187 protein-coding genes, 1 tRNA gene and 8 pseudogenes are annotated in these 198,693 nt (G+C 61.2%); 120 read left to right on the forward strand and 76 right to left on the reverse strand.

What is annotated here, in order from left to right:
- The first annotated feature begins 46 nt into the window (after window positions 1–46).
- Window positions 47–755, forward strand: a pseudogene (locus AC13QO_RS13325) (IS5 family transposase).
- A 238-nt stretch (window positions 756–993) separates the two neighbouring features.
- Here AC13QO_RS13325 and AC13QO_RS13330 read toward each other — a convergent pair.
- Window positions 994–3,114: a choice-of-anchor Q domain-containing protein gene (locus tag AC13QO_RS13330; RefSeq protein ID WP_488540845.1), complete on the reverse strand. Its 2,121-nt coding sequence runs from the start codon at window positions 3,112–3,114 to the stop codon at window positions 994–996.
- A gap of 1,200 nt (window positions 3,115–4,314) precedes the next feature.
- On the opposite strand from AC13QO_RS13330, the gene AC13QO_RS13335 reads away from it, so the two are divergent.
- Window positions 4,315–4,692, forward strand: a complete 378-nt coding sequence (locus AC13QO_RS13335; protein WP_488540846.1) for a hypothetical protein — start codon at window positions 4,315–4,317, stop codon at window positions 4,690–4,692.
- Window positions 4,693–4,943: 251 nt separating this feature from the next.
- On the opposite strand, the gene AC13QO_RS13340 is transcribed toward AC13QO_RS13335, so the two are convergent.
- Together AC13QO_RS13340 and AC13QO_RS13345 are read right to left on the reverse strand one after the other, a co-directional pair.
- Window positions 4,944–5,255 (reverse strand): hypothetical protein, encoded by a 312-nt coding sequence (locus AC13QO_RS13340; protein ID WP_488540847.1) that lies wholly within the window; start codon window positions 5,253–5,255, stop codon window positions 4,944–4,946.
- Between the two features lie 139 nt (window positions 5,256–5,394).
- Window positions 5,395–5,835: a DUF3597 domain-containing protein gene (locus AC13QO_RS13345; RefSeq protein WP_488540848.1), complete on the reverse strand. Its 441-nt coding sequence runs from the start codon at window positions 5,833–5,835 to the stop codon at window positions 5,395–5,397.
- A gap of 579 nt (window positions 5,836–6,414) precedes the next feature.
- On the opposite strand from AC13QO_RS13345, the gene AC13QO_RS13350 reads away from it, so the two are divergent.
- A complete protein-coding gene (locus tag AC13QO_RS13350) occupies window positions 6,415–6,960 on the forward strand; it encodes a hypothetical protein (RefSeq protein WP_488540849.1) in 546 nt (181 codons plus the stop codon).
- 63 nt (window positions 6,961–7,023) lie between these two features.
- On the opposite strand, the gene AC13QO_RS13355 is transcribed toward AC13QO_RS13350, so the two are convergent.
- The 4 genes from AC13QO_RS13355 to AC13QO_RS13370 form a co-directional block, all read right to left on the reverse strand.
- Window positions 7,024–7,797, reverse strand: coding sequence for an amino acid ABC transporter ATP-binding protein (locus tag AC13QO_RS13355; RefSeq protein WP_097598606.1), 774 nt, complete (start codon window positions 7,795–7,797; stop codon window positions 7,024–7,026).
- A 17-nt stretch (window positions 7,798–7,814) separates the two neighbouring features.
- Window positions 7,815–8,960, reverse strand: coding sequence for an amino acid ABC transporter permease (locus tag AC13QO_RS13360; RefSeq protein WP_183701013.1), 1,146 nt, complete (start codon window positions 8,958–8,960; stop codon window positions 7,815–7,817).
- Between the two features lies 1 nt (window position 8,961).
- Entirely contained in the window at window positions 8,962–10,164 is a 1,203-nt protein-coding gene (locus AC13QO_RS13365) for an amino acid ABC transporter permease (RefSeq protein WP_221113296.1), read from the reverse strand.
- Window positions 10,165–10,259: 95 nt separating this feature from the next.
- Window positions 10,260–11,285, reverse strand: a complete 1,026-nt coding sequence (locus AC13QO_RS13370; RefSeq protein ID WP_221113297.1) for an amino acid ABC transporter substrate-binding protein — start codon at window positions 11,283–11,285, stop codon at window positions 10,260–10,262.
- A gap of 348 nt (window positions 11,286–11,633) precedes the next feature.
- Between AC13QO_RS13370 and AC13QO_RS13375 the strand changes: the two genes are divergently transcribed.
- Window positions 11,634–12,824: a cystathionine beta-lyase gene (locus AC13QO_RS13375; protein ID WP_488540850.1), complete on the forward strand. Its 1,191-nt coding sequence runs from the start codon at window positions 11,634–11,636 to the stop codon at window positions 12,822–12,824.
- 113 nt (window positions 12,825–12,937) lie between these two features.
- Here the strand turns inward: AC13QO_RS13375 and AC13QO_RS13380 are convergent, their stop codons facing one another.
- Both AC13QO_RS13380 and AC13QO_RS13385 read right to left on the reverse strand, forming a co-directional pair.
- Complete coding sequence (locus tag AC13QO_RS13380) at window positions 12,938–14,119, reverse strand: FAD-dependent monooxygenase (RefSeq protein ID WP_488540851.1); 1,182 nt, start codon at window positions 14,117–14,119, stop codon at window positions 12,938–12,940.
- Between the two features lie 28 nt (window positions 14,120–14,147).
- The gene (locus AC13QO_RS13385) at window positions 14,148–14,393 is read right to left on the reverse strand and encodes a zinc-finger domain-containing protein (protein ID WP_011425183.1); all 246 of its coding nucleotides are present in this window, start codon (window positions 14,391–14,393) and stop codon (window positions 14,148–14,150) included.
- Window positions 14,394–14,547: 154 nt separating this feature from the next.
- Between AC13QO_RS13385 and AC13QO_RS13390 the strand changes: the two genes are divergently transcribed.
- The 6 genes from AC13QO_RS13390 to clpA all read left to right on the forward strand — a co-directional run bounded on the left by AC13QO_RS13390 (window position 14,548) and on the right by clpA (window position 20,412).
- A complete protein-coding gene (locus AC13QO_RS13390) occupies window positions 14,548–15,333 on the forward strand; it encodes an alpha/beta fold hydrolase (protein ID WP_085778038.1) in 786 nt (261 codons plus the stop codon).
- A gap of 127 nt (window positions 15,334–15,460) precedes the next feature.
- Window positions 15,461–16,294: a serine O-acetyltransferase gene (cysE, locus tag AC13QO_RS13395; RefSeq protein ID WP_064709189.1), complete on the forward strand. Its 834-nt coding sequence runs from the start codon at window positions 15,461–15,463 to the stop codon at window positions 16,292–16,294.
- Window positions 16,295–16,431: 137 nt separating this feature from the next.
- Window positions 16,432–16,635 (forward strand): DUF3126 family protein, encoded by a 204-nt coding sequence (locus tag AC13QO_RS13400; protein WP_008526943.1) that lies wholly within the window; start codon window positions 16,432–16,434, stop codon window positions 16,633–16,635.
- A 272-nt stretch (window positions 16,636–16,907) separates the two neighbouring features.
- The gene (locus AC13QO_RS13405) at window positions 16,908–17,288 is read left to right on the forward strand and encodes a phasin family protein (protein WP_085778039.1); all 381 of its coding nucleotides are present in this window, start codon (window positions 16,908–16,910) and stop codon (window positions 17,286–17,288) included.
- Window positions 17,289–17,558: 270 nt separating this feature from the next.
- Complete coding sequence (clpS, locus tag AC13QO_RS13410) at window positions 17,559–17,912, forward strand: ATP-dependent Clp protease adapter ClpS (protein WP_008526939.1); 354 nt, start codon at window positions 17,559–17,561, stop codon at window positions 17,910–17,912.
- A gap of 10 nt (window positions 17,913–17,922) precedes the next feature.
- Window positions 17,923–20,412 carry an ATP-dependent Clp protease ATP-binding subunit ClpA gene (gene clpA, locus AC13QO_RS13415; RefSeq protein ID WP_085778040.1) on the forward strand — a complete coding sequence of 830 codons (2,490 nt, stop codon included), beginning with the start codon at window positions 17,923–17,925 and terminating at the stop codon, window positions 20,410–20,412.
- A gap of 75 nt (window positions 20,413–20,487) precedes the next feature.
- Here the strand turns inward: clpA and AC13QO_RS13420 are convergent, their stop codons facing one another.
- From AC13QO_RS13420 to AC13QO_RS13435, 4 genes are all read right to left on the reverse strand, one after another.
- Entirely contained in the window at window positions 20,488–20,913 is a 426-nt protein-coding gene (locus AC13QO_RS13420; protein ID WP_085778041.1) for an HIT family protein, read from the reverse strand.
- Window positions 20,914–20,967: 54 nt separating this feature from the next.
- Complete coding sequence (locus AC13QO_RS13425; protein ID WP_488540852.1) at window positions 20,968–22,158, reverse strand: GNAT family N-acetyltransferase; 1,191 nt, start codon at window positions 22,156–22,158, stop codon at window positions 20,968–20,970.
- A gap of 78 nt (window positions 22,159–22,236) precedes the next feature.
- Window positions 22,237–22,953: a glycerophosphodiester phosphodiesterase gene (locus AC13QO_RS13430; protein WP_285193516.1), complete on the reverse strand. Its 717-nt coding sequence runs from the start codon at window positions 22,951–22,953 to the stop codon at window positions 22,237–22,239.
- A complete protein-coding gene (locus tag AC13QO_RS13435; protein WP_285193515.1) occupies window positions 22,950–23,420 on the reverse strand; it encodes a RidA family protein in 471 nt (156 codons plus the stop codon). The genes AC13QO_RS13430 and AC13QO_RS13435 overlap by 4 nt, the downstream gene beginning before the upstream one ends.
- 136 nt (window positions 23,421–23,556) lie before the next feature.
- Here AC13QO_RS13435 and AC13QO_RS13440 point away from each other — a divergent pair, with 136 nt between their 5' ends.
- From AC13QO_RS13440 to lpxB, 15 genes are all read left to right on the forward strand, one after another.
- On the forward strand, window positions 23,557–24,393 hold the full coding sequence (locus AC13QO_RS13440; protein ID WP_285193514.1) for a cell envelope integrity EipB family protein: 837 nt from the start codon (window positions 23,557–23,559) through the stop codon (window positions 24,391–24,393).
- 169 nt (window positions 24,394–24,562) lie between these two features.
- Window positions 24,563–24,751: a hypothetical protein gene (locus AC13QO_RS13445; RefSeq protein WP_488540936.1), complete on the forward strand. Its 189-nt coding sequence runs from the start codon at window positions 24,563–24,565 to the stop codon at window positions 24,749–24,751.
- 233 nt (window positions 24,752–24,984) lie between these two features.
- The gene (gene rpsB, locus AC13QO_RS13450) at window positions 24,985–25,752 is read left to right on the forward strand and encodes a 30S ribosomal protein S2 (protein ID WP_003573382.1); all 768 of its coding nucleotides are present in this window, start codon (window positions 24,985–24,987) and stop codon (window positions 25,750–25,752) included.
- 237 nt (window positions 25,753–25,989) lie between these two features.
- Window positions 25,990–26,916: a translation elongation factor Ts gene (gene tsf, locus AC13QO_RS13455; protein ID WP_085778047.1), complete on the forward strand. Its 927-nt coding sequence runs from the start codon at window positions 25,990–25,992 to the stop codon at window positions 26,914–26,916.
- 95 nt (window positions 26,917–27,011) lie between these two features.
- Window positions 27,012–27,734, forward strand: coding sequence for a UMP kinase (pyrH, locus tag AC13QO_RS13460; protein ID WP_011425194.1), 723 nt, complete (start codon window positions 27,012–27,014; stop codon window positions 27,732–27,734).
- A gap of 162 nt (window positions 27,735–27,896) precedes the next feature.
- Window positions 27,897–28,457: a ribosome recycling factor gene (frr, locus tag AC13QO_RS13465; protein ID WP_004678618.1), complete on the forward strand. Its 561-nt coding sequence runs from the start codon at window positions 27,897–27,899 to the stop codon at window positions 28,455–28,457.
- 37 nt (window positions 28,458–28,494) lie between these two features.
- Window positions 28,495–29,238: an isoprenyl transferase gene (locus AC13QO_RS13470; RefSeq protein ID WP_488540853.1), complete on the forward strand. Its 744-nt coding sequence runs from the start codon at window positions 28,495–28,497 to the stop codon at window positions 29,236–29,238.
- Window positions 29,238–30,068 carry a phosphatidate cytidylyltransferase gene (locus tag AC13QO_RS13475; protein ID WP_488540854.1) on the forward strand — a complete coding sequence of 277 codons (831 nt, stop codon included), beginning with the start codon at window positions 29,238–29,240 and terminating at the stop codon, window positions 30,066–30,068. The genes AC13QO_RS13470 and AC13QO_RS13475 overlap by 1 nt, the downstream gene beginning before the upstream one ends.
- Before the next feature lie 27 nt (window positions 30,069–30,095).
- Window positions 30,096–31,223 (forward strand): RIP metalloprotease RseP, encoded by a 1,128-nt coding sequence (gene rseP / locus AC13QO_RS13480; protein WP_085778050.1) that lies wholly within the window; start codon window positions 30,096–30,098, stop codon window positions 31,221–31,223.
- A gap of 202 nt (window positions 31,224–31,425) precedes the next feature.
- Window positions 31,426–33,765: an outer membrane protein assembly factor BamA gene (gene bamA / locus AC13QO_RS13485; protein WP_488540855.1), complete on the forward strand. Its 2,340-nt coding sequence runs from the start codon at window positions 31,426–31,428 to the stop codon at window positions 33,763–33,765.
- Window positions 33,766–33,815: 50 nt separating this feature from the next.
- Entirely contained in the window at window positions 33,816–34,880 is a 1,065-nt protein-coding gene (gene lpxD / locus AC13QO_RS13490) for a UDP-3-O-(3-hydroxymyristoyl)glucosamine N-acyltransferase (protein ID WP_488540856.1), read from the forward strand.
- Window positions 34,873–35,340 (forward strand): 3-hydroxyacyl-ACP dehydratase FabZ, encoded by a 468-nt coding sequence (gene fabZ / locus AC13QO_RS13495; protein ID WP_011425200.1) that lies wholly within the window; start codon window positions 34,873–34,875, stop codon window positions 35,338–35,340. Before lpxD ends, fabZ begins: the two co-directional genes overlap by 8 nt.
- Entirely contained in the window at window positions 35,337–36,155 is an 819-nt protein-coding gene (gene lpxA / locus AC13QO_RS13500) for an acyl-ACP--UDP-N-acetylglucosamine O-acyltransferase (RefSeq protein WP_085778053.1), read from the forward strand. Before fabZ ends, lpxA begins: the two co-directional genes overlap by 4 nt.
- A gap of 3 nt (window positions 36,156–36,158) precedes the next feature.
- Complete coding sequence (locus tag AC13QO_RS13505) at window positions 36,159–37,040, forward strand: UDP-2,3-diacylglucosamine diphosphatase LpxI domain-containing protein (protein ID WP_183701035.1); 882 nt, start codon at window positions 36,159–36,161, stop codon at window positions 37,038–37,040.
- Window positions 37,037–38,206, forward strand: a complete 1,170-nt coding sequence (lpxB, locus tag AC13QO_RS13510; RefSeq protein ID WP_488540857.1) for a lipid-A-disaccharide synthase — start codon at window positions 37,037–37,039, stop codon at window positions 38,204–38,206. Before AC13QO_RS13505 ends, lpxB begins: the two co-directional genes overlap by 4 nt.
- 28 nt (window positions 38,207–38,234) lie before the next feature.
- Here the strand turns inward: lpxB and gltA are convergent, their stop codons facing one another.
- Window positions 38,235–39,524 (reverse strand): citrate synthase, encoded by a 1,290-nt coding sequence (gltA, locus tag AC13QO_RS13515; RefSeq protein WP_004678636.1) that lies wholly within the window; start codon window positions 39,522–39,524, stop codon window positions 38,235–38,237.
- 289 nt (window positions 39,525–39,813) lie between these two features.
- On the opposite strand from gltA, the gene AC13QO_RS13520 reads away from it, so the two are divergent.
- Window positions 39,814–42,246 carry a ComEC/Rec2 family competence protein gene (locus AC13QO_RS13520; RefSeq protein ID WP_488540858.1) on the forward strand — a complete coding sequence of 811 codons (2,433 nt, stop codon included), beginning with the start codon at window positions 39,814–39,816 and terminating at the stop codon, window positions 42,244–42,246.
- Here the strand turns inward: AC13QO_RS13520 and lexA are convergent.
- Entirely contained in the window at window positions 42,227–42,943 is a 717-nt protein-coding gene (gene lexA, locus AC13QO_RS13525) for a transcriptional repressor LexA (RefSeq protein WP_488540859.1), read from the reverse strand. The genes AC13QO_RS13520 and lexA overlap by 20 nt on opposite strands.
- A gap of 198 nt (window positions 42,944–43,141) precedes the next feature.
- Between lexA and AC13QO_RS13530 the strand changes: the two genes are divergently transcribed.
- The 15 genes and pseudogenes from AC13QO_RS13530 to AC13QO_RS13600 all read left to right on the forward strand — a co-directional run bounded on the left by AC13QO_RS13530 (window position 43,142) and on the right by AC13QO_RS13600 (window position 55,930).
- Window positions 43,142–44,038, forward strand: a complete 897-nt coding sequence (locus AC13QO_RS13530; RefSeq protein ID WP_488540860.1) for a VOC family protein — start codon at window positions 43,142–43,144, stop codon at window positions 44,036–44,038.
- Entirely contained in the window at window positions 44,035–44,880 is an 846-nt protein-coding gene (kdsA, locus tag AC13QO_RS13535; protein WP_488540861.1) for a 3-deoxy-8-phosphooctulonate synthase, read from the forward strand. The genes AC13QO_RS13530 and kdsA overlap by 4 nt, the downstream gene beginning before the upstream one ends.
- Window positions 44,881–45,021: 141 nt before the next feature.
- Window positions 45,022–46,296: a phosphopyruvate hydratase gene (gene eno / locus AC13QO_RS13540; protein WP_488540862.1), complete on the forward strand. Its 1,275-nt coding sequence runs from the start codon at window positions 45,022–45,024 to the stop codon at window positions 46,294–46,296.
- A 135-nt stretch (window positions 46,297–46,431) separates the two neighbouring features.
- Entirely contained in the window at window positions 46,432–46,752 is a 321-nt protein-coding gene (locus tag AC13QO_RS13545) for an FtsB family cell division protein (RefSeq protein WP_085778060.1), read from the forward strand.
- 145 nt (window positions 46,753–46,897) lie between these two features.
- Window positions 46,898–47,944: a pyruvate dehydrogenase (acetyl-transferring) E1 component subunit alpha gene (gene pdhA, locus AC13QO_RS13550; RefSeq protein WP_011425209.1), complete on the forward strand. Its 1,047-nt coding sequence runs from the start codon at window positions 46,898–46,900 to the stop codon at window positions 47,942–47,944.
- A gap of 15 nt (window positions 47,945–47,959) precedes the next feature.
- Entirely contained in the window at window positions 47,960–49,339 is a 1,380-nt protein-coding gene (locus AC13QO_RS13555) for a pyruvate dehydrogenase complex E1 component subunit beta (protein WP_285193499.1), read from the forward strand.
- A gap of 15 nt (window positions 49,340–49,354) precedes the next feature.
- The gene (locus AC13QO_RS13560) at window positions 49,355–50,710 is read left to right on the forward strand and encodes a pyruvate dehydrogenase complex dihydrolipoamide acetyltransferase (RefSeq protein ID WP_488540863.1); all 1,356 of its coding nucleotides are present in this window, start codon (window positions 49,355–49,357) and stop codon (window positions 50,708–50,710) included.
- Window positions 50,711–50,729: 19 nt separating this feature from the next.
- Entirely contained in the window at window positions 50,730–51,371 is a 642-nt protein-coding gene (locus tag AC13QO_RS13565) for an SGNH/GDSL hydrolase family protein (RefSeq protein ID WP_064802314.1), read from the forward strand.
- 2 nt (window positions 51,372–51,373) lie between these two features.
- A pseudogene (locus AC13QO_RS13570) lies at window positions 51,374–51,621 on the forward strand (GNAT family N-acetyltransferase); the annotation flags it as partial.
- A gap of 16 nt (window positions 51,622–51,637) precedes the next feature.
- A complete protein-coding gene (gene lpdA / locus AC13QO_RS13575; RefSeq protein ID WP_488540864.1) occupies window positions 51,638–53,083 on the forward strand; it encodes a dihydrolipoyl dehydrogenase in 1,446 nt (481 codons plus the stop codon).
- A 75-nt stretch (window positions 53,084–53,158) separates the two neighbouring features.
- Entirely contained in the window at window positions 53,159–53,413 is a 255-nt protein-coding gene (locus AC13QO_RS13580; RefSeq protein ID WP_011425215.1) for a GlsB/YeaQ/YmgE family stress response membrane protein, read from the forward strand.
- A 23-nt stretch (window positions 53,414–53,436) separates the two neighbouring features.
- Window positions 53,437–53,685: a GlsB/YeaQ/YmgE family stress response membrane protein gene (locus tag AC13QO_RS13585; RefSeq protein WP_085778064.1), complete on the forward strand. Its 249-nt coding sequence runs from the start codon at window positions 53,437–53,439 to the stop codon at window positions 53,683–53,685.
- 56 nt (window positions 53,686–53,741) lie between these two features.
- Window positions 53,742–54,713: a lipoyl synthase gene (gene lipA / locus AC13QO_RS13590; protein ID WP_488540865.1), complete on the forward strand. Its 972-nt coding sequence runs from the start codon at window positions 53,742–53,744 to the stop codon at window positions 54,711–54,713.
- Between the two features lie 177 nt (window positions 54,714–54,890).
- Window positions 54,891–55,468: pseudogene (locus AC13QO_RS13595) on the forward strand (AAA family ATPase).
- 9 nt (window positions 55,469–55,477) lie between these two features.
- Window positions 55,478–55,930 (forward strand): type II toxin-antitoxin system RatA family toxin, encoded by a 453-nt coding sequence (locus AC13QO_RS13600; RefSeq protein WP_488540866.1) that lies wholly within the window; start codon window positions 55,478–55,480, stop codon window positions 55,928–55,930.
- Between the two features lie 18 nt (window positions 55,931–55,948).
- Here AC13QO_RS13600 and AC13QO_RS13605 read toward each other — a convergent pair whose 3' ends face one another.
- Window positions 55,949–56,449 (reverse strand): CinA family protein, encoded by a 501-nt coding sequence (locus AC13QO_RS13605; protein ID WP_488540867.1) that lies wholly within the window; start codon window positions 56,447–56,449, stop codon window positions 55,949–55,951.
- Complete coding sequence (locus AC13QO_RS13610; RefSeq protein WP_488540868.1) at window positions 56,446–57,666, reverse strand: bifunctional 2-C-methyl-D-erythritol 4-phosphate cytidylyltransferase/2-C-methyl-D-erythritol 2,4-cyclodiphosphate synthase; 1,221 nt, start codon at window positions 57,664–57,666, stop codon at window positions 56,446–56,448. The genes AC13QO_RS13605 and AC13QO_RS13610 overlap by 4 nt, the downstream gene beginning before the upstream one ends.
- A 144-nt stretch (window positions 57,667–57,810) precedes the next feature.
- Here AC13QO_RS13610 and dusB point away from each other — a divergent pair, with 144 nt between their 5' ends.
- The 10 genes from dusB (at window position 57,811) to hflX (ending at window position 69,574) form a co-directional block, all read left to right on the forward strand.
- Complete coding sequence (dusB, locus tag AC13QO_RS13615) at window positions 57,811–58,830, forward strand: tRNA dihydrouridine synthase DusB (RefSeq protein ID WP_285195481.1); 1,020 nt, start codon at window positions 57,811–57,813, stop codon at window positions 58,828–58,830.
- Entirely contained in the window at window positions 58,827–59,981 is a 1,155-nt protein-coding gene (locus AC13QO_RS13620; protein ID WP_085778071.1) for a two-component system sensor histidine kinase NtrB, read from the forward strand. The genes dusB and AC13QO_RS13620 overlap by 4 nt, the downstream gene beginning before the upstream one ends.
- Window positions 59,978–61,429 carry a nitrogen regulation protein NR(I) gene (gene ntrC, locus AC13QO_RS13625; protein ID WP_085778072.1) on the forward strand — a complete coding sequence of 484 codons (1,452 nt, stop codon included), beginning with the start codon at window positions 59,978–59,980 and terminating at the stop codon, window positions 61,427–61,429. The genes AC13QO_RS13620 and ntrC overlap by 4 nt, the downstream gene beginning before the upstream one ends.
- 242 nt (window positions 61,430–61,671) lie before the next feature.
- Complete coding sequence (locus AC13QO_RS13630) at window positions 61,672–61,986, forward strand: hypothetical protein (protein ID WP_488540869.1); 315 nt, start codon at window positions 61,672–61,674, stop codon at window positions 61,984–61,986.
- Window positions 61,987–62,003: 17 nt separating this feature from the next.
- Window positions 62,004–62,993: a potassium channel beta subunit family protein gene (locus tag AC13QO_RS13635; RefSeq protein ID WP_488540870.1), complete on the forward strand. Its 990-nt coding sequence runs from the start codon at window positions 62,004–62,006 to the stop codon at window positions 62,991–62,993.
- A 215-nt stretch (window positions 62,994–63,208) separates the two neighbouring features.
- The gene (locus tag AC13QO_RS13640) at window positions 63,209–65,479 is read left to right on the forward strand and encodes a sensor histidine kinase NtrY-like (RefSeq protein WP_488540871.1); all 2,271 of its coding nucleotides are present in this window, start codon (window positions 63,209–63,211) and stop codon (window positions 65,477–65,479) included.
- Window positions 65,469–66,833 carry a nitrogen assimilation response regulator NtrX gene (gene ntrX / locus AC13QO_RS13645; RefSeq protein ID WP_011425228.1) on the forward strand — a complete coding sequence of 455 codons (1,365 nt, stop codon included), beginning with the start codon at window positions 65,469–65,471 and terminating at the stop codon, window positions 66,831–66,833. Before AC13QO_RS13640 ends, ntrX begins: the two co-directional genes overlap by 11 nt.
- Window positions 66,834–66,953: 120 nt before the next feature.
- Entirely contained in the window at window positions 66,954–67,817 is an 864-nt protein-coding gene (locus AC13QO_RS13650) for a D-amino-acid transaminase (RefSeq protein WP_488540872.1), read from the forward strand.
- A 111-nt stretch (window positions 67,818–67,928) separates the two neighbouring features.
- Window positions 67,929–68,171: an RNA chaperone Hfq gene (hfq, locus tag AC13QO_RS13655; RefSeq protein ID WP_003539403.1), complete on the forward strand. Its 243-nt coding sequence runs from the start codon at window positions 67,929–67,931 to the stop codon at window positions 68,169–68,171.
- 77 nt (window positions 68,172–68,248) lie between these two features.
- Window positions 68,249–69,574 (forward strand): GTPase HflX, encoded by a 1,326-nt coding sequence (gene hflX, locus AC13QO_RS13660; RefSeq protein ID WP_488540873.1) that lies wholly within the window; start codon window positions 68,249–68,251, stop codon window positions 69,572–69,574.
- Window positions 69,575–69,939: 365 nt separating this feature from the next.
- Here hflX and mazG read toward each other — a convergent pair.
- Window positions 69,940–70,773, reverse strand: a pseudogene (gene mazG / locus AC13QO_RS13665) (nucleoside triphosphate pyrophosphohydrolase); the annotation flags it as partial.
- A gap of 19 nt (window positions 70,774–70,792) precedes the next feature.
- Window positions 70,793–71,380 (reverse strand): deaminase, encoded by a 588-nt coding sequence (locus tag AC13QO_RS13670; protein WP_434713055.1) that lies wholly within the window; start codon window positions 71,378–71,380, stop codon window positions 70,793–70,795.
- Window positions 71,381–71,648: 268 nt separating this feature from the next.
- Here AC13QO_RS13670 and cysG point away from each other — a divergent pair, with 268 nt between their 5' ends.
- The 5 genes from cysG to AC13QO_RS13695 are packed head-to-tail and all read left to right on the forward strand — an operon-like array spanning window position 71,649 to window position 76,853.
- On the forward strand, window positions 71,649–73,085 hold the full coding sequence (gene cysG, locus AC13QO_RS13675; RefSeq protein WP_488540874.1) for a siroheme synthase CysG: 1,437 nt from the start codon (window positions 71,649–71,651) through the stop codon (window positions 73,083–73,085).
- A 2-nt stretch (window positions 73,086–73,087) separates the two neighbouring features.
- Window positions 73,088–73,402, forward strand: a complete 315-nt coding sequence (locus AC13QO_RS13680; RefSeq protein WP_221113323.1) for a DUF2849 domain-containing protein — start codon at window positions 73,088–73,090, stop codon at window positions 73,400–73,402.
- An 8-nt stretch (window positions 73,403–73,410) separates the two neighbouring features.
- Window positions 73,411–75,081, forward strand: coding sequence for a nitrite/sulfite reductase (locus AC13QO_RS13685; protein ID WP_488540875.1), 1,671 nt, complete (start codon window positions 73,411–73,413; stop codon window positions 75,079–75,081).
- Window positions 75,082–75,091: 10 nt separating this feature from the next.
- Complete coding sequence (locus AC13QO_RS13690) at window positions 75,092–75,604, forward strand: DUF934 domain-containing protein (RefSeq protein ID WP_085778081.1); 513 nt, start codon at window positions 75,092–75,094, stop codon at window positions 75,602–75,604.
- Window positions 75,605–75,641: 37 nt separating this feature from the next.
- Window positions 75,642–76,853 (forward strand): UbiH/UbiF family hydroxylase, encoded by a 1,212-nt coding sequence (locus tag AC13QO_RS13695; RefSeq protein ID WP_285195475.1) that lies wholly within the window; start codon window positions 75,642–75,644, stop codon window positions 76,851–76,853.
- Here the strand turns inward: AC13QO_RS13695 and AC13QO_RS13700 are convergent.
- Both AC13QO_RS13700 and AC13QO_RS13705 read right to left on the reverse strand, forming a co-directional pair.
- The gene (locus AC13QO_RS13700; RefSeq protein ID WP_488540876.1) at window positions 76,821–77,783 is read right to left on the reverse strand and encodes an AEC family transporter; all 963 of its coding nucleotides are present in this window, start codon (window positions 77,781–77,783) and stop codon (window positions 76,821–76,823) included. The two genes, AC13QO_RS13695 and AC13QO_RS13700, sit on opposite strands and share 33 nt — an antisense overlap.
- A 46-nt stretch (window positions 77,784–77,829) precedes the next feature.
- The gene (locus AC13QO_RS13705; protein WP_285195473.1) at window positions 77,830–78,579 is read right to left on the reverse strand and encodes a cytochrome c biogenesis CcdA family protein; all 750 of its coding nucleotides are present in this window, start codon (window positions 78,577–78,579) and stop codon (window positions 77,830–77,832) included.
- A 212-nt stretch (window positions 78,580–78,791) separates the two neighbouring features.
- On the opposite strand from AC13QO_RS13705, the gene AC13QO_RS13710 reads away from it, so the two are divergent.
- Window positions 78,792–78,867: transfer RNA gene (locus tag AC13QO_RS13710), tRNA-Lys, on the forward strand.
- Here AC13QO_RS13710 and AC13QO_RS13715 read toward each other — a convergent pair.
- Window positions 78,862–79,035: a hypothetical protein gene (locus tag AC13QO_RS13715; protein ID WP_285195472.1), complete on the reverse strand. Its 174-nt coding sequence runs from the start codon at window positions 79,033–79,035 to the stop codon at window positions 78,862–78,864. The genes AC13QO_RS13710 and AC13QO_RS13715 overlap by 6 nt on opposite strands.
- A gap of 504 nt (window positions 79,036–79,539) precedes the next feature.
- Window positions 79,540–79,794 (reverse strand): DUF6894 family protein, encoded by a 255-nt coding sequence (locus AC13QO_RS13720; protein WP_488540877.1) that lies wholly within the window; start codon window positions 79,792–79,794, stop codon window positions 79,540–79,542.
- A 275-nt stretch (window positions 79,795–80,069) separates the two neighbouring features.
- Here AC13QO_RS13720 and AC13QO_RS13725 point away from each other — a divergent pair, with 275 nt between their 5' ends.
- Window positions 80,070–80,855 carry a Crp/Fnr family transcriptional regulator gene (locus AC13QO_RS13725; protein WP_488540878.1) on the forward strand — a complete coding sequence of 262 codons (786 nt, stop codon included), beginning with the start codon at window positions 80,070–80,072 and terminating at the stop codon, window positions 80,853–80,855.
- Here AC13QO_RS13725 and AC13QO_RS13730 read toward each other — a convergent pair.
- Entirely contained in the window at window positions 80,836–81,048 is a 213-nt protein-coding gene (locus AC13QO_RS13730; protein WP_488540879.1) for a hypothetical protein, read from the reverse strand. The genes AC13QO_RS13725 and AC13QO_RS13730 overlap by 20 nt on opposite strands.
- 85 nt (window positions 81,049–81,133) lie before the next feature.
- Window positions 81,134–81,483, reverse strand: a pseudogene (locus AC13QO_RS13735) (thermonuclease family protein).
- 280 nt (window positions 81,484–81,763) lie between these two features.
- Here AC13QO_RS13735 and AC13QO_RS13740 point away from each other — a divergent pair.
- A complete protein-coding gene (locus AC13QO_RS13740; protein ID WP_488540880.1) occupies window positions 81,764–82,726 on the forward strand; it encodes a sterol desaturase family protein in 963 nt (320 codons plus the stop codon).
- A gap of 161 nt (window positions 82,727–82,887) precedes the next feature.
- Window positions 82,888–82,998 (forward strand): annotated as a pseudogene (locus AC13QO_RS13745) (non-homologous end-joining DNA ligase); the annotation flags it as partial.
- Window positions 82,999–83,037: 39 nt separating this feature from the next.
- Here AC13QO_RS13745 and AC13QO_RS13750 read toward each other — a convergent pair.
- Both AC13QO_RS13750 and AC13QO_RS13755 read right to left on the reverse strand, forming a co-directional pair.
- The gene (locus tag AC13QO_RS13750; protein ID WP_285195467.1) at window positions 83,038–83,646 is read right to left on the reverse strand and encodes a L,D-transpeptidase; all 609 of its coding nucleotides are present in this window, start codon (window positions 83,644–83,646) and stop codon (window positions 83,038–83,040) included.
- A gap of 286 nt (window positions 83,647–83,932) precedes the next feature.
- Complete coding sequence (locus tag AC13QO_RS13755; protein WP_488540881.1) at window positions 83,933–84,406, reverse strand: nucleoside deaminase; 474 nt, start codon at window positions 84,404–84,406, stop codon at window positions 83,933–83,935.
- Between the two features lie 193 nt (window positions 84,407–84,599).
- Here AC13QO_RS13755 and AC13QO_RS13760 point away from each other — a divergent pair, with 193 nt between their 5' ends.
- Entirely contained in the window at window positions 84,600–84,770 is a 171-nt protein-coding gene (locus AC13QO_RS13760) for a hypothetical protein (protein WP_183703149.1), read from the forward strand.
- A 342-nt stretch (window positions 84,771–85,112) separates the two neighbouring features.
- Window positions 85,113–86,606 (forward strand): FAD-dependent monooxygenase, encoded by a 1,494-nt coding sequence (locus AC13QO_RS13765; protein ID WP_488540882.1) that lies wholly within the window; start codon window positions 85,113–85,115, stop codon window positions 86,604–86,606.
- 19 nt (window positions 86,607–86,625) lie between these two features.
- Here the strand turns inward: AC13QO_RS13765 and AC13QO_RS13770 are convergent, their stop codons facing one another.
- The gene (locus tag AC13QO_RS13770; RefSeq protein WP_285195464.1) at window positions 86,626–87,357 is read right to left on the reverse strand and encodes a hypothetical protein; all 732 of its coding nucleotides are present in this window, start codon (window positions 87,355–87,357) and stop codon (window positions 86,626–86,628) included.
- A 277-nt stretch (window positions 87,358–87,634) separates the two neighbouring features.
- On the opposite strand from AC13QO_RS13770, the gene AC13QO_RS13775 reads away from it, so the two are divergent.
- Window positions 87,635–89,041, forward strand: a complete 1,407-nt coding sequence (locus AC13QO_RS13775; protein WP_285195463.1) for an adenylate/guanylate cyclase domain-containing protein — start codon at window positions 87,635–87,637, stop codon at window positions 89,039–89,041.
- Window positions 89,042–89,208: 167 nt separating this feature from the next.
- Here AC13QO_RS13775 and AC13QO_RS13780 read toward each other — a convergent pair whose 3' ends face one another.
- Together AC13QO_RS13780 and AC13QO_RS13785 are read right to left on the reverse strand one after the other, a co-directional pair.
- Complete coding sequence (locus AC13QO_RS13780; RefSeq protein ID WP_285195462.1) at window positions 89,209–90,999, reverse strand: ABC transporter ATP-binding protein; 1,791 nt, start codon at window positions 90,997–90,999, stop codon at window positions 89,209–89,211.
- A 395-nt stretch (window positions 91,000–91,394) separates the two neighbouring features.
- On the reverse strand, window positions 91,395–92,225 hold the full coding sequence (locus AC13QO_RS13785; protein ID WP_488540883.1) for a Rossmann-fold NAD(P)-binding domain-containing protein: 831 nt from the start codon (window positions 92,223–92,225) through the stop codon (window positions 91,395–91,397).
- A 614-nt stretch (window positions 92,226–92,839) separates the two neighbouring features.
- On the opposite strand from AC13QO_RS13785, the gene AC13QO_RS13790 reads away from it, so the two are divergent.
- Complete coding sequence (locus tag AC13QO_RS13790; protein ID WP_085778097.1) at window positions 92,840–93,121, forward strand: DUF982 domain-containing protein; 282 nt, start codon at window positions 92,840–92,842, stop codon at window positions 93,119–93,121.
- 117 nt (window positions 93,122–93,238) lie between these two features.
- Here the strand turns inward: AC13QO_RS13790 and AC13QO_RS13795 are convergent, their stop codons facing one another.
- On the reverse strand, window positions 93,239–94,114 hold the full coding sequence (locus AC13QO_RS13795) for a nickel-binding protein (RefSeq protein WP_488540884.1): 876 nt from the start codon (window positions 94,112–94,114) through the stop codon (window positions 93,239–93,241).
- Window positions 94,115–94,527: 413 nt separating this feature from the next.
- On the opposite strand from AC13QO_RS13795, the gene AC13QO_RS13800 reads away from it, so the two are divergent.
- From AC13QO_RS13800 to AC13QO_RS13810, 3 genes are all read left to right on the forward strand, one after another.
- Window positions 94,528–94,785: a DUF982 domain-containing protein gene (locus AC13QO_RS13800; RefSeq protein ID WP_085778099.1), complete on the forward strand. Its 258-nt coding sequence runs from the start codon at window positions 94,528–94,530 to the stop codon at window positions 94,783–94,785.
- 124 nt (window positions 94,786–94,909) lie between these two features.
- A complete protein-coding gene (locus AC13QO_RS13805) occupies window positions 94,910–95,080 on the forward strand; it encodes a hypothetical protein (RefSeq protein ID WP_164517744.1) in 171 nt (56 codons plus the stop codon).
- Window positions 95,080–95,310 (forward strand): hypothetical protein, encoded by a 231-nt coding sequence (locus tag AC13QO_RS13810; protein ID WP_285195459.1) that lies wholly within the window; start codon window positions 95,080–95,082, stop codon window positions 95,308–95,310. Before AC13QO_RS13805 ends, AC13QO_RS13810 begins: the two co-directional genes overlap by 1 nt.
- A 182-nt stretch (window positions 95,311–95,492) precedes the next feature.
- Here the strand turns inward: AC13QO_RS13810 and AC13QO_RS13815 are convergent, their stop codons facing one another.
- The gene (locus AC13QO_RS13815) at window positions 95,493–96,989 is read right to left on the reverse strand and encodes an FAD-dependent oxidoreductase (RefSeq protein ID WP_488540885.1); all 1,497 of its coding nucleotides are present in this window, start codon (window positions 96,987–96,989) and stop codon (window positions 95,493–95,495) included.
- Between the two features lie 45 nt (window positions 96,990–97,034).
- On the opposite strand from AC13QO_RS13815, the gene AC13QO_RS13820 reads away from it, so the two are divergent.
- Entirely contained in the window at window positions 97,035–97,535 is a 501-nt protein-coding gene (locus AC13QO_RS13820; protein ID WP_085778102.1) for a MarR family winged helix-turn-helix transcriptional regulator, read from the forward strand.
- Between the two features lie 28 nt (window positions 97,536–97,563).
- On the opposite strand, the gene AC13QO_RS13825 is transcribed toward AC13QO_RS13820, so the two are convergent.
- The 7 genes from AC13QO_RS13825 to AC13QO_RS13855 form a co-directional block, all read right to left on the reverse strand.
- Window positions 97,564–97,953, reverse strand: a complete 390-nt coding sequence (locus AC13QO_RS13825; RefSeq protein ID WP_285195457.1) for a RidA family protein — start codon at window positions 97,951–97,953, stop codon at window positions 97,564–97,566.
- Between the two features lie 46 nt (window positions 97,954–97,999).
- Window positions 98,000–98,581 carry an NAD(P)H-dependent oxidoreductase gene (locus AC13QO_RS13830; RefSeq protein ID WP_085778104.1) on the reverse strand — a complete coding sequence of 194 codons (582 nt, stop codon included), beginning with the start codon at window positions 98,579–98,581 and terminating at the stop codon, window positions 98,000–98,002.
- The gene (locus AC13QO_RS13835; protein ID WP_285195456.1) at window positions 98,578–99,987 is read right to left on the reverse strand and encodes an FAD-binding oxidoreductase; all 1,410 of its coding nucleotides are present in this window, start codon (window positions 99,985–99,987) and stop codon (window positions 98,578–98,580) included. The genes AC13QO_RS13830 and AC13QO_RS13835 overlap by 4 nt, the downstream gene beginning before the upstream one ends.
- Window position 99,988: 1 nt before the next feature.
- Window positions 99,989–101,302: a cytosine deaminase gene (locus tag AC13QO_RS13840; protein ID WP_285195455.1), complete on the reverse strand. Its 1,314-nt coding sequence runs from the start codon at window positions 101,300–101,302 to the stop codon at window positions 99,989–99,991.
- A complete protein-coding gene (locus AC13QO_RS13845) occupies window positions 101,302–102,144 on the reverse strand; it encodes an ABC transporter permease (RefSeq protein ID WP_183703176.1) in 843 nt (280 codons plus the stop codon). Before AC13QO_RS13845 ends, AC13QO_RS13840 begins: the two co-directional genes overlap by 1 nt.
- The gene (locus AC13QO_RS13850) at window positions 102,141–102,968 is read right to left on the reverse strand and encodes an ABC transporter ATP-binding protein (RefSeq protein ID WP_285195454.1); all 828 of its coding nucleotides are present in this window, start codon (window positions 102,966–102,968) and stop codon (window positions 102,141–102,143) included. The genes AC13QO_RS13845 and AC13QO_RS13850 overlap by 4 nt, the downstream gene beginning before the upstream one ends.
- Before the next feature lie 67 nt (window positions 102,969–103,035).
- Window positions 103,036–104,052 (reverse strand): ABC transporter substrate-binding protein, encoded by a 1,017-nt coding sequence (locus AC13QO_RS13855; RefSeq protein ID WP_488540886.1) that lies wholly within the window; start codon window positions 104,050–104,052, stop codon window positions 103,036–103,038.
- A gap of 182 nt (window positions 104,053–104,234) precedes the next feature.
- On the opposite strand from AC13QO_RS13855, the gene AC13QO_RS13860 reads away from it, so the two are divergent.
- Window positions 104,235–105,185 carry a LysR family transcriptional regulator gene (locus AC13QO_RS13860; RefSeq protein ID WP_085778110.1) on the forward strand — a complete coding sequence of 317 codons (951 nt, stop codon included), beginning with the start codon at window positions 104,235–104,237 and terminating at the stop codon, window positions 105,183–105,185.
- 9 nt (window positions 105,186–105,194) lie between these two features.
- Here AC13QO_RS13860 and AC13QO_RS13865 read toward each other — a convergent pair whose 3' ends face one another.
- Window positions 105,195–105,992, reverse strand: coding sequence for a creatininase family protein (locus AC13QO_RS13865; protein ID WP_488540887.1), 798 nt, complete (start codon window positions 105,990–105,992; stop codon window positions 105,195–105,197).
- A gap of 232 nt (window positions 105,993–106,224) precedes the next feature.
- On the opposite strand from AC13QO_RS13865, the gene AC13QO_RS13870 reads away from it, so the two are divergent.
- Entirely contained in the window at window positions 106,225–106,704 is a 480-nt protein-coding gene (locus AC13QO_RS13870; RefSeq protein WP_488540888.1) for a DUF2938 domain-containing protein, read from the forward strand.
- Between the two features lie 170 nt (window positions 106,705–106,874).
- Here AC13QO_RS13870 and AC13QO_RS13875 read toward each other — a convergent pair whose 3' ends face one another.
- From AC13QO_RS13875 to AC13QO_RS13885, 3 genes are read right to left on the reverse strand one after another with little or no spacing between them, the layout of a single operon-like run.
- Window positions 106,875–107,516: a ThuA domain-containing protein gene (locus tag AC13QO_RS13875; RefSeq protein WP_488540889.1), complete on the reverse strand. Its 642-nt coding sequence runs from the start codon at window positions 107,514–107,516 to the stop codon at window positions 106,875–106,877.
- A gap of 17 nt (window positions 107,517–107,533) precedes the next feature.
- Window positions 107,534–108,634, reverse strand: a complete 1,101-nt coding sequence (locus tag AC13QO_RS13880) for a Gfo/Idh/MocA family protein (protein ID WP_488540890.1) — start codon at window positions 108,632–108,634, stop codon at window positions 107,534–107,536.
- 32 nt (window positions 108,635–108,666) lie between these two features.
- On the reverse strand, window positions 108,667–109,866 hold the full coding sequence (locus AC13QO_RS13885) for an ROK family protein (protein WP_488540891.1): 1,200 nt from the start codon (window positions 109,864–109,866) through the stop codon (window positions 108,667–108,669).
- Window positions 109,867–110,064: 198 nt separating this feature from the next.
- Between AC13QO_RS13885 and AC13QO_RS13890 the strand changes: the two genes are divergently transcribed.
- The 4 genes from AC13QO_RS13890 (at window position 110,065) to AC13QO_RS13905 (ending at window position 114,327) form a co-directional block, all read left to right on the forward strand.
- Window positions 110,065–111,369, forward strand: a complete 1,305-nt coding sequence (locus AC13QO_RS13890; RefSeq protein ID WP_488540892.1) for an extracellular solute-binding protein — start codon at window positions 110,065–110,067, stop codon at window positions 111,367–111,369.
- A gap of 81 nt (window positions 111,370–111,450) precedes the next feature.
- Window positions 111,451–112,389 (forward strand): carbohydrate ABC transporter permease, encoded by a 939-nt coding sequence (locus AC13QO_RS13895; RefSeq protein ID WP_285195445.1) that lies wholly within the window; start codon window positions 111,451–111,453, stop codon window positions 112,387–112,389.
- The gene (locus tag AC13QO_RS13900; RefSeq protein ID WP_097598546.1) at window positions 112,382–113,230 is read left to right on the forward strand and encodes a carbohydrate ABC transporter permease; all 849 of its coding nucleotides are present in this window, start codon (window positions 112,382–112,384) and stop codon (window positions 113,228–113,230) included. The genes AC13QO_RS13895 and AC13QO_RS13900 overlap by 8 nt, the downstream gene beginning before the upstream one ends.
- Window positions 113,231–113,253: 23 nt before the next feature.
- Complete coding sequence (locus tag AC13QO_RS13905) at window positions 113,254–114,327, forward strand: ABC transporter ATP-binding protein (protein ID WP_488540893.1); 1,074 nt, start codon at window positions 113,254–113,256, stop codon at window positions 114,325–114,327.
- Window positions 114,328–114,751: 424 nt separating this feature from the next.
- Here AC13QO_RS13905 and kdgD read toward each other — a convergent pair whose 3' ends face one another.
- The 3 genes from kdgD to AC13QO_RS13920 form a co-directional block, all read right to left on the reverse strand.
- Complete coding sequence (kdgD, locus tag AC13QO_RS13910; protein WP_488540894.1) at window positions 114,752–115,678, reverse strand: 5-dehydro-4-deoxyglucarate dehydratase; 927 nt, start codon at window positions 115,676–115,678, stop codon at window positions 114,752–114,754.
- Between the two features lie 32 nt (window positions 115,679–115,710).
- Window positions 115,711–116,685, reverse strand: coding sequence for a mannonate dehydratase (locus tag AC13QO_RS13915; RefSeq protein ID WP_488540895.1), 975 nt, complete (start codon window positions 116,683–116,685; stop codon window positions 115,711–115,713).
- A 64-nt stretch (window positions 116,686–116,749) separates the two neighbouring features.
- Window positions 116,750–117,460, reverse strand: a complete 711-nt coding sequence (locus AC13QO_RS13920; protein ID WP_085778122.1) for a FadR/GntR family transcriptional regulator — start codon at window positions 117,458–117,460, stop codon at window positions 116,750–116,752.
- A 132-nt stretch (window positions 117,461–117,592) separates the two neighbouring features.
- Here AC13QO_RS13920 and AC13QO_RS13925 point away from each other — a divergent pair, with 132 nt between their 5' ends.
- Genes AC13QO_RS13925 through AC13QO_RS13945 form a run of 5 tightly spaced genes read left to right on the forward strand, consistent with a single transcriptional unit; the run spans window position 117,593 to window position 122,723 of the window.
- Complete coding sequence (locus tag AC13QO_RS13925) at window positions 117,593–119,188, forward strand: ABC transporter substrate-binding protein (protein WP_488540896.1); 1,596 nt, start codon at window positions 117,593–117,595, stop codon at window positions 119,186–119,188.
- Between the two features lie 20 nt (window positions 119,189–119,208).
- Window positions 119,209–120,237, forward strand: coding sequence for an ABC transporter permease (locus tag AC13QO_RS13930; RefSeq protein ID WP_285195439.1), 1,029 nt, complete (start codon window positions 119,209–119,211; stop codon window positions 120,235–120,237).
- Window positions 120,238–120,248: 11 nt separating this feature from the next.
- On the forward strand, window positions 120,249–121,151 hold the full coding sequence (locus tag AC13QO_RS13935) for an ABC transporter permease (protein WP_085780064.1): 903 nt from the start codon (window positions 120,249–120,251) through the stop codon (window positions 121,149–121,151).
- Window positions 121,138–121,983: an ABC transporter ATP-binding protein gene (locus AC13QO_RS13940; RefSeq protein ID WP_085778125.1), complete on the forward strand. Its 846-nt coding sequence runs from the start codon at window positions 121,138–121,140 to the stop codon at window positions 121,981–121,983. The genes AC13QO_RS13935 and AC13QO_RS13940 overlap by 14 nt, the downstream gene beginning before the upstream one ends.
- Entirely contained in the window at window positions 121,980–122,723 is a 744-nt protein-coding gene (locus AC13QO_RS13945) for an ABC transporter ATP-binding protein (RefSeq protein ID WP_488540897.1), read from the forward strand. The genes AC13QO_RS13940 and AC13QO_RS13945 overlap by 4 nt, the downstream gene beginning before the upstream one ends.
- A gap of 23 nt (window positions 122,724–122,746) precedes the next feature.
- Here the strand turns inward: AC13QO_RS13945 and AC13QO_RS13950 are convergent, their stop codons facing one another.
- Complete coding sequence (locus tag AC13QO_RS13950; RefSeq protein ID WP_488540898.1) at window positions 122,747–123,277, reverse strand: NADPH-dependent FMN reductase; 531 nt, start codon at window positions 123,275–123,277, stop codon at window positions 122,747–122,749.
- A 12-nt stretch (window positions 123,278–123,289) separates the two neighbouring features.
- Window positions 123,290–124,354, reverse strand: a complete 1,065-nt coding sequence (locus AC13QO_RS13955) for a LacI family DNA-binding transcriptional regulator (protein WP_488540899.1) — start codon at window positions 124,352–124,354, stop codon at window positions 123,290–123,292.
- A gap of 183 nt (window positions 124,355–124,537) precedes the next feature.
- Here AC13QO_RS13955 and AC13QO_RS13960 point away from each other — a divergent pair, with 183 nt between their 5' ends.
- The 5 genes from AC13QO_RS13960 to AC13QO_RS13980 all read left to right on the forward strand — a co-directional run bounded on the left by AC13QO_RS13960 (window position 124,538) and on the right by AC13QO_RS13980 (window position 131,574).
- Window positions 124,538–127,054 carry a hypothetical protein gene (locus tag AC13QO_RS13960; RefSeq protein ID WP_488540900.1) on the forward strand — a complete coding sequence of 839 codons (2,517 nt, stop codon included), beginning with the start codon at window positions 124,538–124,540 and terminating at the stop codon, window positions 127,052–127,054.
- Window positions 127,055–127,121: 67 nt separating this feature from the next.
- Window positions 127,122–128,381, forward strand: a complete 1,260-nt coding sequence (locus AC13QO_RS13965) for an ABC transporter substrate-binding protein (protein WP_488540901.1) — start codon at window positions 127,122–127,124, stop codon at window positions 128,379–128,381.
- A gap of 11 nt (window positions 128,382–128,392) precedes the next feature.
- On the forward strand, window positions 128,393–129,430 hold the full coding sequence (locus AC13QO_RS13970; protein WP_488540902.1) for a carbohydrate ABC transporter permease: 1,038 nt from the start codon (window positions 128,393–128,395) through the stop codon (window positions 129,428–129,430).
- Window positions 129,427–130,476 carry a carbohydrate ABC transporter permease gene (locus tag AC13QO_RS13975; RefSeq protein WP_488540903.1) on the forward strand — a complete coding sequence of 350 codons (1,050 nt, stop codon included), beginning with the start codon at window positions 129,427–129,429 and terminating at the stop codon, window positions 130,474–130,476. The genes AC13QO_RS13970 and AC13QO_RS13975 overlap by 4 nt, the downstream gene beginning before the upstream one ends.
- Before the next feature lie 18 nt (window positions 130,477–130,494).
- A complete protein-coding gene (locus AC13QO_RS13980; protein ID WP_488540904.1) occupies window positions 130,495–131,574 on the forward strand; it encodes an ABC transporter ATP-binding protein in 1,080 nt (359 codons plus the stop codon).
- 57 nt (window positions 131,575–131,631) lie between these two features.
- Here AC13QO_RS13980 and AC13QO_RS13985 read toward each other — a convergent pair whose 3' ends face one another.
- A complete protein-coding gene (locus AC13QO_RS13985; protein ID WP_004673791.1) occupies window positions 131,632–131,814 on the reverse strand; it encodes a hypothetical protein in 183 nt (60 codons plus the stop codon).
- A 375-nt stretch (window positions 131,815–132,189) separates the two neighbouring features.
- On the opposite strand from AC13QO_RS13985, the gene AC13QO_RS13990 reads away from it, so the two are divergent.
- The 6 genes from AC13QO_RS13990 to AC13QO_RS14015 all read left to right on the forward strand — a co-directional run bounded on the left by AC13QO_RS13990 (window position 132,190) and on the right by AC13QO_RS14015 (window position 137,025).
- Window positions 132,190–132,399, forward strand: coding sequence for a hypothetical protein (locus AC13QO_RS13990; RefSeq protein WP_085778133.1), 210 nt, complete (start codon window positions 132,190–132,192; stop codon window positions 132,397–132,399).
- Between the two features lie 9 nt (window positions 132,400–132,408).
- On the forward strand, window positions 132,409–132,783 hold the full coding sequence (locus AC13QO_RS13995) for a GFA family protein (RefSeq protein WP_085778134.1): 375 nt from the start codon (window positions 132,409–132,411) through the stop codon (window positions 132,781–132,783).
- A 211-nt stretch (window positions 132,784–132,994) separates the two neighbouring features.
- Window positions 132,995–134,287: an efflux RND transporter periplasmic adaptor subunit gene (locus AC13QO_RS14000; RefSeq protein WP_488540905.1), complete on the forward strand. Its 1,293-nt coding sequence runs from the start codon at window positions 132,995–132,997 to the stop codon at window positions 134,285–134,287.
- 11 nt (window positions 134,288–134,298) lie between these two features.
- Window positions 134,299–135,015 (forward strand): ABC transporter ATP-binding protein, encoded by a 717-nt coding sequence (locus AC13QO_RS14005; protein WP_488540906.1) that lies wholly within the window; start codon window positions 134,299–134,301, stop codon window positions 135,013–135,015.
- Window positions 135,005–136,207, forward strand: coding sequence for an ABC transporter permease (locus tag AC13QO_RS14010; RefSeq protein WP_488540907.1), 1,203 nt, complete (start codon window positions 135,005–135,007; stop codon window positions 136,205–136,207). The genes AC13QO_RS14005 and AC13QO_RS14010 overlap by 11 nt, the downstream gene beginning before the upstream one ends.
- A gap of 203 nt (window positions 136,208–136,410) precedes the next feature.
- Entirely contained in the window at window positions 136,411–137,025 is a 615-nt protein-coding gene (locus AC13QO_RS14015; protein ID WP_488540908.1) for a GntR family transcriptional regulator, read from the forward strand.
- Between the two features lie 49 nt (window positions 137,026–137,074).
- Here AC13QO_RS14015 and AC13QO_RS14020 read toward each other — a convergent pair whose 3' ends face one another.
- Complete coding sequence (locus AC13QO_RS14020; RefSeq protein ID WP_488540909.1) at window positions 137,075–137,887, reverse strand: ferredoxin--NADP reductase; 813 nt, start codon at window positions 137,885–137,887, stop codon at window positions 137,075–137,077.
- A gap of 344 nt (window positions 137,888–138,231) precedes the next feature.
- Here AC13QO_RS14020 and pcsA point away from each other — a divergent pair, with 344 nt between their 5' ends.
- The 14 genes from pcsA to AC13QO_RS14090 all read left to right on the forward strand — a co-directional run bounded on the left by pcsA (window position 138,232) and on the right by AC13QO_RS14090 (window position 154,409).
- On the forward strand, window positions 138,232–138,960 hold the full coding sequence (pcsA, locus tag AC13QO_RS14025; protein WP_488540910.1) for a phosphatidylcholine synthase: 729 nt from the start codon (window positions 138,232–138,234) through the stop codon (window positions 138,958–138,960).
- A 12-nt stretch (window positions 138,961–138,972) separates the two neighbouring features.
- Window positions 138,973–139,953 carry a quinone oxidoreductase family protein gene (locus AC13QO_RS14030; RefSeq protein ID WP_183703251.1) on the forward strand — a complete coding sequence of 327 codons (981 nt, stop codon included), beginning with the start codon at window positions 138,973–138,975 and terminating at the stop codon, window positions 139,951–139,953.
- Window positions 139,954–139,992: 39 nt separating this feature from the next.
- Window positions 139,993–141,561, forward strand: coding sequence for an ABC transporter ATP-binding protein (locus AC13QO_RS14035; RefSeq protein WP_488540911.1), 1,569 nt, complete (start codon window positions 139,993–139,995; stop codon window positions 141,559–141,561).
- A complete protein-coding gene (locus tag AC13QO_RS14040; RefSeq protein WP_285195423.1) occupies window positions 141,551–142,636 on the forward strand; it encodes an ABC transporter permease in 1,086 nt (361 codons plus the stop codon). Before AC13QO_RS14035 ends, AC13QO_RS14040 begins: the two co-directional genes overlap by 11 nt.
- On the forward strand, window positions 142,633–143,553 hold the full coding sequence (locus AC13QO_RS14045) for an ABC transporter permease (RefSeq protein ID WP_285195422.1): 921 nt from the start codon (window positions 142,633–142,635) through the stop codon (window positions 143,551–143,553). Before AC13QO_RS14040 ends, AC13QO_RS14045 begins: the two co-directional genes overlap by 4 nt.
- Window positions 143,554–143,595: 42 nt before the next feature.
- Entirely contained in the window at window positions 143,596–144,672 is a 1,077-nt protein-coding gene (locus AC13QO_RS14050; RefSeq protein WP_488540912.1) for a BMP family ABC transporter substrate-binding protein, read from the forward strand.
- A gap of 143 nt (window positions 144,673–144,815) precedes the next feature.
- Complete coding sequence (gene ytfQ / locus AC13QO_RS14055) at window positions 144,816–145,778, forward strand: galactofuranose ABC transporter, galactofuranose-binding protein YtfQ (protein WP_085778145.1); 963 nt, start codon at window positions 144,816–144,818, stop codon at window positions 145,776–145,778.
- Between the two features lie 118 nt (window positions 145,779–145,896).
- Window positions 145,897–147,420, forward strand: a complete 1,524-nt coding sequence (gene ytfR / locus AC13QO_RS14060) for a galactofuranose ABC transporter, ATP-binding protein YtfR (RefSeq protein ID WP_488540913.1) — start codon at window positions 145,897–145,899, stop codon at window positions 147,418–147,420.
- Entirely contained in the window at window positions 147,417–148,421 is a 1,005-nt protein-coding gene (locus AC13QO_RS14065) for an ABC transporter permease (protein ID WP_085778147.1), read from the forward strand. Before ytfR ends, AC13QO_RS14065 begins: the two co-directional genes overlap by 4 nt.
- Before the next feature lie 5 nt (window positions 148,422–148,426).
- Window positions 148,427–149,395, forward strand: a complete 969-nt coding sequence (yjfF, locus tag AC13QO_RS14070; RefSeq protein WP_085778148.1) for a galactofuranose ABC transporter, permease protein YjfF — start codon at window positions 148,427–148,429, stop codon at window positions 149,393–149,395.
- 14 nt (window positions 149,396–149,409) lie between these two features.
- Window positions 149,410–150,186, forward strand: a complete 777-nt coding sequence (locus AC13QO_RS14075; protein ID WP_285195417.1) for a FadR/GntR family transcriptional regulator — start codon at window positions 149,410–149,412, stop codon at window positions 150,184–150,186.
- Between the two features lie 83 nt (window positions 150,187–150,269).
- Window positions 150,270–151,631, forward strand: a complete 1,362-nt coding sequence (gene glmU, locus AC13QO_RS14080) for a bifunctional UDP-N-acetylglucosamine diphosphorylase/glucosamine-1-phosphate N-acetyltransferase GlmU (protein ID WP_285195416.1) — start codon at window positions 150,270–150,272, stop codon at window positions 151,629–151,631.
- Between the two features lie 109 nt (window positions 151,632–151,740).
- Window positions 151,741–153,567 carry a glutamine--fructose-6-phosphate transaminase (isomerizing) gene (glmS, locus tag AC13QO_RS14085; protein WP_488540914.1) on the forward strand — a complete coding sequence of 609 codons (1,827 nt, stop codon included), beginning with the start codon at window positions 151,741–151,743 and terminating at the stop codon, window positions 153,565–153,567.
- A gap of 134 nt (window positions 153,568–153,701) precedes the next feature.
- Window positions 153,702–154,409: a DUF502 domain-containing protein gene (locus AC13QO_RS14090; RefSeq protein ID WP_085778152.1), complete on the forward strand. Its 708-nt coding sequence runs from the start codon at window positions 153,702–153,704 to the stop codon at window positions 154,407–154,409.
- A 66-nt stretch (window positions 154,410–154,475) separates the two neighbouring features.
- Here the strand turns inward: AC13QO_RS14090 and recG are convergent, their stop codons facing one another.
- Window positions 154,476–156,581 carry an ATP-dependent DNA helicase RecG gene (gene recG, locus AC13QO_RS14095; RefSeq protein WP_488540915.1) on the reverse strand — a complete coding sequence of 702 codons (2,106 nt, stop codon included), beginning with the start codon at window positions 156,579–156,581 and terminating at the stop codon, window positions 154,476–154,478.
- A gap of 92 nt (window positions 156,582–156,673) precedes the next feature.
- Here recG and AC13QO_RS14100 point away from each other — a divergent pair, with 92 nt between their 5' ends.
- The 4 genes from AC13QO_RS14100 to AC13QO_RS14115 all read left to right on the forward strand — a co-directional run bounded on the left by AC13QO_RS14100 (window position 156,674) and on the right by AC13QO_RS14115 (window position 161,360).
- On the forward strand, window positions 156,674–156,979 hold the full coding sequence (locus AC13QO_RS14100) for an FAD assembly factor SdhE (RefSeq protein ID WP_085778154.1): 306 nt from the start codon (window positions 156,674–156,676) through the stop codon (window positions 156,977–156,979).
- The gene (gene mfd / locus AC13QO_RS14105) at window positions 156,976–160,482 is read left to right on the forward strand and encodes a transcription-repair coupling factor (RefSeq protein WP_488540916.1); all 3,507 of its coding nucleotides are present in this window, start codon (window positions 156,976–156,978) and stop codon (window positions 160,480–160,482) included. Before AC13QO_RS14100 ends, mfd begins: the two co-directional genes overlap by 4 nt.
- Before the next feature lie 12 nt (window positions 160,483–160,494).
- Window positions 160,495–160,962, forward strand: coding sequence for an OsmC family protein (locus tag AC13QO_RS14110; protein WP_488540917.1), 468 nt, complete (start codon window positions 160,495–160,497; stop codon window positions 160,960–160,962).
- Between the two features lie 65 nt (window positions 160,963–161,027).
- Window positions 161,028–161,360, forward strand: coding sequence for a DUF6572 domain-containing protein (locus AC13QO_RS14115; protein WP_488540918.1), 333 nt, complete (start codon window positions 161,028–161,030; stop codon window positions 161,358–161,360).
- 33 nt (window positions 161,361–161,393) lie between these two features.
- Here the strand turns inward: AC13QO_RS14115 and AC13QO_RS14120 are convergent, their stop codons facing one another.
- The 3 genes from AC13QO_RS14120 to AC13QO_RS14130 are packed head-to-tail and all read right to left on the reverse strand — an operon-like array spanning window position 161,394 to window position 164,494.
- Entirely contained in the window at window positions 161,394–161,951 is a 558-nt protein-coding gene (locus AC13QO_RS14120; protein WP_488540919.1) for a GrpB family protein, read from the reverse strand.
- Between the two features lie 8 nt (window positions 161,952–161,959).
- Window positions 161,960–162,631: a DsbA family oxidoreductase gene (locus AC13QO_RS14125; RefSeq protein ID WP_097601120.1), complete on the reverse strand. Its 672-nt coding sequence runs from the start codon at window positions 162,629–162,631 to the stop codon at window positions 161,960–161,962.
- A gap of 60 nt (window positions 162,632–162,691) precedes the next feature.
- Window positions 162,692–164,494 (reverse strand): extracellular solute-binding protein, encoded by a 1,803-nt coding sequence (locus AC13QO_RS14130; protein ID WP_488540920.1) that lies wholly within the window; start codon window positions 164,492–164,494, stop codon window positions 162,692–162,694.
- A 288-nt stretch (window positions 164,495–164,782) separates the two neighbouring features.
- Between AC13QO_RS14130 and AC13QO_RS14135 the strand changes: the two genes are divergently transcribed.
- Window positions 164,783–165,448: an invasion associated locus B family protein gene (locus AC13QO_RS14135; RefSeq protein ID WP_064691599.1), complete on the forward strand. Its 666-nt coding sequence runs from the start codon at window positions 164,783–164,785 to the stop codon at window positions 165,446–165,448.
- Window positions 165,449–165,769: 321 nt separating this feature from the next.
- Here the strand turns inward: AC13QO_RS14135 and hspQ are convergent, their stop codons facing one another.
- The 3 genes from hspQ to AC13QO_RS14150 all read right to left on the reverse strand — a co-directional run bounded on the left by hspQ (window position 165,770) and on the right by AC13QO_RS14150 (window position 168,085).
- Window positions 165,770–166,099, reverse strand: coding sequence for a heat shock protein HspQ (gene hspQ, locus AC13QO_RS14140; protein WP_097601118.1), 330 nt, complete (start codon window positions 166,097–166,099; stop codon window positions 165,770–165,772).
- 159 nt (window positions 166,100–166,258) lie between these two features.
- Window positions 166,259–167,668 carry a type I glutamate--ammonia ligase gene (gene glnA, locus AC13QO_RS14145; protein ID WP_085778160.1) on the reverse strand — a complete coding sequence of 470 codons (1,410 nt, stop codon included), beginning with the start codon at window positions 167,666–167,668 and terminating at the stop codon, window positions 166,259–166,261.
- A gap of 78 nt (window positions 167,669–167,746) precedes the next feature.
- The gene (locus AC13QO_RS14150; protein WP_015339877.1) at window positions 167,747–168,085 is read right to left on the reverse strand and encodes a P-II family nitrogen regulator; all 339 of its coding nucleotides are present in this window, start codon (window positions 168,083–168,085) and stop codon (window positions 167,747–167,749) included.
- A 343-nt stretch (window positions 168,086–168,428) separates the two neighbouring features.
- Between AC13QO_RS14150 and AC13QO_RS14155 the strand changes: the two genes are divergently transcribed.
- Window positions 168,429–169,901 (forward strand): NAD(P)H-hydrate dehydratase, encoded by a 1,473-nt coding sequence (locus AC13QO_RS14155; protein WP_285195407.1) that lies wholly within the window; start codon window positions 168,429–168,431, stop codon window positions 169,899–169,901.
- Between the two features lie 5 nt (window positions 169,902–169,906).
- Here AC13QO_RS14155 and AC13QO_RS14160 read toward each other — a convergent pair whose 3' ends face one another.
- Genes AC13QO_RS14160 through uvrA form a run of 3 tightly spaced genes read right to left on the reverse strand, consistent with a single transcriptional unit; the run spans window position 169,907 to window position 174,116 of the window.
- Window positions 169,907–170,713, reverse strand: coding sequence for a DUF72 domain-containing protein (locus AC13QO_RS14160; protein WP_285195406.1), 807 nt, complete (start codon window positions 170,711–170,713; stop codon window positions 169,907–169,909).
- A 23-nt stretch (window positions 170,714–170,736) separates the two neighbouring features.
- A complete protein-coding gene (locus tag AC13QO_RS14165) occupies window positions 170,737–171,198 on the reverse strand; it encodes a GNAT family N-acetyltransferase (RefSeq protein ID WP_285195405.1) in 462 nt (153 codons plus the stop codon).
- The gene (gene uvrA / locus AC13QO_RS14170) at window positions 171,195–174,116 is read right to left on the reverse strand and encodes an excinuclease ABC subunit UvrA (protein WP_488540921.1); all 2,922 of its coding nucleotides are present in this window, start codon (window positions 174,114–174,116) and stop codon (window positions 171,195–171,197) included. The genes AC13QO_RS14165 and uvrA overlap by 4 nt, the downstream gene beginning before the upstream one ends.
- Window positions 174,117–174,397: 281 nt before the next feature.
- Between uvrA and AC13QO_RS14175 the strand changes: the two genes are divergently transcribed.
- Window positions 174,398–174,913 (forward strand): single-stranded DNA-binding protein, encoded by a 516-nt coding sequence (locus tag AC13QO_RS14175; protein ID WP_285195403.1) that lies wholly within the window; start codon window positions 174,398–174,400, stop codon window positions 174,911–174,913.
- Window positions 174,914–175,030: 117 nt separating this feature from the next.
- On the opposite strand, the gene AC13QO_RS14180 is transcribed toward AC13QO_RS14175, so the two are convergent.
- Complete coding sequence (locus tag AC13QO_RS14180; RefSeq protein ID WP_285195402.1) at window positions 175,031–175,678, reverse strand: MarC family protein; 648 nt, start codon at window positions 175,676–175,678, stop codon at window positions 175,031–175,033.
- Window positions 175,679–175,904: 226 nt separating this feature from the next.
- On the opposite strand from AC13QO_RS14180, the gene gyrA reads away from it, so the two are divergent.
- Entirely contained in the window at window positions 175,905–178,712 is a 2,808-nt protein-coding gene (gyrA, locus tag AC13QO_RS14185) for a DNA gyrase subunit A (RefSeq protein ID WP_488540922.1), read from the forward strand.
- A gap of 181 nt (window positions 178,713–178,893) precedes the next feature.
- On the opposite strand, the gene AC13QO_RS14190 is transcribed toward gyrA, so the two are convergent.
- The 3 genes from AC13QO_RS14190 to AC13QO_RS14200 all read right to left on the reverse strand — a co-directional run bounded on the left by AC13QO_RS14190 (window position 178,894) and on the right by AC13QO_RS14200 (window position 179,664).
- Window positions 178,894–179,028, reverse strand: a complete 135-nt coding sequence (locus tag AC13QO_RS14190; protein WP_010056528.1) for a hypothetical protein — start codon at window positions 179,026–179,028, stop codon at window positions 178,894–178,896.
- Between the two features lie 36 nt (window positions 179,029–179,064).
- The gene (locus AC13QO_RS14195; protein ID WP_488540923.1) at window positions 179,065–179,220 is read right to left on the reverse strand and encodes a hypothetical protein; all 156 of its coding nucleotides are present in this window, start codon (window positions 179,218–179,220) and stop codon (window positions 179,065–179,067) included.
- A gap of 132 nt (window positions 179,221–179,352) precedes the next feature.
- Window positions 179,353–179,664, reverse strand: a complete 312-nt coding sequence (locus AC13QO_RS14200; RefSeq protein WP_488540924.1) for a hypothetical protein — start codon at window positions 179,662–179,664, stop codon at window positions 179,353–179,355.
- 90 nt (window positions 179,665–179,754) lie between these two features.
- On the opposite strand from AC13QO_RS14200, the gene coaD reads away from it, so the two are divergent.
- From coaD to tgt, 5 genes are all read left to right on the forward strand, one after another.
- A complete protein-coding gene (coaD, locus tag AC13QO_RS14205) occupies window positions 179,755–180,249 on the forward strand; it encodes a pantetheine-phosphate adenylyltransferase (protein ID WP_097601109.1) in 495 nt (164 codons plus the stop codon).
- Between the two features lie 43 nt (window positions 180,250–180,292).
- Window positions 180,293–180,865, forward strand: a complete 573-nt coding sequence (locus AC13QO_RS14210; protein WP_488540925.1) for a peptidylprolyl isomerase — start codon at window positions 180,293–180,295, stop codon at window positions 180,863–180,865.
- A gap of 29 nt (window positions 180,866–180,894) precedes the next feature.
- Window positions 180,895–181,404, forward strand: a complete 510-nt coding sequence (locus AC13QO_RS14215) for a peptidylprolyl isomerase (RefSeq protein ID WP_085778170.1) — start codon at window positions 180,895–180,897, stop codon at window positions 181,402–181,404.
- A 72-nt stretch (window positions 181,405–181,476) separates the two neighbouring features.
- Complete coding sequence (gene queA, locus AC13QO_RS14220; protein WP_488540926.1) at window positions 181,477–182,559, forward strand: tRNA preQ1(34) S-adenosylmethionine ribosyltransferase-isomerase QueA; 1,083 nt, start codon at window positions 181,477–181,479, stop codon at window positions 182,557–182,559.
- Window positions 182,560–183,690, forward strand: coding sequence for a tRNA guanosine(34) transglycosylase Tgt (gene tgt / locus AC13QO_RS14225; RefSeq protein WP_488540927.1), 1,131 nt, complete (start codon window positions 182,560–182,562; stop codon window positions 183,688–183,690).
- A gap of 19 nt (window positions 183,691–183,709) precedes the next feature.
- Here the strand turns inward: tgt and AC13QO_RS14230 are convergent, their stop codons facing one another.
- The 5 genes from AC13QO_RS14230 to AC13QO_RS14250 all read right to left on the reverse strand — a co-directional run bounded on the left by AC13QO_RS14230 (window position 183,710) and on the right by AC13QO_RS14250 (window position 186,612).
- Window positions 183,710–184,138: a DUF4864 domain-containing protein gene (locus tag AC13QO_RS14230; protein WP_085778173.1), complete on the reverse strand. Its 429-nt coding sequence runs from the start codon at window positions 184,136–184,138 to the stop codon at window positions 183,710–183,712.
- Between the two features lie 82 nt (window positions 184,139–184,220).
- The gene (gene fabF, locus AC13QO_RS14235; RefSeq protein ID WP_488540928.1) at window positions 184,221–185,486 is read right to left on the reverse strand and encodes a beta-ketoacyl-ACP synthase II; all 1,266 of its coding nucleotides are present in this window, start codon (window positions 185,484–185,486) and stop codon (window positions 184,221–184,223) included.
- Between the two features lie 13 nt (window positions 185,487–185,499).
- Window positions 185,500–186,006, reverse strand: coding sequence for a winged helix-turn-helix transcriptional regulator (locus tag AC13QO_RS14240; protein WP_085778175.1), 507 nt, complete (start codon window positions 186,004–186,006; stop codon window positions 185,500–185,502).
- A 41-nt stretch (window positions 186,007–186,047) separates the two neighbouring features.
- Complete coding sequence (locus tag AC13QO_RS14245) at window positions 186,048–186,341, reverse strand: hypothetical protein (RefSeq protein ID WP_183703322.1); 294 nt, start codon at window positions 186,339–186,341, stop codon at window positions 186,048–186,050.
- Between the two features lie 82 nt (window positions 186,342–186,423).
- Window positions 186,424–186,612 carry a hypothetical protein gene (locus AC13QO_RS14250; protein WP_488540929.1) on the reverse strand — a complete coding sequence of 63 codons (189 nt, stop codon included), beginning with the start codon at window positions 186,610–186,612 and terminating at the stop codon, window positions 186,424–186,426.
- Window positions 186,613–186,822: 210 nt separating this feature from the next.
- On the opposite strand from AC13QO_RS14250, the gene AC13QO_RS14255 reads away from it, so the two are divergent.
- Entirely contained in the window at window positions 186,823–187,218 is a 396-nt protein-coding gene (locus AC13QO_RS14255; protein WP_221112418.1) for a hypothetical protein, read from the forward strand.
- A gap of 188 nt (window positions 187,219–187,406) precedes the next feature.
- Window positions 187,407–187,598, forward strand: a pseudogene (locus AC13QO_RS14260) (metallophosphoesterase family protein); the annotation flags it as partial.
- A 1-nt stretch (window position 187,599) separates the two neighbouring features.
- Here the strand turns inward: AC13QO_RS14260 and AC13QO_RS14265 are convergent.
- The 4 genes and pseudogenes from AC13QO_RS14265 to AC13QO_RS14280 form a co-directional block, all read right to left on the reverse strand.
- Window positions 187,600–187,803, reverse strand: a pseudogene (locus AC13QO_RS14265) (LacI family DNA-binding transcriptional regulator); the annotation flags it as partial.
- Between the two features lie 98 nt (window positions 187,804–187,901).
- Window positions 187,902–188,582, reverse strand: coding sequence for a GNAT family N-acetyltransferase (locus tag AC13QO_RS14270; protein WP_488540935.1), 681 nt, complete (start codon window positions 188,580–188,582; stop codon window positions 187,902–187,904).
- The gene (locus tag AC13QO_RS14275; RefSeq protein ID WP_488540930.1) at window positions 188,582–189,100 is read right to left on the reverse strand and encodes a MarR family winged helix-turn-helix transcriptional regulator; all 519 of its coding nucleotides are present in this window, start codon (window positions 189,098–189,100) and stop codon (window positions 188,582–188,584) included. Before AC13QO_RS14275 ends, AC13QO_RS14270 begins: the two co-directional genes overlap by 1 nt.
- 120 nt (window positions 189,101–189,220) lie before the next feature.
- Complete coding sequence (locus tag AC13QO_RS14280) at window positions 189,221–190,390, reverse strand: MFS transporter (protein ID WP_488540931.1); 1,170 nt, start codon at window positions 190,388–190,390, stop codon at window positions 189,221–189,223.
- A 144-nt stretch (window positions 190,391–190,534) separates the two neighbouring features.
- Here AC13QO_RS14280 and AC13QO_RS14285 point away from each other — a divergent pair, with 144 nt between their 5' ends.
- Window positions 190,535–192,043, forward strand: coding sequence for a winged helix-turn-helix domain-containing tetratricopeptide repeat protein (locus tag AC13QO_RS14285; RefSeq protein WP_488540932.1), 1,509 nt, complete (start codon window positions 190,535–190,537; stop codon window positions 192,041–192,043).
- Window positions 192,044–192,083: 40 nt separating this feature from the next.
- On the opposite strand, the gene AC13QO_RS14290 is transcribed toward AC13QO_RS14285, so the two are convergent.
- From AC13QO_RS14290 to AC13QO_RS14300, 3 genes are all read right to left on the reverse strand, one after another.
- A complete protein-coding gene (locus AC13QO_RS14290) occupies window positions 192,084–192,764 on the reverse strand; it encodes a peroxiredoxin-like family protein (RefSeq protein WP_488540933.1) in 681 nt (226 codons plus the stop codon).
- Window positions 192,765–192,838: 74 nt separating this feature from the next.
- A complete protein-coding gene (locus tag AC13QO_RS14295) occupies window positions 192,839–196,084 on the reverse strand; it encodes an adenylate/guanylate cyclase domain-containing protein (RefSeq protein ID WP_221112532.1) in 3,246 nt (1,081 codons plus the stop codon).
- A gap of 124 nt (window positions 196,085–196,208) precedes the next feature.
- Complete coding sequence (locus AC13QO_RS14300) at window positions 196,209–198,467, reverse strand: bifunctional diguanylate cyclase/phosphodiesterase (RefSeq protein WP_488540934.1); 2,259 nt, start codon at window positions 198,465–198,467, stop codon at window positions 196,209–196,211.
- Window positions 198,468–198,693 lie beyond the last annotated feature (226 nt).

Genomic DNA, 198,693 nt, shown 5'->3' on the forward strand with positions numbered 1-198,693 from the left:
TTGATCGCTGATTCATAGGACACCATGTTGAACAGGGAGGTCTGACATGGCGTTTTTAAGCAGCGATGGGCAGTGGGCGAAGATTGCCTCCTTGTTGCCCGGCAAGGCTGGTGATCCGGGCCGGACTGGCTTGGACAACCGTTTTGTTTGTCAATGGCTGCCCGTGGGTGCTGCGTTCCGGCGCCCATTGGAGCGATCTGCCGGAGCGTTACGGCAAGTGGAAGACGGTGCATAGGAGCAGGTGTTCGAGACGCTCACGGGATCGTGACAACCGGTATCTGATGTTCGACAGCAGGATCGTTCGTGCCCATCAGCAGGCGGCCTCCGGAAAAGGGGTCAAGGATCAGGCGCTGGGGCGTCCCGAGGTGGACTGACCACCAAGATCCATATGCCGACCGATGCGCTTGGCCGACCGTTACGTTTCATTGTGACTGCCGGTCAGGTCGGCGACATCACGCAAGCGCGGATCTTCTCAAGGGCAAGAGCGGCGATGCCGTTCTGGCGGACAAGGCCTATGACAGCAATGACTTGCGAGAAACGAGGCCGACATGGGAGCCGAGGCGGTTATCCCATCTAACCGCTCGCGCAAGATCATCAACCCGCATGATGAAATAGCCTACATCACGGAACCGCATCGAGCGCTGCTTTCAATCGAATGAAACACTTCCGTCGCTTCGCCACGCGATACAACTGCAGAGCCATTCACTTCGAAGGCTTCGGTCTAGCTCGTCGCCGCGGTGATATGGCTTCGATGAATGTCGATTTGACCTAAAGCCGAGACCTCAATGCCGCTGTGGATCAAGATTAGGCGGGTTGAAAACCGCAGCGCGCGGATGGGATCGCCGCTCGAGCTACGCCCTCCCAGCTTACTCATCCACGCGCTGAAGTAGCCGAAGCTTGCGCGCCGCGTGGCGGGTTTTACTCCGCCGTCGACATTTCGCGATTGTTAGCACCATTGTTGCGGCGATCGGACGACCGCCGCAACGAGTATGATTACAGGAGAAAATCGCCTGCTCCCAGCTGCACGTGGCCCTGCAGCTGAATCTCGAAATCATGAACGCCGTCGCCGTTCAAATCGGCCTGGATAACGGTATGGTCGTCCTCGTAGTGCCACGCGAGCGCGCCAGCCTTCTTGTCGAACAAGGCATTCTCCTGCGCCTGGAAATGGAAGGCTGCATCGCCCTGCGCAGAGCCATTCGCATCTATCGCCGAGAGGTCGATCTTATCCACGCCGTGCTGGAAGTCGCTGATGACGTCGCGGTTCGAGCCGGACCCAGTTTCTGTCGCAGTTTTGAAGACAAATGTATCCGAGCTGGTGCCACCGGTCATGATGTCCTTTCCGGCACCGCCAATGATGACGTCCGCGCCGGCGCCGCCGTCAAGCTTGTCCGCGCCGGCCCCGCCATTGAGAACGTTGCCGCCGTTATTGCCGCCGGTCAGCACGTCGTCGTAGCTGGAGCCGGTCACGTTTTCGATGCTGACGAGCTTGTCACCGGTGGCGTGCCCGCCCGATGCGGTCCAAGTCGCCAAGCTGACGTGGACCCCCGCGTCGGAACCCGCATAGCTGGCCGTGTCGTTGCCATTACCGCCATCGAGCACGTCCGCGCCGGCGCCGCCCTTCAACACGTCATTGCCGGCGAGACCCTTGAAGGTTTCGTTGCCGCCGTTGGACTGACCGGTGTGTGGCATGATGTCGTTGCCATTGGTGCCGGTATATTCCTTCGTGGTGGTCGGCGAAGTGGGTTGCGTCGGCGAAGTCGGTGAGGTTGGCGCTGTCGGCGCGGTCGGCGCGGTCGGCGCGGTCGGCGCGGTCGGCGCGGTCGGCGCGGTCGGCGCGGTCGGCGCGGTCGGCGCTGTCGGCGAAGTCGGCGCTGTTGGCGAAGTCGGCGCTGTTGGCGAAGTCGGTGTGGTTGGCGTTCCAGATGTCGGGCTGGAGCCGGATTCATAGGCACCCATGTCGACAGTTCCAACGACGCGATGGTCGCCGTCCAGATCGACGGAGCTGACGCCGTACTTGCTGGTCCCGTGGTCGATCGCCGTCGAGCTGGAGCTGAGGTGGAAGTTGTCGCTCGATGCCCCTAAGAATTTAGGGTCAACGCCGAGCTGGTTGCCGTTCGCCGTACTCGGCATCGCGTTGCCGCCGTCCGTCTTGACCGAGGCCTGGCCGGCCGTGCCGTTGTAGGTGATGTTGTTGGCCCAGACGACATTGTTGTTGGTGCCGCCGCTTGACGTGTTATCGATCGCAGTGTTGTTTTGGTTCACCGACGGGTCGGCTACGCCAATGTTATTGACCCAGGTGTTGTTGCTCGATGCCGAGTTGCTGAGCTCGCCCCGCCAAGTGCCGGAGTTCAGCGGGTCCTGATTGTTGTGGTATGCGGTGTTATTCGACACAGTGACGGAGTCGCTCCAGGTAACCTGAATGCCTTTGCCGCCGTTCCCGTAGACGAGGTTGTTGTCGACCAGGGTCTTGAAAGTGTAGTTCGGGTTACCGCTCGCCTGGGTGCTCTGGAAATCGTCGATGATGATGCCGTTGCCGTCGGTGTGCTCACCAGACTTTGTGACGTTGTCGTGCGAAATGTTGTTGCGCACGATGTTCCGGTATCCGTCCGTCGAGGTATCACCGGTGATGTTCCGGTTCTGGTAGATGGAGATGCCCGAGAACCAGCCTGTCGAAGCGTTATTGTAAGTCTCGTTGCCTTCGATGTGGACGAAGTCCGACTGGTTGAACTGGATGCCCGACTCCCCGCTGCCGTGGACCTTGTTGTTGAGGATCTGGACGTGGTGGACGTTGTTCGCTTCGATGCCGTCGCCTTTGGCGCCGCCGATGTCAAAGCCGTCGATTACCACGTGGTTGGCGTTGACACTGATCGCGTTCCACGAGCCCGCGGGCGGCCGGATCAGCGCCCCGCCGGGCACTTCCGAGCGGAGCGTGATGTCGCCTGCCGCCGAGCCGTCCTTATCGATGTTGATGCTCTCGTTGTATGTCCCCGGTTTCACCACGACCTCGTCGCCAGGCTTAAGGTCCGAAGCCATCGCCTCGCTGATCGTGCGAAAAGGGGAGGTGGCACTGCCGTTACCGCCGCTGCTGCTCGAAGCTACGTAGTATGTTGTCATGGTTTTGTTCCTCAACTTCAGCGTTGTCTAATATTTTGTGGTTAATCATCCGTTGCGGCGGGGGTTATAGGACGACGTTTTGAAGGGCGCAACAGCTTAGAAACAGTAAGTACTTGAGAAACATAGCCATATTGCTGCCACAATATCCAGATCACTCCCAAGTTACATTTTGAAATATTTGCGGAAATCCGATTCGCCCAAATTGGGACAAACTATATATCTCGCACGCCGCGAATTATTCTTTCTGCAACCATGGCGACACCCACCCATTGAAAAGATTAGGAAAACCTGATGGACGTGACTGGAATCCTGCCGCCAAGGCGGAATCAACATTTTTTGTGAATTTTTCAATTTTTGGCAGCTTCGCCTTCACGATTGGGGCTAATTGAGATGGCCGTGGCAAGGCCAATACCCTCTCGGGGGTGCTCGATTCGATCATGAGTCGCTTTCAAGACTGATTAGATAATGGGCACACCGCTCCTCAGCCGACACATGCTGGCAGGTGAAATTCGCCTCCGAAGCGCAGGCTCTGGCGGAATCCTATACTCAGCGCCACGGCATCGAATGCGTGTGATCGCGCCGAAAGACACTCCTCAGCTGGTGGCATATCCTGAATAATCCTGAACTCGAACCCCGCCGATTTAGAGAGCGTGGGCAGGACGATTCATCCATAGTTCAAGGTCCAATCGCCAGATTATAAGGGAAATTTGTTCGGACCCTCATTTGGCTTGGAGGCGGCTGGTCCCATTTGGGCGCGGGTCCTTCGGCGGCACATCGAGCGCCATGGCGAATGTTCAGACGCTCTCGGCGTCGCAGTTGTTCTATAGGGAGAGAAATATTGCTCTTCTTCGTGGTTGGTCTTTCCGATGCCGGAGCCATGATGATTTCGGTTGGCTGACATGTCGTCACGCAGGCGGCAAGCAGTTCTATGGAGATCATCTTTGATACATCGCGGACGCGAATAATATTCTCCAAGACTGTCCAGTAATCGTCGCAACAGGTCTATTTCGTGTAGTGTGACGCAGCCAAGACAAAGACAGAAACTCTGCGGATGTCGCCGAAAAGTTGAAATGTCGCAGAATTATATATGTTTCAACCTGCGCCAAACTCTTCCTAGCCACAATAGGTGGGATGCTGCCGCCGAAAACGGCGTGTACCCTTCCTGTCAATTCTTGGGGGGCGAGTTATGGGACGATTTGTTTGAGCATCGGCGCCGCTGCATTTCTATATGCAATGAATGCCTACGCCGTTGATCTTCCTGCGGGGGCTAAAAAGGCTACAGTGGACGAGTTCAAAGCTTTTGCAGACGGCAAGCCTGTGAAAGTAGAAATTCTCGATCTGGAAAAGCCTGTGTCCGCCGAACTCGTTTGGAGTTGGAAGAAGGGCACCATTACCGGTAAAGCCGATGTCGGCGGCAAAACGATCGACGTGAAAACGAAACTCACTTTCAAGGGCGATAAGGCCTGTTCTGCCGGCAAAGGCGAAAAGCCAAACTGCCACTTTATCTATATCGACGGCGACAAATTCTACGAAGTTCGAGATGACATGAAGCTGCACGCAGTTTCGACGGTCCATTGAGGTTCGCAGTCTATCCCGCAGCTCCCGACCTCCGCACTTATGGAGCTCGATCGATCCCGCTGCTCCCGTTGCCCTGAAAGCCGCGCCGCAGCTTTCATCATCCCTGTGGTAATTGCCGGATGGCAAGGGCCGGCCATCCGACAGCGGCCAAAGCTGATATGCGGTCGCCGTCGACAAGCCACGCCGATGCAGCCGGGCCTGTGTTCCTGACTTTTGAAGTCCTATGGGAGGCTAGAACCGTTCGGTTCTTCTCAGCGGTCCAGGAAATGCTCGAAGTAAACTTCTGGAATGGGGTAGGCGTAGACGCCTCGGTCGACGAAGCCGCGTCGATAGAGGCAATTTCTGAGCGCCGCGTTATAATCGAGGCTTCTCTGGTCCGGCGAGCCGCGTCGCCACGAACCTGCTTCCGGCACGCACCGCTGGAGCGCCTTGTCATACCGGGCGAGGAGGACCGGGTCGGTATCGACCCGAACGCCGCTGTAGGATTGATAGTTAGAAGGAGATTCTGCGGCTGATATACAGCCGAAGCTAAGCACAAGACCAACAACTGCCATCAATCGCATTGGATTAAGCGCTCCCCAGATCGATTTTCGAAGTCATCTGCCGGAACGTTATTGATTCCAGCGCCTGTGGGCAAGGGGTTGGAAGGTGCCGGGATGGCTGCCGCCGCAGAATGGCGGCAGCTTTTGTCAGCAACCGAGATCAATCGAGGAGATCGGCCGGCACCTTGCCGCCATTTTCTGAAAGCCGCTTCATCAGCGCCTTGTGCAGCCACATGTTCATTTTGGCGGAATCGTTGGTATCGCCGGTATAACCGAGTTCGGCGGCGAGTTCCTTGCGCTCAGTCAAACTGGCATCCATCCCGACTGCCTTCATCAGGTCGACGATCGAATGGCGCCAATCGAGTTTCTGGCCGCTCTTCTTCACAGCCGCGTCGAGGATCGGAACAATATCGACTGTCGCTGTCGCCGGGGCCGAGGCCGGCTTAGTTTGCGCAGGAGAGGACGCAGGCGTCGGACTGGGGGCTGACGGGGGTGAGACGGGAGCCTGGGCTGGCGCTGTCTTTGCTGCGCCGCTGGCAACAGGTTCGGCTGCTTTTGCTTCTCCAAAGATTGCATGTTTGATCTTGTCGAAAATGCCCATTCTTGAACCTCCGGCTTCGTAAAATAGGAACATGCTGAACATGGAGGCCGGGCCGGGCATATCCAGACGAACGAAGATCTTTTTTGCTCCTGCACTAGAGCAGCGAGAAACCGGAGCAGGCGCTGCGAGGGCGATCGAGTTGGCCGGCCGCCGTGTCGACAGCCGCAACTAAGCAGCCGCTTATGATTACTGCGTACTCCTTCGGAATTTAGATACAGCGGCTAAATTGGGGGGAAATTCTCGCTCATGCCTATTTTTGGCACAGTAGCTTTCGTAACGCTTACTCAGTGATAACTACGCGCCGTCATTCTCGGCCGCCGCGCAGGTTCATGACGGGCTGGAATGAAACCTTGGCAAGTCCTTCTCGTTGGCTGGCATGGATGTCGGGGGTACTCGGCGTCCAATCGATCGAAGGCACGCGCGTTCCTCGATTTTCGCAGGTCGGACGAACCGTCCGGCATATGAAAACGGAGGAAGATGATGACTCAAATGCACACTGGATTGCCAATTGCCCTGTTCGCATGCGCCTGCGCCGTTCTTGCCATGCCGGCAGACCATGCACACGCGACTGACATTGGCGTGTCGGTAAATGCAGGCAATGCCACCAGCGCCGACGTCGAAGCTTCGCTTGGCCGCGGAAACAGGGTTGATGCGACGGCCGACGCATCCATAGGCGGCTCGAGCGGCGTTGACGCAAATGCGTCCGCCAGTGCTCGCGGCGGCGGCGGTATCGATGCCAATGTCAATGGCATTGTCGGGGGCAGTGATCTCGCGACTGGCGCTAATGCCAGGCTCGGCGGCGATGGCGGCGTCAATGCCGATATCAACGCCCGGACTGCCGGCTCCCGGGAGGTCGATGACAAGGCCACGGCTTCCATTGGCGGTAGTAGCGGAGCAGGCACCAAGCTTGCCATTGGCGACGCGAACGACAGGGGCGGGATGACAGCTGCTCGTAACGGCACCCTCAGCGCATCGCAGGCTCGCACGATTGCGGCGTTTCGAGCGAGACCCGTCGACGAGCAACGCAAGATGCTTGTCCGTTGCGCCGATATCTCCGCCGCCGGCAGCGGCGATGCCGGGCTTTCCGGTCTCTGCAGTCTGTTGCAGGCGTCGGTCTCCCACTGAACGTGAAAGACCCGCCGGTGCGGAAGGCACGACGGGTCTTTTCGCGAACTAAGCTTCTCGGACTTAGTGCAGGATCTGGCTGAGGAATAGTTTGGTGCGCTCATGTTGCGGGTTGTCGAAGAACTCGGCCGGTGAGTTCTGCTCGACGATCTGGCCCTGATCCATGAAGATGACGCGGTTGGCGACCTGGCGGGCAAAGCCCATTTCGTGGGTGACGCAGAGCATGGTCATGCCTTCCTCGGCGAGACCCACCATCGTGTCGAGCACTTCCTTGATCATTTCGGGATCGAGTGCCGAAGTCGGCTCGTCGAATAGCATGATCTTCGGGTTCATGCAGAGCGACCGGGCGATCGCCACGCGCTGCTGCTGGCCGCCGGAAAGCTGACCCGGATATTTGTTGGCCTGTTCCGGGATCTTGACCCGCTTCAGGAAATGCATGGCGATTTCTTCAGCTTGCTTCTTCGGCATCTTGCGCACCCAGATCGGCGCCAGCGTGCAGTTTTCGAGGATCGTCAGGTGCGGGAAGAGGTTGAAGTGCTGGAACACCATGCCGACCTCGCGGCGCACCTCGTCGATCTTCTTCAGATCGTTGGTGAGCTCGGTGCCGTCGACGATGATCTGGCCCTTCTGGTGCTCTTCAAGACGGTTGATGCAGCGGATCATCGTCGATTTGCCCGAACCGGACGGGCCGGCGATGACGATGCGTTCGCCGCGCATGACCTTCAGGTTGATGTCGCGCAGCACGTGGAAATCGCCGTACCACTTGTTCATGTTGACGATTTCGATCGCCACTTCCGTTGCGGAAACGGTGAGCTTCTTAGCTGGAGCTTCAGCCATATTGTTTTCCCTCATTTTTATCGTTTGTGGCCGGTGTCGAGGTGACGTTCGATGAATGCTGAATATCGCGACATGCCGAAGCAGAAAAGCCAGAAGGCGAAGCCGGCGAATATCAACCCCGTTAGTGGCGTTACTGCGGTCGCCCAGTTCGGATCGACGAAGTTAAGGCGAACGATGCCGAGCAGGTCGAACATGCTGATGATCGACACCAGCGAGGTGTCCTTGAACATGCCGATGAAGGTGTTGACGATGCCAGGGATCACCAGCTTGATTGCCTGCGGCATGATGACCAATCGCATCTTCTGCCAGTAGCCCAACCCTAGAGAATCCGCCCCCTCGAACTGGCCTTTGGGAATAGCCTGAAGGCCGCCACGAATGACTTCCGCCATATAGGCGGAGGCGAAGATCGATACCCCGATGATCGCGCGTAGGAGCTTGTCTACCGTCCAGCCGGCCGGCAAGAAAAGCGGCAGCATGACGCTCGCCATGAACAGGACCGTAATCAGCGGGACGCCGCGGACCACTTCAATGAAAACGACGCTGAACGTGCGGATGACCGGCATCCGCGAGCGCCTTCCGAGCGCCAGGATGATGCCGAGCGGGAAGGAGACCGCAATGCCGACAAAAGAGAGCACCAGCGTCACCAGCAGCCCGCCCCAGAGTGGCGTCTCGACGATTTCCAGGCCAAATCCGCCGTAAAGCAGAAAGAAGGAAATAATCGGCAGCACGCCGAACAGCAGCAGGGCGTTGACCCCCTTGCGCGGCGCCGAAGGAATGAGCATCGGCACCAACAGGAGTACGAAAAGAATGCCGACCAGGGTCGGGCGCCAGCGCTCGTCGAGCGGATAACGCCCAAAGATGAACTGGTCGAATTTGGCGTTGACGAAGGCCCAGCATGCACCGCTCCAGCCATCCGGCTGAATGCCGCCCTGTACGGCAGTGGCGCAGAAGGTGCGGTCAGGGCCGCTCCAAACCGCCTGCACGAAGAGCCAGTCGAGCGCGTGCAGGAGGGCCCAAACAACAAAGACCAGCGCTAGGATGGTAAGGACGATGTCCTTCGGCGTCGCAAGGAGGTTGCGGCGAATCCAGGCGACAGGGCCTTTCTCTGCTGAGGGCGGCGGCTCCGGCGCCAGTATGGCGGTTCTGACGAAAGCGTTGCTCATCTTACCTCTCCACCAGCGCCATTTTAGCATTGAACCAGTTCATCAACAGCGAGGTCACGACACTGAGGCTGAGGTAAATGACCATCCAGATGAGGATCACCTCGACAGCCTGACCGGTCTGGTTCAGCGTTGTGCTGCCGACGGCGACGAGATCGGCAAAACCGATTGCGATCGCCAGCGATGAGTTCTTGGTGAGATTGAGGTACTGACTGCTCAGCGGCGGAATGATGATGCGGAAGGCCTGCGGAATGACGACCAGCCGGGTGATCGACGAGGGGTGAAGCCCGAGTGCGCCTGCAGCTTCCGTCTGTCCCTTCGGCACGCCGCGAATGCCTGCGCGCACGATCTCGGCTATGAAGGCAGCGGTGTAGAAGGAAAGTGCCAGGAAGAGCGACATGAACTCCGGCCCAACAACGGAACCGCCGGTGAGGTTGAATTTGCCTGCGATCGGATAATCGAAGGAAAGTGGCGCGCCTGCGACTAGGAAGGCGATAAGCGGCAGGCCGATCAGCAGGCCGATCGAAGCCCAAATCGTATGGAACTGCTGACCCGTCGCGGCCTGCCGGCGATGCGCCCATCGGGCCGTGGCGATGACGGCGATGATCGCGACGACGAAGGCGACGCCGACGAGCCAGAAAGTCTCGCCGAAAATCGGCTTGGGAAAGGAAAGGCCACGGTTGTTCAGATAGGCGCCGAGCGGCAGATGCAGTGACTCGCGCGCATTCGGCAGAACTGCCAGAACGCCCGAATACCAGAAGAAGATGACAAGCAGCGGCGGGATGTTGCGGAACACCTCGACGTAAACCGTGCACAGCTTGGCTATCAGCCAGTTCCGCGACAGGCGGCCGATGCCGATGATGAAGCCGATGATCGTGGCGGTGATGATGCCCGTAACGGCGATAAGGATCGTATTCAGAAGGCCGACGACCAGCGCGCGGCCATAGGTCGAATCGCTTGAATAGGCGATCAGCGACTGACCGACCTCGAAGCCGGCGCGGCCGTTCAGAAAGCCGAAGCCGGACGCGATGTTGGCGCGCGCCAGATTGACGGCGGTGTTGTGCGCAACCCACCAGACGAAGACGACCAGCAGGACGATGGTGAGAACCTGGAAGAAGATACCCCGAACTGTCGGGTCGTAGAGGACGGACTGAAAACTCCAGCCGCTTCTGGATAGACGTGTTGACTCCAAAGCCTGGTGCGTCATGCTTGGCCAATTCCCCATTACGCTCCTTTTCGGAGCTTTTTTATTGGAGGAGGAAAGGCGGTCGCCCGCCTTTCCGTCTTCATGCGTGATGCCGCTCAGCGAACCGGCGGAGCGTACTGAATGCCGCCCTTGTTCCACAAGGCGTTGAGGCCGCGCGCGATCTTCAGCGGGCTGCCCTGGCCGATGTTGCGCTCGAAGACTTCGCCGTAATTGCCGACGTTCTTGACGATGTTGTAAGCCCAGTCGTTGGTCAGGCCGAGATCGGTGCCGATCTTGGTATCCGCCTCGACGCCGAGGAAGCGCTTGATATCGGGATTCGGCGAGTTCTTCATCTCGTCGACATTGGCCTGAGTGATGCCGAATTCTTCGGCATTGATCATCGCATAGCCGACCCAGCTGACGATATCGAACCACTGGTCGTCACCCTGACGTACGGCTGGGGCGAGCGGTTCCTTGGAGATGATTTCCGGCAGAATCGTATGTTCGTCCGGATTCTTCAGCGTCAGGCGCAGCGAATAGAGGCCGGACTGGTCGGTGGTGTAGACGTCGCAACGGCCGGCATCATAGGCCGCATTGACCTCGTCCAGCTTTTCAAAGACCACCGGATTGTACTGCAGATTGTTGGCCTTGAAATAATCGGCGAGGTTGAGCTCGGTGGTCGTGCCCGACTGGACGCAGACAGACGCGCCGGAAAGTTCCAGCGCCGACTTCACGTTGAGGCTCTTGCGGACCATGAAGCCCTGGCCATCATAATAGTTGACGAAACGGAAGTTCAGGCCAAGCGCCGTATCGCGGTTGATCGACCAGGTCGTATTGCGGGCGAGGACGTCGATTTCGCCGGACTGAAGCGCCGGGAAGCGGTTGGCGGCACTGAGGGGGGTGAATTTCACCTTCGTCGGATCGCCAAAGACGGCCGACGCGACGGCCTTGCAGAAGTCGACGTCGAAGCCTGCCCAATTGCCGGAAGCGTCAGGCGCGGCAAAGCCAGCGAGCCCGGTGTTGACGCCGCACTGAATGAAACCCTTTGCCTTTACATCACCGAGAGTCGTGGCCGAAGCAGCCGAGGCGCCAAGAGCGAAAACTGCTGCGCCAATCGCGGCGGACAGAAGCTTGTTCTTCATTTTTTTCCCAACCTTTTCCGTTGTATTATCTTTTCTTGTGGGGCGTTCCGGCGGAAAACTCTGCCACCCCCATCGTCTCGACACCCTCCCGGCGCGAGTACCCTATCACAGTCGCAAATGTCACTATGGTCAAGTGTCGCCATGCATAATTGCGGCAAAATTCAGAATTTTGCCGCATTGCGCCGCATTCGAAGGCGGTTGGTTAGGAAATGAGCGCCCGCTTGCGGAAAAATAACGCTAATTTGAAAAACCGAGGCGACAGTTGTCCCCCTGGTCAAGGGGTTGACCGGATCGGTCGAGGCGTCCAAAAGTCTGGCTTTGCGCCCCTCGCCAAAGGCTATTTCCGACATGAAAGACAAAGACAGCTTGCTGCAGACCGCCGGCATCAATACCCGCCTGACCCATATCGGCAACGACCCCTTCGATTATCACGGCTTCGTCAATCCGCCGGTCGTGCATGCCTCGACGGTCCTGTTTCCCAACGCGGCGACGATGGACACGCGCTCGCAGAAATATACCTATGGTACGCGCGGCACACCGACGACGGATGCGCTCTGCGAGGCGATCGATGCGCTCGAAGGTTCGGCCGGCACGATCCTCGTCCCCTCGGGGCTGGCAGCCGTCACCATTCCGTTCCTCGGGTTTGTCGCCGCCGGCGATCACGCACTTGTCGTCGACTCGGTTTATGGCCCGACGCGCCATTTCTGCGATACGATGCTGAAGCGCCTCGGTGTCGAGGTGGAATATTACGATCCGGCGATCGGCGCCGGCATCGAGACGCTGTTCCGGCCGAACACCAGGCTCGTCCATACCGAGGCTCCCGGTTCCAATACCTTCGAAATGCAAGATATTCCGGCGATCGCGGCGGTCGCCCATCGCCGAGGCGCCGTCGTCATGATGGACAACACCTGGGCGACGCCGCTCTATTTCCGGCCGCTCGATCACGGCGTCGATATCTCCATCCATGCGGCGACGAAATATCCGTCCGGCCATTCCGATATCCTGCTCGGAACGGTATCGGCCAATGCGGAGCACTGGGAGCGGCTGAAGGAGGCGAACGGTGCCCTTGGCATCTGTGGCGCACCCGACGATGCCTATCAGATCCTGCGCGGATTGCGCAGCATGGGCCTGCGCCTCGAGCGGCATTATGAAAGCGCGCGTGATATTGCGAAATGGCTGGAGGGCAGAGAGGGCGTCGCCCGCGTGCTGCATCCAGCGCTGCCGAGTTTCCCCTCCCACCACATCTGGAAGCGCGATTTTAAGGGCGCCAGCGGCATCTTTTCCTTTGTGCTTGCCGCTGAGAGCCCCGAGAAATTCAAACCGAAGGCGCATGCCTTCCTCGATGCGCTGAGGATTTTCGGTCTCGGATATTCCTGGGGCGGCTTTGAAAGCCTCGCGCTGCACGCCTATCTCAATGACCGCAAGGTCGTTAAGGCGCCGAAGGAAGGTCCGGTCATCCGCCTGCAGATCGGCCTTGAAGACGTGGCCGACCTCAAGGCCGATATTGAACGGGGTTTTGCGGCGGCAAGTGCAGTCTGAGCCGTTGCGGCTAACTCATGTCGCGCAAAAGGATGCAGCGGTTTTGTGGCAACGACATGCGTAAAACAAACACCTAAAGCGCAAGGAGCGAATCTGAAAGATTGTGACGCGCTTTAGGCGCTGCGGCCGCTTGCCAAGCCTAACAGCGTGCCCTCAGCCCGGTAGCCGTAGATCCAGTCGAGATCGGCCGCCAGGCTTTGCGGCGGCCTCAGGCCGAGCACCAGATCGCGGCCGATCCGGATCGGGCCCTTCGCATGATAGGCAAATTTGTTGAAGGCGCCGCGCTGGCGAAGCTTTGCAATGCGCGGCGCGCGATGCCTTTCAAAGAGCGCCAGCGCTTCCGCCACGGGACGATTGGCGAGAAACGCGGCAAGTTCGTAGGCGTCTTCGACCGCCATGGCCGCTCCCTGGCCGGCAAAGGGCATCATCGCATGCGCGGCGTCGCCGATCAGAACCGTCCTGCGGCCGTCCTGCCACCCGCCCGGCGTGGTTTCGAAGAGCGGCCAGAACGTCAGCTTCTGCTGTTCTTCGAGCAGCGAGACGATCGCGCTGTTCCAGCCGGAAAGCTGCGCCTTGAGCCGCGCGCGCTGCTCTGCGGTCGGCTCGCTGCGCCAAGCCTGCGGCGAGACATTGCCGGCGGTGATCGCCACCATGTTGATGCTGCCGATCTCTTTCAGCGGATAGCAGACAAGATGGGCCGATCCGCCGAGGAAAGCCGAAACGCTTGTCCGGTCGAGAAAACCTGGCGCCTGGTCTTCGGGAATGGTGAAGCGGTAGGCGATATTGCCGGAAAAGCGCGGTGAGGGGCTGCCGGGCACGGATTGCCGGAGCTTCGACCAGACGCCGTCCGCGCCGATGACGACATCGGCAGCGCGCTCGACAGGCGGCGAATTCGATTCCACTCGCACACCAAGATGAAGCCGGCAGAGCGGATCGGCTTCGATCGCCGTGAGAAGCGCATTCTGCAATGTGGCGCGGTGCAGCACGCCATAGGGTGCACCCCAGCGCTGTCGCGCGAATTTGCCGGCCGGCACGGCCGCGAGCTGGCGCAGCGAACCGCCTGACATCAGCCGGATCGCTTCCGGTTCGAGCCAGACTTTTGAAAGTCCCTCGACGACGCCGAGTTCTGCCAGGATGCGGGAGGCGTTCGGCGAAACCTGCAAGCCGGCGCCAACTGCGACGAGTTCATCCGCCTGCTCGAAAATCTCCGAGCTGATGCCCCAACGCGAAAGCGCAAGCGCAGCTGTCAGCCCGGCAATGCCGGCGCCGATGATGGCGGCATGTTCGACCGGCATTGTCAGTCCGATCCGGATTCTGGACGGTTTACGCCGCCTTCACGTGGAAAACGCAGCCGGCCGGATTGGTCTGGCTCGGCTTGAGAGATGCATTATAACGGTAAAGCGTCGAGCAATAGGAGCAGACCTTCTCGTTGTCGTCGCCCATGTCGATGAAGATATGCGGATGGTCGAAAGGAACCGAAGCGCCGGTGCACATGAATTCCTTGACGCCGACTTCGATGACGCGATGACCGCCGTCGTTCTGGAAGTGGGGAATGTTGTGGCCGGCCATGTCGCTCTCCGAATGCTTTGAAAGTGCGCGAACCTTATAAGCCTTCGTCTCAAATGTGTAGAGCCAAAGCGCCGTGCCGGGCACAGTTTTTACCCACAATTTGGCTTCCCGCCGAGAGGCGGCTCGACTATGGTCGCGCCAAAAGGAAGGCCCGATGAACCTGAATACACCCGCATTTTCAAGCTTCACTCATGATGGATTGAAGATCGCCTTTTTCGACGAGGGCGACCCCTCCGGCGTGCCTGTCCTGTTGATCCATGGCTTTGCTTCGACGGCAAGCGTCAACTGGGTGCATCCGGGCTGGCTGAAGACGCTGGGCGATGCGGGCTACCGGGTGATCGCCATCGACAATCGCGGCCATGGCGCAAGCGACAAGCCGCACGATGCCGAAGCCTATCGCCCCTGGGTCATGGCCGGCGATGCGATCGCCTTGCTCGATCATCTCGGCATCCCTGAGGCGAATCTCATGGGCTATTCGATGGGGGCGCGCATTTCGGTATTTGCAGCACTTGCCAATCCGCATCGCGTCCGCTCGCTGGTGCTCGGCGGCCTCGGCATCGGCATGACCGACGGGGTCGGCGACTGGGATCCGATCGCCGATGCGCTGCTGGCTCCGTCGCTGGAGGTCGTGACGCATGACCGCGGCCGCATGTTCCGCGCCTTCGCCGAACAGACGAAAAGCGACCGCACTGCGCTAGCCGCCTGCATCCGCGGCTCGCGCGACCTTGTCGCTCGCTCCGATATGGGCAAGCTCGACATGCCGACCCTGATCGGCGTCGGCACCAAGGACGATATCGCCGGCTCGCCGCAGGAGTTGGCTGCCCTGATGCCCGAGGCCGAAGCTCTCGATATTCCCGGCCGCGATCACATGCTCGCCGTCGGCGATAAGGTTTTCAAGCAGGCGGTGCTGGCCTTCTACGCAAGGGTTGCCGAGGGGTGACATCATCGTGATGCCGAAAAACCATGCTAAAAAACCATGGTGACGGCACCCATTTATGTTATTGGCGTTTTCCACTATATATGGGCATTCCGAAACGGCATTCCGGCTGGCAACGAGGAGAGCGGCGATGGTCGCCAAGACAGATATCCGTGCTTTTGAGACTGGCCATCCGCTGAAGGTGATGGATCCCATCTGGGACAGCCTGCGCGAGGAAGCACGGATCGCGGCCGAAAAGGATCCGGTTCTCGCGGCCTTCCTCTATTCGACGGTGATCAATTATCATTCGCTTGAGGAATGCGTCATCCACCGCATCTGCGAACGTCTCGACCATCCGGATATGCAGGCGAACCTGCTGCGTCAGACCTTCGAGGAAATGCTGCTCGACTGGCCGGAGTGGAGCTCCATTCTTCGCGTCGACATCCAGGCCATCTACGACCGCGATCCCGCCTGCCTGCGCTTCATGGAGGCGGTGCTTTATTTCAAAGGTTTCCATGCGCTGCAGACGCATCGTCTCGCCCATTGGCTGCTGAATCGTGGCCGGCGTGATTTCGCGCTCTATCTGCAGAGCCGATCCTCCAGCGTCTTCCAGACCGACATCAATCCGGCTGCGCGTATTGGCAAGGGCATCTTCCTCGATCACGCCACCGGCCTCGTCGTCGGCGAGACGGCCGTCATCGGCGACAATGTCTCGATCCTGCACGGCGTGACGCTCGGCGGCACCGGCAAGGAGGGCGCTGATCGCCACCCGAAGATTGGCAGCGGCGTCATGATCGGCGCCGGTGCGAAGATCCTCGGCAATATCGAGATCGGCTATTGCTCGCGCGTCGCCGCCGGCTCTGTGGTGCTGAAGGCTGTGCCCCCCAAGAAGACGGTCGCAGGCGTGCCGGCCAAGGTTGTGGGCGAGGCCGGTTGTTCCGAGCCGTCGCGCAATATGGATCAGGTAATCGGCGCCGATATCTGAGTGTCGGCGCTGGAAAGACATAATAAGCGACGGAACCTGAGCGGGGACAGTCATCGCCAAGCGGCGCCCCCGCCTTTACACCGCTGCTTTTCCTGTGCAAGAAGCGGCCAATCAAGGCCGCTTACGGAGATGACAGAGTGAAGCCAGAAGAAATCAAGAAGCTCGACGCCTACTTCAAACGTACGCTCAACCCGCAGATCGTCGTCAAGGCGCGTCCGCGCAAGAATGATTCTGCGGAAGTCTATCTCGGCGAAGAATTTCTGGGCGTCGTCTATGTCGATGACGAGGACGGCGACCGCTCCTACAACTTTTCGATGGCGATCCTCGACGTCGATCTTTGATCGCGCATGAGAGCTTGAAGTGGACCGGGCGGCAACATCCGCCCGGTTTTTTTGTTTTTTTTGCTGCCGAATCAAATTTTTTTTAAAACGCCTGGTTGTGACAATATGACATATATTAGCAAAAACCGTTAAAGAGGTACGTTCACCGGCGCGCTCGCTTTGTCTTACTGCTGTAACGCAACCTTGAGATGTTTTGCGTCGCACAAGACTACTTGACTATTTGTGCGTTGCGGCTACCCTGCCGCCATCCAACAGCCCAACGGAGGACGGCCATGTTCAACTTTGACGAAGCCAACAAAAAGAGCAAGGAAGCCGTCGACACGGCGCTGAGAACCTATTCCGAGACGACCAGGGGCTTTCAGGCAATCGCCGCGGAAGCCGCTGAATATTCGAAAAAGTCCTTTCAGGATGCCGTAACGCATTTTGAAACCTTGGCAGGCGTCAGGAGCTTCGAGGCCGCTTTCGAACTGCAGACCGGCTACGTCAAATCGGCCTATGAGAGCTTCGTCTCCGAAACGACCAAGCTCGGCGAAATGTATGCCGATCTCGCCAAATCCGCCTACAAGCCCTATGAGGCGCCGATCGCTGCTGCTGCCGCTGGCGTAGTCAAGTCGCCGAAATCGCCGCAGCCGGCGACCCCCGCTGCCGCCTGAAGCAACGTCAAACGCGCAACCTGCGCTACATATTGAAAGATAAAGACTGGCTACGCACCTGTAGCCGGTCTTTTTTGTTTCCACTTTCATTGCTGCGTCGGACCGTCCGGGGTCATTTTGGGTCTTTCCCGTGCATGCCGGCATTTCTTGATTGCAGTGTCTGACAGGGGGCTTAAAATCGGCCCATTATGAACTAAGTTAGTGTTTCAGATATTCGGCGGGAAAAGCACCCTCCCATGCTCCGCCGGATTGATCGAGGAATGAATGACAATGATCGCAAAGCCGATCCGGATGCAGAACGACAGCGAAAGGAACGGGGACAACGGAAATCGCGGAACCTCGGTCATCACGCGCACCAAGCCGAAGACCAAGAAGCCTAACCTCTATCGCGTGCTGCTTTTGAATGACGATTATACGCCCATGGAATTCGTCATTCATATTCTGGAGCGTTTTTTTCAGAAGGACCGTGAAAGTGCCACCCGCATCATGCTCCATGTCCACAATCACGGCGTCGGCGAGTGCGGAATATTCACATACGAGGTAGCGGAAACGAAGGTCAGCCAGGTGATGGACTTCGCCCGGCAGCACCAGCATCCGCTGCAATGCGTCATGGAAAAGAAGTGAGGATCTGAACGTGCCAACATTTTCGCCTAGTTTAGAGAAGGCGCTCCATCAGGCACTGACCTTTGCCAACGAGCGGCATCATGAATATGCGACGCTCGAGCATCTGCTGCTCGCCCTGATCGACGATGCCGATGCGGCCGCGGTTATGGGCGCCTGCAATGTCGATCTCGACGCGCTGCGCAAGACGCTCGTCGAATATGTCGATAACGAACTTTCCAATCTGATCACCGGTTACGACGAGGATTCCAAGCCGACCTCCGGCTTCCAGCGCGTCATCCAGCGTGCCGTCATCCACGTGCAGTCATCCGGCCGCGAAGAAGTGACCGGCGCAAACGTGCTCGTCGCGATCTTCGCCGAGCGTGAAAGCCATGCCGCCTATTTCCTGCAGGAGCAGGAGATGACCCGTTACGATGCCGTCAACTACATCTCCCACGGTATCGGCAAGCGGCCGGGCGCGTCGGAGACCCGTACTCCGCGCGGCGCCGAAGAGGAGGCCGAGAGCAAGCCGACGGCGCGCGGCGGCGAGGAAGAGGGCGGCCCCAAGAAGCAGCAGGATGCGCTCAAAGCCTATTGTGTCAATCTCAACGAGAAGGCCAAGGGCGGTAAGATCGACCCGCTGATCGGCCGTCATGCCGAGGTCAGCCGCACCATCCAGATCCTCTGCCGCCGTTCGAAGAATAATCCGCTCTATGTCGGTGATCCCGGCGTCGGCAAGACGGCGATCGCCGAAGGGCTGGCCAAGCGCATCGTCGAAGGCAAGGTGCCCGAGGCGCTCGCCGATGCGACGATCTTCTCGCTCGACATGGGCACGCTGCTTGCCGGCACGCGCTACCGCGGCGACTTCGAGGAACGGCTGAAGCAGGTCGTCAAGGAGCTGGAAGAATATCCGGGCGCCGTCCTCTTCATCGACGAAATCCATACGGTGATCGGTGCCGGCGCCACCTCGGGCGGGGCGATGGATGCATCGAACCTGCTGAAGCCGGCCCTGTCATCGGGCGCGATCCGCTGCATCGGTTCGACCACCTATAAGGAATACCGCCAGTTCTTCGAGAAGGACCGGGCGCTGGTCCGTCGTTTCCAGAAGATCGACGTCAGCGAACCGTCGATCAATGATGCGATCGAGATCATGAAGGGGCTGAAGCCCTATTTCGAAGAATATCATCATCTGCGTTATTCCAACGACGCCATCAAGTCGGCCGTCGAGCTGTCGGCCCGCTACATCTCCGACCGCAAGCTGCCGGACAAGGCGATCGATGTGATCGACGAAACGGGTGCGGCCCAGATGCTGCTGCCGCCGTCGAAGCGCCGCAAGCTGATCACCGAGAAGGAGATCGAGGCGACGATCGCCACGATGGCCCGCATTCCGCCGAAGACCGTCTCCAAGGACGACGAGGCCGTGCTTGCCAATCTCGAGCAGGAACTGCGTTCGGTGGTCTACGGACAGGACATCGCGATCGAAGCGCTTTCGACATCGATCAAGCTGGCGCGTGCCGGCCTTCGCGAGCCGAACAAGCCGATCGGCGCCTATGTCTTCTCCGGTCCGACCGGCGTCGGCAAGACCGAGGTGGCAAAGCAACTGGCAGCGTCGCTCGGCGTCGAGCTCCTGCGCTTCGACATGTCGGAATATATGGAGCGGCATACGGTCTCGCGTCTGCTCGGCGCACCTCCCGGCTATGTCGGCTTCGACCAGGGTGGCCTCTTGACCGATGGCGTCGACCAGCATCCGCATTGCGTGGTCCTGCTCGACGAAATCGAGAAGGCGCATCCGGATATCTACAATATCCTGCTGCAGGTCATGGACCATGGCACCCTGACCGACCACAACGGCAAGAAGATCGACTTCCGCAACGTCATCCTGATCATGACGACGAATGCGGGCGCCTCCGAAATGGCCAAGGCGGCCATCGGCTTCGGCTCGTCCAAGCGCACTGGCGAGGACGAGGAGGCGCTGACCCGTCTCTTCACGCCGGAGTTCCGCAACCGTCTCGACGCAATCATCCCGTTCGCGGCGCTGCCGACGGCGGTCATTCACAAGGTCGTTCAGAAGTTCATCATGCAGCTGGAGGCCCAGCTTTCTGAAAGGAACGTCACCTTCGACCTGCATGAGGATGCGATCGCCTGGCTTGCAGAGAAGGGTTACGACGAGAAGATGGGCGCCCGCCCGCTGGCCCGGGTAATCCAGGACACGATCAAGAAGCCGCTCGCCAACGAAATCCTCTTCGGCAAGCTGAAGAAGGGCGGCGTCGTCAACGTCACCGTCGGCCCGAAGGAAGACGGCAAGCCTGGTATCCTGCTGGAAGCCATTCCGGATACGGCGCCGATCAAGCCGAAGCCGGAGGCCGAGGTCGTCCATCCCGAAACCGACGACGAGGATGATGGCGAGCTGAAGACGAAGACGGCCCGCAAGACCCGCGCCAAGACGGTCCCGCAGGCCGAGCCTGAGGTCCGCGACGCCCCCAAGAAGGGAAGCACGGTTCCCAAGGTTCCGCGCAAGAAGTGAGAGTTCGTCACCGAATCGGAAAAGGCCGCGGTATCCGCGGCCTTTTTCTGTTTCCGTCGTTGCCAGGAATTCGCGTTATGCCAGGGCCGCCCGGATCTTTTCGGCATGGGCGGCAAGCACGGCGCCATCTTCCATCTTGCCCGAATGCGGCTTGAGCGCCACACCCTCATGGCGGGGGATGATGTGGAAATGCAGATGGAACACCGTTTGTCCGGCCGCCGGTTCGTTGAACTGGGCGATGAACACGCCATCGGCGTCGAAAACTTGCTGGACCGCCTGGGCGACCTTTTGAACGACGGTAATGGCATGGACGAGGGTGGCGGGATCGGCATCGAGGATATTGCGCGAAGGCGCCTTCGGAACGACGAGCACGTGGCCCGGCGCCTGCGGCATCACATCCATGAAGGCGACCGTATGCTGGTCCTCGTAGATTCGGTGCGAGGGAATTTCGCCGCGCAGGATCTTGGCGAAAATATTGTTGTCGTCATAGGCGCTGGTCATCGCGAAATCTCCTCACGTTCCATTTGATCGGGTAGCGCGCTCGCCGGGGCGGCGTCAATCCTCCTGCCGACGCTCACCCTTGCGGAAGGGGCTGTGCTCGCTCAGCAGCTCACTCATCTGCTCGACATCGGCGCGCTCGCGCGCGAGATAATCACCGATCGCGCGGCGCAGTCCGGCATGGGCGACATAATGAGCGGAGTGCGTCGTCACCGGCAGGTAGCCGCGAGCGAGCTTATGTTCGCCCTGCGCTCCGGCCTCGACCCGTTTCAACCCCTTCGCCAAGGCGAAGTCGATCGCCTGGTGATAGCAGACCTCGAAATGCAGGAAGGGGTGATCCTCGATGCAGCCCCAGTGACGGCCGTAGAGCGTATCGCCGCCGATGAAATTGATTGCGCCGGCAATATAGCGTTCGTCGCGCTTGGCCATGACGAGCAGGATATCGTCGGCCATGCGCTCGCCGATCAGCGAGTAGAATTTGCGGGTGAGATAGGGCCGGCCCCATTTGCGGCCGCCGGTATCCATGTAAAATTTGAAGAACTGGTCCCAGATCCGCTCCGTCAGATCGCGGCCGGTCAGCCAGTCGATGCTGATGCCGGTTTCGAGCGCGGCGCGGCGCTCCTTGCGCAATGCCTTGCGTTTGCGCGAAGCGAGCGTTTCGAGGAAGTCGTCGTGATTGGCATAGCCGTCATTGATGAAATGAAACTGCTGGTCGGTGCGGTGCAGATAGCCGTCCATCTCGAAGACGCCGATCTCCTCGTCCGGCACGAAGGTAATATGCGCCGACGAGATGTCGAGCCGGCGCACGACCTCCTTCAGGCTTTCGGCGATCGCGCTCTGGATCGGCAGCCGCTGCAACCCTTCGGCGACGAGAAGACGCGGCCCGGTCGCGGGTGTAAACGGAATCGAGCACTGCAGCTTGGGATAATAACGCCCGCCGGCCCGCTCAAAGGCGTCGGCCCAGCCGTGGTCGAACACATATTCGCCCTGGCTGTGGTTTTTGAGGTAGCCGGGCAGGGCGCCGATCAACTCGCCGCGATCGGTTTCGAGTAACAGGTGGTGGCCGAGCCAACCGGTTTCGGCTGTGGCCGAGCCGGACTCTTCCAGCGACGACAAAAAGGCGTGCGAAACGAAAGGATTGTAGGCAAGCGTGTTGCCACCCTTCGACGCCCCGGAAAGCCTGGACCAGCTCTCCGGGGAAATCGCGGTGAAGGAGCGTTCTACGCGAATGGACAGTTCATCGGTCATGCGGCGGATGCGAAGCCTGTGGGAGGAGGGTTTCGGCTCTGTTTCAGTCTGCGCATGATCTTGCCCAAAAAGCGAGCGTCAAACCGCACGCGGGTCGAAACCTTCGAAGGTCATCTGGTCTGCATTGGCGAAAGTGCGCCGGCGCGCCTCTTCGTCTCGCACCGTCCAGGTAATCACCGGAATGCCCTTTTCGCGTTCGCCCGTGATGAAGGCATTCGGCAGGTCGTCATAATAATAGGAGATGAAATCGAGACCGATCTCCATCGCCTTGGCATGGGTCTCAAACTCCTCCGGCGTGTTGCCGTTGGCGGTCAGCCCGAGCGGGTAGGGCGAGCCAAGCGCCTTTAGATCGCGCAGCAGCCAATGGTCGAAGCTCATCAGCGCGACCTTGCCCTCATAGCCCTCAAGCACTTCGAGCACGGATTCAGCAAAGCCTTCGTCGTCGGCCTCACGGCCCTTCAGCTCCAGCACCAGGGGCACCTTGCCCTGGACGAGATCGAGGAGTTGGCTGAGCGTCGGCACCTTGTCTCCCGTGCCGCCGACGGCGATCAGCCCGAGTTCCCTGGAGGTGCGCTCGCGGACGTCGCCGTTCAGATTGCACAGACGCTGAAGATCCTCGTCATGAAAGATGATCGGTACGCCGTCGGAGGCGTAATGCAGGTCGCATTCGATCGCGAAGCCGGCTTCGACAGCGCGCGAGAAGGCCGAGAGCGTATTTTCCCAGACAAGCTTATTCAGGTCGTGATAGCCGCGATGGGCGACCGGCACGTCCTTGATCCAGTCCGCTTTGGTCATTCTGCGATTTCCATGATAGCGTCGATCTCGACGGCGGCGTTAAGCGGCAGAGCGGCCATGCCGACGGCGGCGCGCGCATGTTTTCCGGCCTCGCCAAGCACACCGGCGATCAGGTTCGAAGCGCCGTTGATGACGAGATGCTGCTCGATGAAATCGGGCGCCGAGGCGACGAAACCGTTCAGCTTGATGACGCGCCGGATGCGGCCGAGGTCGCCGCCCAGCGCAGCTTTGGCCTGGGCGAGGATGTTAATGGCGCAGAGTTCGGCGGCGCGCTGGCCACTCGCAACGTCGATGGTCTTGCCGAGATGGCCCGATACGGCGACTTTGCCGCCCTCGAGCGGCAGCTGGCCGGAGATGTAGAGAAGATTGCCGCTGATGACATAGGGAACGTAATTTGCGGCGGGTGCTGCGGCTTCGGGCAGGGTTATCCCCATCTCGCTCAAGCGTGCAGCAATTTCATTGGACATTTTCGTCTCCGCTTTTGTTGTCAATGTTTCCAAAATTATGCATCAAGACTAGAATCTTTATTATGACAGCTTCGAGCCTCGATTTGGCCGAAAGAGTTCATATAACATCGCGGCCGAGTCCAATAGGAGTGAATGAATGTTCCGATCGAGTCTAGCCGCTCTGCTTCTCGCCGGCCTTTCCGCCCAAACATGGGCGGCTGCGCCTGCGGCAAGTGCTGCGATCGCGACCGGCCTCGTCGCCCATCGCGCGGTCTACGATTTGGAATTGAAGGATGCGTCGGACCGCTCCGGCATCGCCTCCATGTACGGGCGCATGGTCTATGAATTTGACGGCAACTATTGCCAGGGCTTCACCACCAATTTTCGCTTCGTGACGCAGATCGACACTGGCGACAGCGTACGCGTCAGCGATCAGCAGACAAAGACCTTCGAGAACCTGAAGGACCGCAAGTTTACCTTCGACACCAAATCCTTCACCGACGACCAGCTCGACAAGGAGGTCAACGGCGCGGCCGAGAATCAGGCCAATGGCGTCAAAGTCGATCTCAAGCAGCCGGCAAGCCGCGAGCTGCAGCTTGGCGAAAGCCGCTTTCCGACAGAACACATGCTCGATGTGATCCAGAACGCCAAAGAGGGAAAACGCTTCTTCGAAGCCCGCGTTTTCGATGGTTCCGATGACGGCGACAAGTCGCTGGTGACGACAACGATCGTCGGCAAGCAGGAAACACCTGCTGCCGAGGAGGCCGATGCCGGCAATGCCGGTGCCTTCTCGAAGACGGCCTTCTGGCCGGTGACCATCGCCTATTTCAACGAGAATGCAAAATCGGATTCGCTGCCGGTCTATCGCATGTCGTTCAAGCTCTACGAGAACGGCATCACCCGGGACCTGACGATGGATTATGGCGATTTCGTTCTGACGGGGAAGCTAGCCAAGCTCGAGCTGCTCGATCACAAGGCTGAGGTCTGCAAGTAGGCCGCGGTTTCTCCAATGTCATAAAACCATATCACAAAGTTCATTATTGTGTCGGCGACCAGGGATGATTGAGTCGCCTTCTGTCGTCCTGCTCTTGTGATCGGAGCGATTCCAGCGGCCAGTCCATTGCGACGGGGCCTGCAGTTGCGCAATAGGCCACCAGACCATTATGCGCCGCAAGCCTGGAAAGCCTCAGGAGCTCGCCTGGACGCGGCACGGCGTCCGTGGTCCGCTGGGGACGGCGACCGGAAACGCCGACAGCGCGATCACCAGCCTGCTGCCCGCGGAGATCGACGCCGTCCTGCCGATGCCCGATGCCGGCATCGTGCTGGCGCTGCTGCCGACACTCGCAAGCTGAGCGGCGGCATTTCCAGGGAAGGGCAGTCGGCCGGAAATCCGGCATAATCCTTGTTTTTATGCCGAATGGAATGTTTCCCTTGCTTTTATGCCCGACGGAATGTATGGGCACCGGCATTCCACACGTAAGGCATGGGATCGTCCGGGAGAAATCCGGGCTGTTCCGCCGGTGGCATCCTCGACGAGGGTGCTGTTCGTCTTGCGGAGGTTCAACCGGAAAAGGAGTAACAAGGCATGGCATTGCCTGATTTTTCTATGCGTCAGCTTCTTGAAGCAGGCGTCCACTTCGGCCACCAGACCCATCGGTGGAACCCGAAGATGAAGCCGTATATCTTCGGCGATCGCAACAACATTCACATCATCGATCTCGCCCAGACCGTTCCGATGCTGTCGCGCGCCCTTCAGGTCGTCAGCGACACAGTTGCCCGTGGCGGCCGCGTTCTCTTCGTCGGCACCAAGCGCCAGGCTTCCGAAATCATCGCCGACAGCGCCAAGCGCTCAGCCCAGTACTACGTCAATTCGCGCTGGCTCGGCGGCATGATGACGAACTGGAAGACGATCTCCAACTCGATCCAGCGCCTGCGCAAGCTCGACGAGATCCTCAACGGCGAAGCCCAGGGCTTCACCAAGAAGGAACGCCTGAACCTCGAGCGCGAACGCGAAAAGCTCGACAAGGCTCTCGGCGGTATCCGCGATATGGGCGGCACGCCCGACCTGATGTTCATCATCGACACCAACAAGGAAAAGATCGCGATCGACGAAGCCAAGCGCCTCGGCATCCCGGTCGTTGCCATCATCGATTCGAACTGCGATCCGGACCTGATCGACTATCCGATCCCGGGCAATGACGACGCATCGCGCGCCATCGCTCTTTACTGCGAGCTGATCTCTCGCGCTGCCATCGACGGCATTGCGCGCCAGCAGAGCTCTTCCGGCCGTGATCTCGGCGCATCCTCCGAAGTTCCGGTCGAGCCGGCTCTCGAGGAAGCAGCCGAAGGCTGATGAAGGCGGGCGGAGACAAAACTCCGTCGAAGCTTGCATAGACTGGGAAGGCCGCTCGCGACTCATCGAAGTTCGGCGGCCTTACCTGTTTCAAGGCGGAGGCGTCAGGCGTTCCGCCAATACAGTTTCGTTATGGCGCGTCTTCATCACGCTGTCATACATACAGGTACATTTCGTGCCTCAATCCGGTGCCGCGCCGCTTTGCGGTCCACCCTTTGAACCGACAAGAGGAAGATAATGAGCGAGATTACGGCTGCAATGGTGAAGGAACTGCGCGAAAAGACCGGCGCAGGCATGATGGATTGCAAGAAGGCTCTTGCAGAAACCAATGGCGACATGGAAGCGGCGATCGACTGGCTGCGCGCCAAGGGCATTGCCAAGGCCGACAAAAAGTCCGGCCGCACCGCCGCCGAAGGCCTCGTTGGCGTTTCGAGCCAAGGCACGAAGGCCGTCGTCGTCGAAGTCAACTCCGAAACCGACTTCGTCGCGCGTAACGATGCCTTCCAGGATCTCGTCCGCGGCATCGCCAAGGTCGCCGTTTCGACGGATGGCACTGTCGACGCGGTGGCTGCCGCAACCTATCCGGCATCCGGCAAGTCCGTTTCCGACACGATCAAGGATGCGATCGCAACGATCGGCGAGAACATGAACCTGCGGCGTTCGATCGCTCTGTCCGTCGAGGACGGCATAGTCGCCACCTATATTCACAACGCGGTTTCCGACGGCCTCGGCAAGCTCGGCGTTCTCGTCGCGCTGAAGTCGACCGGTGACAAGGAAGCCCTGAACGCAATCGGCCGCCAGGTCGCCATGCACATTGCCGCGACCGCGCCGCTGGCGATCCGCCCGGAAGAAGTCGATGCCGCCGTCGCCGAGCGCGAGCGCAACGTTTTCATCGAGCAGTCGCGCGCGTCGGGCAAGCCCGACAACATCATCGAAAAGATGGTCGAAGGCCGCATGCGCAAGTTCTTCGAAGAAGTTGCTCTTCTCTCGCAGTCTTTCGTCATCAATCCGGATCTCACCGTCGCAGCCGCCATCAAGGAAGCTGAAAAGGCCGTCGGCGCGCCGATCGAAGTTGCCGGCATGGCCCGTCTTCTGCTCGGCGAAGGCGTCGAGAAGGAAGAGACCGATTTCGCAGCCGAAGTTGCGGCTGCCGTCAAGGGTTGATCTTTCAGCCATAATTGGGAAAACGCCAGGGCATCGCGTGACAACGCGGTGCCCTTCGTGTATCGGGCATTCACGGCAATTTACGAGGAGCCAAGATGTCTTTAGAGCCTGTCTATAAACGCGTTCTACTCAAGGCTTCCGGCGAAGCGCTCATGGGTGCCCAGGGTTTCGGGATCGATGTCACGGTGGCGGACCGGATTGCATCCGATATTGCCGAGGCAAGGCACATGGGCGTGGAAGTCGGCGTCGTCGTCGGTGGCGGCAATATCTTCCGGGGTGTCGCAGTCGCATCCAAAGGCGGCGACCGGGTGACCGGCGACCATATGGGCATGCTCGGCACCATCATCAACGCGCTGGCGCTGGCAACCTCGCTGCGCAAGCTGAACATCGATACGGTGGTGCTTTCGGCCATCTCCATGCCGGAGATCTGCGAGAGCTTCTCGCAACGAGCGACCCTTTATCATCTGTCGATGGGACGCGTGGTGATCTTTGCCGGCGGCACCGGCAATCCCTTCTTCACCACCGATTCCGCCGCCGCACTGCGTGCTGCCGAAATGGGCGCTCAAGCGATCTTCAAGGGCACGCAGGTGGACGGCATCTACACCGCCGACCCAAAAAAATACCCCGATGCGACCCGCTTCGATCGCCTGACGCACCAGGAAGTGCTGGACAGGGGGCTTGCGGTGATGGACGTTGCTGCGGTGGCGCTCGCCAGGGAAAATTCCATTCCGATTATCGTCTTCTCGATCCACGAGAAGGGTGGTTTTGCTGAAATCTTGACGGGCGGTGGCCTCAAGACCATCGTCTCCGACAACTGATACAAGCCGCGCCGCGGTTTCGGCGCAGCCCTCGCTAGAACATGATCGAGCTTTAGGTCCGGTTGGCCTGAAATCTGAAACATGTTCTACATTAAAGAATTAGAGCATCAGATGTCCGAAAGCCGCTGACTTTTCGGCATCGCTCTAAACGGGAGCATCGACATGAGTGAAGGTATAGATATCAAGGAACTGAAGCGCCGGATGGATGGCGCGGTCTCCGCATTCAAGAGCGATATTGCATCGCTGCGCACCGGCCGTGCTTCGGCCAACATCCTCGATCCGGTAACGATCGAGGCCTATGGTTCGCGCGTGCCCTTGAACCAGGTGGCCAACATCACCGTGCCCGAGCCGCGCATGCTGACGGTTTCCGTCTGGGACAAGTCGATGGTCAGTGCCGTCGAACGCGGCATCCGCGAATCCAATCTCGGCCTTAACCCGATCGTCGACGGTCAGAGCCTGCGTATTCCGCTGCCGGAATTGAACGAGGAGCGCCGCAAGTCGCTCGTCAAGGTGGCGCACGACTATGCCGAAAAGAGCAAGGTCGCGATTCGCCATGTCCGCCGTGACGGCATGGACGGCCTCAAGAAAGCCGAAAAGGACGGTGTAATCGGCCAGGACGAGAGCCGTGCGCAATCCGAACGGGTACAGAAGATGACGGACGAGACGATTTCCGAAATCGACCGCTTGCTTGGCGAGAAGGAAAAGGAAATCATGCAGGTCTAGTGGACCTGTGCCTTTGCCTGGAAAGACCGGACGGGAAATGTCGGAATCTGTATTTGTGACTGTGCCAGAGCATGTTGCCATCATCATGGACGGCAATGGCCGTTGGGCCAAGCAGCGCGGCTTGCCGCGCACGATGGGCCATCGCAAGGGCGTAGAGGCAGTACGCGAGACAGTCCGCGCCGCCGGCGCGGCCGGCATAAAATATCTCACCCTCTTCGCCTTCTCCTCGGAGAACTGGCGCCGGCCCGAAGCCGAGGTTTCCGATCTGCTCGGTCTGCTCAAGGCTTTCATTCGTCGCGACCTGGCCGAGCTTCATCGCCAGAATGTGCGCATCAAGGTTATCGGCGACCGCCACAGCCTGCGCAGCGACATTCTCAGCCTGCTGCTTGAGGCGGAGGAGACCACCAGGGACAACACGGCGCTGACGCTGGTCATCGCCTTCAATTACGGCTCGCGCGATGAAATTTCTCGCGCCGTCGTGAGTCTGGCGAGGGACGTCGAGTCCGGCCGCCTGCGGGCACAGGACATCACTCCCGCACTGATCAACGGACGCCTCGACACGGCCGGCATCCCGGATCCGGATCTCATCATCCGCACCAGCGGCGAGGAACGGCTTTCCAACTTTCTGCTTTGGCAGGCCGCCTATTCCGAATTCATCTTCATCCCGGAATATTGGCCCGATTTCAGCCCGGAGATTTTCCGCTCGGCGCTGGAAAAATTCGCCTCCCGTGACCGGCGCTTCGGCGGCCTGTCATCGCAGGCAGCCGCGGTCGGCACCTGATGCAGAGAGAATTGAAGCTCCGCATCGTTTCAGGATTGATTCTGGCGGTCATCGTTCTTGTCGCCACCTGGTATGGCGGCTTTGCATTTCGTGCCTTGGCCGTGGTGATCGGCCTGCTGATCTACTATGAATGGTCTAAGATAACCGGCATTGCGCGTGATTGGGTCGCCAATGTGGTCGGCTGGGTCGGCGAAGCGGCAGTCGCCTTCCTCGTGCTTGTCGGAAATTTCGAATTCGCCGCCGGCATGCTGGCCGGCGTCACGGCCGTCGGCATTGCCCTGATCATCCTGCACGGCACGAGCCGGTGGTTGCCGGTCGGCCTCTTCTATGCCGGCGCCACCGGCCTGGCGCTCGCCGCAATCAGAAGCAACGACCAACCCGGTCTTTACGCCATGCTTTTCGTCTTTGCCGTCGTCTGGGCGACCGATATCCTCGCCTATTTCGTCGGCAGGGCGCTCCGCGGACCGAAGCTCGCCCCGTCGATCTCGCCGGGAAAGACATGGTCTGGTGCAATCGGCGGCGCCGTTTCTGCGGTCGCAGCCGGCGTTCTTCTCTCCCATTTCCTCGTTCCGGGCGCCGAAGTCGCCGCCGCCGGCGTGGCGCTCGTCGTGTCGATCTGCAGCCAGTCGGGCGATCTTTTCGAATCCTTCATTAAGCGCAAATTCGGCGTCAAGGATTCGAGCCGTCTCATCCCGGGCCATGGCGGCGTCATGGACCGCGTCGACGGACTGATTTTCGCCTGTTTTGCGGCGTTCTTGCTTGCTGTATCATTTTCACAGATAAAGGGAGCTGGCATGACGTCGCTCGGAGCGGCATTGTTCGGCCTCTGATGACGCGGCACCCCGACGGAAGGAACCATGGACGTGATGACCGGCATATACGCATTTGTGATGGGGAACATCGTCACCTTCATCCTGGTGCTCTCGCTGCTCGTCTTCGTGCATGAGATGGGCCATTACCTTGTCGGGCGCTGGAGCGGCATTCGTATTCTTGCCTTTTCGGTCGGCTTTGGTCCCGAACTATTCGGCTTCACCGACCGCCATGGAACACGCTGGAAGATCTCCGTAATCCCGCTTGGCGGTTACGTCCGCTTCTTTGGCGATGAGGATGCGTCGAGCAAACCGGACAGCGACAAGCTTGCCGCCATGTCCGAAGAGGAGAGGGCGCGCTCCTTCGCCGGAGCCAAGCTGTGGAAACGTGCCGCGACCGTCGCAGCCGGTCCGATCGCCAATTTTCTGCTGGCTATCGCCATCTTTACTGTTCTCTTCACCGTCTATGGCCGCATGATCGCCGACCCGGTCGTTGCCGAGGTCAAGCCGGAGAGCTCGGCGGCCGCCGCCGGTATCCTTCCCGGCGACCTCCTGGTTGCCATCGATGGCGGCAAGGTCGAGACTTTTGAAGATGTGCGCCGTTATGTCGGCATGCGCCCCGGCCAAAGGATTGTCGTCACAGTCGAGCGCGGCGGCCAGAAGCTCGATGTGCCGATGGTGCCGCAGCGCGTCGACCAGACCGATCAGTTCGGCAACAAGATGGAAGTCGGTCAGATCGGCATCGCCACCGACAAGAACTCCGGCAATTTCCGGCTGCAGACCTACACGCCGCTCCAGGCGCTGCGTGAGGGCGTGATCGCCAGCGGGCAAATTGTCACGGACACCTTCAAATATATCGGCAACATCTTCAGCGGATCGATGCGGGCCGATCAGCTGGGCGGGCCGATCCGTGTGGCGCAGGCTACCGGCCAGATGGCGAAGCTTGGCGTAGGGGCAGTGTTGCAGCTTGCTGCGGTGCTGTCGGTTTCGATAGGATTGCTTAACCTGATGCCGGTTCCGGTACTTGATGGGGGCCACCTGATGTTCTATGCGGTGGAGGCGGTCAGAGGAAAACCGCTGGGTGCCAAGGCCCAGGAAATTGCATTTCGTATAGGCCTGGCAATGATATTGACATTGATGGTTTTCACGACCTGGAACGACATCACCCTGAGCTGAGGGTAAACGCGTAAGGCAAGGGAATTACTATTTATTTACGATGTTTCAAGGCTGTAGTGGCGAATGGGTCACGCTTGGAAATGAAGTAAACAGAAATTAACGCCCTCCCTTGCTTGTATGTCAAAAGCGGGTAAAACGACACACGTGACCGGAATCGGGTTCTCCCGGGGACGGGGACGAGGGAAAAAAGGTAATAGGTGAAATGAAGGCTGGTTCAAAGTTTTTGAACGCAGTATCGGCGGTTGCGCTGTCTGCTAGTGTTGTTGCTTCGGGCGCAGGTGCTTTGACGTTCGTTTCCGCTACGGCCGCCGAGGCCGCGGTCATCCAGCGCATCGATGTGCGTGGCGCAAGCCGCGTCGGCGCGGAAGCCGTCCGGTCGAACCTCACCATCACGCCCGGCAAGAGTTTCTCGAACACTGATATCGATAACTCAGTCAAACAGCTTTACGGCACGGGCTACTTCTCCGATGTGAAGATTTCGGTTTCCGGCAGCACGCTCGTCGTCAACGTCCAGGAAGCTCAGCTCGTCAATCAGGTCGTCTTCAACGGCAACCGCAAGATCAAGGACGACAAGCTCGCGACGATCGTCCAGACGCATGCTGCCGGTCCTTACAGCGACACGCAGATTCAGTCCGACATCCAGGCGATCAAGGATGCCTATGCCGCCACCGGCCGCAGCGAAGTCGAGGTGACGACGCAGGTGGTGCCGCTGGGCGAAGGCCGCGTCAACCTTGCTTTCGTCATCAACGAAGGTGACCGCACCAAGATCGATGCGATCAATTTCGTCGGCAACAACGCCTATAGCGCCGGCCGCCTTGCTGCCGTCATCCAGACCAAGCGTTCGAACTTCCTTTCGTTCCTGACCCGCAAGGACGTCTACAACGAAGACAAGCTCCACGCCGACGAAGAAGCGCTGCGCCAGTTCTATTACAATCGCGGCTATGCCGACATGCGCATCGTCTCTTCCGATGCCAGCTTTGACGAGGCAACCAACAAATACACGCTCACCTTCAACATCGAAGAAGGCCAGCGCTACAATTTTGGTCCGGTGACCGTGCAGTCGACCGTTGAAGGCGTCGGCTCGGATCAGTTGCTGCCGTTGGTGCGCACGAAAGAGGGCCACCTCTACAGCGCCAAGGAAGTTCAGAAGTCGATCGAAGCGATTTCCGATCAGGTGGCCTCCGCCGGTTATCCCTTTGCGCGCGTCACGCCGCGCGGTAACCGCGACCTCAACAACAATACGATCGGCGTCGAGTATCTCGTCGACCAGGGCGAGCGCGCCTATGTCGAGCGCATCGAGATCCGCGGCAATAGCCGTACGCGCGACTATGTCATCCGCCGCGAATTCGACATGAGCGAAGGCGACGCCTTCAATCAACAGATGATCACCAAGGCCAAGCGTCGTCTGGAGGCGCTCGGTTACTTCTCTTCCGTCAATATCTCCACGCAGCCGGGCAGCTCCCCGGACCGTGTCGTGGTGGTGGTCGACGTGCAGGATCAGTCGACCGGTTCGTTCGGTGTCGGCGCTGGTTATGCCGCCGGCGGTGACGGTCTGCTGCTCGAAGCATCGATCGAAGAAAAGAACTTCCTTGGCCGCGGTCAGTACATCCGCATCTCGGCCGGCGGTGGTCAGGAAGGCTCGCGCGCCTACGGCGTCAGCTTCACCGAACCCTATTTCCTCGGCTACCGCCTGGCGGCCGGCTTCGACGTCAACCACAGCGAAACGTCAAGCAACGACAATTACGACTACGAGGAAACCAGCGTCGTTCTGCGCGTCACGGCGCCGATCACCGAAGATCTGGCGACGACCTTCCGCTATAACTACAAGCAGATGAAGTACGACGCTGACAACAGCGATCTTTCCGATCTGTCCGCTCCGTATCAGCATCTGGTTGAGGACAGCCCGTGGACACGTTCTTCAGTCTCGCAGACGCTGACCTACAACACGCTCGATGACACGGTTCTGCCGCGCGAAGGCATCTACGCTACGGCGACGCAGGAAATTGCCGGCCTCGGGGGCGACTCGCAGTTCTACAAGATCTACGGCAAGGCCCGTTACTACCACCTGCTCGCCGACGATGCCGATATCATCGGTTCGGTTTCGGCTTCGGCGGGTTATGTCGTCGGCTTCGGTGAGCACCTGAACGTCTTTGACCAGTTCACGCTGACAAATGGCGACATTCGCGGTTTCGAGAACAAGGGTATCGGCCCTCGCGTTGCCGGCAACAACGACGATCCGCTGGGCGGTACAACATACTTCACCGCATCGGCTGAAGCGACTTTCCCGATGCCGGGCTTCCCGCGGGACTTCAACCTGCGCGGCGCGCTCTTCGCCGACGCCGGAACCTTGTTTGGCAACGACGTCGACCTGAGGGGCGACGGCATTGAGGGCGAAGACGCCTCGCTGCGCGCTTCCGTCGGTGTCGGTGTCGTTTGGCAGTCTCCTTTCGGTGCATTGCGTCTGGATTACGCAATCCCGGTCCTCAAGGAAGACTTCGACAAGACGCAAAACTTCAAGTTTGGCATTAACAACCAATTCTGATATCGGCAGTCCGGAACTGTAACACTCAATTCCGTTCTGGAGCATTGCCGATGGAGCAAAACGTTTTTTTTCTGCCCCATGAAGGTCTGAGGCTCGCTGAGCTGGCAGAGTTTCTTGGGGCGGAACTTGCCAATTCCGATCATGCCAATGTTATCGTCAAGTCCGTCGCCCCCATCAGCCGGGCGGGGGCGGGCGATGTCTGCTATATCCTGTCGCGCCGCAACCGCGAGGAATTTGCGACATGCGAGGCCTCGGCGGTAATCTGCGACAAGGCGCTTGCCGATCTCGTTCCTCCGCATCTCCCGGTTATCTTCTCGTCCAATCCGCATGCTGCCTTCGCAATGGCGGGAGGCTTGTTCTATCCCGCAGCATTGCGTCCTGTCGCTCTTTCGGGTGAAAGCGAGATTGCGCCGAGCGCGGTGATCCATCGGAGCGCCAAACTTGAAAAGGGCGTGATCGTCGAACCGCTGGCCGTTATCGGTGCGCATGCCGAGATCGGGGCGGGAACGCGCATCGGCGCGAACAGCGTCATCGGTCCGAATGTCAAGATCGGGCGGGATTGTTCGATTGCGGCTGGAGCGAGCATTCTCTGTGCGCTGATCGGCAATGGCGTCATCATCCACAACGGTGTTCGGATCGGCCAGGACGGTTTTGGTTATGCACCGGGTCCGCGCGGCATGATCAAGATCGTTCAGATCGGCCGCGTGATCATCCAGGACAATGTCGAGATCGGCGCCAACACGACCATCGACCGCGGCGCCATGGACGACACGGTGATCGGCGAGGGAACCAAGATCGACAATCAGGTCCAGATCGGCCACAACGTCCAGATCGGCCGCCATTGCGCCATCGTTTCGCAGGTCGGCATCGCCGGCAGCACGAAAATCGGCAATGGCGTGCAGATCGGCGGCCAAGCGGGAATCAAAGGACATGTGACGATCGGCGATGGCGTGCAGATCGCTGCCAAAAGCGGTATCATGACCGACCTTGCCGCGGGCGGACAATATGGCGGTGTACCTGCACGTCCGCTAAAAGACTATCTGAGAGAGGCAGCGCAACAGGTATCGAAATCCAAGTTGCGCGGGAGGAACCCTGGAGGCAAGCAAAATGACTGAGGAAGCCACGACGACGCTTTCTTCGGCTGATATTACCGAGATCATGAAGCTGCTGCCGCATCGCTATCCGTTTCTGATGGTCGACAAGATCATCGAGATCGACGGCGACAACACGGCGATCGGTATCAAGAACGTCACGGTGAACGAACCACATTTCACCGGCCACTTTCCGGAAGCGCCGATTATGCCCGGGGTTTTGCTGATCGAGGGCATGGCTCAGACGGCGGGCGCCATCTGCGCCAAGAAAGAAGGTCAGACCGGCAACCTCGTCTACTTCATGACCATCGAGAATGCGCGCTTCCGCAAGCCGGTCGTGCCCGGCGACCGCGTCGAATTCCACGTCAAGAAGAACAAGCAACGCGGCAATATCTGGAAATTCCATTGCGACGCCAAGGTTGACGGCGCACTTGTCGCCGAAGCTGACATCGGCGCGATGATCGTTCGTAAGGATCAGGCATGAGCAATATCGCCGAAAGCGCCCGTATTCATCCGATGGCCGTCGTCGAAGACGGGGCTACGATCGGTGAGGGCGTCAAAATCGGTCCTTTCTGCCATGTCGGGCCGCATGTCGTCCTGCATGCGAATGTCGAGCTCTTGGCGCATGCAATCGTCACCGGCCGCACCGTTATCGGCAAGGGCACACGCATCTTCCCAATGGCCGTCGTCGGCGGTGATCCGCAGAGCGTGCACCACGGCGGCGAGGAAACGACGCTGACGGTCGGTGCAAATTGCACAATCCGCGAAGGTGTCACGATGAACACCGGCACGGCCGATTTCGGCGGTGAGACGATCGTTGGTGACAACAACCTTTTCCTTGCCAACTCCCACGTCGCGCATGACTGCCGGGTCGGCAACCATGTGATCATGTCGAACAACGTCATGCTCGCCGGCCATGTCGTTATCGAGGATCGCGTTATCCTGGGCGGCGGCTCGGCGGTTCACCAGTTCACCCGCGTCGGCCGCCACGCCTTCGTCGGCGGCCTGTCGGCGGTGAGTTACGATGTCATTCCCTATGGCATGCTGAACGGTAATCCCGGTCTGCTGGGCGGCCTCAACGTCGTCGGCATGACACGGGCCGGCATCGACCGCGCCGTCATCCACCGGGTGCGCCGGGCCTACAAGGCGATTTTCGAAGGAACGGGCTCCGTGCGCGAAAACGCCGCCGCGATCCGCGAGGAATATGCCGATTGCGAGCAGGTTGTGCAGATCCTCGACTTCATTGCAGCCGAGAGCGACCGCGCCCTGTCCTCCCCGACGCGGGGGCAGAAGGGCTAGTCCGTGGCTTTAACAGGCGACACCGCTGCGGGCCGGCTGGCGATCATTGCCGGCGGCGGCCTTCTGCCTTCCTATGTCGCCGAAGCCGCGCGCGCGGCAGGCGAAGATCCTGTAATCATCGCGCTGAAGGACGAGAGCGAGCCACGCTGGGAAGGCTATGATCACGCCGTTGTCGGCATCGGCGATTTCGCCGCCCTTGAGGGTCTCTTCATCCGCTATGGCATCGGACGTGTTGTGATGTCGGGGAGCGTGCGCCGCCGGCCGGAATGGCGCGAGGTCCGTCCGACGTTGCGCATTCTGATGAAGGTCCCGGCCGCCATTCGCACACTGCTCTCCGGCGGCGACGATACGGTTCTGCAGATGGTGATCCGGTTGATCGAGGGGAACGGCCGGCGCGTCGTCGGCGCCCACGAGATCGCCCCCGACCTGCTCGTTTCCGTTGGCCCGCTTGGCGCCGCCGCGCCCAGCAAGGAAGACCGGCACGATATCAGCCAGGCCGCTGATGCCGCCGAGACGCTTGGCCGGCTGGATGTCGGGCAGGGTGCAGTCAGCATCGGCGGGCGCGTCGTCGCGCTGGAAGGACTTGAGGGCACAGATGAGATGCTGGACCGTGTCGCCGGCCTCAGGGCCGCCGGACGGATCTCGCCGCGCCGCCGCGGCGTGCTTGTCAAGCTCTGCAAGCCGCAACAGGATATTCGCGCCGACCTGCCGGCGATCGGCGTTGCGACGATCCTGAACGCTGCGAAAGCCGGCCTTGCCGGCATCGCAATCGAAGCCGGTCGCTCACTGGTGCTTGATCGGGCCGCGGTCATCAGCGCCGCCGACGAGGCTGGGTTGTTCGTCTGCGGCATCGACCGCGGTCTGCCGGCATGGGGAGTCGAATGAACGGGGCGCCGCTGAAGATCGCCGTCATTGCCGGTGAAGTGTCGGGCGATCTGCTCGGGGCCGATCTCATCGCGGCGCTCAAGCGGATTTACAGCCGACCGGTGGAGCTTGTCGGCGTTGGCGGCGAGGGACTGCAGGCGGAAGGTTTGAAATCCCTGTTCGATTTTTCCGAGCTGTCGATCATGGGCATCACCCAGGTGCTGAGCCGGCTGCCAAGGCTGTTTGCCCTGATCCGTCGCACCACGGCTGAGATCGTCGCTGCAAAGCCGGATATCCTTCTCATTATCGACAGTCCCGATTTCACCCATCGCGTCGCCAAGCGCGTGCGCACCGCGTTACCCGATCTGCCTGTTGTCAATTATGTCTGTCCGAGCGTCTGGGCCTGGAAGGAATATCGCGCCACGCGCATGCTCGGCTATGTCGATCACGTGCTTGCCGTCCTGCCCTTTGAACCGGCAGCCATGCAGCGCCTCAATGGGCCGGCGACGACATATGTCGGGCATCGTCTGGTCGCCGACCCAGCGCTGCTGGAGACACGTCGCCTGCGCGTGGGAAGGAAGCCAGGCAACGGCCCGATCCTGCTTCTTCCCGGCTCGCGCTCCTCCGAGATCCAGAAGCTTCTGCCTTATTTCGAGGTTGCCACGAATGAAATCGTCGCCCGTAATGGGCAGACACGCTTCATTCTGCCGACCGTAATGCACAGGCAAGCGCTCGTCCGCGAAATGACGGCGGGATGGGCGGTAAAGCCGGAGATCGTCGTCGGCGCGCAAGCAAAATGGAAAGCCTTTGCCGAGGCCGATGCAGCCATGGCGGCGTCTGGAACCGTCATACTCGAACTCGCACTTGCCGACGTTCCCGTCGTCTCCGCCTATAAGGTCGACTGGATCATGCGCATGCTGACATCGGGCATCAAGACCTGGACCGGCGCGCTGCCGAATCTGATCGCCGATTACCCGGTCGTGCCGGAATATCTGAACGATGTCGTCCGCGGCGCAAGCCTTGCACGCTGGATGGAAAGGCTGTCGGCCGATACCTATCAGCTGAAGGCCATGAAGGAAGGCTACGAGCTCATCTGGCAGCGCATGCAGACGGAAAAGCCGCCCGGTGAACAGGCCGCCGAAATCCTTCTCGACGTTTTGGAAAAGAAAAAACCCGGCCATTCCTGACCGGGTTTCTTTTTGAGCTTTGAAGCGATCAGCGCTTCGAAACCGGGATGTAGTCGCGCTTGGGTTCGCCGACATAGAGCTGGCGCGGACGGCCGATGCGCTGTTCTGGATCCTCGATCATCTCGTTCCACTGCGCGATCCAACCGACGGTGCGGGCAAGGGCGAAGAGCACTGTGAACATGGTGGTGGGGAAGCCCAGCGCCTTCAGCGTGATGCCGGAGTAGAAGTCGATGTTTGGATAGAGCTTCTTCTCGATGAAATATTCGTCGGTGAGCGCGATGCGCTCCAGCTCCATCGCCACTTCCAGCAACGGATCGTCCTTGATACCGAGTTCGCCGAGCACTTCATGCGTCGTCTTCTGCATGATCTTGGCACGCGGATCGTAGTTCTTGTAGACGCGGTGACCGAAGCCCATCAGGCGGAACGGATCGTTTTTGTCCTTGGCGCGGGCGATATATTCCGGAATGTGGTCGACCGTGCCGATTTCCGTCAGCATGTTGAGCGCTGCTTCGTTGGCGCCGCCGTGCGCGGGGCCCCATAGGCAGGCGATGCCGGCGGCGATGCAGGCGAACGGGTTGGCGCCCGATGAACCGGCGAGACGGACGGTCGAGGTCGAGGCGTTCTGTTCGTGATCGGCATGCAGGATGAAGATGCGGTCCATCGCGCGGGCAAGCACCGGATTAACCACATATTCCTCGCAGGGGACGGCAAAGCACATGCGCAGGAAGTTCGACGCATAGTCGAGGTCGTTCTTCGGGTAAACGAAGGGCTGACCGATATGGTATTTATATGCCATGGCGGCAAGCGTCGGCATCTTGGCGATCATGCGCAGGCTGGCGACCATGCGCTGGTGCGGATCGGTGATGTCTGTGGAGTCGTGATAGAAGGCCGACAGTGCGCCGACGCAGCCGCACATGACAGCCATCGGATGTGCATCGCGGCGGAAGCCGGTGAAGAAGCGGCTCATCTGCTCATGCACCATCGTGTGGTGCGTGACGCGATAGTCGAAGTCCTTCTTCTGCGCGGCCGTCGGCAGTTCGCCGTAGAGCAGGAGGTAGCAGACCTCGAGGAAGTCGCCGTGCTCGGCCAGCTGCTCGATCGGATAGCCGCGGTGCAGCAGCACACCTTCGTCACCGTCGATATAGGTGATTTTCGATTCACAGGATGCGGTCGAGGTGAAGCCCGGATCGTAAGTGAAGGAAGCGGTGTTCTTGTAGAGGGCACCGATGTCGATGACGCTCGGGCCGATCGTGCCGCTTTTAACGGCGAGGTCAACCGATTTGTCACCGATTTTTATTGTAGCGCTTTGATCCGTCATGCTGTCCTCCGAAATGTCGGTGGCGCCACAAAAGCGCCATAGGGGTTAAGCGTCCTTTCCGATAGCTATATGATCGTGACGCTAATGCCAAGTTACCGTGACGGCATTTTGTGCATTGCGGCATCACCTTTTAGGCACTGCAGCGATGAGCCGCACGCATAGCGGAAGCCGATGATTCAACTGGCCTTTTGCCGCTTACGATTTTCCCTCGTATTTCAATCGATTATCCTTGCCGGATTTGCTTGAAGGTTGCATTCTTAGGGCTTGGCGGGGTGATCTTGAGCGGGGCATGCAGGAAACGACGACAGCCGAATTGCGGCCGCAAGCGGGCGTGGGCCTTGCCGATCCGCCAGATTTTCCTGCGCCTGCGGTGGTGACTCAATCGGTAAGGACACAGTCGCAGACTCCATTGCATCGTCGGCTGCTCGCCACCGCCGGGCAATCGCTGCGTGCCGGGGCCTACATGCTGGGCGAAGAGGCCGATCATGGCCGCCTGCTGCTGTTCTCGCCGGTCTTCCTCGGAGCCGGCTCGGCATTCTGGTTTCTTGCGGCATCGGATGTTCCCCTCGTTGCATCGCTGCTCTGCCTGCTGGTGTCGGCGGCCGCGGTTTTCCTCACCGATCCCAGCCGACCGGCCTTGCGCGCAAGTTTCATGGCGCTGGCACTTTTCGCCGGCGGCATGCTCTCAGCTCAGTTCGAGAGCTGGCGGGCTTCGACGGTGATCCTCGATTCATCCGTGACGACGACGGTGACTGGCCGCGTCGAACGGCGGGAAGGCGACGGGCGCGGGCGCTGGCGCTACATTCTTGCCGTCGCCGGCACCGAGGCGCCGGAGCTGAAACGGCCGCCGAGACGCATCACCGCGATCGTCCGGGGCGCCGATGCGCCTTTCGAGATCGGCGACATCATCACCGGCAAGGCACGTCTGACGCCGCCGGCGGGCCCCGCACTTCCCGCGCTCAACGACTTCTCCTTCGGTGCCTATTTCGACGGCATCGGCGCCAACGGTTTCTTCTATGGTGCGCCGGAGAAACTCGACTTGGAGGCAGGCCCGCAGGCGGTCAGGTCGACGGCGGACGCCCTGCTCGAATGGCTCTACCAGCTGCGCAGCAGCATCGGCGACCGCATAAGATCGATCCTGCCCGGTGATACCGGCGCCTTTGCCGCTGCCCTGGTGACGGATGAACGGCGCGCCATATCGCACGCGACGACGGAGGCGCTGCGCCAGTCCGGCCTTGCCCATATCGTCGCGATCTCGGGCCTCAACATGGCGCTGTCGGCCGGCATCTTCTTCGTCGGCTTTCGGATGCTGCTCAGCCTCTTTCCCGGCGTCGCCCAAGCCTATCCGACAAAGAAGATCGCCGCTGCCGGCGCGCTCATCGCCGTCACCGCCTATTACCTGATCTCCGGTTTCGGGGTTTCGGCCGAGCGCGCCTTTATCATGATGGCCATCATGCTGATTGCCGTCTTCTTCGACAGGCCGTCGATCAGCCTGCGCAATGTCGTTCTCTCCGCGCTCATCATCATCGCCATTTCACCTTCGGAAGTATTGGGACCGAGCTTTCAGATGTCCTTTGCCGCCACATTGGCCTTGGTATCGGGCTATCAGTTGTGGAAGGACAGGCGTGTCCGCGAAAACGCTTTTCTGAAACTGCCGATCATGAGGCCGGTGGCTGCCGTCGCCGGTTTCTTCGGCGGCGTCTTCCTGACCTCGCTGATCGGCGGCTTTTCCACCGCATTGTTTTCGATCGAGCATTTTCATCGCCTGACGGCTTACGGCCTGCCGGCAAACCTTGCGACGATGCCGATTATCTCCTTCATCGTCATGCCGGCCGGATTGTTGGCGATGTTGCTCATGCCTTTCGGTCTGGACGCTCCGCTCTGGAAGGTCGTCGGATTCGGCCTCGATCTGGTGATTGCGGTTGCCAAGACGGTGTCCGGCTGGGGCGGTGATATCGGCATCGGCCGCTTGCCCGGCTGGTATTTCGCAGTGGCGGTGGCAGGCTTTCTGCTGCTGACGCTACTGCGAACTCGGCTGCGCCACGTCGGCACATCGATCATCGCCATCTCGACGCTCATCGTGCTGCTTCTGCCGGTCCCCCGGCCGCCGGATCTGGTGATTTCGGAGGATGGCAGTCTGGTTGCGGTCGTCGCGGCTGAGGCAATAGCTTCCAACCGTGAAAACCCGCCGGATTTCATATTCGACCAGTGGCAGAGAGCGCTGGTGCTGCCGACACATGATCCGCCGACGATGCTGGATGGTCCGGCCATCCCGCCGGAAGGAGAAGGCCGCCGTGTCGGGCTTTCCCGCGATCAGCAGAACGAAGCGAGTGCGGCGATGCGGGTAGCCGCAGCAGGCGGTGAAGCAAACCGTTTTTCCTGCGTCAAGAAGGCTTGGTGCACATCAAGACTTGGCAATGGCCATATCGTCACCGTTATCGACAATGCCGCCTATCTCGGCCCGGCCTGCGATACGGCCGATATCGTCGTGACGTCGGTCCGTCTGCGTTTCAACCGCTGCCGTTCAGGTGGCACGCTTTTCACCGGCGAGACGCTGCGTAGGACCGGCTCGCTCGAATTGCGTTTCGCCGATGCCGCCCTGGAGGTCACCACCGCCTTCGATGCTTTGTCGCGACCATGGATGCGCCATCGCGCCTATGATTGGCGCAATGATCGTTTTACCGATTCCAGCCCATCCGGCGTCAGTGATAGCGACGGATGAGGCCGACGAGCTTACCCTGCACCTTCACGCGGTCGGGCCCGAAGATGCGGGTCTCATAAGCCGGGTTGGCGGCCTCGAGCGCGATCGAGGCGCCCTTGCGGCGGAAACGCTTCAGCGTTGCTTCCTCGTCATCGACGAGGGCAACGACGATATCGCCGGGACTGGCGGTACTGCCGTTGCGAATGATCACGGTGTCGCCGTCGAAGATGCCGGCGTCGATCATCGAATCGCCTTTGACCTCCAGCGCATAGTGCTCACCGGAGCCGAGCATATCTGCGGGAACGACGATGTCGTGGGTGTTGTTCTGGATCGCCGAGATCGGAACGCCGGCGGCGATACGTCCCATGACCGGCACGGAGACGGAATTGCCATTGTCGGCGATCGGCTTTGGCGCAGCGGGGGCGGCGACCGGCTGGGGCTTGCCGAGGCTGCCCTCGATGACGCTCGGCGAAAAACCGCGACGCTGAAGACTGGGGTTATAGGCCTCCGGAAGCTTGATCACCTCGAGCGCCCGGGCGCGGTTCGGTAGGCGGCGAATGAAGCCGCGTTCCTCAAGCGCCGTGATCAGGCGGTGAATGCCGGATTTCGAGGCGAGATCCAGGGCATCCTTCATTTCGTCGAAAGAGGGAGGAACGCCGGATTCCTTCATGCGCTCATGGATGAAAAGGAGAAGCTCCTGTTGTTTGCGCGTGAGCATCGACGTCAGACCCCGTGATTGAAACAAATCCAGAACGGACACTATATGTTCCATATGTGTTCCGCAAGTAGCTAAATTTCCGTAAAAGTTCACGTCAACTCGCGGAGATTTTTATTTTCATTTGCTGGATTGGCGCACATGTCTTGCATTGAGGGAGATGCTGTCGCACATCTCTTGCCGGTTTCAGGAGGGATATTCATGAACGCGCGTTCCGCCAGGTCGCACCCGCTGGATCATGTCGTGCTGCCCGTGGTCAATATCGATCTGGCGCGTGAAAGGCTCGGCAAGCTCGGTTTCACCGTCGCCGCCGATGGGGGCCATCCCTTCGGAACGGAGAATGCCTGCGTCTTTTTCGCCGACAAGACCTATCTGGAGCCGCTTGGCGTGGCGAGTGTCGACGAGAGCGAGGCAGCAGCCCGCCAGGGCAACGTCTTCATCGCCCGCAATCGCGCCTTCCGTTTCCGCTGCGGCGAGGAGGGACTTTCTGCGCTGGCCTTCCTCAGCGAGGATGCCGACCTCGATCATAAGCGCTTCGTCAGCAACGGCGCGAGCGCCGGTGAGATGTTGCAGTTCAGCCGGCCGATGCGGATGCCGGACGGTTCGGAGAGCGTCGGCAGCTTTAAGCTGGCCTTTGCAGCTGATTTGCGCGCCCCCGATTTCTTTCTCTTTACTTGCCAGCGCATCAATTCGTTCCCTACAGATCGCGCCGCGCTGGAGACGCACGCCAATGGCGTGATCGGCATTGCCGAGATCGCACTTTGTGCACCGGACCCGGCGGCATTCGCCGCCTTCGTCGGGCTCGCGATTGGGCAGGCGGCGGTGGAGAAAACCGGTTTCGGCATGAATATCGCGGCATCGAATGCAAAGATCAGCTTGATGACGCCGGAAGGGCTGGAGGCCTATTTCGAAACCGCTGTCTCATCAGCCGATCGCGGCCTGCGGGGGCGGGCAATCCTCTTCACCGTCATCGATCTTGCCGTGACAGAAGCGCATTTGGGTGCTAACGGGATCACATTCACACGCAAGAACAATCGCATTCTGGTGAAGCCCACGCCCGGGCAGGGTGCGCTCTTCGCCTTCGAGGAAACACGATGAGCACCGACACGAATTCCGAAGTCAGGATCGGCGAAGGCGAAGGCCAGGTCACTTTTTCCAATACTGGCCGCTTGTCGCTGATCGCCGGTCCATGCCAAATGGAGAGCCGGGATCACGCCTTCATGGTCGCCGGCACGCTGAAGGAGCTTTGCGGCAAGCTCGGCATTGGCCTCGTCTACAAGAGCTCCTTCGACAAGGCGAACCGTACCTCGCTCTCGGCTGAACGCGGCATCGGCCTGGAAAAGGGCATGGAGGTCTTTGCCGACCTCAAGAAGGAATTCGGCTTTCCCGTCGTAACCGACGTCCATACGGCCGAGCAATGCGCCGAGGTGGCCAAGGTGGTTGATGTCCTGCAGATCCCGGCCTTCCTCTGCCGTCAGACCGACCTTCTGATCGCCGCCGCTAGGACCGGCCGCGCCGTCAATGTCAAGAAGGGCCAGTTCCTCGCCCCTTGGGATATGAAGAACGTTCTGAAGAAGCTCAACGCCAGCGGCAATCCGAATGTGCTCTTGTGCGAGCGCGGTGCCTCCTTCGGTTACAATACGCTGGTTTCCGACATGCGTTCGCTGCCGATCATGGCGGCGATGGGGGCTCCCGTCATTTTTGACGCCACCCATTCCGTGGCGCAGCCGGGCGGGCAGGGCGATTCCTCCGGCGGCCAGCGCGAGTTCGTGGAAACGCTGGCGCGCGCGGCAGTGGCGACGGGAATTGCCGGCGTCTTCGTCGAAACCCATCAGGATCCCGACAATGCACCGTCCGACGGGCCGAACATGGTCTATCTCAAGGACATGCCGCGACTGCTCGAGAAGTTGCTTGCCTTCGATGCGATCGCCAAGGCCTAACGTTCAACAGGCTGACATGATCGTGGTCTAGGCCACGATGCCATACACCTTCGAAGGCGGAAAATTGCGCCATTGTAATTTGTACGCCTTCGATTATGACAGGCTTCGAACGACTTATCACCCACCGAGCAGGAAGAACCCATGACTGCAATCACCGATATCATCGCCCGCGAGATCCTCGATAGCCGTGGCAACCCCACCGTCGAAGTCGACGTCTATCTCGAAGACGGCAGCATGGGCCGCGCGGCCGTTCCCTCGGGCGCCTCGACGGGCGCACATGAGGCGGTCGAGCTGCGCGACGGCGGCAAGCGCTACCTCGGCAAGGGCGTCGAAAAGGCGGTCGAGGCCGCCAACACCGAGATCTTCGACGCGATCGGCGGCATCGACGCCGAAAATCAGATCCAGATCGACAACATCATGATCGAGCTCGATGGCACCCCGAACAAGTCGCGCCTCGGCGCCAACGCCATCCTTGGCGTCTCGCTCGCCGTCGCCAAGGCTGCGGCCCAGGCATCCGGCCTGCCGCTTTACCGTTACGTCGGCGGCGCTTCCGCCAGCCTCCTGCCGGTGCCGATGATGAACATCATCAACGGCGGCGCTCATGCCGACAACCCGATCGACTTCCAGGAATTCATGATCCTGCCGGTCGGCGCCGATTCGATCGCCGACGCCGTGCGCATGGGTTCGGAAGTCTTCCATACGCTCCGCAAGGAGCTTGCCGCGCAGGGCCACAACACCAATGTCGGTGACGAAGGCGGCTTCGCTCCCGGCCTGAAGAGTGCGCCCGAAGCCCTCGACTTCATCATGAAGTCGATCGAGAAAGCCGGCTACAAGCCGGGCGACGACATGTGCCTCGGCCTCGACTGCGCCTCGACGGAATTCTTCAAGGACGGCAAGTATGTTCTGGAGGGCGAAGGCCGCACGCTCGAGTCTGGCGCCATGGCCGAATATCTGGCCGAGCTCGCCGGCAAATACCCGATCATCTCGATCGAAGACGGCATGGCCGAAGACGACTGGGAGGGCTGGAAGGCGCTGACCGATCTGATCGGCAAGAAGACTCAGCTCGTCGGCGACGATCTCTTCGTCACCAACTCGGCCCGCCTTCGCGACGGCATCCGCATGGGCGTCGCCAACTCGATCCTCGTCAAGGTCAACCAGATCGGCTCGCTGACGGAAACGCTTGATTCCGTTAACACGGCGCATAAGGCAGCCTATACCGCCGTCATGTCGCACCGCTCCGGAGAAACGGAAGATTCGACCATTGCCGATCTCGCCGTCGCCACCAACTGCGGCCAGATCAAGACCGGCTCACTGTCGCGTTCTGACCGTCTCGCCAAGTACAATCAGCTGATCCGCATCGAGGAGGGCCTAGGCCCGCAGGCCCAATATGCCGGCCGCTCGATCATCAAAGGCTGATCCGATCTGATTTGCAATGCTCGACCCGCGCCTCACCGGCGCGGGTTTTTTCTTGCCGGCGGTTACGGTCAATGAACGGTTAATCTCTGCGCGTTATGCTGAACGAATTGGTAATGCGTTCAAGAGCATGCGTGTATGTGGACAAAGCATCATAAGAAGAGAAAGCTCGGCCGCTTCGTCATCCCGGCTATGACGGTCGCCTTCCTTTCCTATTTCGGTTATCATTGCATCCATGGCGATTATGGCCTGCGGGCGACGGAGACGTTCGAGCGTCAGCGCGTCGCGCGCGAAAGAGAGCTTGCTGTCCTGAAGGCGAAGCGCGAACATCTGGAAAGCCAGGTGGCGCTGCTGAGTGACGGCTCGCTCGACAAGGACATGCTGGACGAAAAGGCGCGATATCAGCTGAATATGTCGCGTGCGGACGAGATCGTCATATTCAAACATTATTCCAATTAACCGGAATCAGGTTAATTGGAATTTCTGATTTATTTCCAATAACTTAGCGTCGAATACGAGCCATGCAATTATGGCATTGCTGTGGTCATATTTCTTCCCTATGGTACGCGCCACCGAGAAACGACAAACCCATAGGGAGGGTTGAATGGCGCCGCGAAAGACCGCGACCGTTTCCAGCCGCAAAACTGCAGCAAAACCAGCAGCCAAAGCATCGAATGGAGGCCCAGTAGCCGACTTCGATCGGGATGAGGAACTCAAGGCCTATCGCGAGATGCTACTGATCCGCCGCTTCGAGGAGAAGGCCGGTCAGCTTTACGGCATGGGCTTCATTGGCGGCTTTTGCCATCTCTATATCGGTCAGGAAGCTGTCGTCGTCGGCATGCAGATGGCGCAGAAGGAAGGCGATCAGGTCATCACCGCCTATCGCGACCACGGCCACATGCTGGCAACCGGCATGGAGGCGCGCGGGGTCATGGCGGAACTGACCGGGCGCCGTAGCGGCTATTCCCACGGGAAGGGCGGCTCAATGCACATGTTCTCGAAAGAGAAGCATTTCTACGGCGGTCACGGCATCGTCGGCGCCCAGGTTTCGCTCGGAACCGGCCTTGCCTTTGCAAACCACTACCGCGGCAACGGCAATGTCGCCATCGCCTATTTCGGCGACGGCGCTGCCAACCAGGGCCAGGTCTACGAGAGCTTCAACATGGCGGCTCTCTGGAAGCTGCCGATCGTCTATATCGTCGAAAATAACCGCTACGCCATGGGCACCTCGACCGCCCGTGCCACCGCTCAGTCGAATTACTCGCTACGCGGCTCCGGCTTCGGCATTCCCGGCATTCAGGTCGACGGCATGGACGTTCGCGCCGTCAAGGCGGCGGCCGACGAGGCGCTCGAACATTGCCGCTCCGGCAAGGGCCCGATCATTCTCGAAATGCTGACCTATCGTTATCGCGGCCACTCCATGTCCGATCCGGCGAAATATCGCACAAAGGAAGAAGTGCAGAAGATGCGCTCCGAACAGGATCCGATCGAGCAGGTAAAGGCACGCCTCATCGAAAAGGGCTGGGCTTCCGAAGACGATCTGAAGGCGATCGACAAGGATGTTCGCGACATCGTCGCCGACAGCGCCGACTTCGCACAGGCCGATCCGGAGCCGGATGCATCCGAGCTCTACACCGACATTCTGCTCTAATCGGGGAGGGAACCCATGCCTATCGATATCCTCATGCCCGCCCTCTCTCCGACGATGGAAGAAGGCACGCTGTCCAAATGGCTGAAGCAGGAAGGTGACAAGGTCACTTCTGGCGACGTCATCGCCGAAATCGAAACCGACAAGGCGACGATGGAAGTCGAAGCGGTCGACGAAGGCGTCATCGGCAAGCTGCTGGTCGACGCCGGCACCGAAGGCGTCAAGGTCAACACCAAGATCGCCGTGCTGCTGCAAGATGGCGAATCCGCTTCGGACATTTCAGCCGCCAAGCCGGCCGCCGCTCCGCAGGTGGCTCAGGAAGAGAAGCCGACCAACACCGGTTCTGCTTCCGCGCCGCTTCCGGCCGAGCCGAAGGCCGTCGTTCCGAACGACCCGGAAATCCCGGCCGGCACCGAAATGGTTTCGATGACCGTGCGCGAAGCACTGCGCGACGCCATGGCCGAAGAAATGCGCGCCAGCGACGACGTCTTCGTCATGGGTGAGGAAGTCGCCGAATATCAGGGCGCCTACAAGGTCACGCAGGGCCTGCTGCAGGAATTCGGCCCCCGCCGCGTCATCGATACGCCGATCACCGAGCACGGCTTTGCCGGCGTCGGCGTCGGTGCCGCCATGGCCGGTCTCCGCCCGATCGTTGAATTCATGACCTTCAATTTCGCCATGCAGGCGATCGACCATATCATCAACTCGGCCGCTAAGACGCTGTATATGTCCGGCGGCCAGATGGGCGCTCCGATCGTCTTCCGCGGCCCGAACGGTGCCGCCGCCCGCGTCGGCGCCCAGCACAGCCAGGACTATGCCGCCTGGTACAGCGCCATCCCCGGCCTCAAGGTGATCATGCCTTACACGGCATCCGACGCCAAGGGTCTGCTGAAGGCGGCGATTCGCGATCCGAACCCGATCATCTTCCTCGAAAACGAAATTCTCTACGGCCAGCACTTCGAAGTGCCGAAGCTCGATAATTTCGTCCTGCCGATCGGCAAGGCGCGGATCCATCGCCAGGGCAAGGACGTCACCGTAGTCTCCTTCGGCATCGGTATGACCTATGCGACTAAGGCGGCCGCCGAACTCGAACAGCTCGGCATCGACGTTGAGCTGATCGACCTTCGCACCATCCGCCCGATGGATCTGCCGACGGTTATCGAATCTGTGAAGAAAACCGGCCGCCTCGTCACCGTCGAGGAAGGTTATCCGCAATCCTCCGTCGGCACCGAAATCGCCACCCGCGTCATGCAGCAGGCCTTCGACTATCTCGATGCGCCGATCCTGACGATCGCAGGCAAGGACGTTCCGATGCCTTACGCCGCCAATCTCGAAAAGCTGGCGCTTCCGAACGTCGGCGAAGTGGTCGATGCGGTGAAGGCTGTTTGCTACAAATAAGGGGAGGGTATTTCGATGCCGATCAATATCACGATGCCCGCCCTCTCTCCGACCATGGAAGAAGGCAATCTTTCCAAGTGGCTGGTCAAGGAAGGCGACACGGTCAAGTCTGGCGATGTGATCGCCGAGATCGAGACTGACAAGGCGACGATGGAAGTCGAAGCCGTGGATGAAGGCACGGTTGCCAAGCTGGTCGTCCCGGCCGGCACCGAAGGCGTCAAGGTCAATGCGCTGATCGCCGTTCTCGCCGCCGATGGCGAAGATGTTGCCGCTGCCGCAAGTGGTGCAGGTTCCGCCGCCCCGGCCAAGGCTGACGCCGCACCTGCGCCGAAGGCCGACGCTCCGCCGGCGAAGGCTGAGGCAGCTCCGGCCACGGCACCGGCGCCTGCCGCTGCACCCGCAGCCGTTTCATCAGGTGGCAACCGCACCTTCTCTTCGCCGCTCGCCCGCCGGCTGGCCAAGGAAGCTGGTATCGACTTGTCGGCCGTCGCCGGTTCCGGTCCGCATGGCCGCGTGATCAAGAGCGATATCGAAGCTGCCGTTGCCGGTGGTGGCGCCAAGGCTGCTGCCGCTCCCGCCGCTGCTGCTCCTCAGGCTGCAGCCGCGCCGGCTCCGGCCGCCGCGCCGAAGGGTGCCTCCGAGGAAGCCGTGCTCAAGCTCTTCGAGCCGGGCTCCTACGAGCTCGTGCCGCATGACGGCATGCGCAAGACGATCGCCCGGCGGCTGGTCGAATCCAAGCAGACGATCCCGCATTTCTACGTCAGCGTCGATTGCGAGCTCGACGCCCTGATGGCGCTGCGCGCCCAGCTGAATGATGCGGCGCCGCGCAAGGACAACGCTCCGGCCTACAAGCTCTCGGTCAACGACATGGTCATCAAGGCCATGGCGCTGGCGCTGCGCGACGTTCCGGACGCCAATGTGTCGTGGACCGACAATAACATGATCAAGCACAAGCACGCCGACGTCGGCGTCGCCGTGTCGATCCCGGGCGGCCTGATCACGCCGATCATTCGCAAGGCCGAGCAGAAGACACTGTCTGTCATCTCCAACGAGATGCGCGATCTCGGCAAGCGGGCCAAGGACCGCAAGCTGAAGCCCGAGGAATATCAGGGCGGCACCAGTTCGGTGTCGAACATGGGCATGATGGGCGTGAAGAACTTCGCCGCCGTCGTCAACCCGCCGCATGCGACGATCCTCGCGGTCGGCGCCGGCGAGCAGCGGGTGATCGTCAAGAACGGCGAAATGGCGATCGCCACCGTGATGTCGGTGACGCTGTCGACCGACCATCGCTGCGTCGACGGCGCGCTCGGCGCCGAGCTGCTCCAGGCCTTCAAGGGCTATATCGAAAACCCAATGGGCTTGCTTGTCTGATAGCGAACCGGAGGCGGAAATGACCAAGACCGTTCTTTGCTATGGTGACTCGCTGACCTGGGGTCATGACCCTGAGACTATCGGCCGTCATGAGTACAAGAACCGTTGGCCGAGCGTGCTTCAGGCAGCGCTCGGCAGCGAGGCGCGCGTCATTGCTGAGGGCCTGAACGGTCGCACGACCGCTTTCGACGACCATCTTGCCGATTGCGATCGCAATGGTGCCCGCGTCCTGCCGACGATCCTGCAGACGCATGCGCCGCTCGACCTCGTCATCCTGCTGCTCGGCACCAACGACATGAAGCCTGTTGTGGCTGGCTCCGCCTTTGCCGCCTGCCAGGGCATCAGCCGGCTTGTGCGACTGATCCGCAATCACGCCTGGCCCTTTGAATTCGACGGGCCGGAGATCCTGATCGTAGCGCCGCCGGCGATCTGCGCGACCGGCAATGTGCCCTTCGCCGCATCCTTTCCCGGCGGCATCGAGGAATCGGCGAAGCTCGCAACGCTCTATCGCGACCTTGCCGACGAGCTTGGTTGTGGCTTTTTCGATGGCAATTCTGTCGCCAAGACCACGCCGATCGACGGCATTCACCTCGATGCGGAAAACACGCGGGCGCTCGGGCGCGGGCTGGAATCGATCGTGCGGATGATGCTGGGGATCTGAAAAACTGGTTCACCGGCAGTCTCGGCGCGTTTACCGCCATATGCGCGGCATCGGCCTCGGACGCAGGCTGCCGGACATCCGAAAGGGCTGGTCGCCGCCAGTCAGGCTGGTCGCAGCAAGCGATAATGAGGCGGCTTTGTCGCTTAAGTAAGAAACGGATTCTCGGAGGGCTGCCCGCGCTGATGCCGTGCCGCTCTTCGGAAACAGCAATAGGCACGCGTGGGTGCTCATGACCCGCAGCGCAGCATAGCAAAGGCAGGAAACACATGGCTGAATCCTACGACGTCATCATCATCGGCTCCGGTCCCGGCGGCTATGTCGCCGCCATTCGCGCGGCCCAGCTCGGGCTTAAGACGGCGATCGTCGAGCGCGAACATATGGGCGGCATCTGCCTGAACTGGGGCTGCATACCGACGAAGGCGCTGTTGCGTTCGGCCGAGGTGCTCGATCATGCCAATCACTTCAAGGATTTCGGCCTCGTTCTTGAAGGCACGGTGAAGCCGGATGCCAAGGCCGTCGTCGGCCGCTCGCGCGCTGTTTCTGCCCGTCTCAACGCCGGCGTCGGTTTCCTGATGAAGAAGAACAAGATCGACATCATCTGGGGCGAAGGCAAGCTGACAAAGCCCGGCGAGATCGTCGTCGGCAAGTCGTCGAAACCGGTGGTTGAGCCGCAGCACCCGCTGCCGAAAAACGTCAAGGGCGAAGGCACCTATACCGCCAAGCACATCATCATCGCGACCGGCGCCCGTCCGCGCGCGCTGCCCGGCATCGAGCCCGACGGCAAGCTGGTCTGGACCTATTTCGAGGCGCTGAAGCCTGATGCGCTGCCGAAGTCGCTGATCGTCATGGGCTCGGGTGCGATTGGCATCGAATTCGCAAGCTTCTATCGCTCGATGGGCGTCGACGTCACGGTGGTGGAAGTGATGCCGACCATCATGCCGGTCGAGGATGCCGAAATCACCGCCATCGCCCGCAAGCAGCTGGAAAAGCGCAGCCTCAAGATCTTCACCAGCGCCAAGGTGACCAAGGTCGAGAAGGCGGCAAACAGCATCACCGCCCATGTCGAGACTGCAGACGGCAAGGTCCAGCAGATCACCGCCGACCGGATGATTTCGGCTGTCGGCGTTCAGGGCAATATCGAAAACCTCGGCCTGGAGGCGCTCGGCATCAAGACCGACCGCGGCTGCGTCGTCGCCGACGGTTACGGCAAGACCAATGTCGCGGGCATCTATGCGATCGGTGATGTCGCCGGCCCGCCGATGCTGGCCCACAAGGCCGAGCATGAGGGCGTCGTCTGCGTCGAAAAAATCGCCGGCCTGCCGAATGTTCATCCCACCGACAAGGGCAAGGTGCCGGGCTGCACCTATTGCAATCCGCAGGTCGCCTCCGTCGGCCTTACGGAAGCCAAGGCCAAGGAGCTGGGCCGTGATATCCGGGTCGGTCGCTTCTCCTTCGCGGCGAACGGCAAGGCGATCGCTCTCGGCGAAGACCAGGGCATGGTCAAGGTGATCTTCGACAAGAAGACCGGCGAACTGCTCGGCGCCCACATGGTTGGCGCCGAAGTCACCGAGCTCATCCAGGGCTTCGTCGTCGCGATGAACCTCGAAACGACCGAGGAAGAACTGATGCATACCATCTTCCCTCATCCGACCGTATCCGAGACGATGAAGGAAGCGGTGCTCGATGCTTACGGTCGTGTACTGAACGCTTGAGAATTTTTGGGCGCTGCCCCTTTTCCGGAGTGGAAAGCCACTCCGGCCGGGTGGAAAAGGCGAAAGGAAATAATCATGTCTATGGAGACGCAGGCGTTGCTGGTGTTTTTGCTGATCGGCCTGGTTGCGGGCTTCCTGGCAAGTCTGGTCGTCGGTGGCGGCGGTTTGATCAGATGCCTGCTGAGCGGCATCATCGGCGCCTTCGTCGGCGGCTATCTGTTCAGCGCGCTCGGCATTTCGCTGGGTATTGAAAATGCGCTGGTCGTGCAGATCATCCACGCCACCGTCGGCGCCATCATCGTGGTGCTGGTCGCCAGAGCGGTCGCTTAGCGCAGATTGAGGGCAGGACAGGCATGGAAAGCGTGGGCTGGATTTCGGCAATCATCATCGGCGGACTTGCAGGCTGGCTGGCCGGCAAGCTGATGGATGCACGATATGGAATTTTCCTGAACATCGTGCTCGGCATTGTCGGCTCGGTTGTCGCCACCGCCATCCTCGCCCAGTTTCACGTTCAACTGGCCGGTGGACGGCTCGGCTATTTCGTGACGGGTTTCCTCGGCGCCTGCCTGCTGATATTCGTTGCGCGACTGGTGCGGCGCTAAATTGCGACGCGTCGTAGGAACTGTGCCGCTTAGGGCGGCGGAAAGCTGAGACTGCAATGGTGACCATTCTCGACACGATCAATCCCGACGCCAAGCGCGTGCGCCATCCTGAGAAGGCGCATCGGCCGGATACGGATGTCATGCGCAAGCCGGATTGGATCCGCGTCAAGGCGCCGACTTCCAAGGGCTATGCCGAGACACGCGCCATCGTGAAGGAGCACAAGCTCGTCACCGTCTGCGAGGAGGCCGGCTGCCCGAATATCGGCGAGTGCTGGGACAAGAAGCACGCGACCTTCATGGTCATGGGCGAGATCTGTACCCGCGCCTGCGCCTTTTGCAATGTCGCGACCGGCAAGCCGAATGCGCTCGACATGGCCGAGCCCGAAAACGTCGCCAAGGCGGTCAAGGAGATGGGCCTCAGCCACGTCGTCATCACCTCGGTCGACCGCGACGATCTCGAGGACGGCGGTGCCGAGCACTTCGAAAAGGTGATTTGGGCGATCCGTGCCGCCTCGCCGGGAACGACGATCGAGATCCTGACGCCTGATTTCCTGAAGAAGCCGGGTGCCCTGGAGCGCGTGGTCGCCGCCAAACCCGACGTCTTCAACCACAATATGGAAACGGTGGCCGGCAACTATCTGACGGTTCGCCCCGGCGCCCGTTATTTCCATTCCATCCGCCTGCTGCAGCGGGTGAAGGAACTCGATCCCACCATGTTCACCAAGTCAGGCATCATGGTCGGCCTTGGCGAGGAGCGCAATGAAGTGCTGCAGCTGATGGACGACCTGCGCACAGCCGATGTCGACTTCCTGACGATCGGCCAATACCTGCAGCCGACCCGCAAGCACCACAAGGTCGAAAGCTTCGTCACGCCCGACGAGTTCAAGTCTTACGAGACGGTCGCCTACAGCAAGGGCTTCCTGATGGTGGCCTCCAGCCCGCTGACCCGCTCGTCACACCATGCTGGAGATGATTTTGCGCGGCTGAAGGCGGCGCGTGAGAAGAAGCTGCTGTTGGCAGCTGAGTAAGGTTTGGGTGCTGCCAAGCTCTCTTTCGTCATGCTCGGGCTTGTCCCGAGCATCTGCAACCGATCGATAGGGCAGTAGGTCCTCGGCACAAGGCCGAGGATGACGTCGAGTAGGGGGCGAGGTTAGGCAATAAACTGACCTTAACGGTTTTTGCCAAGGTTTCTCTTTGGGCAGCCAATGAATATTATATCCGGATTGAAATCGACGCTGGTCGAAGCCGACCGCATTCTGGTGATCGGCTGCCCCGGCAGCGGCAAGAGCACGCTGGCAAAGCGGCTCTCGCGTGCACTCGACCTTCGATACATTTCCATGGACCGCGACTTTTACTGGCTGCCCGGATGGAAAAGAGGCCACGCGACGAGATCAATTGTCTTATCTCCAAGGCCGTGACTAAAGAACGCTGGATCATGGATGGAACCGGGCTGAGCTCCTTCCATCTGCGGCTTCCGCGCGCAGAGGTCGTCATTTGGCTTCGGCTGTCTAGATCTGCATGCCTGTACGGAGCAATATCCAGACGGTTGCGCTATTTCGGGCGCAACCGTCCCGAACTGCCTGCCGGCTGTCCCGAACGCCTCTCGCTGGAGGCACTTGCCTATATCTGGAATTTCGAGCGGCATGCCGCCCCCTTGATCGAGAGCGCACTTCGGGATCATTTCGCCGGCATCGCCGAGCACGGTCCCGATGTGCCCGTTCTTCAGCTAAAATCCCGCAGCCGGATGGGCGAACTCCTTGATCTTCTGGACGCGCCCGCTTAAGTGCCGCCTATGCCGCAATTCGAAACGCACCGTTCCGTCCCGCACACGCCCGACCAGATGTTCGATCTCGTTGCCGATGTCGAGCGTTATCCCGAATTCCTGCCGCTCTGCGAAGCGCTTTCCGTCAGGAGCCGCAAGGAGCGCGACGGCAAGATCCTGCTATTGGCCGACATGACCGTCGGTTATAAGGCAATCCGCGAGACCTTCACGACCCAGGTGCTGTTGAACCGGGCCGAGCGCGTCATCGAGGTCAAATATATCGACGGTCCATTCAAATATCTGGAAAACCGGTGGCATTTCGCCGAAACTCCCGCCGGTGGCTGCACGATCAATTTTTTCATCGACTACGAGTTCAAGAGCCGCATTCTGGGCGCGCTGATGGGTTCGATGTTCGATCGCGCCTTCCGCATGTTCACCGAAGCCTTCGAAACAAGGGCGAACAGAATCTACACCAAAGTGTGACGGCGATCGCAGCCGGCGTCAGTCGGGCAGCAGCGAATGCACCATCTCCAGCGCCGTCCGTACCGTTGCCAGCCGCACAGCGCTGCGGCCGATATCGCCATACAGCATCTTTCGGTGGACGGATGCGCCGGTGCGCGACCTGGCGGCAAGATGCACGAGCCCAACCGGTTTTTCCGCCGACCCGCCACCGGGGCCCGCAATCCCGGTGACGGCGACGGCGATCGCAGCGCGCGAGCGGAAGAGGGCGCCCTGCGCCATCTGCCGTGCTGTCTCTTCGGAAACCGCCCCGAAGCCGAGCAGCGTTTGCTCCTGCACTCCGAGCAGCTCCATCTTCGCCGTGTTCGTATAGGTGACGAAGCCGCGGTCAACGACTGCTGATGAGCCCGCTATTTCGGTCAGCGCGCCGGCGATCAGCCCGCCGGTGCAGGATTCGGCCGTCGAGATCATCAGCCCGGCAGCGGTGAAGTCGCGGATGATTGCCTCTGCCGCCGCATGGATATCCTCGGGAAAAAGGCTCATCGCTTCATTCCCCGATAGACGACGGTCGCCGTGGCGATCGCCGCAATACCTTCGCGCCGGCCGACGAAGCCGATCTTCTCATTGGTCGTCGCCTTGACCGAGCATCGTTCGAGATCGATGCCGAGATATTCGGACAGTCTTGCCCGCATGGCGTCGCGATGCGGCCCCACCTTCGGCGCCTCGGCGATCAGCGAGACGTCGGCATTCATGATCGTGCCGCCGCGTTCGCGTACGATCCGGGCGGCATGCTCGATGAAGATCTTTGAAGCCGCTCCTTTCCATTGCGGATCGGAGGGCGGGAAATGATCGCCGATATCGCCGGCGCCGCAGGTGGCAAGCAGCGCGTCTGTCAGCGCATGCAGTGCGACGTCGGCATCGGAATGGCCCTTGAGCTTCTGATCATGCGGAATGAACACGCCGCAGAGGGTCACGCCGTCGCCCGCTTCGAGCTGGTGCACGTCATAGCCGTTGCCGGTGCGCACGTCGGGAAGCAGCGGGGCCGACAGCTTGTCGTCGGCCATGGCGATATCGCGCTTGACCGTCAGCTTGACGTTGTCGGGCGTGCCCTCGACGATAGTCACCGGAATGCCGGCCCATTCGGCGACCGAGGCGTCGTCGGTGAAATCGCTTCGCCCGCTCGCCGCCGCCTTCTCATGCGCGTCGAGGATTGCTGCGAAGGCGAAGGATTGCGGCGTCTGCGCTGCATAAAGGTGCTCGCGCGAGACCGTCTTCAGCACGGTGCCGGCGCCGTCGGTGCGTTTCAGCGTATCGGTGACCGGCGTGGCCGGCAGCACTGCCTGTGCGCCGTCGCCAAGGCTTTCGGCAATGCGGTCGAGAAGCCCGTGGTCGAAGAAGGGTCGCACCGCATCGTGGATCAGCACATGGCCGACATTCTTGCCCTTGAGGTATCTCAGGCCAGCAAGCACGGACCGTTGCCTGGTCGCGCCGCCATGTACCGTTTCGATCGGCGTTGCCGAGACGATATGCCGAGACGCCTTGGCAAACAGCGCCGCGTCGTCGGGATGAATGACGACGACGATCTGTTTGGCAGCTTCCCATGTCATGAAGTTTTCAAGCGTATGGACGATAACCGGCTTGCCGCCGATCATGCGATATTGCTTGGAGCCTTCCGTGGAGGATCCGGCGCGCTCGCCCCGGCCGGCGGCAACGATGACAATTCCAGCCGATATTGGTTGCTTGGACGGCATTTGCAGCATAAATCCCCTAAATTATGCGGAATTGACCGGAGTGCTCTAACCTCTTGCTGGAACCTTTTCCAGCATCTGCCCTGAAAAATATCGATTTCGATCCGAGCCCCCTTGGCAAAGCCGGTGATCTGTGGCTAAAAATAATGCAGTTCTATGGTGTGCCTGAAAGATAATCATTTGATTTGCAAGGATCTCGCAGCGCCTTTCCGAATCGGACCCGTGTCCGTGCGGAACCGCGTTGTGCTGGCGCCGATGTCCGGCGTCACGGACATGCCCTTCCGCGAGCTTGCCTGGCGCTTCGGCGCCGGCCTCGTCGTTACCGAGATGGTGGCGAGCCGCGAGCTGGTCAATGATACCGCCGAATCCTGGTCGCGCCTGAAGGCTGCCGGCTTCCGGCCGCATATGGTGCAACTCGCCGGGCGCGAAGCGCACTGGATGGCGGAAGCGGCGAAGATCGCGGCCGACCATGGCGCCGACATCATCGACATCAACATGGGCTGTCCGGCAAAGAAGGTGATCGGGGGTTATTCTGGCTCGGCGCTGATGCGCGATCCCGATCACGCGCTCAGCCTGATCGAGGCGACGGTCCAGGCCGTGGACATTCCGGTTACGCTGAAGATGCGCCTCGGCTGGGATGAGAATTCCATCAACGCGCCGGACATTGCCCGCCGGGCCGAGGCGGCCGGCATCCAGCTCGTGACCATCCACGGCCGCACCCGCATGCAATTTTATGAAGGTCGCGCCAATTGGGATGCGATCCGCGCCGTCCGCGAGGTGATCTCCGTTCCGCTGGTCGCCAATGGCGATGTCGAGACTGCTGCTGACGCGCAGGAAATCCTGCGCCGCTCCGGCGCCGATGCCGTCATGATCGGCCGGGGCTGCCAGGGCAGGCCGTGGCATGCCGGCGTGCTCGCCGGAGCGGCAGAACCGCGAGGCAAAGAGATTGCCGATATCGCCGTCGAACATTACCGGATGATGCTCGATTTCTACGGCGAAGCGGTGGCGATCCGTCATGCCCGCAAGCATCTCGGCTGGTATCTTGAGCGGTTTGCTCCCGCGCTTGCCGGTGGCGAGAAGGAAGACATCATGACCTCGCGTGACCCGCGTGAGGTGGCCGCGCGCCTTTATGACGCATTGGCCGCAGGTGCGCTCGACAGCCGGGAGGCGGCATGACGAAGGATACGACATCTCCGCTCGACTACGCCGGCGGAACCGTTGCCATGGCGGTGCTGAACGCCATCCAGAACCCAGTGGTCATGGTCGATGAATCCGGTTTCGTCGCCTTCGCCAATTGGGAGGCGGAAGCATTCTTTGGCGCGAGCGCCTCGCATCTGGCGCGTTATCGGATTTCGACCTTCATTCCCTTCGGCAGTCCGCTGCTCGCCCTGATCGACCAGGTGCGTGAGCGCAAGGCGCCTGTCAACGAATACCGTGTCGACCTGAGTTCCCCGCGCCTCGGCCAGGACAAGCTCGTCGATCTCTATGTCGCTCCGGTGCTGAGCGAACCCGGCGCCGTTGTCATCGTCTTCCAGGAACGCTCGATGGCCGACAAGATCGATCGGCAGCTGACGCATCGCGCTGCCGCCCGTTCCGTGACTGGACTTGCCTCCATGCTGGCGCATGAGATCAAGAACCCGCTCTCCGGCATCCGGGGTGCTGCCCAGTTGCTCGAACAATCGGTGATCGACGACGACCGGGCGCTGACCCGGCTGATCTGCGACGAGACCGACCGCATCGTCTCGCTGGTCGACCGCATGGAGGTCTTTTCCGACGAACGCCCGGTCGACCGCATGCCGGTCAATATCCATTCCGTGCTCGATCACGTGAAGGCGGTCGCCAAGGCGGGCTTTGCGCGCAATATCCGCATTACCGAGAGTTACGACCCATCGCTGCCGGCCGTCTATGCCAATCGCGACCAGCTCGTCCAGGTCTTCCTCAACCTGGTGAAGAACGCCGCCGAGGCCGTCGGCGACCGGCCGGATGGCGAGATCATGCTGACGACGGCCTATCGCCCGGGCATCCGGCTGTCGGTCGCCGGCACGCGTGAAAAGATCTCGCTGCCGCTGGAATTCTGCGTCCACGACAACGGGCCCGGCGTCCCCGCCGATCTGCTGCCGCATCTCTTCGATCCCTTCATCACCACCAAGACGAACGGCAGCGGCCTCGGCCTGGCGCTGGTCGCCAAGATCATCGGCGATCACGGCGGCATCATCGAATGCGACAGCCAGAATAGCCGCACGACTTTCCGCGTTCTCATGCCGGCGTCGAAGGACGCCTCGCTCGAGGATGCCTCTTCCGTAAGCTCGACAGGACCTTCTCGATGACAGCCACGATCCTCGTTGCAGATGATGATGCCGCCATACGCACCGTGCTCAACCAGGCTTTGAGCCGCGCCGGTTATGACGTTCGCATCACCTCCAACGCCGCAACGCTGTGGCGCTGGATTTCGGCGGGCGAGGGCGATCTTGTCGTCACCGACGTGGTGATGCCCGACGAGAACGCATTCGACCTTTTGCCGCGTATCAAGAAGGCCCGTCCGGATCTGCCGGTCCTCGTCATGAGCGCCCAGAACACCTTCATGACCGCCATCAAGGCGTCCGAGAAGGGCGCCTATGATTATCTGCCGAAGCCTTTCGACCTGACAGAACTCATCGGCATTATCGGCCGGGCTCTGGCCGAGCCGAAGCGCAAGCCCGCCAAGCTCGAGGAGGACATGCAGGACGGCATGCCGCTGGTCGGCCGCTCGGCGGCGATGCAGGAAATCTATCGCGTGCTCGCTCGGCTGATGCAGACCGATCTGACGCTGATGATCACCGGCGAATCCGGCACCGGCAAGGAGCTTGTCGCCCGCGCCCTGCACGATTACGGCAAGCGCCGCAACGGCCCCTTCGTGGCGATCAACATGGCGGCGATCCCGCGCGACCTGATCGAATCGGAACTCTTCGGCCACGAGAAGGGCGCCTTCACCGGCGCCCAGACCCGCTCGACCGGCCGATTCGAGCAGGCCGAAGGCGGCACGCTCTTCCTCGATGAAATCGGCGACATGCCGATGGACGCCCAGACCCGGCTTCTGCGCGTGCTGCAGCAGGGCGAATACACCACCGTCGGCGGCCGCACGCCGATCCGTACCGACGTGCGCATCGTTGCCGCCACCAACAAGGATCTGAAGCAGGCGATCAACCAGGGCCTGTTCCGTGAGGATCTCTACTACCGCCTCAACGTCGTGCCGCTGCGCCTGCCGCCGCTGCGCGACCGCGCCGAGGACATTCCCGATCTCGTGCGCCATTTCATTCAGCAGGCGGAAAAGGAGGGCCTCGGCTCCAAACGCTTCGATCAGGAAGCGTTGGAACTGATGAAGGCATACGCCTGGCCGGGCAACGTCCGCGAGCTGGAAAATCTGATCCGCCGCCTGATGGCGCTCTATCCGCAGGATGTCATCACTCGCGAGATCATCGATGCCGAGCTGCGCTCTGACGTGCCCGACAGCCCGATCGACAAGGGGCCGATCCGCAATGGTTCGATGACGATCGCTCAGGCGGTCGAGGAGAACATGCGCACCTATTTTGCCAGCTTCGGCGACAACCTGCCGCCGCCCGGCCTGTATGACCGCGTGCTGACCGAAATGGAATATCCGCTGATCCTCGCCGCGCTCACGGCAACCCGCGGCAATCAGATCAAAGCAGCCGATCTTCTCGGGCTCAACCGCAACACCCTGCGCAAGAAGATCAGGGAACTCGGCGTCTCTGTCTACAGAAGCTCCCGCACCGCCTGAAGAAAAGGCGGTGGGCTCCTCGTCTGCCCACCGCCACTCCTCCCCAGTATCCGCCGCCACGGTCGGGAACAAAACCTAATCTATCCAAGCTCGGTCGCGATTTGTATCTGCACCGGCAAACAAAAGCGCAGTGTCATCCGGCGGTCACATAGTATTTGCGAGCTATTGTTTGCCATGATGCAATGTCATTGAAGTTGCTACGGTCATCGGCGCCGCGCCTGTGGATAAGCTGTGGATAACTGGTGGACCACACGGCTCGAGCAGCGGGCGGCAGCAATCCAGAATCCGCTCACATGTTGCCTATCCGTTCCGAATCTCGTCATCTGCCGCCGCTGCTGTTCGACTTCCGCCGCAACTGTCGTCGCCAGCATGCCATGGGCGCTCCGGCTGATGTCGTGGAGCGCCCTTTTCTTTGCGGCCGAAGCTGCGGCATCCGTGTTGGCGACCAATTTGGCGGCTGCGGCTCGTATATGCTTGCGGACGCCATAGATTATGCGGATCGGTCGCCGATCGATCGTGTGATGCCGACCTCGGTTAACGGTCGGCGCATGTTCTAACCCGCGGGAGCTGCGTGATGGAATATCGTCGTTTGGGAAAATCGGGCTTGAAGGTGAGCGAGTTCTCCTTCGGCTCATGGGTCACTTTCGGCAAGCAGGTGAATGGCGGCGACGCCGTCGACCTCATGCGGCTTGCCTACGACAATGGGGTGAACTTCTTCGACAATGCCGAAGGCTATGAAAGCGGCAAGTCGGAGATCGTCATGGGCGAGGCGCTCAAGTCGCTTGGCTGGAGCCGGGACAGCTTTATCGTCTCGAGCAAGGTCTTCTGGGGAGGCGAGAAGCCGACGCAGCGCGGCCTGTCGCGCAAGCATGTGACCGATGCCTGCCATGCGGCACTCAAGCGGCTTCAGGTCGATTACCTCGACCTCTATTTCTGCCACCGTCCTGATATCGACACGCCGATCGAGGAAACGGTCCGGGCCATGCACGATCTCGTCGCCCACGGCAAGGTGCTCTATTGGGGGACGTCGGAATGGTCCGCCCAGCAGTTGACCGAAGCCTACGCCGTTGCGCGGGACCTGCGCATCACGCCCCCCACCATGGAGCAGCCGCAATACAACATCTTCGAACGCCAGAAGGTCGAGGCCGATTATCTCCCGCTCTACGACCTGATCGGCCTCGGCACCACCATCTGGTCGCCGCTCGCCTCCGGCGTCCTCACCGGCAAATACAATAACGGCGTGCCGGCCGACAGCCGCATGAATCTGCCCGGCTATGAATGGCTGAAGGAGAAATGGTCGAGCGATGCCGGCCGCGCTCAGCTCCGACAGGTCGGCGAACTCGCAAAACTCGCCGACGAAATCGGATTGTCGATCACCCATCTCGCGCTTTTGTGGTGCCTCGCCAATCCCCACGTTTCGACCGTTATTCTCGGGGCCTCGCGCGCCAGCCAGCTGCAGGATAATCTCGCGGCGCTTTCGCACAGGCACAAGCTCACGGCCGATGTGTTGGAGCGCATCGATGCGATTGCCGGAAACAAACCCGAGGGGCCGCGTCGCTTCTAGGTGAGTCGCCAAAACTGTGACGCTGCGGGTGCCTTGCCTTGACAACGTGATAAGCCGCGTTGCATTTTCGCCACAATGCGTTGCTTAAAGGTCACGCAAGGGTTTTGGACATTTCGCTCCCGATCGAGTTGTTCCGACGCTGGCTCTGCGGAGCCGGCGTTCTTTGGTTTGGATCGGGTGGCGGGACGGCGGGGTGCCGTCTGAAGAGAGGCTGAATGACGCAGGATGGGGCAGCGCCGGCGGCGGCGGGCGAGACGGTGACGACGGTGACCGATCGCCGCGCCCTTTTCGCCGTGCCTGGCCTCGTGCTCGCCGGCGGCGCGCTGCTCTGCGCCACGATCACACTCTTCATACTGCTCGGCCTGACGCCGATCGCGCCGACCTCTCATGTCGTGGTCACTTCGGTGATCGTCAATTCCTTCTTCGTCCTGACGCTGCTGGCGCTGATCGCCCGCGAGGTGGCAAGGCTGCTCAAGGCGCGCACACGGGGCCGGGCGGCCGCGCGCCTGCACATCCGTATCGTCGTGCTCTTCTCGATCGTCGCGATCACGCCCGCGATTCTCGTCGCCATCTTCGCCAGCATCACGCTGAATGCCGGCCTCGATCGCTGGTTTGCGCTGCGCACCCAGTCGATCGTCAGTTCGTCGCGCAATATCGGCCAGGCCTATATGATGGAGAACGCCAGCTACCTGCAGGGGCAGACGGTCTCCATGGCCAACGACCTGGAGCGCAACCGCGCTCTCTACAGTCTCGACAGGACGGGATTCGCCGAACTGATGACGCGCCAGGCAAGGGGCCGCGGCCTGCTCGGCGCCTTCCTCGTCGAAAGCGACGGTTCGGTGGTCGTCCAGGCTGATATCGCCACGGAAAAGCCTTTGCCAGCCATTCCGCAGGACGCGTTACAAAAGGCGGCGGCCGGACAGCCGACGCTGATCCCGCCCGGCGTCACCAACCTCGTCGGCGCCATCATCAAGCTCGATGCCATCCAGGGCACGTTTCTCTATACGGTGCGCGCGGTCGATCCCAAGGTCATGGGCGCCATGCGCATGATGGAGGAAAATGCCACCGAATATCGCTCGATGGAGGCCAACCGCTTCTCGCTGCAGATCGCCTTCGCCGTGCTCTATATCGGCTTCGCGCTGATCGTGCTGCTTGCGGCGATCTGGACGGCAATTGCCGTCGCCGACCGCATCGTCCGGCCGATCCGCCTGCTGATCACCGCGGCCGACAGCGTTGCATCGGGCAATATGGATATCGTCGTGCCGGTGCATGCCGTCGATGGCGACGTCGCCAATCTGTCGCGCACCTTCAACAAGATGATCTCGGAAATCCGCACCCAGCGCGACGAGATCCTCGAGGCCAAGGACGAGGTCGACGACCGCCGGCGCTTCATCGAAGCGGTTTTGTCCGGCGTTACCGCCGCCGTCATCGGCGTCGAACAGGATCGCCGCATCGCCATCGTCAACAGCTCGGCCGAAACGCTGATGGCGCTGTCGGCCGAAGAGATGCTCGGCAAGCAGCTGGCCGACATCGCGCCCGAGGTCGATCAGGTGCTGACCGAGGCGGCGGTGCGCCATCGCGGCGATTTCCGCAAGCAGATCGCCCTGGTGCGCGGCGGCACGGTGAGAACGCTGAGCGTGCAGGTCACCCGCGAGGAAGTGCGCGATATGAGCGAATCCTACGTGATCACCCTCGACGATATCACCGATCTCGTCATCGCCCAGCGCTCAACGGCCTGGGGCGACGTGGCGAGGCGCATTGCCCACGAGATCAAGAATCCGCTGACGCCGATCCAGCTGTCCGCCGAGCGCATCCAGCGCCGCTATGGCAAGCAGATCAACCAGGACGACCGCACCGTCTTCGATCAGTGCACCGATACGATCATCCGCCAGGTCGGCGATATCGGCCGTATGGTCGACGAATTCTCCGCTTTCGCCCGCATGCCGAAGCCAACCAAGGAGCCGAGCGACCTGCGCGACATCCTGCGCGACGCGATCTTCCTGCGCGAGATGGGCAATCATCATGTCACCTTCCTCTCGGAGTTCGGCGATAAGCCGCTGGAGGGCCTGTTCGACAGTCGCATGCTCGGCCAGGCTTTCGGAAACCTCATCAAGAATGCCGTGGAATCGCTGGAAGCCGTTCCGAGCGACGAGCGCGACGAGCGCAAGGTCCTCGTGCGCGCCGCGCTCGATGCGGCCCGCGACCGTTTCACCGTCGACGTCATCGACAATGGCCGCGGCCTGCCGGTGGAAAACCGTCACAGCATCCTGGAACCCTATATGACGATGCGCGAGAAGGGCACCGGGCTCGGCCTCGCCATCGTCAAGAAGATCATCGAGGAACATGGCGGGCAGCTCGAGCTGCACGATGCGCCCGCCGATTTTGACCGGGGAAGAGGGGCCATGATCCGGGTGCATCTGCCACGCCTGGAGCCAGCGCCCGCCGCTCCCGCAGCCAATGACAAGGAAAGCGCTTATGGCCTCTGATATTCTCGTCGTCGATGACGAGCACGATATTCGCGAGATCGTTTCCGGCATTCTCTCCGACGAGGGCCATGAGACACGCACGGCCCATGACAGCGACAGCGCACTGGCGGCGATATCAGATCGCGTGCCGCGGCTGATCTTCCTCGATATCTGGATGCAGGGCAGCAAGCTGGACGGCCTATCGCTGCTCGACGAGATCAAGACCCGTCATCCCGATCTCCCCGTCGTGATGATCTCAGGCCACGGCAACATCGAAACCGCGGTCTCGGCAATCAAGCGCGGTGCTTTCGATTTCATCGAAAAGCCCTTCAAGGCCGACCGGCTGATCCTGATCGCCGAACGCGCTCTGGAAAATTCGAAGCTCAAGCGCGAGGTTTCCGAGCTGAAGCGGCGCACCGGCGACGCCCTGGAGCTGATCGGCACCTCGGTCGCCGTCTCGCAGCTGCGCCAGACGATCGAGAAGGTGTCGCCGACCAACAGCCGCATCATGATCCTCGGCGCGTCCGGTTCCGGCAAGGAGCTGGTAGCGCGAATGATCCACAAAAAGTCGGCCCGCGCCAACGGCCCGTTTGTCGCGCTCAACGCCGCCAACATCACGCCCGATCGCATGGAAGTGGCGCTCTTCGGCACCGAGGGCACGCCCGGCCAGGCGCGCAAGATCGGCGCACTCGAGGAGGCCCATCGCGGCATCCTCTATCTCGACGAGGTCGGCGAGATGCCGCGCGAGACCCAGAACAAGATCCTGCGCGTGCTCGTCGATCAGCAGTTCGAGCGGGTCGGCGGATCCAAGCGCGTCAAGGTCGACGTCCGCATCATTTCCTCGACCGCCTATAATCTCGAAAGCCGCATTGCTGAAGGCTGGTTCCGCGAGGATCTCTATCATCGCCTGGCCGTCGTGCCGGTGCGCGTACCGCAGCTTGCCGAGCGGCGCGAGGACATTCCCTTCCTCGTCGATCAGCTGATGCGCCAGATTTCCGAGCAGGCCGGCATTCGTCCGCGCCGCATCGGCGACGATGCCATGGCGGTGCTGCAGGCGCATGACTGGCCGGGCAACATCCGCCAGTTGCGCAACAATATCGAGCGGCTGATGATCCTTGCCCGCACCGACGGCCCCGATACGCCGATCACCGCCGACATGCTGCCGACCGACCTCGGCGACATGCTGCCCAAGGTTTCGGCCAAGAACGATTACCACATCATGACGCTGCCGCTGCGCGAAGCCCGCGAGATGTTCGAGAAGGATTATCTGATCGCCCAGATCAACCGCTTCGGCGGCAATATCTCGCGCACCGCCGAGTTCGTCGGCATGGAGCGCTCCGCGCTGCACCGCAAGCTGAAATCGCTTGGTGTCTAGAGCATGATGCCGAAAAGTGTCAGCGGTTTTCGGGCAACATCATGCTCGACTATTTGATCTAGCAGGCGCGGCAGAGGCCGCGCCGTATCCCTCTATCGCTTGCCAGAAGATCAGTTTCCCATGCCGCGAATCGCTTATGTGAATGGCCGTTACGTCAAGCATTCCGATGCCAGCGTGCATATCGAGGACCGCGGCTATCAATTCGCCGACGGCGTCTATGAGGTCTGCGAGATCCGCCACGGCTATATCGTCGACCTTACCCGCCATCTGAACCGTCTCGACCGTTCGCTCGGGGAACTCAGCATCGCCTGGCCGATGAGCCGGGCCGCGCTGACGCAGGTTATTCGCGAGACGCTGCGCCGCAACCATGTCCGCAACGGGCTCTTCTACCTGCAGGTGACGCGCGGTGTCGCTCGCCGCGACCATGTCTTCCCGGCCGAGGGCACGCCGCCCTCGCTCGTCATCACCGCCAAGAGCACCGATCCGAAGATCATCGCCGCCAAGAATGCCAACGGCATCAAGGCGATTACTGTCACCGACAACCGCTGGGGCCGCGTTGACATCAAATCCGTCGGCCTGTTGCCGAATGCCATGGCCCGCCAGCAGGCCAAGGAAGCCGGCGCTCAGGAGGCGATCTATGTCGACGGCGACGGCATGGTAAAAGAAGGGGCGGCGACCAATGTCTGGATGGTCGATTCGGATGGAACGCTGATAACTCGGCCGGCCGAACACGGCATCCTGCGGGGCATCACCCGCACCACTTTGATCGATGTCGCGGCCAAGCTCGGATTGCCGATCGCAGAGCGGAATTTCTCTGTTTCCGAAATGCTCGCGGCCCGCGAGGTCTTCCTCACTGCAGCCACAAGCATCTGTTTTCCAGTCGTTTCCGTCGATGGCCTGCCTATTGCCAACGGCCATCCGGGCAGTGTCTCGCAGAAAATCCGCGAAGCCTTTTTCGACGTTGCGGAAAAGATTGCGATTTGATACCAAGATTTGCTGGACTGGGGGAACGAGGGTGCTGCCGGTCTTGCATGGAGAGGTTGATTGATATTCTACCGGCCAACTCGGGTCGGCAATAAAGAAAGAAGCGGCGCGATGGCGGAACGTTCTCAGAATCTGCAGGACTTATTTCTCAATACTGTTCGCAAGCAAAAGATTTCCCTGACAATCTTTCTGATCAACGGCGTGAAACTCACCGGCGTTGTTACTTCCTTCGATAATTTCTGTGTTCTGCTTCGCCGTGACGGCCATTCGCAGCTCGTGTATAAACATGCGATCTCGACGATCATGCCCGGTCAGCCGATGCAGATGTTCGAGAGTGAAGAAGCCGCGTCCTAACAGGATCAGCCGTCATTTCGACACGCGATACCAAGAACGATTCGATCATCCCTGAGGCCGCCAAGCACAGGGACGATATGCGCGCGACCGTCGTCGTGCCGGTTCTGAAATCGCGCAACCGCGGCGGCCAGACCGAATCGGCCTCGACCCGCACCCCGGAAAGCCGGCTGGAAGAGGCGACGGGCCTTGCCCAGGCGATCGACCTCGACGTCGTCAACGGATCTATCGTCCCGGTCAACGATCCGAGACCGGCGACGCTGCTCGGCACCGGCAAGATCGAGGAGATCAAGGCGCTGCTGGATGAGCGCGATTCCGGTCTCGTCATCGTCGATCATCCGCTGACGCCGGTACAGCAGCGCAATCTTGAAAAGGAATGGAACGCCAAGGTTATCGACCGCACGGGCCTGATCCTCGAAATCTTCGGGCGCCGCGCCTCCACCAAGGAAGGCACGCTGCAGGTCGATCTGGCCCATCTGAATTATCAGAAGGGCCGGCTGGTCCGCAGCTGGACCCACCTCGAACGCCAGCGCGGCGGTGGCGGTTTCATGGGTGGCCCCGGCGAAACCCAGATCGAAGCCGACCGGCGGCTGCTGCAGGACCGCATCATTAAGCTCGAACGCGAGCTGGAGCAGGTCGTGCGCACCCGCCAGCTGCACAGGGCGAAGCGACGCAAGGTGCCGCATCCGATCGTGGCGCTCGTCGGTTACACCAATGCCGGCAAATCGACTCTCTTCAACCGCATTACCGGCGCCGGCGTGCTGGCCGAAGACATGCTCTTTGCCACGCTCGACCCGACGCTGCGCCGCATGAAGCTGCCGCATGGCCGCACCGTCATTCTGTCCGACACAGTCGGTTTCATCTCGGACCTGCCGACCCATCTCGTCGCCGCCTTCCGTGCCACCCTGGAAGAGGTGCTGGAAGCCGACCTCATCCTGCACGTCCGCGACATGTCCGATCCCGACAACCAGGCGCAGAGCTCCGATGTAATGCGCATTCTCGGCGACCTCGGCATTGACGAGGCCGAAGCGGAGAAGCGGCTGATCGAGGTGTGGAACAAGATCGACCGGCTGGAGCCTGAGGTTCACGACGCCATGGTGCAGAGGGCGGCCGGCGCCAGTAACGTCATCGCAGTGTCGGCCGTCAGCGGCGAGGGCGTCGACACGCTGATGGAAGAGATCAGCCGTAGGCTCTCCGGCGTGATGACCGAAACCACGATCCGCCTTCCCGTCGACAAGCTGGCGCTGCTGCCCTGGCTCTACGACCACGCGATCGTCGACGGCCGCGCGGACAATGAGGACGGCTCGATCACGCTCGATCTGCGCCTGTCGGAAACCGAGGCCGCGGAGCTCGAGCGACGCATCGGCAACGGCCCGAAGCCTGCTAAAGAGGATTGGGAGCGGTAAGGCGGGCTTTTTCCCTTTTCCTCAGCGGGGCCCGAAGGACGGGTCGAGACCCGCGGCTCGACCCCAGGCGGTGGTCCGAAGGGTCGGATGAGGGGGCCACACGGCAGAATATCCATTGTTGCCCTTCGCTTGCGCTCGGTGCCTCGCTCCTATCGTCGCTCGCCCTCATCTGCCTGCCGGCATCTTCTCCCCGCTGTGGAGAAGGGACTCGTGGCAATGCGTTGCTCCTCAGTCCGCCTCTAGTTTAGCGAGAAGCAACCTCAGTCTCCGTCATCCTCGGCCTTGAGCCGAGGATCCATGCCACTGGCGCTGGTGGATGCGGTGTGGATGCTCGGCTCAAGGCCGAGCATGACGGAGGGTGGGGCTGCCGTCACAGCCCGCTCGATCGCCTTGGCCGCCTGCCAGATTTCCTCCATCCGCTCCAGCGTCGCATCCTCCAGCGTCTCGCCTTCTGCTTCAAGAACATTCTCTATATGACTGAAGCGACGACGGAATTTTGTGTTCGTACCGCGCAGCGCCTGTTCCGGGTCAGCCTTGACATGCCGGCCGATATTGACGACCGCGAAGATAAGGTCGCCGAGTTCGTCGCTAACCTTGGCGCGGTCGCCGTCGCGAAGTGCCGCCCTTAATTCTCCGATCTCTTCCTCGATCTTGTCGAGGATCGGCTCGGGGGCCGACCAGTCGAAGCCGACTTTGGCGGCGCGTTCCTGCAGCTTCAGCGCCTCGGTCAGAGCCGGAAAACTGCGCTGCACCGAGCCAAGGAAGCCACCCTTGAAATCCTCGGTGATGCCGCGCCTGGCCCGGCGCTCGGCGCGCTCGCGTTTTTCGGCCTGTTTGATTTCGTCCCATTGGATCTTCACTGCATCAGGTGTATCGGCGGCCGAGCGGGCAAAGACGTGCGGGTGGCGGCGGATCATTTTGGTGGTGATGGCGTTGACCACGTCGCCGAAGGAAAATTCGCCGGCTTCCTCGGCCATGCGGGCGTGGAAGACCACCTGCAGCAACAGGTCGCCGAGTTCGTCGCAAAGATCGTCCATATCGCCGCGCTCGATCGCGTCGGAGACCTCATAGGCTTCCTCGATCGTATAGGGCTTGATCGTTTCGAAGGTCTGCTCGATGTCCCAGGGGCAACCGGTCTCGGGATGGCGCAGCGCCGCCATGATATCGATCAGTCGCGAAATATCTTTCGAAGGTTCCATGTTGCCTCGGTTGGCGGCCTCAGTTCAGGGGAATGTCGTTGTCGCTCTTCGACGATTGATAGGTGGAAGACAGCGTGTCGTAGCGCGCCTTGATGCGGGCGGTCTGCGCCTTCAGCGCCGTTTTCCGAGAAACCTCCTCGGTCTCGACCAGATCGGCGATGGCAAAACTGTTCCAGAAGGCGTTCTGCCTGCGATAGCCGCCGGGTTCAAGCCCGAAGACCTCTTTCAGGATCTTCAGGTCGTGCGGAATGGCGAAGGCATCGCGCGAGTCCTCGTGGCTGAAGAAATAGTAGAAATTGTCGAACCCCGCCCAGGTGATCGCCGACATGCACATGGTGCAGGGTTCGTGCGTCGACAGGAAGATCAGCTCCTTGGTCGCCGGCTTGTCGCCAAGCTCGTAGAAGCGCTTCAGCGTATGCACCTCGCCATGCCAGAGCGGATTGTCGAGCTCGTTATTGGTCTCGGCGACGACGAGCGATAGATCGGATTTGCGCAGGATCGCCGCGCCGAACACCTTGTTGCCCAAGGAGACGCCGCGTTCAGTCAGCGGCAGGATATCGTCCTCGATGACCGAAAGCAGGCGGGCGGCGATGGTCTTGTCAGCCATTGATGTCTCCGGTTTTTCTTTCAGTCTATCGTCTTGGCGGCACGAGCGAAATGCGGCAAACGCCGGTGGACGTTGTTTGTCACAGGCTTTACACTGCACCGCAACAAAGAGAGTGGGAATAGGTGGTTGTCGTCAGCACGGTTGACTTTTCTCAAATCGCCGATGAGGCGAGCAAAAGAATACGCGCTTGCCGGGGCTTTCGGATTTCTGTTCCTTCAATCGCTTGTCGATCACGGGCATATTCTGGCAACTTCGAAGTGGATTGGTAATGTCTCCCAAGACTGAGCAGCTTTCGGTATTTCCAGCCTTCTTTCGCGTGGAAGGCCAGAAGACGGCTGTCTTCGGCAATGGCGACGAGGCTTTCGCCAAGGTGCGGCTGCTCTTGAACACAAGGGCAAGGATCGTCGCCTATACCGACCGGCCGCAAGCCGCTTATCATGCTTTCCTGATCGCCAATCGCATCGAGACGGTGCGCGCCGGCTTTTCCGCCGGCCAGGTCGAGGGTGCGGCCCTGGTCTTTGCCGCCACCGGCGATGAGGCCGAAGATCGCCGCATCGTCGACGCCGCGCGTGCCGCGAAGATCCCGGCCAATGCCGTCGATCAGCCCGATTACTGCGATTTCTTCACGCCGGCGCTCGTCAATCGCGCTCCGGTCGCCGTTGCGATCGGCTCTGAAGGGGCAGGGCCGGTGCTGGCGCAGATGATCCGCGCCCAGATCGACCAGCTTCTCTCTCCTTCACTCGGGCGCCTGGCCGCGCTGGCGACGAGCTATCGCAAATCGGTCGAACAGATCATTCCGCGTGGCGTCTCCCGCCGGGTCTTCTGGCGCCGATTCTTCTCCGGCCCTGTTGCCGATGCAGTCGCCATCGGCAACCTGCCGCAGGCCCGACACGCTGCCGACCGGCTGCTGGGTTCAGTGGCCAAGGTCGCCGGCCATGTCTGGCTTGTCGGCGCCGGTCCGGGGGCTGAAGATCTGCTGACGCTGCGCGCTCAGCGCGTGATGATGGAAGCCGACGTCATCGTCTATGATGCGCTGGTGCCGCAGGCGATCGTCGACATGGGCCGCCGCGATGCCGAGCGGCTTTCCGTCGGCAAACGCAAGGGCTGCCATTCGAAGTCGCAGGAAGAGATCAATGAACTGCTGGTCGAACTCGGCCGCCAGGGCAAGCGCGTTGTCCGCCTGAAATCAGGCGATCCGCTGGTCTATGGCCGGGCAGGCGAAGAGATGGCCGCGTTGCGCGCCGCCGGCGTCACCTATGAGGTCGTGCCCGGCATCACCTCGGCCTTCGCTGCCGCTGCCGATTTCGAGCTGCCGCTGACGCTCCGCGGCGTCGCCTCCTCGCTCGTCTTCACGACAGGCCATGATCTCACCGGCGACGTGCTGCCCGATTGGGCAAGCCTTGCCGTCTCGGGCGCGACGATCGCCGTTTACATGGGCCGCACGGTTGCCGCCTCGGTCGCCGAGCGGCTGATGCAGGCCGGCATTCCCGCGGAGACCACGGTTGCCGTCATCGAGAATGCCAGCCGCACCGAGCGCCGGCTGCTGCATGGCACGCTCGCCGATCTGCCCGATCTGCAGCGCCGCGACGAGCTGACTGGCCCTGTGATGGTCATTATCGGCGATGCGGTCGCCGGCGCCAATTTCGAACTGTCCGAGCCGCTGATGCGCGAGAACGCCCGGCTTGAGGAATTTGCAAGGAGCTGAATATGGGTGACAAGGTCCTGACCGCCAACCGGCTGACGGACGGCATTGCCGTCTGGCTGGATGCCAACGGCAAATGGTCGACCTCGCTGCAGGAGGCGCTTGTCGCCCGTCACAACGAAGCCGTCGAAGCATTGGAAGCCATTGGCAAAAAGTCCTATGCCGATAATGAGGTCGTTGACGTGGCCGTCATCGACGTTCAGGAAACCAATGGCATTCTGTGGCCGCTTCGCCTTCGCGAGCGCATCCGCGCGCAAGGGCCGACCATGGAATACGCACCGGGCTACGCTCCTGCCGATCCCGAATTCATTGCAGTCTGAGGAAGACGATGTACCGTTACGACGAATTTGATCATGCCTTTGTCAGTGAGCGCGTCGAGCAGTTCCGCGACCAGGTTCAGCGCCGCCTTTCCGGTGAGCTTGCCGAGGATGCGTTCAAGCCGCTGCGCCTGATGAACGGCGTCTACCTGCAGCTTCATGCCTATATGCTGCGCATCGCCATTCCCTACGGCACGCTGAGCGCGCGCCAGCTGCGCATGCTCGCCCACATCGCCCGCACCTATGACCGTGGCTATGGCCACTTCACCACGCGCCAGAACCTGCAGTTCAACTGGCCGAAGCTGTCTGACATTCCCGATGCGCTGGCTGATCTGGCAAGCGTCGAGATGCATGCGCTGCAGACCTCGGGCAACTGCATCAGAAACGTTACTGCCGACCACTTCGCCGGGGCTGCCGCCGACGAGATCGCAGATCCCAGGCCCTATGCGGAAATCCTGCGCCAGTGGTCGTCCGTTCATCCGGAATTCTCCTTCCTGCCGCGCAAGTTCAAGATCGCCGTGACCGGCGCCGAGCGCGACCGCGCCGCCATTCAGGTCCATGATATCGGCCTGCACCTGAAGAAGAACGACAAGGGCGAGATCGGCTTTGCCGTCTATGTTGGCGGCGGCCAGGGCCGCACGCCGATGATCGCCAAGCTGATCCGCGACTTCCTGCCCGAGGAAGACCTGCTCTCCTACACCACGGCGATCGTGCGCGTGTACAATCTGCACGGAAGGCGCGACAACAAGTACAAGGCCCGCATCAAGATCCTCGTTCACGAAACCGGAACCGAGGAGCTGACGCGCCAGATTGAAGCCGAATTCGCCTCGCTGAAGGATACGGAGCTCAAGCTGCCGGAAAAGGATGTCGAGGCAATCGCCGCCTATTTCGCGCTGCCTGATCTGCCCGAGCGCGCCGAAGGCTGGGAAAACCTCGCCCGCTGGAAGAAGGCCGATCCGGCTTTCGCCCGCTGGGTCCAGCAGAACGTGCAGCCGCACAAGAACCCCGATTACGGCATGGTGACGATCTCGCTGAAGCCGATCGGCGGCATTCCGGGCGACGCCACTGACGCGCAGATGGATGCGATTGCCGATCTTGCCGAGGAATATGGCTTCGACGAGATCCGCGTCAGCCACGAGCAGAACCTGATCCTGCCGCATGTGGCGCTGGCCGATCTCGAAGCCGTCTATCGCGGCCTCGTCGCCATCAAACTGGCCGAAGCCAATGCCGGCCTGATCACTGATATCATTGCCTGTCCGGGGCTGGATTACTGCGCGCTCGCCAATGCGCGCTCCATTCCGGTGGCGCAGGAAATCTCCCGCCGTTTCGGCAGTCCCGAGCGCCAGGCAGAGATCGGCGAGCTGAAAATCAAGATCTCCGGCTGCATCAATGCCTGCGGCCATCACCATGTCGGCCATATCGGCCTGCTCGGTGTCGAGAAGAAGGGCGCAGAACTCTACCAGATCACGCTTGGCGGTTCGGGCGACGAACATACCTCGATCGGCGAAATCATCGGCCGCGGCTTCGAGCCGGACCGGGTGACGGATGCGATCGAGACGATCGTCGACACCTATCTCGGCCTGCGGCTTGATCCGTCCGAAACCTTCCTCGCCGCCTATCGCCGCGTCGGGCCGCAGCCTTTCAAGGATGCGCTCTACGGCTCGGCCGCCGAAGCGGCATAAGGAGGGGATGATGACGAAGATCTGGAGAGAAACCGGTTTTGTCGACAACGATCCTTGGGTGATCGAAACCGATGAGGTGAAGGCAACAGGCGAGCAGAAGCCGCTGCTCGGCCTCGACGAGCTGATCGCCAGGGCCGACGAGAGCAACGATGTCGGCCTCGGCGTGCTGATCAAGCCGGCAGACGACGTGCGCCGGCTCGAGCCCTACCTCGACCGCCTTGCAATCGTGGCGGTTGCCTTTCCCGCCTTCAACGACGGCCGCGCCTTCAGCCATGCCTCGCTGCTGCGCCAGCGTCTGGGTTACGGCAACGAGCTGCGCGCCGTCGGCGACGTGCTGATCGATCAGGTGCCGCTGATGCTGCGTGTTGGCATCGACAGCTTTGCCGTGACCAACGCCACGGCGCTGAAGCGGCTCGCCGAAAATCGTTTGCCCGCCATTCCCCATCATTATCAGCCGGCCGTGCGTGACGCCGAAGCCGGCAAGGGCTATAGTTGGCGCCGTCAGGCGAAGCCGGCCGCATAAGCGACGGGCCCGCCTCTTTACGATGGCGGAATATAGCATGAAGACATTCGAAATCGCGGTGATCGGTGGCGGGCTCGCCGGCATGATCGCCGCCATTGCGCTTGGCCGCGGCGGCCGCAGCGTGGCGCTGGTGGCTCCTGTTGCGACAAAGGAGGACCAGCGCACCACGGCGCTGATGGATCAGTCGATCCGCTTCCTCGATCGCCTGACGCTCTGGGAAAAACTGAGGTCGGCGGCAGCCCCGCTGACCAGCATGCGAATCATCGACGGCACCGACCGGCTGCTGCGCGCGCCAACCACCACCTTCCGCGCCGCCGAGGTCGGTCTTGACGCCTTCGGCTACAATTTCCCCAACAAGGTGCTGACCGATATCCTCGAAGCGGCCACGGCCGGCGAGGGCAATGTCACCCGCTTCACCGATATGGCCGAGTCGATCGACATCTCCGCCGAGCGAGTGTCGCTCACGCTTGCCGGCGGCGAGGTGCTGACGGCCGATTTTGCCGTTGGCGCCGACGGCCGCGGCTCGAAGCTGCGCGAGGCGGCAGGTATCGGCGTGCGCAACTGGTCCTACCCGCAATCGGCGATGGTGCTGAACTTCGCCCATTCGCTGCCGCACCAAAATATCTCCAGTGAATTCCACACCAAACACGGCCCTTTCACCCAGGTGCCGCTGCCGGGTAGCCGCTCCAGCCTTGTCTGGGTGCAGGATCCGGCCGACGCGGCCGCCCGCATGGAGTTGCCGCTGGCCGAACTGGGCTCTCTCGTCGAGACCCAGATGCAGTCCATGCTGGGCAAGGTGAGCGTTGAGGAAGGTGTGCAGGTCTGGCCGCTCTCTGGCATGATGGCTCATCGTTTCGGCAAAGGGCGCATCGCGCTGATCGGCGAGGCCGCCCATGTTTTCCCGCCGATCGGGGCGCAGGGGCTGAACCTCAGCCTGCGCGATATCATGGCGCTCACCGATATCCTCTGCGACCGGGCGGAATTGCCGCTGCCGGCCGATGCCGGCGAAAGCTTCGACCGCCGTCGCCGCGCCGACATCATGACGCGCACGGCGAGCGTCGATCTGCTCAACCGCTCGCTGCTCTCGGATTTCCTCCCCGTTCAGATGCTGCGCGCTGCCGGCCTGCATATTCTCTCGGCCATTCCGCCGCTGCGCAACCTCCTGATGCGCGAGGGCATCGAGCCCGGCCGGGGTTTCCGCGATATTCCCGATAGCTTAAAGGAAAAGCTGAAGCGGAAGAAGGCCTGAGCGGATCGCGATCAGCCAGAGCGAAACGCTGGCCACCGAAAGCGCTGTCGTGATCAGGATCGTCGCCGAGGCGCGTTCCTGCCAGACGCCATATTGCTGGCCGATGACGAAGACATTGGTCGCCGTCGGCAGGCAGGCGAGCAGCACGGCCGCCTGGATCCAGACCGGCTCGAAACCGCCGATAACAGTCAGCGCCAGGAAAACCGCGATCGGATGCAGGATCAGCTTCGCCGGCACGATATAGGAAATTTCAGCCGGGATCCGCTTCAGCGGCCGGAGCGCCAACGTCACGCCCATGGCAAAAAGTGCGCAGGGAGCCGCTGCCTGGGCAAGGTAGTCGACGAGGCGCTGGAACGCCAGCGGTTGATCGATGTGGAAGGCGGCGACCGCAAAGCCTGCCGCCGTCGACAGGATGAAGGGATGCAGCGCCACCTTGCGGGCGATATCGGCGGCAAGCCGACCCGCCGAACGCTTGTCGTCGCCTGCGGCTGCCATCAGTGCCAGCGCCACGATGAAATGCAGCGCGTTCTCGAAGCAGATGATCAGGGCCACCGGCACTGCAGCGCCTTCGCCGAGCGCCAGCAGCGCCAGCCCCGGCCCCATATAACCAATATTGCCATAGGCGCCGGCAAAGGACTGGATGGTGCATTCATCAAGCGGATTGCCACGCACGAAAAGGCCGATAACAAAGAGCAGGATGAAGACCGCATATGTCGCGGCGATATCGGTGACGATGAAATCGATCCGCGTCAGTTCTTCGATCGGCGTGCGCGAGACGAGCTTGAAGAACAAAGCGGGCAGGGCGGCATAAATGATGAAGGTGTTCAGCCAGCCGAGCGCCTCGGCCGGCTGCTTCGTCGCCTTGGCGGCGGCATAACCGATCAGGATCAGGCCGAAGAACGGCAGCAGCAGGCTAATGATGTCGGCCAAGGAAAAGTCCGGTTTTCGCGGGATGGTTGGCGGGGAAGAATCTCTTCTAGCCGATTTGCATCAGGATCGGAAAGGTCTGCTGGAACCAGATCGCCACATCGCTGACCCAGCCGAGCAGGAAGGCGAGGCCGGTGAGGATGAGGAAGACGCCCATCACCTTTTCCACCGTGCTGAGATGGCGGCGGAAGCGTGACAGGAAGCGCATGAAGGCGCCGGAAAAGCCGGCGGCGATCCAGAAGGGGATGGCAAGACCGAGCGAATAGATGGCAAGCAGCCCGGCGCCGGAGCCAACCGTCTCGCGCGAGGCGGCGACGCCGAGGATGGCGCCGAGCACCGGACCGATGCAGGGCGTCCAGCCGAAGGCGAAGGCGAGGCCCATGACATAGGCGCCCGTCAGCGTGGCCGGCTTGCCGCCGCCCTGGAAGCGCGCCTCGCGGGCAAGCAGGCCGATTCGGAAGAGGCCGAGGAAATTCAGCCCCATGACGATGATAACAAGCCCGCCGATCTTGGAGAGCAGGTCGAGATGCTGGCGAAGCGCCATGCCGATGCTCGACGCACCGGCACCGAGCGCCACGAAGACGGTGGCAAAGCCGAGCGTGAAGAGCAGCGCCGAAAACAGCACGCCGCGCCTGATATCAGGCGAGACCGCCACCGCGCCGCCGCCGCGGAACTGCTCGACCGATATGCCGGCCATATAGCAGAGATAGGGAGGGACGAGGGGAAGCACGCAGGGCGAAAGAAAGGAAAGCGCCCCTGCCAACAACGCGCTCCACAGGGAAATATCGGCAATCGACACGCATTCTCTCCGGCTGCAATATGCGTCCCGTTCCTAGCGTCGCAGGCGCGGGATTGCCAATCACCTTTTTGCGCCTGCGGAGAAATCCGGCTTTGCGCGCCAGAGAAATGTGTCTTAGCTTTGCAAAAGCCGAATTTTTCGGTTGACCGCAATGGGTCACCTGCCTATGTTCCGCCCACTTCCAACCGGGGTGCCTCACACCCGCGGAGAGGGAGAGCGTAGCTCAGCCGGTAGAGCAACTGACTTTTAATCAGTAGGTCTCGGGTTCGAACCCCGACGCTCTCACCAAAAAACTCTAAGAAAAATGAGCGGATAGCTACGGCGGCCGGAAAAACTGTCGGTCCAAAGGTCGAAGGCGTCGTTACAAACTGGGACGCTGCGACCGCCGCCGAAATCGGTTTCAATGACGCCCGCATACTCCGCCTTGCCGCCCACGGGGCCGTCAGCGCGTTTCATCGGCAAGGCCGGGAATATGCTCCGTGCCGAACTTCGCGCGTGTGGGGCCGCCCGGTAGGTTCCGCGCTGCTGCACCTTCAGTTGAAACGATCTTCGGTCCCGCGAAGTTTATTTGCATGACCAAAGAGGAATTCTGCGAACGGTTCTTTCAACGCGTAAGGTTCCACTGCCGCTCGGGCCGCAGGCCGTTCGGGCTGGACCCCAAGACCTACTGCGACAAGATCGCTCCAATCTACTGGCGCGAGTTGGGGAATGAATTGAGCCCGGAGGAATGCGCCGATCAGGACGTTGCCTATTGGCCCTGACCAGCCGCTCAAATATGAAACGGGAGCTTCCTCGGCCGCCGATCGACTTAGATCGAGGCCGCCGCCAAGCGCCGCCTCGCAGATGAATCTGACGCGGCCCAGGAGCGGGCGAGATAGCAACGGACGGACGGTGCAAAACCGTTCCAGACGCAATCGGTATTCCCTTGAAGATCAACTGATAATTGGGATAGCGGCGCTATCAATCTCTGTTTCGATGCGCGATCTGGGGTATCGCCGCATCGATATGAACTTCGGCAGCCAGTTGACCATGGGCGTCCCGAATCTCGATCGCCTGCGGGAGTTCTTTCTGATTGGATAGGATGGCTCTGCCAACGAGCTCTCTGAGAGCTTCACCGGCCTCTTCTCTTGCTGCTTCCAAGTCCAGGAATGTCTCACCGTCTGGATCAGTCACGACGTGATCAGCGTGTTTGATATGAAAATAGTAGGTCGACAACGGCCTGCACTCCCCATCTCCAGGCGCTCCCGCGTCTGGCAATCACCTGCAGGTTGGCGACTGAGAACGAGGCATTTTCCAGGCCAGGCTTACACAGGTGGCATTCCCTGCATTTTGTCGCCAAACCAAGTTTTCACATGCAGGTTCCGCTGGGTGGAGCATATTAGCAATTTGGATTACAACCGTATCGATTTCCTCGCTCGTGCGTTTAAGAGGGCGAACGGGACTGAATCGGCAAAGGACGTATGCCAACGCAGTCACACGGAGGCGACGCTGTGACAAAAATCGCGCAAAAAGATACCAGGAACAAGTTGCTGCGAAGACTTCCAGAGGAGGCTTTTGATCTTATCGCATCAGACCTGAAGCGTGTTGATCTTCCAGTCCGCCGGTCGTTAGTTGAACCTAATCAACCCATTGAGCACGTTTGTTTTATCGAGAGCGGTCTGGCGTCAATGGTGGCCGTGGCTTCGAACGGAATAGGCATCGAGGTGGGTCAGATTGGATACGAGGGGATGAGCGGATATCCGGTGGTGCTCGGCGTCGATCGGATGCCAAACCGCGCTTTCATGCAGATTTCAGGGGTCGGGCTGGAACTGCCCACCAGCCGCTTCCTGCCGCTTTTGCGCGACGAAGCAACTCGTCTAATGTTTCTCCGCTATGTCCACACGCGGGAGCTGCAACTGGCTTACTCGGCATTGGCGGCGGGCCGATACAACATGCACCAGCGTCTCGCGAGATGGCTGCTTATGTGCCATGACCGTCTTCTCGTGGACGATATGCCTGTTACTCACGAGTTTTTGGCGTTGATGCTTGGCGTGAGGCGATCTGGGGTCACCGACCATCTGCATATCCTGGAGGGCATGCGCGCCATCAAGTCGACGCGAGGGAACGTCAAGATTTTGAACCGCCAGATTCTCCTCGATGTTGCAGATGGTTGTTACGGCGCTCCGGAAGCCGAGTACGAACGGCTTCTTGGGTATCCGTCGTCAGACGATCAAAGACCGGCAAGATTGAAGGGGGCGTGGGGTCGGTGGTCCGGTTCTACGATCGAACATCGATAAGTAGGCTCAACAAACTGTCCTCATCCTTCACGCCGTGCTGATAGGACTGAATGATCCGAGAGGCTAGGTCCTGGCGCTGCGGGTCCGAGGTGATCTTCTTCACCGATACGACGTGATCGAAGACCCGCTGGCAAAGGGCCAGTTCGGCGTGATTCAGCACGTTCTGCGCCTGTGCTATTGGCAATGGGATCATGACAGCCTCATTTCCCTGGCAAGCGAAGGGTAGGGCTGAAGCGCGCCTGATCAAGCAGGATCGCAAACACGAAGTATTTCGTGGATTAATCACACCAATCGTTTCGTTGAGCGGGCTCCATGTCCGGGCGAATCCGTCCCGGAGCATCTTGGCTCCGATCTCTTGACGAGCGGTGGGTGCGATGGCGTCCGGTCCACCGCGCCGCTGAAGACGACGCGCAATCCCTTTTTAGCCAAAAGTTCTTTCAGCCTTCCGTTGGCAATCAACGCCAGCTTCCGTTCCTTGAGACACTTTGCGTGGCTCCCGATCTCCGGCGTGTCGATGCCGCTGATGAATGGAACGCCTTCCCCGAGCAATCGCATGTTTGCCCATCGCGCTTGGCGTGTCGCCGTCGATGGCCGTCAGCGTGGCGCAGGCGATGAGTTCAGCGAGGATCCAGCGTGACCCGACACAGCATCAACTTACCCTCCATCCCTATGCTAACGCGCGTCGAACCGTACATAGCCTTTTGTTCCCGTCATGATAGTTCTTTATTATGAGCCTTTCGGTCAGTTGAAATTTTTTCTCAGTGCTCCTCTACCCTCCTGCATGCCCCCCGGGACTGCACTTCGACCACTTGTATACATAAAAAGGACGCCCCGATCGTCCTTTGAGCAATCTGCCAAAAGCGTATCGTCAGGACTAAGCTGTACGGGTTCGTGTTTGGAGCAGTGCCATGGTGCTGGTCGAATACTGCCTGCACAAGCTTGGAAGCTTTTTTTACAATACTTATTATCTGAATGGTAAGGCAATGGCGCTCAGTTTCGCCATTTCCATTGGCCTGGTTCTGACGGTTTTCGCGGTGGAACTCACCTATGTGGGGTTCGGCAATTCCGGGTTCCGTCGGGTTTTCTTCGAACGCAGCAAATCCACAATCACCGACATCGTCTATTTCGTCCTTCAGGCGACGGGAATGATTACGCTATTCGCGGCGCTCGCATCTTTTGGTCTGTCCTATGCCATCACCCGCGCGGCTCAGGATGCCCCCCACCTGGACCTTGGCCGGAGGTTGCCAGGCTGGGCACATGTCCTGTTGTTCCTGGTGCTGACAGACTTCTTGAGCTACTGGCAGCATAGGTTGATGCACCGGCTGCCCGTGCTATGGCGGCTGCACGAATTTCACCACGCAGCCGAAGAGTTCAACGGGCTGACTTCGTCGCGGGAGCATCCGCTGGAGAAGGCCATAAACATGGCCATTATGGTCGTTCCGGCGCTGCTTATTGGCCTGCCAACGGCCGAGTTCGCCGTCGTGACCATCACCTTTAACGCCATTGGTCTGGTCAAGCACAGTGCCATTCCCTGGCATGGCTGGTTTGGCAAATACGTGATCCAGTCACCACGCGACCACTTCATCCATCACTCCCGAGTGCGGGAACATCACGACAAGAATTTCGCCAATTATTTCCCGATCTGGGATCATTTGTTCGGCACCTATTACAAGGGCGATGCAGACGGCGCAAAGCTCGGTCTGGACCGCGACTACTTCAACCAAACCGATCCGTTGCGCGAAACCATCGCCACAGAAATCCGTTTCGTCCAACGCGCGTGGCAAGCTGCCAAGGCCAGGTGCGGCATAAGCCCCGTAAGCGGAAAACCTGTCTCGCCGCAGGGGCTGTCGGGCTCGGAACAGAGCCGGTAGCGAAGCTGGCATCGCTCTGTTGTGATAAGCGGCAGCTTTCTGCAATCCACGAACTAACTCCGATTGACAGAAATGGGTCGATTCCAGCCGCCGCTTCCGCTCCAACAAAGCCGGGTTAATGCGTTGATGCGGAGCCGATCGCAAAGCCGTTTGGAAAGGGCGAGGGTATGGTACCCGCCGGCGGTGAAGAGGCGATCCGTTTATCCGAGGAGATCGAGGCGGATGGCGAAACGCTTCTGCGCATCGCCTGCGAGCATGAACTTGAGTGCATCGGCTAGGTTCCAGTACGGTGTTGGATAGAGGGCATCCGATCACCGCTGGACGATGACGCGGGTCCCCGGCTGGATCATGTCGTAAAGCTCCTCGACATCCTCGCGGTACATCCGAAAGCATCCGCTTGATGCGTTGGTGCCGATGGAGGAGGGATCGTTGGTGCCATGGATGCGCAGCAGTCCGTCGGCAAGGTAGATCGCCCGCGTTCCAAGCGGGTTTGCGGGCCCGGGCTTCACTACTGCCGGCAGCCTTGGGTTCTTCTGGCGCATGCTGGCCGTTGGCCGCCATTCGGGATGCAGTCGTTTCGACACGACCCGCGTTATCCCATACCATTGTTTGCCTTCGCGGCCGACGGCGATAGGGTAGGCAAACTGCTCACCCGCTGACGTCGTGTAGATAAGGGTGTGCTCACGGGTGGCGATGACGATGGTTCCTCCAACGCGCGTCGATCGCTCTCGACGTTCTGGAAAGGGTTCCCGATAGCCAGGTTCTGGTTCGTAGTATGGAGGAGGGGGATAGCGGCTGTAAGGGTCATCATAGCCATAGCCGTCGTATTCATCGTATCCATCATACGGCGCGTAAACTTGGGCTTGGGCATGCACCGCCATCAGCAACAGGGCCGCAGCAAGGAGAACCAGCAATCTCATTCTTCGCATCCGCTTGTTATACGATCATGATTGGATTGATTTCTATGGCGGCACTACGGCGAGGGGATCTCGATTGGACGTGTCGCTCGTTCTCCGCTGAGTTCACCATCGAGCCCATAAACGGCCCAAAAGGAGGCTGCCATAGATTATTTGTTTTGCTGAGCGAGCAAGCTCAAGGGCTGGCGGCGCATCGCTAGGAGCTATGTCAGAGCCGCCGCCCCCCTCTCTTCTCGGCCATGCGACGCAGCCGCAATCATCCTATGGCTCTGCTCAATGAACCCTGAGCCTAAAGCTTGCCCAGATGTTTCGGCCAGAATTCCTGGTGGACTTCAGCGGCTTCGTCTTCGAGGTTCGTCGGGCCAACCACCGTGACGGAACGCGCTCCGCTCTGCAACACCGCCCGGCTGGGTACATTCAACCCGATCCCGGCAATCTCGCCGAGCCGTGTTTCCGAGCACGCAAACACCATGCGGCCGATGCCCGACCAGTAGATCGCCCCGGAGCACATCGCACAGGGCTCAGTGCTGGTATAGAGCGTGCAGTCGGCGAGAAAAGCAGGGTCGTGGTGCCGCGCCGCCAGTTTAACCAGATTCATCTCGGCGTGGTTTGTCATATCGTGGCCGGTGAAGACACTGTTTTCGGCGCGCAGGATGACTTCGCCGTCCTTTACAAGGACGGAGCCAAACGGTTCGTCGCCGTTTGCCATCGCGGATTTCGAGAGCGCAATCGCTTCTCGCAGAAACGGCTCGTGATTTTCCATGAGAACCCCCAAGGTTAGCGCGGGATGATCTTCCCTCGGATCGGAAGGATTTCCAAGCGCAGCAAATCAAAATCGAGATTGGTGATCTGCATCGCCTTCCGTGCAAATGCAGACGGGTCGCCCAGACTTTCATTCTCGGAACCAAAAGCACCCGCATCGACTTTGACCCTGATCTATCTTGGAGGTCCCCCTGATGGACAGAACACCGAAAACGGCCATCCGCGGAATGATGTCCTATGTGCTCGCTCTTCTCGTCCTCGGCATCCTGGCGGGCGCCGTTTATACGCTCTATGGCCATCCCGCCGATCCGTCCGAGCGACCGGCGACCGAGACCATTCCGCAAAAGGCGACAGCTCCGCAGTGAGAGGCGTCACGACAGCTTTTTGATCGGTCGTCCTCCGGAACGAATGGTGAAAGAAGGGCGCTCTGTCGGATCCGGCGCCTACCCGGTCCGGTCGTGTTTCAACTCCCGCGCTCCACCACGAAACAGCGCGCAAGCGGCAACCAACAGGGCTTTGGAAGCAAGGCAGAAATTCTGTCGCAAGTCCTTCCCACCATTAGAGAGCTTATATTTATAGGGGGACCAACCTGCGACAGGGGAAATCGGCACCCGAACCGGGATCACGAAATCGGGGAAGGTCAACGCGCCGGGTCGGCCCGCTATGGCGGATTTTGCGCTCGGAAGTGTGAACAGAGGAGTTCACGGATGAAAGAACATGCGGTCGTGATATCGGGAGGAGGGCCGACGGGGCTGATGCTGGCGGGTGAACTGGCCCTGGCGGGTGTCGATGTCGCCGTCTTCGAGCGGCGCGAGAACCAGGAGATCGTCGGTTCGCGTGCCGGCGGTCTGAGTTCGCGCACGCTCGAGGTTCTCGACCAGCGCGGCATCATCGATCGGTTCCTGGCGGAAGGCCAGATCGCCCAGGTCACTGGCTTTGCGGTCACGCGGCTCGATATCAGCGATTTCCCGACGCGGCACAATTATGGGCTGGCGCTGCGGCAGAAGCATATCGAGCGCATCCTCGCCGGCTGGGTCGGCGAACTGCCGGTGACGATCTATCGCGGCCGCGAACTGACTGATTTCGAGCAGGACGACACCGGCGTCACCCTCGAACTCTCCGATGGTACGTCACTGCGGGCGGGCTATCTCGTCGGCTGCGATGGCGGCCGCAGCCTGGTTCGCAAGCTGGCGGGCATTGCCTTTCCGGGATGGGACGCGACGACCAGCAATATTCTCGCCGAGGCCGAGATGGAGGAGGAGCCGCCGCTCGGCGTCCATCGCACGGCGCTCGGCATGCATGCCTTCGGCCGCGAGGAATATGAAATCCGCGACGGCAAGGTGGTCTTCGCCAGCGAAGGTCCGATCAATGTCATGGTTACGGAAAAGACTGCCGGGGGCACAGGCGAGCCGACGCTTGACGATCTCAAGCAAGCGCTGATCGCCGCCTGCGGAACCGATTATGGGATACACGGCCTGAAGTGGATATCAAGGTTCACCGATATGTCGCGCCAGGCGGAGGTCTACCGCAAAGGCAGGGCGCTGCTGGCGGGTGACGCCGCGCATGTGCATTCGCCGGTCGGCGGGCAGGGCCTCAATACCGGTGTGCAGGATGCCGTCAATCTCGGCTGGAAGCTTGCCCAGGTGGTGAAGGGCATATCGCCCGAAGCCCTGCTCGACACCTATCACGCGGAGCGCCATCCGGTCGCCGCCCGCGTGCTGCGCACGACGATGGCCCAGGTCGCGCTGCAACGGACCGATGATCGCACCGAGGCTCTCAGAGAGGTCGTGCTGGAACTGCTTGGGCTGGAGGAGGCGCGCAAGAAGATCGCTGCCGAAATGTCCGGACTTGGCATCCGATACGACTTCGGCGAGGGGCATCCGCTGCTCGGCCGCCGAATGCCTGATCTCGATCTGGTCACGCCGGACGGCCCCTTGCGTCTCTTCACCCTGTTGAGAGAGGCGAGGCCGGTGCTGTTGAACCTCGCCTCGCGCGGCAGCCTCGACACCGGGCCATGGTCAGGCCGCGTGCCTCTGGTCGAGGCCAGCTATGATGGGCTGTGGGAGCTGCCGGCGCTGGGGGCGGTTGCGGCGCCGACTGCGGTGCTGATCCGGCCTGACGGATACGTGGCATGGGTAGGCGAGGGATCCGGGAATGGCCTCGACGCAGCGATGAGCACCTGGTTCGGGCCGCCTCGCTAATAGGGGAACAGCCGCAGCGCTAAGCGGCCAGCGAAATCGGCGCGCCGTCTGGCATTGGCTCCGGCATCGGTTTGCCGCGGCGCTCCCAGGTGCGGCGGCTGATGCCGAAGGCCTCCCAGGGGCGGGCTGCACTGAGGGAATTGCCGAGATATTCGGCCCTGGAAACGGCGCCGGCGGCCCGCCGCTGCTCTTCCTTTCGGCTTCGTTCGCGTTGGCGCCGCTTTTCCTTCTGCAGTTTTGCTCTTTTCGCCTTCGGCACGTCGAAGGCGCCGATGGTGCGAATGTCCAGCGCGCTGCGTTCGGCGTAGCTCAGATGCAGGGCGTGACCGAGTGCATCGGCGGTGAGGGGAGAAAAGCGCACTCTCGTCCGCTCATAGATGATTTCCTCGATCACGGCTTTTTGAGCCCACGGCAGCCATCGCGCCGCCCAGCCGAGAACCACCTCGACAAAGCCTTCCCCGAACTCGACAAAGGCAAGACCGGCGATCACCTCGACATAGATCAGGGCGTCATCCGCCTCGGGCACGATCTCGCCATGACGATGCCGGATCAATTTCTCGATCTCGCGCATCCGGCCGCGGAAATGGTTCCAGCGGCCGCCTCGCATTCGGCGCTGCACGGCCTTGTAACCCAGGAGACAGTCGCCGATCTTGATCGCGGTTATATCGCGCGCAAGACCAGCCGCACGATCGGCCTCGTCAACTCGATCTGCCGATTCAGCCTCTTCATCCGCGCCGACGAGACGATCCATCGTTTCTCCTTTGCGACCAGGCCCGAGAGGCCGAAACGAGTGACTGTAGCGGAAGCGGGGGCGGTGAAGCTCGCTTTTTGTGCGCGAGATCCACCGATTTTCGCGGGTGGTGGCGCAACTGCAAAACGGACGATCCCGTCTGGTTTTCGGGCGCCGCCGGACCCGGCCTATCGGTGGCGAGCGGCACCCGGCCCGGTCGATTTCTATTGGGAATGTCCCGTGTTATCATCCCTGGACTGACGTCATGAGCCGTATTGTCAGCACAGAGACTTGTCCGATGAGCGAAATGGACGTGCTTTTTGCCAGCCTGCGACAGGCGGCTGACCCTGAGACGGTCGAGTGCATCGAAAATGTCGTGAAGCATGGCCATGATCGCGATCTCAATCGCATCAATGCGCTCGCCTTCGCCGATGAGCATCATCTCGATGCAGAAAAGACCATCGCCGCCTTTCTGCATGCAGCCCGGATCGGCGCCTTCGAGATGACCTGGAACGTGCTTTGCCCGGGATGCGGCGGCGTCCTTGACAGCGGCGCAACCCTCAAGGGGGTCAATCAGGACACCTATCATTGCGCCCTCTGCGCTGCCGGATACGAACCGACCCTCGACGAGATGGTCGAGGTTACCTTCACGGTCAGTCCGCGCGTGCGCAGGATTGCAGCCCACGAGCCCGACCGGCTGCCGCCGCTCGAATATTACCGTCAGATTTTCTTCAGCTCCGGCGTCGACCTGCCGGAGGACCTCGAAGCCAGGTTCGACCGCATCCTGCTGGAACTGATCGAGCTGGCCCCGGGCGAGAAGGCCTTCGTGTCGCTGCAGCTGCCGGCGCAATTCGTCATTATCTTCGATGCGGTGACCCATTCGGCCCAGTTCATCGATGTGCAGGGGGAACCCGCCGACGAACGCCAGAATCTTTCGATGGTCATCAGCCGCGGGCATCCTCTGAACGAAACCGTGACGCTGCGTCCAGGCTTGCTGCGGCTCACTCTCGAGAACCACACTGATCGCCGGGTGGTGCCGAATGTCTGCATTGCCGGCGATGAGCTGCACGACCTCCTGGGCCGCAGGCGGCCATTTCTGACGGCCAAGCGCCTGCTGACGAACCAGAGCTTCCGAGATATCTACAGGACCGATACGCTCGACGTCGACCAGCGCCTGAAGATCACCAGCCTGACGTTCCTCTTCACCGATCTCAGGGGCTCGACCGCGCTCTATGAGCGCGTCGGCGATCTTGCCGCGTTCGATCTGGTGCGGGCGCATTTCCGCGTTCTTCACGAGATCGTCGCCACCGAGGCCGGCGCGGTCGTCAAGACGATCGGCGACGCCGTGATGGCGACGTTTCCGAGCCCGGACCGGGCGGTGGCGGCGGCGCTCAGGATGCGCGAGGCGATGCGGCGGCTGAACACCGAACACGGCAGCGAAGACCTCCTGCTGAAGATCGGCATCCACGAGGGACCCTGCCTCGCCGTCAACCTGAACGACAGGCAGGACTATTTCGGCCAGACGGTCAATATCGCCTCCCGCGTCCAGGGCCTTGCGGACCCGAATGTGATCATGACGACCGAGACGGTGGTCGAAGATACCAATGTCTCGGAGATCCTGCGCGACAGCGGCGTCACATCGGCCTCACGAATGGCGGAGCTTCAGGGCATCGGCAGAGAGGTCAGGATCTTCGCTCTGTCCTGAGCCTCATCCGCTGATGGCGGGCTTCGCTGCGGAGCATTGAGCCTTCCGCATCGGCTTCTCCCGACCTCGACGCTGCGTTTGCACGTTCCCTCTCCCCTTGAGACGGGGGAGGGTAGTCATCGGCGCTTAAGCGGACAACTGAGGCACATATCGAAGGAGAAGGCGGTTTATGCCACCAGGCCCTTGGTCAGTTCCAGCGCCTGCCGCTCGAACAGCCGGCGATAGATGCCGCCGTTGAGCCGGATCAACGCCTGGTGGTCGCCTTCTTCGACGATTCTGCCCTTGTCGAACACCAGCAGCCGGTCCAGCGCCCGCACCGTGGACAGCCGATGGGCGATGACAAGCGTCGTGCGGCCGTCCATCAGCCGTTCCATGGCCTGCTGGATCTGCACCTCGCTTTCGCTGTCGAGGCTCGACGTCGCCTCGTCGAGGATCAGGATCGGGGCATCAGCCAGGAAGGCGCGGGCGATGGCGACACGCTGGCGCTCGCCGCCCGACAGCTTGACGCCGCGTTCGCCGACCATCGTCTCATAGCCCTTCGGCAGGTCCACGATGAAGCCGTGTGCATTGGCCTGTTTCGCAGCCTGCTCGATCTCGCGCCGCGAGGCGTTCGGCCTGCCGTAGGCGATGTTTTCCGCGAGCGTCCGGTGGAACAGGATGGGCTCCTGCTGCACGATGGCGAGCTGGCCGCGCAGGCTCGATTGCCTGACCTCGGCGATATCCTGGCCGTCGATGCGAATGGCGCCCGAGTTCACATCATAGAGGCGCTGGATGAGCTTGACGAAAGTCGTCTTGCCCGAGCCCGAATGCCCGACCAGGCCGACGCGCTCACCGGGTTTTATGGTGACCGAAAAATCCTCGTAAAGCGGGTCGGGATGGGCGCCATACTGGAAGGTGACTCGATCGAAGACGATCTCGCCCGCGCCGATCGTGATCGGCTTGGCGTGCGGCTTGTCCTCGATGCCGAGCGGCATCCTGTCGAGCAGTACCAGCTCCTCCATGTCGTTGACGGCGCGCTGCAGGTTGCGGATGTCCTGGCCGACATTGCGCAGATAGCCTTGCAGAACGAAGAACATCGCCAGCACGAAGGTGATGTCGCCGGCGCTCGCCAGCCCCTGCCGCCACATGATCAGGCCCGTCCCCAGAATGCCGGCCTGCATGGATACCATCATGATGCCCTGGATCGTGCCGCTCAAGGTGCCGCGCTTCCATGTCCGCCGCGTGCGGCTGTCCCATTTGCCCAGCACGTGGCGCAAGCGGGCTTCTTCGCGGTTTTCAGCCCCGAAGGCCTTGACCACCGAATTGCAGCTGATGGCGTCAGCGAGCGCGCCGCCGAGCTTGGTGTCCCAGGCATTGGCAAGCCTCGCCGCCGGCGACACGAAGCCCATGGAAAGCGCTACCGTCACGCCGATATAGACCAGCGACCCTGCAGCCACGATCAGGCCCATGACCGGCCAGTAGCTGCCGAGCACCATACTGGCGCCGACCAGCATCACGATTGACGGCAGCAGCGCGACCAGCAGCACGTCGTTGAGCAAGTCGAGCGCCCACATCCCGCGAGTGATCTTACGCACCGTCGAACCCGCAAAGCTGTTGGCGTGCCAATCGGTCGAGAAACGCTGCACCTTGTGGAAACCGTTATTGGCCACATCGGCCATGATGCGCAGCGTCAGCCGGATGATGCCGTTGAAAATGAACCAGCGCAGCACGACACTGGTGAGGCCGAGCACCACGACGACGACGAAGGCGCTGAGCGCACCGTCGGCGGCGTGACCGCCGGCAATGGCATCGACGATCCGGCCCGAAAACACCGGCACCATGACCTCGGCAAGCGTGCTGGCCGCAACCAACACAATGATAACGCCCACCAGAACAGCACGGTGGCGCCAATGATGAAAAACAAAGCCGAGCACGTGACGATAGGCATCGGCGCGGAAATCGAGCTTCTTGCGAGTCATTTTAACCAGCCCGGCCGGTATCGGAAACCGGTCCTCAAAAATCGAAAGTTAAAAGGCAGCCACGCGGAAGACGAAGTGATCCCGTCAGATCAATCGGGCTGTGAAGGGAGAAAAAACCGCATATCGCGCGCGCTAGGGGCGAGCCGCGAATGGATATGACCTAGCGTCGGGACATACCGCACGGGAAGGCTTCGATGATTGCTGATGTCATTCAACGCCTCCCTTATGTTCGATCTGAAGCGGTAGCGTTTTGTAGCGAAGCAATTCGCCCTTGCCAAGAGGGAATTTACAACCCTACGGAAAGTGATGCGAAAACGACACAAATCAAAGACTGCGAAAATTCGTGCGCGCTGAGGGTCGCGAGCCGGATCACGTCGAGGCGCAACGCCCGATCGTCAAGATGTCGCCCACTCCATCAGCGCATTCTGGGCGTGAAGCAGGAATGCTTTTGCGGGACGGCTTTGGCAGGCAGGGTGCAACATGGCGTCGACGGATACTTCCTGCCCTCTTGCGACCGGCGGGCATGGCAAAAAGATCATGTCGCGCTGTCCCTTATCGAGGAGCGTTGCCGTTACCTGATACTCGACCAGCTCGTTTTCTCCCGCATCTTTCGGCCACGAGTCCGTGATGATGACGTCCGCTGCAAGGGCATCCCGGATATCCCGGCTGGTTTCGAAATTCTGGTTCAGAAGATTGGGATCGGTCACCTGCCAGCGCTCCGGATAGACTTGGACGACGCGGATGGGCATGGATTTCGATGCCTCGACCCAGGAACGAAGAATGTTGGCATCCGGCGCGATCCCGGCGACCTTGAGACCTTCCAGTGATCCCCTGACGCTCTTGATATAGGCGAGATCGCCGAGCGTTTCACACGGATGATTTAGTCTTGTCCGGGCATTGATAATAGGCGCATCCATGACTGCCGCGAGCTCTTGCAAGGTAGCAAGTTCCTTCGTCCTGACGACGAGAAGATCGAACCAGTTATCGAGATAGCCCGCAAGGTCCGCTGTGGCCTCGCGGGTGTTGAAGCTGATAGGCGGTTGCACGCAGATGCCGCCCATGGCCTCGACGCCGAGATCGAAGGCCGCCGTGTTCCGCCATCCCATGTCGTCGGCGATAACACCAACTCGCTTGCCCAGCAGCGACTGTGGCATGGTGCGGTCCGCCCAATGCTTCGCAAGCTGGCCGGCTCTGTCGATAATCGCAGTGACGGTGTCCAGCGGCAATGCGTGGAACTCAAGGAAATCTCAATTCGGCATGGAATTCACGGTGTTTTCAAAGTTTCTGTTGGCTATGCAGGCGATCGACCGCTCGGCAATGGTTGTTTCCAGGCCTCCTGATGCGCCAAACCTCTGATCGGCGAACCGGTCTTTCAATAGCTGCACGAGCGAGCATTGCCGGGCCTGAAACCGCCCGCACAGGCCGGGTTCCTGGACGTATCCCGCTGATACTGAAAATCCTCCCGGTCCTGCCTCGCTGGCGAGGTGTTGCAGGAAGACATGAGCGTGGACAAACCGATCATCGCGCCGGTTGCGACCAATGTGAGGAATCGGGTCATCTAAGCTTCTCCTGAGGTTTGTCTCGGCAATCTATCATGCCGATACAACCAGATGCGAGGACCGGCGAGAGTGATCACGCTGATCTGATAGGAAATGGCTTCGATCATCGAGCGATCGTCCCTCGTGATCCTGCAATCCCGATAATCTGCTCGAGCTATTCTGCGATTATGGAAGGAAGTTCATAGTGTTCTCTAGCGAACTAATCGCGATTTCGCCTTGAACAAATCGGTGATTTTCAGTAATATTGTTCCATAAAAAAGTAATATAAATGGGAGGTTACTATGTCGGAAGCTCGGTTCGAGCCGGTTTTTCTTCATCGTCAGCATTTCGTCGCCGAGATCAAAAGTCTTGACGAAATCTTCGATTTTCTGGATGAGTGGCCGCAGGACAAGCGAGGTCTGGCATATGACACTCTGCTGAAGGCGTGCAGGGATACCGCCAAGGGAGCATTTCCTCTCAGCGCCGCGCGCGAGAATTTCCGCCGTTTTCTGAAGATGTCTGGCATGCTCGACAGCGGCCCCAAATTCGAGGGGATGGGCGATCGAAACGTCGGCAATGCTTGAAGAGCCACGTCTGTTCGCGACGATCTGAGCTGGCGTGCCGCCACGTCATAAGCGGCGCGTCCGGTTGCAAATCTCCGGTCATAACCGACCGCGACGCCGCGGAATGCCGCAACAGTCTCAGCGGATTTCACCGGCTCTATGCGCGTCGCCCCCGTCGCGACGCGCTTTAGCCAAGGTGGCACCCGCCCAATCGCAGCGGAAGACCAGCACCGGCTTCGAAAATCCCTTGATACGCCGGCGCGTAGCGTGGGCAAAGAGGTCGCCGGCGCCAAATTCCCGGAATATATTCTCCGACACGAGGATCTGGTCACTGGCTGCGGCCGCGCAGAGGCGGGCTGCGAGCTGCACTGTGGAGCCGAAGAGGTCGTTGCTGTCCTCGACCGGCTCGCCGCAATCGAGCCCGATGCGAACATGGATCGGCTCGGCCTTGCTGCCGTTGTAATGCTGGAATTCCTGCTGGATCGCCATGGCGCATTCGACGGCTGCGGTCGTCTCCGCGAAGGCGGCCATGATGCCGTCGCCGGTGTGCTTCACTTCGCGGCCGGAATTTTTGCCGAGGCACCGGCGCACGATCGCGTCATGCGCCCTGACCAGCTCCGTCCCCATGCGGTCGCCGAGGCGCGCCGTCATCTCGGTCGAGCCGACAATATCGGTAAACAGGATCGCCCGGTGGCCAGGATCCATCCGCGGCGCGGATTGGCCCGGGGCCGGATCGGGGTCATTGATGCGACCGAGAAAGGCCTCGACAGCCGACAGAGCCACCTCGACGACCTCATTGGCGACGAAACCGTGCGCTTCGCGATGTACGCAGTGGACGGTTTCGACATCGGGCGCATCCACCAGACAGAAGGCCGTACCGCGCCGCTCGTCGAACCAATAAGTCAGAAACTTGACGCCGTATCGATCCTGAATGTCGATATCCATGCGATGCGCCTGGGCAACCTCGGCGGCTGACGTTCCTTCGAGGTAGTGCCGGTCCATGAAGATAGGCATCGCGCGTCCTCCCAGATCCGCCGCGTGCAAGAGATGGCATTGTACGATCTGGATTCATTCCCGTCCACCTTCGGGACAATCAATGCCTGATCGTTGCCAGGCGTTGCTTCCGAGAAGGCAACGCGTTGCTGCACGCCCGATAGAATATGCATGGATATTGGTGATTTTAATGAGTGGGTGTAATGAGTTCAGTCTGATATTTACCATAATCGGTCGTTTAATGCTGATAGCGAGAGTTCCGGAACCCCTCGAGAAGCTTCAGACGTTTCCCGTTTCAAGCGTCGCCTGCCGGATCCCGCCGGGAGAGACGTGTCTTTCACGGTCATGGTGCCAAGGATCGAAGGCCGCTGCCAACGGCATGCTAATTGCAAAGTATCGGTTAGCTCGCCGAAATGAGGAAAAGCTGTAGCAAAGTGAGACAGACGGCAAATTTTCGACCGGTCGGCCTGGCCTCCATGGGGCTCGGCCATTATGCCGTTATCAACTCAGTGTGGGATGCCGCGCGAACGCTGCTCCGTGACTGGCCCGTGGATGACGGCGAAGAATATTTTGAAGCGGTCAAGGCCTGCCTGGATGCGATTACCGGCGATCTCTCGCCGGATCATGTGCGCGCCGTCTTCATCAGGGCCGCGCAGGAGGCGGGCATCGCCGTCATAGAAGCCGCCGACTGACCAGCGGCCGCATTCTGACCAGCGGCGCATCCTGGTTCCCGTTTCCAAGACACGCTCGTCGTCGCGCTTGACTTCTTCAGCTAAAAGTCTAAATTAGAACAAAACAGGAACATTGGAGATGGTCATGACACATACGGAACAGGTGATCGCCAACGCCCTTGCCCTCGTCGAAGCCTCTCGCGCCGCCCGCGAGCGGGATCAGCAGCGCCGCGCCGCCTGGCAGAAAAAGGTGGAACTCAGCCGTCCGCTGCCGCCTCTGCCGCGCCCGGTCCAATTGCCGCTGGCGCTGAACTGATGCGGCCGGTTTTGAAATCCCGTCGGGCCAAGCCTGATCAGTTGGAACCCGATGATGCTTGGGAAGTGGAAGCCGTGCTCGCCTGGCATGACGATGATGCCAAGGCGGCGATCCGTTCGCTGCTCGACGACTGCAAGCATCTGCGCCGGCAACTGGCGTTGGCCGAACGAGTGATGAGCCGCGGCATGGCGCGCGGCTGGACGCCGCGTTACGAGCGCGACGCGCTCTGATGAAGTCTTCAGCCGCCCTCTGCCGCGCGGCGGCTTTGGCCGGACCCGTATAGGCTCTGGCCGTGAACTGGCGGCACCGAGGCTGACGAGGTGAAAACCGGAAGCGTTAGCCGCCGGTCCGACCGCTCGGATGGCCCCCCTGCGGCTCGCTCAGCAGGTTTCAGCATCGTGACGTTCCGCAGTCATGCCGCGAGGCCGACCTTGGCGAAATAGGCTTCCAGCGCTGAAGCGGCGCCGGATGCGACTATGGCACCTATATAGCCATCCGGACGCACGAGCACATGGTCGCCCGGCGTCAGGGCATAGACGCTGCGGAAATGCCCGCTTTCATCCAGGAGGTCGCCGCTCCGGCCGACCCTGTGGATGTGCAAACCCTTGCGCGGCGGCACGACTGTCTGGTCGACCTCGTAGCAGAGCAGGGTCCAATGGGCGCCCCTGAACATGTCGAACAGCCGCCTTGGCTGACCGGCCGCACCGGCGAGCGCGGCATCCGGCGCGCGATCGCCGGCAAGCAGACCGCAGCGGCGTTCCGGCTTTTCCAGCGCGACGGAGGATTCGGGATAGCCGATATCGAGCTGATGAACCTCGCGGCCACGTCTGACGTCACCGCGCTTCAGCGCATCGAGAAGTTTGGTCGCAAGGCCAAGCATCGCCGCGGCAATCGGGCGGCGCTCTTCCTCGTAGCTGTCGAGCAACTGATCGGGGGCTCCGGCGACGACCGCAGCCAGTTTCCATCCGAGATTATAGGCATCCTGGACGCTGGTATTGAGGCCCTGGCCGCCGGTCGGCGGATGCGTATGCGCGGCATCGCCGACGAGAAAGATGCGGCCGAGCCGGTAGCGATCGGAAAGCCGGGCGTTCATGGTGTAGGCCGAGGCCCAGGAGACCGACTGGACGTCAACATTCTCGCGGCCGGTGCGTTCCCTCACCAGGGCGGTCAGACCCGCTGCGGATAGGTCGATCTCGCCTTCGAGAGGGATCGGTCCCTGGATCTGGAACAGATCGGTTCCCGCCAGCGGGCAAAGGGCCAGCTGCCGCTGCATGTCGCCTTCGCCAAAGCGATGCCAGGCGTCGCGATCTAGCCCCGTCAGCGCGACATCGGCGACGATGGCGCGCACGCCGAGCGTCTTGCCGGGAAAGCCGATATCCAGCGCGTGGCGTACAACGCTGCGGCCGCCATCGGCGCCAACCAGCCATCGGACGCGAATGGTCTCGTCACCGGATTGGCTATTGAGTTGCGCCGTCACGCCCGCCTCGTCCTGTTCGAAACCGATAAGCTCGCAGCCGAATTCCGGCCGGTGTCCCAGCTCGATGAGGCGCTCGCGCATCACCCTCTCGGTCAGAAACTGCGGCACCATCAGCGGAAGATGATAGGGCTCGGCAGGCGTCGCCTCCTCGCGCACTATGGCGTCGGAGTCGATGAAGCTTCCGTCGTTGCGATATTCCCGCTGCTTGGGATAGGCGCCGCCGAGCGCGACGATCCGGTCGAGGATACCCATATCCTCGAAGACCTCCTGCGTTCGCGGCTGAATGCCCTTGCCGCGCGAGCCGCGGAAAGGGTCGTTTAGCTTTTCGATCAGGCGAAAAGATATACCACGGCGCGCCAGCTCGATCGCCAGCGTCAGCCCGGCTGCGCCGGCCCCTGATATCAGCACGTCGATTGTCGAATTCTGTGTCATTGTCTTCTCCATATGTGTATTATGCACATAATAGGAGAACTCGAAATGCCGTCAACAATAAATGTGCAAAATACACATATATCGGAAAAGCTGCGCGAACTGCATGGGGCTTTGATCGAAATCGTCAGCGTGATGAACCGGCCCCAGCGAGACGAGCAGATGGTGCGCGAAGCAGGTATTTCGCTCGATCGCGCCCTGTTTCCGCTGCTGGTGACGGTGGAACGCCTCGGCCCGATCGGCGTTGTCGAACTCGCCGACCGCGCCGGGCGCGACTACACCACTGTCAGTAGACAGGTCGCCAAGCTGGAGAGCCTGGAGCTGGTCGAGCGTCGGGAAAGTGCCGCCGACCGTCGCGTGCGCGAGGCTGTCATCAGTCCGAAAGGCAAAGCGATGACGGACCGCATCGACGCCGCGCGCGAGCGGATGGGCCGCGCGATCTTCGCAAGCTGGGACGAGCACGATTTCAATGAGCTGGTGCGGCTTATGCGAAAATTTGCCAGCGATATCGGCGATAGCGCTGAGGAGCCGCGTGGAGAGGGCGGCTGACGCGGGCGCTCCCACAGGGCCTGCTTCATCAGAATACTTTGGCGGCCGTCACTTCGACTTCCACTAGAAAGTCAGGCCGGGTGAAGCCGCTGACGATGATCAGCGTTGAGGCCGGCTTCGGATCCAAGGTATAGCGATCCCGCACCGCCATATAGGCCGGGAAATCGTCGCGTTTCGTCACAAAGGCGGAAATGCGGATGACGTCGGCAAAGCTCATCTCGGCCTCGGCGAGAATTGCCTTGATTGCCTCGAAGCAGAGTTCCGCCTGCGCACCGATATCCTCCGGCACGATCTCGTCGGGGCCGATGCCGAGCTGACCCGAGGTGACGAGCAGCGAGGCGCCCGGTGGCACCAATAGGCCGTGATTGTAGTGTCCGAACGGCCGGCGGACGGCTGAGGGATTGAAAACCTTCTTCATCGGCATTCCCTACTTGGACGAGGATGTCATTGTCGCGGCCGGAGGTTCAGTAGCGCTCCATGGCGTTTTTCACCTTCTCCAGAAACCGCGTCCGGGTTTCCTCAGTGCAGTTGTTCATGTCGTAGTGGGCAAGAAAGGAGACCGGCCGTAGCGGGTTGATCTGGGCTCGCAGCACACGCTTGACGATCTTCTTCGGCGGGTTGCCGGCCACGAAGGCACGGAACGGCGTTGCGCCATAAGTCAGAACGGCGGCAAGCTTCCTGATATGGCGCAGCCGCGATTCCACCTTGCCGTCGACCAGTTCGAACGAGACGCCGGGAAGCCAGACGCGATCGAAATAGCCCTTCAATATTGCCGGGAAGCCAAAATTCCAGATCGGCGTGACCAGCACCAGCCCTTCGGCCCGCTTCAGCCGCTCGACATAGGATTTCACCAGCGCGATATTGTCGGGGTAGTCGTGATAGGCGAGCCGGTCATGCCGGGAGAGAACGGGATCGAAATTCTCGGCGTAGAGATCGCATCCGTCCACGTCATGGCCGGCTTTGCGCAGGCTTTCCAGCGTCTGCTTATAGAGCGCTTTGCCGTAGCTTTCCTCCACCGGATGCGAATGCAGCACGAGCACCCTCATGAGGCCTCCATGAGGCCCGCAAGGCCGGGGAAGAGATAGTTCTTGCCGGCATTGAAATCGAAGTCCGGGTTCTCCCAGGCGATCATCTTGCCGGGATTCAGAAGCCCTTTCGGATCGGTTTCGTGCTTGAAGGCAAGCTGTACCTTGTCGGTGCGCTTCATGCCGCCTTCCTCGAGCGTGTAGCGGTGCGGGTTGAAGATCGGGCAGCCGTGATCCTGGTGGATCCGGATGATTTCTTCAAGGCGCTCTTCCGTGGTATAGCGCACCAGCGGAAGGCCGGAGCACTGGATCTGCCCGTCGAATTTGATGAATTCGAGATGGCCGGGAACCTCGTCGCCGAAGATCTCCACCATCTTGGCAACCTTGGCCACGTGATCCGGCCCGGGGTACTGAACCTGCAGATAGGTGAACCCAGGATCGACCTTCAGCGCCCGCAGCGTCGTGTGGTTCCAGGCAAGTTCATAGGCATGCGGGATGCCCTTCATGCTCTCGACCTTGTCGGAGCGGAAGATCACTTCGCCCTTATGGGCCGAGGTGAAGGCCAGGAAGGCGTCCATCGCATGCGGCGCGATCATCAGCACCACCACCGACTGCCCCTTGCGGATATAGGGCTTGTGGCGGGTGAAATAGTCGTACGGGATCGGCGCGGCGATCGGGGCGATCTCCTTGACGAGGATGCCGTTGCATTTGGCAAGCGCATCGGAGAAGCGCACGGCAGCCATGAAGTCGTCATAGCCGACGAGAACGTCCACCCAATCATAGGCAGGCGCCAGCGGCATTTCGATCTCGGTGATGACGCCGTTGGTGCCATAAGCGTGACTGACCTTCTGCAGGTCCCAGCCGGTGAGATCGAGCACGCGCGGCTCGGCCTCCATGGTGACGACGCGCAGGCGCAGAATATTGCCGAGATCGCGCAAGCCGCCCCAGGTGATCGAGCCGACGCCGCCGGAGCCGCCGGCGATGAAGCCGCCGACCGTCGCCATCTGCGCCGTCGAGGGATGGAACCGCAGTTCCTGGCCGGAATGAGCTTTGGTCTGCTTGTCGAGCTGGGCGATGATGATGCCCGGCTCGCAGATCACCCGGCCGGGATGAATTTCCTTGATCTTGTCCATGGCGACAAGGTTCAGCACGATCCCGCCGGAAAGCGGCATCGCCTGGCCGTAATTGCCGGTGCCGCCGCCGCGCGGCGTGACCGGCACGCCATGCGCGAAGGCGACCTTCAGCGTCCGGATGACCTCTTCTTCGTTTTTCGGCGTGACGACGAGATCGGCCGTCACATTGTCAAGCTGCGCCTTCAGGATCGGCGAATACCAGTAGAAGTCACGGCTCTTCTGGCGCACCAGCGCCGGATTGTCTTCTATGGCGATGCCTTCGAGTTCCTTTTTGATTGTCTGATAATCCGGCATGTCAGGCTCCAACGACGCTGTCGAGTTCACGATAGTCCGGCAGGCTGCGGTCGATCACCTTGCCGCGTCGAAGGACGACGCGGTCGGACTGCGGACGGGAAAGAAATTCGCTCCAGCGCCTGGCGCTGAAGAGCACGAGATCGGCAGCAGTGCCGACGGCGATGCGACCCATATCCGAGCGGCCGAGAATATCGGCGGGCGAGGTGGTGACAACCCGTGCGGCCGTATCCAGCGGATGGTCGAGATGCAGGATGCGGACCGCCTCGCGGAACACTTCCACCGGGTCGAGATCGCCATAGGCATAAAACGGGTCGCGGGTATTGTCGGAGGCGACAGCCGTTGCGACGCCGGCTGCCGCCAGTTCGTGGAAAAGTGTGACGCCGCGCCAGCGCGGTGTGCGGCCGGAATAGCGGTCCTGCAGATACGTGTTGCACATCGGCAGCGAGACGATGGCGAGACGGGCCTCTGCGACGAGATCGACCGTGCGTTTTGCCGTCTCCTCGTCCTGGCGGGCGAGCGAGCAGCAATGGCCGGCCGTCACCTTGCCGCCGAAGCGGTTGCGCAGCACGGCTTGCGCGATCGCCTTCAGGGTCTCCGCAGCCGGATCGTCGGTCTCGTCGACATGAAGGTCGACATCGAGGCCATTATCAGCCGCAGCCCTGAACAACATGTCGAGCTGGCTGTCGAGATCGCCGCTCATACGGGTGACGCCGCCGATCAGCCCGCCCTTTTCGCGGACCACAGTGACGAGATCGGCGAAATAGGCGGCGTCCGCCATGTTTTCCATCGGAAACAGCGCCACCGCCTGTAAGGCGATCCTGTCCTTCCAGACATCGCGCATTTCGGCAAAGACCTCGAATGAAATGCGGTGCTGCGGCGCAAGGGAATCGAGATGGGTTCGAATGAGGCTGGTGCCGTGTGCGTAGGCGCAGCGCAGGGAGAACTCCATCCGCTTCTTGACGTCGGCGGCCGACCAGTTTGCCTCGCGGTCTGCGCGCACGGCCTCCAATGCCCCCGGGAACGTGCCGTCCGGATTGGCGTTGCGCGGCCAGATGTGGCCCTTGTCGAGATGCGTATGCATGTCGGCGAAGCAGGGCCAGACCATGCCTTCCTTGAGGTCGGATTTCGCAATTTCGGCGGGCGCTCCGCCGGGCGGCAACAGGGCGGAAATCACACCGTCGGCGATGACGATATCGGCCCGCACGAGCCCCTCGACGGCAGGTGCGTCATAACCGGTGACGGCAGCTGCAGGCAGAGTCGCATTGCTCAGCACGAAGCGGCCGGCATTGGGCGGTGAGATGAAGGAATAGGTCATCAGTTTTCCCGTTTCAGGCTGCTCTCGTGCCAGCGGTGCAGGGCAAGCCACGAAATGAAGGAGGTGACGGCGAAGATCGCCACGCCGAGCAGCGAGAGCATCAGCAGCGCCGCAAAGAGGCGCGGAATATTGAGCCGGTATTGCGCTTCGAGGAGCCGGAAGGCGAGGCCAGAGCCGGCGCCCGCCGAGCCCGCGGCAAACTCGGCGACGACGGCTGCAATCAACGCCAGGCCGCCGCCGATCCTGAGACCGGTCATGAAATAGGGTTGGGCGGCCGGCAGCTTGAGAAAGAGCAGCGTCTGCCAGCGCGAGGCGCCGTAGAGCTCGAACAGGTTGATGAGATTATGGTCGACGCTTTTCAGCCCCTGCACCATATTCGAAAGGATCGGGAAAAACGCCACGAGGAAGGCGCAGATCAGCAGCGCCACCTGTGTCGACGGCGCATAGATCAGGATGAGCGGCGAGATCGCCACGATCGGGGTGACTTGAAGAATGACCGCGAGCGGATAGAAGGCGAGTTCTATCCAGCGCGATTGCACAAGGAAGATCGCAAAGCCGACGCCGCCGACGAGCGCCAGCATCAGCGATACCAGCGTGATCTTGGTGGTGACCCAGAGGGCAGGGGCAAGCGTGCCCCAATCGGTCACGAAGGCACTTGCGACCGCGGCCGGGCCCGGCAGGATATAGGGCGGCACGCCGGACAGTCTGACATAGGCAGACCAGATCAGGATCAGCGCCGCGATCACCAGCAGGGGGATCAAGATGCGCAACGCCAGATCGCGGCTCCGGGCGCTTGCAGTGGTTTTGACAAGCAGCGGCGCTGCGGCCGGTTCGTCACTCATCGATGGTCCTCCACCGCGTTGATCGCCCCGATCAGCGAATGCGAGACCGTCTCGCAAGCTCTGCGGTATTCTTCCGAAGTGCGGTAATGGGCGTCGCGTTCCAGGCTGGTCGTCAGCGGCAGATCGGCATGCACGCGCCCGGGCCTTGCCTTCATCACGACGATGCGGTTCGAGAGATAAGCGGATTCGAAGACCGAATGAGTGACGAAGATGACGGTGATGCCGGTCACCTTCCAGAGGCGCAGCACGTCGTCGTTCAGCCTCTGGCGGGTGATCTCATCAAGCGCCGCGAAGGGCTCATCCATCAACAGGAGCTTCGGCCTGGTCACGAGCGCCCGGGCGATCGACACACGCATCTTCATGCCGCCGGAGAGTTCGCGCGGATAGGCGCTGGCGAAATCCTGAAGCCCGACGGTGCTCAACGTCTCCAGGATTCGATCGTGCGCCGCAGCCTTCGAAACATGTTTCAGCTTCAGCGGCAGATGGACGTTATCGAAGACGGTCTTCCAGGGCATCAGCGTCGGCTCCTGAAAGACGAAGCTGATATCGCCCTCGGGGAGACCCTTGGAGTTGACGCGCGAACTCGGCCAGTCGATCGCGCCCGAGGTCACATTGCCGAGGCCGGCAATGATGCGCAGCGCGGTGGATTTGCCGCAGCCGGATGGACCGAGCAGACTGATGAACTCACCGCTTTCCACGGTCAGCGACATCTTCGAAAGGGCTACGGTTCCGCTGGAGAAGACTTTCGAAACCGATTGCATGACGACCAGCGGCCGCTTGCGCATCTCTTTCGGTGATAGGGCCTGAGCTTCTGCTGGGGGCATTGCCTGTCTCGTTCATGCAGGGGAATGATCCGCCGTGTCGGCGGCGGATCGCAGGCGGGTCTGCGGCTTACTTCTTCATCGCCATTCCGGTGCCTTTGCAGACGAATTTCGTCGTGAAGGCCTTGGTGTAATCCGTCTCCGGCTTGAACACCTTGATCGCTACCATTTCGTCGAAGAAGGCCTTGTAATGCGCCTCGGTCAGGCAGCCGATGCCCTTGTCGAGGCTGTCGCCGGATTCAATGATGCCGTATTCCTTCATCTTGGCGATGGAGTAGGCGATCTGACCATCCGTCATTTCGGGATTGTCCTTCTTGATCAACTCATTGGCCTTGGCGTTGTCGCCGTAGAGATAGTGGTACCAGCCTTCGATCGAGGCATCGACGAAGCGCTGGACGACATCCGGCTTGCTGTCGATCATCGCCTGTGTGGTGGTGATCATCGTCGAATAGGGAGAGTAGCCGTTGTCGGCGAGCAGGAAGACTTTCGGCTCGAATCCGGCCTGCTTCTGGATCTCGTAGGGTTCCGAGGTAAGGTAGCCCTGCTGCGCCGAATCCTTGTCGGCAAGGAAGGGCGCCGGGCTGAAATTATACGGCTTGTACTGCTCGTCCCTGAAGCCTTTGAAGTTCGCCTTCATCCACTCGAAATAAGTGAGATAGCCGTCCTTGCCGAGGAAAAGCGTCTTGAGCTTCGCGAGATCTTCGAATTTCTCGATGCCGGCATCGGGATGTGCGATCAGCACCTGCGGATCCTTCTGGAAGATTGCAGCGACATCGACGAGCGGAATACCCTGCTCGACGGCCGAAATCTCGCCTTGGGGGCCGCCCATGTAGAAGTCGATCTTGCCGGAGATCAGAAGTGCGCTGTTGGCCGCATTGGGACCACCTTGCACGATCGTGACGTCGAGGCCGTGTTTGGCGTAGGTGCCGTCGGCGACCGCCTGGTAAAAGCCCCCATGCTCGGCTTGCGCCAGCCAGTTCGTGCCATAGCTGACTTTGTCGGCCGCCTGAGCGGACGTCACGGAGGCGACCATGCCGCCAAGACCGGCCAATGCGGAAAAGACCCTGTTCTTCATTGTCATGGGCATGATCAACGTTCCCCTTCTGAATTCGCAGCCGTTGCGGCGGCGTCCGATTTTCTTCATAGGAGCCGTTGCTTTGCTCTTTGAAAAGCATCAAATTTCGTGCGCAATGATGCCTTTTCGGCATCTCACCGAAAGCCTGTGCCTAATTTACGCTGCGTGCTTGATTTTTGTGCAACGAGGTTCTGATGCTGCACTCCAGAAAGCTTCTCTATATCAACGAGATCGCGCGATCGGGCTCGATCCGCAAGGCGGCGGCACGGCTGAATGTGGCGTCTTCGGCGATCAACCGGCAGATTCTCGCGCTGGAAGAGGAAATGGGCGCGCCGCTGTTCGAGCGCCTGCCGCGCGGGCTGCGACTGACCGCCGCCGGCGAGCTCTGCATCGAACATATTCGCGAGGTGCTGAAGAATTACGAACGGCTGGAGGGTCGCATCCGCAGCCTGAAGATGCAGCAGGCGGGCAAGGTCCGGCTGGTGACGACGGTTGGCCTTGCGGCAGGGCCGCTTCCGGAAATCATCGCGCGGTTCCAGTCGGAACATCCGCGCGTCTTCATGCAATTGCGCAACGACGCCGGCACGATGACGGTCAACCCGGTGCTTTCAGGCGAGGTCGATATCGGTCTCGGCTTCAATATCCCGGCAACGCCCGGCATCCGCACTCTCGGCAATTTCGACATACCGATCGGCGTGGTCCTGCCGCCCGGCCACCATCTGATCGGCCCCGGCCCGATCAACCTTGCCGATATCGTCCAGGAGCGCCTGGTGCTGGCGCAGCAGGGGACGAGCCTGCGCGACGTGATCAATCTGGCCCTGGCGCGCCTCGACGTGCATGTCGAACCGGTGCTCGAAACCAATGCCTCGGAGATGCTGAAGAAACTGGTCAAATCGGGGGCAGGGCTGACGATCCTGAACCCGCTTGATGTCATCACCGAATGCCGGCAGGGCGAACTGGTCTTCCGGCCGATCGCCGAGCCGCATGCGCGCCACCAGCCGATGAAGCTCTTTGCCCGCGCCCGCGCGCCGCTCGATTCCGCCACCAGCCTGTTCGTCGAGTATCTCCTGGCCGAACTGGCCGGCCTGGTGCAGGAGCTGCAGGCCAAGGGTCATATCGCGGCCTATGCTTCCGCCGCGATGTGAGCCACCGTCTTACTTCGAATAGAGATTGGAAAGCGGGTAACGCTTCAGGTCATAGAGCAGCTCTACGAAGCCCTTGACCTGATGGCGGCAGATCGCTTCGCCCTTTTCGCCCGTCCCGAGCGACGCGTCGCCGACGACGCCGTAGGGATTGAGGTCGTGGGCGATCCAGGCGAGCGAATGCGGCGGCAGCGGCTGAAGGTATTTCGATTGCCCGCGCATCCATTCCGCCTTGGAGCTGAAATTCTGCGCCTTCTCCATCCGCACCAGATCAGGCCGGAAATGCAGCATCAGCGAAGTTTCCACCTCGCCGCCATGGATGCCGTATTTCAGCTCATGCTCGCCGATCATGCCGTCCGGATGGCCGAAGCGGCCCCATTGCGTGGAGACGACGGCCATGGCGTAGCGCACGCGCAGCTCGCGCGCCACGATGCTCATGATATCGACATTGCCGCCATGCGAATTGACGATCACCATCTTGCGGATGCCGGCTTCGGCAACCTTGGCGCCGATCGCGGTCCAGACCGGAATGAGCAGTTCGGCGCCGAGCGACAAGGTTCCCGGGCCGTAAATATGTTCATTGGCCTTGCCGATTTCTTGCGTCGGCAGCACCAGGCAATCGAGATCCTCCGGCTTCTGCTTCCGCAACTCAGCGAGCATGCCATTGGCGATTGCGACGTCGGTGGCAACAGGCAGATGCGGCCCGTGCTGCTCGGTCGAGGCGATCGGCAGAACGGCGATGGTGGTGTCGGGAGACAAGCCGGCGAAGTCGTCGCTGACCAATTCGTTCCAGTAAAATGGCAGTGTCATTGCCGTTCGCCTCTCATTGCCGTTCGAGACTGTGAGTAGGGAATAACGCTACCTGCGAAAAGCATCAATTTGCGGCCGCGCCGATGCCTTTTTGCGAATGATGGAGCAGCGGCCCCATCGAGGGCGCCTCTTGGCCGCAATGTCTCCGCGAATGTCTTGCCGAAACCATTGCGCAAGCGCGTCCGCAATGGTTCTCTGGCGCTTCTGTCACAACGCTCTCCGGTGATTCCCGATGTTCGATATTTTGTGGCGCGGCCTGGCGATCGGCGCCGGCGCAACCATCCTTATGGACCTCTGGGCAATTGTGCTCGCCAAGGTCTTCGGTCAGCCGCCAGCCAATTGGGCGCCGGTCGGCCGCTGGTTCTGGCATCTCGGCCGCGGCAAGGTCTTCCATGACAGTATCGCCGATGCTGCGCCTTATGCGAATGAACTCGCTCTCGGCTGGATCAGCCATTACGTCGTCGGCATCCTCTATGGGGTGATCTTTGCGCTCATCATGGGAGAGGGATGGTTCGCCGCACCGACATTTCTTCCCGCCTGGACCTTCGGCATCGTCACCGTTGGGGCAGGGTGGTTCCTGCTGCAGCCGGGCCTCGGCCTCGGCTGGGCTGCTACGAAACATCCAAAGCCGATGAAGGTGCGGTGTTTCAATCTGCTGGCGCATACGGTTTTTGCATTAGGACTTTACGGTACGGCGTTGATTTTGCGCTGAGATCGCCGCTTTCCCCTCACCCTAGCCCTCTCCCCGTAAACGGGGCGAGGGGACCTGCCTCGCGAGAGGTCGGAGAGGTTGCGGCATGGTCCCTTCGCCCCGCAAGCGGGGAGAAGGTGGCGGCAGCCGGATGAGGGGCAGGGCAAACCCACGAACCGAACAGCCCTATCTCACCGCGCCGCCCAATTCGCACCGCGCCGGAAGATCGTCTTCATCTCCGGCACGTCGAACTCTTTGGCCTGATGGCCGAGCGAGGAATAGAACACACGGCCCTTGCCGTATTTGCGTTTCCAGACGACGGGCATGACGACGCCGTCGATCCAGTAGGCGTGTTCGCCGGTGAACCTCGTCGTCGCCAGGACCTCGTTCGACGGGTCTACATGCATGTAATATTGCTCCGATATATAGGGGAAATCGGTAATCCCCTCCATCAGCGGATCGTCGGGGCGGGTGATGTTGACGGTATAGTCGATGATGTTGCCGGGATGGGCCACCCACTGACCGCCCATGATGAACTGGTAGTCGACGGAATCGCGGAAGGCATCGCCGGCGCCACCGTGATAGCCGGCGATGCCGACGCCGCTCTCGATCGCGGCAGCGAGGTTCTTGACCTCCTCCTTCTCGATCTTCGACATCGTCATGATCGGCACGACGAGGCTGAGATCGTGGACGGAGGGGTCGGCAAGCGCCTCTGTCCCGTGTTCGAGATAGACCTTGAAGCCGTCTTCCTCGAGCATGGTCTTGATGATTTCGGCGCATTCCTGCGGCTCGTGTCCGCTCCAGCCACCCCAGACGATCAGTGCTTCACGCATTCTCTTTCCTCCTGAAATTATTTCGCCAGCCGTCCGTCGACGATCGAATCGGACAAGGGGGCAGGGCGTTCGACCGCCGTGGTAATCGTCACCGTCCGGCCGGTCTCAGACGCTGTATGGAAGGCTTCCATGACTTCGAGCACATGCAGCGCCAGGTCGCCATTGGCGCGGTGCGGCCGGTTCGAGCGGATCGCATGCGCCATATCGGCGACGCCGAGCGAGCGGAAATTGCCTTCGGCATAGGGCGCTGTGACCGGCTGGTCCTCGAAGGCGCCGCCCTTCTTCAGATATTCGACCGGGCCGGCAAACTTGTTCGGATCGGGGACAATAAGCGTGCCCTCGGTTCCGTAGACTTCGAGCGGCACATGCTTATGGCCGGCGACGTCGAAGCTCATGGCGATCTGGACGACCGCGCCGTTGGCAAAAGCCATCATGCCGGCGACATGGGTCGGCACATGCACCGGAATTCGCTCGCCATTGCGCGGCTCGCTGGTAATCAGCCGTTCGGACCGCGGCGTCGTCGCAAAGCCGGCGACCTGTGATACCGGTCCGAGCAGATTGATAAGATCGGTGATGTAATAGGGACCCATGTCCAGCATCGGCCCGCCGCCGACTTCGTAAAAAAAAGCCGGGTTCGGATGCCAGCGCTCGTGCCCGGGGCACATGAAGGTCGCCGAACCGCCGACCGGCTGGCCGATGACGCCGTGATCGATCAGCGTGCGTGCCGTCTGGTGGCCGCCGCCGAGGAAGGTGTCGGGCGCCGCGCCGATGCGCAGATTGCGAGTGCGCGCCTCCTCGGCCAATTTTTTCCCTTCCGCGAAATTAATCCCGAGCGGCTTTTCCGAATAGGTATGCTTGCCGGCCTCGAGCGCCTGCAGCGCGACGGCGACATGGGCTTTCGGGATGGTCAGATTGACAATGATTTCGATTTTGGGGTCGGCGAAAAGCTCTTCGACTGATTTGACGGGAACGTTGAATTCGCGCGCCTTTGCCTCTGCGAGCTCCCGGTTGAGATCGGCAACGCCGCGGATATCGAGGATGGGAAAGGAGGCCATTGCTGTAAGATAGGCGCCCGAAATATTGCCGCATCCGATGATGCCGATACCGACTTTGTCCATGATTTCCTCCATTGATCTTGAGTGTGCGCTCCTCAGAGCGCCGGCCCGGTGGTGCTCCAGGGCGATTCGTAGAGTTCGTAGAGCGCCACGGCCGCGGCACCCTGCGCCCAGAAATCATCGCTCGAATCGTCGAAGACGAGTTCGCTGACGCCCCTCAGCGAGGGCGGGATGGCAAGCGCATAGGCGTCGCGCAGGCTGTTCAAGAAGGGGTCGCCGAGCGCCAGGCTGGAGCCGACGAGAATGACCCGCGGCGGCGCAAACAGCGTGACGATATTGGCGATGGTTAATCCGACAGCTTCGCCGGCGCGGATGGCAGAGGCGATCAGCCGGTCGTCGTCGGCCTTGATCAGCGCTTGGGCATGGGTCATGCCGCGCCCGAGGCGGATGGCTTCGGCAAAACGCCCGTCGGTCTGATGTTCGCCGAGGATGGCGCTTTCGCCGGCCTGACTGAAGAGCCGCACTGCGCCGTTCGGTCCCATGCCGAGGACAAGATCGCCGAGGTTATGGCTGAGACCGCCGGCGCCGCGAAACAGGCGGTTGCCGTGCAGCACGCCGAGACCGAGCGTCTGTTCCAGCGAAATCAGCACCATGTCCTCAAGATCGCGGGCCTTCCCGAACCAGTGGTGGCCGAGCGTGATGGCGTGGGCGTCGCTTTCGACGATGGTCGGCGTCGACAGCCGCGTCGACATCTCGGCGGCGAAATCGACATTGATGTCGCGAAAGATCGGGCTGCTTCTGATGTAACCGGTGCGGTGCTCGATAACGCCGGGAAAGCCGAGGCAGATGCTGTCGATATCTTCGAGCGACAGGCCGGCATCGACGACGCAGCGACGGACGCCGTCCTCGACGAGGTCGGCGATGACGCCGATCGGCTGCCGGTCGATGCGGATCGGCAAAGCCAGCTTCGACAGCACGTCGCCGCGGAAATTGGTGACGACGAACACCATGCGGCTGGCGGCGATCTTGCCGCCGACGACGCGGGCGGCGTCGGGATTGAGCTCCAGCGCCACGCGCGGCCTGCCGCGCACCGCCTCATTGCGGATATCGCCCTCATGCCGCGGCAAGATCAGCCCGTCATCGAGCAGCGAGGCGGTGATGGCCGAGACGGTTGTCGTCGACAGCTCCGTCCGCTCGCTGATTTCGATGCGCGAGATCGGGCCATGGCGCCGGATGGTATCGAGCACGTTCAAGCGATTGATCGCGCGCATCAATTCTGGATCTGCAGTCTTCATGAAAATGTGCCGGCAGTCGTTTGGTTGGCTGAAGCCAATATTTATAACGGGTTACGAATTAAATAGCAGGCAATTCCACAGAGCTGTCAAGCGAATTTGGCAAAAATTAATGCATCGGGTTGACATCCGACACAAGGTCCGCTGAATTAATCCGCATTGGGGAAAAATTGTGAGGATAGGTCCCCTGGGAGGAAGATCATGTATTTCATGCTGAAGAACGCCGGTCTCGGCGGCAGGCGCATTGTATCCATGGCCGCGGCAGCCGGCATGTTGCTGGCCGGAGCCGGGTCCGCCTCGGCGGCGACGGTGGTCAAGTGGCTGCATCTTGAAACCGATCCGAAGAACGTCGCCGCCTGGGAAGACATCGTCAAGAAATACGAAGCCCAGCATCCCGACGTCGACATCCAGATGCAGTTTCTCGAAAACGAGGCCTTCAAGGCCAAGCTTCCCACGCTGCTGCAGTCTGACGACGTGCCGGATTTCTTTTTCAGCTGGGGCGGCGGCGTCCTGAAGCAGCAGTCCGAGACCGGCGCGCTGCAGGATGTGACGGCAGCACTCGATGCCGATGGCGGCAAGCTGCGCAAGGCCTATACGCCCGCCTCGGTCGACGGCCTGACCTTCGACGGCAAGACCTGGGCGATCCCCTACAAGGTCGGCCTGGTGAGCTTCTTCTATAACAAGGCGCTGTTTGCCAAGGCAGGCGTCAAGGCCGAGGACATCAAGACCTGGACCGATTTTCTCGAGGCGGTGAAGAAGATCAAGGCGGCTGGTATCGTGCCGATCGCCGGCGGCGGGGGTGAGAAATGGCCGATCCACTTCTACTGGAGCTATCTCGTCATGCGCGAAGGCGGCCAGAAGGTCTTTGACGCGGCCAAGAAGGGCGAGGGCGAAGGCTTCCTCGATCCGGCCATCATCAAGGCCGGCGAAGATCTCGCCGAGCTCGGCAAGCTCGAACCTTTCCAGCCCGGCTATCTCGGCGCAACCTGGCCGCAGACGCTCGGCGTTTTCGGCGACGGCAAGGCAGCGATGATCCTCGGCTTCGAGGCGACCGAGGCCAACCAGCGCAAGAATGCCGGCGACGGCAAGGGGCTTTCGCCCGACAATATCGGCCGTTTCGTCTTCCCGACGGTTGAAGGCGGCGCCGGAAAGCCCACCGATACGCTTGGTGGCCTGAACGGCTGGGCGCTCACCAAGAAGGCCTCCAAGGAAGCGATCGATTTCCTCGCTTTCCTGACGAATGCGGACAACGAGCGGGCAATGGCCGAGGCCGGGATGCTCCTGCCTGTTGCCGTCGGCGCTGATGACGGCGTCGTCAACCCGCTGCTCGCCGAATCGGCCAAACAGCTTGCGGGTTCGACCTGGCATCAGAACTTCTTCGACCAGGATCTCGGTGCGGCCGTCGGCCGTGTCGTCAACGACGTCTCGGTGGAAATCGTCTCCGGACAGATGAATTCCAAGGACGGCGCCCAGATGATCCAGGATGCTTTCGAACTGGAACAATAACCAGCGCCAGCAGAACCTTCCGGCGCTCCTGCCAATCGGGAGCGCCGGCATCGCTGCCGACGAGATGCGAAAGCAGGAACCATGGCCAATATCTCAGTCCTATCGACACCGAGCGCCGCAAGGCCGGCAAGACGAGTTGCAAACCGGAAGAGCTCGGTCGCCCACGACCGCCTGACCGTGCTGTTGCTGTTTCTGCCACCGGCGCTGCTGCTCTTCACGCTCTTCGTCATCATGCCGATGGGCGAGGCGGCCTGGTACAGCCTCTATAAGTGGAACGGTTACGGCACGCCGACGGAGTTCATCGCGCTCCGCAATTTCCAGGTCCTGTTCCGCAACGCGGCGTTTACCCAGGCGCTGGTCAATAACGGCCTGATCATCGTCATCTCGATCTGCATCCAGGTGCCGCTCGCCATTTGGCTGGCCACCATGCTCGCCCACCGCATTCCCGGCGTCGTCGCTTACCGCCTGATCTTCTTCCTGCCCTATGTGCTTGCCGACGTTGCCGCAGGCCTTATCTGGCGCTTTGTCTATGATGGCGACTACGGCCTGTTTGCCGCCATTTCCAACTTCTTCGGTTTCGCCAATCCTTACGTGCTCGCCGACAAGGAGCTGGCGATCTATGCCATCCTCGGGGTCATCGTCTGGAAATATTTCGGCTTCCACATGATGCTGTTCATCGCCGGCCTGCAATCGGTCGACAAGAGCGTGCTGGAGGCGGCCGAGATCGACGGCGCCACCGGCTGGCAGAAATTCCGCTATGTCACGCTGCCGCTCCTCGGCTCCACCCTGCGCCTTTCAATCTTCTTCGCCGTCGTCGGCTCGCTGCAGCTCTTCGATATGATCATGCCGCTGACCGGCGGCGGGCCGTCGAACTCGACGCAGACGATGGTCACCTTCCTCTATACCTACGGTGTCATGCGCATGCAGGTGGGTCTGGGCAGCGCCGTCGGCGTGGTGCTCTTCATAATCTGCGTGACACTCGCCTTCGGTTACAAAAGGATCTTCATGCGCCATGACTGATATGAGCTCTTCCATCCGCATGAGGACATCCACCCGCATCTATCTCTACGTGTCGCTGAGCCTGATCGCGGCGATCGTGCTGGTGCCGCTGCTGACGACGGCGCTCGGCGGCTTCAAGACCCTGGGGGATCTCCGCACCAATCCCTTCGGACTGCCGACGGAATGGCAATGGGCCAACTATACCGACATTCTCTTCGGCGAGCGCTACTGGCTGCAGATCGGCAATTCGCTTGTAATCGCAGCACTGACCGTGCTCTTGACGCTGATCGTCTCGTCGATGGCGGCCTTCGCCTTTGCCCATGTGCGCTTCTTCGGATCGTCCTTCCTGCTCAACTATTTCCTGCTCGGGCTGATGTTTCCGGCCGCGACCGCGATCCTGCCGTTGTTCATCCGCATCCGCGATCTCGGCCTGCTCAATACCTATTGGGGCGTGGTGCTGCCGCAGGTGGCCTTCGGCCTCGGCATGAGCATCCTTTTGTTCCGGAACTATTTCCGCAACCTCCCGGAAGAATTGTTTCAGGCGGCCTTCGTCGACGGTTGCGGTTATATGAGATTCTTCTGGCATATCTCGCTGCCGCTCTCCCGCCCGATCGTCGCCACCGTCAGCATTATCTCCTTCGTCGGCAGCTGGAACAGCTACATCCTGCCGCTGATCATGCTGAACTCGGAATCCAAATATCCCTGGCCGCTCGGCATAATGGTCTATCGCGGTGAATTCGGCACGGAGTGGCAGCTGGTGCTGGCCTTCATCACCCTCACGATCCTTCCCACGATCATCGTTTTCTTTGTCGCCCAGAGACATATCATCGCCGGATTGACTGCCGGCGCCGTGAAGTCCTGAGCCGAACCGTTGGAGTTGCATCAATGGCATCCGTTGAACTGAAAGATGTAAACAAGGCCTACGGCGCCGTCGACGTCATCCACGGCATTTCGCTTCATATCGAGGATGGCGAATTCGTCGCGCTCGTCGGCCCGTCCGGCTGTGGGAAGTCGACGCTGCTGCGAATGATCGCCGGTCTCGAGGAAATCACCGACGGCGAGATTGCCATCGGCGGCAATGTCGTCAACGCCATGACGCCGCGCGAGCGCAACATCGCCATGGTCTTCCAGTCCTATGCGCTTTATCCGCATATGACGGTCGCCGAAAACATGGGTTTCAATCTGAGGCTCGCCGGCGTTGCCAAGCCGGAGATCGAGGCCCGCGTCGCTGAAGCGGCCCGCATGCTCGACCTCGCCAAACTGCTCGGCCGCAAGCCGGCGCAGCTTTCCGGCGGCCAGCGCCAGCGCGTCGCCATGGGCCGTGCCATCGTGCGCGATCCGGCCGTCTTCCTGTTCGACGAGCCCTTGTCCAACCTCGATGCGAAACTGCGCGTGCAGATGCGTTCCGAGATCAAGACGCTGCACCAGAAGGTCCGGACGACCTCGATCTATGTCACCCACGACCAGATCGAGGCAATGACGCTCGCCGACCGCATCGTCGTGCTCAATCATGGCAGGGTGGAGCAGGCGGGTACGCCGCTCGAACTTTACAAGAAGCCGGCCAATCTTTTCGTCGCCGCCTTCATCGGTTCGCCGGCGATGAATATGCTCGACGGCACGGTGGATGGCGAAAACGGTGAACCGGCTGCTCGTCTCGACGATGGCACTGCGATCCGCATCGCGCCCGACCGAAAGGTCAGGCGCGGCCAGGCCGTCACCATCGGCCTGCGCCCCGAGCATCTCGTTCCCGGCCTTTCGGCCGGCACGCCGCTCGCCGGCCGCACGATGCTGGTGGAACCCACAGGCGCCCAGACCCATGTGGTCTTCGATCTTGCCGGACAACAGGTGACGGCAGTCGTCGACGGCGAATACCCCGCCCGCTACGGCGCCGTGTTCGAGGCGAGCATCGCCAGCGACCAGGTGCATATTTTTGACCGCGGCACTGGTGTGGCGCTGTAGGTGAGGGCGGCTTTATCGTCAGTCGCTGCCTTCCACCATAACCCACTGGGTCGAGCCACTTGTCTCGACGCGGCTTCCGGGGATGTGCCTCAAAAGCTGGGAGTGAAGCGAAGAGGGTGCGGCATAATCCCTTCTCCCCAGCGGGGAGAAGGTGCCGGCAGGCGGATGAGGGGGCTACACAGCACACTTTTTCCTTAATCACACATCCCGCCACGCCGACGACAAATACCCTGAACTGTCGAATCGTCGCCGGTACGGACTAAGCTCGCATGGACACTATAGGAAAACCGGCTTCGCCGGCCCCCTCATCCGCCCTACGGGCACCTTCTCCCCGCTGGGGAGAAGAGGGAATCGCGAGGCTGCGGCATCTCCCATAGCCTCGGTTCAAGGGGCACGTCCAGGCACGTCCTCTATCACCAACCTGTTACTCCGTCGCAATCCGTTCCACACCATTTGCCTGGACGATCTTTTCCAGCAGCGCGAGCTCCTCCGGGGTGAGATCCGTCAGAGGCGGCCGCACCGGCCCAGGATTCTGGCCGAGCACCTCGAGGCCGGCCTTGATGATCGAAACGGCATAGCCCCGTTTGCGATTGCGCAGGGCGACAAAGGGGAAGAAGAAGCTCTTCAGGATCTCGTTGACGGTCGTCTGATCGCCGGTGCGCAACGCGCCATAGAAGCGCTGGGCCAGCGCCGGGACGAAGTTGAAGACGGCCGATGAATAGGTCGTTACGCCGGCGGCGAAATAGGCCTGGGCATAGACCTCATGGGTCGGCATGCCGCCGACATAGACGAGACGATCGCCGAGCCGCGTTGTGATCTCGATGACCTTGTCGACATCGCCGACGCCATCCTTGAAGCCGATCAGGTTCGGGCATTCCTCCGCGAGGCGCGCGATGCTGTCGGCCGTTAGAATGGCGTTGTCGCGGTTATAGACGATGACGCCGATGCCGACCGATCGGCAGACCGCCTTGACATGGGCGATCAGGCCGGCCTGTTCGGCAAACATCAGATAGGGCGGCAGAAGCAGCAATCCGTCGGCGCCGGCCTTTTCGGCCGCCTGTGCGATCTCGATGGCAAGCGACGTGCCGTAGCCGGTTCCCGAAATGATCGGCGTCCTGCCGGCCGAGGCCTTGGCGGCTTTGACGACCTCAGGGATCTCGCTCGGATTAAGGGAGAAGAATTCGCCGGTGCCGCCGGCGGCAAACAGCGCCGCGGCGTCGTAACCGGCAAGCCACTCGACGTGGCGGCGGTACTTCGCCTCGTCGAATTTCAGCTGATCGTCGAAATGGGTGACCGGAAACGAGAGCAGACCACTGCCGACGGCCTTCTTCAATTCAATCGGGTTCATCATCAAGTCCTATTCCATACGTGTTGAAAATCGTCTCAGGCGTTCTCGAGCATTTGCAGAAGTGCCGCGATGTAGCCGTAGCAGAAGGCAAATGCGGTGGCGGACGGATCCTGGCCGCTGACGGTCGGCACATGGTCGGGCATCAGCATGTATTTGTAGCCGACTTCCTTGTAGATCCTGGCCGAGCGGACCATGTCCATGTCGCCCTCGTCGGGGAAGGTCTCCATGAAGGACAGCTTGCCGCCGCGAATGTTGCGGAAGTGAACGTTGAAGATCTTGTTGCGCTCTCCGAACCAGCGAATGACGTCGTCGATCTCTTCGCGTGGATTTTCGAGCATCTCGCCGACCGATCCCTGGCAGAAATTGAGCCCGTGATAGGGGTTTTCGCGCATCTGCACGAATTTCTTCAGCCCTTCCACCGTGCCGAGCACGCGTGTGACGCCGCGATAGCCGGGCGGCGTGTAGGGGTCGTGCGGATGGCAGGCGAGCCGGACGCGATTGCTTTCGGCGACCGGCACGACGCGTTCGAGGAAATAATCGATCCGTTCCCAGTTTTCGTCCTCGGAGAGCACGCCGGCAAGGCCGGGGGCTGCCTGCTGATCGGTCTTCTCCCAGCGGAAGCTCGCATTCAGCGAGCCGCCGCGTCCCGGTTCATCGGGCGTGCGCGGAATGCCGATCAGGTTGAGATTGTACTTGACCGCCGGAATGCCGGCCGCCGCGACATCCTCGATCATCTGGCAGACCGCATCGATCTGCCGGTCGCGCTCAGGCCCGGCAAGCAGGATGTCGGGATAGGAAGCCTTCTCGATCGGCTGCGAGGGCAGGGGCAGCTGGATCATGTCGAGGATCAGACCGAAGCTCTCGACCTTGTCGCGATGGCGTTCAATATCGGCAAGCGTCCAGCTGCTCGGCTGTCCCGGCGGATCGGCGCTGATATGCTTCACCCCCAATTGCGCGAAGATCCGATAATAGTCATCGTCGCGCGCCGCCACCTGTGTTCCAAGATACATCAGAGACCTCTCCAAAACCAACAATGTCATATGACATAATATGAATCTTGGAGAGTGTCGAGCTCTATTGCTGTTCGGCGAGCATCCGATAACGCCGTTGGCTCGCCATTAGATGCGCGCGCATCGTCTGGCGCGCGCGGTCGGGATCCTGATCGGCGATGGCCGACAGGATTTCCACATGTTCGGCATGGACCTTCTGCAGATACTCGCGGTCATTGGCTTCCGGCAGCGTCGGAAACTGCCCGCGGGGGATGGCGCGCGGGCCGAAATGACGCAGCACGTCGACATAGAATCGATTGTTGGTGGCGGCCGCGATCGCCATGTGAAAGGCATAATCGGCCTCGACCGTCTGCTGTCCGCTTTCGATCATTTGCGCCATCCGGCGGTTGGCTTCGCGGATCGCCGCTTCCTGCTCGGCGGTGCGGCGATAGGCGGCAATCGCGGCCGCTTCACCCTCGGTAGCCATGCGGAACTCCAGCAATTCCAGGGTTTCCGGAATGCTTTTGATTTCCACCGGCGTCAGCGACATGACCGAATGAACTTTCGGATCGGCGACGAACACGCCCTTGCCCTGGATCGGCCGGACGAAACCCGCAGCCCTCAAATCCGCGATAGCCTCGCGCACGACGGTGCGGCTGACGCCGAAGGTCGATTCGAGCTGCGGCTCGGTCGGCAGCTGGTCGCCGACGCGCAATTTCCCTGTCTCGATTTGCGTTCGCAGCTGATCGATGACCTGCTGCGCCAGTCTTTGCCGACCACGGCCAAGTGTCGTCATTCTCGTTTCCCCATTTCCCTTGCCTCACGTCTTCCGCACGGGTCTTGCAAATCAAATTGGACTTCGATAAATCATAATACGACACACGGACGACATAATATGTCTCTTATAGTAATCTAGGGAGGAGTTACAATGAAGCATTTTTCGAAAGGCCTGTTCGTCGGCGCCGTCATCGGCGCCTTGACGATCGCTGCGCCGCTCTCGCACGCCGCCACGCCTAGGGATCAGCTGGTGATCGGGACATCACTGGCGCAGGTCCTGTCCCTCGATCCGCATCAGGCGACCGAAGGCAAGGCGGTCGAGATCATGTCGAACCTCTACGACCGTCTGGTCAACAGCACACCGGATGGCAAGATCGTGCCGCAGCTGGCCGAAAGCTGGAAGGTCGACGACAGGGGCATCACCTTCACGCTGCGTCAAGCCAATTTCGCCTCCGGCAATCCGGTGACGGCGAAGGACGTCGTCTATTCGCTGGGCCGGCTCCTGAAACTCGACCAGGCCGCCGCCGCCAACCTCAAACGCGTCGGCTACGACAAGACCAATGTCGACAAGCTCGTCACGGCAGTCGACGACAAGACGGTGCGCATCGATTTTTCCGGCCAGGTGACCGCCGAAATGCTGCTCTACCGGCTGACGACGTCGACCACCAGCGTCGTCGACAGCGTCGAAGTCGAGAAGCACGTCGCCGACAATGATTATGGCAATGCCTGGATGCGCACGCATTCGGCTGGTTCCGGCCCATTCACCCTGAACCGCTGGTCTCCGAACGAACTCGTGATCCTCGACGCCAACAAGGATTATGTCACCGGCGCTCCGAAGATGAAGCGCGTCATCGTCCGCCATGTTCCGGAAAGCCAGGTCGAGCGGCTGATGCTCGAGCGCGGCGACATCGATATCGCCAGCGCCATGACCGCCGCCGACCTCGCGACCTTCAAGGACAAGCAGGGCTTTACCATCCAGCGTATTCCGACAGGCGGTTTCTACGTGCTGTCGATGAATGCCGGCAACCAGTACCTGTCCAACCCGAAGGTGCGCGAGGCGATTGCTTATGGCATCGACTATAAGGGCATCGAGAAGACGATCATGGGTCCCTACGGGCGGGCGAGAAACGTTCCGGTTCCGGAGAATTTCGAATCTGCGATCCCGAACCCCGATTGGCATCTCGATGTCGAAAAGGCCAAGCAGCTGTTGGCCGAAGCAGGGTTCAAGGACGGCTTCTCGCTAACGCTGAAGACGATCGCACAGACGCCGCGCATCGACCTTGCCACCGCCATCCAGGCGTCGCTTGCCCAGGTCGGCATCAAGATCGACATCCAGCAGGGCAACGGCTCGGAAATCATCGCCGCCCATCGCGCCAGGGATTTCGATCTGCTGATCCCGCAGACCAGCGCCTATATGCCGAACGTGCTCGGCTCGATGGAGCAGTTCTCCTCCAATCCCGACAACTCGAAGGAGGCCAACAATGCCGGCAACTTCGTTTGGCGCTCGGCCTGGGACATTCCGGAGCTCACTGCTCTGACGGCGAAGGCATCGATGGAGCCGGACGCCAAGAGGCGCGGCGAGCTCTATGTCGAGATGCAGAAGATGTTCGTGGAACAAAAGCCGGCGGTGCTGCCGATGTTCGAACGCTTCGAGCCGATTGTCCTGTCGAGCAAGGTGCAAGGATATGTGGGGCATCCGACCCAGCTGACGCGTCTCGAGAACGTCACGAAGTCTGAAGCCCAGTAATCCTCCTGAGGCAGCCGGACATGAAGGAACTTTCTGTAGCCGAATTTGGCCGACGCCTGGCGCATTTGCTCGTCAGCCTGTTCATCCTCCTCTGTGTGACCTTCGTGATCGGCCGCGTCCTGCCTGCGGATCCCGTCGGCGCGATCGTCGGCGAACTCGCTGATCCCGCCGCCTATGCGGCGATGCGGACGCGGCTGGGGCTCGATCTGCCGATCTATCAGCAGTTCTTCCTCTATCTGAAGGGGCTCGCCCATGGTGATTTCGGCACGGCCGTGCTGACCGGCAATCCCGTCTCTTCGGACCTCGCCCAGGCCTTTCCGGCGACATTCGAACTGGCCACACTTGCCGTGATCATCTCGACCTTCGTCGGTGTCCCGCTCGGCCTGGTCGCGGCGCTGTTTCGCGACAGTGTGATCGACAAGGTAGCGCGCGTGGTCGCCCTCGTCGGTCATTCGATCCCGGTCTTCTGGTTCGGCATCGTCGGCCTCATCATCTTCTATGCCGGCCTGAACTGGGTCGGCGGGCCAGGCAGGATCGATGTGTTTTACGAAGGTCTCGTCACGCCGCAGACCGGGCTGCTGTTGGTCGACAGCCTCCTGCAGGGCGAGACGGAAATCTTCTGGAATGCCCTCGGCCATATCATCCTTCCGGCCATCATTCTCGCCTATGCCGCGATGGCCTACATCACGCGCATGACCCGCAGCTTCACGCTCGAGCAGTTGAGCCAGGATTACGTCATTGCGGCCCGCGCCAAGGGTGTGAGCCCCCTCGGCACGATCTGGCGCCATGTCCTGCCGAACATCGCCGTGCAGCTGATCACCATCCTGGCCATTTCCTACGGCGGATTGCTCGAGGGTGCCGTCGTGACGGAGATCGTCTTTTCCTGGCCGGGCATCGGCCAATACATGACGAATGCGCTGATGATCGGCGACATGAACGCCATCGTGGCCGGCACCATCATTGTGGGATTCATTTTCATGCTGTTGAACTTCCTCGCCGACGTCGCATACGCCATATTTGATCCGCGCATGCGGGAGGCGGCGCGATGAGCCCCAGCCCGATGAGCAATGTTATCGGCAGCGAGATCCGGATTCGTCCTCCAAGCGTTCCGAGCCGCATGGCGGCGTCGTTTGCGCGGGCCGGCCGCAAACTGGCTGCCGAGCCGCTTGGCCTTGCCGGTTTCGTCATCCTCGGCCTGCTTTGCCTGATAGCGATCTTCGCGCCGCTATTGGCGCCTTACGACCCGGTCATCCAATCGCTCGGTGACGCCCTGCAGCCGCCGAGCCTGGCGCATCCGGCCGGCACGGACGAGTTCGGTCGCGACATTCTGAGCCGCCTGATCTTCGGCACGCGCATCACCATCCAGACGGTGTTGTCGGTATCCCTGATCGTTGGGCCGATCGGACTGCTGATCGGCGTTGTCGCCGGATTCTTCGGCGGCAATACCGATGCGTTCCTGATGCGCGCCACCGATATCGTGCTGTCCTTCCCCTCGCTGATTCTGGCGCTCGCCTTTGCCGCCGCGCTGGGCGCTGGCCTGGGGACGGCAATCATCGCCATCTCGCTCACCGCCTGGCCGCCGATCGCAAGGCTTGCTCGCGCCGAGGCGCTTGTCGTCAGAAATGCCGATTACGTGGTGGCCGCCCGCCTTTACGGCGCTTCGCCGATGCGCATCCTGCTTCTCTATATCGCGCCTATGTGCATTCCATCGGTGATCGTTCGCCTGACCCTCAATATGGCGGGCATCATTCTGACGGCGGCGTCGCTCGGATTTCTCGGGCTTGGCGCCCAGCCGCCGGCGCCGGAATGGGGCGCGATGATTTCCAACGGCCGCAAGTTCATGCTCGATTATTGGTGGGTCGCGGTCATGCCCGGTATCGCCATCCTGCTGACGAGCCTTGCCTTCAACATCGCCGGAGATGCTCTGCGCGACATTCTGGATCCCCGCCATGCAAGATCGTGACCTCCAGCCGGTTCTTTCCGTCAAGTCGCTGAATGTCCGGTTCGGTCGAGGTGCCGTGCCGGCTGTCTCCAATGTCAGTTTCGATGTCGGCCGCGAACGGGTCGGGATCGTCGGAGAATCCGGTTCTGGCAAATCGACGACAGGGCGGGCAATCATGCGTCTTTTGCCACCGGCCGCGATCGTTTCTGCCGAGCGAATGGATCTCGCCGGCAGTCCGCTGTTGGCAAAAAGCGAGCGCCAGATGGGCGCGCTGCGCGGCAAGGATATCGCGCTGATCATGCAGGATCCGCGCTATTCCTTGAATCCGGTGCTGTCGATCGGCAAGCAGGTCGCCGAGGCCGCGCGCCTTCACCTCGGCCTCAGCGGCAACACCGCGCAGGATGCCGCCCGCGCCATGCTCGAGCGGGTGCGCATCACCGATCCCGAACGGGTGATGGCGCTTTATCCTCACCAGATCTCGGGCGGCATGGGCCAGCGCGTGATGATCGCCATGATGCTGCTGGCGCGGCCGAAGCTCGTGATCGCCGACGAACCGACCTCGGCTCTCGATGTCAGCGTGCGAAAGGATGTGCTGCTCCTGCTCGATGAACTGGTGCGCGAAAACAATTCGGGCCTGCTCCTGATCAGCCATGACATCCGCATGGTCGCAGCCTTCTGCGAGCGCATCATCGTCATGTATGCCGGAAGGATCGTCGAAACGCTGACCAGCCTTGAAGAGGCCCGCCATACCTATACGCGCGGGCTGATCGCGGCGTTGCCTGATCCGAAAAATCCGGTTCGTCGGCTTGCGGTTCTCGATAGGGCAAAACTCGATCTGGAGACGGCGCAATGATAAATATCCGCGACCTCGATGTTGTCTTCACCTCGGGCAAATCAAGCAACCATGTCGTCAAGGGCATTAGTTTTCAGGTGGGCAAGGGCGAGACGCTCGGCATTGTCGGCGAATCCGGCTGCGGCAAATCGACGGTGCTGCGCTGCCTCGCCGGCATGGAGCCCGGTTGGACCGGTCAGATCGAGCTGCGCGGCAAGCCGATCGGCAAGAAGCGCTCCCGCGAGGAACTGACCTCAGCCCAGATGGTGTTTCAGGATCCTTACGGATCCCTGCATCCGCGTCACCGCATCGGCACCGCGCTCGCCGAACCGCTGCGCGCTATGCGCCATGCCGACATCTGGACGAAGGTCGAGAGGGCGTTGATCCAGGTAGGCCTGCCGGCAAGCTTCGCCAACCGTTTCCCGCACGAACTTTCCGGCGGCCAGCGGCAGCGCGTGGCGATCGCCCGGGCGCTGATCCTGTCGCCGCCTATCCTGCTCCTCGACGAGCCGACATCGGCGCTCGACGTCTCCGTCCAGGCCGAAATCCTCAACCTGCTTGCCGACCAGCGCGAGGAGAAGGGATTGACCTATCTGCTCGTCAGTCACGACCTAGCAGTGATCGCCCATATGTGCGACCGGGTGCTGATCATGAAGAACGGCGGCTTCGTCGACGAAATCACAAAGGCGGATCTGCAGGCCGGCACGACGCATGATGCCTATGCGCAGGAGCTTTTCGAGGCGAGCTTCATGGAGACTTGATGGGGTCGTTGCGCAGCCGAGCCTCAGGCTGGGCCGCAATAGCGTGCGAAGGCCTCGAGGAAACGGCGCATCTCCTCCTGATGCCGGGGCGCGGAAAGATGCTCGGCAATTTCTTGCGGGGAAAGCTTCATCAGATGGAAGCGAAGGAAGAGCTGCTCGCTGAAGCGCTCGCTCAGCGTAGCGAGAACGGTGCGAAGCTGCTGCAGCATCTCATCGCCGCGATGCGACGCGTGCGCAAGCACGATCGGTTTGCCGATCACTTCGTTGCGGGAGACGAGCCAGTCGATGGCGTTCTTCAGTCCGCCGGGGATTGACCTGATATATTCGGGGCTCGCCAGGATCAGTCCATCCGCATCCGCGATGGCATTTGCAAGAGCCGCCACTTCGGAAGGAGGCTCGGGAAGTTCGCGATCGGGCGAGAAGACCGGGAGCTCGCCAACACGATCATAGACCGAGAGCGTATGCGCCGGCCCGGCAGCCGACCGGAGAGCATATAGCATGGCCGTATTGGTCGAGGCTCTGCGGGCGCTACCGGATATCGCCAGGAATTTCATGACCGGAATACCTCACGCAATTGGCTTGATGTGATCCACGGCAACCGGATGGCGGACGGCTGCGACGCTCCCCCTTTCGACGACATGGCAGGCAAGCTCGACACGGCGGAGCGGCAAGGCAAGGCCGAGCATCATGTCGCGCAAGAGGTCCAACGCGGTGGCGCCGAGTTCGCGCATCGGGATGTGCACCGTCGACAGTGGCGGATTGAGAAAAGCCGATTGCGGCAGGTCGTCTATGCCCATGACAGAGACATCCTGCGGCACGGCATAACCCATCGCCTGCAGTCCGCGCACGGCGCCGTTGGCGAGACTGTCGCCCGCCGTCAGAACGGCGGTGAAGCAAAGGCCCTTGTCGCCGACGAGACGGGTGATCGCCTCGGCGCCGAGTTCCGGCAACCAGTCGTCAACCTCGAGCACCAGGTCGGCATCGGCCGTCAGTCCATGATGCTGCAGCGCGTCGCGCCATCCCTCCAGGCGCCGCTCGATCGTCCGCCGTCCCGGCCGCAGCATGAACAGGATGCGTTGATGCCCGGCCCCGATCAACCGCTCGGCGGCAATGAAGGCGGCTGAGCGGTTGCAGGGCGTCACGCTCGAAAGCCGCATATAGGGATCGTCGCTGTTGACGAGTACGACGGGCTTCCCGAGATCGGCGGCGGCCGCCAGCATGTCCTCCTCGTCGAGCGTCAGAATCAGCATGCCGCCGAAACTTGCATCATTGCGCATCTCGGCGATGACGCGGGTTTCATCGGCCTTGTCGGCTACCGGACGCATCGCCATTTCGATGCCGAGGGCGGACGCGCGCGCGTTCAATCCCTCCAGCACGTGGAGCGTGAACTGGTTGCGGACATAGTCGATCATCGCCGCGCCGGAGGCGACGAGCATGACCTTCTTGCCGGCGACACTCGCCGGCAGCGCATAACTGACAGCGCTCGCCGTTTCCAACACCAGCTTGCGGATCTCGGGCCTGACGCCCTTTTCTCCGGCGAGCGCGCGCGACACCGTGCTGATCGAGACGCCGCAGCGGGCGGCGATATCGTCGAGGCGTGTGCGCCTGCCTTTTTTCTGCTCCGCGGCCATCACATCTCCTCGCTCTCTCCTGAAGTATGCAAAAATCTTTCAGATTGCGCAAACGGAATGGCTATGCACAATTAACGTGTCAGCGACAGGCGGCAGAGCAGGGAGGCTTTGAAGATGCGGTTTGACGGCAAGTCCATGCGTCGGCGTTTTGCCCGGTGCGTCAAGGTTCAAGCGGGCTGAAGCATGGCCGCAGAATCCTATCTCCGCCGCAAGACCGCGAAACAAAGCCCGATCCTCTACTGGCAGCTCGGCTCGCTCTCGCAGGCGCGCTACGACGTCGCCGACCGGCCGATGCAAGGCGACATGGATCCGTTTTTCTTCGTCACCAAGACGAAGAATTTCATTCCGCATGAATATCCCTGCCGCACCGAATTCAAGGCATGTTTCGCCGGGCGGCGGCCGCAGCCGGCTGCCGAATTCGAGGCCGTCCGCTGGTGGCTTCCCTTTTCATCGCCGCGCGTCGATCTCTCCGGCTTCTGGTTTCGTCCGACGCGCATCGGCTGCTGGGCGCGCACCTTCCTCGACGCGCTGTCGGCGGGACCAGCCACGTTGCGCCTGTCGACCTGCGGCGGCGCCGTTCTCTTCGTCAATGGGGCCGAGCAGGGCTTCGTGGCGCCTTACCAGCGCAATCTGGAAACTCAGCAGATTTTCGAGGTCGAGCTTTCCAAGGGACTCAACGAGATCCGCATCTATTTCGACGATCTCGCCGAACGCGACACCCGCTTCTATTTCCAGCTGGATTATCTCGATGGGCCGGAGGTCGAAACATCAGTGCCTGTTCCCATCGCCGCCGGTGACGCGGACGGGCTGGAGGCAATCCTCGAAGGCATGCGCTTCGACCGCACCGCCTATCTCGGCGAGGACGTGACGATCCTGTTTCCCGCGCCGCTGCCGGTGGCGCTGAGCTGTCATGTCGAGATCGAAGGCGACTTCATGTCGGTCGAGCACTTCGATTATGATTTCGCGCTGAAAGCGGGGGCGATGAAGCTGGAACTCGGCCCCTCGGCCGATATGCCCGCCGATTTCCGCCATTTCCGCATCACGTTCAAAACAGGCAAACTTTCGCTCGGCCGCACGCTCGGCGTCGAGATCTGCCATCCCCAGCGCCAGGGGCTGGCGCCCGCCGCGCTCGAGGATCGCGTCGCCCAGGCGCTTGCCGAGGTCGCCGCCCATTCCGAGCCGGATACGGTCTGCGCCTTCGCGCGCCTTGCTTTGGGGCAGGGCGGCGAGGAGACCGAGGCGATGATCTCGGCGATGCTGCCTGTTATCGAGGATTGTCATGACTGCGCCGATTTCGTTCTGGTGCCGCTGCTCTTTGCCTGTACGCGCTGGAGCGATCTGCTGTCGCAGGATCTGCGGCAGAGGATCGAGCGTGCCGTTCTCAATTACCGCTACTGGATGGACGAGCCCGGCAACGACGTGCAATGGTATTTTTCGGAGAACCACGCGCTGCTCTTCCACACCGCCGCCTATCTCGGCGGCAGGCTGTTTCCCGATGCCGTCTTCGTCCGTTCCGGCCGCACCGGCGCCGAGCAGATGAGGGTCGGCGAAGAGCGCGTCCGCGCCTGGCTCGATCATTTCGAGCGCTGGGAAATGGCCGAGTGGAATTCCGTTCCCTATTTCCCGATCGACCTCAAAGGGCTGACGGCGCTTGCCGCCTGCGCCCCGGACGAGACGATTCGCAATCGAGCCAATGCCAGCATCGTCCGCCTGATGGAAATCGTGGCTCGCTCGGCCCATCACGGCATGCTGACCGGCAGCCAGGGCCGCTCCTATGAACATACGCTGCGCCCCGGCCGCTCGGTCGAGCTGTCGGCCATTGCTCGGCTGCTCTGGGGCCGCGGCTGGTACGGCCGTCGCGTCCACGCGCTGCCGCAGCTGGCCGTCTGCATCCGCGATCACGGCTTGCGTTTTCCCGAAGAGCTCGCGGCGATCGCGGCGCACCAGTCCGACGACGCGCAGGAATGGACCTTTTCCCAGGGCGAGAACCGTTTCGCCGCCCTCTATCATTACAAGACGCGCGACACCGCACTCGGCACCATCGCCCATTATCGCCCCGGCGCCTGGGGCTATCAGGAGACCGTGTTGCATTTGCGTTTGGGCGAGCGGCCGGAAGCGCAGATCTGGATCAACCATCCCGGCGAAACCATCCAGTTCGGCTACGGCCGGCCCAGTTTCTGGGGCGGCTGCGGAACGCTGCCGCGCGTCCATCAATATCGTGACCTCGCCATTCTCGATTTCGACATCCACGACGGCCAGCCGGATTACACCCATGCCTGGTTCCCGCTCGAAGCCTTCGACGAGACGGCGGTCAGCGGCAGGCTGGCGCTTGCCCGTTCCGGCAACGGTCTGGCGATGCTGATCGGCAACGGCGTGCTCGAACCGGTGAAACACGGCCCGACGACGGACGTCGAGCTGCGCCTGGCCGGCCGCAACGGTCGCTGGATCGTCCGCCTCTCCGATCTCGGGCGCGAAGACGGCCTCGAAGGCATGCGGGCGCGTTTCGCCCCGCTTGCTGCTCGCCGCGGCAAAGAGGGTGCGCTGATCATCGACGACCCGGATTATGGTCAGGTTGTCTTCGAAGAGGACGGTACCGTGCGCGCCGAAGGCCGTATTCTCAAGCCGTCAGACTGGTCAGTGCGAGGAGACGCGGTACATCTTGAGATAGCGGGCAGGCAGCAGCGGCGCGCTGCCTCTTAAATGACATCTCCGGACAGGTGGAGGACCTGGCCGGATGCAGAAGTTCATCGGTCAAGAGGAGGAGACTATGACCAGAATGAAATCGATCGGCGCGGCCTTTGCTGCGGTTCTCTTGAGTTCCGTTGCCGCCCATGCCGGCGATGTGCGCATCATGTGGTATTCCGACGGCGGCGAAGGCGAGGTGATCAAGGATCTGCTGGCGCGCTTCTCGAAGGCCAATCCCGATGTCAACGTCATCCTCGACGAAGTCTCCTATGACGTCGTCAAGGAACAGCTGCCGGTGCAGCTGGAAGCCGGGAAGGGGCCCGATATCGCCCGCGTCACCAATCTGAAGGCGCAGTCGCAGCACTGGCTCGATCTCCGCCCGCTCCTCGCCGATGCGAAATATTGGGACGAGAATTTCGGCGCCCAGGCTGACTGGATGCGTCCCGACGGCTCGAACGCCATCACTGGCTTCATGACCCAGCTGACGCTCACCGGCGGCTTTGTCAACAAGACGCTGTTCGAGCAGGCCGGCGTCGAAATTCCCGGCCCGAAGGCCACCTGGGACGACTGGGCTGCAGCGGCCAAAAAGGTCGCTGATAGTCAGAAGGTCTTCGCCATGGCGATCGACCGCTCCGGCCACCGCGTCACCGGCCCTAACATCTCCTACGGCGCCAACTATATCGCCGCCGACGGCAAGCCGGCGCCCATCGATCAGGGCGCCAAGGAATTCCTCAGCCGCTTCGTCAAGTGGAACGAGGACGGCACCGTCAACAAGGACGTCTGGGTCAGTGCTGCCGGCAGCACCTATCGCGCTGCCGCCGACGACTTCATCAATGGCGGTCTCGCTTATTATTATTCCGGCAGCTGGCAGGTTTCGGGCTTCGCGCAGAAGATCGGCGACAGTTTCGATTGGGTCATGGCCGGAAGCCCGTGCGGCACGGTGGCCTGCAGCGGCATGCAGGGCGGCGCCGGTCTGGTCGCCGTCAAATACACCAAGAACCCGAAGGACGTCGCCAAGGTGATGGACTACCTGGCAAGCGTCGACGTGCAGAAGGAATTCGCCGAGCGCAGCCTGTTCATCCCGGCGCATAAGGGCGTAGCCGCCGGCCAGGTGGACTTCAAGACCGACAATCCGCATGTGAAGGCGGCGCTGAAGGCCTTCGTTGAATCGGCCAGCCAGACGGCCCCGGCTGCGCTGAAGCTGCCGGGCTGGAAGTGGTCGGACGCCTATTACAGCGCCATCGTTGCCCGCATCAGCCAGGTGATCGCCGGCGAAATGAAGCTCGACGATGCCTATGGCCGCATCGACGAGGACATCAAGGCCAAGGTCGGCGGCAACTGACGGAAGAGCGGATGGCGGAGAAGACGGTTTCTTCCGAACCACCGGCGAAAGCCGGTCTGCGGCAGGCGCTCAGCGCGCCTGTCCGGCTCGTCATGGGGATGATCGACATTCCCATGCGCGCCTGGCAGAAGCTGACGGGGCTGAACGGCATGGCGGGCGTCTTTCTGGCGCCCAACATGGTGATCTTTTCCGTCTTCGTGCTCCTGCCGCTAGTCATCAACTTCATCTATTCGACGACGAGCGGCGGCGCCATCTTCCTGCCGAACAGGACTTATGTCGGCGCTGAGCAGTACCGCATCCTCTTCGATTGCCGCTCCTATCTCGACCCCTCGACTTGTGCTGCCGACACATTCTGGGCCGCCGTGCGCAACACCGCCGTCTTCGTCGTCTTCCAGGTCTCGGCAATGCTGGTCGCGGCACTCGCAACGGCGTTGATCCTCAACCGCGAACTTTCCAATCGCGGCTTCTGGCGCGCCGTCTTCTTCTTTCCGGTGCTGCTGTCGCCCGTGGTCGTCGGCCTGATCTGGAAGTGGATCCTTCAGCGCGAGGGCCTGTTGAACTATGCGCTAAGTCCTTTCGGCTTCGAACCCTTCTCCTGGCTCAGCGATCGTTTCTGGGCCTTCTTCTTCGCCGTCTTTGTTTCGGTCTGGGCGCATATGGGCTTTTATGCGCTGATCCTGCTCGCCGGCCTGCAGGCGATCCCGAGGGATCTCTATGAGGCAGCGGCAATGGACAAGGCAAGCCCCACCCGCATCTTCCGGCGCATTACCCTGCCGCTCTTGATGCCGAACCTCATTGTCGTCCTGGTTCTGGCGTTGATCCGCGCGGTGCAGATCTTCGACGAGGTTTTCGTGCTCACCGGCGGCGGGCCGGGCACCAGCACCATGTACATCACCCAGTTCATTTACGAGACCGGCTTTGCCAGTTCGCTGCGCAATCCGGGGCTCGCCTCGGCCGCCTCGATCCTGATGGGCATCGTGCTCGTCATCCTGACGCTGGTCCAGCTCGCCGCAAGCAGCCGCAACGAGAAGAAGGGCAAACGTCTATGAGCGCCGTCGCCACCTTCCTGCTTCGCCGCCGCGGCCGTGGCTGGCACTGGACCGACGTCGTCACTTGGATCTGGCTGGTATCAGGCGTCATCCTGATGTTCGGCCCGGCCATCTGGCTGGTCTTCTCCTCGTTCAAGACGCCAGCCGCTCTTGCCGAGTTCCCGCCGTCCGTCCTGCCCTACGTCACCGAGCAGGCCGTGGTGCCGGGTTACGACAAGCCTTTGCCGCTCTATAATGTGACGATGCCGGATGGCAGCACCCATGTGCTCGCCGAAGTCCGCCGCATCGGTATCATGGGCCAGATGGTCGATCCGAAACAACCGGGCGAAATCGTCAAGGTCAATATCAAGGACCGCACGCCGGTGCGTGAGGTCGAATTCGCGACCAACAACTACACCGAGCCTTTCCAGCGCTTCGACTTCTTCCTGTTCCTGCGCAACTCGGTCTTCGTGACGGTGGTGGCGACGGCCATCACCCTGTTGGTCAATTCGATGGCTGCCTTTGCGCTGTCGAAATACCAGTTTCCCGGCCGCACCGCCGTTATGCTGATGATCCTGGCAACGCTGATGGTGCCGCTCTCGGTCATCGTCGTGCCGCTCTATTCCGTCATTGGCAGCTTGAATCTCTTCGACAGCCTCTGGGGCGTCATCCTGCCGACCGTCGCTACGCCGACGGGCGTCTTCCTGCTCCGCCAATACATGCTGACGATCCCCGATGAACTGATCGACGCCGCGCGCATGGACAAGGCCAGCGAATGGCAGATCTACTGGCGCATCATCCTGCCGCTGTCGGCGCCGGCGCTGGCGGTGCTGGCGATCTTCTCGGTGGTCTGGCGCTGGAACGACTTCCTCTGGCCGCTGATCGTGCTGTCGCGCAAGGAACTCTACACGCTGCAGGTCGGCCTCAACGTCTATGCCGGCGAGCTCAATGTGCAATGGCACTATATCCTCGCCATGACCGTCGTCTCGATGATCCCGGTTGTGCTGATCTTCGTCTTCCTGCAGCGCTTCATCACGACTGGTATCGCCGGCTCGGGGCTGAAATAATATGAAACAGGAGAGTGCATGAGCGGACTCGAGCTCAGGAACATCGTCAAGAATTTCGGCGCCGTCGAGGTCATCCGCGATGTCTCGCTTGCGGTCAATGACGGCGAGTTCGTCGCTTTCGTCGGCCCGTCCGGGTGTGGAAAATCGACGTTGCTGCGCCTGATCGCCGGCCTCGACAAGCCCACAGGCGGCAGCATCGCCATCGACGGCAAGGACGTCACCGCGATCGGCGCGGCCGACCGCGGCCTTGCCATGGTCTTCCAGTCCTATGCGCTCTATCCGCATATGAGCGTGCGCGAAAACCTTGCCTTCGGCTTGGAGAACACCAAGGTGGCCAAGGCCGAGATCGAAGCCCGCATCGCTGATGCCGCCCGGATGCTGGAGATCGAGCCGTTTCTGCAGCGCCGCCCCGGCCAGCTCTCCGGCGGCCAGCGCCAGCGCGTCGCGATCGGCCGCGCCATCGTCCGCCGGCCGGATGCCTTCCTGCTCGATGAGCCACTCTCCAATCTTGACGCCGAGCTCCGGGTGAGCATGCGCGCCGAACTCGCCGCGCTCCACGCTCGCCTGAAGGCGACGATGATCTACGTCACCCATGATCAGGTCGAGGCGATGACGCTCGCAAACCGCATCGTCGTGCTGAGAGGCGGCAGGATCGAGCAGGTGGGAACACCCCTGGAACTCTACAACAAACCCGCCAACCGCTTCGTCGCCGGCTTCATCGGCGCGCCGCACATGAATTTCCTGGAAGCCTCGATCGTCGGTCACGAGGGTGGTTTCGTGCAAGTCGAAACCGTCGGCGGCCACCGTCTTTCCGTCATTGCCAGAGAGGTGCGTCCGGCAGGCGAAAGGGTCAGCATCGGCATACGGCCACAACACATCAGTCTCGCCGATGCAGCCGCCGCAGGCAGGCTGGACACGCGGATCACCCTTGTCGAGGAACTGGGATCTGAAACCGTCGTCCATACCGAAGCCGCCGGCAAGAAGCTAATCGCCGTCTTTGCTGGCCAGCAGCAGATGAAATCCGGCGACAGCCTGCCGCTCCATCTCGATCCCGAGGTTCTGCACCTCTTCGGTGAGGACGGCCGGCGTTTAACTTGAAACAAAAAGCCCGCGCCGGAATGGAGGGCGCGGGCCGAGTGTCATGTCATGACAGCTTTAGTGGCTGTTCTTGTGGCTTTGTTGACCAGCCTTTACATGCTGCTCATGGCTGCCGCCGCGGGTTCCGCTGGACTGCGCGTCGCGGCCGCCTGAAGAGGCGCTGCGGGTATTGGAGTCATTCTTGTGACTCTGCTGCCCAGCCTTGACGTGCTGTTCATGGGTTCCACCTTGGTTTGCCATTTGGTTTCTCCTTGGTTTTGAACTGAGGCCACGTCGACCTCGTCTTGACAACCTCGCCCCGGCGCATGCGTTCCGCATTTTAACATTTCGTGATCTCGCCGGAATGAGGATGAGGTAGCGGACCGGGCGGGTAGGGAGCTCGCCTGCCAGTTCGTTGGCCATCGGGAGAAAGCGGAAAAATCCCGATGTTCTCCAGCGCCGCCGCGTCCGCGTGGCGCGGCCCGCAGCCTCGCTTCGAAAACCGTCTCTCGGCAAAAAGGTTCCAGGAAAATCAGCCGCATCCGCTTCGGTTGATGGCCCTGCCGAGGCCGCTCGAGTCTTTTCAAATAGATGGGCCGCTCTAACTTACAGGGAAGCTGATGAAAGGAGAAAACCATGACCGACGCACCGAAAACGGCGACCCCGGCGCGAAGAGTGTTGCGTGGCCGCCCCTACAGCATGAGCGAATTTGCCAGAAAATACCGGTTGGACGACAAGGAGGCCAAGCGCCTCTATGACAAATTTGGCCCCTCGGCCACGGAACTCGATCTGCTGATGGCGGCAAAGCGCCGTCCGCCGGGCCTCCCAACCAAGCTCGACTCCTGACGGCCGTCAATGAGGATCAGAACGGGAAGCTGCCTTTGCGGAGCGGTCGCCTACCGAGTGGAAGGGGAGCCGCTTCGCGTCGGCCTCTGCCACTGCGCTGATTGCCGCAAATCGAGTGGTTCCGCCTTCGTGTTCTTTGCGCTCTGGCCCCGACCGGCATTTTCCCATAGCGGCGAGATAGCCACATTCGCCGGCCGCAGCTTTTGCCCCGCCTGCGGCAGCAGGCTCTTCTGCCTTCAGGAGGCGACGGTGGAAATCCGCCTCGGCTCTCTCGACGGTCCGCCGACGGATCTTGAGCCGAACCATGAAGTGTGGATCAAGCGGCGCGAAGCCTGGCTGCATCCGCTGCCGGGTGCCGGGCAATTTACCGAGGATCCCGATTAACGGTGGGCAATTTCTGCCTGTCGGGAGCGCGAAACGCTGGGGATTTTTGCGCTATAGGCTCCGCGGTCTGAAACTTGAGGTTTCTTACCAATATTTCATTTCACCTGTTCGCAATTCCGTGCCAGTTCGGCGGCAACGCTAATTCCCGGTTCATCTGCGGTGTGATTATTTCATTGCAGGCCGATGCGGCCACTGACTGATCGAGGATGACATGAACAAAATCGTAAGCGGCGAAGAAACCGGAGCAAAGGCCGGCGGGACGCCCGACCTCGCTGCGGTACTTGCCGCGTCGGCAAGGCAGAACAAGCGGGGCCGCTGGCGCGGGCGTTTGCTGGTTCTGCTGATCATCCTCGTTGCCGCCGCAGCTGCCGCCTATTTCTATGTCGGCCGGGGGCAAAGCGAGGTGAGCTACACGACGCAGCCGGCAAAACGCGGCGACCTGACGGTGCTTGTCACAGCCACCGGTTCGGTGCAGCCGACCGAGCAAGTTGACATCTCGAGTGAACTTTCCGGCACCGTCCGTGACGTCAACGTCGACTATAACAGCACGATCAAGGCGGGCGACGTGCTGGCGCTGCTCGACACCAACAAGCTCGAGGCGGATGTGAAGAGCTCGCGCGCCAAAGTCAATTCGGCCAAGGCGAATGTCGCCAAGGCCAATGCCGATCTCGAATCGGCGAGCACCTCGCTCGAGCGGCTGAAGAGCCTGGTCAGGAGCAATGTGTCCACACAGCAGAGCCTCGACGACGCCACCTACAAATATGATTCCGCCGTCGCTGCCAAACAGATCAACGAAGCCGAGGTGCTGGCCGCGGAGGCCGATCTGCAGCTTGCCGAAGTCAATCTCGCCAAGGCAAAGATCGTCTCGCCGATCGACGGCGTGATCCTCACCCGTTCCGTCAATCCGGGCGCCACCGTCGCCGCCTCGCTTTCGGCGCCCATTCTCTTCACCATCGCCGGCGATCTGAAGAAGATGGAGCTGCAGGTCGATGTCGACGAGGCCGACGTCGGCAAGATCGCCGTCGGCCAGAAGGCGAAGTTTACCGTTGATGCCTATCCCGACCGGTCCTTCCCCGCCGAGATCGAGCAGATCCGCTTCGCCTCCGAAGTGGTCAACAATGTGGTGACCTATAAGGCGGTCCTCTCGGTCGACAATGCCGACCTGCTGCTGCGCCCCGGCATGACCGCGACCGCCGATATCACCGTCGAGGCCGTCAAGGATACGCTGATGGTGCCGAACTCGGCGCTGCGTTATGCCCCGCCGCAGGCAGAACGGCGCGGCCGCGGTATTCTGGGGATCTTCGGGCCGCCACGCCGGCGCGGCGGCAGTTCCGGTGAGGTGCTGACGGGAACGCAGCGCCGCGTCTGGGTGTTGCGCAACGGCCGCGCCACGCCCGTCGTCATCCAGGCCGGGTCGTCCGATGGCCAGTTTACCCAGGTGGTATCGGGCGAACTCAAGGAAGATGACGCCTTGGTGACCGACGCCACGGTGCGGACGAACTAGGCGGAGAGACGATGACAATGCCGCCGCTCATCGAGTTCAGGAAGGTCTCGAAGATCTATGGCGCGGGCGAGGCCGCAATCCGTGCGCTCGACCATGTCGATCTGGCGATCGATGCCCATGAATTCGTCGCGATCATGGGGCCGTCTGGCTCCGGCAAGTCGACGGCGATGAACATTCTCGGCTGCCTCGATGTGCCGACATCGGGCGATTACATCTTCCAGGGCATCCCGACCATCGGCTTCGACCGTGGTCAGCTGACGCTGTTGCGCCGCCACATGCTGGGCTTCGTCTTCCAAGGCTTCAACCTTCTGTCGCGCACCTCGGCGGTCGAGAATGTCGAACTGCCGCTGATCTATCGCGGCATGGCGGTGCGCGAACGGCGCGAACGGGCGCGCGAGGCACTGGCGCTGGTTGGCCTGTCCGGCCGCGAGCATCACAAGACGCAGGAGCTGTCGGGCGGCCAGCAGCAGCGCGTCGCCATCGCCCGCGCAATTGTCACCGAGCCGGCACTGCTGCTCGCCGACGAGCCGACGGGCAATCTCGACACGAAGACCAGCGTCGAAATCATGGATCTGATGACGCGATTGAATCGCGAGCAGGGCATCACAATCGTCATGGTCACGCACGAGCCCGATATCGCCGCCTATGCCGAGCGGCTGCTGCGCTTCGTCGACGGCAAGCTGGAGACGGAGCTGGAGCATCGCAGGAGGGCGGATCATGTTCTTTGAGACGCTGAAACTCGCCCTGCGCGCCATCAGCCGCAACATGCTGCGTTCGTTCCTCACCGTTCTTGGCGTCGTCATCGGCGTTGCCGCAGTCATCGCGCTGGTGACGATCGGCAACGGCACGACCGCCCAGGTCTCGACCGAATTGTCGCGGCTCGGCACCAACATGCTGTTCGTCCGTCCCGGCCAGTTCGGCCCCGGCCGGGCGAGTTCCGAGGCCAAACGTTTCAGCGTCAAGGATGTCGCCGCCATCCGCGACCAGATCGGCGGCTTGAGGGCGGTGGCGCCGCTCAACCAGTCGACGGCAACGGTGATTTTTGGCGGTCAGAACCATTCGACCAGTGTCTACGGCACCACCAACGACTACTTCGTCGCGCAGGACTGGAATCTGGCGCTCGGCCGCACTTTTACCCCCGCCGAGGAGCGCGGCCAGTCCCGTTGCATCATCGGCGAGACGGTGCGCTCGCAGCTCTTCGGCGCCGGCGACCCGCTCGGTCAGCAGATCCGCGTCGGCAAGGTTTCCTGCCCGGTCATCGGCGTGCTCGCCAAGCGCGGTCAGTCCGGGATGGGCACCGACCAGGATGACGTCGTCATCATGCCGGTCAAGGTGTTCCAGCGGCGCATCAGCGGCAACAGCAACGTGCCGCAGATCATCATTTCGGCGCGCGACGGTGTGTCCACGGCCAAGGTGCAGGCCGATGTCGAAAATCTGCTGCGTGAGCGCCGCAAGATCATTCCCGGCCGGCAGGACGATTTCAACGTCAACGACATGACGCAGATCGCCGAGGCGATGACCGGGACGACGACGCTGCTCACCGGCCTGCTCGGCGCCGTCGCAGCGATCAGCCTGCTCGTCGGCGGCATCGGCATCATGAACATCATGCTGGTCTCCGTCACCGAACGAACTCGGGAAATCGGCATTCGCCTGGCGATCGGCGCGCTCGAAAACCAGGTGCTCACTCAGTTCCTGGTCGAGGCGGTGGCGCTCTCGCTCTTCGGCGGCATCACCGGCATCGTGCTCGGCCTGAGCCTCGGTCTGGTGGCGGTCACCCTCCTGAAAGTCCCCTTCGTCTTCAGCCCGATGATGGTCGCCGTCGCCTTCCTCTTCTCCGCCGCAATCGGCATGATCTTCGGCTATTTCCCGGCGAGGCGGGCAGCGCAGCTCAATCCGATCGAGGCGCTGCGGCACGAGTGAAAAGGTCGGCGCGATCGAATTGCGCTGCAGCTTTAGTAGGAGCGCTCCGATAGACGCCTGCAAGAATGCAGCTTTCATGAATGACGATCGCGGTTCGGCCACGCGGCCTCCGCTTTGTCACTCTTTGGATGTTTGCGGCGCCTTGTCTTCGATTCTTCACCATGCCACAATGTGATATATCAGTATGAGGCGGGATTGTCGGCATGCAGACGTCACAGAGCCATCTTGCCTATCTCGCGCTGGAGCACCTGATCGTGACGCTGGCGCTGAAGCCCGGCGCACTCGTCACCGAAAAGCAGCTGATCGATATGGCAGGCCACGGGCGAACGCCGGTGCGCGAAGCGATCCAGAAGCTTGCTTGGCAGGGGCTGATTTTGGTGAAGCCGCGGGTCGGGCTGCAGGTTGTGGAGATCGCGCCGGAGGATCATGGCAATGTCATGCAGGTGCGCCGCGAGCTGGAGCCGATTGCGGTAAGCCTCGCTGCCGAGAATGCCACGGACGAACATCGCGAGCGCCTCGGCGATTGCGCCGACGCGATGGAGAAATGCGCCGCCACCGGCGATCTCACCGGCTTCTTCGCCGCCGACAAGACCTTTGACGAGATCCTCGAGGATGCCTGTCCGAATGGCTTCATAACGGCCGCGCTCGGCCCAGTGCAGACCCATTCGCGTCGCCTCTGGTATTCCACCGCAAGCCCTGAGCGAATGGACCGCGCCATCGCGCTGCATGTAGCCGTCATTCGGCCCATCCAGCGGGGCAGACCGGATGAGGCGCATGCGGCAATGGCGGCACTGATCGACTATCTCGCCCGCAAATAAAAACGGCCCCGTCTCCGGAGCCGCTTGCAGTTTGATTTTCGAAAGAGTCTCAGCCGACGAAAGCGCGCTCGATGACGAATTCGGCGGGCTTGCTGTTGGCGCCTTCGTTGAGGCCGGCCTTTTCGAGCAGTTCCTTGGTGTCCTTGAGCATGGCCGAGGAGCCGCAGATCATGCCGCGGTCGATTGCCGGATCGAGCGGCGGCACGCCGAGATCGGTAAACAGCTTGCCCGAAGAGATCAGGTCGGTGATGCGGCCGCGATATTCGAAATCCTCGCGCGTAACAGTCGCATAATGACGGAGCTTGTCGCCGACCACTTCCTTCAGCAGTTCGTCATTATGGATCTCATGCACGAGGTCGAAACCGTATTTCAGCTCGGCGACGTCGCGCGTCGTATGGGTGAGGATCACTTCCTCGAACTTTTCATAGGTCTCGGGATCGCGGATCAGGCTGGCAAAAGGCGCAACGCCGGTTCCCGTCGAAAACATGTAGAGGCGGCGGCCAGGCGTCAGCGCATCGAGCACCAGCGTGCCCGTCGGCTTCTTGCGCATCAGCACCTGGTCGCCCGGCTTGATCGCCTGAAGATGCGAGGTGAGCGGACCGTCCGGCACCTTGATGGAGAAGAACTCGAGTTCTTCGGCCCAGGCGGGGCTGGCGATCGAATAGGCGCGGAAGACCGGCTTGCCCTCGACCATCAGGCCGATCATCGCGAATTCGCCGGAACGGAAACGGAAGCCCTGCGGCCGGGTCATCGTGAAGCGGAAGAGCCGGTTGGTGTAATGCGTCACGCTGAGCACCGTCTCGGCATAGACGCCGGCGGGGATGGACGATGCGAAGTCTTCGGTCTTTGCAGGCGCGTTCATTGCGGTAGAGGATCCCGTTTCGTCGGATGAACTTATCGGATGCGAGGCAGATATTACATATCCGGCCGGAATTAAAGGCATTCCATTCCACGCAGCGCTTATGAAAGGAAATATGCGTGTCCCTGTCAGGATTCAATGGTTGGCGGGGAATGTCATATTTCCCGCTGGCGAAGCCCGCCAAAGGATGCATATTAGAGCGGCGCGCCGCAATTGGATGCTGATTTCGGCAAAAGCGGTGCGACAACAAAGACCTACGCCGTCGAGCCCGATTCAGGAGCAGGGTCAGGTGACGATGGCGATAAAAAACGCTTGCCAGGGCGAGCGCGACAGGCGGTCGGGGGGTTATGAAGATTTTTAATTACAAGCGTGTTCCTTACGCGGAAATGCGCGCCTTTTCCGTTCATATCCTGACGGCTTCCGGCTCCTTCCTCGCCTTCCTCGGCGTGGTCGCCGCCGCCGAGCACCGCTTCATCGACATGTTCTGGTGGCTGGGTCTGGCTCTACTGGTCGATGGCATCGATGGGCCGATTGCACGCAAGGTGCGTGTCAAGGAGGTGCTGCCGAACTGGTCGGGCGATACGCTCGACAATATCATCGATTACGTTACCTATGTGCTCCTGCCGGCCTTCGCGCTCTACCAGAGCGGCATGATCGGCGAACCCTGGTCCTTCGCCGCCGCCGGCATGATCGTCGTCTCCAGTGCCATCTATTACGCCGACATGGGCATGAAGACCGACGAGTATTTCTTCTCCGGCTTTCCCGTCGTCTGGAACATGATCGTCTTCACCCTGTTCGTCATCGATGCCAGCGTGACGACGGCGCTCGCCGTCGTCACGATTTCGGTGGTGCTGACCTTCCTGCCGATCAATTTCCTCCATCCGGTCAGAGTGAAAAGACTGCGCCCGCTCAATCTCGGCGTCTTTTTCCTGTGGTCGGCGCTCGGCGTCTATTCGCTGCTGATGCATTTCGAAACGCCGCAATGGGCGCTCGTTCTCTTCATTGTGACCGGGCTCTATCTTTACGTCATCGGCGCGGTGCTGCAATTCTTCCCCGCCCTTGGACGCGAAGCTTGAAGGACAGCCAAGATGACGAAAACGCAGGCGGTTTCATTTTCGAAGACGGGCGGACCTGATGTCTTCGACTTTGTCGAAGTCGATCTTCCCCAGCCCGCTGCCGGGGAGGTGCAGATCCGGCAGGCGGCGATCGGCCTCAACTTCATCGATGTCTACTTCCGCAACGGCTCCTATAAGGTACCGCACCTTCCCTTTGTCACCGGCAAGGAGGGCGCCGGCACCGTCACGGCAGTGGGCCCCGATGTTACCGATTTCAGACCGGGCGACCGGGTCGCCTATGCCAGCGCCGACGGCGCCTATAGCGCCGAGCGCAATATCGAGGCACGCCATCTGGTGCATGTGCCTGACGGCATCGAGCTCGAAACGGCGGCAGCGATGATGCTGAAAGGCATGACCGCCGAATATCTCTTGAACCGCACCTTCAAGGTCGGCCCTCAGACCGTCCTTCTGTTCCATGCCGCAGCCGGCGGAGTCGGTCTGATCGCGGGCCAGTGGGCGAAGGCGCTCGGCGCCACGGTCATCGGCACGGCTGGATCCAAGGAGAAGGTCGAGCTGGCACTCGCCCACGGCTACGACCATGTGATCAACTATAAGAGCGAGGATTTCGTCGGCCGCGTCCGCGAGATAACGGGCGGCAAGGGTGTCGATGTCGTCTATGATTCGATCGGTCGCGATACTTTTCCGCAGTCGCTCGATTGTCTGAAGACGCGCGGCCTTTTTGCCTCCTTCGGCCAATCTTCCGGGCCGATCGAGAATTTCACCCTCGCCATGCTGGCCCAGAAAGGGTCGCTCTTTGCGACGCGCCCGACGCTCTTCACCTATATCGCCACGCGTCAGGAATTGGACGATAGTGCAAAGGCGCTATTTGATGTTGTGCAAAGCAACAAAGTGCGTATCAATGTCAACCAAACCTATCCGCTGCGTGAGGTTGGACAGGCTCACGCGGATCTGGAAGCAAGAAAAACGACAGGAACGACGCTGCTGATTCCATGAGATCCGAACGGACCGGTTGGCAGAAGAAATGAGGGGAACGTGTCTGCATTGAATGTGCCGGATCCCGGTGCGTTGTTATCCGTCCAGAAGCTGACGAAGTTCTTCGGTGGCTTTGCCGCCTGCAATGACATCGATCTCGACATAGCGCCGGGCGAGATTCATGCGCTTCTCGGCGAAAATGGCGCAGGCAAGTCCACGTTGGTCAAGATGCTGTTCGGTGTTCTCGAGCCGACGCACGGGCAGATCCTTTGGGAAGGCAGTCCCGTCGTCATCGCCTCGCCGGGCGAAGCCCGCAAGCACGGCATCGGCATGGTCTTCCAGCATTTCTCGCTGTTCGAGGCCCTCACGGTGGCCGAAAACATCGCGCTATCGCTCGATGACGCCATCCCGATCGACCGTATCGCCGAGGAGGCGAGGGCGCTGTCGGTCACCTACGGCCTGCCGCTCGATCCGCATGCCCATGTCGCCGATCTTTCCGTCGGCGAGCGCCAGCGCATCGAGATCGTCCGGGCGCTGCTGCAGAATCCGAAGCTGATCATTCTCGACGAACCGACCTCGGTGCTGACGCCGCAGGAGGCCGACAGGCTGTTCGAGACGCTGTTCAAGTTGCGCGCCGAGGGGCGCTCGGTTCTTTATATCAGCCACCGTCTGGAGGAGGTGCAGCGCATCTGCGATCGCGCCACCGTGCTGCGCCATGGCCGGGTGACCGGCGCCTGCGATCCCAGGCAGGAAACGCCGGCCTCGCTCGCCCGCATGATGGTCGGCAGCGAAGTGGCGACGGTCACCCATCCCGAGCGCAGCGACAGGGGCGAGGTGCAGCTTGCCGTTTCGAACCTGTCGGTTTCCCCGCGTACGCCCTTTGCCATGCCGCTGCGCGACGTCTCCATGACGGTGCGTGCGGGCGAAATCCTCGCGATTGCCGGGGTCGCAGGCAACGGCCAGAGCGAGTTGTTCGACGCGCTGTCGGGCGAGTATCCGGTTGCCTCAGCCGAAGCGATCATCATCCGCAAGAAGTCGGTGGGCACTCAGGGCATTACCGCGCGTCGCCTGCTTGGCGCCGGTTTCGTGCCGGAGGAGCGGCACGGGCACGCTGCCGTTTCCACCATGAAGCTGTCCGACAATCTGGTGCTGGCCCGCAGCCAGTCGGATCGCAAAGCCTTTCTGGGCGCGCTCGGCATCATCCGGCAGGGCGCGGTCAGGTCTGCGGCGCGGCGCATTTCCGAAGCGATGGATGTCCGTAAGAGCGGTGACGATCCCGCCGCCGGCTCGCTCTCCGGCGGCAATCTGCAGAAATTCATCGTCGGCCGCGAACTCGACCGCCAGCCGGCCGTGCTCGTCGTCAACCAGCCGACCTGGGGCGTCGATGCGGGGGCGGCAACCCGCATCCGCCAGGCGCTCGTCGATCTTGCAAAGGCCGGCTCCGCCGTTGTCGTCATCAGCCAGGACCTCGACGAAATCTTCGAAGTGGCAACCGATATCGCCGTCATCTCCGAAGGGCGCCTTTCCCGGTCCTATCCGGCAGGCGAACTGACCCGCGAAAAGATCGGCCTGCTGATGGGCGGCCTGCATGAAGGCAGCTCGGCCGCGGAGACTGCCCATGCGCATTGAACTGGAAAAACGTCCCGACGTCTCGAAGCTCTTTGCTTTCGTCTCGCCGCTCCTGGCGCTTGCCCTGACGCTCGCCTTCGGCGCCATCATGTTCTCTACACTCGGCAAGGATCCGGTTGAGGCGCTGGACGCCTTCTTCGTCGAGCCGCTGCTCGAGGTCTGGTCGCTGCACGAGCTGGCGATCAAGGCAGCACCGCTGATCCTGATCGCCGTCGGCCTTGCCGTCAGTTACCGCTCGAACAATTGGAACATCGGCGCCGAGGGGCAGTTCACCATCGGCGCCATCACCGGCTCCTATCTGCCGATCGTCTTCTACGACTGGCATTCGCCTCTCGTCCTGCCGTTGATGCTGCTGCTCGGCGCGCTCGGCGGCGCCCTTTTTGCCGCCATTCCGGCGCTGTTGAAGGCGCATTTCAACACGAATGAGATCCTGACGTCGCTGATGCTGGTCTATGTCGCCCAGCTTTTCCTCGACTGGCTGGTCCGGGGCGCCTGGCGCGATCCGAAGGGATTCAACTTTCCTGTTTCGCGCGATTTCGCGCCGGAGGCGGTGCTGCCGGCGATCTGGGAAGAATCGGGCCGCGCTCATTGGGCCTTCATCTTCGCCATCATCGCGGCGATCGGCGTCTGGTTCATGCTGCGCTTTACGTTGAAAGGTTTCGAGGTCGTCGTCCTCGGCCAGTCGGAGCGGGCAGGGCGTTTTGCCGGCTTCTCGTCGAAGAAGATGATCTGGTTTAGTTTCCTCTTCTCGGGCGCGCTTGCCGGCCTTGCCGGAATCTCTGAGGTCTCCGGTTCGATCGGCCACCTGCAGCCCGCCATCTCGCCGGGCTACGGCTTCACCGCTATCATCGTCGCCTTCCTGGGCCGGCTCAATCCGCTCGGCATCATCGCGTCTGGCCTGGTGCTGGCGCTGACCTATCTCGGCGGCGAAGCGGCGCAGCTGTCGCTTGGCGTCTCCGACAAGGTCACCCGCGTCTTCCAGGGCCTGCTGCTCTTCTTCGTGCTCTCCTGCGATACGCTGATCTACTACAAAATCCGCATCGTCTGGTCGCGGGTCAGGGGCGTGGGAGCATGAGCATCTTCGAAGCCATTCTTCTGACCGTTATCACTGCCTCGACGCCGCTCGTGATCGCCGCGCTCGGCGAACTGGTGACGGAGCGCTCCGGCGTTCTGAACCTCGGCGTCGAAGGCATGATGATTATGGGCGCAGTCGCCGCTTTTGCCGGCGCGCAGACGTCGGGCTCGCCCTATGTCGGGATTATCTGCGGCATAGCGGCGGGTGCGCTGTTCTCGCTGCTGTTCGCCTTCCTGACGCTGACGCTGGTGGCCAATCAGGTGGCGACGGGACTGGCGCTTACGCTTCTCGGCCTCGGCGCATCGGGCATGCTCGGCGAGCCCTATGTCAGCGTTCCCGGCATTCGCCTCGAAGAGATCGTCATTCCCGTCCTGTCGGATATTCCCGTCATCGGCCATGTTCTGTTCAGGCAGGATCTGATCTTCTATCTGTCGATTGCACTTGTGATCGGCGTCAGCTGGTTCCTGTTCCGCAGCCGGGCCGGGCTGAAACTGAGGGCGATCGGCGACAGTCATACGTCGGCCCATACCCTCGGCATCGGTGTCATCCGCACGCGTTACCTGGCGGTGATGTTCGGCGGCGCCTGCGCCGGTCTTGCCGGCGCGCAGCTCTCGCTCGTCTACACGCCGCAATGGGCGGAGAACATGTCGGCCGGCCGCGGCTGGATCACCCTGGCGCTTGTCGTTTTCGCCTCCTGGCGCCCATGGCGGGTTTTTGCCGGCGGATATCTCTTCGGCGCGGTCACCATCCTGCAGTTGCACGCGCAGGCCTTCGGTCTCGGAATTCCCGCGCAGTTCCTTTCGATGCTGCCCTATGCCGCGACTATTGTGGTTCTCATCATCATTTCTCATAATCGGCGCACGACGTTGATCAACACGCCCGCATCGCTTGGGAAGGCCTTCGTGCCGGAGCGATAGAGGACGGGTTTCCGCAATAACTTCAAACCAACAGGGGTAACCATGAAGAAGTTCGCATTTGCACTCGCCGCCTCGGCCGCCGCCCTGATCGGCATTTCCTCCGCCGCTCAGGCCGCGGAGAAGACGAAGGTCTGCTTCGTCTATGTCGGTTCGCACACCGATGGCGGCTATTCGCAGGCCCACGATCTCGGCCGCCAGCAGGTCCAGGCCGAATTCGGCGACAAGATCGAAACGCCTTATCTCGAAAACGTGCCGGAAGGTCCGGACGCCGAGCGCGCCATCGAACGTCTGGCCCGTTCCGGCTGCAAGCTGATCTTCACCACGTCCTTCGGCTTCATGGATGCGACGGTTAAGGTCGCCGCCAAATTCCCGAAGGTCAAGTTCGAGCATGGCACCGGCTACAAGACTGGCCCGAATCTCGCGACCTACAACTCGCGATTCTATGAAGGCCGCTACATCCTCGGCCAGATCGCCGCCAAGACTTCGAAGAATCATGGCGCCGCCTACATCGCTTCGTTCCCGATTCCCGAAGTGGTGATGGGCATCAACTCCTTCGAGCAGGGCGCTAGGTCGATTGATCCGAGCTTCAAGCTGAAGGTCATCTGGGTCAACACCTGGTTCGACCCCGGCAAGGAAGCCGATGCGGCCAAGGCGATGGTCGACCAGGGAGTCGACGTCTTGACGCAGCACACCGATACGACAGCGCCGATGCAGGTTGCCGAAGAACGCGGCATCCACGCCTTCGGCCAGGCGTCAGACATGATCGCAGCCGGCCCGAAGGCGCAACTGACGGCGATCGTCGACACCTGGGGCGCTTACTACTCCAAACGCGTTCACGCGCTCCTCGACGGCACCTGGAAGTCGGAACAGAGCTGGGACGGCCTGAAGGACGGCATTTTGAAGATGGCGCCCTACACCAACATGCCTGACGATGTGAAGAAAATGGCCGAGGAAACCGAAGCCAAGATCAAATCGGGCGAGTTGCATCCCTTCACCGGCCCGATCAACAAGCAGGATGGCACGCCATGGCTGAAGGCTGGCGAGAAGGCCGATGACGGCACGTTGCTCGGCATGAACTTCTATGTCGAAGGCGTGGACGACAAGCTGCCGGCGCAATAATTCCCCCGGCTTTCTACAACTTCCAAGGGCGTCCTGGCGGGCGCCCTTTTTTCTGCTGTAACGCTAAAAAAAGTGATTGCCAAAAGTAATACTATATGATTTTTTGACCCTGCGCCGCGAAGGAGCGGCATTGGGAGGATATCATGAAATTGAAGACTGCACTTTTGAGTGCCACGGTTCTGGCTGCTTGCATGTTCGGTTCGGCTTCGGCTGGCGGCTTGACGGTCGGCTTCTCGCAGATCGGCTCGGAATCGGGCTGGCGTGCGGCTGAAACCACTGTCACCAAAGAACAGGCCAAGAAGCGCGGCATCGATCTGAAGTTTGCCGACGCGCAGCAGAAGCAGGAAAATCAGATCAAGGCATTGCGCTCGTTCATTGCTCAGGGCGTTGATGCCATTCTGATCGCTCCGGTTGTTGAAACCGGCTGGGACGACGTTCTGAAGGAAGCCAAGGAAGCCAAGATCCCGGTCATCCTTCTCGACCGCACCATCAAGGCTCCGGACGATCTGTACCTGACGGCCGTGACCTCGGACCTCGTTCATGAAGGCAAGGTCGCAGGCGACTTCCTGGTGAAGACCGTCGGCGACAAGAAGTGCAATGTCGTCGAACTGCAGGGCACCACCGGTTCCTCGCCGGCGATCGCCCGCAAGAAGGGCTTCGAAGAAGCCCTTGCCGGCCACGACAACCTCAAGATCGTTCGCAGCCAGACCGGTGACTTCACCCGCACCAAGGGCAAGGAAGTCATGGAAAGCTTCCTGAAGGCCGAAAATGGCGGCAAGGACATCTGCGCGCTCTATGCCCACAACGACGACATGGCCGTCGGCGCCATCCAGGCGATCAAGGAAGCCGGCCTGAAGCCCGGCAAGGATATCCTTGTCGTCTCTATCGACGCCGTGCCGGATATTTTCAAGGCGATGTCGGAAGGCGAGTCCAACGCCACCGTCGAGCTGACGCCGAACATGGCTGGTCCTGCCTTCGACGCGCTCGAAGCCTATCTGAAGGACAAGAAGGCTCCGCCGAAGTGGATCCAGACCGAGTCCAAGCTCTACACGCCGGCCGACAATCCGATGAAGGTCTACGAAGAGAAGAAGGGTCAGGGCTACTGATTGAACCTGCAACCGCACTGGCCCACAATGGGCCGGTGCGGAACTGCCGGTGCCGGATCGGGCGGCAGCCCGGTCTTGGCGCGGGCGCACGGCGCAATATCAGGAAACAGCAGCCCTCATGGTTCACAATAACGAGAATATTCTCGCAGCCTCGGCCATATCCAAGTTTTTTCCCGGCGCCGTCGCCCTTGATAAGGTTGATTTCACGCTGCGCCGCGGGGAGGTTCATGCGCTTCTCGGCGAGAACGGTGCCGGAAAATCGACGCTGATCAAGTGCATCACCGGCGCCTATCATCGCGACGGCGGCAGCCTGATGCTCGACGGCCAGGAAATCAATCCGGCCAACACGCTCGCTGCCCAGAAACTCGGTATCGGGACCGTTTATCAGGAGGTCAACCTCCTCGCCAATCTAAGCGTCGCTGAAAACCTCTTTCTCGGACGCCAGCCGAGGCGTTTCGGCATGACCGACGTGCGTGCGATGAACCGCAAGGCGCGCGAACTGCTCGCCGGTTACGGCATCGATATTGACGTCACCGCCGAACTCGCCCGTTTCTCCGTCGCCGTCCAGCAGGTCGTCGCCATCGCCCGTGCCGTCGATCTCTCCGGCAAGGTGCTGATATTGGACGAGCCGACGGCAAGCCTGGACAACCAGGAAGTGGCGCTGCTCTTTCGCATCATTGAGGGCCTGAAGAAGCGTGGCCTCGGCATTGTCTTCATCACCCATTTCCTCGAGCAGGTCTATGCGATCAGCGATCGCATCACCGTGCTGCGCAACGGCAAGCTCGTCGGCACCCGTGACGCCGCCGAGTTGCCGCGCCAGGGTCTGATCGCCATGATGCTCGGCCGCGAGCTTGCCCAGGCGGAAGAGGCGGTCGGGGAACGCAGCATCGCGGCGGGCGAGGTCCGGTACCGCTTTTCCGGCTACGGCAAACGCGGCAAGGTCAAGCCCTTCGATCTCGATGTGCGCGCCGGCGAGGTGGTCGGCGTGGCAGGGCTGCTTGGTTCCGGGCGCACCGAAACCGCCGAGCTGCTCTTCGGCGTCGAACATGCCGATAGCGGCAGTGCGACGATCGACGGCCGGCCCGTCACCCTTTCCAGTCCGCGCGCCGCAATCGAAAAAGGTTTCGGCTTCTGCCCGGAGGACCGCAAGACCGATGGGATCGTCGGCGACCTTTCGATCAGGGAAAATATCGCACTGGCGCTGCAGGCTCGCCGCGGCTGGACCCGGCCGCTGTCGCGCGCCGAGCAGAACGCGCTCGCCGACCGCTATATCAAAGCGCTCGATATCCGCACCACCGACCGTGAAAAACCGATCCGGCTGCTCTCCGGCGGCAATCAGCAGAAGGCGATCCTCGCCCGCTGGCTGGCAACCAATCCCAAGTTTCTCATCCTTGACGAGCCAACCCGCGGCATCGATGTCGGCGCCCATGCGGAGATCATCCGGCTCATCGAACAGCTCTGCGCCGAAGGCATGTCATTGATTGTAATTTCCTCGGAACTTGAAGAGCTTGTCGCCTATAGTTCACGTGTCATCGTACTTCGCGACAGGCAGCATATCGCCGAATTGACGGGCGAGCGCATCACCGCAGCCGGTATCGTCGATGCCATCGCCGCCGCCGAGCACAAGAAGGAGGATGCATGAAATCCTCTCGCAATGGGCTGGCCTATCGCCTGGCGCCACAACTGATCGCACTCGTAGTCATTCTTCTGTTGAATTTCATAACGTCGCCGCAGTTTTTTAATGTCGTTGTTCAAAATGGACGCCTCTATGGCAGCCTGATCGACGTGCTCAATCGCGGCGCGCCGGTGGCCTTGTTGGCGATTGGCATGACGCTGGTGATTGCTACCAAGGGCATCGACCTGTCGGTCGGCGCGGTCATCGCCATCTGCGGCGCCGTTGCAGCTTCGTCGATTGTGTCCGGAAATTCAGTGACCTACACGATTTTGCTGACATTGGCGATCGGGCTTGCCTGCGGCGTCTGGAACGGTTTTCTGGTGGCGATCCTCAACATCCAGCCGATCATTGCCACGCTGGTGCTGATGGTTGCCGGCCGCGGCATTGCCCAGCTCATCACCGAGGGCGCGATCCTGACGTTCAACGATGACGGCCTGATCTTCTTCGGCAGCGGCTCCATGGCGCTCCTGCCGATGCCCGTTGTCATCTGGCTGCTCGTCGGTCTTCTCGTCATCCTGCTCGTTCGCCGCACGGCGCTCGGCATGCTGCTCGAGGCTGTCGGCATCAACCGCCGCGCCAGCACGCTTTCCGGCATTCAAACACCGGTGTTGCTGATGGCGGTCTATATGCTGAGCGGGCTTTGCGCCTCGATCGCGGGTATCATCGTCGCGGCCGACATCAAGGGCGCCGACGCCAACAATGCAGGTCTGTGGCTGGAGCTTGATGCCATCCTCGCTGTCGTCGTCGGCGGCAACTCGCTGCTCGGCGGGAGATTCAGCATTGTCGGCTCGCTGATCGGCGCAATGATCATCCAGGCGGTCAACACCGGCATCCTGTCCTCCGGATTTCCGCCGGAGTTCAACCTGATCATCAAGGCGGTCATTATCATTGTAATCCTCGTCATTCAGTCTCCGGCGGTGCAATCGCTCGCCATCTTCGCCAGCCGCCGGCAGGGCGGAAGGGAGTAGCCGAAATGAACTCCAAATATCTGCCGCTGCTTGCGACCATCGTCATCTTCGTGCTCGCTTATGCCGGCTGCACGCTGCAATATCCGAACATGCTGTCGACGCGCGTCATCGGCAATCTTCTGACCGACAATGCCTTCCTCGGCATTGCCGCCGTCGGCATGACCTTCGTCATCATCTCCGGCGGCATCGATCTGTCGATCGGTTCGGTCATCGCCTTCACCGGCGTGTTCCTCGCGGTGATCCTGCAGAACACCTCGATCCATCCGCTGCTTGCCTTTGCGCTGGTCCTCGTCATCACCACCGCCTTCGGCGCCATCATGGGCGCCATCATCCACTATCTCGAAATGCCGGCCTTCATCGTCACGCTTGCCGGCATGTTCCTGGCGCGCGGTATCGCCTTCGTGCTGTCGATCGACAGTATTCCGATCAACCACGACTATTATTCCACGCTGACGAGCCTCTATTGGCGGCTGCCCGGCGGTGGACGGCTGACGCTGATCGGCGCTGTCATGCTTCTGGTCTTTGCCGCCGGCATCTTCATCGCCCACCGCACCCGCTTCGGTACCAACGTCTATGCACTCGGCGGCGGGCCGCAGACGGCGCGGTTGATGGGCGTGCCGGTCGGCCGCACGACGATCCAGATCTACGCACTGTCGGGTTTTCTCGCTGGTCTATCCGGAATCGTTTTTTCGCTGTACACCTCTGCAGGATATTCTCTTGCGGCAGTCGGCGTCGAACTTGACGCCATCGCTGCGGTGGTCATTGGGGGGACGCTGCTGACCGGAGGAGCGGGCTTCGTGGCGGGAACCTTGATCGGGATTCTGATCCAGGGACTCATTCAGACCTACATCACCTTCGACGGCACGCTGTCGAGCTGGTGGACGAAGATTCTGATTGGCCTGCTGCTATTTGCATTTATTCTGATGCAGAAGGCGATCCTGTTCCTTTCCAGCCTGAACAAGAGGTATGCCTGAGGGGGGCGGGTCCTTTGCGCAACAAATTCATCGAGGCACGCAAGACAGGGCGCCGAACCCGGACGAGCCATGCACAGGTGGTCGACGAGCTCGGTAAGGCAATCGTCGCCGGCACCTATCCGGTCGGCTCGATCCTGCCCGGCGATACCGAACTGGCTCAACGCTTCAAGGTGTCGCGCACCGTCTTGCGTGAAACGATGAAGACGCTCGCAGCCAAGGGCATGGTTGTCGCCAAGGCGCGGGTTGGCACGCGCGTGACCGAGAAAACCCTCTGGAACATGTTCGACAGCGAAATCATCGCCTGGCACTTCGATAATGGCGTGACGGAAGAATTCCTGCTGCATCTTTACGATATCCGCCTTGCCGTCGAACCCTTCGCCGCAGGTCTCGTCGCCGAGCGCGCCAGCACCGAGGAAATCGAGATGCTTCGCGAACTGGCGCAGGAAATGGCGGCCAGCGGGCATACGGCCGACAGCCTGGCGCTCGCCGACCTGCGCTTTCACCTGGCGATAGCCGAAGCCTCGCACAATCCTTTCATGCGCACCCTCGGCAGCCTCATCGAAGCGGCCCTGGTCGGCATGTTCCGCATCAGCACGCCGCCCTCCGAAAACGGGTTCGCCAATATCGCCGATACCCACATGCGCATCGTCGATGCCATCGTTTCGGGCGACAGTGCCGCGGCTCGGCGTGCGATGGAGGTCGTGATCGTGGATGGCCGCGATCACGTGCACGAGGCCTTCGCGGCCCACGGCTCTCCTGTTGTCCTGGGGCCGATTTCACCCGCAATTTAACCCTGAAATGGATTTCCGATTTCGGGAATTATGCAGTATGAGGCAGAAAAGCCGCCTCATCACGCGGATTCGCGGAGCAGATCATGGAACGTACTTGTCTTGCCGTCATCCTTGCCGCCGGTGACAGCACGCGGATGAAATCTTCGAAATCGAAAGTGCTGCATCCGGTCGCCGGCCGTCCGATGATCGCCCATGTGGTGGAGGCGGTCGCCTCCGCCGGCATTTCCTCCGTCGCCCTCGTCGTCGGCCGCAATGCCGAGGAGGTGGCAAAGGCCGCAAGCATAGACGGTGTCGGCATCCAAGCCTGTCTGCAGAAGGAACGCCTCGGCACTGGCCATGCGGTGCTGGCGGCGCGCGAGGCCATCGCCAGAGGCTATGACGACATCCTCGTTACCTATGGCGACGTGCCGCTCCAGACCGACGGGCCGCTCAAGGCCGCCCGCCAGGGACTCGCCGACGGCAGCGACATCGTCGTCATCGGTTTTCATACCGACCGGCCGACCGGCTATGGCCGCCTGCTCGTCAAGGACGGCGAACTCATCGCCATCCGCGAGGAGAAGGACGCGACCGACGCCGAGCGGGCTGTGACCTGGTGCAACAGCGGATTGATGGCGATCAACGGCCGCAAGGCGCTCGATCTTCTCTCGCGCATCGGTAATGCCAATGCCAAGGGCGAATTCTATCTGACCGATCTCGTCGAGATCGCCCGTTCGCTCGGTGGCCGCGTCACCGCCGTCGACGCCCCCGAAATCGAGATGACCGGCTGCAACAACCGCGCCGAACTCGCCGTCATCGAACGCTTTTGGCAGGAGCGTCGCCGCCGCGAGATGATGCTCGCAGGCGTGACGATGATCGCGCCGGAAACGGTGTTCCTCTCCTACGACACCATCATCGCCCAAGACGCGCTGATTGAGCCGAACGTGGTCTTCGGACCCGGAGCCGTAATCGACAGCGGCGCCATCATCCACTCCTTCTCGCATATCGAGGGCGCCCATGTCAGCGAAGGCGCGACCGTCGGCCCCTTTGCGCGGCTGCGGCCGGGTGCCGATCTCGCCAACGGTTCGAAGGTCGGCAATTTCTGCGAGGTCAAGAACGGCCGGATCGGCGAGGGTGCCAAGGTCAACCATCTGACTTATATCGGCGATGCCGTGGTCGGTGCCGGCAGCAACATCGGTGCGGGCACGATCACCTGCAATTATGACGGGGTCAACAAGAGCGAAACGGTGATTGGGCAAAACGCCTTCATCGGATCCAATTCCTCGCTGGTCGCGCCGGTGACGATCGGTGACGGCGCCTATATCGCCTCCGGCAGCGTCATCACCGCCAACGTGCCGGCCGATGCGCTGGCGCTCGGACGCGCCCGCCAGGAGATCAAGCCCGGCCGCGCGACGCTGTTGCGCGAGCGTGCGCTCGCCATAAAGGCGGCGAAGAAGGCCAAGGTTTAAGCCCGCTTTGCGTAACCGGCGGAAATTCAAAGTGACCGCGGAGCCGATTGAGAAATAAGCGGAAATCTTTAGGACTGGCCTCAATATTGAAGCCTTATGGGGATATTGCATGTGCGGAATTGTGGGGATCGTCGGAACTCAGCCTGTCGCCGGGCGCCTGGTCGATGCGCTGAAGCGCCTGGAATATCGCGGTTATGATTCTGCCGGTGTCGCTACTATCCACGAGGGCGTGATGGATCGCCGCCGCGCCGAGGGCAAGCTCTTCAATCTGGAAAAGCGCCTCGACGCCGAACCGTTGCCTGGTGCGGTCGGTATTGCCCATACGCGCTGGGCAACCCACGGCGTGCCCAACGAGACCAATGCCCATCCGCATTTCGTTGAAGGCGTGGCCGTCGTTCATAACGGCATCATCGAAAATTTCTCAGAGCTTCGCGATGAACTGACCGAAGCGGGCGCGGTCTTCGACACTCAGACCGATACCGAAGTCGTTGCCCAGCTGATGGCGAAATATCTGCGCGAGGGGCTCGAGCCGCGCGCCGCCATGTTGAAGATGCTGAACCGGGTGACCGGCGCCTATGCGCTGGCCGTCATGCTCAAGGCCGATCCCGGCACGATCATGGCCGCCCGCTCAGGCCCGCCGCTTGCCGTCGGCTACGGCCGTGGCGAGATGTTCCTGGGGTCGGATGCGATTGCGCTTTCGCCCTTCACCAACGAGATCACCTATCTGGCCGACGGCGATTGCGCCCTCATCACGCGCGACGGCGTCGCCGTGCTCGATTTTGCCGGAAAGCCGGTCAAACGAGCCCGCCAGATCTCGCAGGCGACCGCCTATGTCGTCGACAAGGGCAATCACCGCCATTTCATGGAAAAGGAAATCTACGAGCAGCCGGAGGTGATCTCCCACGCGCTCAGCCACTATGTGGATTTCGCCGAGAACACGATCGGCGCCAATGCCGCCGCGATCGATTTCAAGGCGGCAAGCAGCCTTGCGATTTCGGCCTGCGGCACCGCCTATCTCGCAGGCCTTGTCGGCAAATACTGGTTCGAGCGTTATGCCCGCCTGCCTGTTGAGATCGACGTCGCCTCCGAATTCCGCTACCGCGAAATGCCGCTCTCGCCATCGCAGGCCGCACTCTTCATCTCCCAGTCGGGCGAGACCGCCGATACGCTGGCATCGCTGCGTTATTGCCGCGACAACGGCTTGAAGATCGGCGCTGTCGTCAATGTGCGCGAATCGACGATCGCCCGCGAATCCGACGCCGTCTTCCCGATCATGGCCGGTCCCGAAATCGGCGTCGCCTCAACCAAGGCCTTCACCTGCCAGCTCGCCGTGCTGGCGTCACTGGCGATCGGCGCCGGCAAGGCGCGCGGCACGGTGAGTGCTGAGGAGGAGAGGGGGCTGGTGCGCCATCTCGCCGAAATGCCGCGGATCATGAGCCGGGTGCTGAACCTGATCCAGCCGCAGATGGAAAGCCTGTCGCGTGAACTGTCGAAATGCAGGGACGTGCTCTATCTCGGCCGCGGCACCAGCTTCCCGCTCGCCATGGAAGGCGCGCTGAAGCTCAAGGAAATTTCCTATATCCACGCCGAAGGCTATGCCGCCGGTGAGTTGAAGCACGGGCCGATCGCGCTGATCGACGAGAACATGCCGGTCATCGTCATTGCCCCTTACGACCGCTTCTTCGAAAAGACCGTTTCGAACATGCAGGAGGTCGCAGCCCGCGGCGGCCGCATCATTTTCATCACCGATGACGCGGGTGCGGCGGCCTCGAAACTGCCGACCATGGCAACGATTACCCTGCCTGTCGTCGACGAAATCATCGCGCCGATGATCTTTTCGCTGCCGATCCAGCTGCTCGCCTATCACACTGCCGTTTTCATGGGCACCGACGTCGATCAGCCGCGCAACCTGGCGAAATCAGTAACAGTGGAATAAGCCTGCAAGGCCGCTGTCTTCGCTGCGAAACATATTGTGCGCACCCTCGAATTCTGGCAATTTTGGTGTGCGGACAAGGGGGAAAGGCCGGCGTTCCGGCCTGTCCACGACTGAGATGGAGCTCATCAGGAGAGATGACCGACAACACCCCCAGAATGCCGGTCGCGACCCGGCTGAGGAATAATTTTCTCGCAGGCCTGATCATCTGCGCGCCGATCGCGATTACCATCTGGCTGACCTGGACCTTCATCCACTGGTCGGACAGCTGGGTCAGGCCCTATATTCCGGCGCGCTGGAATCCGGAAAGCTATCTCAATTTCGCCATTCCCGGTTTCGGCCTGCTGACGGCCGTCGTGCTGATCACCGTTGTTGGTTTTCTCGGCAAGAACCTGATCGGCCAGAGCATCGTGGGTTTCGGCGAATCGGTCGTCCAGCGCATGCCGCTGGTGCGCACGATCTATAGAAGCGTGAAGCAGATTTTCGAAACGGTGCTGAAGGAGCAGTCTAACTCCTTTAAGAAAGTCGGCCTCATCGAATATCCCAGTCCCGGCCTCTGGGCGCTGGTTTTCGTGGCCACCGATGCCAAGGGCGAGATCGCTTCGAAGTTCAACGCCATGGGCCAGGATATGGTCGCGGTCTTCCTGCCGCCGACTCCGGTGCCGACCGCTGGTTTCCTCGTCTTCGTGCCGCGCGAGAAGATCGTGCTGCTCGACATGTCGCCGGAAGATGCGGCTAAATTCCTGATCTCAGGCGGGCTCGTGGCTCCTGAAATCCCTCAGTCCGAGCCGAAGCCGAAGCATTTGCCGCGGCCGAAGCCGGTGGCGGTTTCCAAGGCTGATTGATGCATGTCGCCCAAAAGTGTTTAGCGGTTTTGCGATAACGCCATGCATGGCGCGTAGTGGCGCGCTTCATCCTGCTCTCAGAAACCGGATCGCCTCATCTCGGCGGAAGAGATAGAGCAGGGTGCGGATCGCCTGTCCTCTTTCGCTGGTCAGTTCCGGATCGCGCTCAATGAGGTAGGCCGCATCCTTACGAGCAATCTCAAGCAGATCGGCATGCGCCTCGAGGCTGGCAATGCGAAAACCCGGCGTGCCGGATTGCCTTGTGCCGAGCAATTCGCCTTCGCCGCGCAGCTTCAGATCCTCTTCGGCGATGCGAAAACCGTCCTCCGTCTCCCGCATGATCGAAAGCCGGGAATGGCCGGTTTCGCCGAGCGGCCCCTTATAGAGCAGGATGCAGGTCGAAGCCTCATCGCCGCGCCCGACGCGGCCGCGCAGCTGATGCAGTTGCGCCAGGCCGAAGCGTTCGGCATGTTCGATCACCATGATCGTCGCATCCGGCACGTCGACGCCGACCTCGACGACGGTGGTGGCGACGAGAAGGCGGGTCTCGCCGTTCTTGAAGGCCATCATCGCCGCATCCTTCTCCGCGCCGCTCATACGACCGTGGATGAGGCCGATATCGGGACCGAGCGCGGAGACGAGCGTCGCATGCCGCTCCTCCGCCGACATCAGGTCTAGTTCTTCGGACTCCTCGACCAGCGGGCAGATCCAGTAGGCCTTCTTGCCTTCAGCGATCGCCACCCGCAGCCGTCCGACGATTTCGCCTGTTCGTTCCATCGGCACGGTGATTGTCTGGATCGGTTTGCGGCCGGCCGGCTTCTCGGTGAGTTTGGAAACGTCCATGTCGCCGAAGGCAGCCAGCACGAGCGTGCGAGGGATGGGCGTCGCGGTCATGACAAGCATATGCGGCGAGATGCCCTTCGCCGTCAGCCGCAGGCGCTGGTGAACGCCGAAACGGTGCTGCTCGTCGACGACGGCAAGCATCAGGTTTGCGTAACTGACGCTCTCCTGAAATAGCGCATGCGTGCCGATGATGATCTGCGCTGCGCCGGAGCCGATGCGTTCCAGGATGTCTTCGCGTTCGCGCCCTTTGGTGCGCCCGGTCAGCACTTCGATGCCGAGGCCGGCGGAGGCGGCGAATTTCGAGATGGTCGCGTGGTGCTGCCGCGCCAGAATTTCAGTCGGCGCCATCAGCACGGCCTGGCCGCCGGCCTCGATCACCGCCGCCATCGCCATCAGCGCCACCAGCGTCTTGCCGGAGCCGACATCGCCCTGCAGCAGCCGCAGCATCCGCTCCTGACCGGCCATGTCCTTCAGGATCTCGGCGATCGCATCGTTCTGGCTTGACGTGAGCGAGAAGGGCAGCGCCTTCACGATCTTACTGCTGACCGCACCGGTGGCATGCACCGGCTGGCCCGCCACTTTGCGCAGCCTCTGGCGCACCAAGCTGAGCGACAGTTGGCCGGCAAGAAATTCGTCATAGGCAAGCCGCCTTCGGGCAGGGGCCTGTGGATCGACATCTGCGGGATCGCGCGGCTCGTGCAGCATATGAAAGCTGTCACGGATCGACGGCAGACCCTGCTTCTGCGTCAGCGTCAGGTCGATCCATTCCGGCATCTCCGTAAAGCGCGGCAGGGCGGCGTCGATAATCTTGCGCAGCGTTTTCGGCGAAAGCCCCGCCGTCAGCGGATAGATCGGCTCGACGAGCGGCAGGCTTTCGGCCTCCTCCGCTTTGACGATATAGTCGGGATGCACCATCGAGGCGCGGCCGTTGAACCAGTCGATCTTACCGCTGACCGTCACCTCCGCATCGATGGGCAGCTGCTTTTCCAGCCATGCCGCCTGGCCGCGGAAGAAGACCAGCGTCAGCTCGCCGGTCTCGTCGTGCAGGAAGACCCGATAGGGGACATTGCTTTTGCCGCGCGGCGGCACCTGATGCCGATCGACACGTGCGGTGATGGTGACGATCGCGCCCTGCGGCGCCCGGGCGATCCCCGGCTGATTGCGCCGGTCGATCAGCGAGAAGGGTGCGTGAAACAAAAGGTCGATGACCCGGCAATCCTCCGGCGTCTCGCGTCCGAGCAGCTTGACCAGCAGTTCGGCGATCTTCGGGCCGACGCCCGGAAGGCCCGAAACGGGAGAAAACAGCGGATCGAGAATGGCGGGGCGCATGCGGCCAAAATGCGATGAACAATGCCGCCTTGGCAAGGCTGACAACCCGCTTTCGAGGGTCTATAGAGGCGCATCAACAGGAAGGTAATGCCATGACAGGTGTCACGCTCACGAGTGCCGGCCTCGACCCCCGCCGCCGCCGAATCCTTTTCCGCTGCTGGCACCGCGGCATCCGCGAGATGGATCTGGTTTTCGGCCAGTTCGCCGAAGCCGAGCTCGCGACGCTGTCGGAAGCCGAGCTCGACGAGTTCGAAACGATTATGGCCGAAGAGGACAATGATCTGGTCCGCTGGATTATGGGAACCTGGCCAGTGCCTGAGCGTTTCCGGACTCCGATGTTTGCCAGGCTTGCCGCCTACAAGCCCGATTTCGACAAGCCCCTCAGGACGCCGGAATGATCCCTGGTTTTGATGCGAAGAAGCTTGCGGCCATTGCCGAGCCGCTGACGATCGGTAATGTGCCCGCCGGCCTCGAACCGCTGCTGCTCGCCGAGCTTGCCCGAGCGGGAGAGCCGGTGGCCTATGTCATGTCGGACGGCCATCGTATGGCCGATCTGGAACAGATGCTCGGCTTCGTCGCCCCCGACATTCCGGTTCTCATCCTGCCGGCCTGGGACTGTCTGCCCTATGACCGCGTGTCGCCGAGCGCCGATACCTCGGCGCGCCGGCTTGCCGCACTCGGCGGCCTCATCGCCCATCGCAAGAAGCCGCATGCCGCGATCGTGCTCGTCACCGCCAACGCCATGCTGCAGAAGGTGGCGCCGCATGATGTCATCGAAAGCCTGAGTTTTTCGGCCCGTCCAGGCAACCAGCTGCGCATGGATGATCTCGCCGGGCGCCTGGAGCGCAACGGCTTCGACCGCGTCGCGACCGTTCGCGAAGTTGGCGAATATGCTGTGCGCGGCGGCATTCTCGATGTCTTCGTGCCCGGTTCGGAAGAGCCGGTCCGCCTCGATCTCTTCGGCGATACGCTGGAGAGTATCCGCAGCTTCGATCCCGCCAGCCAGCGCACCACCGGCCAGGTGCGCTCCCTCGATCTCAACCCGATGAGCGAGGTGACGCTGACGCCGGATACGATCGGCCGCTTCCGCAAGAACTATCTCTCCGCTTTCGGCGCGACAACGCGTGACGATGCGCTTTATCTCGCCGTTTCCGAAGGCCGGCGCTATCCCGGCATGGAGCACTGGCTGCCGCTCTTCTACGAGAAGCTTGATACCGTCTTCGATTATCTCAGCGGCTTCCGCATCGTTACTGACCACACGGTGCGCGAAGCAGCCGAGGAACGCTCCAAGCTTGTCCTCGACTATTACGACGCCCGCCTCAATTCCGGTCAGCCGGCCAAAGGCCAGATGGCCCAGGGCACGCCCTACAAGCCGGTGACGCCAGGCCAGCTTTATCTCGACAGCAAACTCTTCGCCAAAACCCTCGACGCACTCGGCGCGATCCGCATCAGCCCGTTCAACGAGATCGAGGGTGAGGCAAGGCGGGTCGTCAATGTCGACGCCCGCCAGGGCCAGCGCTGGGCTCGCTCGAATGCCGAAGGCGGAGGGGATGCCGAACGCATCAACATCTTCGACGTCGTCGTCAAGCATGTCGCCGACCGCCGCGCCGCCGGCGCGAAGGTGCTCATCACCGCCTGGACAGAAGGTTCGCTGGAGCGCCTGCTGCAGGTGCTGAACGAACACGGCTTGGAAAAGATCAAGCCCGTCGAGGCGCTGAAGGATCTCGGCTCGCTGGCGAAAGGCGAGGCCGCTGCCGCGGTGCTCAATCTTGAATCCGGCTTCGAGGCGGGCGAGCTCGTCGTCATCGGCGAGCAGGATATTCTCGGCGACCGTATGGTCCGCCGCTCCAAGCGCCGCAAGCGCGCCGCCGATTTCATTTCGGAGGTCGCCGGCCTCGACGAGGGCTCGATCGTCGTTCATGCCGAACATGGCATCGGCCGTTTCATCGGGCTGAAGACCATCGAGGCGGCGGGCGCCCCGCATGCCTGCCTCGAACTGCAATATGCCGACGAGGCCAAGCTCTTCCTGCCGGTGGAAAACATCGATCTTCTCTCACGCTACGGCGGCGAGGGCACCGACGCCCAGCTCGACAAACTCGGCGGCGGCGCCTGGCAAATGCGCAAGGCCAAGCTCAAGCGGCGCCTGCTCGACATGGCCGATGCGCTGATCCGCATCGCCGCCGAGCGCCTTACGCGCCATGCGCCTGTTCTGACGGCGCCGGACGGCCTTTACGACGAATTCGCCGCCCGCTTCCCCTATGACGAGACCGAGGACCAGGACAACGCCATCGACGCGGTGCGTTCCGACCTCGGCGCCGGCCGGCCGATGGACCGGCTCGTCTGCGGCGATGTCGGTTTCGGCAAGACCGAAGTGGCCTTGCGCGCCGCTTTCGTTGCGGCGATGAACGGCGTCCAGGTCGCGGTCGTCGTGCCGACGACCTTGCTCGCCCGTCAGCATTTCAAGACCTTCTCCGAGCGTTTCCGCGGCCTGCCGGTTCGCGTCCAGCAGGCCTCTCGCCTTGTCGGATCGAAGGAGCTGGCGCTGACCAAGAAGGAAGTGGCGGACGGCAAGACTGACATCGTCGTCGGCACGCATGCGCTGCTCGGCGCCGGCATTAAATTCGCCAATCTCGGCCTGCTGATCATCGACGAGGAGCAGCATTTCGGCGTCAAGCACAAGGAGCGGCTGAAGGAGCTGAAGAGCGACGTGCATGTGCTGACGCTGTCGGCGACGCCGATCCCGCGCACGCTGCAGCTCGCCATGACTGGCGTGCGCGAACTGTCGCTGATCACCACGCCACCGGTCGATCGCATGGCGGTGCGCACCTTCATCTCGCCGTTCGACAGCCTAGTTATTCGCGAGACGCTGATGCGCGAGCACTATCGCGGCGGCCAGAGCTTCTATGTCTGCCCGAGGCTTGCCGATCTGGCGGATGTGCACGCCTTCCTGCAGTCCGACGTGCCGGAGCTGAAGGTCGCCGTCGCCCATGGCCAGATGCCGGCCGGCGAACTGGAAGACATCATGAACGCCTTCTATGAAGGCCGTTACGACGTGCTGCTGTCGACCACCATCGTCGAATCCGGTCTCGACGTGCCGACAGCCAATACGCTGATCGTCCATCGCGCCGATATGTTCGGCCTTGCCCAGCTCTATCAGCTGCGCGGTCGCGTCGGCCGCTCCAAGGTGCGCGCTTTCGCGCTCTTTACCCTGCCGGTCAACAAGGTGCTGACGGCGACGGCCGAGCGCCGGCTGAAGGTGCTGCAGTCACTGGATACGCTCGGCGCCGGCTTTCAGCTCGCAAGCCACGACCTCGATATCCGCGGCGCAGGCAACCTGCTCGGCGAGGAGCAGTCAGGCCACATCAAGGAGGTCGGTTTCGAACTTTATCAGCAGATGCTGGAAGAGGCTGTCGCCGAGGTCAAGGGTGTCGACGAAATCCACGATACCGGCTGGTCGCCGCAAATTTCGGTCGGCACCACCGTGATGATCCCCGAGAGTTACGTGCCGGACCTGCATCTGCGTATGGCGCTCTACCGCCGATTGGGCGAGATTACCGAACTCAAGGAAATCGACGGATTCGGCGCCGAGATGATCGACCGCTTCGGGCCGATGCCGATCGAAGTCCAGCATCTCCTGAAGATCGTCTACATCAAATCGCTCTGCCGCACCGCAAATGTCGAAAAACTCGACGCCGGCCCGAAGGGTGTGGTCGTGCAGTTCCGCAACAAGGAATTTCCGAACCCGGCAAATCTCGTCGCCTATATCGGTAAGCAGGGTACGATGGCGAAGATTCGCCCCGATCACAGCCTGTTTCTGACCCGCGACCTGCCGACGCCTGAGAAGCGCTTGCAGGGCGCGGCAGTCATCATGACGCAACTGGCCGAGATGGCCAAGCAATAGAGGGAGACGGCTATGGCGACACATGCCGCGTGGATTGCCTGGCAGCGCAACGGCGAGCTCTTCACCGACAACCGCTACAGCCGCGTCCATCGCTGGACCTTCGACGGCGGCATCGAGGTGAGGGCGTCCTCATCCTCGCATGTGGTTCCGTTGCCCTATTCCGCCGAGGATGCGGTCGATCCGGAGGAGGCTTTCGTCGCCTCGCTCTCCAGCTGCCATATGCTCTGGTTCCTGTCGATTGCCGCCAAACAAGGCTTTTGCGTCGACAGCTACACCGATGCCGCCGAAGGCGTCATGGAAAAGAATGGCGAAGGCCGTCTTGCCATGACCGTGGTGACGCTAAGGCCGCATATCGTCTTCAGCGGCGAGAAGCAGCCTTCGCTCGGCGAGCTCGAAGCCCTGCATCATCGCGCTCATGACGAATGTTTCATCGCCAATTCAGTGAAGACCGAGGTGCGCTGCGTTCCGGTTCTGGGCTGAGCGGTACCAAACCGGCAGCCCCGAAGTTTTATCCTAGGATCTGTTTCGCCTATTGGGTAATCAGAATGTCTCTAGATCAAACGAATGTGGTTGATGCCATCGGTGTAGATGACGCGACAGGCGAGCTGGTGCTCACCATCACGGATCATCTTGAGTGGACGGTAAGAGTTGATGAGCACCTTCCTTTGCTACAAGAAAAGCTCAACAGCTATTTGCGCTTCGTTGAGAGCGGTGAGATGTTGGAGGTATACTCTGACGCCAAAGGCCGGGCAGTGCTGATAGACATCGTATGGAAGTATCCACCTGGCCAGCTGGCTCTAGGATTCTACAATCAAGTTGCACAAATCGTTGAACGAGCCGGAATAAAGATTCAACACCGGTTGTTTAGTGCATATTAGCTACTTAGCGACGAATACCTAGTCTAAACAATGCTAATCGCCGGGCGGTTCGGACCAGCCGATCAGCCTTGCCCAGTCATTGGCGCCGTCCATGATGATGTCGAACACCGGATCCTTGATGTCGTAGTAGAAATCGACGTCGTCTGGAAACCTTTGGGCAAGCCGCTGCTTGATCAGGGCGTAGGCGCTTGCCGCTATCGGATGGGCGCGCAGGAAGTCGCGGCAAAGAAGAGAATATCGCTGATTGAAACGGCCCTTCTCGCGGATGTGCAGATTCGCCGGACGCCCCTTGCTGCGATAGAAGGCTTTGCGCAGGTCGTCTTCGGCCAGATCAAGTTCCGGAGGGCAGTGATCGATGACGATCGGCCTGCGCTCGAAGCCCGCCTCTGCAAATGCATCGGCATCGACGTCAGCGAGATCGTTCACCGTAAGCTGGAGATCGATGATATCCTTGGCTGGAAGCCCGGGAATGGCCGTCGAGCCGATATGATGCAGATAAGCTCCGGCGGGCGCTGCGCCCATGACGGCGCGCTTGAGCGCTGCGAAATCCTCGATCCAACTTTGTCGCGGCTGTTCGATCTCGATTCGCATCGATGGGCTCAGTTCAGCCCCGATCGCGCCTCGGCCTTTGCCTTTGCGATGTCGCGCAACGCGTTCGCCAGCACGTCAGGCGTCTGCGCGCCGCTCACGGCATACTGCTGGTCGAAGATGAAGAAGGGCACGCCGTTGACGCCCATCTCCTGTGCCGCCTTGATTTCGGCGACGATCAGATCGCTATCGGCATTGGACGCAAGCAGCGAGGCGATGACCGACCGGTCGAGGCCAGCCTTCTCGGCGATGTCGAGCAGCACCGCATGGTCGCCGACATTGCGGCCTTCTTCGAAATTCGCCTTGAACAGGGCGGTGACGACCTTGTCCTGCTTCTCGCGGCCTTCGATCATCGCCCAGTGGATCAGCCGGTGGGCGTCGAGCGTGTTCGGGCCGATCTTGATCGCCGCGAAATCGAAGGCGATGCCGACCTCGCGACCGTAGTCGGTCAGCATTTTGTGCGCCTGCGCCACGCGCTCCTCGCCCCCGAGCTTCTCAGCCAGCGCCTTCTTCTGGTCGACGCCTTCCTTCGGGTAGTCCGGATTGAGCCGATATGGCCGCCAGTTGATGTCGACGCCGATCTCGTCCTGCACTTCGGCAATGGCGAGTTCCAGCCGTGCCTTGCCGAGATAGCACCAGGGGCAGACGACATCCGAGACGACGTCGATGGTGATGCGCTCCATGATGATGTTCCTTCTGTGTGTCTCCGGAAGAGACATTGGGCCGAAGTGTTTCGGCCGCTTCTATTGGGCGCTTGTATCCCACCAGACCGGCAGCTGGTAGCCGTAAAGCGGTACCGCGTCGGGATGGCCGATGCGCTTGCTGCGGGCAACCCACTGCTGGTCCATATGGTACAGCGGCAGCACGTAGTGGCTGGATAGCAGCAGCCGGTCGTAAGAGCGCACGGCGGCAGTGAAATCCTCTTTCGAGCGTGCTCGCAATACGTGATCGATCAGCGTGTCGAGATCGGGATCATTGGCGCCGGCAAAGCTATCCTTGCCCTCTTGAGTGCGCGCTGCCGAAGACCAGCGGCCGAGTTGCTCGGTTCCAGGCGACAGCGACGAAGTATAGGACTTGATGATCATGTCGTAATCGAAGCTGTTCGTCCGGCTCTGATACTGCGAATCATCGACTGTGCGAATCGAAGCCGCAATGCCGATCGTCTGCAGCGAACGCTGATAGGCGACGGCAAGCTTCTCCTGGTCGGCATTCTGCGTCATAATCTCGAACGCGAGTTGGTGGCCGGAGGCGTCGACCATCTTGCCGCCCTGGATCGTATAGCCGCCCTGTTTCAACAATCCGACCGCCTGCTTCAGCACGTTGCGGTCACGGCCGGAGCCGTCGGTAAGCGGCAGTTTATACGTGCCGTCTAGAATTTCGGGTGCGATTTTGTCCTTGATCGGCCCGAGCAGGGCAAGCTCGGTGGCATCGGCGGGAACACCGAAGCTCGAGAGTTCGGAGTTCTGCCAGAAGCTCTGGGTGCGCTTGTAGGCGCCGGAATAGAGATTCTTGTTCGCCCATTCGAAATCGAACACCAGCGACAGGCCTTCGCGCACCTTTGGCTCGGCAAAGATCGGCCGGCGCGTGTTGAACACGAAACCGAGCATGCCGCTTGGCAGTTTCGGCGTGAACACGTCCTTGATGACGGCCCCAGAGATGGCCGCCGGGAAATTGTAAGCGTTAGCCCAATGGCCGGGATTGCCGTCGGGATAGAGGTCGACGTCCCCCTTCTTGAAGGCCTCGAACAGCGTTGTATCCTGCAGAAAATACTGAACGGTTATCTGGTCGTAATTGTCGGTCCCCACCTTCGCGGGAATATCCTTGCCCCAGTAGGTTTGATCGCGCTCATATGTGATACTCTCGCCGGGTTTCACCGTCTTCACCTTATAGGGACCGGAACCGACCGGCGGCGTCAGCGACGTACGGTCGAAGCTTTCCGGATCGATCGCATGTTTCGGCAATACCGGGAAAAGGCCGAAAATCAGCGGCGTCTCGCGGTCAGCCTTCTCATTGAAAGTGAAGCGCACGCTGTGTTCGCCAACCTTCTCCATCTTGGCGACGACTTTTAAGCGTTCGGAATAGGGCACACGTCCCTTGTCACGCATCAGCTCGAAGGTGAACATGACGTCCTCCGGCGTCACCGGCTGACCATCGGACCATTTCGCCTTCGGATCGAGGTTGAACTGGATGAAACTCCTGTCGTCGTCCCATTCGACCGTTTCGGCAAGCAGGCCGTAAAGCGTGAACGGCTCATCCCGGGAGCGCTGCATCAGCGATTCGTAGACAAGGTTTCCATATTCCGGATCCCACATGCCGCGCGCCGTCGTGCGCATGCTCTTCAGGATGAACGGGTTGAGGTTGTCGAATGTGCCGACGACGCCATAGGTGATCTTGCCGCCTTTTTTCACGTCGGGATTGACGTAGGGAAAGTGCTTATAGTCAGCCGGCAATGCCGGCCCGCCATGCATTGCTATGCCGTGCAGCGGCTCAGCGGCGACGGTGCCGCACAGCAACGAGAGGACGAGAGGGATGGCGATCCGGAGCATTCGGCGATCCTTGAATTCCGCGAAAAATGGGCATGATTCATGCCGGAGATTAGCATGGGGTCGACCGATTCCAACACGCAGGGGGCATTTCTTTCCGCGGCACATGAAATTGCGTCGCAAATCGCCAAAGAAATGCTGGATATCTTGAACGCTGCGATGTAACAGGTGAACCCGAAGTTTTGGGGTCATGCATTTGCCTTATTTTTCCATGAGGTGGAGTGCCGAACGACCCGATGGTTGGGGCGGCACGTCGCTGCTCTGAACGGATATCAGGAGACGGAATTCGTTATGATGTTCAAGTCTGAAAAGAAAATGCGGGCAGCACTGTCCGTTCTGGCAGTGATGTTCGGCGCCGCTTCGGCTCCGGTCTCCTCCTTCGCACAGGATGCGGCGGCACAGGCTCCGGCCGATGCTCCGGCACAGGCCGCTGGCGCACCGAAGCTTGGCTGGTACAAGACCTGCAGCAAGCAGGAAGACAACGACATCTGTGTTGTCCAGAACCTGATCCTCGCCAATGGCGGCCAACTCGTCACGGCTGTCGGCCTGATTTCGGTCACTGGCAAGATCAACCGCAAGCTCCTGCAGGTCTCGGTTCCCACGGCACGCCTCATTCCTCCGGGCATCAGCATGCAAATCGATGGCGGCAAGGGCCAGAAGCTCGACTACGCCGTCTGCCTGCCGGACAAGTGCACTGCCGAAATTCCGCTGACCGACGCGATGATCGCCAGCCTCAAGAAGGGCAGCGATGTGATCTTCACCTCGATCAACTTCCGCCGCGCGCCGAACCCGATCAAGATTTCGCTCGAAGGCTTCACCGGCGCTTATGACGGCGAACCGGTTTCCGAATCGAAGCTCGCCGAAAGCCAGCGCAGCCTGCAGGAAGGCATGCAGAAGAAGGCTGAAGAAGCCCGCAAAAAGCTGGAAGACGCCCAAAAGGCTGCCAAGGCTCAGTAATCTAGCCGACAGGCTTGAACAAAAACCCGGCTTCGTGCCGGGTTTTTTGTTGGTAATCTCTGCGCTCTACGCGGATAGCCTCACCCTAACCCTCTCCCGTAAGACTGGGAGAGGGGACGTGCCATGCGAGAGTTTGTGGGGGGCGAGGGCTGCGGCATATTCCCTTCTCCCCGCGAGCGGGGATCCGCTGGACGGGTCGAGACGAGTGGTTCGACCCAGGTCGGTGTCGGCAGGCGGATAAGGGGCATCCCCCACCGTAGGCCAAAAGAAAGGCCTCGCCGGGAGATGCGAGGCCTTGTTGATTTCGTCGGTCATCCGCTCCTAGTGGGCGAAGCTCATCTTGGGTTTGAACTGCCCCGACGGGGCCTGATCGAAAATCTGGTAGATCTGAGGGTTGCGAAGCGGCGTGCCGCTTTCGTCATTCACCAAGTTCTGCTCGGAGACATAAGCGACATATTCGCTTTCGTCATTTTCGGCGAGCAGGTGGTAGAACGGCTGGTCCTTGCTCGGCCGCACCTCGGCCGGAATGGAATTCCACCATTCCTCCGTGTTCGCGAATTCCGGATCAACGTCGAAGATCACGCCGCGAAACGGAAATACCTTATGCCGGACCACTTCGCCGATATTGAACTTTGCTAGTCTTTCTTTCATGGTACGACTTCCTTTCATCACCAAATTTGGTGATTGGTGCGGTGCAAATCAAGATTTTTGCACCAGCGCGTCACATGAACGTCATATCCTCCTTCTGGCGTTCATGACCCGGGGAGGTGAAAGCCCCGGCGAACCGGGACTTTCCGTCATTGCGGCCGATCAGGCCGAATAATACATGTCGTACTCGACCGGATGCGGCGTCATTTCGAAGCGCATCACCTCTGCCATCTTAAGTTCGATGAAGGCATCGATCTGGTCGTCGTCGAAGACGCCGCCTGCTGTCAGGAACTTGCGGTCCTTGTCGAGGCTTTCGAGCGCTTCGCGCAGGCTGCCGCAGACGGTCGGGATCTTTTTCAGCTCCTTCGGCGGCAGATCGTAGAGATCCTTGTCCATGGCCTTGCCCGGATGGATCTTGTTCTTGATGCCGTCTAGGCCGGCCATCAGCATGGCGGCAAAGGCGAGATAGGGGTTGGCAGTCGGATCCGGGAAGCGGACTTCGACGCGCTTGGCCTTCGGGTTGGAGCCGAACGGAATGCGGCAGGACGCCGAGCGGTTGCGGGCCGAATAGGCGAGCAGAACTGGGGCTTCATAACCTGGGACGAGACGCTTGTAGGAGTTCGTCGACGGATTGGTGAAGGCGTTGATCGCCTTGGCGTGTTTGATAATGCCGCCAATGTAGAACAGGCAGGTCTCCGAGAGGCCCGCATATTCGTCGCCGGCAAAAGTCGGCTTGCCGCCCTTCCAGATCGACTGGTGCACGTGCATGCCCGAGCCGTTGTCGCCGAAGATCGGCTTCGGCATGAACGTCGCCGTCTTGCCGTAGGCGTTGGCCACCTGGTGCACGACATATTTGTAGATCTGCATCTTGTCGGCGTTGCGCACCAGCGTATCGAACTTGATGCCGAGCTCATGCTGGGCGGCGGCGACTTCATGGTGATGCTTTTCGACCACCACGCCCATCTCGGAGAGCACCGTCAGCATTTCCGAACGCATGTCCTGGGCGCTGTCAACAGGCGGAACCGGGAAATAGCCGCCCTTGACGCGCGGGCGGTGACCGAGGTTGCCGGTTTCATAGTCGGTGTCATCGTTCGACGGCAGTTCGGTCGAATCGAGCTTGAAGCCGGTATTGTAGGGATCGGCCTTGTACTTGACATCGTCGAAGACGAAGAATTCGGCTTCCGGGCCGACAAACACCGTGTCGCCGATGCCGGATGCCTTGAGATAGGCTTCGGCCTTCTTGGCGGTGCCGCGCGGATCGCGGTTATAGGCTTCGCCGGAAACCGGATCGAGAATATCGCAGACGATAACCATGGTCGACTGAGCGAAGAACGGGTCCATATGCACCGTTTCAGTGTCGGGCATGAGCACCATGTCGGATTCGTTAATGGCCTTCCAGCCGCCGATCGAAGAGCCGTCGAACATCACGCCGTCAGCGAACATGTCCTCGTCGACGCTGGCAACGTCCATCGTGACGTGCTGCAGCTTGCCCTTCGGATCGGTGAAGCGCAGATCGACGAACTTGACGTCGTTTTCCTGGATCTGCTTCAGAATTTCGCTTGCGGTCGCCATTAAATACCTTCCTCCAATTTGTGATAACAATGGGTGGGCGCGGTGACGCTATCGGACTTTGCGCGCTTGGCAAAGTGGTCAGATGGCATCGATGCCGGTCTCGCCGGTACGGATGCGGATCACCTCTTCGACGTTGGATACGAAGATCTTGCCGTCGCCGATGCGGCCGGTCTGAGCCGCCTTGCGGATGGCCTCGATGACCGCCTCCGCGTTCTCGTCCGCCAGCACCACCTCGACTTTCACCTTCGGCAGGAAGTCAACGACGTATTCGGCGCCGCGGTAGAGTTCCGTGTGGCCCTTCTGACGACCGAAGCCCTTGGCTTCCGTGACTGTAATACCCTGCAGGCCGACTTCCTGAAGGGCTTCCTTCACTTCGTCCAGCTTGAAGGGCTTAATGATCGCTTCGATCTTTTTCATGAGAAAATGTCTCTCCGCTTCTCCTGTTATGGCAGGGATGTTCCCGCTCGCGGACATGATGCAGATATCGTGCCAGTTTGAAATCCGTCTTATTGAAAAAAGACGTCAATTTTGTCGAAACCGGCGCGTCCGTGGGTGATTTAATGTCGATTTGGTGACGAGAGAGGTGGAAAAACATCGCCGTCGAAGAAAAATTGGCCGAAAACCGAAAAAGTCAGGTTTTCCGTCCACTGCAAAAGCCGGTTGCGAGTCGATTAAAATATAAGCAAATGCACAAATAGAGTCCCCTTGTGCGTCTCTTCAGGCGGTTGTTTTTTGTGCGTTTTTTGAATTGAATAGGCTCATGAGCAAACATCTCTCAGAGCTTCTGGTGACGCCTGCCGAAATGAGCGCCATCGATGCGGCCGCGGCTGCTTCGGGAATCGATTCCTTCGGCCTGATGGAAAGGGCGGGGGCCGCCGCCGCGGCTGCCGCGCTCAGGCTTCATCCTGGGGCGATGCGTTTCGTCGTGATCTGCGGCCCCGGTAACAACGGGGGCGACGCCTATGTCGCGGCAAGGCATCTGCTGGAGAGCGGAGCGACCGTGGCGCTTTTTCATCTCGGCGATCCCGCAAAGCTGAAAGGCGATGCCGCCCGCGCTCGGGCCGGCTGCCCGTTGGAGGGGCAGGAGCTCGGCCTCTATCGGCCGCAAGCCGGTGACGTCGTCATCGACGGTCTGTTCGGAGCAGGGCTCGGGCGCGCGGTGCCGGCCGATGTGGGCACGTTGATCGAACGCGTCACCGAGGCTGGTTTGCCTGTGCTTGCCATCGACCTCCCCTCCGGCCTCGATGGCCGCACCGGCAAGGCGCTGGGTGCTGCCTTCCAGGCGCGCAACACCATCACCTTCATGACCCGCAAACCCGGCCATCTTCTGATGCCGGGCAGGCAGCTTTGCGGCGAGTTGGAAGTCTTCGACATCGGCATTCCCGCCCGGATTGTCCGGGCCGAGGCGGGCGGCGCCGTCGCCGAGAACACACCTGATGCCTGGAAAGGCGTGCTCCCGGCCGAGGAGCTGGAAACCCACAAATACAAGCGCGGACATCTGGTCGTTTTTTCAGGCGAGGCCGACAGGACCGGAGCTGCTCGCATGTCGGCGGTCTCCGGCCTGAAGGCCGGCGCCGGCCTGGTAACGATCGCTGCCCCCGGCGCGGCGATGGCCGCCAATGCCGCGCATCTTACAGCCGTCATGCTGCATGCAGTCGACGACGAGGCGGATCTGGCAGGATGGCTCTCCGACAAACGGCTGCAGACCTTCGTGCTCGGCCCCGGTTTTGGCATCGGCGCGAGAGCCCGCGGCTTCGTCGCTGCGCTTGCCGATCGCCGGCTCGTGCTCGATGCCGACGGCATCTCTTCATTCAAGGACGATCCGCAACAGCTTTTCGCCCTGTTCCGGGGCGAACCGCGCCTGGTGCTGACGCCGCACGAGGGCGAATTTTCGCGGCTCTTTCCCGACATCGGCGACGACGAGGCGCTGGGGAAGGTGGACAAGGCCGTGGCCGCCGCGCGCCGCGCCAATGCCGCGATCGTCTATAAGGGGGCCGATACCGTCATCGCCTCGCCGGACGGGCGCGCGCTCATCAATACCAATGCGCCTGCCTGGCTTGCCACCGCAGGTTCCGGCGATGTGCTTGCCGGCATTATCGGGGGATTGCTTGCCCAGGGATTGCCGGCCTTCGAGGCCGCGGCCGCCGGCGTGTGGCTGCACGGAGCGGCAGGTCAGCGCACCGGCAAGGGATTGACGGCGGAAGATCTGGCGGCGGCGGTATTGCCGCTTTAACCGACTTATTCCTCGAGCAACCTCTGCAGGGCGATCGCCCCGTGCGGCGCATTGACTTTGCCCTCATGGATCATGAAAGCGAAGATGTCGCGCGGCTCGGCCGTCACCTGGCGATCCGCGTCGATCAGCGGCAGATCGTCCGGGACCTTGCCCTCGGCCCAAGTCTCGAGCCGCTTTGCCCAGGCCTTCAGATCCTTGTCGGGATAGCAGGTCGGAATATCATCCGATCCCTTCTGCAGCCGGGCATAGACGAAATCGGCCGTCACATCGGCGATCATCGGATATTCGAAATGTTCGGCGCAGACCGGCGCCACCCCATATTTCGCCAGCAGTCCGACGAATTCCGGCACCTTGAACGAATCGTGCCGCACTTCGACCACATGGCGGAGCTTCAGCCCGTCCTGCTTTGCCGGCAGCAGCTTCAGGAAGGCTTCGAAATCGTCCGGATCGAACTTCTTCGTCGGCGCGAACTGCCAGAGCAGCGGCCCGAGATGGTCGCCGAGCTCGCTGATTCCGGATGTGAGGAAGCGCTCCATCGATTCACCAGCCTCGGCCAGCACCCGCCGATTGGTAACGAAACGCGTGGCCTTCAGCGAAAAGATAAAGCCATCGGGTACATCCGCTGCCCATTTCGCAAAGACCGCAGGCTTTTGCGTGCTGTAATAGGTGCCGTTGACCTCGATGACCTTCAGCTGACGGCTGGCATAATGCAGCTCGTCCTTCTGTTTCAGGTCTGCCGGAAAGAAATGCCCGCGCCAGGGCTCGAAGGTCCAGCCGCCGATGCCGGTGCGGATAGTGCCGGATTTAGCCATGTCGTCCTCCCAGTTCGCGGCAGTCAGGCCGCATGAATCTTTTTCATCATGTCGACGAGCGTCCATCCTGGCCGATAAGGGTTCGGCCGGCGACCCGTTTCCTGAAATCCGAAGGCGCGATAGAGTGCGACATTCCGCTCCATCCGAGCATTCGTATAGAGCCGGATCTCCGGCGTGGCCCATTCCCGCGCCTTGCCTTCCAGCCAGTTGAGCATCGCCCGCCCATGCCCGGCGCCCTGAAAGGCGGGTAAGACGGCGATGCTGAACAACATGAGGTGATCGGGATGCCGCTCGACGACGACAAGGCTTGCCGCTTCTCCATCGGTCTCACGCAACCACACCTCGCCGCGTTCGATGCGTGGCGCGTAATCTTCCGTCACCGGGATCGGCGGTGCGCCGAGGCGTTCGGTATAGGGCTTGTAGGCGGCTGCGGTCAGGGCCGTGACCGTTTGGAGATCGTCGGGCGAGGCCAGCCTCATCCTCATTCCGCTGCAACCGCCTTCTTCGCCGGCCGCCGCTCAAGCAGCTCCTTCAGGAATTGGCCGGTATAGGACCGCTTTTCCCGGACGATCGCTTCCGGTGTGCCTGTCGCGACGATTTCGCCGCCGCCATCACCGCCTTCGGGGCCGAAATCGAGCACCCAGTCTGCTGTCTTGATGACTTCGAGATTGTGCTCGATCACCACCACCGAATTGCCCTGGTTGACGAGTTCGTGCAGCATCTCCAGGAGCTTGGCGACATCGTGGAAGTGCAGGCCGGTCGTCGGCTCGTCGAGAATGTAGAGTGTGCGTCCGGTCGAGCGTTTCGACAGCTCCTTGGCGAGCTTGACGCGCTGCGCTTCGCCGCCCGAGAGGGTATTCGCCTGCTGGCCGACCTTGATGTAGCCGAGCCCGACATCCTTCAGCGATTGCAGCTTGTCGCGCACGGCAGGTACCGCCGCAAAGAAATCGACGCCTTCTTCCACCGTCATGTCGAGCACGTCGGCGATCGACTTCTGCTTGAAGGTGACGTCGAGCGTCTCTCGGTTGTAACGTTTGCCGTGGCAGACGTCGCAGGTGACGTAAACATCGGGCAGGAAGTGCATCTCGATCTTGATGACGCCGTCGCCCTGGCATGCCTCACAGCGTCCGCCCTTGACGTTGAAGGAAAAGCGCCCCGGCTGGTAGCCGCGCGCTTTCGCTTCCGGTAAGCCCGCGAACCAGTCGCGGATCGGTGTGAAGGCGCCGGTATAGGTCGCAGGATTCGAGCGCGGTGTGCGGCCGATCGGCGACTGGTCGATATCGATCACCTTGTCGATATGCTCGAAACCGTCGATGCGGTCGTGGTCGGCCGGAATTTCGCGCGCGCCCATGACACGCCGTGCCGCCGATTTATAGAGCGTCTCGATCAGGAACGTGGACTTGCCGCCGCCGGAAACGCCGGTCACCGCCGTGAACACGCCGAGCGGGATCGACGCCGTGACGTTCTTCAAATTGTTGCCGCGTGCGCCGATCACCTTGATCTCGCGGCCCTTCTTCGGCTTGCGGCGCTCATGGGGAACGGGCACGCCGAGCTCGCCGGAGAGATATTTGCCGGTCAGCGACTTCGGATTGTCCATGATATCCTGCGGCGTGCCGTGGGCGATGACCTGGCCGCCGTGAATGCCGGCCGCCGGGCCGATATCGACGACGTCGTCGGCCGTCATGATCGCGTCCTCGTCATGTTCGACGACGATCACCGTGTTGCCGATATCGCGCAGGTGCTTCAGCGTGTCGAGCAGTCGGGCATTGTCGCGCTGATGCAGGCCGATCGACGGCTCGTCGAGCACATAGAGCACACCCGTCAGGCCCGAGCCGATCTGCGAGGCGAGCCGAATGCGCTGGCTCTCGCCGCCCGACAGCGTGCCCGAATTGCGCGAAAGGCTGAGATATTCCAGGCCGACATCGTTGAGGAACCGGAGGCGGTCGCGGATTTCCTTGAGGATGCGGACCGCAATCTCGTTCTGCTTGGCGTTGAAGCTCGCCGGCAGCGCCTCGAACCAGTCGCGGGCGACGCGGATCGACATGCCGGTCACTTCACCGATATGCAGCCTGTCGATCTTCACCGCCAAGGCCTCCGGCTTCAGGCGGAAGCCGTTGCAGGAAGGGCAGGGAGCGGTCGACATGAAGCGCTCGATATCTTCGCGCGCCCAGGCGGAATCCGTCTCCTTCCAGCGGCGCTCGAGATTGGTGACGATGCCTTCGAAATTCTTGTGCGTCGTATAGGAACGGGCGCCGTCGGCGTAGTGGAACTCGATCTTGTCGTCCGTGCCGTTGAGGATGACGTCCTTGGCCTCGTCGGACAGGTCGTTCCAGCGGGTGCCGAGCTTGAAGCCGTAATGTTTGCCGAGCGCTTCCAGCGTCTGGTTATAATAGGGCGAGGTCGACTTGGCCCAGGGCGCGATCGCCCCGTCGCGCAGCGTCCGCTCCGGTTCGGGCACGATCAGGTCGGGATCAATCTTCTGCTGGGCGCCGAGACCGTCGCAGGTCGGGCAGGCGCCGAAGGGGTTGTTGAAGGAGAAGAGCCTGGGTTCGATTTCCGGGATGGTGAAGCCCGAGACCGGGCAGGCGAATTTTTCCGAAAACAGCACGCGCTCATGCGTCTCGTTCAGCGACTTGTTGGCCGAACCGCCGGCCGAAGTCTCCTCCGGCGGCAGCGGCTTGTCGGCGAATTCGGCGATCGCCAGCCCGTCGGCGAGTTTCAGGCAGGTTTCAAGGCTGTCGGCCAGGCGTGCCGACACATCCGGGCGCACGACGATACGGTCGACCACCACGTCGATGTCGTGCTTGTATTTCTTGTCGAGAACAGGCGCCTCGGCGATCTCGTAAAACTGCCCGTCAACCTTGACGCGCTGGAAGCCCTTCTTCATCAGCTCCGCCATTTCCTTCTTGTATTCGCCCTTGCGGCCGCGCACGAGCGGCGCGAGAATGTAAAGGCGCGTGCCCTCGCCGAAAGCGAGGATGCGGTCGACCATCTGGCTGACGGTCTGGCTCTCGATCGGCAGGCCGGTCGCCGGCGAATAGGGAACGCCAACGCGGGCAAAGAGCAGGCGCATGTAGTCGTAGATCTCGGTGACGGTGCCGACCGTCGAGCGCGGGTTGCGCGAGGTGGTCTTCTGCTCGATCGAAATGGCAGGCGACAGCCCGTCGATCTGGTCGACATCGGGCTTCTGCATCATTTCGAGGAATTGCCGGGCATAGGCCGACAGACTCTCGACATAGCGCCGCTGGCCCTCGGCATAGATCGTGTCGAAGGCGAGCGAGGATTTGCCCGAGCCTGAAAGACCGGTCATGACGATCAGCTTGTTGCGCGGCAGATCGAGATCGATGCTTTTTAGATTGTGCTCGCGCGCGCCACGGATGGAGATCGTCTTCAGTTCGCTCATCGTCTCTGCTTTGGTTTTCTGGATAACAGCCCTTATTTAGTGATGCCGACGGGCGAGTCGAGGCTGAATATCCTGGATGGCTCAAGGTTTTCGATTCTGTTGACAGGATCATACGGATAAACTAGAACAAATAAAGAACAAAATTCCTGATGGATGCATGCGGCTTTCTGATGGGATTAATTGTGGATTAAACACCGTTCGCGCGCATCTGCGGTCTCTATGGTTTAAGGTGCGCTGATCGATCAACGCCGCCGGGCAGGGCGGCAGGCAGGGTGAGAAGCATGGCTGGTAGCGTAAACAAGGTAATTCTGGTTGGAAACGTGGGTGCAGACCCCGAAATCCGCCGCACTCAGGATGGCCGGCCGATCGCCAACCTCCGTATCGCGACCTCGGAAACCTGGCGCGACCGCAATTCCGGCGAGCGCCGCGAGAAGACCGAATGGCACACCGTCGTCGTCTTCAACGAAGGCCTTTGCAAGGTCGTCGAGCAATATGTGAAGAAGGGCGCCAAGCTCTACATCGAAGGCCAGCTGCAGACCCGCAAATGGCAGGATCAGCAGGGCCAGGATCGCTATTCGACGGAAGTGGTGCTGCAGGGCTTCAATTCGACGCTGACGATGCTCGACGGCCGCGGCGACGGCGGCGGCGCAAGCTCCGGCTTCGGCGGCGGCCGTGGCGGCAGCAGCAGCAATGATTACGGCGACGATTACGGCGCCCCGGCTCCCTCTTCATCGCCGAGCCGCGGCGGTGGCGGCGGCAACTTCTCGCGCGATCTCGACGACGACATCCCGTTCTGATCGGCCGCCTACTCTCGCTTTATGAGAGCATGATGTCCTGGGCGGGCGTCATGCTCTTTTTCTTTGATGCCAGGGCAGATGGTCTAAACGGATCGCGCGGTGCATCTGCCGCGCTTTTTATCGAGGCGTCGCGCTGATGAGGTTGAGCGCGGCTTTCGCGCCGTCGACGACGAACTGCACCGCAAGGGCTGCGAGGATAACGCCGAGCAGGCGGGTCAAAATCGCCCGGCCGGTGACGCCGAGGAAACGGTCAAGCCTTTCGGCGACGAGCAGCATGAGGAAGGTCAGCAGCAGATTGGCGGCGATGACGGCGATCAGCTGCGCTTTTTCGATCGTCGTCGGCAGCGTGCCCGCAAGCAGGATCGTCGCCGAGATCGCGCCGGGGCCGGCGATCAGGGGAAGGGCGAGGGGAAAGACGGCGATATTTTCGATATGATCCTTGGTGACGGCCGCCTCGGAGGCCTTCTCCTTGCGTTCCTGCCGCCTTTCGAAAACCATCTCGAAGGCGATCCAGAAGAGCAGCAGTCCGCCGGCGATGCGGAAGGCGCCGATGGAGATCCCGAGCACGCCGAGCACGCTTGAGCCGAACAGGGCGAAGACGGCGAGGATGATGAAGGCGATGGTCGAGCCGCGCAGCGCTACCTGGGTACGCTCGGTCCGGCTCATGCCTGCCGTCAGTCCCAGGAAGATCGGCGCGAGCCCTGGCGGATCGATGGTGACGATGAGCGTTGTGAAGGCGTTGATCAGTTGGTCGGCGCTTGCCATCGTCTCTCCCGAACCCCATATGAATGCCGGGGTTTTCATGATTGTGAAGCGGGGATTCCGATTTGGCAAACATCCAGCGGCGTATTGCCCGATCCGGCCGCGAAAGTTATGTGTTTTACCCTCTTTAAGCCGCAAAAGCCTGTTCAAAACGCGCTCAGAAATTGGCGCGGGAACAGGCTTTCCGCTATAAATCTTCAAGTGATTCTAGAAGAGATCGTGATCTGTTTTGACTGAGCAAACACCCCCCGGCGGCGGGAAGCTCCCGCCAGGCATCGAGCCCATCTCCATCATGGAGGAAATGCAGCGGTCGTATCTCGATTACGCCATGAGCGTCATCGTCAGCCGCGCGTTGCCCGATGTGCGCGACGGCCTGAAGCCCGTGCACCGGCGCATCCTCTACGGCATGTCCGAGCTCGGCATCGACTGGAACAAGAAATACGTCAAATGCGCCCGCGTCACCGGCGACGTGATGGGTAAATACCATCCGCACGGCAACGCCGCGATCTATGACGCGCTCGCCCGCATGGCGCAGCCGTGGTCGCTGCGCCTGCCGCTGATCGACGGTCAGGGCAATTTCGGCTCGGTCGACGGCGATCCGCCGGCGGCCGAACGATACACCGAGTGCCGTCTGGAAAAGGCTGCCCATTCGCTGCTCGACGATCTCGACAAGGAAACCGTCGACTTCCGCGACAACTATGACGGCACGCTGTCTGAGCCGGTCGTTGTTCCCGCCAAGTTCCCGAACCTGCTCGTCAACGGCGCCGGCGGCATCGCTGTCGGCATGGCGACCAATATACCGCCGCACAACCTCTCCGAAGTCATCGACGGCTGCATCGCGCTGATCAACGATCCGGCGATCGAGCTGCCGGAGCTGATGCAGATCATTCCCGGTCCCGATTTTCCTACGGGCGCGAAGATCCTCGGCCGTGCCGGCATCCGCTCGGCCTACGAGACTGGCCGCGGTTCCGTCATCATGCGCGGCGTCGCCACCATCGAGCCGATGCGCGGCGACCGCGAGCAGATCATCATCACCGAAATTCCCTACCAGGTGAACAAGGCGACGATGATCGAGAAGATGGCCGAGTTGGTGCGTGAAAAGCGCATCGAGGGTATCTCCGATCTGCGCGACGAATCCGACCGTCAGGGCTATCGCGTCGTCATCGAGTTGAAGCGCGACGCCAATGCCGAGGTCATCCTCAATCAGCTTTATCGCTACACGCCGCTGCAGACGTCCTTCGGCTGCAATATGGTGGCGCTGAACGGCGGCAAGCCAGAGCAGCTGACGCTGCTCGACATGCTGCGCGCCTTCGTCTCCTTCCGCGAAGAGGTCGTTAGCCGGAGAACGAAATTCCTGCTGCGCAAGGCGCGTGAGCGTGCCCACGTCTTGGTTGGTCTCGCCATTGCGGTGGCTAATATCGACGAGGTCATCCGCGTCATCCGCCAGGCGCCGGATCCGCAATCGGCCCGCGAAGAGCTGATGACGCGCCGCTGGCCGGCCGAAGATGTCGAAAGCCTGATCCGTCTGATCGACGATCCGCGCCACCGCATCAACGACGACCTCACCTACAACCTCTCCGAAGAGCAGGCGCGCGCCATTCTTGAGCTCCGCCTTGCTCGCCTGACGGCACTCGGCCGCGACGAAATCGGTGATGAACTTAATAAGATAGGCGAGGAAATCCGGGATTATCTCGATATTCTTTCCTCGCGGGTCCGCATCCAGACCATCGTCAAGGACGAACTAACAGCCGTTCGCGACGAGTTCGGTACGCCGCGCCGCACTGAGATCGTCGATGGCGGCCTCGAAATGGACGACGAGGATCTGATCGCCCGCGAAGACATGGTCGTCACCGTCTCGCATCTCGGCTACATCAAGCGCGTGCCGCTGACCACCTACCGGGCCCAGCGTCGCGGCGGCAAGGGCCGCTCCGGCATGACCACCCGCGACGAGGATTTCGTTAGCCGGCTATTCGTCGTCAATACCCATACGCCGGTTCTGTTCTTCTCGTCGCGCGGCATTGTCTACAAGGAGAAGGTCTGGCGCCTGCCGATCGGCACGCCGACCTCGCGCGGCAAGGCGCTGATCAACATGCTGCCGCTCGAACCCGGCGAACGCATCACCACCATCCTGCCCTTGCCCGAGGATGAGGCGAGCTGGGACAATCTCGACGTCATGTTCTCGACGACGCGCGGTACGGTTCGCCGTAACAAGCTTTCGGACTTCGTCCAGGTAAACCGCAACGGCAAGATCGCCATGAAGCTCGAGGAAGAGGGCGACGAAATCCTCTCCGTCGAGACTTGCACTGATCGGGATGACGTTCTCCTGACCACGGCGCTTGGCCAGTGCATCCGCTTCTCCGTCGACGACGTTCGTGTCTTTGCCGGCCGCAACTCGATCGGCGTGCGCGGCATCAATCTCGGCGACGGCGACCGCATCATCTCGATGACGATCGTCGGCCATGTTGATGCCGAGCCATGGGAACGTGCCGCCTACCTCAAGCGCTCCGCCGCCGAACGCCGGGCGATAGGCGTTGATGAAGAGGACATCGCTCTCGTTGGCGAAGAAGTCACAGAAGAGGGGCAGCTTTCCGACGAGCGCTACGAAGAACTGAAGGCGCGCGAGCAATTCGTGCTCACCGTCTCCGAAAAGGGCTACGGCAAGCGTTCTTCCTCCTACGACTTCCGCATCTCCGGCCGCGGCGGCAAGGGCATCCGCGCCACCGATACGTCGAAAACCGGAGAGATCGGCGAGCTGGTGGCGGCCTTCCCGGTTGATGACGGCGATCAGATTATGCTGGTCTCCGACGGCGGCCAGCTGATCCGAGTGCCGGTCGGCGGCATCCGCATCGCCAGCCGTGCCACAAAGGGCGTCACCATCTTCTCGACGGCCAAGGACGAGAAGGTCGTCTCGGTCGAGCGCATCAGCGAGCCGGAGGATGATGAGACGGAAGGGGCGGTTGACGCGGCCGAAGGTACCGCTGGCGCCGATGAAACACCTGTCGTCGATGGCGATCCGGGCGGTGCTGCCGAGGAATGATCGAATGAACTGGGCGGCTTCAAGCCGCCCTTTTCTGTTGGAGCGTTGCTTCCAAGCTGAAGCACTCTGTTGGCTCAAGCCGGCTCATTGCCCAAGAAAAAAGCCGGACGCTGATTGCATCCGGCTTTGAAAAGCCCAGGCGGCGAAAGGGTGCCGCTCATGGGAGGGGAAGAGAGGAATGTCAGAACGCGCTATGCTTTTCGTTCAGCGCCTTCACCTCTTCGCCTTCGCGCCGCAGCGCTGATATCGTCGAGGCCACAGACACGATGAACATGACGCTGATGAGGGCGGTTAGCACTGTCAAGATCGTGAACATAGGCATTCCTTTCCTGGGGAGTTGCGTACTCGCTCCTCAGTACTGGCCCAGTACGGCCGTGCGGGCCGAGGCATAGGGGCCATAAACCTTGGAGGTATCGACCTTCTGATCATAAAGAGCGACAGTTGCGGTGAGCATGCCCGTGACCACAACCATCCAGAGCACGTTAATCATCGTAATCTTGCCGGGCATTATTAGTCCTTCCTGCCGCGCTTTGACGCATTTCTGTGTCGGTTGAGTGAACGCATCCGTTTAAGAATGGTTCCGTCGGATGTTGAGGGGGTGTTTAGCAATGGCGGTCTGAAGCCACCTTGAATGTCCCGTTCATCTGGCGTTCAGATTCGAAGACCGTTTCTCCTGGCGCAGCCGGCCTTTCATTCCGCGCAGCCGGCCTTGAGCACGCACGATCGCCGCATGTTCCGCAAGCTCCGGCCGCACCCAGTTCACCTCGTGGCGATCGGCGAAATAGCCATAGGCGAGCTCGGCGGCGAGGGAGAAAGTGACGGCAAACGCAACAAGCACGATCAGCATGGATCCAGGTCTTTCGGGAGCGCCGGCTGCCGGAATGGCATCGGCTGCATTGATGATTCGAGTTAAGCAGATCCCGTCTGAAACGGCCTTGAATGCCATGTTCATCCGCTGTTCAGCCGTGCGGCGGGGCCCGGTAAATCACTTGCGACAAGTCTGCATCCGTGACAAAAGGCGTCAAACGAATGGCCGGGCCAGATGACGACAGCTTTTTATCCTGGGTCCTTCGACCCGATCACCAACGGACATGTGGATGTTCTGGTCCAGGCGCTGAACGTCGCCGAAAAAGTCATCGTCGCGATCGGCATCCATCCCGGCAAGGCGCCGCTCTTTTCGTTCGAAGAGAGAGCCGAGCTGATCCGCCTGTCGCTGGCCGAAGTCTTGCCCGGCAAGACCGGCAACATCACTGTCGTCGCCTTCGACAATCTGGTCGTCGATGCCGCCCGTGCCCATGGCGCCACGCTTCTGATCCGCGGCCTCCGCGATGGCACGGACCTTGATTATGAAATGCAGATGGCCGGCATGAACCGAACGATGGCGCCCGATATCCAGACCATCTTTTTGCCGGCCGGCACGGCGTCGCGGCCCATTACCGCCACATTGGTCCGCCAGATCGCCGCCATGGGCGGAGATGTCAGCGCTTTCGTCCCGGCCGCCGTCCTGCAAGCCCTCACATCCAAGCGCCCAAACTAGCAAGCAGAAAAGCCTAGGCGGATAACGCCGCAACGGAGCTCACATGAAACTCTTTTATCTCGCATTTGCCGGCGTGCTGTATCTCGCCTCCTTCGCGGGGGATGCGTTGGCCCAGTCGGCCGATCATTATCTCACCATTCAGCTGAAGAACGGCCCGGTGGTGATCCAGCTGATGCCGGATGTAGCGCCGAAACATGTCGCCCAGATCGAGGCGCTCGCCAAGAAGGGCGAATATGACAATGTCGCCTTCCACCGCGTCATCGACGGCTTCATGGCCCAGACCGGCGACGTCAAATACGGCAACATGGAAAAGAACTTTGATGCGAGCCTGGCCGGCACCGGCGGCTCCGACCTTCCGGATCTTCCGGCTGAATTCTCCAAGACCCCGTTCGTGCGCGGCACCGTCGGCATGGCCCGGTCGCAGGATCCGAATTCCGCGAACTCGCAGTTCTTCATCATGTTCGCCGATGGCTCCTTCCTGAACGGCCAGTACACCGTCGTCGGCAAGGTCGTGTCCGGCATGGAGAACGTAGACAAAATAAAGCGCGGCGAAGGCCAGAATGGCGAAGTCAGCAATCCCGACCGGATGATCAAGGTCACCCTGGGCAAGAAGTAGGTTACGAGAGAAAGAAAGAGGAGAAGACAATGGCCGAGATCAAGGATCCCGAAAACACCGTTATCCTGGAAACCACCAAGGGCAAAGTAGTCATTCAGCTGCTGCCGCAGGTCGCCCCGGAGCACGTCGTCCGCATCAAGGAACTCGCCCGCGAGAAGGCCTATGACGGCGTCGTTTTCCACCGCGTCATCCAGGATTTCATGGCTCAGACGGGCGATGTCGAATATGGCAAGAAGGGTTCGGAAACCTTCAATCCCGGCCGCGCGGGCATGGGCGGCTCCGCCAAGCCGGACCTGAAGGCGGAGTTCTCGGCGACGCCGCATGTGCGCGGCACCTGCTCGATGGCGCGTTCGCAGAACCCGAACTCGGCCAATTCGCAGTTCTTCATCTGCTTCACCGACGCTCCGTGGCTGAACAAGCAGTATTCCGTCTGGGGCCAGGTGATCGAAGGCATGGACAATGTCGACAAAATCAAGCGCGGCGAGCCGGTCTCCGATCCGGACTCGATCGTCTCTATGCGGGTTGCCGCCGACGTCTGATTGTGATTTCTGCTGAAACCCGCCCTTGCGCGAGAGCGCGGGGCGGGTTTCGCTTTGCCTGAAAGTACACTTATGCGCGTTGATCTTTTTGATTTCGATCTGCCCGAGGAGCGCATCGCCCTGCGGCCCGCGGAGCCGCGCGACAGCGCACGCCTGCTCGTCGTGGATGCAAAAGCGGCAAGCGCACTGTCGGACCATCGGGTTTCGGATTTGCCGTCATTTCTGCGCGCCGGCGACGCGCTCGTCTTCAACGACACGAAGGTCATCCCCGCCCAGCTCGAGGGCATCCGCCATCGCGACGGCGCCGGCGGTCAGCAGGTCTCGGCAACGCTGCACATGCGCGTCGGTCCCAGCCGTTGGAAGGCATTCGCCAAACCGGGCAAGCGCATCAAGGAAGGCGATCGCATCGCCTTCGGCCACAGCGGCGAAAGCTGCATGATCGGCTCGCTCGATGCGACGGTGGAGGAAAAAGGCGAAGCGGGCGAAGTGACGCTCGCCTTCGATCTTTCCGGTCCGGTGCTCGACGAGGCGATCGCCGCCGTCGGCCATGTTCCGCTGCCGCCCTATATCGCCGCCAAGCGCCCCGAGGACGAGCGCGACCGGGCCGACTACCAGACGATCTATGCCCGCGAGGAAGGGGCCGTTGCAGCCCCCACCGCCGGCCTGCATTTCACGCCTGGCCTGTTCGAAGCGCTCGACAGGGCCGGCATCGAACGTCATTTCGTCACGCTGCATGTCGGCGCCGGCACTTTCCTGCCTGTTAAGGCTGATGATACCGACGATCACAAAATGCATCTCGAAAGCGGCTATGTCAGCACCGATGTCGCCGCGCGCTTGAATGCCGTGCGGGAAAGAGGCGGGCGTATCGTCTGCGTCGGCACGACCTCGCTGCGGCTGATCGAGAGCGCCGCCGGGGAAAGCGGAGAGATCAAACCATGGGCCGGCGCCACTGGGATCTTCATCACTCCCGGTTACCGTTTTAAGGCGGTCGACATGCTGATGACCAATTTCCACCTGCCGCGCTCAACGCTGTTCATGTTGGTCTCGGCCTTCGCAGGCTTCGAAACCATGCATGCGGCCTATGAACACGCGATTTCCACAGGCTACCGCTTCTACTCCTACGGCGACGCGAGCCTTCTTTTCCGGAAAGACTAGATGACAGAGAACTTCCAATTCACGCTCGAGAAGACCGATGCCGGTGCCCGTCTCGGTGAGATTTCCATGCCGCGCGGCGCGATCCGCACGCCGGCCTTCATGCCGGTCGGTACAGTCGGCACCGTCAAGGCCATGTATCTCGATCAGGTGCGGGAGACCGGCGCGGACATCATCCTCGGCAATACCTATCACTTGATGCTCCGCCCCACAGCGGAGCGCGTCTCCCGCCTCGGCGGCCTGCACAAGCTGATCCGCTGGGAACATCCTATCCTGACGGATTCAGGCGGCTTCCAAGTCATGTCGCTCTCCGGCCTGCGCAAGCTCGACGAGCAGGGTGTCACGTTCAAGTCGCATGTCGACGGCAGCCTGCATCATATGTCGCCGGAGCGCTCGATCGAGATCCAAGGGCTGCTCGGCTCCGACATCCAGATGCAGCTCGACGAATGCGTGGCGCTGCCGGCCGAACCGAAGGAGATCGAGCGCGCCATGGAAATGTCGCTGCGCTGGGCCGAGCGCTGCAAGGTGGCCTTCGGCGAGCAGCCGGGCAAGGCGATGTTCGGCATCGTTCAGGGCGGCGATATCCCAGCCCTGCGCATCCGTTCGGCCGAGGAACTCACCAAGCTCGACCTCAAGGGCTACGCCGTTGGCGGTCTCGCGGTCGGCGAGCCGCAGGACGTGATGCTGAACATGCTGAAAGAGACGCTTCCGGTCCTGCCCGTGGAAAAGCCGCGTTACTTGATGGGCGTCGGCACGCCTGACGATATCCTCAAATCCGTCGCCCGTGGCATCGACATGTTCGACTGCGTCATGCCGACCCGCTCCGGACGCCATGGCCTGGCCTTTACCCGCCGCGGCAAGGTCAATATCCGCAATGCCCGCCATGCCGAGGATATGCGTCCGCTCGACGAACAATCGAATTGCCCGGCTTCGCACGATTATTCGCGCGCCTATCTCCACCATCTCGTCCGCGCCAACGAAGCCCTCGGCGGCATGCTGCTCTCCTGGCACAATCTCGCTTATTATCAGGAACTGATGCAGGGCATCCGCAAGGCGATCGCCGAAGGCCGCTTCGCCGATTTCATGGCGGAAACGATGGAGGAATGGTCGAGGGGCGATCTCGATCCCGTTTGATCGGCCGAACGCAGTTTGATCAAATTCCCTTGCTGTCCGCATCCGGCATGATCTGAACGCCGTTGATCCGGTAGCTGCCGTCGGGCTGCCGCGTGACCTGATAGATCGCCGTCCAGTCCTTGCCGTCGCGTCCTGAGATTAGCACTTCGTGGTAGATCAGCGCGCCATTGTCGATCGAGCGGCTGCGGCCGAAGGCGTAATTGCCGGGGTGATAGACTGGTTCGTAGCTCTTCTTCACCATGGCGAAGAACAGGTTCTTGTCGGGATACATCGCCTTGATGCCGGGGGCGGCGAAGGAATAGGCGGTTTCGGCATCGTCCTTGAGGAAGGCTTTGATCTGTTCCTCGATCATCGTTCGCGTGGTGTCGATCGGATCTTCGGCATGGGCCGAGAGAGGAGAGAGGGCGGACGCGGCACACAGAATGAGAACTGCGAGAAAGGCGCGCATGGATTGATCTCCGGCTCCATCGGGGAGCGAGCCCCCGATAGAGCGGAAGTGTAAGCGAATTTCAGCACAAGGAAAACGGACTTTACGACCAGCGCCGGAAGAGGGCGCTGGCATTGACGCCGCCGAAGCCGAAGCCGTTGGTGATGGCATAGTCCATGGCAAGCGGCCGCGCCGTCTTGCCGACGATGTCGATGCCGTCGGCGGCCGGATCGGCTTCGTTGAGGTTGCGGGTCGGCGGCGCGATCTGGTCGCGCAGCGCAAGAATGGTGAAGATTGCTTCCAACCCGCCCGCCGCGCCGAGCAGATGGCCTGTCGCCGACTTCGTCGCGCTGACGGCAATGGCGCCATTGCGGCCGAACACCGTGCCGATCGCAGCGATCTCGCCTCTGTCACCGACCGGAGTCGACGTCGCGTGCGCGTTGAGGTGCCTGACCTCGGAGGCCGGAATCTTCGCCTGCCTGAGTGCCGCCACCATCGCCCGGCGCGCGCCGTCGCCATCTTCGGGACCTGCGGTCATGTGGTAGGCATCCGCCGCCGTGCCGTAGCCGACGAGTTCGGCAAGTGGTGTCGCCCCGCGGGCCAGCGCGTGGGCGAGCGTTTCGATGACCAGGATGCCGGCGCCTTCGCCCATGACGAAACCGTCGCGTGCCGTGTCGAAGGGCCGCGAAGCCAGTTCCGGCGTCTCGTTGAAGCCGGTGGACAGCGCACGCGCGGCGGCAAAGCCGCCGAGGCTAACCTTGTCGATGCAGGCCTCGGCACCGCCGCAGATCGCCACATCGGCTTCGCCGGAGCGGATCAGCCGCGCCGCATCACCGATCGCCTGAACGCTGGCGGCACAGGCCGTCACCGGCGCGCCGAGCGGCCCCTTGAAACCATAGCGGATGCTGACCTGGCCGGCGGCGAGGTTGACGAGGAAGGAGGGCACGGTAAAGGGTGATAGCCGCCGAACGCCCCGCGTCTCGCCGATCCGCACCGCTTCGGCGATTGCAGGAAAGCCGCCGACGCCCGAAGCGATGATCGTTGCGGTGCGTTCACGGCTGCCTTCGTCGGTCGGCATCCAGCCGGCCTGCTTCACCGCTTCCTCCGTCGCCGCCATCGCGAACTGGATGAAGCGATCCATCTTCTTCTGGTCTTTCGGCGTGATCGAGCGGTCGGGATCGAAGCCGGCCTGCGCGTCCTCGGCGATGCCGGGAACGACACCGCCGACCTTGGCCGAGAGCTCGCCGACAACATCGTCCGGCAGCACCCTGAGACCGGAGGCGCCGTCGACGAGACGTGTCCAGGCAGGCTCGACGCCGGTGCCGAGTGGCGAGACAAGTCCCATGCCGGTGACAACGATGCGATCCATGCTATTTTCCTCTCTATGCGTCGATACCGAGATACCAGGCGCGCATGCGGGCGATCCGCGCACGCACCTCGTCATCGGCGGCTGGTCCAGGGAGCAGGCTGGTGTTTTCGGGCGTTACTTCTTCGCCGGTCCGTGCGTCCACAAGCACCGTCTCGCGCGCTTTGCCGGAAGCGGCGTCGCTGAGCAGAAATGCGAGATCCTCTTCCGGAATGTGCCGGCTCCCCCAGGAAAACAGCGCCATCAACACCGGAAAGAAATCGCGGCCCTTCTTGGTCAGCACATATTCGTAGCGGGCAGGGCGCTGCTGGTAGAGCCGTCGTTCGAACAGGCCCTGGTCCGTCAGATGTTTTAGCCGCCGCGTCAGGATGTTCGGGGCCACACCGAGGCTTTTCTGAAACTCGTCGAAGCGCGACAGCCCCTGGAAGGCGTCGCGCAGAATCAGGATGCTCCACCAGTCGCCGACGCTGTCGAGCGCGCGCGCCGCCGGGCATTTGAATTGGCCGAAACTTGTCCGCTGCATGGCAGATGTCACTACAGGAGTGACTATCATCATGCAAGCTACTATCTGGCGCTGCCTTCGAAAAAGCGGGCGAGGAGGATGCCGGTGACGAGCATGCCGGCCGCGGCAAAAATCGTATCGCCCGGAGTGCCGATATAGAGCGGCCCGATATTGGCAAAGAGCAGGAAGGCGATGAGGAAGTTGGCCCAGCCCCATATGACATTCACCGTCGGTGAACTTGGATTGGCGAATGGGGTGCGGAAGGGCCGGCCGCTGACGCCATTGACGAAATGCGGGATGCCGTTGGCCAGAAAGGCCGCGGCGATGAAATGGGCGATGTAGGCGATCCAGGGCAAAGGCTTCTCCTGACCTGCGCGAGTGGCGTCAAAGGAGAATGTGGCCGGGATCATCCGGCCGACAAGAGGAGGTTATGGCTGCTTAGACGAAGCCGAGCGGCAGTTTTTCCAGTTTTCTGTCGGCGCCGTAATCGCGTTCATGCGGCGAGCGACGGCGGTCGTCGCGGCGCGATGAAAGGTCGATGCGGTTTTCGGCGAAGATCCCGTCGGGATAGGTGCCGGTATCATGGCAATCGGAGTCGATCTTTGGCGCAAGGATTTTCAGTATCATCGAGGTTCCTCCACGGCCCAGCAACAACACTCGGAAAGGCCGCATGGTTCCAATGATAAGCGCCGAATTATTAATAAATTAACCATAAATACCGGCCGAATTATCAGCGGATCTAGACCCTCGGCGCGCCACGCATCGCGTTGAAGTGGCGCTGTCGTGGAACTCCTGATGCTGATCGCCGTTGGTTTGGCATGAACACAGGAGGTTCCCATGCAGTTGATCGATACGCGCGTGACACAGTCCGGCAATTTCTTCACGGTGGAATTTCTGGGCGAGGGAGGAGAGTCGATTGCCGTCAAAATCGACAATTCTCATGGCGAACTCGACAGTTCGACGGCGCTCGACCACGCCAAGGTGATGATGGTTCAGCTGACGGCCTTTCCCGGCCGCAGCCCAGACGGCAGCATCAACCGGTATGATGCCTTGAGCAACGGCAACTTCGACGAAGGCAGCAAGGGTCTCATCGGCCAGCCGAGCGCGCGTTCCACCCACGACAGCGAAACGCTGGAAGAGGAGCTGAACGAAGGTCTCGAAGACACCTTCCCCGCAAGCGACCCGGTTTCGGCGACGGTATCGTCCATTCCCGCGAACGCGCCGCGGCACTGACCCCCACCTAATCAGCAGATGGGCCGGCTCCCACTTCGGGAGGCGGCCTGCGGCTGTGTGACAGATTGATGTCAAAACTGAAAAACAGCTGAAAACCGCAGATGTCTGATTGACATGGGAGCCCTCTAGAGAGGCTCCGAGAAGGGAGGGTCCGGGAGACGCTTCCGAGGTTCTCGGAGACGCGCCCCATGAAAATCATTCAGATCACCGACACGCATTTCAGCCCCGGCAAGCCGCATTTCAACGGCAACTGGGCACCGCTCTTGAGCTGGATCGAAGAGACCGACGTCGATCTGATCGTCCATACAGGTGATCTCACCGTCGACGGCGCCGACAAGGACGAGGACATCATCTTCTCGATGGATCTCATGCGCCAGGTAAGACCGGATTGGTGATGCTTGGAATCAAGACGCCGACCACCGGCCTGCGTCCGAGCCGGCCGGCGGAGTGATAGCCGAGTTCCGCGGCAGCCCGGCGCACCTTGTGCACCATCAGATCGCTGGCTGGCCCGTTGCGGTTGAGAACTCTGCTCGCGGTCGCCAGCGAACATCCTGCCCGGAACGCGACCTGCTGCAATGTCGCCATCGAATGCGCCTCGCATCAATCAAATCGTTGCCGGCGCTTTAAAGGGTTTCGATGACAGTGATCTGACACTGCGCTGCGACGATCGCGCAGGGCAACGATCAGGGGCGACGTTTGACCACGCTCATGTTCATTTCCGACCGAACCACGAAGCCCTGCGCCTTGTAGAGCGAAATGGCCGATGTGTTCGCCGCATAGGCATGCAGATAGGCCACGTCGCCGCTGGATGCGATTTCGCCGGCAACGAAGCGGAATAGCAAGGTGCCGAGGCCGCCTCCTTGGAAAGCGGGATGGGTACAAAGCCCGCTGAGCTCGATAAAGCCCGGCTGTCGCATGCGCTGACCGGCCATCGCCACCAGACGACCCTCATGCCTTATCCCCCAGAAGCGGCCAAGGCTCTGGGCGCGCAAGGTGAACGGGCCTGGTTTGGTCAAGATTGCCAAGTCAAGCATATCGGCGGCATCAGCCTCCGTCAGCGGCTGGATGCGGGAGTCGGAAATTGTCTTGTGAGGCCGCTCGGCAACCATCTGGGTCACCGGCGCCTCCATCATTATGGCAAGACCTGGCGGAACCGCGATTGGTCCAACCTCGACGAGAAACATGCGCTCCTGCCGCGACGGCAGCTTCTCCAGGGCATCGAGGCTTTCCGGCGTATCGTCCGCGGAGGCGGCGAAGGGGACAATGGACGGCGGGTATCGCCTCGCGTAGCTGCCGCCTTCGGAGATATCGGCGTGCGCGGTCTGCAGAGCGCTCCAGATCGGCCGGTCGAGCACATGTTTCATCATCCTTCCTCCTCTTGGGCGTCTGAAAGGACGCGCGGTGCGGCAGCGGTGCGCCGGCGTTTGAGCGGCACCTCCGCAAGCCCGTCCTCGATAGCGGCGAGCTGTTCGAGGATCGGTCCGTCGAGATCGCCGCAGAGATCCGCGACGGCAGCCGCGACGCGCGGCCAGATCGTCGCCTTCGAATAATTGACAAGCTCCTGCCCCTTGTCGGTCAGCGACACCAGTCTGCGGCGCTGATCGTCCGGTGCCGGCCGCATGTCGACGAAGCCGAGTTCGAGAAGCTGGCCGATCGTCCGCGTCGCGCCGGGTTGGGTGATGCCCACCGACTGGGCCAGTTCGCCGATCGTCAGCGGCCCGGTCCGGTCGATCGCCGCCAGGAACGGATACTGACCGGCTTGAATGCCGAGCTCGGCCTCGTCGATGATCTGCTGGGTATCGGCCTGCAATCGTTCGCCGATGCGCCGCAGCCGGCTGCCCAGACATAGAAAGCCAAGCGTTCGGACCACATCTTCGACCATGCCCATCTCGCCATTTCGATAAATTGTTATATAACAATTTATATATTGCGGGGATGCGCCTATTCAAGGGCAGGGGATAAACGGAATCGGATCGCAGAAAAATAACGCCTATTCAGAGTATTACCGCGTCATCCTCAGATCTAAGACGAGGCGTATCGAGAGGACAGTGCTGAGCAGGCCGAGTGATAGTGTGAGCCCGTGATGCCCGATCAGCTGCATTGCCGATCCGGCAGCTGGTGAGGCCGCCATGCCGCCAATGCCCCATGTGAAGGCGAAGGCCGCGTTACCGGCGATCAGGGTCCGGCCGGTGAAACGCTCGCCGAGCTGGATCAGTGACGTGGTGTAAAGCCCGAACGAGACGCCGCCCCAGACGAATACCAGCGGCCAGATGAGCCATGTGGTAAAAAGCGGCGCCAGCAGCAGGCAGCCGGTGAGGCAAGCCAGGACGCAGAATAACATCGTCCGCGTCGCACCGAACCGTTCGGCCGCGCGCCCGAGCAGGACCTGCAGCATCGCATTGCCGGCGACGAAACAGGTGATGAGCGAAGCAATGCGCGCCTCGGCGCTGCCGAGGGCTGCGCCATAGACCGCGAACAGCGAAAGCAGGATCTGCTCGAAGGCGGCTGCCGCGAAAACCGCAAAGAGCAGCAGCGGCGCCAACGCGAAGAAGCCACCGACCGACACTGCCTCGCCTTCGCGAGGCATGTCAGGCAGGCGGGGAGCGACGGCAAGCACGATCAGGCCGCAGGCAAGAAAGGCCGTAACGCCGATGATGAAGGGCGGCCAACCTTCCGTGCCGACGACGCCGAGGGATAGCGGGCCGACGGCGAAACCAGCCGAAACGATCGATGAGTAGAGGCCCATGATCCGGCCGCGGCGCGCCGCCGGCGTGATCGAGATCAGCCAGGTTTCGCTGATGACGTAGAGAGGATTGGCAAAGAAGCCGAGCAGGAAGCGCAGCGGCATCCAGACCCAGGCGTGCTGGATCCAGCCAATCGCAACCAGGATGAGGGCGGCCAGGATCGAACAGAGGATAGCAAGCCGCGCCCCGCCGACGCGTCGCGAAAGCGCTGGAATGACGGGCGCCGATAAGATGAAACCCAGCGGCGTCATCGCTGCCGACAGGCCGATGAGCCCTGACGTCAGCCCCTGCCGTTCCAGGATAAAGCTCAGCAGCGGATAGGTCAGTCCCTGCGCCACGGCAAACACCGTGACCGTCGCAATGATGCCCGCCATCGCGGCCCGTGGGAGCTGATCCTCTTGCGGTGATGTCGTGCTTGCACTCGTCATGCTGATATCCTCGTCAGTCGGTATGGTCTGAAGGGCGCGGCCTGGCCTGAAAGAGGATGAAATTCTGCGGAATAAGGGGAGCGGCGTAATTAAGCCTCGCCAAAACGTTCTCAAAAACTTCCAAACGGACTATAGATCCGCTTCATGCAGGGATCGCGCTTTGCCTTTGGTCCGTTCGTGCTTGATCCGGATGCGGGAACGCTCCTTCGGAACGATGATCCCGTTGCCGTTAGCCACCGCGGGCTGAAGCTGCTTGCGGCGCTTGTCGGGCGAGCCGGCGACATCGTCGCCAAGACCGAGCTGATGGACGCGGCCTGGCCAGGCATCGCGGTCGAGGAAGGCAACCTCACCGTCCAGATCGCGCAGCTGCGCAAGCTGCTCGGTTCGTCCGCCGGCGGCGGCGAATGGATTGCGACGGTTCCGCGTGTCGGCTACCGCTTCACGGGAGCCGTTCATCGGCTCAGCGGCGTGAGGCGAAAAACCTTGCCGCTGCCTGACAAGCCGTCGATTGCTGTCCTGCCCTTTCTGAATATCGGCAGCGACCCAGAGCAGGAATCCTTCGTGGACGGGCTGAGCGAAGACCTGATCACCGACCTCTCCAGAATGCCCGGCCTGTTCGTCATCGCCCGCAACTCGGCCTTCGCTTACAAGGGCAGGGCGATGGACGTACGAGAGATCGCCGAGGAGCTCGGCGTGCGCTATCTGCTGGAGGGCAGCGCAAGACGCGCTGCCGGGCGCGTGCGCATCAACGCCAAGCTGATCGACGCGGTCAGCGGCGATCACCTCTGGGCGGAACGTTTCGATCGCAGCCTGAACGATATCTTCGCTCTTCAGGACGAGGTGACGAGCAGGATCGTCGAGGCGCTGCTCGGCAGACTCCGAGCACTGCCGCCGCGCAATCGGCCGAAGAACATCGAGGCTTACGATCTCTGCGTGCGGGCGCGCAAGCTGATGGACGATGCCCCGCAGGCGGCTGAGGAAGCGCATCTCATGCTGACGCGCGCAATCTCGCTCGACCCGGACTATGCCGAGGCCTATCGCTGGCTTGCCGTGAACCACTGGATGGGATGGGTCCATAGCGGCGGACCGACGGAATCGACCCGCGGCATCGCTCTGCAACTGGCACGCAAGGCGGTTGCGATCGACCCCAATGATGCCGGCTGCCGCTGGGTCCTGGCCTATCTGCTTGCCTATGAGCGCGATTTTGCCGAGGCGGATGCGCAATTCGCCAAGGCGATCGAACTCGACCCGAACGAGGCAGACACCTTTGCGTCATTATCCGACATCACGGTCCTCGCCGGGCGGATTGACGAGGGCCTCGAGCATGTCCGCAAGGCGTTCCGGCTGAATCCCTTTCCGGCGAGCTGGTATTATCTGGCGCTCGGCCAGGCGCAATATGCAGCCGGGCAATATGAGGCCGTTGTCGAGACGCTGCGTCGCGACGAAACCTATCGCACGAGCTCCCGTCGTTTCCTGGCGGCAAGCCTTGCGCAGCTCGGCCGGCTCGACGAGGCGCGGGCGGAGACCGAACTCTTCCTTGTCGCCAACCCCGGCTTTTCCACCCGCCACTGGGCCGCGACCGAACCGTTTCGCGACGCTCGGACGCTTGACCATTTCCTGGACGGCTACCGCAAGGCCGGCCTGCCGGCTTGAAGCGGCCGGTCCGCCCAGGCAAAGGGCCAGGGAAGTCGCGTCAAACAGCCATATTCGAAGCCGCCGACATTACATCGCGGGGGGCGGGACCGCCGAACAAGTTGCGGCCACCTTCCTCGACCTCCGTGAAACACCAGCGCACGACGCCATCGCGGTCGAGCAGGAATTCGCCGACAAGCTGGCCATGGCCGGTGGCGATCATCCGTGTGTCGTCCTCGGTGAATTCATAACCGTCGGCCTTGTCGAGATATTCCATCGCCGCCATCACACCCATGGCCTCTGGCAACTCGCCCGGCATGTCGACCTGCATTGACGACATTGTGCTCATGCTGACCTTGTACGGCCATTCGTTCTCGGATTCGGTGAACTCGATATTCGGCAAGCCGAAAGCTCTGTGCGATACCCGTTCGGGGTCGGAGGCCGCGAGCAAATTGGGAAGCGGGTGGTAGCGGAAATAGAGGCGCGCTCGCTCGATCGGAGTATTGACGACCGTGAGGCTATCGATGCCTTTTTCCTGCAGCGCATCGGTGAGTTCGGCCATGGCGGCGATCTGTCGGCGGCAGAAGGGGCAGTGCAGGCCGCGAAACAAGCCGACAAGCACCGGCTTCTGACCGCGAAAATCATCGATGGCGATCTTGCCATGGCGGGTGATCGCATCCAGCACCACGTTGGGCGCGCGATCCCCAGGCTGTAATGGTTTATCGGCGTGGTTCTCCTGCATTGTTAGTTCCTCCCTTTATGTCTCTGAATCGCTTTGGCGAATTGATGCAGAGCGACGAGTGAGATGCGAAGCCTTCAGTCGAGAAACGGCAAGACGACGAATGTGCCGGGGTCAAGCTTGTGGCGGATGCACACATCCTGCGCCAGCGCGAAATACCGTTCCGCTTCATCCATGTCGTCGTGTTCAAGGCTCAGTGTCGCCAAGCCATCATAACACGGAAAGAGCAGTTGCGGCTCGTCAATTTCCTTCGCAACCTCAAGGGCTTCCTCGTAATACTTACGAGCTAGGTTCGGCTGCCCATGGCACTGGTGTATCTGCCCGAGTACGATCAGCGGTACGGACAGATGGTCGCGCTGATCGAGCGCCCGGTCGATTTCGACCGCCTTCTCCGCCGCCGGCACGCCCTCGGCTCCACAGCGATCGGTGAAGGTGCAGCAGGAGACCGCGAGATTGGCGAGAAGACGCGCCTGGAAGCCGAGATCGCCGATGCGGGTGGCGACCTCCAATCCGCGTCGGCAGATCCTGATGGCGTTGGCCGGATCGACGATCGTGTAGAGAACGCCGAGGTTGGAATAGGCGCGGCAGGCGGCGCTTTGCAGATCGGCCTTTTCGGCGACCGAGAGGCTGCGCTCCACTTCCTGCACGGCATCACGGCGGCGTCCGAGACGCGCGAGTGCTGCACCTTTGGTGTTCAGCGCCTCTGCCATCGCCCGCGCTGCCTCCCGTCCGGCCTCGGTCGTTCCATCGATCGGCAGTGTTTGCAAGCATTGCAGCGCCTGTGTCGCCCATTCGGCAGCAGCAGCCTGGTCGCCGGTGCGGAAGGCGAGGTGGCCGCGTTCTTGCAGGAGATGGGCATGTTCGACCGGCGCATCGATCGGCGCGATCATCGTTTCGGCTTCGGCACAATGGGCCTCCGCCTGATCGCGGCGTCCCGCATCGAGATGCAGGCGGCTGATCTTGCGCAAGATCCTCGCAGCGGCGATCCGATCATCTTTCGCGCGGTGGATCGCGAGTGCTCGCTGATAATGGTTCAGGGCGGCCTCACGCCGGCCGGCAGGACCGCAGAGATCGCCAAGGCGCTCCAACAGTGCCAATTGCTCCGGCGGCGCCTCCTGCTCGTCGGCGAAGGCAGCAAGAGCCTGTCGGTAAAGACGCATGGCATCGTCATTGGCGTATATCTTGCGCGCCATATCGCCGGCCGCCATGAGATAGCTGGCCCCCTTGGCCTTTTCGGTGGTCAGGCTGAAATGATGGCCGAGCTGCGCCAGATGCTCTGCTCGATCCGGCGCCACGCCATATTGGCGTTCCAGCGCCCGGCCGATCCGTCGGTGAAGCTCCATGCGGCGTTGCAGCAGCAGATTGTGGTAGATGACATCGTGCATCAAGGTCTGGCTGAAGCGATAGCCCGGCGCTGTCTCGGCGTCCGGTCCACGCAACTCCTCGATGATATTGGCATCGCAGAGATAATCCAGCGCTGCATCGATGCCGGCCGGATCGGTCGCGACGGTGCGGAGCAGGGCGGTATCGAACTTCGGGCCGACGACGGCAGCCTCCTGCGCCAGACGTCTGATCTCCTGCGGTAACCTGTCGACGCGGGCAAGCAACAGGGCTTGCAAATTGACCGGTATATCGACATCCGCGTCTTCGGCTGCGACATGCCAGCGCTGCCCGTCATTGTGCAGCGCGCCCATGTCGATCAGGCCGCGCAGGATTTCTTCGATAAACAGCGGATTGCCGCCGGCGCGCTCGAGGATGCGCTTGCGCATTGGCGCCGGCAACTTGCCGTGACCCTCGCCAAAAAAGGCGGCAAGCAGCTTCTGCCCATCGGCAGCGAAGAGGGGGCCGAGACGCTGAACAGTGACGCTGACGCGATCGGAGTTCAGCGGATCCGTCTGCGACGTCGGCCGGTAAATCGCAAGCAGCATCAGTCGGCTGCGCTCCAGCCGGTCCATCATGAAACGCAGCACTTCCAGTGAGGCGGCATCCGCCCAGTGGAGATCCTCGATCACAAGCAGGAGAGGGCCTTGTGCCAGCCGCCGCTCGAAGATGGTTCGCACCGCATAGAAGATCTGGCGACGCAATTGTTCCGGTTCGATGTGCCGGAGCGCGCCATCGGGATCGCCGAGGCCGAGAACATGGAAAAAGAGCGGCAAAAGCGCCGCGACGTCGTCAGGCCCGAGATCGAGGGCACGGAATCCCGTTGTCAGCAGTTGCCGTGTCCTGTCGGGATCGTCCCGCTCGCCGATTCCATAGGCGCTCCGCACGACCGCGGCGAGCGTGCCGTACGATTGTTCGCCGAGGGGAGAGCAGGTGGCTCTGCGGATAGCAAGCCCAGGAAAACGGTCCGTGTTGCCGGCGATCCCGACGAATTCGCTGGCCAGACGCGATTTGCCGATGCCCGCTTCGCCGATCAGACGGACAAGCTGCGCGGCGCCGCCACAGGCAAGATCGAGGCAGGTCAACAGGCGCGACAATTCCGCGTCCCGACCGACCATCGGCGCCTGAAGGCCGAAACTTTCGAGCCCGCGTGCCGTATGCGGCGCTTCCAGCAGTCCGGTCAGCCGATGCACGAGGACGTTTCCAACCTTACCGCGCAGGGTTTGCGCGCCGAGGCTGTCGAAGGCAAAGGCGTGGCGGGTGAGACGGTAGGTCAGCGGACCAACGAGAATATCGTTTTCGCCGGCCATGGATTGCAACCGTTGTGCGGTGTTCACCGTGTCGCCGGTCACGGAATAGGATTTTGTACTGGCGGCGCCGAAGCCGCCAGTGACGACAGGGCCGCTATTGATGCCGATATGCAAGCGCAGCGGCACGCCCGCACGCGACTGCCAGCGCTTGCCGACCGCAGCGGCCCGGTCGATCATATCAAGTGCGGCGCCAAGCGCCCGCACCGGATCGTCCTCATGGGCGACCGGCGCCCCGAACAGCGCCAGCAGTGCATCGCCGACAAATTTGTCGACGAAGCCGCCATAGGCTTCCACCGCCCGGGTCATCTCTTCGAACAATTCGTTCTGCAGCACCCGCATGATTTCGGGGTCGATCTGCTCGCTCAACGTCGTGAAGCCGCAGAGATCGGCAAAGAGCACCGTCACCGGCCGCCGGTCGGCATCGCCATCGGATTCAGCCGGTGCCGTCTCGATGGCTGGCTTCGCGGCCGGCTGGGCTTTGCCTGAGATCGACGCGCCGCATTTCGGGCAAAAGGCAAAATCAGGCTGACATGGATAACCGCAGGCCGCGCAGGAGAGGGGTTGCCTTGCGCCGCATCGCGGACAGAAAGCAAAACCGCTCTGAATGTCGAAACCGCAGCCGGCGCATTCCATCGCAGGCATCTCACGAAAACCCGGTATGCGACAGCGACATCGGCCGCTGCCGGCGGGCTTCTCAATGGGGACAAGAATGAACCTGCTGACGAGGACCCGCAAGCACAAACAGCCGACGGCCAACCTAGCGGCCTGCCTTTGCGGTTCCTCTATGCGGCTGATGGCAAAATTCGATCAACTGCTCCGAGGTCATTGGCCGCGCCAGTGCGTAACCTTGCAGCAGATGGCAGCCGAGATCTTTCAGGATCTTCGCGTGCTCCATTGTCTCCACGCCTTCGGCAACGATGTCGATGTTCTGTGATCGGCCGATTTCGATGATTGAGGAGACCAGACGGCGTTGAGAAGGAGAGGCGAGGATCGGCTTGACAATCTCTCGATCGATCTTGAGCCTTCGGGGTTCAAATCGAAGCAAGCTGACGATACTGGCATGTTCTGTGCCGAAATCGTCGATTTCTATTTCTATGCCGAGCGCCTTGATGGCTGGAATCACCTCATTGAGAGCAGGCTGAAGCTCATCGAAGGAGATTGTTTCAAGCAGCTCGAAACACAGGCGGCCCCTCACTGCGGGAAGGGCCGAAAGCTCGGCAAGCAGATTTGCCTGCGCCAGTCGGCGCGCGGAGATATTGACCGAGACCCGGGGGATTTGCAGTCCCAAGCCGTCCCATCTCGTCAGCTCGAAGAGTGCCTTTTGCAGGATCAGTCTATCCATGTCGCCGCTACGCCCGAGCCTTTCCGCAGCATCAAGAAACTCGGTGGGGCCGAGCAGACCTCTTCGCGGATGATCCCAGCGGGCGAGGGCTTCGACGCCTGCGACCGCCAATGTGGTTGCGTCGAACTGCGGCTGGAAGAACGCGACGAACTCGTCGCGTTCGAGCGCTTGGTTGAATTCATCCGCCAGTTCTTTCGAATGGACTGCGGCGCTTCGAAGCTCTTCGGTGAAGATAGCCGCGCGACCGCGACCCGCCTTCTTCGCCTCGTAGAGCGCCAGATCGGCATTCAGGAGCAACTGGCCGAGGTCCTGTCGAGAAGGTTCAGCCTCCCAGGCGACGCCGACGCTTGCTCCGACCACATAGGCTGCTCCATCGATAAAAATGTTGCGCTGAAGCGCGTCGACAATCTGCTTGGCCAATTCGGTTGCTTTAGGCTCAGGATTGGCGCTCCAGCTGGCGAAAATGAACTCGTCTCCACCGATGCGAGCCGCGACGTCGTTCGGACCGGCCAAATCGGCGAGCCGCAAAGCCGTGGCCTGGAGGACGATGTCACCGCCGGCATGGCCCTTCGTGTCGTTGATCTCTTTAAACCGGTCAAGGTCGATATGGATGAGGATCAGGCAATCGTGCGGAGCCGGCCGCGGCGGCTGCGAGATCATCTGGTCGACGAACCGTCGATTGGGAAGTCCCGTCAGCGCGTCGTGCAGTGACAGGTATTCCAGGCGTTGCCGCGCGCGAACGAGCTTCTTCTTGTGCAGGCGAAGTTTTTCGATGGTTCTTTGGCGCGATCTGGTCAGAAAGCCGACCCAGACGATGGGGGCAACGACACAGAAGGCCAACAAACTTGCATAGAACTCGAAGGCGCCGATCCCGTTATTTTGGCCCCATCCATGCTTCGGACGCGCGGCGAGGGTCCATCGGCCGTAGGTCATATCCACGTTTGCGACGACCGGCTTTCTTTGAAAGGTCTCCAGGCCGCCGAGAAAAACTTGGTTGGGCGATTCCGGCTCCGGTTCGGTGCTGATGGCAATCTCAAGATCGGTCGAACGAAGGCCGCTATCTCCATAAAGCCTTGGAATATCAATGATCCCGGAAAGCAGCCCCCAAAAGACCTGGCTATTTCCGTCGGTGGTATAGACAGGGCACCTGACCACAAAAGCCATTCCGCCTTGGACAAGCTCCACCGGGCCGGTCAAGACGATGTTGTGGGTGTTGCGCGCCAGCATCGCGGCAGCCCGTTGCTTCTCGTTCTTCCGGTAGTCGAGCCCGATGGCTCTTTCATTTCCTTTTTCCGGATAGACCCAGCTGACCACCATGTCAGGCGCCGCGGCGAAGCTTCGCAATTGTGAATCAGGCTGCAGGATCCGTGCTGCAAGTTTGGAAAATCCGTTCTGACCCATTGCCGGATCGACGGAGATAGCCGCCGCCAGCCCTTGTAACAGTTTCACATTGCTATTCAGATTCGTCTGCAGCCGAGATGATATCGTGGCAAGCTCACCGGCGACAATCGAACGTTCATCGGCGAGAGCGCGCTCCAGCCGCCAATTCGTTGCCACCCAGACGACGATAGCTGCAATAATGGCCGCAAACACCGCTGGCGCGAAGGCGCTCACATGGCCGGTTAGGCAGCCCGCGCGGCTGCGCGCTATCTCTGGGTTTTTTCGAAACTTCATCAGCTCGCCGGTGTGGTGGTAAGAGCGTATCCTTGCACAGTTTCTTTAAGGCAACGCTAAACCGACCAATACGGTTCGAATATCGTCAGTCCGGATGCACGGATGCCTAGATTTTTGCAGGGCCACACCGCGCATCGCTGTCAGTCCCATCCGCAATCTCCAAGCTCATCAAAACCCGGGGAGAGTGACACTCTTATTTTGCAGAAACAGGACACTTTAACTTTGC

It is taken from the genome of Rhizobium sp. CNPSo 3670 (assembly GCF_057784555.1).

Coding starts and splice junctions, on each gene's coding strand:
- AC13QO_RS13330 (WP_488540845.1), bottom strand. CDS start 3,114: ATGACAACATACTACGTAGCTTCGAGCAGCAGCGGCGGTAACGGCAGT.
- AC13QO_RS13340 (WP_488540847.1), bottom strand. CDS start 5,255: ATGCGATTGATGGCAGTTGTTGGTCTTGTGCTTAGCTTCGGCTGTATA.
- AC13QO_RS13345 (WP_488540848.1), bottom strand. CDS start 5,835: ATGGGCATTTTCGACAAGATCAAACATGCAATCTTTGGAGAAGCAAAA.
- AC13QO_RS13355 (WP_097598606.1), bottom strand. CDS start 7,797: ATGGCTGAAGCTCCAGCTAAGAAGCTCACCGTTTCCGCAACGGAAGTG.
- AC13QO_RS13360 (WP_183701013.1), bottom strand. CDS start 8,960: ATGAGCAACGCTTTCGTCAGAACCGCCATACTGGCGCCGGAGCCGCCG.
- AC13QO_RS13365 (WP_221113296.1), bottom strand. CDS start 10,164: ATGACGCACCAGGCTTTGGAGTCAACACGTCTATCCAGAAGCGGCTGG.
- AC13QO_RS13370 (WP_221113297.1), bottom strand. CDS start 11,285: ATGAAGAACAAGCTTCTGTCCGCCGCGATTGGCGCAGCAGTTTTCGCT.
- AC13QO_RS13375 (WP_488540850.1), top strand. CDS start 11,634: ATGAAAGACAAAGACAGCTTGCTGCAGACCGCCGGCATCAATACCCGC.
- AC13QO_RS13380 (WP_488540851.1), bottom strand. CDS start 14,119: ATGCCGGTCGAACATGCCGCCATCATCGGCGCCGGCATTGCCGGGCTG.
- AC13QO_RS13385 (WP_011425183.1), bottom strand. CDS start 14,393: ATGGCCGGCCACAACATTCCCCACTTCCAGAACGACGGCGGTCATCGC.
- AC13QO_RS13390 (WP_085778038.1), top strand. CDS start 14,548: ATGAACCTGAATACACCCGCATTTTCAAGCTTCACTCATGATGGATTG.
- cysE (WP_064709189.1), top strand. CDS start 15,461: ATGGTCGCCAAGACAGATATCCGTGCTTTTGAGACTGGCCATCCGCTG.
- AC13QO_RS13405 (WP_085778039.1), top strand. CDS start 16,908: ATGTTCAACTTTGACGAAGCCAACAAAAAGAGCAAGGAAGCCGTCGAC.
- clpS (WP_008526939.1), top strand. CDS start 17,559: ATGATCGCAAAGCCGATCCGGATGCAGAACGACAGCGAAAGGAACGGG.
- AC13QO_RS13420 (WP_085778041.1), bottom strand. CDS start 20,913: ATGACCAGCGCCTATGACGACAACAATATTTTCGCCAAGATCCTGCGC.
- AC13QO_RS13425 (WP_488540852.1), bottom strand. CDS start 22,158: ATGACCGATGAACTGTCCATTCGCGTAGAACGCTCCTTCACCGCGATT.
- AC13QO_RS13430 (WP_285193516.1), bottom strand. CDS start 22,953: ATGACCAAAGCGGACTGGATCAAGGACGTGCCGGTCGCCCATCGCGGC.
- AC13QO_RS13435 (WP_285193515.1), bottom strand. CDS start 23,420: ATGTCCAATGAAATTGCTGCACGCTTGAGCGAGATGGGGATAACCCTG.
- AC13QO_RS13440 (WP_285193514.1), top strand. CDS start 23,557: ATGTTCCGATCGAGTCTAGCCGCTCTGCTTCTCGCCGGCCTTTCCGCC.
- AC13QO_RS13445 (WP_488540936.1), top strand. CDS start 24,563: ATGCGCCGCAAGCCTGGAAAGCCTCAGGAGCTCGCCTGGACGCGGCAC.
- rpsB (WP_003573382.1), top strand. CDS start 24,985: ATGGCATTGCCTGATTTTTCTATGCGTCAGCTTCTTGAAGCAGGCGTC.
- tsf (WP_085778047.1), top strand. CDS start 25,990: ATGAGCGAGATTACGGCTGCAATGGTGAAGGAACTGCGCGAAAAGACC.
- pyrH (WP_011425194.1), top strand. CDS start 27,012: ATGTCTTTAGAGCCTGTCTATAAACGCGTTCTACTCAAGGCTTCCGGC.
- frr (WP_004678618.1), top strand. CDS start 27,897: ATGAGTGAAGGTATAGATATCAAGGAACTGAAGCGCCGGATGGATGGC.
- AC13QO_RS13470 (WP_488540853.1), top strand. CDS start 28,495: ATGTCGGAATCTGTATTTGTGACTGTGCCAGAGCATGTTGCCATCATC.
- AC13QO_RS13475 (WP_488540854.1), top strand. CDS start 29,238: ATGCAGAGAGAATTGAAGCTCCGCATCGTTTCAGGATTGATTCTGGCG.
- rseP (WP_085778050.1), top strand. CDS start 30,096: ATGGACGTGATGACCGGCATATACGCATTTGTGATGGGGAACATCGTC.
- bamA (WP_488540855.1), top strand. CDS start 31,426: ATGAAGGCTGGTTCAAAGTTTTTGAACGCAGTATCGGCGGTTGCGCTG.
- lpxD (WP_488540856.1), top strand. CDS start 33,816: ATGGAGCAAAACGTTTTTTTTCTGCCCCATGAAGGTCTGAGGCTCGCT.
- fabZ (WP_011425200.1), top strand. CDS start 34,873: ATGACTGAGGAAGCCACGACGACGCTTTCTTCGGCTGATATTACCGAG.
- lpxA (WP_085778053.1), top strand. CDS start 35,337: ATGAGCAATATCGCCGAAAGCGCCCGTATTCATCCGATGGCCGTCGTC.
- lpxB (WP_488540857.1), top strand. CDS start 37,037: ATGAACGGGGCGCCGCTGAAGATCGCCGTCATTGCCGGTGAAGTGTCG.
- gltA (WP_004678636.1), bottom strand. CDS start 39,524: ATGACGGATCAAAGCGCTACAATAAAAATCGGTGACAAATCGGTTGAC.
- AC13QO_RS13520 (WP_488540858.1), top strand. CDS start 39,814: ATGCAGGAAACGACGACAGCCGAATTGCGGCCGCAAGCGGGCGTGGGC.
- lexA (WP_488540859.1), bottom strand. CDS start 42,943: ATGCTCACGCGCAAACAACAGGAGCTTCTCCTTTTCATCCATGAGCGC.
- AC13QO_RS13530 (WP_488540860.1), top strand. CDS start 43,142: ATGAACGCGCGTTCCGCCAGGTCGCACCCGCTGGATCATGTCGTGCTG.
- kdsA (WP_488540861.1), top strand. CDS start 44,035: ATGAGCACCGACACGAATTCCGAAGTCAGGATCGGCGAAGGCGAAGGC.
- eno (WP_488540862.1), top strand. CDS start 45,022: ATGACTGCAATCACCGATATCATCGCCCGCGAGATCCTCGATAGCCGT.
- AC13QO_RS13545 (WP_085778060.1), top strand. CDS start 46,432: ATGTGGACAAAGCATCATAAGAAGAGAAAGCTCGGCCGCTTCGTCATC.
- pdhA (WP_011425209.1), top strand. CDS start 46,898: ATGGCGCCGCGAAAGACCGCGACCGTTTCCAGCCGCAAAACTGCAGCA.
- AC13QO_RS13555 (WP_285193499.1), top strand. CDS start 47,960: ATGCCTATCGATATCCTCATGCCCGCCCTCTCTCCGACGATGGAAGAA.
- AC13QO_RS13560 (WP_488540863.1), top strand. CDS start 49,355: ATGCCGATCAATATCACGATGCCCGCCCTCTCTCCGACCATGGAAGAA.
- AC13QO_RS13565 (WP_064802314.1), top strand. CDS start 50,730: ATGACCAAGACCGTTCTTTGCTATGGTGACTCGCTGACCTGGGGTCAT.
- lpdA (WP_488540864.1), top strand. CDS start 51,638: ATGGCTGAATCCTACGACGTCATCATCATCGGCTCCGGTCCCGGCGGC.
- AC13QO_RS13580 (WP_011425215.1), top strand. CDS start 53,159: ATGTCTATGGAGACGCAGGCGTTGCTGGTGTTTTTGCTGATCGGCCTG.
- AC13QO_RS13585 (WP_085778064.1), top strand. CDS start 53,437: ATGGAAAGCGTGGGCTGGATTTCGGCAATCATCATCGGCGGACTTGCA.
- lipA (WP_488540865.1), top strand. CDS start 53,742: ATGGTGACCATTCTCGACACGATCAATCCCGACGCCAAGCGCGTGCGC.
- AC13QO_RS13600 (WP_488540866.1), top strand. CDS start 55,478: ATGCCGCAATTCGAAACGCACCGTTCCGTCCCGCACACGCCCGACCAG.
- AC13QO_RS13605 (WP_488540867.1), bottom strand. CDS start 56,449: ATGAGCCTTTTTCCCGAGGATATCCATGCGGCGGCAGAGGCAATCATC.
- AC13QO_RS13610 (WP_488540868.1), bottom strand. CDS start 57,666: ATGCTGCAAATGCCGTCCAAGCAACCAATATCGGCTGGAATTGTCATC.
- dusB (WP_285195481.1), top strand. CDS start 57,811: ATGGTGTGCCTGAAAGATAATCATTTGATTTGCAAGGATCTCGCAGCG.
- AC13QO_RS13620 (WP_085778071.1), top strand. CDS start 58,827: ATGACGAAGGATACGACATCTCCGCTCGACTACGCCGGCGGAACCGTT.
- ntrC (WP_085778072.1), top strand. CDS start 59,978: ATGACAGCCACGATCCTCGTTGCAGATGATGATGCCGCCATACGCACC.
- AC13QO_RS13635 (WP_488540870.1), top strand. CDS start 62,004: ATGGAATATCGTCGTTTGGGAAAATCGGGCTTGAAGGTGAGCGAGTTC.
- AC13QO_RS13640 (WP_488540871.1), top strand. CDS start 63,209: ATGACGCAGGATGGGGCAGCGCCGGCGGCGGCGGGCGAGACGGTGACG.
- ntrX (WP_011425228.1), top strand. CDS start 65,469: ATGGCCTCTGATATTCTCGTCGTCGATGACGAGCACGATATTCGCGAG.
- AC13QO_RS13650 (WP_488540872.1), top strand. CDS start 66,954: ATGCCGCGAATCGCTTATGTGAATGGCCGTTACGTCAAGCATTCCGAT.
- hfq (WP_003539403.1), top strand. CDS start 67,929: ATGGCGGAACGTTCTCAGAATCTGCAGGACTTATTTCTCAATACTGTT.
- hflX (WP_488540873.1), top strand. CDS start 68,249: ATGCGCGCGACCGTCGTCGTGCCGGTTCTGAAATCGCGCAACCGCGGC.
- AC13QO_RS13670 (WP_434713055.1), bottom strand. CDS start 71,380: ATGGCTGACAAGACCATCGCCGCCCGCCTGCTTTCGGTCATCGAGGAC.
- cysG (WP_488540874.1), top strand. CDS start 71,649: ATGTCTCCCAAGACTGAGCAGCTTTCGGTATTTCCAGCCTTCTTTCGC.
- AC13QO_RS13680 (WP_221113323.1), top strand. CDS start 73,088: ATGGGTGACAAGGTCCTGACCGCCAACCGGCTGACGGACGGCATTGCC.
- AC13QO_RS13685 (WP_488540875.1), top strand. CDS start 73,411: ATGTACCGTTACGACGAATTTGATCATGCCTTTGTCAGTGAGCGCGTC.
- AC13QO_RS13690 (WP_085778081.1), top strand. CDS start 75,092: ATGACGAAGATCTGGAGAGAAACCGGTTTTGTCGACAACGATCCTTGG.
- AC13QO_RS13695 (WP_285195475.1), top strand. CDS start 75,642: ATGAAGACATTCGAAATCGCGGTGATCGGTGGCGGGCTCGCCGGCATG.
- AC13QO_RS13715 (WP_285195472.1), bottom strand. CDS start 79,035: ATGAAACGCGCTGACGGCCCCGTGGGCGGCAAGGCGGAGTATGCGGGC.
- AC13QO_RS13730 (WP_488540879.1), bottom strand. CDS start 81,048: ATGATCCCATTGCCAATAGCACAGGCGCAGAACGTGCTGAATCACGCC.
- AC13QO_RS13740 (WP_488540880.1), top strand. CDS start 81,764: ATGGTGCTGGTCGAATACTGCCTGCACAAGCTTGGAAGCTTTTTTTAC.
- AC13QO_RS13750 (WP_285195467.1), bottom strand. CDS start 83,646: ATGAGATTGCTGGTTCTCCTTGCTGCGGCCCTGTTGCTGATGGCGGTG.
- AC13QO_RS13755 (WP_488540881.1), bottom strand. CDS start 84,406: ATGGAAAATCACGAGCCGTTTCTGCGAGAAGCGATTGCGCTCTCGAAA.
- AC13QO_RS13760 (WP_183703149.1), top strand. CDS start 84,600: ATGGACAGAACACCGAAAACGGCCATCCGCGGAATGATGTCCTATGTG.
- AC13QO_RS13765 (WP_488540882.1), top strand. CDS start 85,113: ATGAAAGAACATGCGGTCGTGATATCGGGAGGAGGGCCGACGGGGCTG.
- AC13QO_RS13770 (WP_285195464.1), bottom strand. CDS start 87,357: ATGGATCGTCTCGTCGGCGCGGATGAAGAGGCTGAATCGGCAGATCGA.
- AC13QO_RS13775 (WP_285195463.1), top strand. CDS start 87,635: ATGAGCGAAATGGACGTGCTTTTTGCCAGCCTGCGACAGGCGGCTGAC.
- AC13QO_RS13780 (WP_285195462.1), bottom strand. CDS start 90,999: ATGACTCGCAAGAAGCTCGATTTCCGCGCCGATGCCTATCGTCACGTG.
- AC13QO_RS13790 (WP_085778097.1), top strand. CDS start 92,840: ATGTCGGAAGCTCGGTTCGAGCCGGTTTTTCTTCATCGTCAGCATTTC.
- AC13QO_RS13795 (WP_488540884.1), bottom strand. CDS start 94,114: ATGCCTATCTTCATGGACCGGCACTACCTCGAAGGAACGTCAGCCGCC.
- AC13QO_RS13805 (WP_164517744.1), top strand. CDS start 94,910: ATGACACATACGGAACAGGTGATCGCCAACGCCCTTGCCCTCGTCGAA.
- AC13QO_RS13810 (WP_285195459.1), top strand. CDS start 95,080: ATGCGGCCGGTTTTGAAATCCCGTCGGGCCAAGCCTGATCAGTTGGAA.
- AC13QO_RS13815 (WP_488540885.1), bottom strand. CDS start 96,989: ATGACACAGAATTCGACAATCGACGTGCTGATATCAGGGGCCGGCGCA.
- AC13QO_RS13820 (WP_085778102.1), top strand. CDS start 97,035: ATGCCGTCAACAATAAATGTGCAAAATACACATATATCGGAAAAGCTG.
- AC13QO_RS13825 (WP_285195457.1), bottom strand. CDS start 97,953: ATGAAGAAGGTTTTCAATCCCTCAGCCGTCCGCCGGCCGTTCGGACAC.
- AC13QO_RS13830 (WP_085778104.1), bottom strand. CDS start 98,581: ATGAGGGTGCTCGTGCTGCATTCGCATCCGGTGGAGGAAAGCTACGGC.
- AC13QO_RS13835 (WP_285195456.1), bottom strand. CDS start 99,987: ATGCCGGATTATCAGACAATCAAAAAGGAACTCGAAGGCATCGCCATA.
- AC13QO_RS13840 (WP_285195455.1), bottom strand. CDS start 101,302: ATGACCTATTCCTTCATCTCACCGCCCAATGCCGGCCGCTTCGTGCTG.
- AC13QO_RS13845 (WP_183703176.1), bottom strand. CDS start 102,144: ATGAGTGACGAACCGGCCGCAGCGCCGCTGCTTGTCAAAACCACTGCA.
- AC13QO_RS13850 (WP_285195454.1), bottom strand. CDS start 102,968: ATGCCCCCAGCAGAAGCTCAGGCCCTATCACCGAAAGAGATGCGCAAG.
- AC13QO_RS13855 (WP_488540886.1), bottom strand. CDS start 104,052: ATGCCCATGACAATGAAGAACAGGGTCTTTTCCGCATTGGCCGGTCTT.
- AC13QO_RS13860 (WP_085778110.1), top strand. CDS start 104,235: ATGCTGCACTCCAGAAAGCTTCTCTATATCAACGAGATCGCGCGATCG.
- AC13QO_RS13865 (WP_488540887.1), bottom strand. CDS start 105,992: ATGACACTGCCATTTTACTGGAACGAATTGGTCAGCGACGACTTCGCC.
- AC13QO_RS13870 (WP_488540888.1), top strand. CDS start 106,225: ATGTTCGATATTTTGTGGCGCGGCCTGGCGATCGGCGCCGGCGCAACC.
- AC13QO_RS13875 (WP_488540889.1), bottom strand. CDS start 107,516: ATGCGTGAAGCACTGATCGTCTGGGGTGGCTGGAGCGGACACGAGCCG.
- AC13QO_RS13880 (WP_488540890.1), bottom strand. CDS start 108,634: ATGGACAAAGTCGGTATCGGCATCATCGGATGCGGCAATATTTCGGGC.
- AC13QO_RS13885 (WP_488540891.1), bottom strand. CDS start 109,866: ATGAAGACTGCAGATCCAGAATTGATGCGCGCGATCAATCGCTTGAAC.
- AC13QO_RS13890 (WP_488540892.1), top strand. CDS start 110,065: ATGTATTTCATGCTGAAGAACGCCGGTCTCGGCGGCAGGCGCATTGTA.
- AC13QO_RS13895 (WP_285195445.1), top strand. CDS start 111,451: ATGGCCAATATCTCAGTCCTATCGACACCGAGCGCCGCAAGGCCGGCA.
- AC13QO_RS13900 (WP_097598546.1), top strand. CDS start 112,382: ATGACTGATATGAGCTCTTCCATCCGCATGAGGACATCCACCCGCATC.
- AC13QO_RS13905 (WP_488540893.1), top strand. CDS start 113,254: ATGGCATCCGTTGAACTGAAAGATGTAAACAAGGCCTACGGCGCCGTC.
- kdgD (WP_488540894.1), bottom strand. CDS start 115,678: ATGATGAACCCGATTGAATTGAAGAAGGCCGTCGGCAGTGGTCTGCTC.
- AC13QO_RS13915 (WP_488540895.1), bottom strand. CDS start 116,685: ATGTATCTTGGAACACAGGTGGCGGCGCGCGACGATGACTATTATCGG.
- AC13QO_RS13920 (WP_085778122.1), bottom strand. CDS start 117,460: ATGACGACACTTGGCCGTGGTCGGCAAAGACTGGCGCAGCAGGTCATC.
- AC13QO_RS13925 (WP_488540896.1), top strand. CDS start 117,593: ATGAAGCATTTTTCGAAAGGCCTGTTCGTCGGCGCCGTCATCGGCGCC.
- AC13QO_RS13930 (WP_285195439.1), top strand. CDS start 119,209: ATGAAGGAACTTTCTGTAGCCGAATTTGGCCGACGCCTGGCGCATTTG.
- AC13QO_RS13935 (WP_085780064.1), top strand. CDS start 120,249: ATGAGCAATGTTATCGGCAGCGAGATCCGGATTCGTCCTCCAAGCGTT.
- AC13QO_RS13940 (WP_085778125.1), top strand. CDS start 121,138: ATGCAAGATCGTGACCTCCAGCCGGTTCTTTCCGTCAAGTCGCTGAAT.
- AC13QO_RS13945 (WP_488540897.1), top strand. CDS start 121,980: ATGATAAATATCCGCGACCTCGATGTTGTCTTCACCTCGGGCAAATCA.
- AC13QO_RS13950 (WP_488540898.1), bottom strand. CDS start 123,277: ATGAAATTCCTGGCGATATCCGGTAGCGCCCGCAGAGCCTCGACCAAT.
- AC13QO_RS13955 (WP_488540899.1), bottom strand. CDS start 124,354: ATGGCCGCGGAGCAGAAAAAAGGCAGGCGCACACGCCTCGACGATATC.
- AC13QO_RS13960 (WP_488540900.1), top strand. CDS start 124,538: ATGGCCGCAGAATCCTATCTCCGCCGCAAGACCGCGAAACAAAGCCCG.
- AC13QO_RS13965 (WP_488540901.1), top strand. CDS start 127,122: ATGACCAGAATGAAATCGATCGGCGCGGCCTTTGCTGCGGTTCTCTTG.
- AC13QO_RS13970 (WP_488540902.1), top strand. CDS start 128,393: ATGGCGGAGAAGACGGTTTCTTCCGAACCACCGGCGAAAGCCGGTCTG.
- AC13QO_RS13975 (WP_488540903.1), top strand. CDS start 129,427: ATGAGCGCCGTCGCCACCTTCCTGCTTCGCCGCCGCGGCCGTGGCTGG.
- AC13QO_RS13980 (WP_488540904.1), top strand. CDS start 130,495: ATGAGCGGACTCGAGCTCAGGAACATCGTCAAGAATTTCGGCGCCGTC.
- AC13QO_RS13985 (WP_004673791.1), bottom strand. CDS start 131,814: ATGGCAAACCAAGGTGGAACCCATGAACAGCACGTCAAGGCTGGGCAG.
- AC13QO_RS13990 (WP_085778133.1), top strand. CDS start 132,190: ATGACCGACGCACCGAAAACGGCGACCCCGGCGCGAAGAGTGTTGCGT.
- AC13QO_RS13995 (WP_085778134.1), top strand. CDS start 132,409: ATGAGGATCAGAACGGGAAGCTGCCTTTGCGGAGCGGTCGCCTACCGA.
- AC13QO_RS14000 (WP_488540905.1), top strand. CDS start 132,995: ATGAACAAAATCGTAAGCGGCGAAGAAACCGGAGCAAAGGCCGGCGGG.
- AC13QO_RS14005 (WP_488540906.1), top strand. CDS start 134,299: ATGACAATGCCGCCGCTCATCGAGTTCAGGAAGGTCTCGAAGATCTAT.
- AC13QO_RS14010 (WP_488540907.1), top strand. CDS start 135,005: ATGTTCTTTGAGACGCTGAAACTCGCCCTGCGCGCCATCAGCCGCAAC.
- AC13QO_RS14015 (WP_488540908.1), top strand. CDS start 136,411: ATGCAGACGTCACAGAGCCATCTTGCCTATCTCGCGCTGGAGCACCTG.
- AC13QO_RS14020 (WP_488540909.1), bottom strand. CDS start 137,887: ATGAACGCGCCTGCAAAGACCGAAGACTTCGCATCGTCCATCCCCGCC.
- pcsA (WP_488540910.1), top strand. CDS start 138,232: ATGAAGATTTTTAATTACAAGCGTGTTCCTTACGCGGAAATGCGCGCC.
- AC13QO_RS14030 (WP_183703251.1), top strand. CDS start 138,973: ATGACGAAAACGCAGGCGGTTTCATTTTCGAAGACGGGCGGACCTGAT.
- AC13QO_RS14040 (WP_285195423.1), top strand. CDS start 141,551: ATGCGCATTGAACTGGAAAAACGTCCCGACGTCTCGAAGCTCTTTGCT.
- AC13QO_RS14045 (WP_285195422.1), top strand. CDS start 142,633: ATGAGCATCTTCGAAGCCATTCTTCTGACCGTTATCACTGCCTCGACG.
- AC13QO_RS14050 (WP_488540912.1), top strand. CDS start 143,596: ATGAAGAAGTTCGCATTTGCACTCGCCGCCTCGGCCGCCGCCCTGATC.
- ytfQ (WP_085778145.1), top strand. CDS start 144,816: ATGAAATTGAAGACTGCACTTTTGAGTGCCACGGTTCTGGCTGCTTGC.
- ytfR (WP_488540913.1), top strand. CDS start 145,897: ATGGTTCACAATAACGAGAATATTCTCGCAGCCTCGGCCATATCCAAG.
- AC13QO_RS14065 (WP_085778147.1), top strand. CDS start 147,417: ATGAAATCCTCTCGCAATGGGCTGGCCTATCGCCTGGCGCCACAACTG.
- yjfF (WP_085778148.1), top strand. CDS start 148,427: ATGAACTCCAAATATCTGCCGCTGCTTGCGACCATCGTCATCTTCGTG.
- glmU (WP_285195416.1), top strand. CDS start 150,270: ATGGAACGTACTTGTCTTGCCGTCATCCTTGCCGCCGGTGACAGCACG.
- glmS (WP_488540914.1), top strand. CDS start 151,741: ATGTGCGGAATTGTGGGGATCGTCGGAACTCAGCCTGTCGCCGGGCGC.
- AC13QO_RS14090 (WP_085778152.1), top strand. CDS start 153,702: ATGACCGACAACACCCCCAGAATGCCGGTCGCGACCCGGCTGAGGAAT.
- recG (WP_488540915.1), bottom strand. CDS start 156,581: ATGCGCCCCGCCATTCTCGATCCGCTGTTTTCTCCCGTTTCGGGCCTT.
- AC13QO_RS14100 (WP_085778154.1), top strand. CDS start 156,674: ATGACAGGTGTCACGCTCACGAGTGCCGGCCTCGACCCCCGCCGCCGC.
- mfd (WP_488540916.1), top strand. CDS start 156,976: ATGATCCCTGGTTTTGATGCGAAGAAGCTTGCGGCCATTGCCGAGCCG.
- AC13QO_RS14110 (WP_488540917.1), top strand. CDS start 160,495: ATGGCGACACATGCCGCGTGGATTGCCTGGCAGCGCAACGGCGAGCTC.
- AC13QO_RS14115 (WP_488540918.1), top strand. CDS start 161,028: ATGTCTCTAGATCAAACGAATGTGGTTGATGCCATCGGTGTAGATGAC.
- AC13QO_RS14120 (WP_488540919.1), bottom strand. CDS start 161,951: ATGCGAATCGAGATCGAACAGCCGCGACAAAGTTGGATCGAGGATTTC.
- AC13QO_RS14125 (WP_097601120.1), bottom strand. CDS start 162,631: ATGGAGCGCATCACCATCGACGTCGTCTCGGATGTCGTCTGCCCCTGG.
- AC13QO_RS14130 (WP_488540920.1), bottom strand. CDS start 164,494: ATGCTCCGGATCGCCATCCCTCTCGTCCTCTCGTTGCTGTGCGGCACC.
- AC13QO_RS14135 (WP_064691599.1), top strand. CDS start 164,783: ATGATGTTCAAGTCTGAAAAGAAAATGCGGGCAGCACTGTCCGTTCTG.
- hspQ (WP_097601118.1), bottom strand. CDS start 166,099: ATGAAAGAAAGACTAGCAAAGTTCAATATCGGCGAAGTGGTCCGGCAT.
- glnA (WP_085778160.1), bottom strand. CDS start 167,668: ATGGCGACCGCAAGCGAAATTCTGAAGCAGATCCAGGAAAACGACGTC.
- AC13QO_RS14150 (WP_015339877.1), bottom strand. CDS start 168,085: ATGAAAAAGATCGAAGCGATCATTAAGCCCTTCAAGCTGGACGAAGTG.
- AC13QO_RS14155 (WP_285195407.1), top strand. CDS start 168,429: ATGAGCAAACATCTCTCAGAGCTTCTGGTGACGCCTGCCGAAATGAGC.
- AC13QO_RS14160 (WP_285195406.1), bottom strand. CDS start 170,713: ATGGCTAAATCCGGCACTATCCGCACCGGCATCGGCGGCTGGACCTTC.
- AC13QO_RS14165 (WP_285195405.1), bottom strand. CDS start 171,198: ATGAGGATGAGGCTGGCCTCGCCCGACGATCTCCAAACGGTCACGGCC.
- uvrA (WP_488540921.1), bottom strand. CDS start 174,116: ATGAGCGAACTGAAGACGATCTCCATCCGTGGCGCGCGCGAGCACAAT.
- AC13QO_RS14175 (WP_285195403.1), top strand. CDS start 174,398: ATGGCTGGTAGCGTAAACAAGGTAATTCTGGTTGGAAACGTGGGTGCA.
- AC13QO_RS14180 (WP_285195402.1), bottom strand. CDS start 175,678: ATGGCAAGCGCCGACCAACTGATCAACGCCTTCACAACGCTCATCGTC.
- AC13QO_RS14190 (WP_010056528.1), bottom strand. CDS start 179,028: ATGTTCACGATCTTGACAGTGCTAACCGCCCTCATCAGCGTCATGTTC.
- AC13QO_RS14195 (WP_488540923.1), bottom strand. CDS start 179,220: ATGCCCGGCAAGATTACGATGATTAACGTGCTCTGGATGGTTGTGGTC.
- AC13QO_RS14200 (WP_488540924.1), bottom strand. CDS start 179,664: ATGAACATGGCATTCAAGGCCGTTTCAGACGGGATCTGCTTAACTCGA.
- coaD (WP_097601109.1), top strand. CDS start 179,755: ATGACGACAGCTTTTTATCCTGGGTCCTTCGACCCGATCACCAACGGA.
- AC13QO_RS14210 (WP_488540925.1), top strand. CDS start 180,293: ATGAAACTCTTTTATCTCGCATTTGCCGGCGTGCTGTATCTCGCCTCC.
- AC13QO_RS14215 (WP_085778170.1), top strand. CDS start 180,895: ATGGCCGAGATCAAGGATCCCGAAAACACCGTTATCCTGGAAACCACC.
- queA (WP_488540926.1), top strand. CDS start 181,477: ATGCGCGTTGATCTTTTTGATTTCGATCTGCCCGAGGAGCGCATCGCC.
- tgt (WP_488540927.1), top strand. CDS start 182,560: ATGACAGAGAACTTCCAATTCACGCTCGAGAAGACCGATGCCGGTGCC.
- AC13QO_RS14230 (WP_085778173.1), bottom strand. CDS start 184,138: ATGCGCGCCTTTCTCGCAGTTCTCATTCTGTGTGCCGCGTCCGCCCTC.
- fabF (WP_488540928.1), bottom strand. CDS start 185,486: ATGGATCGCATCGTTGTCACCGGCATGGGACTTGTCTCGCCACTCGGC.
- AC13QO_RS14240 (WP_085778175.1), bottom strand. CDS start 186,006: ATGCAGCGGACAAGTTTCGGCCAATTCAAATGCCCGGCGGCGCGCGCG.
- AC13QO_RS14250 (WP_488540929.1), bottom strand. CDS start 186,612: ATGATACTGAAAATCCTTGCGCCAAAGATCGACTCCGATTGCCATGAT.
- AC13QO_RS14255 (WP_221112418.1), top strand. CDS start 186,823: ATGCAGTTGATCGATACGCGCGTGACACAGTCCGGCAATTTCTTCACG.
- AC13QO_RS14270 (WP_488540935.1), bottom strand. CDS start 188,582: ATGAAACATGTGCTCGACCGGCCGATCTGGAGCGCTCTGCAGACCGCG.
- AC13QO_RS14275 (WP_488540930.1), bottom strand. CDS start 189,100: ATGGTCGAAGATGTGGTCCGAACGCTTGGCTTTCTATGTCTGGGCAGC.
- AC13QO_RS14280 (WP_488540931.1), bottom strand. CDS start 190,390: ATGACGAGTGCAAGCACGACATCACCGCAAGAGGATCAGCTCCCACGG.
- AC13QO_RS14285 (WP_488540932.1), top strand. CDS start 190,535: ATGCAGGGATCGCGCTTTGCCTTTGGTCCGTTCGTGCTTGATCCGGAT.
- AC13QO_RS14290 (WP_488540933.1), bottom strand. CDS start 192,764: ATGCAGGAGAACCACGCCGATAAACCATTACAGCCTGGGGATCGCGCG.
- AC13QO_RS14295 (WP_221112532.1), bottom strand. CDS start 196,084: ATGGAATGCGCCGGCTGCGGTTTCGACATTCAGAGCGGTTTTGCTTTC.
- AC13QO_RS14300 (WP_488540934.1), bottom strand. CDS start 198,467: ATGAAGTTTCGAAAAAACCCAGAGATAGCGCGCAGCCGCGCGGGCTGC.